Raw genomic sequence first — 229,775 nt, 5'->3', positions numbered from 1 at the left:
GGCGCCCGACATGTTTTTCTGCTGTCGCTGCTGCTGTTCAGCGCGGCGGCGCTGGGTGCCGGAATGGCGGAATCGCTGAGCACGCTGATTTTCTGGCGCGCGCTGCAGGGGATGGGCGGCGGGCTCTTAATTCCCGTCGGCCAGGCCATGACCTGGCAGTACTTTCACAGCCACGAGCGAGCAAAGCTCTCGGCCGCGGTGATGCTGGTCGGGCTGCTGGCTCCCGCCTGCTCTCCGGCGCTTGGCGGGCTGCTGGTGCAGACGTTCAGCTGGCGCTGGGTCTTCTTTGCCAGCCTGCCTGTGGCTTTTCTGACGCTTACCTTAGCCGCCTTCTGGCTTAAAGAAGAGGCAAAAACGACGCGTCCGGGACGCTTTTTACACCTGCCGCTGCTGGCCGACCCGCTGCTGCGCTTCGCGATGCTGATTTACCTCTGCGTCCCCGGCATCTTCATTGGCATCAACGTGGTCGGCCTGTTTTACCTGCAAACCCTCACCGGCATGTCGCCTTCCGCCGTCGGCTCGCTGATGCTGCCGTGGTCGCTGGCATCGTTTGTGGCGATTACGCTGACCGGCAGATACTACAATCGATTCGGCCCCCGACCGTTTATTATCAGCGGATGTCTGCTCCAGGCGGCGGGGATCCTGCTGCTGATTGGCGTCGGCCGGCAGACTTCGGCGAGCACGCTGATAAGCGCCTTCACGCTGATGGGCGCAGGCGGTAGCCTGTGCAGCAGCACGGCGCAAAGCAGCGCCTTTTTGAATATCGCCAATCACCACCTGCCGGACGCCAGCGCGCTGTGGAATATCAACCGCCAGCTCAGCTTTTTAGCCGGCGCGGCGCTGCTGGCAACGCTGCTCAGCGTCCTGCTCCACCATTATCCCACCGCGCAGGCATGGCGCGGGGTGTTTATGACCGCAGCCGGGATCACCCTCATCCCCCTGCTGAGCTGCCTGCGATTCGACAACCGGGCGCTGATCCTGCGCCTGCATAGCAAAATGGAGAACAAATGAGCGCATATTTTGACGAAGTTATTGATGCCCACGTCGTGATTGAAAACTGGTTAGGCCGCAAGGAAGGGAGCGCGGCGGCGTTAATGGCGCGCTTTACCCACGATTTTACGCTGCTGACCACCGGCGGCATTTGTCTGGACCAGCCAAAGGTCAGCGACTTTTTCCAGCAGGCCGGCGGCAGCCGCGCGGGCCTGAAGATCGCTATTGATAGCCTCACGGAGCTTGCCCGCTGGCACGACGGTGCGGCGGTTCTTTATCGGGAAACGCAGACCCTTCCCGGGCAGGCGCCAACGGTGCGCTGGTCAACGGTCGTGTTCAGGCTGGAGGGTGAGCGGATTTTGTGGCGCCACCTGCAGGAGACCTGGCAGGGGTAAAGTCAGGCTGACTACAAAAGGAAAAGGCCCAATCTTTCGAGCGGGCCTTTTTGAGAGAAAATGTCTTATTCGCGGAATAGCGCTTCGATGTTCAGCCCCTGGCCTTGCAGGATCTCCCGCAGGCGGCGCAGACCTTCAACCTGAATCTGACGAACGCGTTCGCGGGTCAGACCGATTTCACGGCCAACATCTTCAAGCGTAGCGGCTTCATAACCCAGCAAACCGAAACGACGGGCCAGCACTTCACGCTGCTTGGCGTTCAGTTCGAACAGCCATTTAACGATGCTTTGTTTCATATCATCGTCTTGCGTGGTGTCTTCCGGACCGTTGTCTTTCTCATCGGCCAGAATATCCAGCAGCGCTTTTTCCGAGTCACCACCCAGCGGAGTATCCACCGAGGTAATGCGCTCGTTCAGACGCAGCATACGGCTCACGTCATCAACCGGCTTATCCAGCTGTTCGGCAATCTCTTCCGCACTCGGCTCGTGGTCCAGTTTATGGGACAACTCACGGGCGGTACGCAGATAGACGTTCAGCTCTTTAACGATATGGATAGGCAAACGGATGGTACGGGTTTGGTTCATGATCGCCCGTTCAATCGTTTGACGGATCCACCAGGTTGCGTAAGTTGAGAAACGGAAACCACGTTCCGGGTCAAACTTCTCAACCGCACGGATCAGCCCCAGGTTGCCCTCTTCAATCAGATCCAGCAGCGCCAGACCACGATTGCTGTAACGACGAGCAATCTTCACCACCAACCGCAGGTTACTTTCGATCATCCTGCGGCGTGATGCGACATCACCACGCAACGCGCGACGAGCGAAATAAACTTCTTCTTCCGCCGTCAGCAGTGGGGAATAACCAATCTCACCAAGATAGAGCTGTGTCGCATCAAGCACGCGTTGTGTTGCGCCTTGCGACAGGAGATCTTCCTCAGCCAGATCGCTATCACTGGGTTCCTCTTCTACTAAGGCTTTCTCATCGAAGGCCTCGACTCCGTTCTCATCAAATTCCGCGTCTTCATTTAAATCATGAACTTTCAGCGTATTCTGACTCATAAAGATGGCTCCTACCCGTGATCCCTGAGCAAAGCACCTTCGCGATTACCCGTCATACTTCAAGCTGCATGAGCGTTAGCTTTCCTGCAACTCGAATTATTTAGGGTATATATCAATCAAACAACGCCAGGACGGAAACTTTTGCCCCACTGAAGGGGCGATGACAACCGGCCTGACGCCAGTAAACTGATATGACGCTTATCCGTACTCTGCCAAATTATCGCTGCGGTAAATATTGCAGCGGGTTGACGGATTTCCCCTTGTAACGAATTTCAAAGTGTAATCTTGTAGAGCTGGTGCCGGTGCTACCCATGGTAGCGATTTTCTGCCCCGCTTTAACTTCCTGTTGCTCCCGGACCAGCATTGTATCGTTATGAGCGTAGGCACTCAGGTAATCATCGTTGTGTTTGATGATAATAAGATTACCGTAACCGCGCAGCGCATTACCGGCATAGACGACGCGACCATCAGCTGTCGCGACAATAGCCTGTCCCTTACTGCCTGCAATATCAATCCCTTTATTGCCGCCTTCGGCACCACTAAAGTTTTCGATAACTTTGCCGTCAGTCGGCCAGCGCCATGCGGAGATCGGCGAACTGGTTGACGTACTGCTTGCAGTCGGTTGGGTAGTGCTGACAGCTGGAGCCGTAACCGGCGCAACGGTGGTCGTCGCAGGTTTATTGTTCGGCAACATCTTATTAGCATTCTGTTCACCTGAAGATTCAGAATACGTAATAGTTGGTTGCGACGCAACCACTGCGGTGGATTTTTGTGCAGAAGTTGCGGCCGCCGTCATACCGCCGCTGGACTGTGCGCTGGCCTGAGCAACCGCGTTATCGCCGGTAATCGGCTGGCCGGCAGAGTTGCCAACCTGCAGCGTCTGACCGACGTTCAGGCCATACGGTGCGGGGATATTATTACGCTGGGCAAGGTCACGGAAATCGTTGCCGGTAACCCATGCAATATAGAACAGCGTGTCGCCGCGTTTCACGGTGTAAGTGCTGCCACCGGTGTAGCTACCTTTCGGAATATCGCCATATTTACGGTTATAGACGATCTTACCATCGACGGTCTGCACCGGCTGTTGCGCGACAGGCTGAACCTGCGTTGTCGGCGTCTGAACCGGCTGAATCTGCGGTGCGGTCTGTACCGCTGTGGAGGATCCTGTTGGCGACGGCGGGGTAATCAGCATCCCGGAATTGGTTCCGGAAGAAGAGGCTCCACCCGCAGAACTAACCGGTGCAGGCGGGTTATTGTTATTTGAACAACCTGCCAGCCAGAGTGAAACCAGTGATAATGCCGCAATGCGACTTAAGGTAAATTTTGGGCTTCCCGCGCTCATTTATCCCCCAGGAATATGTTAACTGCCAATATCTTGCTTACCGGGCAACACCCGGCCAGGACACTGAAAATGTGTCCACCCTACGCCTAAAGTCAGGCAAAAAAAACATGGATTAATCCGGGTCTCACGCCAGCTCACCCTGAACCAGGGGAACAAAGCGTACGGCTTCGACGGTATCAATCACAAACTCATCACCGCGACGGCGGATCCGCTTCAGATACTGATGCTCCTCGCCGACCGGTAAAACCAGCACGCCACCTTCATCCAGCTGCGCCAGCAGCGCAGGCGGAATTTCCGGCGGCGCTGCAGTAACGATTATCGCATCAAAAGGCGCGCGTGCGGTCCAACCCTGCCATCCATCACCGTGGCGGGTTGAAACATTATGTAAATCAAGTTGCTTCAGGCGACGGCGCGCCTGCCACTGCAAACTCTTAATACGTTCGACCGAACAGACGTGATGCACCAGGTGCGCCAGGATTGCCGTTTGGTAGCCGGAACCGGTGCCGATTTCCAGCACCCGCGACTCCGGTGCTAAGGTCAGAAGCTCCGTCATCCGCGCCACCATGTAGGGTTGCGAGATGGTTTGCCCCTGGCCGATAGGCAATGCCGTGTTTTCCCACGCCTTATGCTCGAAGGCTTCATCAACGAATTTTTCACGGGGTACCAGGGCTATCGCCTCCAGCACCCGCTCGTCGACAATGCCCTGCGTGCGCAGTTGATTCAGCAGACTTTCAACACGTTTGCTTACCATTGTGTATCCACCCCAACGCGATCCAGCCAGTCACTCACCACGCTGTGAGCCTGATGGGCGGTTAAATCAACGTGCAGCGGAGTCACTGAGACATAGCCTTCATCTATTGCGGCAAAATCGGTATCCGGCCCGGCATCGTGTTTTTCCCCCGGCGGGCCAATCCAGTACAGCGTATTGCCGCGCGGATCTTTTTGCGGGATCACCTGATCGGCGGGATGACGACTGCCACAGCGGGTGACCCGAATGCCTTTAATCTGCTCCAGCGGCAGATCCGGGACGTTGATATTGAGGATTCGACCGGTGCGCAGCGGTTCGCGGTTTAAGGCGCGCAGAATGGAACAGGTGATGGCCGCCGCGGTATCGTAGTGTTTGTGGCCGTTCAGAGAGACGGCCAGTGCCGGGAAACCAAGGTGGCGGCCCTCCATCGCGGCTGCGACGGTGCCGGAGTAGATGACGTCATCACCGAGATTTGGCCCGGCGTTGATCCCAGAGACCACAATATCCGGGCGAGGACGCATCAGGGCGTTAACGCCGAGATAGACACAGTCCGTTGGCGTGCCCATCTGGACGGCGATATCGCCGTTATCGAAGGTGAAAGTACGAAGCGAAGACTCCAGGGTCAGGGAATTCGATGCGCCACTGCGGTTACGATCGGGTGCAACTACCTGGACCTCAGCAAACTCGCGCAAGGCCTTCGCCAGGGTCTGAATGCCCGGCGCATGAATCCCGTCATCGTTACTCAGCAATATTCGCATAGTCACCCGTTGTATTGATAAGTTCCCTTACCACGCTGGTGGCGAAGCTGCCCGCTGGCAGCCAGAAACGCAGTTCAACGGTTACGTCATCCCACCAGTTCCAGCTCATCTGCTGCGGATAGAGCAGCATCGCCCGGCGTGCCGCTTCCACTTTTTCACGCACCAGCAGAGCCTGAAGCTGCGTCTCTTCAGCAATGGCCGCCTGTTCGGCGACCAGCGCATCGCGTTGGCTGCCCCAGTCACCGCTCCCCGGTAAGGCAGCAGTAATCATCAGTTCACGGCTATCAACCCGTGCCTGCAGCAGCTCGCGTTCTTCAGAGGTGGCGACAAACCAGCTCCCGCGCCCCGCTAATTGTAGCGCATCGCCATCAACAACCTGATTAAATTCCGGTTTTTTTAATCTAATACTGACTTGTTGATTAAACAAGCTGCTACGTGCCGCCGACAGCCAAAAACTGCGTTTATTGCGATCGCGAACCGGTGCGCCGCTCTCTGCCCAACGCAGTGCGCCCTGCAGGTTGCTGCCGCCGATGCCAAAACGCTGAGCGCCGAAATAGTTCGGCACGCCCTGCGCGGCGATGGCCTGCAGACGCTGTTCAACATCGTCACGGTCACTGATTTCCCGCAGAATCAGGGTAAACTGGTTGCCCTTCAGGGCGCCTAGACGCAGCTTGCGTTTATGCCGCGCGTATTCCAGTACCTGGCAGCCTTCCAGCTGAAACTTGCTCAGGTCGGGCATCTCTTTACCCGGCAGCCGGGCGCACAGCCACTGTTCGGCGACGGCGTGCTTGTCTTTCTGCCCGGCAAAGCTCACTTCACGGGCATGGATTTTAAGGAATTTCGCCAGCGCATCGGCGACAAACCGCGTATTGCAGTCTTTCTTGAGGATCCGCACCAGCAGATGCTCGCCTTCGCCGTCCGGCCCAAAGCCCAGATCCTCGACCACCACGAAATCTTCCGGATTGGCTTTCAGAAGCCCCTGCCCCTGTGGTTGGCCGTGCAGCCAGGTGAGGTCGTTGAACGCAATCATTGCGCAGCCTTATGCAGCAGCGCCACCGCTTCGCAGGCGATGCCTTCGCCGCGGCCGGTGAACCCCAGCTTTTCGGTGGTGGTGGCTTTTACGTTAACGTCATCCATGTGGCACCCGAGATCTTCGGCAATAAAGACGCGCATTTGAGGAATATGCGGCAGCATTTTCGGCGCCTGGGCAATAATGGTGACATCGACGTTGCCAAGGGTATAGCCTTTGGCCTGAATCCGCCGCCAGGCTTCACGCAGCAGTTCTCGGCTGTCGGCGCCTTTGAAAGCCGGGTCGGTATCCGGGAACAGCTTGCCGATATCCCCGAGCGCCGCGGCCCCCAGCAGCGCATCGGTCAATGCGTGCAGCGCCACGTCACCATCAGAGTGGGCCAGCAGCCCTTTCTCATAAGGCACTCGCACCCCACCAATAATGATTGGGCCTTCACCGCCAAAAGCGTGTACGTCAAAACCGTGTCCAATTCGCATTATGCTTTCTCCTGGTGTGGGGAACGGGTAAGGTAAAATTCTGCCAGCGCCAGGTCTTCCGGGCGCGTCACTTTAATATTATCAGCTCGTCCGGCCACCAGTTCGGGATGGAAGCCACAGTACTCCAGCGCCGACGCTTCATCGGTGATGGTCGCCCGTTCATTGAGCGCACGCGTCAGGCATTCGAGGAGTAGTTCACGAGGGAAAAATTGCGGTGTTAAGGCGTGCCATAAGTCATTGCGATCGACGGTATGGGCAATGGCGGTCTTGCCGGGTTCAGCGCGCTTCATGGTGTCGCGCACCGGCGCGGCGAGAATACCGCCCACGCGGCTGGTTTCACGCAGCGCCAGCAGACGGTTGAGATCGTCCTGATGCAGGCACGGACGCGCCGCATCATGCACCAGCACCCACTCGGCGTCGGGCAGAGCCTGCAGGCCAGCCAGTACAGAGTCAGCGCGTTCTGCGCCGCCGTCGACGACGGTAATTTGTGGGTGGCTGGCTAACGGCAACTGGCTGAAGCGAACATCGCCAGGGCTGACGGCAATCACCACGCGCTGAACACAGGCATTGGCCAGCAGCGCGGCAACCGTATGTTCGAGAATCGTTTTGTTACCGATTAAGAGATATTGTTTCGGGCATTCCGTTTGCATCCGGCGGCCAAAGCCGGCGGCCGGCACCACGGCGCAAACACCCGGAAAAGTGGCTGCCATGTCTTAATCCTGGGCTGGTTTATCGAGAGTTCTGCGCCGACCCCTGGTTGCGTTTAGACGCATCCGGGACCAGACGATAAAAGGTTTCGCCCGGGCGGGTCATGCTTAATTCATTGCGTGCGCGTTCTTCGATCGCTTCCTGACCACCGTTGAGGTCGTCGATTTCTGCGAAGAGCTGATCGTTGCGCGCTTTTAATTTGCTGTTAGTGGTTTGCTGCGCGGTGACGTCGTCGTTCACCCGGCTATAGTCATGCAGACCATTTTTACCGAACCACAGTGAGTACTGCAGCCAGACCAGCAACGCCAATAGCAGCAGCGTTAATTTACCCATTCTGCCCCCTGAAAAACGGCATCATCATCCCAAAACTCGTCTGAGTTTGTTACTCCGACGCGCGGACGATGCCGCGTAACGCGGGGACTGTAACACATTTCTGTCGCCGATACCCAGGCTAGATTCTCGCACAAAAAGAACTATCCCAGTAACCAGAGGAACAGCAGGCCAAACATCAGTCCTACCGTCAAAATCGTCGCGCAGACGCTGTAGAGGAGTTTACCGTTCAACAAAGAGTGCAGCGCAATACCGACCACCACGGCGACCGGCATCAGTGCAAGGAAAAACGGCCAGGTGTAGAGCAGGAAAAACAGCGTGTTGCTGCCATACATAAGGAAGGGAATACCCAGCGCCAGCAGCCATGAGATAAAGCCCACGGCCGCCCCTGACAGAGACCAGGTGGTCTCGTCATTGGCCACCGCGGGTGGTTCTGAACGAATAAGACTGAGGTTCTGGGTGTTACGCATATCGAATCCTGTTGACCGGGCGACCGGCATCTCAGTGCCGTCGCCGTTTCAGGATCTGATAATATCGCTCTGTCTGAGGAGGTCTAATAGTTGGTGCACCAAATTTGTTACCAATTGTTCTCCATCCAGATGAATTTCCGCCTGTTCCGGTGATTCATACACTGAATCAATCCCGGTAAAGTTACGCAACTCACCCGCACGCGCCTTTTTGTATAACCCTTTCGGGTCCCGCGCTTCACAGATAGCCAGCGGGGTGTCGACGAACACTTCGATAAAGCGCCCTTCCCCCAGCCGTTCACGCACCATCTGTCGCTCAGCACGATGCGGAGAGATAAATGCGGTCAACACAACCAGCCCCGCATCGACCATCAGTCGGGCGACTTCACCAACGCGGCGAATGTTCTCTTTGCGATCGTCATCACTGAATCCCAGGTCACTGCACAGGCCATGACGCACATTATCGCCATCCAGCAGATAGGTGCTGACGCCGGCCTGATGCAGCGCCTCTTCCAGCGCCCCGGCAACGGTGGATTTACCGGAGCCGGACAGCCCGGTAAACCACAGCACCACGCCGCGATGGCCGTGGTGTTGTTCACGCTGCTGCTGAGTAACAGGATGAGCGTGCCAGACGACATTTTCGTCATGCTGGGCCATTACTTGCCTCCCAGCAGATCGCGGGCGTCCCAGTGTGGGAAATGTTTGCGAATCAGCTGATTCAGCTCCAGTTCAAACGCGCTGAAGGACGATGCCGATGCCTGAGATTGCTCCTGCGGCTCACGCACCATGCCAGCCCCGACCGTGACGTTGCTCAGACGGTCGATAAAGATCAGTCCCCCGGTCACCGGGTTATGCTGGTATTTATCCAGCACCAGCGGTTCGTCAAAGGTCAGATCCACCAGCCCAATGCCGTTCAGCGGCAGAGCGTCGACTTCACGCTGGGTCAGGTTATTGATGTCCACCTGATAGCGAATGCCGTCGACCCGCGCGCGGGTTTTCTTGCCGGCAATTTTGATGTCGTAGCTCTGGCCCGGCGCTAGCGCCTGCTCCGCCATCCACACTACATCCACGCTGGCGCTCTGTACCGCCGGCAGGGAAACCTGCGCATCCACCAGCAAATCGCCACGGCTGATATCAATTTCATCTTTCAGCACGATGGTGATGGCTTCACCGGCGCCGGCTTCCTGCAGATCGCCGTCAAAGGTCACGATGCGGGCAACGCTGGATTCTACGCCAGATGGCAGCACCTTCAGACGCTGTCCGACCGTCACGTTGCCTGAGGCCACCGTGCCGGAAAAACCACGGAAGTCGAGGTTCGGGCGGTTGACGAGCTGTACCGGGAAACGCAGCGGCTGGTTTTCTACCGCCCGGCGAATTTCAACGGTTTCCAGAACTTCCAGCAGCGTCGGGCCGCTGTACCACGGCATGCTGGCGCTCTGGGAAGCGACGTTGTCCCCTTCCAGGGCCGACAACGGCACAAAGCGGATATCGATATCGCCCGGCAGTTGCCCGGCAAAGGTCAGATACTCTTCACGAATACGGTTGAACGTCTCTTCGCTGAAGTCCACCAGGTCCATTTTATTCACCGCTACCACCAGGTTTTTAATCCCCAGCAGGGTAGAAATGAAGCTGTGACGACGGGTCTGATCGAGGACGCCTTTACGTGCGTCCATCAGCAGAATCGCCAGGTCGCAGGTGGAGGCGCCGGTCGCCATATTACGGGTGTACTGCTCATGCCCCGGGGTATCGGCGATGATAAATTTGCGCTTCTCGGTGGAGAAATAGCGATAGGCCACGTCAATGGTGATGCCCTGCTCGCGTTCGGCCTGCAGGCCATCCACCAGCAGCGCCAGATCCAGTTTCTCGCCCTGGGTACCGTGACGTTTACTGTCATTATGCAGCGATGAGAGCTGATCTTCGTAAATCTGACGGGTATCGTGCAGCAGACGGCCAATCAGGGTACTTTTGCCGTCATCGACGCTACCGCAGGTCAGGAAACGCAGCAGGCTTTTGTGCTGTTGCGCGTGCAGGTACGCTTCTACGCCGCCTTCATTAGCAATTTGTTGTGCAATTGTCGTGTTCATGGCGGCTCCTTAGAAATACCCCTGACGTTTCTTCAGCTCCATGGAGCCGGCCTGGTCGCGGTCTATCATGCGACCCTGACGTTCGCTGGTTGTCGACACCAGCATCTCTTCAATGATTTCCGGCAGCGTTTGCGCATTGGATTCTACCGCGCCGGTCAGCGGCCAGCAGCCCAGAGTACGGAAGCGCACCATCTGTTTTTTGATCATCTCACCCGGTTGTAAATCGATGCGATCGTCATCGATCATCATCAGCATCCCGTCACGTTCCAGCACCGGGCGCTCGGCCGCCAGATACAGCGGAACGATTTCGATATTTTCCAGGTAGATGTACTGCCAGATATCCAGCTCGGTCCAGTTGGAGAGCGGGAAGACGCGGATGCTTTCGCCTTTGTTAATCTGGCCGTTGTAGTTGTGCCACAGCTCCGGGCGCTGGTTTTTCGGATCCCAACGGTGGAAGCGATCGCGGAACGAGTAGATACGCTCTTTGGCGCGCGACTTCTCTTCATCACGACGGGCTCCGCCAAACGCGGCGTCAAAGCCGTATTTGTCCAGCGCCTGCTTCAGGCCTTCGGTCTTCATGATATCGGTGTGCTTGGCGCTGCCGTGAACGAACGGGTTAATGCCCATCGCCACCCCTTCCGGGTTTTTATGCACCAGCAGCTCGCAGCCGTAGGCTTTCGCGGTACGGTCACGGAACTCGTACATCTCACGGAATTTCCAGCCGGTATCCACGTGCAGCAGCGGAAAAGGCAAGGTTCCCGGATAAAACGCTTTACGCGCCAGATGCAGCATCACGCTGGAATCTTTACCGATGGAGTACATCATCACCGGGTTAGAGAATTCGGCGGCCACCTCACGAATAATATGGATGCTTTCTGCTTCCAGTTGCCGCAGGTGAGTGAGTCGTTTTTGGTCCATAACCGTTCCTTATAAGGCCTGTCGCGCCGGGACTAAGCCAGATTTACCACAGACGCATTAAATGCCTCTGCTTGAGTTGAGTGTTGAAACCAGGCGAGCTGTTGATGCAGTTGCACCACTTCGCCCACGACCAGCAGAGCTGGCATCGGAGCCTCTTTCGCCAGCTGTTCCAGCTGTTGTAATGTGCCCGTCGTCGTTTGCTGATCGGCACGGGTACCACGAGAAATCACCGCCACTGGCGTGTTAGCATCCCGGCCATGGGCGATCAGCTGCGCGCTGATCTCCGCCGCTTTCAGGGTGCCCATGTAGATAGCCAGGGTTTGTCGGCTTTGTGCCAGCTGCGTCCAGTCGAGCGACGCGCTGTCCGCCTTGAAATGGCCGGTCACAAAGGTCACGCTCTGGGCGTAATCGCGATGGGTGAGCGGAATGCCGGCGTAGGCTGTCGCCCCTGCCGCTGCCGTAACGCCCGGGACCACCTGAAACGGGATCCCCGCCGCCGCTGCCGCCTGCAGCTCTTCGCCACCGCGACCGAAAATAAACGGATCGCCGCCTTTCAGACGCACCACCGTTTTGCCCTCTCGCGCCGCATCCACCAGCATCTGGTTGGTTTCATGCTGCGGCACGGAGTGTTCGCCAGCCCGTTTGCCGACGCAGATCATGTCGGCATCACGACGAACCAGCTCGCGGATTTCCGGCGTCACCAGAGAGTCATAAAACACCACGTCGGCTTGCTGGACCGCCTGCAGGCCTCGCAGCGTCAGCAGCCCGGCATCTCCCGGCCCTGCTCCGACGAGAATAATTTCGCCCAGCCGTTTTTCCGGCTGATGCAGTTCATCTTCCAGCGCCTTATCGGCGGCGGCTTTGTTGCCGGCGATCATCAGGCTGGCAAAGCGGCCATTGAACACCCGCTCCCAGAAGCGACGCCGCGCTGCCGTGGTGGTCAGATGGGTTTTAATATGATGCCGCCAGTAGCTTGCCGCTTCGGCAACGCGTCCGAGATTGGTCGGCAGTAAGGCTTCAATTTTTTCGCGAATCAGCCGGGACAGTACCGGCGCCGAACCGCCAGAGAAAATGGCAATCAGCAGCGGGGAGCGGTCCACAATGGAGGGAAACACCGCCGAGCACAGCGGCTGATTGTCGACAACGTTAACCAGGCGGTAACGGGCGTTTGCCGCCGTCGAGACCCGCTGATTAAGCGCATCATCGTCAGTGGCGGCAATCACCAGAAAAACATCGTCAAGTTGTTGCTCTTCAAACGCCTTAGCGCGCCAGCTGATTTCCTGGCGTTCAACCTGCCCGGCGATGGCTTCGGATAACTCCGCCGCCACCACCTGAACCCTGGCACCGGCTCTGCGCAGAAACAGAATTTTGCGCGCAGCAATCTCCCCACCGCCAACTACCAGCACAGGTCTTTCTTTCACTTCGGCAAATAAGGGCAAATAGTCCACGGTGCAACAACTCGCTTACATTCAGTCATAGAGCGACTATAGGGTGCTGCTTAGAGCAAATGAAATTACTAAATGGAATGAGTTGTTACCCAAAAGAATAACGAGCTGGAAATACAAATATCAAAAAGTGCTTAACACGCGATTTTTCCGCCATTTAAGAGGAAATGAAATTGTTTAACCCCGGTCACAGTTTCATACTACATGGGTTAAAATATTCCCGCCGAGAAAGGACCTTTCTATGTATTCCGCGTTGTGCCGCCGCCTGCTTCCCCTGGCGCTTGGCGCAGGTTTTGTCTTCTCTGCCCCGGCGTTCAGCGCCATGGGTGATACCGCAAATACCCAGGCTCGTCATATCGCGACAGTTTTCCCCGGCAGAATGACCGGAACGCCCGCAGAGATGCTGTCGGCGGATTACGTTCGCCAGCAGTTTGCCCAGATGGGCTACCAGAGCGATATTCGCAGCTTCCACGCGCGCTATATCTACAGTAATAAAGATGCGCGCAAAAACTGGCAAAACGTCACCGGTAGCACCGTCATCGCGGCACATGAGGGCTCAGATCGCCAGCAAATCATCGTGATGGCACACCTCGATACCTATGCGCCAAGAAGCGATACCGATGTCGAGAACAACCTCGGTGGCTTAACCCTGCAGGGTATTGACGATAACGCCGTCGGGGTAGGCGTATTACTGGAGCTGGCGGAACACCTGAAGAATGTCCCGACTCGATACGGCATTCGCTTTATCGCCTCCAGCGGCGAAGAAGAAGGCAGCCTCGGCGCGCAAAATGTCCTCAAACGGATGAGCGATGCGGAGAAGAAAAATACGCTGCTGGTGATTAATCTCGACAATCTGGTGGTCGGCGATAAGCTCTATTTTAACAGCGGCCGCAGCACCCCCGCCGCGATCCGCAAACTTACCCGTGACCGCGCCCTGACCATTGCGCGCAGCAAAGGCATCGCCGCCTACACCAACCCTGGGCTCAATCCGGATTATCCCAAAGGTACCGGGTGCTGTAATGACGCCAGCGTTTTTGATAGCGCCGGGATCCCGGTGCTATCGGTAGAGGCCACCAACTGGGCGCTGGGTAAGAAAGATGGCTATCAGCAGCGCAACAAATCGGCCTCTTTCCCGCAGGGCACCAGCTGGCATGACGTACAGCTGGATAACCAGCAGCATATCGATAAAGCCCTGCCGGGCCGCATCGAGCACCGCAGCCGCGATGTCGTCAAAGTGATGCTGCCGCTGATCAAAGAGCTGGCGAAGACCGAAAAGCAGCGCTGATCGGGCTGGTCTTCACGCCAATATCGGCACAATCCCCGCTGAGGCGGGGAATCCTGATCTTCTTCACATATCACTGTTTTTGTCATTCAATGATGAAAATCCGCAGTAATCACCATCGTGAATACCCACAATACAAATCTATCTCACCAACGGAAAGTACCCACGACGACAACGCTGAAAAAGGCGTTGTCACCATAGCTTATAGGCTATAATCCACCCATAGCTTATTGGCTATGAGGGATCGTCGATGTGGGATATTGAAACAACGGACGTGTTCGATAAGTGGTTTGAGGCACAAACGGGTGCACTTCAGGAAGACATGCTCGCCGCGATGGTGATTTTATCTGAGTATGGCCCCCAGTTAGGCAGGCCGTTCGTCGATACCGTGAATAGTTCTGATTTTCCGAACATGAAAGAATTACGCGTACAGCATCAAGGTAATCCAGTCCGAGCTTTCTTTGCGTTTGACCCTTCGCGCCGCGGTATCGTGCTCTGCGCCGGAGACAAAACGGGGTTAAACGAAAAGAAATTTTATAGTGATATGCTTAAGCTTGCCGATGCTGAATACCGTAAGCACCTGAACAAATGAGGAATGACTATGGCAACCCTTAAAGAACTAATGGCGAAGCAAAGTCCGGAAAGCCAGGAGCGTATTGCCGCAAAAGTGGAAGAACTCCGCCAGACAATTGCTTTAAATATGCTGAGGGAAGAGCTGAACATTTCTCAATCGGAACTGGCGGCCGCCATGGGCGTGAAACAACCAACGGTAGCAAAAATGGAGCAAGCGGATAACGACCCCCGCCTGTCGACTCTGAAACGTTATGTCACGGCACTGGGGGGCGAGCTCAGTATCGACGTAAAGCTGCCGACAGGTAAGAGAATCGCATTTCATCTCTAAAAACGAGATTGAAAGATAGTGAGATTTCGCCTCGCCTGACCGACGTTCATGCCGGCCAGGCGAGACAGAGCAACGAACCTTACCCTTCGTGCAGTCCGCACTCGCGCTTCAGGCCAAAGAAGCGCGTCTCTTCTTCCGCCATGCCCGGTTCCCATTTACGGGTCGTATGGGTATCGCCCACCGACAAATAGCCCTGGTCCCACAGCGGGTGGTACTTCAGGCCGTGTTTTTGCAGATACTGGTAGACGGTACGGTTATCCCAGTCGATGATCGGCAGCACCTTAAAGACGCCGCGCTGGATAGCCAGCACCGGTAACGTGGCGCGGCTGCCGGACTGCTCCCGACGCAGGCCCGCAAACCAGGTCTGGGTGTTCAGCGATTTCAACGCCCGGTTCATCGGCTCGACTTTGTTGATCTCATTGTATTTCTCAATGCCTTCAACACCCTGCTCCCACAGCTTGCCGTAGCGCGCTTCCTGCCAGGCAGGGCTGGTTTCTGCACGATACACTTTCAGATTGAGCTGCAGCTTGTCGGTAAGCTCGTCGATAAACTGATAGGTTTCCGGGAACAGGTAGCCGGTATCGGTGAGGATCACCGGGATATCCGGGCGGATCTGATTCACCAGATGCAAACTGACCGCCGCCTGAATACCGAAACTGGAAGAGAGCGCATAGTCGCCCGGCAGGTTTTCCAGCGCCCACGCGACGCGCTCCTCGGCGCTGAGCTTCTCCAGCTGCGCGTTGGTTTCCGCCAGTTGCAAAACACGATCGACCTTCGGTAATTCGTTAAGCACGTTTAGATCGAGTACGGACATAAGGACCTCATTTACCTGTTTCGTCGGGCGGTACTGCTTGTGCCCGGCCTGCAAAACCAGTACGCCCGATAAGCATAACCTTAGCGGGCGATGCTGAGTTATTCCCAGAAATCACGGGCTGGGTCGAGCACCGGGCGAACGATGCCCGCACGCACCGTAAAGTCGCCGAAGCCTTCACCCGCTTCACGCTCCTTCGCCCAGCGCCCTACCAGCTGGTCAATCGAGTCGAGGATCTCCGACTCGGTAATGTTCTCGCGATACATGCGTGGAATACGCGTTCCGCTGCGGTTCCCCCCCAGGTGCAGGTTGTAACGACCCGGCGCTTTACCCACCAGCCCGACTTCCGCCAGCAGCGCACGGCCACAGCCGTTAGGGCAACCGGTCACACGCGTTACGATATGCTCATCGCTCACGCCGTGTTTGCTCATCACCCCATCCACCTTATCGATAAACGACGGTAAGAAGCGCTCAGCTTCGGCCATCGCCAGCGGACAGGTCGGGAAGGAGACGCAGGCCATCGAGTTTTCACGCTGCGGAGTAACGGCATTCATCAACCCGTGATCGCGCGCCAGCTTTTCAATCCGCGCTTTTTCCGCTTCCGGTACGCTGGCGATAATCAGGTTCTGGTTCGCCGTAATACGGAATTCACCCTGGTGGATCTTCGAGATCTCCAGCAGGCCGGTTTTCAGCGGACGGCCCGGATAATCAAGGATACGACCGTTTTCAATAAACAGCGTCAGATACCATTTATCATCGATCCCTTTGACCCAGCCAATGCGATCGCCGCGACCGGTGAACTCATACGCCCGGATCGGCTCGAACTTGATGCCTGCCCGGCGCTCAACTTCAGCCTTGAAGGTCTCAACGCCAACGCGTTCAAGGGTATATTTCGTCTTCGCATTTTTACGGTCGGTGCGGTTACCCCAGTCGCGCTGAGTCGTCACCACCGCTTCCGCCACCGCTAACGTATGTTCGAGCGGCAGATAGCCGAACTCGCTCGCCGTGCGGGCATAGGTTTTTTTGTTGCCGTGATCGATAGACAGACCGCCGCCCACCAGCAGGTTAAAGCCAACCAGCTTGCCGTTTTCAGCAATCGCCACGAAGTTCATGTCGTTGGCGTGCAGATCGATATCGTTCTGCGGCGGGATCACCACCGTGGTTTTGAACTTACGCGGCAGATAGGTGGAGCCGAGGATCGGTTCTTCGTCGGTGGTGGCGACCTTTTTCTGATCGAGCCAGATCTCAGCATAGGCGCGGGTACGCGGCAGCAGATGCTCAGAGATCTTTTTCGCCCACTCGTAGGCTTCAGCATGCAGCTGAGACTCGTTGGGGTTCGAGGTGCACAGGACGTTACGGTTCACGTCGTTGGCGGTCGCCAGCGCATCCAGGCCCACCGAGTGCAGCATCTGGTGCACCGGCTTCACATGCTTCTTCAGAATGCCGTGAAACTGAAAGGTCTGGCGGTTGGTCAGACGAATACTGCCGTAAATGGTGTTATCGGCGGCGAATTTATCAATCGCCTGCCACTGCGTAGTGGTGATCACGCCACCCGGCAGGCGGCAGCGCAGCAGCATCGCATGGCGCGGCTCCAGCTTCTGAGCCGCACGCTCGGCGCGAATGTCGCGGTCATCTTGCTGATACATGCCGTGAAAGCGAATCAGCAGGAAGTTGTCGCCATTAAAGCCACCGGTAAGGGAGTCATTTAAGTCTTCTGCAATCGTGCCGCGCAGATAGTTGCTCTCTACCTTCAGACGCTCGGCGTCGGCCAGTTTACCTTCAACCACCAGGGGTCCAGGATGTTTTTCGCTCATTAGTAGACATCTCGCTGATAACGGCGCTCAACGCGCAGCTCACTTAAAAATTCGTCCGCCGCTTCGGCGTCCATCGCGCCGAATTCGGCAATCACTTCCAGCAACGTCTGCTCAACGTCTTTTGCCATACGATTGGCATCGCCGCAGACATAAATATGGGCACCGTCATTAATCCAGCGCCACAGTTCGGCCCCCTGCTCGCGCAGCTTGTCCTGAACATAGACTTTTTGTTGTTGATCGCGGGACCAGGCCAGATCGATACGGCTCAGTACGCCCTCTTTGACGTAGCTTTGCCACTCGACCTGATACAGGAAATCTTCCGTAAAGTGCGGGTTGCCGAAGAACAGCCAATTCTTCCCGTCAGCCCCTTCCGCCGCACGCTGCTGCATGAAGGCACGGAACGGCGCAATGCCGGTACCCGGACCAATCATGATGACCGGCGTTTGCGGGTTAGCCGGCAGACGGAAGTTATCATTGTGTTCAATAAAGACGCGAACTTCACCATCTTCTTCCAGACGGTCGGCGAGGAAGCTGGAGGCGCCCCCTGCGCGAGCGCGGCCTTCGATATCAAAGCGCACGACGCCCACGGTCACGTGGACTTCCGTTTCTACTTCCGCCTGCGACGAGGCGATAGAATACAGACGCGGCGTTAACGGACGCAGCAGCGCAATCAGCGCCTCAGCATCAAGCTGCGCCGGGGAGAAGCGCACCATATCGACGATCGGTGTGGTCGCCGCATAATGCTGCAGCTGCGCCTTATCGCCCACCAGCGGCAGCAGCGATTCGCTGCGGGTCAGGGTGGCATAGTTCTCGACGATATTGCCGGTATTCACCGTCAGTTCAAAGTGCCATTCCAGCGCTTCGGCCAGCGGCAGAGTTTTGCCGTCAACGCTAACAGGCTCATCGCCCTTCAGCCACAGCAGCTCGACCAGCTCTTTCACCAGCGCCGGGTCATTCTGATACCACACGCCCAGCGCATCGCCCGGCTGGTAGCGCAGGCCGGAATCCGCAAGGTCAATTTCAATGTGGCGCACGTCTTTTTCGGAATCACGGCCGGTGATTTTCTGGTTCACCGCCAGCGTCGCCGTCAGCGGCGCTTCTTTGGTATACGGGCTGGAGTGAATGTCGTTGACCGCGCCGGACGCAACAGCCTGAACCGGTGCCGCGACAGGTGCCCGTGCTTTCAGCACCTCGACCACCCGCGCACGCCATTCTGCCGCCGCCGGTTGATATTCGACATCGGCATCCACACGATCCAGCAGGCGTTCACCGCCCAGCTCCGCCAGGCGGCTATCGAAGTCTTTCCCGGACTGGCAGAAGAATTCATAAGAGGTATCGCCCAGGCCGAAGACCGCAAAAGCCGTCCCGGTCAGCGCTGGCGCTTTTTTCGAGAACAGGAACTTATGCAGCGCGACGGCTTCTTCCGGCGACTCGCCTTCACCCTGAGTAGAGGTCACGATCACCAGCAGTTTTTCGGAGGCAATTTGTTTGAATTTATAGTCGCCTGCGTTAACCAGCTTCACGTTCAGCTGCGCTGCCTGGAGATCGTCCCGCAGCGCTTCCGCCACCCGACGGGCGTTGCCGGTTTGCGATGCGGAGATAAGGGTAATGCTCGGGGCTTCCGCCGCCTGGGCAGGTACCGCAACCGCGGCACCGGACTGCTGATTCAGCACGCCCCAAAAATAGCCAGAAACCCAGGCAAGCTGAGTTGGGGTGAAATCTGTCGTGGCCGCCTGAAGGCGCGCCATTTGCTCCGGGTTAAGCGGCAGCAAATTGGAAGATGGGGCCTGTGTCGTCATGCGTCGTTATGTTCCAGTAAGCTAAGCTGTTCATCGCACCCTGTCAGCGCGCCAAAAACAGAAATAATAAATAGTTCGAGTGGCAGGAGGACGGTTGCGTAGCAAATCCCCGGGAGCTTACATCAGTAAGTGACTGGAGTGAGCGAGCAAAACCGACGCACATGCGGCTCGAAGTATGACGAGTTATAAGGTTAACGGCGCAGATAATAACAATTAAAGAAGGGATGGAAATAACAAATAACCAAATGGACTAACCTGTTTTAGTTATAGTTATTAACAACAAAAGCGATTAGCTAACTACATAAAATATAAAGATATCTTTCCTGACAACATAGTCAATGATGCTGTTTTCCCTCAGGAACGGTTTTAGTTAATGATAAAAAATAGACTTTCCGGTACCCTACGGCGGTTTTTTTGTCTTATGAGAATGAAAGATGTCCACCACCCTGTTTAAAGATTTCACCTTCGAAGCCGCCCATCACCTGCCTCACGTACCGGAAGGTCATAAGTGCGGTCGCCTGCACGGTCACTCTTTTATGGTGCGTCTGGAGATTACCGGTGAAGTCGATCCCCACACGGGCTGGATCATGGATTTTGCCGAGCTCAAGGCCGCCTTTAAGCCGATCTACGATCGTCTGGATCACTACTATCTGAACGATATTCCTGGCCTGGAAAACCCGACCAGCGAAGTGCTGGCCCGTTGGGTCTGGGAACAGATGAAACCTGTCGTGCCGTTGCTGAGCGCAGTGATGATTAAAGAGACCTGTACCGCAGGATGCATCTATCGCGGCGGGTGATTTCCCGGTCGGGCGGCGTGTCGTCCGCCTGGTCTGTCGATCAAAAAGGCCCGGTTCACAGTGTGTGACCGGGCCTTTTTATCAGGCGATATTCAGATATTTATGCGTTTGCATGGAGAGGCGCCAGTTCCGCGCAATGCAGGTCTCGATGCACAGGCGCGTCGCGTCTTCTTTTTGGCTGATCGGTTGCAGGGCAATAATCCGCGGCTTGTCATCCGTCAGCGTTTCCAGCAGTTCGTCGAGGGCTTCAATATCGCGCACGCGTCCTACTGGATGTTTAATTTCATCGGCCCGCTGCAATGCCTGGGACAGCACATCATAGCCGCCGCGCATATTCACCTTCGGCGATACCGTCACCCAGGTATGAGGGCTACAGCGCACTTCATGGGTGCCGCTGGTTTCTATCTGGCAGCTAAAACCGTTTTGCTCCAGCAACACGGTCAGCGGTGTTAAATCATGAATACAGGGTTCTCCGCCGGTGATCACCACATGGCGGGCCGTCCAGCCCTGGCGGCCAATAATAGCCAGCAGATCTTCGCCGCTAGCCGGACCCCATTTATCGCTCTCTTTGGTTTTCGCCAGAATGCTGAACAGCGACACTTCCCGATCGGCAAGCTTATCCCAGGTATGTTTGGTGTCGCACCAGGCGCAACCGACCGGGCATCCCTGCAGACGAATAAAAATGGCGGGTACGCCGGTGAAGTAACCCTCGCCTTGCAAGGTCTGGAACATCTCGTTAATCGGGTACTGCATAATCATCTCGGTGTGGGGTTATGAGCGCACATTATCGCAGATTTGTCGGCTCAGGTCTTGTCCGCAGCTGCGGGGTCATTTTGATGTAACAGGATATGTTTAATATCCGTCATATAAAAATCAAACAAAAAGAATAAAAAAGCTAAATTTCAAAGATGTACAAACAGATACATATTATTGTGAATCTATTATCGGCAGCCATAGTCCAACCTAATTCGCCACGTTTCATTGGCTTAAAATAGTCTTAAGACAGCGCACAAATAGCCCTTTTTTTATTTACCCACCGTTTAATTTCCCGCGCCTAAAATCCGCAAATCAACCATGATGAGACGGTATTCATGAACACATTATTAATTACAGGCGTGACCGGATTTCTGGGCGGAGCGGTTTTAGAAAACATTCTTAATCAGAGGAATGAGGTGAACCTGCTGCTGTTAGTCCGTGCCGATTCGGGCACTGCCGCCGTGGAACGGGTCAAAGAAAACCTGCGTAAATTCAACATCGCCGAAGAGAATCTGGCGGCGCTGACCCCGCGCAATATGCTGTTGGGAGATTTGGCCAATCCCGACGCCTTTCTCAGCGACCCGCGACTGCAGCAGGTAACCCACGTGATTAACTGTGCCGCCGTCGCCTCCTTTGGCAACAATCCACTGATCTGGAAAGTGAATGTCGAAGGCACGTTGAAGTTTGCCCAGACCATGGCGCAGGTGGGCACGCTGCAACGCTTCCTGCATGTGGGCACCGCGATGTCCTGCTCGCCAGAACCCGATTCACTGGTGGCGGAAAGCGCGGTATTCCGCGAGCGCGCAGAGCATCTGGTTGAGTACACCCATTCAAAATCAACCATCGAACGCCTGATGCAGCAGGACTGCCCGACGCTGCCGCTGGCCATCGCCCGCCCCTCGATTGTGGTGGGCCACACTCACCACGGCTGCCAGCCTTCCAGCAGCATCTTCTGGGTGTTCAGCATGGGGCTGATGCTGCAAAAATTCATGTGTTCGATGGAAGACCGTATCGATGTGATCCCCGTCGATTACTGTGCCGATGCATTGCTGATGCTGCTCAGCAGTCCGCTGGCCCGTGGCGAGGTAGTTCATATTTCTGCCGGGGAGGAGAATAGCGTGAAATTTGCCGAGATTGATAACGCCATGGCTTGCGCGCTGGAGAAGGTTCCCGTCGGCGATAAGTATGCCCAGGTGAGCTATGAAACGCTGGTGAAGATGCGCCGTGAGCTGAAGGATATCTTTGGGCCCTGCAATGAACGCCTGATGCTCAAAGCGATGCGCCTGTATGGGGCTTTCGCCACGCTTAACGTGCGGTTCAGCAACGATAAGCTTCTCAGTATGGGAATGCCGAAGCCGCCGCGCTTTACCGATTATATCGACCGTTGCGTGCAAACCACCCGCGGGCTGACCATTCCCCAGCAGATGGCCGTTGATTTTAAATAGCCGGATTGCAGACATAAAAAAACCCGCCGAAGCGGGTTTTTTCTTAAGAGCGAAAGTCAGACTTACTGACCTTTGATCTCTTTACGACCGTTGTACGGTGCTTTTTCACCCAGCGCTTCTTCGATACGAATCAGCTGGTTGTATTTAGCAACGCGGTCAGAACGGCTCATAGAACCAGTTTTGATCTGGCCTGCAGCGGTACCAACAGCCAGGTCAGCGATGGTAGCGTCTTCAGTTTCGCCTGAACGGTGAGAGATGACAGCAGTGTAGCCAGCGTCTTTCGCCATTTTGATCGCAGCCAGAGTTTCGGTCAGAGAACCGATCTGGTTGAATTTGATCAGGATGGAGTTAACGATGCCTTTTTCGATACCTTCTTTCAGGATCTTGGTGTTGGTTACGAACAGATCGTCACCAACCAGCTGGATTTTGTCGCCCAGAACTTTAGTCTGGTATGCGAAACCATCCCAGTCAGACTCGTCCAGACCGTCTTCGATAGAAACGATCGGATACTGTTTGGTCAGGTCTTCCAGGAAGTGAGTGAACTCTTCAGAGGTGAACGCTTTGTTGCCTTCGCCGGCCAGAACGTATTTACCGTCTTTGTAGAATTCAGAAGCTGCACAGTCCATCGCCAGAGTGATGTCGGTGCCCAGCTCGTAGCCAGCAGCTTTAACTGCTTCTGCGATAACTGCCAGAGCTTCAGCGTTGGAACCCAGGTTCGGCGCGTAGCCACCTTCGTCACCAACTGCAGTGTTCATACCTTTAGCTTTCAGAACTTTAGCCAGGTTGTGGAACACTTCAGAACCCATACGTACGGCTTCTTTCAGGGATTTAGCGCCAACCGGCTGAATCATAAATTCCTGGATGTCGACGTTGTTGTCAGCATGCTCACCACCGTTGATGATGTTCATCATCGGAACCGGCATGGAGTATTTGCCCGGAGTACCGTTCAGCTCAGCGATGTGCTCGAACAGCGGCTGGCCTTTAGAGGCAGCAGCTGCTTTGGCGTTAGCCAGAGACACAGCCAGGATGGCGTTTGCACCGAAGTTAGATTTGTTTTCAGTACCGTCCAGGTCGATCATGATTTTATCGATGCCAGCCTGATCTTTGGCGTCTTTGCCAAGGATTGCCTGAGCGATCGGGCCGTTGACAGCGCCAACAGCTTTCAGTACGCCTTTACCCATGAAACGGGATTTGTCGCCATCGCGCAGTTCCAGCGCTTCGCGGGAACCAGTAGAAGCACCTGACGGAGCTGCTGCCATACCAACGAAACCACCTTCCAGGTGTACTTCGGCTTCAACAGTCGGGTTACCACGGGAGTCGATGATTTCACGACCGATGACTTTAACGATTTTGGACATTAGGTTTTCCTCAGTACAAGTTAAACTAAAACTCCAGACAAACAATGCACCCAAATGGGTGCATTGCCGTTCTAACTCATTTTACTTCGCCTGACGCTTTTGATACTCGCCTGCCGCTTTCACAAAACCTGCAAACAGCGGGTGGCCATCACGTGGCGTTGAAGTAAACTCCGGATGGAACTGACAAGCGACAAACCACGGGTGATTCGGCACTTCGATGATCTCGACCAACTGATCATCCCCGGAACGGCCCGCAACACGCAGGCCCGCATTTTCAATCTGTTTCAACAACATGTTGTTGACTTCGTAGCGGTGACGATGACGCTCAGTAATGGTTGATTCGCCGTACAGCTGGCGAACCAGGCTTTCGTCTTCCAGCTGGCACTGCTGCGCGCCAAGGCGCATGGTGCCGCCGAGATCGCTCTTCTCAGAACGAACTTCAACGTTGCCTTCTTCATCACGCCATTCGGTAATCAGGGCCACAACCGGGTACTTACAGTCTGGCACAAATTCCGTCGAGTTGGCGTTCTCCATTCCCGCGACGTTACGCGCAAACTCAATCAGCGCAACCTGCATACCCAGGCAAATGCCCAGATATGGAATTTTGTTTTCACGCGCATAGCGTGCAGTGGCGATTTTACCTTCAACACCGCGGTAGCCGAAGCCACCCGGGATCAGGATAGCGTCCAAATCTTTCAGAATTTCGACGCCGCGCGTTTCCACATCCTGCGAATCAATCAGCTTGATGTTGACGGTAACGCGGTTCTTCAGTCCACCGTGTTTCAGCGCTTCAATCACCGATTTATAGGCGTCCGGCAGTTCAATGTACTTACCGACCATACCAATGGTGACTTCGCCAGCCGGATTGGCTTCTTCGTAAATAACCTGTTCCCATTCGGCCAGGTTCGCTTCCGGACAGCTTAAGCTGAATCGTTTACAAATATAATCGTCCAGCCCCTGAGATTTCAACAGGCCCGGAATTTTATAAATGGAATCGACGTCTTTCAGAGAAATAACAGCCTTTTCCGGAACGTTACAGAACAATGCAATTTTAGCACGTTCGTTGGCCGGTACCGCCCGATCGGAGCGGCAGATCAGAATATCTGGCTGAATACCGATAGAAAGCAGCTCTTTCACGGAGTGCTGAGTCGGTTTGGTTTTGACTTCGCCGGCGGCTGCCATATACGGCACCAGGGTCAAATGCATAAACAGAGTATGCTCACGACCAATCTCTACGGCCATCTGACGGATAGCTTCGAGGAACGGCAGGGATTCGATATCACCGACGGTACCGCCGATTTCCACCAGCACCACGTCGTGACCTTCACCACCGGCAAGCACGCGCTCTTTGATCGCGTTGGTGATGTGTGGGATGACCTGTACGGTCGCGCCCAGATAATCACCGCGGCGTTCTTTACGCAGAACGTCGGAGTAGATACGGCCCGTAGTGAAGTTGTTGCGGCGGCTCATTTTGGTGCGGATGAAGCGCTCGTAGTGACCCAGGTCCAGGTCGGTTTCAGCGCCGTCTTCAGTAACGAACACTTCCCCGTGTTGGATTGGACTCATGGTACCCGGATCGACGTTGATGTACGGATCCAGTTTCATCATGGTCACGTTAAGCCCACGGGCTTCAAGAATAGCGGCGAGGGAAGCTGCGGCAATGCCTTTACCCAGAGAGGATACGACCCCGCCGGTCACAAAAATATAGTTCGTTGTCATGCTGAACCTGAGAAGTTAGGTTTAAAAGACGATGGAATAACCAAGACGGGAAAGCAGTATACCCGATCATGACTGACGCCACAAACTTTCATTCTCCCTCCTTTTCAGCAGGCTCACACAAACACAGGGAGTGAGAAAATAGCCGCTTTTGGCGAAATGTTTTTGACGCAAATCAAGCGCTTGTTATTTAAAAAATCACACAAATGGCGCTTGATCACGAAAACTCGTTAGAGATCAGTTTCCTGCCGTTTTACCTCTTGCCACACGGCTTCCATGGTTTCGAGGTCAACGCCGGTCATTTCCAGCCCACGGGCGGCCACAATTCGTTCAACTTCGCGGAAACGGCGTTCAAATTTAAGGTTCGCTTTTTGCAGCGCCACTTCGGCTTTTACCCCTAAATGGCGGGATAAATTGACGGTCGCGAACAGCAGATCGCCCATTTCCTCCTCCAGTTTAGCTTCATCTACGACGGCCTGCTGCGCTTCATGCATGACCTCGTCGATCTCTTCATGCACTTTGTCCAGCACCGGACCCAGCGAGGTCCAGTCAAACCCCACCGCCGAACAACGACGCTGAATTTTATGCGCGCGCATCAACGCCGGCAGGCTGTGCGGAATATCATCCAGCGCGGAATGTTGGGATTTTTCGGCCCGCTCAGCGCTTTTTATCTGCTCCCAGCGCGCCAGCACTTCGGCGCTATCGCCGGCGGTCGCTTCTCCGAAGATATGCGGGTGGCGGCGCTCAAGCTTGTCGCTGATAGCCGCGCAGATATCGTCGAAGTTAAAGCGCCCTTCCTCCTGCGCCATCTGCGCGTAGAACACCACCTGGAACAGCAGATCGCCCAGCTCACCGCGCAGATCGTCGAAATCTTCGCGACTGATGGCATCCAGCACTTCGTAAGTTTCTTCGAGGGTATAGGGGGCGATGGTGGCGAAGGTCTGCTCTTTATCCCATGGACAGCCGTTTTCCGGGTCGCGCAGGCGCTGCATAATGCCGAGCAGCCGGTCGATTTGGTTCATCTTTTTTCCTGTTGAAAACGATAATGCCGGGTACGGATGTCGCCTTACCCGGCTAACGTGAAAGCGTATCCCCGGCGCCGCCGGGGAAAGCAAAATACGATCAATTAGCCCCCGTGCAGACGGCGGGCATCAATCACATCCGGTACCTGGTTCAGTTTCCCGAGCACGCGGCCCAGCACCTGCAGGTTGTAGATTTCAATGTTCATGTCGATCGTCGCCAACTGCTGTTTGGTGTCGCTGCGGCTGGCAACGCCGAGCACGTTCACTTTTTCATTGGCGAGGATCGTGGTGATATCCCGCAGCAGGCCGCTGCGATCGTTGGCGACAACGCGAACCACCAGCGAATAACCGGCGGAGTAGCTTTCTCCCCACACCGCGTCAACGATACGCTCCGGCGCATGCGACTGCAGTTCCGTCAGTTGATCGCAGTCTGCCCGGTGTACCGAAATCCCACGCCCCTGGGTGATAAAGCCGACAATCTCATCGCCCGGGATGGGCTGGCAGCAGCGCGCAATGTGGTGCATCAGGTTACCGACGCCTTCCACCACCACCCGACCATTGTCTTTGCTGCGGCTCTGCGGCGCCCAGCTTTTCTGCTGCAGCTGTTTCAACGCTGCCGCATCCTGCTCTTCGGCGCTCGGCTTATTGAACTGCGCCTGCAGGAAGTTGACCATCTGGTTAAGGCGAATATCGCCGCCGCCGATGGCCGCCAGCAGTTCGTCCAGCTCGTTGAAGTTGTAGCGCGGCAGCAGGTGTTTCTCTGCCTCCTTGAGGCTGATCCCCAGGTGCTCAAGCTCATCGTCCAGGATCTGCCGCCCGGCAAGAATGTTTTTGTCGCGATCCTGTTTACGGAACCAGGCGTGAATTTTGGAACGCCCGCGGCTGGTGGTCACATAACCGAGGTTCGGGTTCAGCCAGTCGCGGCTGGGGTTCGGCTGCTTCTGGGTGATGATTTCAATCTGATCGCCCATCTGCAGCTGGTAGGTAAACGGCACGATGCGCCCGCTGATTTTGGCGCCAATGCAGCGGTGACCGACGTCACTGTGAATGTGGTAGGCAAAGTCGAGCGGCGTGGAACCGGCGGGTAAATCCACCACATCGCCTTTCGGCGTAAAGACATACACCCGGTCGTCGAAGACCTGGCTACGGACTTCATCCAGCATTTCACCCGAATCGGCCATCTCTTCCTGCCAGGCGATCAACTTACGCAGCCAGGCGATACGGTCTTCATAGCCGCGCCCGCCGCTCACGCCCGCGCTGGCGCCCTCTTTGTACTTCCAGTGCGCCGCGACGCCCAGCTCGGCATCTTCATGCATCTGCCGGGTACGGATCTGGATCTCGACCGTTTTTCCCCCAGGCCCGAGCACCACGGTATGAATCGACTGGTAGCCGTTCGGTTTGGGGTTGGCAACGTAATCATCGAACTCATCCGGCAGGTGGCGATAGTGGGTATGGACGATCCCCAGTGCGGCATAGCAGTCCTGCAGGCGTTCGGCGACGATACGCACGGCCCGCACGTCAAACAGCTCATCAAAGGTGAGGTGTTTTTTCTGCATTTTCCGCCAGATGCTGTAGATATGCTTCGGCCGCCCGTAGACCTCGGCCTTGACGCCTTCGGTTTTCATTTCGGAGCGTAAATGCCCCACGAACTCATCGATGTAGTGTTCACGATCGATGCGCCGTTCGTGCAGCAGTTTGGCAATGCGTTTGTATTCATCCGGGTGCAGATAGCGGAAGCAGTAGTCCTCCAGCTCCCATTTCAGCTGGCCGATCCCTAAGCGGTTGGCCAGCGGCGCATAGATGTTAGTGCACTCTTTTGCCGCCAGCACGCGTTCGTCTTCGGGCTCATCTTTGACTTCCCGCAGGTGGGCGATACGCTCGGCAAGCTTGATGACCACGCAGCGGAAATCGTCGACCATCGCCAGTAGCATGCGGCGGATGTTATCGACCTGTTCCGAGGAGACGGAATCGGTGTGGGTGGCTTTAAGCTGGCGAATAGCCGCCATATCGCGCACGCCGTGAATCAACGTGACGACGGATTTGCCGACGCTCTCTTGCATCACCTCTTCGCTAACGACGTTGCCGTCCGCCAGCGGGAACAGCATGGCGGCCCGTAGCGTGTCGATATCCATACTCAACGTGCAGAGTATTTCCACCATCTCCACGCCGCGCCATAACAGAAGGTCCGCTCGAGGATGTCCCTGCGTTTTCTCGCGACAGTAGTCCCAGGTTTCGGCTAAGCGTTCACACGACTGCTGGCTGGAAATTCCCAGACTCGCGATCCATTTCTTCGGGTCAAATTCACCAGCTTTATTAAGATGTGCACTTCTTACCGCAACCATTGTCCTCTCCTTAAGGGACCTGGCCTGCCGAAGTCGGCAAGCCTCAACTTTTACACCTCATCCTTCAAACCGCATCAGCGCTGGCTTTTTCGTTCACCTCAATCACCGACCTGGGCCTGCGCTTGGGAACTGACTCTGTTGCCACCTCGATACGATTGGAATGATGTTATGTATACCCTTCATCCTTCAAGTTGCTTGGGTGTTGGCTGCACCCGTTCACCCCAGTCACTTACTTCTGTAAGCTCCTGGGGATTTACGGCCTTGCTGCCTACAAGCAACTCTAATTATTTAGGGTATAGGCTTTTGCTCGAACAACACCATCGATTCCAGATGCCCGGTATGCGGGAACATGTCCAGCATCGCCAGGCGTTGGATCGTATAGCCTGCCTGTAGCAGGTGTTCGCTATCACGTGCCAGCGTCGCCGGGTTACAGGAGACATAAACCACGCGACGCGGCGCGAGTTTTATAATCTGCGGTATCACCGCTGGCGCCCCGGCTCGCGCCGGATCGATCAATATTTTATCAAAACCACGCTTCGCCCACGCCTGACGGGTAACATCTTCTTCCAGATTTTCATGAAAGAATGTCACGTTGTGCAACTGGTTGAGTTCGGCATTTTCCCGCCCTTTTTCCACCAGCGCCGGAACGCCTTCAACCCCGACGACCTCAGCAGCGCGCGTCGCCAGCGGCAGCGTGAAATTACCCATGCCGCAGAACAGATCGAGCACCCGGTCCTGCGGCTGAACGTCCAGCCACTCCAGCGCGGTCTGCACCATCTGTTGATTGACGCCGTCATTCACCTGAATAAAGTCGCGCGGACTGAACATTAAGCGTAGCCCGTCTGACGTATACCATGGCGCTTCGCCACGAATATGCTCCAGTATCTCGCTTTGTGGGGCCAGATACAGGGCAAGATCATGAGTTTGCGAAAATCGTTCCAGTTTTTCTCTGTCGCCTGCCGGCAGCGCCGCCGTGTGGCGCAGGATCATCACCGGGCCATTATCCGCCAGCACCAGTTCGACATGCCCCAACTGACGCTGGGATTTCAGCCCCGTCAGGCAGGCCCGCACCGCCGGCAGCAATGCCTCAAGATCGGGCACCAAAACAGGGCATTGCACCACATCGACAATATCGTTGGTGTTGGCCTTGCGAAAACCCATCTGTAATTGTTGGGACTTCGGCTGGTAATTCAAGCTCAGACGCGCACGCCGGCGATATCCCCACGGCGAAGCGGCTATAATATCGTCAACATCGTGTTTCATGAGTCGCGCAAGCGCGGCACGCTTACTGTGCTGCTGGAGCTCAATGCTGGCATGCTGTTGCTGGCAGCCGCCGCAAACGCCAAAATGCGGGCAGTGCGGTGCCTGACGCTGCGGGCTATCACTCAGACGGCGTTTGACCTGGGCCCGGGAGTACTGTTTTTTGTCTTCCACCAGCACAACTTCGGCCTGTTCCTGCGGCAGTAAGCCACTAACAAATAGCGCTTTACCATGGTGACGCGCAACGCCCTGGCCAAAGGGATCGAGGTCGTTTACTGTCACGGTTATGATCTGGCGCGTCGTCACACGCCGTTTTGCAGAGTAGAATTGCGCCATCGTAGAGATTTGTCTCAATCAAAATAAACCGACTCTATACACGAGTCCTTTCAAGATACGTCAGCGCGGCGGGCAGGAGTCCACGACAGCGTGTGTAAGCCCGGCACGGAGGCCAGCAACGCAGAGGCACTTGAAGGATGAAGCGTATATTCTCCCATAACGGAACCGCATGACCAACTACAGCCTACGTGCTCGCATGATGATTCTTATTCTGGCACCTACCGTACTCATTGGTTTGCTGCTCAGTATTTTCTTCGTCGCCCATCGCTATCACGACCTGCAGCGTCAGCTGGAAGACGCCGGAGCCAGCATTATTGAACCACTGGCGGTCTCCAGTGAATATGGCATGAATCTGCAAAACCGCGAGTCAATCGGCCAGCTCATTAGCGTATTGCATCGCCGCCACTCCGATATTGTGCGGGCCATTTCCATCTACGATTCGCAGAACCGCCTGTTTGTCACCTCTAACTTTCAGCTGAACCCCAGCGAACTGCGTCTGCCGAAAGGGGCGAAATTTCCCACTCAGCTCACCGCGATACGCGAGGGCGACGTGATGATTTTGCGTACCCCGATCGTCTCCGAAAGCTATTCGCCAGATGAATCACCGGGGACCGACGCCAAGATGCCCGGCAATATGCTGGGCTATGTGGCCCTCGAGCTCGATCTGAAATCGGTGCGTTTGCAGCAGTACAAAGAGATTTTTATCTCCAGCGTCATGATGCTGTTCTGCATTGGCATTGCGCTTATTTTCGGCTGGCGCCTGATGCGCGATGTCACCGGCCCGATCCGCAATATGGTGAATACCGTTGACCGAATTCGCCGTGGGCAACTGGATAGCCGCGTCGAGGGCTTTATGCTCGGCGAGCTGGATATGCTGAAAAACGGCATTAACTCGATGGCGATGTCGCTGGCTGCTTACCACGAAGAGATGCAGCACAATATCGATCAGGCGACGTCCGATCTTCGCGAAACCCTCGAACAGATGGAGATTCAGAACGTTGAGCTGGATCTGGCGAAGAAGCGCGCCCAGGAAGCCGCGCGTATCAAGTCGGAGTTCCTTGCTAATATGTCCCACGAGCTGCGAACTCCGCTCAATGGGGTGATTGGCTTCACCCGCCTGACGCTGAAAACTGACCTGAACACCACCCAGCGTGACCATCTCACCACGATTGAACGCTCGGCAAATAACCTGCTGGCGATCATCAATGACGTGCTGGACTTCTCCAAGCTGGAAGCCGGTAAGCTGATTCTGGAAAGCATTCCGTTCCTGCTGCGCAATACCTTGGATGAAGTCGTCACCCTGCTGGCGCATTCGGCCCATGATAAGGGGCTGGAGCTGACGTTAAACATCAAAAACGATGTGCCGGATAATATTATCGGTGACCCGCTGCGCCTGCAGCAAATCATCACCAATCTGGTCGGGAATGCCATCAAGTTTACCGAACATGGCAATATCGACGTGCTGGTCGAACAACGGGCGCTCAGCAACACCAGCGTGCAGATCGAGATCCAAATCCACGATACCGGCATTGGTATTCCCGAGCGTGACCAGTCCCGGCTGTTCCAGGCCTTCCGCCAGGCCGATGCCAGTATTTCCCGCCGTCACGGCGGCACCGGGCTTGGGCTGGTGATTACCCAACGGCTGGTCAAAGAGATGGGCGGCGATATCTCCTTCCACAGCCAGCCCAATCGCGGCTCCACCTTCTGGTTCCATATCAGTCTCGACCTCAACCCGAACGCCGTTCAGGAGAGTCCGCTGACGCCGCTTCTGGCGGGCAAAACGCTGGCCTATATCGAGGCCAACGCGACGGCGGCGCAGTGTACTCTGGAACTGCTGGCCACCACGCCGCTGGAGGTGGTCTACAGCCCGACCTTCTCCGCGTTGCCGAAAGCGCACTACGATATTCTGCTGGCCGGACTCCCGGTGTCGATGCGCGATATTAGCCAACAGAAAGACAACCTGGCGAAAGCCTGCGCCATCGCCGATCATTTGCTGCTGGCGCTCCCCTGCCACGCGCAGATAAATGCCGAATCCCTGAAGCAGGATGGCGTTGCCGCCTGCCTGCTCAAACCACTGACCGCCACGCGTTTAGTGCCGGCGCTTATCGCCTCCAGCCGCACCAGAACCCCCGCCGCCCTTCCCCACACCGACAGTAATAAGCTGCCGATGACGGTCATGGCGGTGGATGATAATCCGGCAAACCTCAAGCTTATCGGCGTGCTGCTGGAGGATCTGGTGCAGCACGTGACGCTATGTGAAAGCGGCCAGCGCGCGGTGGAGCAGGCCAAAGAGATGCAGCTGGATCTGATTCTGATGGATATCCAGATGCCGGAGATGGACGGCATTCGTGCCTGCGAGCTGATTCGTCATCTTCCCCATCAGCAGCAGACGCCGGTAATCGCCGTGACCGCCCACGCCTTTGACGGGCAGAAAGAAAAGCTGATGAACGCCGGCATGAATGACTATCTGGCGAAGCCCATCGAGGAAGAGAAGTTACACAACCTGCTGCTGCGCTATCAGCCAGGAGGCCATGTCGCGCCGCCGTTAACGGCAGAGACCATCGAGCCGCCCATTGACCATAACGTGACGCTCAACTGGCAGCTGTCGCTACGCCAGGCCGCCATGAAGCCCGATCTGGCGCGAGAAATGCTGCAAATGCTGATCGCCTTTATGCCGGAGGTGCGCAATAAAGTGGAGGAGCAACTGGTGGGTGAAGAACCGGAGGGGCTGTTGGATCTGATTCATAAACTCCACGGCAGCTGTAGCTACAGCGGTGTGCCGCGGCTGAAAAAGTTGTGTCAGACCCTTGAAAGCCAGCTGCGGGCCGGAACCGCGGCAGAAGATCTGGAGCCGGAGCTGCTTGAACTGCTGGATGAGATGGATAACGTCACGCGGGAAGCCTGCAAAATGCCGGGGATCAAAACGCCGTATAACGGATAACGCGCTGCCTGTCCGGGCTACCGTCAGCCCGTGTCCCGGATAGCACGACGCTTATCCGGGTTACGGCTAAGGGTTAACGTTGCTGGCCGAGTTTCAGCACCGCGGCGACGTTTCGCGCCGTCATGCGCACATTGTCTGCCGCATTGGCCAGCGCCTCCTCGAGGGTGCACACCGAATAGATCACGCTGAATACCGCATCCAGGCCGTGCTGATGCACAACACCGACATCGGCGGTCAGGCTGCCGGCGATGGCAATCACCGGCACGTTGTAGCGCTGGGCGACCTTCGCGACCCCGACCGGCACCTTGCCGTGAATGGTCTGGCTGTCAATGCGCCCTTCACCGGTGATCACCAGGTCGGCATCGGCGACCAGCTCGGCGAGATGCAGGGCATCAGTCACGATCTCAATCCCTGGGCGTAATCGGGCACCACAGAACGCATACAACGCCGCGCCCATACCGCCGGCGGCACCGCCGCCTTCCAGCTGCAGGACATCGACGGCTAAATCGCGGTGGATAATCTGCGCGAAATGCGCCAGCGCCCGATCCAGGCGGACGATCATCTCCGCCGTCGCCCCTTTTTGCGGGCCAAATACCGCCGTCGCCCCCTCCGGGCCGGTCAGCGGGTTCGTCACATCGCAGGCAACATCAATGCGGCAATCGGCGAGACGGCTGTCCAGCCCGCTGAGGTCAATGCGCGCCAGCTGCTCCAGGGCGCCGCCCCCGGCGGCAATCTGCTGGTTATCTTGCGTCAGCAATTTGGCCCCCAGCGCCTGCACCATCCCGGCGCCGCCATCGTTGGTTGCACTGCCGCCAATGCCGATAATAATCTGCTGGACGCCCGCATCCAGCGCGTGACGGATCAGCTCCCCGGTTCCCCAGGTGGTGGTGATTAAGGGATTGCGGCTGGCCACCGGGACACTTTCCAGGCCGCTGGCCGCCGCCATTTCGATAAAGGCGCAGCGTTCATCCCCGGACAGGCCGTAAAATGCCTGCACCGGTTCCCCCAGCGGGCCGGTCACGGTCACCTGTACCAGATGCCCCTGAGTGGCGGCGACCATCGCTTCGACGGTCCCTTCGCCGCCGTCGGCAACGGGCAGTTTGACATACTCCGCGTCGGGGAAAATCTCCTGAAACCCCGCCTCTATCGCGGTCGCAACCTCCAGGGCGCTCAGACTCTCCTTGTATGAATCCGGCGCAATCACAATTTTCATACGCTGTCCTTAAATGACCAAACACCCGGTATCAATAGGTCTCCGGTTCCCGCAGGAACCGGATTTTCCTTAGCGCACCATGCACGGGCGCTTGTTATCAAACGTCCAGTTCGGGATCAGATACTGCATCGCCATGGCGTCATCGCGCGCCCCCAGCCCATGCTTTTTATACAGCTCGTTCGCCTGCATCACGCGATCCATATCCAGTTCGACGCCGAGGCCCGGCGTTGACGGCACCTGCACCATGCCCCCTTTAATTTCAAAAGGTTGCTTGGTTAAGCGCTGATTACCTTCCTGCCAGATCCAGTGGGTATCGATCGCCGTAATATTGCCTGGTGCCGCCGCGGCTACGTGGGTGAACATCGCCAGCGAAATATCGAAATGGTTGTTGGAGTGTGAGCCCCAGGTCAAACCAAATTCATGGCACATCTGCGCCACACGTACCGATCCCTGCATGGTCCAGAAATGCGGATCCGCCAGCGGAATATCCACCGATTGCAATGACAGAGTATGCCCCATCTGACGCCAGTCGGTGGCAATCATATTGGTGGCCGTCGGCAAACCGGTGGCACGACGGAACTCCGCCATCACTTCGCGACCGGAGAACCCTTGCTCTGCGCCACAAGGATCTTCAGCATACGCCAGCACGCCCTTCAGGTGTTTGCCAATCTGGATGGCTTCATCCAGCAGCCAGGCGCCGTTAGGATCCAGAGTCACCCGCGCCTGCGGGAATCGCTTCGCCAGCGCAACGATCGATTCGGCTTCTTCCTCACCCGCCAGCACGCCGCCTTTAAGTTTGAAATCGTTGAAGCCATATTTTTCGTAAGCGGCTTCCGCCAGTCGGACAACAGCATCCGGCGTCATCGCCTCTTCATGGCGCATCCGGTACCAGTCGCAACGCTCGTCGGTCTGGCTTTGATAGTCCAGCGGCGTGGCATGACGATTGCCGACAAAGAACAGGTAGCCGAGCATTTCAACTTCACTACGCTGCTGACCGTCGCCCAGCAGAGAGGCCACGTTAACGCCAAGATGCTGTCCCAGCAGATCCAGCAACGCGGCTTCAATTCCGGTCACGACGTGAATGGTGGTACGTAAATCAAATGTTTGCAAACCGCGACCGCCGGCATCCCGGTCGGCGAAGCGCTGACGCACGGCGCCCAGCACGTTTTTATATTCGCCCAGCGTCTTACCGACCACCAGTTCAGCCGCCTCTTCCAGCGTCTGGCGGATTTTCTCGCCGCCGGGGATTTCGCCGACGCCGGTATGGCCCGAGTTGTCTTTAATAATCACAATATTACGGGTGAAATAGGGGGCGTGCGCCCCGCTAAGATTCATCAGCATGCTGTCGTGACCGGCAACCGGAATAACCTGCATGGTGGTAACGACGGGAGTAGAAAATAATGTACTCATCTTGAATCCTTTTCTTATTACGTGGCGACTTAACGGCGACCAAATACGGGACGTTTGCGATCGAATTTCCAGCCGGGGATCAGATACTGCATCGGACCCGCATCATTACGCGCGCCTCCAGGCAGCGTCTTATAGGCTTCATGGGCTTTTTGCAGCTGGTCCCAATCCAGTTCAATACCCAGTCCTGGCGCCTGCGGTACGGCAATTTTTCCGTCAGCGATCTGCAGCGGATTCTTCGTCAGGCGGCAATCGCCTTCCTGCCAGATCCAGTGGGTATCGATGGCGGTCGGGTTACCCGGCGCGGCGGCGCCCACATGGGTAAACATCGCCAGCGAAATATCAAAGTGGTTGTTCGAGTGACAACCCCACGTCAACCCCCAGTCATCGCAGAGCTGCGCGACGCGGACCGCCCCGGAGAGGGTCCAGAAGTGCGGGTCGGCCAGTGGAATATCCACCGCGTTAAGCATCACCGCGTGACCCATTTCACGCCAGTTAGTGGCGATCATATTGGTGGCAACCGGCAGCCCGGTTGCACGACGAAACTCGGCCATTACCTCACGGCCCGAGAAGCCCTGTTCGGCGCCGCACGGGTCTTCGGCATAGGTCAGCACATCCTGCAGCCCCTTGCACAGCGCAATCGCCTCATCAAGCAGCCACGCGCCATTAGGGTCGACGGTGATACGCGCATCCGGGAAGCGCTTCTTCAGTGCACGGGCGGTGTCAATTTCCTGCTCGCCGGGCAACACGCCGCCCTTGAGCTTGAAATCCTTAAAGCCATAGCGGTCCTGCGCGGCTTCGGCAAGACGCACCACCGCGTCGCTGTTCAACGCCTCCTGATGGCGCAGGTGATACCAGTCGTGATCGCCAGGGGTATTCTCCAGATACGGCAGGTCGGTTTTGTTACGATCGCCAATGTAGAAGAGATAGCCCAGCACGGTGACCGCATCGCGCTGTTTGCCCGGCCCCAGCAGTTCGCAGACCGGAACCTGCAGCGCTTTACCGAGCAGATCCAGCAGCGCCGATTCCAGCGCGGCCACCGCGTTCACCCGTAGCTCAAAGGTCCAGGCGCCGTTGCCAAAGCTATCGAAGTCTGAAGCCTGGTTACCTTTGTGTACCTGCTGAACCACTTTGTTCAGGCGAGCGATCTCCTGCCCGACCACCAGCGGAACGCTATCGAGCAGCGTCTGATAAATCACTTCGCCGCCCGGCGCCTCACCGATGCCGGTATTGCCGGCGCTGTCGGTCAGGACCACGATATTGCGGGTAAACCAGGCATTGTGCGCGCCGCCGATGTTCAGCAGCATGCTGTCATGGCCGGCCACCGGAATCACTTTCATGTCGGTGACGACGGGACTTGATTGTGTATTCATCATCAGCGCTCCGTAACCGGTTTGAGTTCAATACGTTTGATATCGCCTACCAGCACCAGATAGCTCAGTACGGCCACCAGCGCATGCACCCCGACGTAAATCAGCGCGCCGTTAAATGAGCCCGTTGTCCCGACGATGTAGCCAATCGCAATCGGCGTCACGATGCCGGAGATATTGCCGAACATGTTGAACAGACCGCCAGACAGGCCGCTGATCTCTTTCGGCGCGGTGTCCGCCATCACGGCCCAACCCAATGCGCCAATCCCTTTGCCGAAGAAGGCCATCGCCATGAAGCCGATAATCATCCATTCTGCGCTCACGTAGTTACAGAACACCATGACCATCGACAACAGCATGCCTAAGACAATCGGCGTTTTACGGGCAATATTGAGTGAACCGGTGCGCCGCATTAACCAGTCGGAGATGATCCCGCCCAGCACGCCCCCGGCAAAGCCGCAGATCGCCGGGATCGAGGCGACAAACCCGGCCTTCAGGATCGACATGCCGCGAGCCTGAACCAGATACACCGGGAACCAGGTGATAAAGAAGTAGGTCAACGCGTTGATGCAGTACTGGCCGATGTAGATACCAACCATCATGCGGGAACCGATCAGCTGTTTGATTTGCCCCCATTTTTCGCTCATCGGGACTTTATGGGTGCCTTTCTTCTGATCCATGTTGATCAGCGCGCCGCCTTCAGCAATATATTCCAGCTCTTTCTTGTTCACGCCGGGGTGCTGATTCGGCTCATGGATGACTTTCAGCCACACAAAGCTGATAACAATCCCCAGTCCGCCCATAAAGAAGAACACATGTGACCAGCCCACTTCATGGGTTAACCAGCCCATGATTGGCGCGAAGATCACGGTGGCGAAGTATTGTGCCGAGTTGAAAATCGCTACCGCCGTGCCCCTTTCCTGTGCAGGGAACCAGGCCGCGACGATTCGACTGTTGCCGGGGAATGACGGGGCTTCCGCCAGGCCGACCAGAAAACGTAGGGTAAACAGCGCGATAATTATGCCGAAGCCGCTGAAGATATCGACGAAACCCTGCAGCAGGGTAAACATCGACCAGATGAAAATGGACCAAAAGTAGACGCGTTTGGAGCCGAAGCGGTCGAGCAACCAGCCGCCGGGGATCTGACCAATAACGTAAGCCCATGAGAAGGCGGAAAAAACGTATCCCATGCCGACGGCATCGAGGCCAATATCTTTGGCCATTTCTGAACCGGCGATCGACAGCGTAGCGCGATCGCCATAGTTAAAGGACGTGACGATAAACAGCATCACCACTATCCAGTAGCGAGCATTGGTGCGTTTTTCCGCGCCGCTCGCAGCCTGACTTAATGTACTCATTGTTGCACTCCTGAATCATAGCCGATAGCTACGTTCATTCTGAACGGCACAACCTGTAGGGTAATCAGAATGACGTGTTCGTGTTTCTGTTCATTTTTGTTATGTCTGACGTACTGTTTTTTTAACTGGCTCGGAGAGTATAGAAAGAGGCCCTGGCTGGCTCACCGTGCATATACACAGCTTTCGCGGGCATTTAGAAATAGATTTGTGGCTTTTGTCTGAGAAGATGGGGGGTAGTTCACGGAAATGAAAAGCAACGGCCGCCAGCCACGCTAACGGTGAAACAATCGGCAGGAGTGTGAATTGTCTCTCTTGACCCGGTGGAAATGTCGGGGAAAAAACCAGATAAACCGCAAGGCTATCGTGCAAATGCCAGAACCACGGGCCAAACGGTGTGAACCAGCGCCGGCCGCGGCGAAAAAGCCCTCTGCGACGCAGAGGGCGCAATCTGTTATTGCGTTACTCCAGCAGGCTCGCCCACTGTTGCACCCACGGGTTGGAGACACCCTCGGGTTCCGGATCTTCGCTGGCATCGATCATCAGCATATCGCCGATCCGTTTTGCGCCCTGCTCCTGCAGCAGCGCGTCAAAGGTCTTGCCGCCGCCGCAAAAGTTGGCGTAGGTGCTATCGCCCAGCGCGATGATCCCGTAGCGCAGATGCGGCTGGTACATGTCTTTCATCCCTTCGTACAGCGGGACGATGCTGTCCGGCAGATCGCCCTGCCCGGTGGTGGATGTCACTACCAGCACATATTTGCCGCTGTAGGGTTCCCAGTCCTGGATCTCAGGATCTTCGAACACCTTCGCTTTGTGGCCCAGTCCGCTCAGAATGGCTTCTGCCTCTTCGGCGACCAGCAGCGCGTTGCCATACATCGTGCCTACAAAAATCCCGACTTCTGCCATGATTATCTCCCTGGATTGACCTCAATCTCTTCATCCTGACCGCTGTCGTCAGCAAACTCAACCCTTTCATTTAACGGCAGAAGGCCGCGCCAGCCAAACTGCGACAGCGCACGCATCCAGACCTCATCCAGGCCCGCGCGGATCACCAACGGTTCGCCGGTAAAGGGGTGGGTTAGTGATAGCTGGCTGGCGTGAAGCATCAGGCGGTCTACGGCAAAATGTTCGGCGGCGCTACGATTCTGCCGGAGGTCACCATGTTTGCTGTCGCCAATAATCGGATGGCGCAAATGGGAGAGATGGCGGCGCAGCTGATGTTTTCGCCCGGTTTTTGGTTCCAGCTCCACCAGGCTATAGCGCGTCGTCGGATAACGCCCGGTCGCAACCGGCATTTCGACCGTCGCCATCCCGCGATAATGGGTGACGGCCGGCTGGGGCTCTTTGTCATCGCGGGCGAATTTATCGGCGATTTTATCCAGCTCTTCCACCAGCGGGTAATCCAGGACCGCATCGTCGGTCAGCCAGCCGCGAACTACCGCGTGGTAGCGCTTTTGCATCTGGTGCAGTTCAAACTGTTGCGACAGCCGCCGTCCCGCTTCGCTGGACAGCCCCATCAGCAGGACCCCGGAGGTCGGGCGGTCGAGACGATGAGCGGTAAACACGTGCTGACCAATCTGGTCGCGGACGGTCTGCATCACCACCACTTTTTCATCGCGATCCAGCCAGCTGCGATGGACCAGCCAGCCGGAAGGTTTATTCACCGCCACCAGCCATTCGTCCTGATAGATAATTTCCAGCATCAGGCGTCGTCGCTCGTAAACAGCGTATCGAGCAGCAGCAGTTCCGCCAGGACGCGTTCACGCAGCGGATGAGTGGCATCGAGGGCCATCTCATAATAAGGGGCCACGGCGAAATTCTGCGGCAGCGGCTGTTCGCTATCGAGTAAGTTGTGCATCCGCGGGATCAGAACCCACTGAAGCCACTCCAGCGGTTCCAGGGTGTCCATACAGAACGGCTGATCGCTGGCAAAAGCCCGGCTTTCCGGCGCATTTTCTTGCCAGTGTTCTGTTTCGCGCAGCAGCGCTTCAAGGGCGTGCAAACGCTCGCGCACGCTAAGGTGAAGAATCATGGAAAACCTCGATGAGTTGTAAACCGGACGCAGGATAGCAAATACCGCAGCGAAAACGACTGCATTATACCCAAAATAATTCGAGTTGCTCGTAGGCGGCAAGGCCGTAAATCCCCAGGAGCTTACTCAGGTAAGTGACTGGGGTGACAAATCTGTCTGGAACAGATTTAAACGCTGCGAGCAGCGGCCCTGATAAGGGTGAGGCTCATGGATGAGCCGAATAACGGGAGCAGCCAACACCCAGGCAACGTGAAGGATGAAGGGTATAGAGGCATAAAAAAAGGGAGCACTGTGTTAACAGTGCTCCCGGTTCGTTTCGCAGCAATCCAGCTACATTGGTGCTCCCTGCTCGTCCATGAAAACTTTTCCTGTGGTCTCCTGACCATGTTCATCCATAAACTAGCGCATCCTGCTCTCACACCACCCCGATGTGAAATCACTTATCCCTAAGTTTGTCCCGATCTTCCTGATCCACCGTTCATCATGAGCGGCTCACGTTCTCCATCCTGGAGGTGTCCTTTACGCGTTCCTGCGTGATCCTGTGCTTCATCCTGAAGCCTGTCCTTGCAACGCCTTCCCGGCGGGTCCTGCAAGAAGTGTCATCATCCTGATGTTCACTTCTTCTCGCGACTTCCTGTCGACGTACATAGGATCACTGATTCCGCTTCGTCTTACAAGCCTTCTTGAGAGAATCTCTTAAGATTAACCCCACCCTGCGGAGCAACAAAAAAGAACAACGATTTGAATTTTATGAATTTATTACAAATCAATTGATTAAAAAATTGCGTAAATGATGACGATCTCTTACAGGTCTTGTAAGAGATCTCTCACAAACGGGTTGGTAAAATGGATTACAGAACTGGCTCAAGCTGATTAAGGAAACTCGCAAGAGAAGGAGAAAGGGTTGTCCGTTTGCGGGTGCCGAGCGTCTCTTTAAGCACTTCGCCGCTCACGTTACAGACCGAAATGACATCCAGCTCGCTGTCCAGCGTCGCAATAAACAGCGTCGGCGACAGCTTAAGCCGTTTTTGCACCAGCAGATGACCGATTAAATTCTCCTGCACGCGCTGGAAGTCATCCGGACTCCAGGTTTGCAACAGCGTCATCGTCTCGCCCGCCAGACGGGCCGTCATATCACCGGCAAACTGGGTGGTATAATAACGATGAATCGGCTGTTGTATCACAATATCAAGCGCCCGTTCAACTGCGCTGATATCGGGCTCTAAGGAAAAGCGCTGCGGCTGCCAGAACACCGCATCATCGTCCGTCGCGCTGATACAGGGAGACGGGACACCATAAAGCTCTTCGCTTCGCGGCAGGCTGGCGTACTGCTGCTGCCAGGCAGCGCAATAGCGTTGAGTAAAGGCTTGCAGCGCTTCTGCAGTTTGATGGTCCACCGGTTTCTCTCTTCACGTTAGCCAGGATACACTTGGTTGCTAGTGTACCCGCTTTCCTATGGTGAAACATGTCTTCTTACGATAATCATCAGGCGCTGGCCGGCCTGACGCTCGGTAAATCAACGGATTACCGCGATACTTATGATGCCTCCCTGCTTCAGGGCGTGCCGCGCAGCCTGAACCGCGACCCGCTGGGGCTGCATGCGGATAATCTGCCGTTTCACGGCGGTGATATCTGGACCCTGTACGAGCTCTCCTGGCTGAACGCCAAAGGGCTGCCGCAGGTCGCCGTCGGTCACGTTGAGCTGAATGACACAACCGTTAACCTGGTGGAATCGAAGAGCTTTAAGCTCTATCTCAACAGCTTTAACCAGACCCGTTTTGCCAGCTGGCAGGATGTTCAGGCAACGCTGACGCGCGATCTCAGCGCCTGCGCCCAGGGCGAGGTCACGGTGTCGCTGTATCGCCTCGACGAACTCGAAGGCCAGCCGGTGGCGCATCTGCACGGTACCTGCATCGATGAGCAGGATATCGAGATTGATAACTATGAGTTCAGCACCGACTATCTGCAGGATGCTGCGGGCGGCAAGGTCGTCGAGGAGACGCTGGTCAGCCATCTGCTCAAATCCAACTGTCTGATCACCCACCAGCCAGACTGGGGGTCGGTACAGATTCAGTATCGTGGGCCTAAAATCGACCGCGAAAAGCTGCTGCGCTATCTGGTGTCGTTCCGCCACCACAATGAATTCCACGAGCAGTGCGTCGAGCGAATTTTTAACGACCTCCTGCGTTTCTGCCAGCCGGAATCCCTTTCCGTCTATGCCCGCTATACCCGCCGCGGGGGGCTGGATATTAACCCGTGGCGCAGCAACGGCGAATTTGTGCCGGCCATCGGCCGCCTCGCCCGTCAGTAGTAAACATTTTCACAATTTGCGTGCGTTAACGCGTGCGCAAGGTTGTGGAAACGTCACCGGCAAGGCTATTGTAATCTCAGGAAGACGATAATCGTCCTGTAAGGAGTTCACTTGATTACACATGTTAGCCCGCTTGGTTCAATGGATATGCTGTCACAGCTGGAAGTGGATATGCTTAAACGCACCGCCAGCAGTGACCTCTATCAACTCTTTCGTAACTGCTCGCTTGCTGTACTCAATTCGGGGAGCCTGACCGATAACAGCAAGGAGCTACTGTCTCGTTTTGAAAACTTCGATATTAACGTCCTGCGCCGCGAACGCGGTGTGAAGCTGGAATTGATCAACCCGCCGGAAGAGGCCTTCGTTGACGGGCGGATTATTCGCTCCCTGCAGGCCAACCTGTTTGCCGTGCTGCGCGATATCCTGTTCGTCTACGGACAAATCCACAACACCGTGCGCTTCCCGAATCTCGATCTCGAAAGCTCGGTACATATCACCAACCTGGTGTTTTCGATTCTACGTAACGCCCGCGCCCTGCACGTCGGCGAAGCGCCGAACATGATTGTCTGCTGGGGCGGCCACTCTATTAACGAAAACGAATATCTGTACGCCCGTCGCGTCGGCACCCAGCTTGGTCTGCGTGAGCTGAACATCTGCACCGGTTGTGGCCCGGGCGCCATGGAAGCACCGATGAAAGGCGCCGCGGTCGGCCATGCTCAGCAGCGTTATAAAGACAGCCGCTTTATCGGGATGACCGAGCCGTCAATTATTGCCGCCGAGCCGCCAAACCCGCTGGTGAACGAGCTGATCATCATGCCGGATATCGAAAAGCGTCTGGAAGCGTTCGTGCGCATCGCCCACGGCATTATCATCTTCCCGGGCGGCGTGGGGACGGCAGAAGAGCTGCTCTATCTGCTGGGTATTTTAATGCACCCGGCGAACCAGTCGCAGGTGCTGCCGCTGATCCTGACCGGACCAAAAGAGAGCGCTGACTATTTCCGCGTGCTGGATGAATTCATCGTGCACACGTTGGGTGAATCGGCCCGTCGCCACTACCGCATTATCGTTGACGATGCCGCAGAGGTGGCACGGCAGATGAAGAAAGCGATGCCGCTGGTGAAAGAGAACCGCCGCGAGACCGGGGATGCCTACAGCTTCAACTGGTCGATCCGTATTACTCCTGACCTGCAAATGCCGTTCGATCCAACGCATGAAAACATGGCCAACCTCAAGCTCTACCCGGACCAACCGGTAGAAGTGCTGGCGGCGGACCTCCGTCGTGCGTTTTCCGGCATCGTGGCCGGCAACGTCAAAGAGGTGGGTATTCAGGCGATTGAGAAGTTCGGTCCTTACAAGCTGCACGGCGATCCGGAGATCATGCGTCGGATGGACGAACTGCTGCAGGGCTTCGTCGCCCAGCATCGTATGAAGCTGCCAGGCGGCAGTGCCTATATTCCTTGCTATGAAATCGGCTCCTGACAGATAAGCTGTCACTCTGCCATACCGGGTTACGACGCGCGATGCCGTAACCCGCTTTTCCTGCCCTGGTTCTCCCCTTGTTCTCCCCTGTGCTCTCTTTTGCACTCCTTCACTTTCCCTTGCGTGTTCCCTTACCTTTCCTCGGCGCAACTTTCCGAATGATTCAATTATTTTAAGAATCGTTTGTTCTGTTTTTACAAAGCCAATCGTTTGCGTTTCCATAAACAGCGATAAATATCACTAATAAAAATGCATTTAAGCGTGAAAACATCGTCTGCATCTCATTTTTACAGCAAAAACCTCGTTATTACGCCCCACTCCTTTTATCTCATATCCTGTAAATGATAGCCTTCGCGCCACAAATATCTGGCTGATCACCAGAAACAGACTGTTGAACTAAAAACACCCATATAGAAAGTGGATTATTGCAATTGGGATCGCGATCACTGATGCATTTACCAGATAAATGTATCTTCCCGCCCCACTTGTTACGGAGAAAATCATTAAAAAACCGTAAACAAACGAATTTAGTATTACTTAATTGATTTTAATCATTATATTTGGTCGCTTCCTCCAGGAGAAACAGATGGAAACCACTCAAACCAGCACTATCGTTACGGGTGAAACCCGCAGCGGATGGCGCAAAACAGACACCATGTGGATGCTGGGCCTGTACGGCACGGCAATCGGAGCGGGCGTGTTGTTCCTGCCGATTAATGCCGGTGTCGGCGGTATGATCCCCCTGATTATCATGGCAATCCTTGCCTTCCCGATGACCTATTTCGCTCACCGCGGAATGACCCGTTTTGTGCTTTCCGGTAAAAATCCGGGCGAAGACATCACTGAAGTGGTTGAAGAGCACTTTGGCGTTGGCGCAGGTAAGCTGATTACGCTGCTCTATTTCTTCGCCATCTACCCGATTCTGTTGGTGTATAGCGTGGCGATCACCAATACCGTCGAGAGCTTTATGACGCACCAGCTGCAGATGACGGCACCGCCGCGTGCGATCCTCTCGCTGATTCTGATCGTGGGTATGATGACCATCGTGCGTTTCGGCGAGCAGATGATTGTTAAAGCGATGAGTATTCTGGTCTTCCCGTTTGTTGTCGCCCTGATGATTCTGGCACTGTACCTGATCCCGCAGTGGAACGGCGCAGCACTGGAAACCCTCTCCCTGAGCAGCGCCTCCGCCACCGGTAACGGCCTGTGGATGACGTTGTGGCTGGCTATTCCGGTGATGGTGTTCTCCTTTAACCACTCACCGATCATCTCCTCCTTCGCCGTGGCGAAGCGTGAAGAGTACGGCGACGGCGCAGAGAAGAAATGCTCCAGCATCCTGGCTCGCGCCCACGTCATGATGGTGATCACCGTGATGTTCTTCGTCTTCAGCTGCGTACTGAGCCTGTCTCCGGCAGACCTGGCGGCGGCCAAAGATCAGAACATCTCGATTCTCTCATACCTGGCGAACCACTTTAACGCACCGCTGATTGCCTGGATGGCGCCGATCATTGCGATGATTGCCATCACCAAATCCTTCCTCGGCCACTATCTGGGTGCACGCGAAGGCTTTAACGGCATGGTGATTAAGTCCCTGCGCGGTAAAGGCAAAAGCATCGAAATCAACAAACTGAACAAAATCACAGCGCTGTTCATGCTGGTTACCACCTGGATTGTGGCGACCCTGAACCCAAGCATTCTCGGCATGATCGAAACCCTCGGCGGCCCGATTATCGCGATGATTCTGTTCCTGATGCCGATGTACGCCATTCAGAAAGTCCCGGCCATGCGCAAATACAGCGGCCACATCAGCAACGTCTTCGTTGTGATTATGGGTCTGATTGCCATCTCCGCTATTTTCTACTCTCTGTTCAGCTAATCCCCCTTCGCGCCGCCAGCTGGCGCGCCCAGTACTGGATGCATCATGATCAGCGTATTCGATATTTTTAAAATCGGCATTGGCCCGTCCAGCTCCCATACCGTTGGACCGATGAAAGCGGGCAAACAATTCACCGACGACCTCATCGCACGTGGGCTGCTTGCCGACGTCAGCAAAGTTGTTGTCGACGTTTACGGCTCGCTTTCCCTGACCGGTAAAGGCCACCACACCGACATCGCCATTATTATGGGCCTTGCGGGCAACCTGCCAGACAGCGTCGATATCGACGCCATCCCGGCGTTTATTCAGGACGTCAACACCCACGGGCGTCTGATGCTGGCAAACGGCCAGCATGAAGTCGACTTCCCGGTTGACCAGTGCATGAATTTCCATGCCGACAACCTGTCGCTGCACGAAAACGGTATGCGCATCACCGCCCTGAACGGCGACAAGGTGCTCTACACGCAAACCTACTACTCCATTGGCGGCGGTTTTATCGTCGATGAGCAACACTTCGGCCAGACCAATGAAGCCCCGGCCGTGGTGCCTTACCCATACAAAAATGCCGCAGACCTGCAACGACACTGCCGTGAAAGTGGGCTTTCGCTATCCGGCCTGATGATGCAAAACGAACTGGCATTGCACAGCAAAGCCCAACTGGAACAGCACTTCGAAGCGGTGTGGGAAGTGATGAGCGGCGGTATTGAACGCGGCATTACCACCGAAGGCGTTCTGCCAGGCAGATTGCGGGTACCGCGCCGCGCCGCCGCCCTGCGCCGGATGCTGGTCAGCCAGGACAATACCAACAGCGACCCGATGGCGGTTGTTGACTGGATTAATATGTTTGCTCTGGCGGTTAACGAAGAAAATGCGGCCGGTGGTCGCGTGGTCACGGCACCGACCAACGGCGCCTGTGGGATCGTCCCGGCGGTACTCGCCTATTACGACAAGTTTATCCGTAAGGTGAACGCCAACTCGCTGGCCCGCTACCTGCTGGTCACCAGCGCTATCGGCTCACTGTATAAGATGAACGCCTCTATTTCCGGCGCCGAAGTAGGCTGCCAGGGCGAAGTCGGCGTGGCTTGTTCAATGGCCGCCGCCGGTCTGGCGGAGCTGTTGGGCGGAAGTCCGGGCCAGGTGTGTATCGCCGCTGAAATCGGCATGGAACACAATCTGGGTCTGACCTGCGATCCGGTAGCCGGCCAGGTGCAGGTTCCCTGCATCGAGCGTAATGCTATCGCCGCCGTTAAAGCGGTAAACGCCGCGCGGATGGCGCTTCGCCGCACCAGCGAGCCGCGCGTCTGCCTCGATAAAGTGATCGAAACCATGTACGAAACGGGCAAAGATATGAACGCCAAATACCGCGAAACCTCGCGCGGTGGTCTGGCAATGAAAATCGTCGCCTGCGATTAATCAGCACAAAAAAACGCCCTGAGCAGCAATGCCCAGGGCGATATTATCTTGTCTCAGACAGCCTCATTCAGACGTTAGCGCAGGTCGCCCACTTTGACGTGGTCCATATCGTCAAACACCTGGTTCTCCCCTACCATCCCCCAGATAAAAGTATACGCACGCGTACCGACACCCGAGTGAATCGACCAGCTAGGTGAAATCACCGCTTGTTCGTTTTGCACCACAATATGCCGCGTTTCCTGCGGTTGCCCCATCATATGGAACACGCAGCTGTTCTCTTCCAGACCGAAGTAGAAATAGACCTCCATCCGGCGCTCATGCGTATGGCACGGCATCGTATTCCACAAGTTGCCCGGCGCAAGCTCGGTCAGCCCCATACTCAGCTGGCAGGTTTCCAGCACATCCGGCACAAAATACTTGTTAATCGTGCGACGGTTGCTGGTCACATCCTCACCCAGCACAACCGGCGCGACATCCGCAGGGGTCACGCGTTTTGTCGGATAGGTGGTATGGGCTGGCGCGCAGTTATAGTAGAAACGGGCAGGCTTCGCCGCATCGACGCTGGCAAAGATCACCTCTTTCGCCCCTTTCCCGACATACAGCGCATCGCGATGGCCGATTTCATAACAGGTGCCGTCGACGGTAATGGTGCCCGCTCCCCCGATATTGATAACCCCCAGCTCACGGCGTTCAAGGAAGTAGCTGACGCCGAGCTGCTTGCCCACTTCGCCGCCCACGCTCACGGTTTGCGTCACCGGCATTACCCCGCCGATGATGATGCGGTCGATGTGGCTGTAGGTCATGGTATAGCGATCGGCGGCAAAGATGGTCTCCACCAGAAACTCTTTGCGTAAACCTGCGGTATCAAGCGTTTTGGCGTGATCGCTGTGAATGCTTTGACGAATATCCATTTATAACTCCTCACTGGCAAATCAATACAGGCGCGGTAACCGCCTCCATCTCATTAATAAAAAAAACGACATTTAATTAAATTAATCACACATTTTTCACATTTAACCCTGTTAGAAAATATCTTATCAGCGTGGTGAGAAAAATAATGTGATCTAAACTGAAATATTGTTTCAATTTGATTGAATCAAGGTTTCTTCAAAAGGATAGTATACCCCGACAGGTCATTTTCGGAGCATAACATTTAAGGCTAAAGCCTTTACAACACCGCCCAGAGCCAGAAGAAAGAGTCAACACCATGACTCCTAAAAGAAGATTTTTAATTCAATTATAAAATGAAATTTATTGCCTCAGCAGAGGGACTGTCACCAGTAAGTCGCTGTAGACAATAAAAAAATAAAGGGAATGATGATGAAAATTAAAGCAACTATTGAACGTATCCCAGGTGGGATGATGCTGATTCCGCTGCTGCTTGGCGCGATGCTGAATACCTTCGCTCCAGATACCGGTGCCTATTTTGGCTCCTTTACCAAAGGGATGATCAGCGGCACGGTACCCATTCTTGCGGTGTGGTTCTTCTGCATCGGCGCCTCAATTGACCTTCGTGCCACCGGCACGGTACTGCGAAAATCCGGCACCCTGGTGATCACCAAAATTGCGGTGGCCTGGGTTGTGGCGATGATTGCCGCCTCCTTTATTCCTGATGGTGGTATTCAGACCGGCATGTTCGCCGGCCTGTCGGTGCTGGCGATCGTTTCCGCCATGGATATGACCAACGGCGGCCTGTACGCCAGCCTGATGAATCAGTACGGTACCAAAGAAGAGTCCGGCGCGTTCGTCTTAATGTCTCTGGAGTCCGGCCCGCTGATGACGATGGTGATTCTGGGTTCCGCCGGCCTCGCCACCTTTGAACCACACCACTTTATTGGCGCAGTGCTGCCGTTCCTGATTGGCTTTACCCTTGGCAACCTTGACCACGACTTCCGCGCGTTCTTCAGTAAAGCAACGCCGACGCTGATTCCTTTCTTCGGCTTCGCGCTGGGGAATACGATTAATCTCAACGTGATTATGGAAACCGGCCTGCTGGGTATTATTCTGGGCGTCGCGGTCATTGTCATCACCGGTATTCCACTGATTTTCGCTGATAAATTTATTGGCGGCGGTAACGGTACTGCCGGTATTGCAGCCTCTTCCGCCGCCGGTGCTGCAGTGGCTAACCCGGTAATTATTGCCCAAATTAATCCGGCCTTTGAACCGGTGGCCGCATCAGCAACCGCGCTGGTTGCCGCCAGCGTTATTGTCACCGCAATTCTGGTGCCCATTATTACCGCAATTTATTCACGAAAAGTCAGTGGTAAGGTCAAAGAAAAAGATCTGGCCCAGGTAGTACAACATCATTAACGGGTGATCGTTTATTCAAAGGAGCCGCAAGGCTCCTTTTATATTCAGCTATTCCACTATTCCCCATATTTCTATTCTACTATTCCACCGTTCTGTTATTTAACACCGCAGATATCGCCGACGCGAATATGACGTCTTTGCGTGACGCATTCCTGAATATCCGCATGCCGATAGCCACCCTCGCACGGCTTTGATACCCTTAGGATTTAGAGAACACCGGGCGCTAAGGGGGCATCTGTGGCCGTTCATCTGTTAATTGTCGACGCACTCAATCTGATCCGTCGCATCCATGCCGTTCAGGGCTCTCCCTGCGTGGATACCTGCCTGCATGCGCTGGAACAGCTCATCGTTCATAGCCAGCCCACGCATGCCGTGGCGGTGTTTGATGATGAAGACCGCGCTCACGGCTGGCGCCACCAGCGTTTGCCGGAATACAAAGCCGGGCGTTCCCCGATGCCAGAAACCCTGGAGGCTGAAATGCCCGCGCTGCGGGCGGCCTTTGAGCAACGCGGGATCCGCTGCTGGACCTTAGCAGGCAATGAAGCAGACGACCTCGCCGCCACCCTGGCGATCAAAGTCGCGCACGCCGGGCATCAGGCGACCATCGTCTCCACCGATAAAGGCTATTGCCAGCTGCTGTCGCCCCCAATCCGTATTCGCGACTACTTTCAAAAGCGCTGGCTGGATGCCCCTTTCATCGCTAATGAGTTTGGCGTCACGCCCGAGCAGCTGCCCGATTACTGGGGACTTGCCGGGATCAGCAGTTCAAAAGTGCCGGGTGTGGCGGGGATCGGCCCTAAAAGCGCGGCACAGCTGTTGACGGATTTTCAGGACCTCGAGGGGATCTACGCCCGTCTGGCCGACGTACCTGAGAAGTGGCGCAAGAAGCTGGAAATGCATAAAGAGATGGCGTTTACCTGCCGTGAGATCGCCCGTCTGCAGACCGACCTGCAGCTCGACGGCAATTTACAGCAGCTACGACTGACGCCGTAAATTTGCCTGCGGCGACAGGGCGATAGCAGTATCGCCCTGTGTACTGCCCGACAACATTATCTACCAGGCCGTATGATACAGCGCCACAATGTCTGCCAGGCTGGCTTCCCGCGGATTGCCGCCGGTGCAGACATCGTCAAAAGCCGCCTGCGCCAGCGCCGGAATATCCTCTTTGCGAACCCCGACATCGCGTAAATGCAGCGGGATCCCGACATCGCGGTTGAGGCGCAAGACCGCGTCAACCGCCGACTGCCGGGCCTGTTCCAGACTCAGCTCTTCGACTTTCTCCCCCATGGCCCGGGCGATATCGCGAAACTTCTCGCCGCTGAAGTCGGCGTTATAGCGCATCACGTGAGGCAATAAAATGGCATTTGCCACCCCATGCGGAGTGTTATAAAACGCCCCTAAAGGGTGCGCCATGCCGTGCACCAACCCCAGCCCCACGTTGGAAAAGCCCATGCCGGCGATATACTGCCCCAGCGCCATCGCCTCTCCCGCCTGGCGATCGCCGGCAACCGAGTCTCGTAGCGCCCCGGCAATCACCTCGATGGCTTTAATGTGCAGCGCATCGGTCAGCGCCCACGCCGCCCGCGTGATGTAGCCTTCAATGGCATGGGTCAGCGCATCTACCCCGGTCGCCGCTTTTAATGCCGGCGGCATGCCGTCCATCATATCGGCATCGATAAACGCCACCTGCGGAATATCATGCGGGTCGACACAGACAAATTTGCGCCGCTGGTCTTCATCGGTGATCACGTAGTTTATGGTCACCTCAGCCGCCGTCCCGGCGGTGGTCGGGATGGCCATGATCGGCACGCTCGGCTGGCGGGTCGGCGAGAGACCTTCCAGACTGCGCACGTCGGCAAATTCCGGGTTATTGCTAATAATGCCGATCGCCTTCGCGGTATCCTGCGGAGAGCCGCCGCCTATCGCGATCAGATAATCCGCGCCGCTGCGTTGGAATACCCGCAGCCCTTCCTGCACCACGGCAATCGTTGGATTAGGTATCGCCCCGGCAAAGAGATCCCACGTCAGCCCCGCGGCATCCATCTTGCGGGTCACCTGCTCAACCGTACCGCATTGCGCCAGATTTTTATCAGTCACAATCAGCGCCTTACGATATCCCCGACGGGCCACTTCATCGGTTAACGCGGCGATCGCTCCCCGCCCAAACCATGCCGTCTCATTTAAAATCATTCTGTTCGCCATCGCTGCCTCCCGCTCGCTTTGCGAATTACTCTTCAATCCGTAACCCGTAGGTTTTGAATTTTTCCAGCACGATGGCAATCGACTCATCGTCCAGCACCGGAACCGGGTCGACAATCGCCAGAGTACTGAGATACAGCTGGGCCAGGACTTCCACTTCGTGGGCCAGCCACAGCGCCTTTTCCAGATTCTCTTCGCAGGCAATCAGGCCATGGTGTTGCAGCAAGGTCGCTTTGCGATTTTTTAACGCCACGGCGACAAACTCAGACAGCTCGCGGGTGCCAAACGTGGCATACGGCGCGCAGGGGATCGAGTTTCCCCCGGCGGCGGCAATCATGTAGTGGATCGCCGGGATCGGACGATTAAGGATCGACACCGCCGTGCAGTGCACCGCGTGGTTATGAACAACCGCATGAGCATCGGGCCGGGTCTGGTAGGCCGCCATATGGAAACGCCACTCGCTCGACGGCAGTTTCCCCTGCTCGTGCTGGCCGTTTGCATCGATCCACACAATGTGCGACTCGGTCAGCTTTTCATAAGGAATGCCCGTCGGGGTAATCAACATTCCGCCCTGATAGCGCACGCTGACATTCCCTGCGGTGCCCTGGTTCAGCCCCAGTCGGGTCATCTCCAGGCAGGTATCAATAATCTGTCGCGCCAGTCTGTTCCGTTCCATTCTTAACCTCTCTCAGTGATTCATAACCCGACCAACAGAACCGTTTTCACGCGGCTCTGGTTCTGTTGAATAAGCTTTATAGTTACTCGCTATGATCATATTGAATAATCAGAATGGAATTTACATCAGCGTATTCTGTGACCCCCATCAACTAATTCCAGCGGTTTAATTCCGACGCCATCTCTTTCAGCAGAAAAAAATGCCCGTTATTATTTTTCCGTTTCTAAACGGTCATTTATCAATGGCATTTAACATCTGACCGTTTTCACCACAATAAATTAAATCGGTCACTCCGACTGTGGCTTTTAAATTAAATCGTCGCAAACGGTCATTCTTTTATGAAAATTAAAGTGATAGCTATCACATAAAATCACCGTTACCTGGGGAAATGTGACCGCTATCATATTAAAAGCCCTTTTTTATTTGAAAATGACCTCCACGAATTCATTTACTCCGCGATTTATTCAAAATGCAGTGTCGTGGCAAACGGTGAATAGCGAATCTGTACGCACAGGCACTCACTCTGCTGATGGTCTGGTGAACAATATCAACCGCACTCTTAAGATGCTGATAATGCTTCTGAACTAATGAGGATGCTATGGGAAATACAACAATACAAACGCAGAGCTTTCGCGCGGTCGATGTCGGCCAACGCCAGCGCTACATCATTCCATTTGCCTTACTGTGTTCATTATTTTTTCTGTGGGCTGTCGCCAATAACCTTAATGACATTTTGCTGCCGCAATTCCAGCAGGCCTTTACCTTAAGTAATTTCCAGGCTGGGTTGATTCAGTCGGCATTTTATTTTGGCTACTTTGTCATTCCTATCCCTGCCGGGATACTGATGAAAAAGCTTAGTTATAAAGCGGGTATTATTACCGGATTGTTCTTATATGCTTTCGGTGCAGCGCTATTCTGGCCTGCTGCTGAAATAATGAATTACACTTTATTTCTGATCGGCCTTTTTATTATCGCAGCCGGACTCGGATGCCTTGAAACCGCAGCCAACCCTTTCGTCACGGTATTAGGGCCAGAAAGCGGCGGTCACTTCCGTCTCAATCTGGCACAAACGTTTAACTCCTTTGGCGCCATTATTGCGGTGGTATTTGGGCAAAGTCTTATTTTGTCACGCGTGCCGCATCAATCTCAGGAGGTGCTCGATAAAATGGCCCCTGAGCAACTCAGCGCCTACAAACACAGCCTGGTCCTGTCGGTTCAGACCCCGTACATGATTATCGTCGCTATCGTACTGCTGGTTGCCCTGCTGATCATGCTGGCGAAATTCCCGGCGCTACAGAGTGACGACCACAGTGAAACCGAACAGAGTTCCTTCATGGCCTCGTTTGCCAGACTTGCCCGCATTCGCCACTGGCGCTGGGCGGTGCTGGCACAATTCTGCTACGTCGGTGCGCAAACCGCCTGCTGGAGCTATCTGATCCGCTACGCCATTGAAGAGATCCCCGGCATGACCCCTGGGTTCGCCGCCAACTACCTGACAGGCACCATGATGTGCTTCTTTATCGGCCGTTTTAGCGGAACCTGGCTTATCAGCCGCTTTGCCCCGCATAAAGTGCTCGCGGCCTATGCCCTGCTGGCCATGGTGCTGTGCCTGATCTCTGCCATCAGCGGCGGGCATATCGGCCTGCTGGCCCTGACCTTGTGCAGCGCATTTATGTCCATTCAGTACCCGACCATCTTCTCGCTGGGGATCAAAAACCTCGGACAGGACACCAAATACGGGTCGTCGTTTATCGTCATGACGATTATCGGCGGCGGGATCGTCACGCCGGTGATGGGCTTTGTCAGCGATGCCGCCGGCAATATCCCTACCGCAGAACTGGTCCCGGCGCTGTGCTTTGCCGTCATCTTTATTTTTGCCCGCTTCCGTTCACAAGCGGCAACACACTGAACATTTTCCGAATAACGTGAGGAGTCTGAAATGAAAAGTATCAGCTTACCGAAAATTGGTATTCGCCCGGTGATTGACGGACGTCGTATGGGTGTCCGCGAATCGCTGGAAGAACAAACCATGAACATGGCGAAAGCCACCGCCGCGCTGATCGGCGAGAAGCTCCGTCATGCCTGCGGCGCGCAGATTGAGTGCGTGATTGCCGACACCTGTATCGCAGGCATGGCGGAATCCGCCGCCTGTGAAGAGAAGTTCAGCCGTCAGAACGTCGGCCTGACCATTACCGTCACCCCTTGCTGGTGCTACGGCAGCGAAACCATCGATATGGACCCGATGCGCCCGAAGGCCATCTGGGGCTTCAACGGCACCGAGCGCCCCGGCGCCGTGTATCTCGCCGCCGCGCTGGCCGCCCACACTCAGAAAGGCATTCCGGCCTTTTCTATCTACGGCCATGACGTTCAGGATGCTGACGACAACACCATCCCGGCCGACGTCGAAGAAAAGCTGCTGCGTTTTGCCCGCGCCGGGCTGGCCGTTGCCAGCATGAAAGGCAAAAGCTACCTCTCCGTTGGCGGCGTATCGATGGGCATCGCCGGCTCCATCGTCGACCATAACTTCTTTGAATCCTGGCTGGGGATGAAGGTTCAGGCGGTGGATATGACCGAGCTGCGCCGCCGCATCGACCAGAAGATCTATGATGAAGTCGAACTGGAAATGGCGCTGGCCTGGGCGGATAAAAACTTCCGCTATGGCGAGGACCAGAACGCCCAGCAGTATAAGCGCAATGAAGAACAGAGCCGCGCAGTGCTGAAAGAGAGCCTGCTGATGGCGATGTGCATTCGCGACATGATGCAGGGCAACAGCAAGCTGGCGGAAAAAGGGCTGGTTGAAGAGTCGCTGGGCTTTAACGCCATTGCCGCCGGCTTCCAGGGCCAGCGTCACTGGACCGATCAATACCCCAACGGCGACACCGCCGAGGCGCTGCTCAACAGTTCCTTCGACTGGAACGGCGTGCGTGAACCGTTCGTTGTCGCCACCGAGAACGACAGCCTTAACGGGGTGGCGATGCTGATGGGCCACCAGCTGACCGGTACCGCGCAGGTCTTTGCCGACGTGCGTACCTACTGGTCGCCAGATGCCGTCGAACGCGTCACCGGCCAGCCGCTTACTGGCCTGGCGCAGCACGGTATTATTCACCTGATTAACTCCGGTTCAGCGGCGCTCGACGGCTCCTGCAAACAGCGCGACAGCGCCGGTAACCCGACGATCAAACCGCACTGGGACATTACGCAACAGGAGGCCGATGCCTGCCTGGCGGCCACCGAGTGGTGCCCGGCGATCCACGAATATTTCCGTGGCGGCGGCTTCTCCTCCCGCTTCCTGACCGAAGGCGGCGTGCCGTTTACCATGACCCGTGTGAACATCATCAAAGGGCTGGGGCCGGTACTGCAAATTGCGGAAGGCTGGAGCGTCGACTTACCTGAAGAAGTACATGCCCAGCTCGATGCGCGAACCAACTCCACCTGGCCTACCACCTGGTTTGCGCCGCGCCTGACCGGCAAAGGCCCGTTCGCCGATGTCTACTCGGTGATGGCTAACTGGGGCGCCAACCACGGGGTGCTGACCATTGGTCACGTCGGGGCTGACTTTATTACCCTGGCGTCGATGCTGCGTATTCCGGTGTGCATGCACAACGTGGAAGAGGGCAAAATCTACCGGCCTTCCAGTTGGTCAGCCCACGGCATGGACAGCGAAGGTCAGGATTATCGCGCCTGTCAGAATTACGGACCGCTGTACAAACGTTAATGCGCTGCGCCCTCCCCAATGCGGGAGGGCGTAATTGTTTGCTGGGAGAGATTATGAAAAATGAAGTCATCCTGGTCCTCGATTGCGGCGCCACCAACGTGCGGGCCATCGCCGTCGACCGCCAGGGGAAGATTGTCGCCCGGGCATCGACTGCCAACGCCAGCGAGAGCGCCTGCGAGAACGCGGCCTGGCACCAGTGGTCGCTGGACGCCATTCTGCAACGCTTCGCCGAGTGCTGCCGGCGCCTGAGCGCGGAGCTGGCTCACTGCCGGATCCGCGGCATCACCGTGACCACCTTTGGCGTGGACGGTGCGCTGGTCGATGAACAGGGCGAGCTGCTCTACCCGATCATCAGCTGGAAATGCCCGCGCACGCTCGCGGTGATGGAAAACATCGGCCGCATCATGGCTCCGCAACGGCTGCAGGAAATTTCCGGCGTCGGCGCATTCAGCTTCAATACGCTATATAAGCTGGTGTGGCTCAAAGAGAACCACCCGCAGCTGCTGGAAAAAGCCCACGCCTGGTTGTTTATCTCCTCGTTAATCAACCAGCGCTTAACCGGGGCGTTCACCACCGATATCACCATGGCCGGCACCAGCCAGATGCTCGATCTTCATCAGCGCGATTTTAGCCCGGCGATCCTCGGTGCCGCCGGGATACCACGTCGTCTGTTTCCTGTGCTGGTTGAAGCCGGTGAACGCATTGGCGTCCTGCAAAATACCGCCGCCACGCTGCTGGGGCTGCCTGCCGGGATCCCGGTGTTCTCTGCCGGTCACGACACGCAATTTGCCCTGTTCGGCGCCGGTGCGCAGCAGGATGAACCGGTACTCTCCTCCGGGACCTGGGAAATCCTGATGGTGCGTAGCGCCAGGGTCAACACGTCCCTGCTCAGCCAGTATCCCGGTTCCACCTGCGAGCTGGACAGCCATGCCGGACTGGCTAATCCCGGCATGCAGTGGCTGGCATCCGGCGTGCTGGAGTGGGTACGCCAGCTGCTCTGGACCGCGGAAACACCGTGGAAAACTCTGATTGACGAGGCCCGCCAAATCCCCGACGGCGCCGGGGGCGTAACCATGCAGTGCGATCTGCTCGCCTGCCACAATGCCGGCTGGCAAGGCGTCACGCTCAATACCACCCGTGGCCATTTTTATCGCGCCGCGCTGGAAGGCTTAGCCGCTCAGCTGCGCAATAACCTGCGCACCCTGGAAACCATCGGCCACTTTAACGCCAGCGAACTGCTGCTGGTTGGCGGCGGTAGTCGCAACCTGCTGTGGAATCAAATCAAAGCCAACATGTTGAATATCCCGATCAAAGTCCTGGATGATGCCGAAACCACCGTTGCCGGCGCGGCGATGTACGCCTGGTCTGGCGCAGGGGAATTTGCTACCCCCGAGGAGGCCAGAGCCCAGGTGGACTATCATTACCGTTACTTTTATCCGCAAACCGAACCTGAACTGACAGAGGGAGCCTGAAATGTTAAAAACGATCTCGCCGCTTATCTCGCCGGAACTGCTTAAGGTGCTGGCGGAGATGGGACATGGGGATGAAATTATTTTCTCCGACGCCCACTTCCCGGCCCACAGCGTCGGGCCACAGGTGCTGCGCGCCGACGGCCTGTTGGTCAGCGATCTGCTGCGGGCGATTATTCCGCTGTTTGAGCTGGACAGCTACGCGCCGCCGCTGGTGATGATGGCGGTGGTAGAGGGCGATACGCTCGACCCGCAGGTGGAAACACGCTACCGCGACGCGCTTTCGTACCAGGGCCCCTGCCCGGAGATCACGCGTATCGACCGCTTTGCCTTCTATGAACGGGCGCAAAAAGCCTTTGCGATCGTTATCACAGGCGAGCGTGCTAAGTACGGGAATATTCTTTTAAAAAAAGGAGTAACGCCGTAATCTCATGCCGGAGCGTCCGCCTGATGCGGGCGCTCATCGAATGACAGGATGAGACAATGAAAGCGGCACGCCAGCAAGCGATAATAGACCTGCTAATCAGCCACAGTAGCCTGACGACCGAAGCCTTATCGCTCCAGCTTAACGTCAGCAAAGAGACGATTCGCCGCGATCTCAGTGACCTGCAGTCCCGGGGAAAAGTGTTGCGTAACCACGGGCGGGTCAAAATCATTCATCGGGAGAGCCAGGACAGCGGCGATCCGTTTCACATCCGCCTCAAAAGCCATTATGCCCATAAAGCGGACATCGCCCGCGGCGCGCTGGCGTGGATCGACGAAGGGATGGTGATCGCCCTGGATGCCAGCTCCACCTGCTGGTATCTGGCCCGTCAGCTGCCGGATATCAACCTGCACGTGTTTACCAACAGCCAGCCTATTTGCCAGGAGCTGAGCAAGCGCGAAAATATTCAGCTCACCTGCTCCGGCGGCACTCTGCAACGCAAATATGGCTGCTACGTCAGTCCGTCGCTGGTCTCGCAGCTTAAATCGCTGGAGATCGACCTGTTTATTTTTTCCTGCGAAGGCATCGATAGCAACGGTGCGCTGTGGGATTCGAATACCGTGAATGCCGAGTTTAAATCGCTGCTGCTCAAACGCGCGGCGCAGTCGTTACTGCTGATCGACAAAAGTAAGTTTAATCGTTCGGGAGAGGCCAGCATTGGCCATCTTGATGATGTGACACATATTATTTCTGATGAACAGCTGGCGGCAAAGTAGCGCCATCGGCACAGCGGGTACGGCGCCGACAGGCGGCGCCGCGATACCCTCTTCATGCGGTGACTGAAGACGGGTATCTCCGGACGTTCACAGGCGCTTAGCGCTCGTCACGACGCCCGCCAACTGCCGCCCACAGGCGACGAATGTGCACCGTCACTTCTTCACGATCGTGATACAGCTGACGCGCCTGGATCTGCGCATTAATGCCGTGTTCATCCAACTGTTCCTGGATATAGGCCAGGTTACGCGACAGCTCTTCGTAACGCTTTTTCATCGGCAGTTTGAGGTTGAAGATGGTTTCACGACACCAGCCATTCACCAGCCACTGGGCCATCAGCGCCGCCACTTTAGCCGGTTTTTCCACCATATCGCAGACCATCCACGAGATGTTGTTGCGGGTTGGACGGTAGCGGAATCCATCTTCACGCAGCCAGGTCACCTGCCCGGTATCCATCAGGCTCTGCGCCATCGGGCCGTTATCCACTGACGACACCCACATATTGCGTTTGACCAGCTGATAGGTCCAGCCGCCAGGGCAGGCCCCGAGGTCTACCGCATACATGCCGTTGCCCAGGCGCTCGTCCCACTCATCGGCAGGAATAAAGACGTGGAACGCCTCTTCCAGCTTCAGCGTTGAACGGCTCGGCGCATCGGACGGGAACTTGAGACGCGGGATCCCCATATAGAATGGCGAATTGTTGGTGGTGTAGGAATAACCGGTGTAGCAGCAGCCAGGGGCAATAAAGAACACGTGCACTACCGGACGTTTTGGCGTTTCATAGTTGGTCAGCACGCCAGCTTCGCGCAGCGCGGCGCGCAGCGGAACCGTCAGTTTACGGCAGAACTTCATCAGCTCTTTGCTTTCGTTGGTGTCGGCCACTTCAACCCGCAGATCGCCACCCTTCTCCACCACGCCCTGCAGCATGCCGACAATCGGCGTGATGCGGTCTTCTGGCGGCAGGTCGCGCAACAGCTCGCCAACCACAAACATCTGACGGGCAAACACCAGCGAGCTGAACGGCAGGTCGCGTACCAGCTTGTCGCCATCTTCCATCTGATAGCATTCAAAAATGACATAGCCAGAGTCTTCTTTAACCCGGGCAAAGCCAAAGATATCAAGGCGGGAAGCCTTGTCCGTAATTTCTGCTGCGCACTCCTTCTCAAACCCGGGGCGACAATAGAGGACAACCTTATTCATGAACAACGCCCTTACGTTTCAGACGAATTGCACCAATTAACATTAATACCCAACCAGCGAGGAAGCTCACGCCTCCCACCGGCGTAACAAACGCCCACAGGCGCAAATGCGACAGCGCCAGGCAATAGAGGCTGCCGCTGAATAATACGGTACCGAGCGCCATAAACACGCTGCTCCAGTAGAACCAGATGCTGATGCGACGCTGCATCGCCACCGCCAGGCCGAAAATCGCCAGCGTATGGAACGCCTGGTACTCAAGCCCGGTATGGATCCAGGCCATTTCTGTCGCCCCAATGGTGCGACTCAGCACGTGTGCGCCGAAGGCGCCCAGAGCCACAAAAATAAAACCGCTGATCGCGGAGAATATCAGCATAAAACGGCTGGTCATGTTTTTACCCTACAATCATCTATTGTTCGTAACGAAAACGAAATTTTTCTTGTTCGCTCGCCGCTTTCGCCAGTATCCACTGCCGGAAGGCGGCTATTTTACCCAGTTCAGCCTGACTGTCATGACAAACCAGATAAAACGCATTCTTACTGACCAGGACATCATTAAACGGGCAGACCAGTCTCCCGGCCTCAATTTCGGACTGGGACATCACGTTATTCGCGAGCGCCACCCCTTGCCCGTGAATCGCCGCCTGCAGCACCATCGCGCTGTGGCTGAAGATAGGCCCCTGTTGCACATTAATATGGCTTAGACCTAGCTGGCGGGTATAAGTTTGCCAGTCGCGACGGGAAGCATCGTGCAACAGCGTATGTTGCGCCAGATCGGCAGGCGTTTTCAATGCCCTGTCGCCGGTCAACAACGCCGGTGAGCACACCGGCAGCAGATATTCGGCGTACAGTTTTTCGACACGCAGCCCTGGCCAGTTGCCCCGACCATAGAAAATCGCCACGTCGACGTCATCCGCCAGCTTATCTTCCTGACGGTCCACCGCCTGGATCCTGACGTCGATCCCCGGATAAGCTGAGTTAAAGCTTGAAAGTCGCGGCACCAGCCACTGAATCGCAAAACTGGGCAGCAAACTGACCGTTAAGGCCCCTTTTGCACTGCGGGCCTGCAGTTTACGCGTCGCTTCGGTCAGTTGCGAAAAAATCTCTTTAATATCCTGAAAATAGCTCTGTCCTTCTTCCGTCAGCAGCAGCGAACGGTTGCGGCGTCGAAACAGCTTCAGCCCTAGAAAATCCTCTAGTGACTTGATTTGATGACTTACTGCGGCCTGGGTCACAAAAAGCTCATCGGCGGCGCGAGTGAAGCTTAAATGACGTGCGGCTGCATCAAAAACACGTAATGCATTCAGGGGGGGTAATCGCTTTGACATAGTTATTCTGGCTTAGATGTTAAGGCAATTTAACAAACAGGAAACAACAGTTAACCTATTAGTTTTTTTTATCTGAGCCATTATAATTTGTCCGTTGAGGTTCTACCAGCAAATACCTATAGTGGCGGCACTTCCTGAGCCGGAACGAAGAGCTTTTTTTGGAATGCGTGTTCCAACAAGCTTTTGGCTTACGGTTGTGATGTTGTGTTGTTGTGTTTGCAATTGGTCTGTCTTTGCGGACCATGGTAGCTAAGCTACCCCTTTTCACTTCCTGTACATTTACCCTGTCTGTCCATAGTGATTTAATGTAGCACCGCAACAAGCGGTGCTTTTTTTTGCCTGTCCGTCACCGCACGCTCACGATTCCCCACACTCTTGCTCTCTCCAGCCTTGCCCTGATGGATAATTTGCGCGACGATCGTCGGATAGCAAAGAGGAGCTCCATGAACGCATTCAACCCTGCGCAATTTCGCGCCCAGTTTCCTGCGCTGGCCGATGCTGGCGTTTATCTTGATAGCGCCGCGACGGCACTGAAGCCGCTTGCGGTGATCGACGCCAGCGATCAGTTTTATCGCCTCAGCGCAGGTAACGTGCATCGTAGCCAGTTCGCTGCCGCCCAGCGGCTGACCGAGCGCTATGAAGATGCCCGCGAACGCGTGGCGACGCTGCTCAATGCGCCATCCGCCAAAGATATCGTCTGGACCCGCGGCACCACGGAAGCCATTAATATGGTGGCGCAGAGCTATCTTCGCCCGCGTCTGCAGCCCGGCGATGAGATCATCGTCAGCGAGGCAGAACATCATGCCAACCTGGTGCCCTGGCTGATGGTGGCGGAGCAGACCGGTGCGCGGGTCGTTAAACTACCGATCGGCGCCGATCGTCTGCCGGACGTCACTCTGCTGCCTGCATTGATCACCCCACGCAGCCGGCTGCTGGCAATCGGCCAGATGTCCAACGTCACCGGCGGCTGCCCGGACCTGGCGACGGCGATCCGTCACGCCCATGATGCCGGGATGGTGGTAATGGTAGACGGAGCGCAGGGCGCGGTCCATTTCCCCGCCGACGTACAAGCGCTGGATATCGATTTTTATGCTTTCTCTGGTCATAAACTGTATGGCCCGACCGGGATTGGCGTGCTCTACGGCAAAAGCGAGCTCCTCGACGCCATGTCGCCATGGCTTGGCGGCGGCAAGATGATTTCGCAGGTAACCTTCGAGGGTTTCACCACCCAGCCGGTGCCCTATCGTCTGGAAGCCGGTACTCCCAACGTCGCCGGAGTGATTGGCCTGAGCGCGGCGCTGGAGTGGCTGGAAAATTGCGATATCGCCCAGGCTGAAAGCTGGAGCCGCAGTCTGGCGACGCTGGCCGAAGAGGCGCTGGCTAAACGACCGGGGTTCCGTTCGTTCCGCTGCCAGGATTCAAGTCTGCTGGCCTTTGATTTCGCCGGCGTACACCATAGCGATATGGTCACCCTGCTGGCAGAGTCCGGAATTGCGTTACGCGCCGGGCAGCACTGCGCCCAGCCGTTACTAGCGTCGCTGGGCGTCAGCGGCACCCTGCGCGCCTCGTTTGCCCCTTATAATACCCAGGACGATGTTTACGCGCTGGTTCACGCCGTTGACCGCGCCCTGGAAATACTGGTGGATTAATGACAGCTTCACATCCCTTTGGCACTGCCGTCACCGACACGACGTTACGGCAAACATTCCTTCCGCTGACCCAGTGGGAGGATAAATACCGGCAGCTGATTTTACTCGGCAAAAAGCTTCCCACGCTGAGCGACGAGTTAAAGGCTCAGGCCCGGGAGATCGCCGGCTGTGAGAATCGCGTCTGGCTGGGATATCAGGTGGTTGATGGCCGGCTGCATTTCTTCGGCGACAGCGAAGGACGCATCGTGCGTGGGCTGCTGGCGGTGCTGTTGACCGCCGTCGAAGGCAAAAGCGCGGCGGAGCTGCTGGCGCAGGATCCGCTGGCGTTGTTTGATGAGCTGGGACTTCGCGGTCAGCTGAGCGCGTCGCGCAGTCAGGGGCTGTCGGCCCTCAGCGAGGCGGTGCTTGCTGCCGCCCGCGAGATATAGCAGCTGATTCCCCCGGCTGGCGCTGCACCTGGCCGGGCTACAGTTAACCCCGTAGCCCGTACCAGGCGCGCCAAAACCTATCCCTGACGTTCGGCCTTCGCCAGCATTTTCTTCAATGCATGGGATACGGCAACAAAGCCAAAGGTGGCGGTCACCATCGTCGCCGCGCCAAAGCCAGAGGCGCAATCCATCCGTTTCGGACCTTCGGCGGTGCTCTTCATGGCGCATACGCTGCCGTCGGCCTGCGGATAAACCAGCGCTTCGGTTGAGAAGACGCAATCAATCCCCAGTTTGCCTTTGCTGTTTTTCACCACGCCAAACTGCCCTTTCAACCGTTCACGCAGCTTCGCCGCCAGCGGATCCTGGATGGTTTTCGCCAGGTCAGCCACCTGAATCTGCGTCGGGTCGATTTGTCCGCCCGCCCCGCCGGTGGTCACCAGCGGCACTTTATTACGGCGACACCAGGCAATCAACGCCGCCTTGGGACGCACGCTATCGATAGCATCAATCACGTAGCTATAACCGGCCCCCATATACTCGGCCACGTTTTCCGGCGTGACAAAATCGTCAATCACCGTCACCCGGCATTCCGGGTTAATCAGGCGAATACGCTCGGCCATCACCTCGGCTTTCGCCAGCCCGACGTTGCCGCCCAGGGCGTGGATCTGCCGGTTGGTGTTGGTGACGCAGACATCGTCCATGTCGATGAGGGTGATCGCGCCGATACCGGTTCGTGCCAGCGCTTCCGCCGCCCAGGAACCGACGCCGCCGATGCCAACGACGCAGACATGCGCCTGCGCAAAACACTGCAGCGCTTTTTCACCATATAAACGCGCCGTACCGCCAAAACGCTGGCGCCAGGCGTCGCTGATTACAACAGACATAAAACCTCAGAATCAGTGGAAAAACCCGGATGGCGCACAGGCGCCGTACCGGGCTACCGTCGCCCCGGAACGCACGGCGCGACCGGGGAACAAGGAGAGGGAGTGTTAACCGCTAAAGACGTTGCCGGCACCCGGCGCGTTCTTCAGCACCCAGACGCGGCCATAGTGGTTATACCAACCGGCACGATGGCCAGCGTCCGCCCCAATGCCCTGGTAAATATCGAAGTGCTGCCCTTTAATCGCCCCGCCCACATCCAGAGCCACCATCAGACGCAGTTCGTACTGACCGTTAAACTTGCCGTTGTTATCCAGCAGCGGCACTTCTGCCAGCAGGGTAGTGCCCGGCGGAATAATGCTGCGGTCAGAGGCCACCGACGCGCGGCCAATCAGCGGAACCGCGCTCGCCCCTTTCACCGGTGCGAATGACTGCGGTTTAAAGAAGACGAACGACGGGTTCTGTTCGAGCAGTTCACGTACTTCCGCTTCGCTATGGGTTTCGCCCCATTCACGAATCGCCTGCATCGACATATCTTCTTTCTTCACTTCGCCGCGGTCGATCAGCACTTTACCAATACTGCGGTAAGACCAGCCGTTTTTGCCGGCATAGCTGAAGAAGTTCAGCGGCGAGCCGTCGCCAAAATCAATATAGCCGCTGCCCTGCACGTCCATAATAAAGTTGTCCATCAGCGAATTGCTGTAGGCCAGGATATAGGCGTCACTCAGCCCACCGGCATAAATGCTGGCGCGGGACGGCAGCTTACCGCGTTTCGGCGGCATACGATAAATAGGGTACTGGAATTCACCCTGACGGGTATGGCGCGCCTGCACCACCGGGGTGTAGTAGCCGGTGAACTGCACGTTGCCGTAGCTATCAGCACCCTGCATCTGCCAGGCATCAATACCGTACTGGCTTAAGGTGCGGGTATCGCCACCGGCGCTTAACCACTGCTGCAGCGCGCTATAAACGTTGCTCTGGCTATTATAGAGGCGCGGTGAGGCACTGCGAATCTGTCTGACCTGCTCGGAGAAGTCACCGGCGTTAATGGGCGAACCCACTGCATCAGGCTGGTTAACCAGCGAAAACGGCTGGGTTAACTTCCCTTCATTATACTGCTGGCCGCGATCGGTCGGTTTTGAGGAACAAGCGGCAAGCATTGCCATCATTGCCCCGGTCACTACATACTTTGCCCAACGTCCTTTCATGGTATCTCTTCTTTACGCTGCTTAGTCGCGGTTCGTGAGGAGGGAAGATAACAAACCCCCAGGGCTATTGAAATGCGCTAAAGCATCACAAATACAAATCTGAGCAAAAAACCAGCGAAAAGCGCTCTTTTATACATCAGTTATTACAAAATTGCTGTTTTAGATGAAAAAGGGTTGCATCAGAACGTTAGCGGAGTATAGTGCGCATCCACGGACGCGGGGTGGAGCAGCCTGGTAGCTCGTCGGGCTCATAACCCGAAGGTCGTCGGTTCAAATCCGGCCCCCGCAACCAATTAAAATCAGATAAGCAGTAAGCTTTACTCGATGGAAGAGTAAAGACGGACGCGGGGTGGAGCAGCCTGGTAGCTCGTCGGGCTCATAACCCGAAGGTCGTCGGTTCAAATCCGGCCCCCGCAACCAATTTAAAATCTGATAAGCAATTTACTCGATGAAGAGTAAAGACGGACGCGGGGTGGAGCAGCCTGGTAGCTCGTCGGGCTCATAACCCGAAGGTCGTCGGTTCAAATCCGGCCCCCGCAACCAACACAATGAACACCCTGACGGGTGTTTTTTTGTTTCTGCGCCCCGCTCCCCTCACCGCCATCCAATAGCTCTGATGCCAGATACGCCATCGCCACCCCATGCGGAGCGACCATGGCGCTCGGTTACTCGTCCTGACTCACAGCAGCGCCAGCAGGAAAATCAGCTCACCCAGTTCTATCGCGGCTCCCAACGTGTCGCCGGTTTGCCCGCCCAGGGTCCGTTTCAATAATTGCCCAATGGCAAAAATCGCCACCATGGTGATCCCCAACGCCATGACGCCCTGCATGCCGGGCAGCAATATGGCCGCGAGAATGGCGGTCACGCCCAGCGTTACGCAGGTTTGTTTCCCGCTCACTTTGCCGATAAACACATTGCCCAGCCCCTCTTCACGGGCATAGCGATGGCGATACATCAGCAGCACGGCGACACCGCGCCCGGCCGCACAGGCAGCCGCCAGCGCAGCCAGAACCGGTGCCCCGCGCAGCGCCAGTTCGCTAATCACCAGCACTTTTGCCAGCAGGACAAAAATCAGCGCCAGGCCGCCGTGGGTTCCCAGCCGGCTGTCACGCATGATCTCCAGCATCCGTTCCCGGCCACGGGCGGAAAACACCCCGTCGCAGGTGTCGGCCAGGCCATCGAGATGAAAACCACCGGTCAGCAACGCCAGCGCCAGCACACAGAACAGCGCCGCCAGCGGCACGCCGCACCACGACGCCACAGCCAGAAACACCAGCCCGCTCAGCCCGCCCAGCAACACTCCGACCAGCGGGAAGGTCACAATCCCGCGCACGTAGTGATCGATCTCAAGCCCCTGTGACCAGCGGCCCGGCACCGGTAAACGGCTGATAAAAGAGAGCGTTGCCCAGAATAATTTAATCATTTAATTTTGACTCCAATACCTGATACTACCCACCAGACTTCATCCGCTGCGGACGCCAGACGCTGGTTGACCCGCCCGGCAATATCGCGGAAATGCCGCGCAAGACGATTTTCCGGGACAATCCCCATCCCCACCTCATTGGTGACCAGCACCACCGTCGCCGGACAGCGCTGGCAGGCGGCGATCAGCGTGTGGATTTCGTCGTCTATCATCCGCTCCATCGCCGCAAAATCCCAGTCATCCGGGGAACTCTCGCCGCCCTGAGCAAACAGCAGGTTAGTCACCATGGTGGTGATGCACTCCAGCAACACCGCTTCCTGCGGGTCGTTGTGCGGCGTAATCAGTTCATCGAGATGCTGCCAGCGCTCGGCGGTCCGCCAGTGCGCCGGTCGGCTATCGCGGTGATGCTGGATCCGCTCGGCCATTTCGTCATCAACAATCTGCGACGTCGCGAGGTACAAGACCTGCGGCGAATCGGCAATCAGCGCTTCGGCGTGGCGGCTCTTGCCGCTACGGGCGCCGCCGGTAACCAGAATCAGCATGATGGCTCCTGATGCTGCTGCATAATATGATAAATTTTTTCGATATCAATATGCTGGCGCATGGCGGCAGCCAGCACATCAAACTGCTGTGATTTGTATTGCGCGTAATGGACCGACAGATCCAGCGCATCCAGCCCTTTACGCCTACGCAGGCCGTTGACCAGCGCGCGGGTGAAATCATCGCTGTCGAACAGCCCGTGCAGATAGGTGCCCCATACCAGGCCGTCGGCGGTCATTGCCCCGTCCGCGACGCGCTGGACGTTTTTCTCCAGCGCCAGCACCGGCTGGCTGTCCCCGAGGAGTACCGTCTCCCCCATGTGGATTTCATAGCCGCGCACGCGCAGGCCGCCAACCCCAGCCAGCCAGCCCGGTAGCGCGGACGACATCGTCGCCTCAACCTGGGTGGTAGTTTTATGCTGGGCAAACCGGGTCACGGTGTTAAGCAGACCCAGCCCGGGTAAGGTCTCCAGACCGGACTCGACGCCATCGACGATCGTCTCGCCCAGCATCTGATATCCCCCGCAGATCCCCAGAACAGGGATCTCCTGCTGATGCGCCTGCAGCACCGCCTGCTCCATCCCGCTTTCGCGCAGCCACAGCAGATCGCCCAGCGTATTTTTGCTGCCGGGCAGGATCACCAGATCGCAGCCCGCCAGATCCTGCGGATAACGGACGTAACGGACGCGGACATCCGGCTGCGCCGCCAGCGCGTTGAAATCGGTGAAGTTCGAGGTATGGGGTAGCTGAATGACCGCGATGTCTATCTCGCGCTGCGCGGTGCTCAGGTATTTGCCTTTCTGCAACGCGACGCTGTCTTCATCCTCCAGGTCGACCTCCAGCCACGGCAGTACGCCCAGCACGGGAACGCCGGTTAATGCTTCGATCTGTTCGATCCCGGAGTAGAGCAGCGCGATATCGCCGCGGAATTTATTGATGATCACCCCTTTGACCCTGGCGCGCTCATGCTCCTGCAGCAGGGCCAGAGTGCCGTAGATGGCGGCAAACACCCCGCCGCGATCGATATCGGCAACGAGGATCACCGGGCACTGGGCCAGCTCCGCCATGCCCATGTTGACGATATCGCGGTCGCGCAGGTTGATCTCCGCCGGGCTGCCGGCCCCTTCCAGAACCATGACATCGTACTCCTGCGCCAGGCTGCGATAGACCTCAAGGATCTGCTCGCGCAGGCGCGGTTTGTACTCGTGGTAGCTCACCGCGTCCATGTTGGTGGCCACTTTCCCCATCAGCACCACCTGGGCTTTGAGATCGCTGGTCGGTTTCAGCAATACCGGGTTCATGCGCACGTCCGGCGCAATTCCGGCCGCTTCGGCCTGGAAAATCTGCGCCCGGCCCATCTCTTTACCGTCGGCGGTGATGCCGGAGTTCAGGGCCATATTCTGCGATTTAAACGGCGCCGTGCGCAGGCCATCCTGATAAAAAATTCGACATAATCCGGCCACCAGCACGCTTTTGCCGACATCGGACGCCGTCCCCTGCAACATAATTGCCTGCTTCATAAGGCTTCCTCGCTCGCGGTTTCTCGCATGTCATTGCAATCCATTTTGTTTTCTCTGCCAGCGCTCAGGCCGCACCAGCCCACAGATAGCGCAGCACCATAAACAGTACCAGGGCTAAGGTCGAGGCGACCCACATCAGGCGAATGGTCCGGGGAATATCATCGACCGCAATATCGCGCACGGCGTCGCCAATCCACGGTTTTTCCACCCGCTCGCCAAAATAGTCATTCGGGCCGCCGAGGCGAATACCTAACGCCCCCGCCACGCTGGCTTCTGACCACGCGCAATTGGGGCTGCTGTGGCAATAGCGATCGCGCCAGCCGATCCGCAGGGCACGCGCGCCATCGTTGCGGCATAAGAACGCCGCGAAGCCGATCAGCAGCCAGCTCAGGCGGGCGGGAATATAATTCGCAACGTCGTCGAGGCGGGCGCTGACCATGCCAATGGCGCGATATTTTTGATGCTTATACCCCACCATCGAGTCGAGGGTGTTTACCGCTTTGTAGGCCATCGCCAGCGGTACGCCGCCCAGCAATAAGAAGAACAGCGGCGCAATAATGCCGTCGACGGTGTTCTCGGCCACCGTTTCCACCACCGCACGGTTAATCTGTTCAGGCTGCAGTTGAGAGGTATCGCGCCCGACGATCCAGGAGAGCTTTTCGCGGCTTTGCGCCAGGTCGCCAGCCCGCAGCGGACGTTCGACCTCCCGGGCAGAGTCCGCGAGGCAACGACCGGCCAGCAGCGTAAAGATCAGCCACACTTCAATGCCCCAGCCCAGCCAGGGATGAATATGCCGGGCGATATTCAGCACCGCCCAACTCAGCCCCCACGTCATACCGACGACGGTCAGCCACAGCACGGCACCGCCGATGCGCAGCGCGCGGTCGCTGCGACAATACCGACGTACGAGAGATTGAATAAAGGTAATGAGATTGCCCATCCAGCGCACCGGATGCGGCCACCGCGGGGGATCGCCGATCAAAACATCGAGAACCCAGGCGACACACCAGGCCAGCAGCGTCATGGCTTACGCCTCGCGGCCACCGGCCGGTGGATGAAAATGTATGGATGGAGTGTTACCGCCATACCCTGTTCCTGTTCAGAGTGGTCGCTGCGGGGAAGTGTTACCCCCTTCCCTGGCACCTGTTGGTGATAGTCAGCCCCGATGATAGAGGCATCAGGGGGCGCTATTATGCCATGATAGTGCGGAGCGCCGTAAGCAGGCGCTGATTCTCTTCCAGGCTGCGAATCGCCACACGATAATACCCCTCACCCAGGCCCGAATAGTTCGCGCAGCTGCGGATCAAAATATGCTGCTGCAACAACGCCTGTTGCAGGTCGAGCCCCTCGCGATTGCAGCGCAAAAACAGATAGTTGGCCCGCCCCGGATAGACGGTCAGACCATCAAGCTGGTTCAACGCCTCGTAAAAGCGTGCCCCCTCCTGCGCCAGCCATTGCCAGGTCGCCTGTTGATAAACGCGATCCTTGAGGACTACCTCGCCGGCCAGCGCGGCAAAGGCATTGATCGACCATGGCATCTGCTTCTCGCGCAGCCGGGCCACGGCTTGTTCATCGCTGTTCACCAGATAGCCCAGACGCAGGCCGGGAATGGCGTAAAACTTGGTGAGCGACCGCAGCACCCAGATATGCGGGTTATGCTGCAGGAAAGGGATAAACCCCGGTTGGTCGGGGATAAAATCAAGAAACGCTTCGTCCAGAATCAGCGCAATACCGGCGGCCTGGCAGCGGGCGGCAATCGCCTCCAGCAACGGGCGCTCCGGCAGCAGGCCGGTGGGATTATTGGGGGTACAGAGAAACAGACAGTCCAGATCCGGCGTCAGCACGTCAAGAATGGCCTCGGTCAGCTGCCAGCCATCTTCTTCGCGCAGCGCATAGCTCCGGGGAACGCAATCAATCGCCTGCAGCGCGCGGCGATACTCCGCAAAACCCGGCGTTACCACCATCGCCGAACGCGGTTTCAGGCCGTTGACCAGCGTAAAAATGGATTCGGTTTCGCCATTGCCCGCGAGGATCCACGCGGCGGGGATCTGGTGATGTTCGGCCAGCGCACGATGCAGCTGCTGATAATCAAGGTCGGGGTAATGCTGGGCGCAGGCGAGGTTATCAATCAGCGCGCGCCTGAGGCTTTCCGGCATGCCGGCCGGGTTAATATTAGCGCTAAAATCCAGCAGCTGTTCCGCGGTGATGCCCAGCAGCGCTGCGGCTTCCCGGGTATTACCGCCATGCGCGCTCTTCAGTAGCGCCATTTCCTGCTCCCGTATTGATTAACCGCGTCTTGCCAGCGTTGCGCCATCGGCAAAGTAGGCTTTGATCCCGGCAAGGATGGACTCGGCCACCTGCTGCTGGAAGGTGGCGGTTTTCAGCTTACGCTCTTCTTCAACGTTACTGATAAACGCCGTTTCCACGAGGATCGACGGAATATCCGGCGCTTTCAGCACCGCAAAGCCCGCCTGCTCGACCTGGTTTTTATGCAGGCTATTCACCTTACCCATTTTTTGCAGCACCGCTTTCCCGAATTTCAGGCTATCGGCGATGGTCAGCGACTGCACCATATCGAACATCGTATGGTCGACGTAGCGATCGCCGCTCTTACTGACGCCCCCCACGAGGTCAGAGGCGTTCTGGGTTTGCGCAAGATACTTCGCGGCGGTACTGGTTGCCCCTTTGGTCGACAGGGCAAAGACCGAAGAACCCCGCGGCTGCCGGCTGGTAAAGGCATCGGCGTGAATGGAGACGAACAAATCGGCACGCTGTTTTTGCGCCTTGGCAACGCGCACCTTTAACGGAATGAAGACATCTTCATTGCGGGTCATGTAAGCCCGCATATTGCCCTCTTTTTCGATTAACGCCCGTAGCCGGCGGGCAATCTGCAGCACCACGTCTTTCTCGCGGGTATGGTATTTGCCTACCGCACCGGAATCTTCGCCGCCGTGGCCCGGATCGAGCATGATCACAATCGGCCGATCGCGCCCGGCTTTCCCCGGCTTGGGGCCGCTCTCCGCAGGCGGCACCTGCCGTTCGAGGTCGCCTTTGTTGTAATCTTCCAGCAGGGCCAGCAGAGGATCCTGCACATCGGTGGCGTTGGAGGGATAGAGATCCATCACCAGACGTTCTTTAAAGCCGGCCACTGGCGCCAGGGCAAACAGCTGCGGTTTGACGTTCTGCTTCAGTTCAAACACCATCCGCACGGTCTGGGGATCAAATTGCCCGACGCGCGCGGATTTAATGTAGGGATCGTCATCGCGGATGCTCCCCCCCATGCCTTTGAGCACGGAGTTCAGGTTCACCCCTTCCAGATCCACCACCAGCCGTTCCGGATTGCTCAAAGCAAACTGCCGGTATTTCAGCACATGATTAGATTCTACCGTCACGCGGGTATAGGTTGACGACGGCCAGACGCGGACGGCGACGACCTGCGCCGCCGCAGCGAAACCTATCGGGCTGACGCTCATTAACCACATCGCACCCGCCCCTTTTAACAGGCGACGGCGGCTTAATCCTGACTTGTATCCCGGCATGCCACTCCCAAGCAATAAAACGTACTGGTATTCAAAACAAACAGATTGACCAGAAACTTTAACCAAAGCGGCATAACCTGTCATCAATAAAAGGGTAAACAAACTTAGAGAACGCGGATTTGGCCACAGATTTTTATCAATTTAGCCATAAATTTAGGCTTGCGTTTAACGGCAAAACAGAATAAAAATACACTTATTACGAATAATCATGCATTGAGGGTTTGTCATGGTGAAGGAACGTCGCACCGAACTGGTAGAAGGATTCCGCCATTCAGTCCCCTATATTAACGCCCATCGGGGAAAAACGTTTGTCATCATGCTTGGCGGTGAAGCGATTGAGCATGAAAATTTCTCCAGCATAGTCAATGACATCGGTCTGTTACACAGCCTGGGCATCCGCCTGGTGGTGGTCTATGGCGCCCGTCCGCAGATTGATGCCAATCTGTCGGAGCACCGTCACGAGCCGGTCTACCATAAACAGACCCGCGTAACCGACGCCAAAACCCTCGAACTGGTGAAGCAGGCTGCCGGTATGCTGCAGCTGGAAATTACCGCGCGCCTGTCGATGAGCCTGAACAATACCCCGCTGCAGGGCGCCCATATTAACGTGGTGAGCGGCAACTTTATTATCGCCCAGCCGCTGGGCGTCGATGACGGCGTTGATTATTGCCATAGCGGACGCATCCGCCGCATCGATGAAGAAGCTATCCATCGCCAGCTGGATAACGGCGCCATCGTCCTGATGGGACCGGTTGCCGTTTCGGTGACTGGCGAAAGCTTCAATCTGACCTCGGAAGAGATCGCGACTCAGCTGGCGATTAAGCTGAAGGCCGAGAAAATGATCGGCTTCTGCTCCTCGCAAGGCGTTTACAACCAGGATGGCGAGATAGTTCCGGAGCTGTTCCCGAACGAAGCCCAGGTACGGGTGGAAGAGCTGGAAGCGGAAGAAGATTACAACTCCGGCACGGTGCGTTTTCTGCGTGGTGCGGTGAAAGCCTGTCGTAGCGGCGTCCGTCGCTGCCACCTGATCAGCTATCAGGAAGATGGCGCCTTGCTGCAGGAGTTGTTCTCACGCGACGGCATCGGGACCCAGATCGTGATGGAGAGTGCGGAGCAGATTCGCCGCGCCACCATTAACGATATCGGCGGGATCCTCGAACTGATTAGCCCGCTGGAGCAACAGGGGATTCTGGTGCGCCGCTCCCGTGAGCAGCTGGAAATGGAGATCGATAAGTTCACCATTATTCAGCGCGATAACACCACCATTGCCTGCGCCGCGCTTTATCCGTTCCCGGAAGAGAAAATCGGTGAAATGGCCTGCGTGGCGGTGCATCCGGATTACCGCAGTTCATCCCGCGGCGAAGTGCTGCTGAACCGGATTGCCACCCAGGCGAAGCAGATGGGGCTGAGCAAACTGTTTGTTCTCACCACCCGTAGCATTCACTGGTTCCAGGAGCGCGGCTTCACGCCAGTGGATATCGACCTGCTGCCGGAAAGTAAGAAAGAGATGTACAACTATCAGCGCCGCTCAAAAGTGATGATGGCCGACCTCGGCTAAAGCGGCCCTCCCGGATAGTGGCGTAAATAGCTTATCCGGGCGACTCTCGTCCGCCGCCCGCCGGGGTTCCTGCGTCTATTGATGACGGGCGAAAATATCCGCCAGTCCGCTGCGCCGCTCGGTGCGGGCAACGATGGCCTGGAGCAGCACCTGCTCGTCGGCATACATCGATAAACGCTGTTTTGCGCGGGTGATCGCGGTGTAGACCAGCTCGCGGGTCACCAGCGGAACGCTCTTCGCTGGCAGAATCAAGGCCGCATGATCAAACTCCGACCCCTGTGATTTATGCACCGTCATCGCCCACGCGGTATCATGCTCTGGCAAACGGCTCGGCTGTACCGACTTAATACTGCCATCCGGCATCGGGAACCAGACCCGCAGCCCTTCTCCTCGTTCCAGCGCAATCCCGATATCGCCATTAAACAGCCCTAACGCACTATCGTTGCGCGAAATCATCACCGGACGCCCTTCATACCAGCGCGAGTGGCGCGGCAGCGAAATCGCCCGGTTGCGGTTTAGCCGTTGTTCCAGCTGTTCATTTACGCCGCTGACGCCATATGGGCCATCACGCAGGGCGCACAGCAGCTGGAATTCCGCGAAAGCGGCGAGCAGCACTTCAGGCTCAGCCCGTTCACGCAGCAGCTGTAGATAGCGGCCATAGCCATCCTGCGACTGGGCGAGCATCGCGGCGTATTCCTCGGTGGTGCTCAGCGGATGCAACACGATATCGTCAAACGGCTGGCGTAACGTCGCCCTGACGCCCTGGCGATCGCCGTTATTCACCGCCCGTGCCAGGTGGCCGATCCCGGAATGGCTGCCAAAACGGTAGCTTTTTTGCAGCAGGCACAGGCTGTCGCGCAGCGCACCGGCAATTTCACCTTCGCCGGCCGGCAGCGCATAGCCGGTCAGTTTCGTCAGTTGCGCCGCACGCCCGGCGGTATAGCCGGCATTCACCCAGGCACAGATATCCCCGAGCACCGCCCCGGCCTCCACCGACGCCAGCTGATCGCGGTCGCCGAGGAAAATAACCCGCCCGTGTTCCGGCAGCGCGTCAATCAGCCGCGCCATCATCGGCAGGTCAATCATCGAGGCCTCATCCACGACCAGCACGTCCAGATGTAACGGGTTACCGGCGTGATAGCGCAGACGTTGGCTGCCAGGCTGGGCGCCCAGCAGACGGTGCAGCGTGCTGGCCTCGCTGGGCAGCAGCGCTTTTTGCTCATCGCTCAGCGGGAGGCGACGCAGCGCTTCCCCCAGCGACTCGGTCAATCTGGCGGCGGCTTTCCCGGTCGGGGCCGCCAGACGGATACGACAGTGCGGCTGGTGAGTGGTCTGAATCAACGCCGCCAGCAGCCTGGCGACGGTGGTAGTTTTCCCGGTGCCGGGGCCGCCGGAGATCACCGAAATACGACGGGTCAGGGCAACCGCGGCGGCGACTTTTTGCCAGTCGGTTTCATCGCTTGCCGGGAACAAGGCATCCAGCGTGGCGGCCAGCCGGGCATCGTCCACCTCGAGAACCTGGTTCGCCTCGTTAAAGAAATGGGCCACGGTTAGCTCATTTCGCCACATGCGGTTGAGATAGAGCCGTTCGCCGCAGAGGATCATCGGCGTCGGACGATCGCCCACGCTAACCGCAGATGACGCCAGCAGCAGCGCCGGCCAGTCATCCGGCGATCCCGCCAGTGCCAGCAGTTGCTCACGCATCTCGCTGGCTTTGCCACTCAGAAACTCCGCGGAGCGCAGGCGCGACACCGGCAGACAAACGTGGCCTTCCCCGGCATCGCGGCTCAGCACCGCGGCCGCCAGTTTCACCGCCGGATGCGCATCGTGCGCCACCATCAGCGCAAACTGTACGTCTAGCGGGCGTAACACCCGCTGATTTGCTGCTTCCAGCAACAGTTCATCCATTGTCATGGCATGCTCTCCTGAACGTCTCCGGCAAACAGCGCATCCAGGCCATCAATCAGCGGCTGAACGGGACGGGTGGTAAAAATCCCCTGCTCGCCGCCCTCGCCATCCATGCCGCGCAAAAAGAGATAAATCACGCCGCCGAAATGGTGTTCATATTGGTAGTCAGCGATGCGGTGGCGCAAATAGCGGTGCAGCGCCAGGCTATAGAGCTGGTACTGCAAATCGTAGCGATGCCCGCGCATGGCCTGTTCCATCGCCTGTCGGGTGTAGGCCTCGCGGTCTGGTCCCAGCCAGTTCGATTTGTAATCCAGCAGGTAGTAGCGGCCGTTATGGCGGAACACGAGGTCAATAAAGCCTTTTAACATGCCGCGAACCTGGCGGAAATCCAGCGGCGGGCAATCGACTGAGAGAGGATCGTAGCGGCGAATCAGAGCATCCAGCCGCTGCGGATCCAGCGGCTGTTCAATGGGTAAATAGAAGGCCATCTCCACCTGTTTATCGCCCGCGCTAAGCTGATTTAGCGCGATCCCGGCGCCCGGCAACGGCGTACGCAGTACGTCATCCAGCCACTGGGTCAGGACCGGCGTCCACTGCTCGCCGAAGCCGCCGGACTGCAGCTGTGTCGCCATCCACTCGGCAGGCACCGGTTGGGTGAAATCGAGATCTTCAAACAGGCTGTGCAGGAAGGTCCCCGGCGATGCGCCGCGCGGGAACTGATGCGGAGTGAGCTGTGGATCGTCGGCCACCTCGCCGACGCCAGCGGCATCAACGTCAAGGCGGGGCAGCAGATCCTGAGCCTGGCTATGACCATGCTGCTGTAGCCCGGAATAGCTGGTGACGCGCCAGTCGTCCGTCACGTGGCGCGTCAGGAACCGTGCTGACAGCGGCGGCAACGACTCCTGAGGCGCCTGCCAGGGCGTCGGGTCTAGCGCCGCTGGGGTTTGCAGCGCAATATCATCGCTGCATAAGGCCTGCAGACGCGCCGTCAGCCCGGCGGCATCCATCGCTTCGCCGCCCTGCAGCAGGCGCCCCAGGGCGCTTTGATGAAAATCACTGGCCCCGGGTTTGTCACTGCGGCGGGTACTGAGCGGCGCGACGCCGAGACTGCAGTGCCAGACCGCACGAGTCAGTGCGACGTACAGCAGACGTAAGTCTTCCGCCAGGCGCTCCGCTTCCGCCAGCTCCAGGCTGCCCTCGTTTTCGTCGAGATCAAGTACCGCAGCGAAGGAGTCACGGTCGTGATAAAACGCCTGATCCTGCTTACGGAAACGCGCGATAAACGGCAGCCAGACCAGCGGGTATTCCAGACCTTTCGATTTATGCACGGTGACGATTTGCACCAGGTGCTTGTCGCTCTCCAGGCGCATCTGCTGGCTTGAGGCATTGCTGTCCGGCTCGGCGATATGCTGCGTCAACCAACGGACCAGCGCATGTTCGCTCTCCAGCTGGTTGGCCGCCTCCTGGAGCAGTTCGCTGATGTGCAGAATATCCGTTAACCGGCGCTCGCCGCCGACCGTCACCAGCAGGTTTTCCGCAATTTTCCGCGCGCTCATCAGCGCCCGCAGCATCGGCATCACGCCACGCTGGCGCCAGATTTGCCGATAGTCGCTGAACTCCTCAACCAGCGCATCCCACGCACGTTCGTCCTGATTAAGGCTGTCGATATCCAGCGCGTTCAGGCCAAAGACCGAGGTCGCCAGCGCGCTGCGCAGCGTATTTTCGCGCTCCGGGGACAGCACCGCCTGCAGGATCCACAATATCTCCTGCGCTTCCGGGGTTTCAAATACGCTGTCGCGGTTTGAAAGGTATACCGACGGGATCGCCAGCGCCCGCAAGGCGTCCCGGATCAACGAGGCTTCCTGGCGGTTACGCACCAGTACCGTCATATCCGAGGCCTGCACCGGCCGGGCAGCTTCGCCGCGCCAGAGCAGCGCGCTGCCCTGCTGACCGGCGCTTAACCAGTCGCGAATTTGCGCCGCGCACAGCTGCGCCATATACGCCTGATACTCGCCCGCCCCGACGGCCTCACCCGGCATCAGCCAGATGTTCATCGCCGGCACCGCGGCGTTATCTACGGTAAACCGCAGCCCGTGGTTCTTCCCGGCCGCTTTGACCGGCAAAAAGGGGATTTCCCGGAACATAAAGGGGTTATCGCTGAGGCCAAACAGGCGGTTAACGCTTTCTACCATCCCGGGGGCAGAGCGCCAGTTGGTGTCCAGCGTATAGTGAGCCGCAACGTCGCCACGGGCTTTCATATAGGTGAAAATATCCGCGCCGCGGAAGGCATAGATGGCCTGTTTGGGATCGCCGATCAGCAGCAGCGCCGTCTCCGGCTGGTGCCGCCAGATACGGCGGAAAATACGATACTGCTGCGGATCGGTATCCTGGAATTCATCGATCATCGCCACCGGGAAACGCTGGCGGATAGCGCTGGCCAGCGCGTCTGCGCTTTCGCCATGCAGCGCATCATCCAGCCGACTGAGCATGTCGTCAAAACCCAGCTCGCCGCGGCGACGTTTCTCCCGTGCCACCGCGTCGCGGATCTCCACCATCGCCCTGGCCATCACCAGATCCGTCAGCGTCAGCGAAGAGGCCAGCAGCTGTTCCACCGCGCTGAACAGCGGATGCACCGGCGGCTCGCCGCCGGCCTTGGTGCGTTCATACAGGAAGGGCTGAGAGAATTTCTCCAGCGCGTCGGGCAGCAGGTAGCTTAGCGTCTCTTCCTGAGCCCAGGCGTTGATCTTGTCGATCCACTTACCCTGATTGCCACGATTGAACTTGCGCCGGTCAATGCCGGAGCTCTCCAGCACGCCGTCAATCTCACCAACCTGCTCGCGCCACTGCGCTTTCAGCGCATTGATACGGGTAATGATTTGCTGATGACGTTCAGCCAGCGTCTCTTCCGGCGCGGGCGGGGATTTGAGCTGCGGGGCTTCGCCCTGTAACCAACGGTCGAGAGATTTCAACAGATCGCGCGGGCCTTTCCATGCCTCGTGGATCACCGCGGCAATGTCGCGCGGCAGCGGGTAACAGTGGCGGCGCCAGAAGTCGGCGCAGGCCTGGTAGCGCAGCCGGGACTCATCTTCGATCAGCTGCTGTTCAAACAGCATGCCTGACTCAAAGGCGTTCAGGCTCAGCATCCGTTGGCAGAAGCCGTGAATGGTGAACACCGCCGCTTCGTCCATCTGCCGTTCTGCCAGCAGCAGCGTGTTCGCCGCCTGAGTTTTATCCGGGATTTCGGCCAGCAGTGCGGCATAGAGGGGATCGGTCGTGCTTTCACGCAGGCAGGCAATGCGCAGGTCATGAATATTGCTGCGGATACGGCCACGCAGTTCTTCGGTGGCAGCCTCGGTGAAGGTCACCACCAGCAGTTCTTCCACGCTGACCGCCCGGGGAAAGGCGGATTCACCGCCGAGTCCCAGCAACAGCCGCAGGTAGAGTGCGGCGATGGTAAAGGTTTTTCCGGTGCCCGCAGAGGCTTCTATCAGGCGCTCGCCCGTTAAGGGCAAGCGCAGAGGATTCAGAGGCTCGGCGGTTTCGGTCATTCGTTCTCTCGCATCAGGGGTAAGGATTTCTGCAATGCGCTGACGTTTTCCCAGACTTTGCCCCCCTCAGGGTGGACGTAATCGGTCTTGCCATTCTGGCTGCCGGAGACCTGGGACAATATCGCCATGCCTTGCGGATCCACCACCGTCTGATGGAAGAAGTCGGCAAGTTTTTGCGGCGTCAGCAGTTTTATCTGAGCCACTACTTTATCACGTGAATCGAAACGCATATTACCGCGATCGAAATCTTTGCTCAGCTGCGAGGCTTCCCCGCCGAGGGTTTGCGGCGCCTGAGTCATCTGGCCAATCACCGCCTGCTGGATTTGCGCAAACTCTGCCGGGTTCATGGCCCGCAGTTTAGCTTCAGCCGTGGGGAAAAAGGCCTTAAAGCGCTGCCAGAGGAACGCCGGCTGTTTATCGCTGCTTTGCAGCAGGAAGCCCATCCCCCACTGGCGGCCGATGTTCATCGGGAAGGCAAAGACCGCGTAGCCAAGCTGCTCTTCGGTACGCAGTTGGGTATAGAACCACGGCTGGATAATCTGCCCGAGCAGGGAGCTGGCGGCAGAACTGCTGTACTCATCGGCGTCAGGCGGCGCAAAGACCGCGGCCAGCGCCGAGTCGGTGCTGTTACCGGCTTTTTCAAAAATCGCCAGCTGCTGGCTGTTAATCAGCACATCTTTGTTCCGGCACCACTCGTTGCCATCGGCCCCCAGCTGTTGCTGGATCTGTCGCGCCATCGCGGTGGACTGCTCGGCGCTGAGATTACCGATGACCATCAGCTCCGGTCGCCCTTTGGCTTTCAGGTTGTCCCGGTAGGCCAGGACCTCTTTCAGGGTGATCGACGGCAGCAGCCCACGGCGTTCTTCCCGCTGGAAATAAGGCACCTGAGACAGCATCTGCACCGGCATAATCGCCAGGTCGTACGCTTTCCCTTTCTCTGCCGAGTCCATCATCTGTGCGTACCAGGACTTCGCCTGCGCCAGCTGTTCTTCGGTCGGCGTGTAGCTGAAATAGCCATCCAGCAGCGCGGTAAACAGCTGCGGCAGGCGCTGGGTGTAGCCATTGGCATTGACCATTAACCCGTTATTGGCGCCGGTAGAGAAGCTGATTCCCCCGACCGCCGCCTGATTACTGAGCTGGTCGAGTGCGATACCCGCCAGATAATCATTCAGGGCAAACATCACCTGGCTGCGGGCGCTATCCATGGCCTGCGGGTTGCGCAGCACCAACGAGACATCGGCCTTCGGCTCACTGGCGAAGTACTGGCTCGGCGCGTAGACCACGCGCAGCGTCGGCTCATCGACGATCAGCTGCGGATGCGGGTAGGCTTTGTCGCTTTTAATCAGCGTAAAATCATCAGGAATATAGGGGTTCAGGACCGGCAGCTTGAGGTCGATAGCGCTCGCCTTCTGCTGCCAGTCGCTAAAGGTCTGGGGGCTAATCTTGTCGACCTGATAGGGCGCATTCACAAAGTAGGCGGTTTTGTTATGCGGTTCCTGCGGGCTGATATACCAGACGCGGGCGTTTTGCGGCGTCATCATCGCCAGCCGGTCTTTAATCGCCTGCGGGTCGTACCGGTCGGCAATATTCACCACGTCCAGCGTATGCTCTACCGGCACGCGGATCATGGTATCCGCCAGCCATTCAACGTAGTCCATATCGCGGTTGATCGAGGGATAGCGGAAATCGAGCGCCAGAACGTGAGACAGCTCATCGAAATAGCGTTTGTCGATGCCCTGACTACGCAGCAGGTTAAGGTAACTGAAGATCGCCGCGGCGACTTCATCGCGGTTCGCCAGGCCTTTATCCGTCAGGGTCGCGGAAATCGCCAGCACGCCGCTGTTGCCATTCACCGCCGGATCGGAGTCCGCGCGAATGCCTTCTACCAGGCCTTGCTGCTGCAGCCAGTCGGATAAGGTCCCCGGGCTACGGTTCCCTATCATATAGGTCACCAGCTCGTCGGTTTTACTGCGGAACTGGTCGCTATTGTTATCAATGCGGAATTCAATGCGCAGCACTTTACGCGGCATCGCCGGAACGTAGTGGATGATGATGCCCTTTTGCGCATCGGTCACTACCGGAACGGTGATCTCCGGTTTACTGATATTGTGGTTGGGTACCCGGCCATAGGTCGCGGCCGCGATACTTGCCAGCTCCGGCAGCGGTTTATTGCTGTAAATCACCGCTTTCATCAGGTTCGCGGAGTACCAGTTATCACGGAAAGCATGCAGGGCGTCGAGCACCGGTTTACCGGGCTTGTCGCTGAGCGTTTCGAGGTTACCACCGGAAAAATGTGATGCCGGGTGAGCCGGGTTAATGGTTTCGGCACTGACCTGCGCCATACGCATCCCGTCCCGGGTCCGCGCCATGGTCAGCTCGGCATTGACGGCGTTGCGCTCGCGGTCGGCATATTTTTTATCGAGCAACGGGGCCGCGATGGCATCAGCCAGGCGATCGACCGCACCGTCCAGCGCATCGTTCTCGACTTCAAGATAGAACGCCGTGCGATAAGGCGCGGTACTGGCGTTATGACTGCCGCCGTGCATTTTGAGGAATTCGGCGAGGCTGTCGGGCTGCGGGTATTTTTGCGAGCCCATCAGCGTCATGTGCTCGAGGAAATGCGCCAGCCCCTGGTGTTCGACGGGATCCTGCAACGATCCCACGGGCACCACCAGCGCAGACAGCGATTTCACCGCCTGCGGATCGGAAACCAGCAGAACCACCATGCCATTATCCAGACGAATTGCCTGATATTGCCGGGGATCTTTTTCACTTTTGCGGATAGTGTCCTGAATCGGTTGCCATCCGGTATCTGCCTGACTTAACGGCGCCCAAAGGGCCGCCAGCACTAAAATAACCTTGAACCATACACTGCGGGGCATTCACGAACCTCATCATTAACAAATTTGCGCCGGTTGCATCGGCGCGGTGCACATCAGTCCGTGATTGGTTGCGCATGATAATTGAACACCCTAATCTGCGCAATTTTTATACTATTACAATTTATTCGGACTGATGGAAACGAAATATCGGCAACAGGTAACGCTGTGTTTGGATAATAATCTCGTCATAGTATTCCGGTTCAAGAGTGCGCCACAGGCGTTGATACCAGACATCGGTACCTTCACCGCTGACCACCATATTGCCTTCATAGGCCTGAAGAAATTTACTCCGCGCTTTTTGTTGTGTCTCTTCGTCCGTTAACATGACATCCTTTTCAGCGTCATAACAGACTTTTAGCCATGCGCCGCCGCTTTCAGGCAGCAGCAGTAGCGGTCTGGACATGCCTTGCAGGTAACCCGCTACCAGTTCATCAAGATATGCCTTTGCCTGTTCTTGCGCCAGCGGTGGGAAACGCCACTCGCCTTCTTTTCGCACCAGCAGCCGACTTTCGCCGGTTCCGCCACCAGCACAGTAGACAAGGTGTTCCAGCCAAAGTTGCATCCCCTGCGCCACGCTCAGCAGCGAAGGCCGCCAGCGTAACAGGCCGTCCGATTGTACCTGCTGCAGCCAGCCCGTAATGTTAACGCCGTGACATTGCAGATCGATTTCCACGCTCTGCCCTGGCTGGCGGCTGGCAATAACCCGCTCCGCAAGGTTCTGCATCTCCTGACGTTGCGTCTCCCAGGCCAGCTCGCCAAAAGCACCGAAAGGTAGCTCGCCCGCAGCCCGGAAACGACGATACATCGCTGCGGCATCCTGTTGCTCAATCAAGGTATTCAGCAGCTGTTGATTCAGCTGATAACGGCTAAGCCCTTCCAGGGTAAAAGGTTCGTCATCGGGAATATCGCTCTCTTCAGAGCGGAAGTTAACCCGCAGGCGCTGCTGGAAAAAGGCCCGGACCGGGTGCTGCCAGAAGCGCAACAGCTGTTCAAACGGCAGAGTGTCAATGGGCGGCACCGGCAGCGGCTGGATAAAGTCACTGTGCGCCTCCCCTTGCTGGCTGGCGGCCGCCAGCCATTCCCGGGCGTAGCTTCGATGTTCATCGTTGAGGAAATTGGCCGCATCGAAGGGCATCCGGGTATGCAGATGGGTGATGTGCGCTTTGACCCGCCGCTCGCTGGCGTCGCAATCCAGCTCTTCATCACCTTCCAGACAGTGGCTCTGGCCAATATAGTCCGCCAGCTCTTGTACCAGTACCGACGGGTAACGTTCGCTATTGTCCTGAATCGAGCGGCCGATATAGCTGATATATAAGGTCTGTTCGGTAGACATCAGCGCCTCGAGGAACAGATAGCGGTCGTCATCGCGGCGGCTGCGATCGCCCCTCTGCGGCCTCTGGCTCATTAAATCGAAGCCCAGCGGTGCCAGCGTACGCGGGTAAATGCCGTCGTTCATCCCCAGCAGGCACACCACTTTGAACGGGATCGAACGCATCGGCATCAGGGTACAGATGTTGACCGGCCCGGCGAGGAAACGCTGGCTGATACGCTGCTGATCCAGGCGCTGGGCCAGATCATCACGAAGTAGCGACAGGGGAACGCTCTGCGCATATTGCGCCTGAGCGCCTTCGCCAATGACCGCCTGCCACTGCTGCTCGATCAACGCCAGAGCGGCTTCCGTGTCGCCATCAGGCAGGAAAAAGTCGTCCAGCAGTTCGCGACACAGCGGTAACCATTCCGCCAGCGGGCGCTCCTGCGCCAGCGTGTGACGCCACTGGTTGAGCTTCATCAGCAGTGACGCCAGGTTGCCCACCAGCTCGGCGATCAGCCCGCTGGACTCGTCGTACGGCAATACCGATTGCCACTCGCCCTGGCTGCTGTCCATCGCATAGCCCAGCAGCATACGCGTCAAACCAAAACGCCAGGTGTGCTGCCCGGTGGCGGGTAGATCCAGCTCACGTACGTTATCGTCGTCCATCCCCCAGCGCACGCCGGACTCGTTAACCCACTGACGCAGGTAGCGCAGCCCCGCTTCATCAATGCTAAAGCGGGCAGCCAGAACCGGCACATCCAGCAGAGCCAGAACATCTTCACTGGCAAAGCGGCTGTCGGGCAGCGACAGCAGCGTAATAAACGCCTGTAGCACCGGATGCGATTCACGGGCGCGTCGGTCGGAGATAGCCCACGGCAGCCAGCGTTCGCCGCTGGCGCTGCCGAATACTGCCTGAATGTAGGGGCTGTAGCTGTCGATATCCGCCACCATCACGATAATATCGCGCGGTGTCAGGGTCGGGTCCTCTTCGAGCATCGCCAGCAGCCGGTCGTGCAGGACTTCTACTTCGCGCTGCGGGCTATGGCACACCTGAATAGTCAAACTACGGTCGTCCAGAGCCAGCCTGCGCTTGCTGTCACTGCGGGCAAACTCTTCGGCGTTACGCCCGGCCACCGCCGCATTGCGCAGATCGAGAATATCGGCCTGTACATTGTGCAGCAGATTATCAGGCGTGATATCGACGAAGGCATCCAGCTCTTCATAGCGTTCCAGCCCGGCCAACAGATAGATATAGTCCCGGCCCAGCTTGCCCCAGGAGGCCAACAGCGGGTTGCCGACATCCTGTTCCCCGGCGTCGTTAAACAACCCCGGCGCCTGTTCGGCATCGCGGAACAGCGGCAGCTCCCGTGATTCGCGGTGATGACGGCGCTGGCGCGACATCAGTTTCGCCAGAAAAGCCGGGTCTTTAATATCGCCCCAGTAGTAGCGGCAAGGGTTGGTGAACAGCACGTAGACATCCACGTGCTTGCCCAGCGCCTGTAGCGCCTGCAGATAGACCGGCGGCAGCGCCGAAATACCACAGATAAACACCCGTGAAGGCAGCCCGGCCGGCGGTTCATCTGCCGCTTCCAGGGCGCTGATAAAACGCTGGTACAAATTCGCTCGGTGCCAGGACTCTTGTCCCAGTTCGGCGGTGTGTTCGACCAGCGCTTTCCACAGCGGCGCCTGCCACTGCTGCGCGTCGCCAAGGCCATCAACCCGTTCGTCAGCCTCCCAGCGCATCAGCCATTCCGGGCGATAGACCAGATACTGGTCATAGAGGTCTGCCACCCTGGAGGCAAGCTGGAACAGCTTGCGCTTATCGCTGTCGTCGCTCAGATAGTGGCGCAGCAACGTAAAGGAGTCATCGTCGAGGCGCTGCGGCAGCAAGGTCATGAGTTTCCAGCTCATGCTCTGTTTATTAAAGGCGCTTTCACCGGGGATATCCGCCAGTACGCGAACAAACATGTCCCAGATAAAGCTGGCTGGCAGTGGAAATTCGATATTGGCCGCAATGCCAAATCGCTTTGCCAGGGTCATCTGGAGCCACTGCGCCATACCGGTACTTTGCACCAGTACCATCTCCGGTTTGAAAGGGTCGTCCAGCCGCTGGCGCTCGACGATAAACTCCATCAACGCTTCAAGAACATCCAGACGGTTTGAGTGGTACACCCTTAACATATTCGCTCCTGACTACTGATTTACCGGGCAATGCAGCCGGGTCATCTGCACCCGTTTTTCAACGGGCATGGTGATCGTTACCGTGATGCTGACACATCTTGCCGCCGATGTCTGCAAACGGCTGACCGCCCTGCCGCCCGAGATGACGGGAGGGTTCAGTTGACCGTAGCGCCACGCATCACGCCACAGCTGGCGATACTGATTTAATTGAATAAAACCGCTGGCTAACCCTCGCTGATAGCCGCCAAGTGCGGTCACTACCATCATCAGCAGCACCATCGCCAGCAGCGTTTCCGGCAGGCTAAAACCGTGCTCCCGGCTCAGGGCATGTGGCATAAGCCCTCCTCCGTCAGCGGGCAGAAGTCGCTCCAGCCGTGGGGTGAAAACTGAACCACGCCCTTTTCAACCCGCCCGGATTGCCATAATAAGATGCTGCCGCCGCTGGCTATCAGCAGCACCGAGGCATCGTTAAAAATACGCAGACAAGCGCGCCAGTTATCGCTGCCTGTGTGCCGACAGGCTGCGGGGTCATCTATCGACCACGGCTGCTCTTTTCCCCACTCCAGGGCGGAGTGCGCCCCGGCGGTTTCCTGGATGGCCCGGGTTTCTCCGGCGGTTTGCGCCAGCAACGCGCGCTGGCGCTGATTCAGCCCTTGTAGCAGGGTACTACCAAGCACCAGTAGCAGCAGCACCATCAACAGTGACGAGAACCCCTGCTGGCGGCTCATAGGTTATATCCCGTCACGCGGTATTCCGCATGGGCAGTCATTCGTGGATCCGCGGTCGAGTGTGCGGCCAGGGTCACGATAAGCTCTGGCGCAAAGCCGGTAGTCGCCTGGCGGGTCACCTCAAAATGGGTCACGTTGATCGCCGCGGGATTGGTCATTTTCTCCCATCCGCCGCCATAACAGCTGGTCACCCCGCGCCGGGTTTCTAACGCGCCGTTGCTCAGGCGAAAGCCCGTGGCATCGGAGGTTGCCTCCGGCGAGATATCCCATACGCCGTTGCTGTTACTGTCCCAGCGGACGATGATGCAGTGGCCGTTGCTGGCGATCAGCAGCGGCTCCCCCACGCACTTCCCACGGCAATACCCTGCCCGTTGCAGATGTTTGGCTACCGTATAAAGGCGCTGCCACAGTTCGTCATCCAGCGACTGCTGCTGCGTCTGGCGCAGTACCTGCCGTTGCAGCGCAGGTAAGAAACGCGAGGCGCCGGTCAGCAAAATGGCGCTGATAGCCATCGCGATAAGCGTCTCAGCCAGAGAAAACCCACGGGAGATCACAGGCATGATGCGCTCTCCTCATTGCGGCACAGACGAATGCGCCCCCAGTTAGAGACAATTATGTTCCAGCTGTCACCCGCGCTGTGCAGCCGGATATGTCCGGCCCAGGCGCTATTGCGCAGCCCGTAAAAGCCCAGGCCCGGCGTGATATGGCTGAGCGATACCTCAGGCCAGCGCGGCAGGAATGTAAACGGCGTTGCGGGCGCACAATTCACGGGCGCCTCCAGGGCGCTCAGGCACCAGCCATCGGCGTGCTGGCCCACGCTCAGCAGGCGGGTGCGGTTATGCCAGTTGGCATCATCGCGCAGCAGCACGAGGTATTCGCGCACCTGGCTGGCGGTTTGCCATAATCGCTGTTGCTGCTGCCAGCGCTGCCAGCCGTACAGCGCCCCGGCGCTGAGGATTAGCATCAGAGCCAGCGTTATCAGCGTTTCAATGAGGGTATAGCCGCGTTGTCTGTTCATGGCGCAAGTATGGGGAAGTTGCAGCATCGGAACGACAGGAAAAAGAGCGATTCGCGTGGCGCGCCGAAGCAAGAATCAACATTTGCAGCGCGTTGCGGGAAATCTGGAAGGGTTATTCATGGCACAAAAAAAACCGGCGCCACTGGCACCGGTTGTTGTTTTCTGTCACGTCCTGATCTGGTTAAATTAAATCGCCACCGGCGCTTTAATTCCCGGATGCGGGTCGTAGCCTTCGATCTCAAAGTCTTCAAAGCGGTAGTCGAAAATCGACGCCGGTTTGCGCTTGATAACCAGCTTCGGCAGTGAACGAGGCTCGCGGCTCAGCTGCAGATCCGTCTGCTCAAGGTGGTTGCTGTACAGGTGGGTATCCCCGCCGGTCCAGACAAAATCACCCACTTCCAGATCGCACTGCTGGGCCACCATATGAACCAGCAACGCATAGCTGGCGATGTTAAACGGCAGGCCGAGGAACACGTCGCAGGAGCGCTGATAGAGCTGACAGGAGAGTTTTCCGTCCGCAACATAGAACTGGAAGAACGCATGGCACGGCGCCAGCGCCATCTTGTCCAGTTCGCCAACGTTCCAGGCGGAAACGATGATACGACGCGAATCCGGGTCGTTTTTCAGCTGCTCCATTACGGTGCTGATCTGGTCAATATGGCGGCCGTCTGGCGCCGGCCAGGAGCGCCACTGTTTGCCGTAAACCGGCCCCAGATCGCCATTTTCATCTGCCCATTCGTCCCAGATGCTGACGTTGTTCTCATGCAGATACGCGACGTTGGTGTCACCCTGGAGGAACCACAGCAGTTCATGGATGATGGAGCGTAAATGACAGCGTTTGGTCGTCACCAGCGGGAAACCTTCCTGCAGGTTAAAACGCATCTGATGGCCGAAAATAGAGATCGTGCCGGTACCGGTGCGGTCATTTTTTGGCGTGCCTTCTGTAAGCACTTTCTGCATCAAATCAAGATACTGTTTCATGGTTCCTCAAGAAGTTTGTTGCTGCGGACGGCGGCGGTAAGCCCAGACCATCATAATGATGCCCGCAAGCACCATTGGAATGGAAAGAATCTGGCCCATGCTGATGTACTGCACCCACTCACCGGTGAACTGCTGATCCGGCTGACGGAAGAATTCCACGATAATGCGGAACAGGCCGTAGCCAATCAGGAACAGACCCGAGACCGAGCCGATTGGGCGCGGTTTGCGGATAAACAGGTTCAGGATCAGGAACAGCACAATCCCTTCCAGCGCCAGTTCGTACAGCTGTGAAGCGTGACGCGGCAGTGCGCCATAGGTATCAAACAGCGATTGCCATTCCGGATGTGACGGCAGCAGCGCCAGATCTTCCGCCCGTGAGCCGGGGAAAATCATCGTGTAGTGGAAGCTCGGGTCAACGCGGCCCCACAGTTCACCGTTGATAAAGTTGCCCAGTCGTCCAGCACCGAGGCCAAACGGGATCAGCGGCGCGATAAAATCGGATACCTGGAAGAAGGTGCGTTTGGTGCGTTTGGCAAAGATAATCATCACCAGGATAACGCCAATCAGGCCACCGTGGAACGACATCCCGCCGTCCCAGACGCGGAACAGATACAGCGGATCCTGCAGGAAGACCGGCAGGTTATAGAACAGAACGTAACCAATACGACCACCGAGGAAGACGCCAAGGAAGCCGGCATACAGCAGGTTTTCGACTTCGTTTTTGGTCCAGCCGCTGCCCGGACGATTGGCCCGACGGGTGGCCAGCCACATCGCAAAAACAAACCCGACCAGATACATCATGCCGTACCAATGGAGGGCAACCGGCCCAACGGAAAATATTACCGGATCAAACTCCGGAAAATGCAGGTAGCCACTATTCATCTGTCACCATAAAGACTTGTTATTCCGCCGAAAGTGGACAGCGGTCATCATACACGCCCGAGCTATGCGGGTGCTCCAAGGGGGCGAATAATAACATAAGGTTAATTCACTGGCCGTGCCGTTGTTGTAAAAGATATGTATACGGATGCTAACGGCCATCGTGCTGCCGGTGATCCACTCGGTGAAGTTCTCCCGGGCTGCGGCATCAATGCCTTACCCGGAAGAGAGGCTACCGGCCGCCGCGGATCAGACCGCCCAGGCCACGACGCTCCATAAAGGCCGCTACCTGATGACGCACTTCCGTTGTCATCTGCGCTTCAAGGCTACGACGCGACAACTCTTGCGCCTCCTCGAGATCAATGCGGCGCAGCAGATATTTTACCCTTGCCACCGAACGGCCGTTCATCGAGAGATGGCGATAGCCGAGGCCAATCAGAATCGTCACGCACATCGGGTCACCGGCCATTTCGCCGCACAACCGCAGGTCGATACCGAAACGTTCGGCATCATGTGCAATCATCGACAGTGCCCGCAATACCGCCGGATGCAGGCTGTCGTACAGACTGGCCACCCGGGTATTGTTGCGATCGACTGCGAGAATATACTGGGTCAGGTCATTCGTTCCGACAGAGATAAAATCGACGCGGCTGGCCAGGTGCGGCAGCATAAAGACCATCGACGGCACCTCCAGCATCACCCCAAGACGCGGACGCGGAATGGCGTAGCCAATCATCTCTTCCACTTCGCGGCTGGCGCGATCGATCAGGCGTCGTGCCTCATCGACCTCATCCAGACTGGTCACCATCGGCAGCAAAATACTGAGGTTGCCGGTGGCGGCGTTGGCACGCAGCATGGCGCGCACCTGAATCAGAAAAATCTCCGGCTGATCGAGGGTGATGCGGATCCCACGCCAGCCAAGGCACGGGTTCTCTTCACTGATCGGCATATACGGCAGCTGTTTATCGGCACCGATATCCAGCGTACGCAGGGTTACCGGTTTTTCATTAAACATCTGCAGCATGCCCTGATACTGAGCAACCTGCTCCTCTTCCGACGGGAAGCCGCTTTGCAGCATAAACGGTATTTCAGTGCGATACAGACCAATGCCGTCGATAAAGTTACCGAGCTTCTCTTCATGCTCGAGGCTCAGGCCGGCATTCAGCATGACCTTGACCCGCTCGCCGCTTTTTAGCTCGGAGATCCGTTCAAGATCGTCTTCCGCCAGGCGGCTGAGTTCGTTCTCTTCGCTGACCAGCCGCTGATACTCTTGCAATAGCGCCGGTTCAGGATCCACCAGCAGCTCGCCACGGTAGCCATCCACCACCAGCATGCGTCCGTGAAGCAACGAGGGCTGAATGTCGGCGCCCATCACCGTCGGGATCCCTAAGGCACGAACCATGATCGCCGCATGGGAGTTCGCCGCCCCGTCGCGTACGACGACACCCGCCAGCCGGTCCTGAGGAACCTCTGCCAGCGTTGTCGCGGAGAGTTCGTCCGCCACCAGAACGATGCGAGCCGGCCAGGTATTGGGCCCCTGAATGGTGTCATCGAGGTGGAACAGCAGGCGCTGTCCGAGGGTACGCAGGTCGCCAGCACGTTCTTTCAGATAGCCATCGCTCAGCGCGGCAAACTGCTCGGCGAACTTCTCGATGATCTTTTTCACCGCCCATTCGGCCACCGCGCCCTGATCGACTTCGGCAAAAAGCTCGCGGCGCAGTCGGGCATCAGACAGCAGGTGTGAATAGAGGTCAAAGATTGCCGAGGTCTCTTTTTGCGCCCCGGCGGCATAGCGCTTGCTGTAGCGGCGGAATTCGTTAGCCGCCTCTTCCAACGCGCCGGTCAGACGTTCGCGTTCGGAAGCGGTATCCAGCGTCGAGGCTTCATAGACCTGCTCCATCAGCGGCAGGCTAATGTCCATCCAGCCTTCGGCAATCGCCACCCCGGAAGATGCCGGCAGTGCGCGAATGCGGGTTTGGCGATACTGGCCAAACAGCGCCGTCAGCTGTGACTGGGAGAGAATGGCGGCCATCTGCGTCGCCAGCGTAACAAGGAACGACTCTTCGCTTTCGTCAAACTGACGCAGCTCACGCTGCTGCACCACCAGCACGCCCAGCAGCTGGCGCCGCTGGATAATCGGTACGCCAAGAAACGCGCGGAAGCGATCCTCTTTAACGGCCGGAATATATTTAAAGCTGGGGTGCTTCTGCGCATCGGCAAGGTTGATAGGTTCAGCCAGGCGGCCGACCAGGCCAACCAGGCCTTCATCAAAGGCGAGCGCAACGGTACGCCCGCGAGGTTTTTTCAGCCCGCGAGTGGCCATAAGGTAGTAGCATCGCCGATCGTTATCGGCCAGGTAGACCGAACAGACTTCCGTTTCCATCGCCTGGCAGATATCTGTGACCAGAATATCCAGCGCCTCGTTTAAACGTGGCGCACTCGCGACTTTCTCGACGATTTCTCGTAACCGAGTGAGCATAATGTGCGTGGCTTAACCTCTTTTACGTCGATAAGCAGGCGCGCTTTGCGGTTTAGGTGCCGTTTCTGCCAGCGACATGGTGACGCTGGCAAACTCTTTCATCACCCGGCGGTACACGTCGCGCTTAAACGACACCACCTGACGAACCGGGTACCAGTAACTTACCCATCGCCAACCATCAAACTCAGGTGTACTACTGGTTTGCATATTGATTTCTGCATCACTGCCTATCAACTGCAGAAGAAACCACTTCTGTTTCTGGCCGATACAAACCGGCTTTGTGTCCCAACGCACCAAACGTTTAGGCAATTTGTAACGCAACCAGTTCCGGGTAGAAGCCAGGATTCGTACATCTTTACGACTTAACCCAACCTCTTCAAACAACTCCCGGTACATCGCCTGCTCGGCTGATTCCCCTGGATTAATGCCCCCTTGCGGGAACTGCCACGAGTGCTGACCATAGCGTCTGGCCCACATGACCTGGCCCTGACGATTACAGATTACAATACCGACATTTGGGCGGTAGCCATCGTCATCAATCACCGGACTACCTCAAAATAATCTTCAATGTGAATGATTGTTTCACACTCGCTGTAAACGGTAAACCACTCTGTTGCCACTGTGCGATCGAATAACATTTGAATAACTCACAGTAATCAGCAGAGTTATAAACAGTGAAAGCGATCGCAGCCCCATTTTATTCACTTTTTCTGTGGATAGAGTTGTGAAGAAGTATGGAATTACCCAGGGAAAACCCGGAGTAGTCTGAATCGCTTACGGATAACATCATTTAATAATGGCATTGTATTCATTATGTTAGCACATATATCTTTCAATAATTGCAGCATAACGTGATGATCATCACACATGCGATCCTGGAACTGATGAAAGATCGAACAATGTCGATTTTATCCACAGATTATGCCTGCCCACTGGGCACATTTTGTCTAAAAATTCGATTTTCGTCGCACGTCAAGGCTGTAAATGGAAACAGTAGTGGGGCTTTTCCCCAGTTATCCCATTTTTCTGTGGATAACATGGTGTAAGATCCTGTTCATTGCCAGTGACCAGTTCTGGAAAACCTGTTTTCATCATTTTCACAACAACAAAAATATCAAAAAAAAGCCATATGAATCATCACATTGTCATAGTTACCCAAGAAAAGGTAAACTCTGTCCACAACGCGCTATTTTAGCGTTCGTTTTTTAACCAGGATAATCACCGTATGACCGCCATCGCGCCGTTAACGTCACCACCGCAATCCCGGCAGCAACTTCTGGCCCAGGCCCAGCAGCTGGCAGGCTACTCGCTGGGTGAACTGGCGGCACTGGCAGGCATTCCCATTCCACGAGATTTAAAACGCGATAAGGGGTGGATCGGCATTCTGCTGGAGATGTGGCTTGGCGCCAGCGCCGGCAGCAAGCCCGAGCAGGATTTCGCCGCGCTGGGCATCGAGCTCAAAACCATTCCTGTCGATAGCCAGGGGCGCCCGCTGGAAACCACCTTTGTCTGTGTCGCTCCCTTGACCGGCAACAGCGGCGTGACCTGGGAAAGCAGCCACGTGCGTCATAAGCTCCAACAGGTATTGTGGGTGCCGGTGGAGGGCGATCGGGCGATCCCCCTGGCACAACGCCGTGTCGGCGCGCCGCTGCTGTGGACCCCGAATGAGGAAGAGGATCGCCAGTTGCGCATGGACTGGGAGGAGCTGATGGATCTGATCGTCCTCGGCCAGGTTGAACGTATCACCGCCCGCCACGGCGAAGTGCTGCAGCTGCGCCCAAAAGCCGCCAACAGCAAAGCACTAACCGAGGCGATTGGCGCACATGGCGAACCCATTCTCACGCTGCCTCGGGGCTTTTATCTGAAGAAGAATTTTACCGCCGCCCTGCTGGCCCGACATTTTCTTCTGCGGCACGATTAAATTTTTGTTCTGCCAGCCGGGTTGCATATAATTACGACTTTCTTTTTTGCTGGACTTTGAACAATGTTATTTGCATGGATAACCGACCCTAACGCCTGGCTGGCGCTCGGTACACTGACGCTGCTGGAAATCGTGCTCGGGATTGATAATATTATTTTCCTCTCTCTGGTTGTCGCCAAACTTCCGACCGCTCAGCGCGCTCACGCGCGACGAATCGGCCTGATGGGCGCGATGATAATGCGCCTGGCGCTGCTGGCCTCTATTGCCTGGGTTATTAAGCTCACCAACCCGCTGTTTAGCGTGCTCGGTCATGAAGTCTCGTTTCGCGATTTGATTTTACTGCTCGGCGGACTGTTCCTTATCTGGAAAGCCAGTAAGGAGATCCATGAATCAATAGAAGGCGAGGAAGAAGGGCTCAAAACCAACGTCCACTCCTTTATGGGGGCGATCGTGCAGATCATGTTGCTGGATATTATTTTCAGCCTTGATTCGGTCATTACCGCCGTGGGCCTGTCGGATCACCTGTTTATCATGATGGCTGCGGTGGTGATTGCCGTCGGCGTTATGATGTTCGCCGCGCGTCCAATCGGCGATTTCGTCGACCGACACCCGTCGGTAAAAATGCTGGCCCTGTCATTTTTGATTCTGGTCGGCTTTACCCTGATGCTGGAAAGCTTCGAGATCCATATCCCGAAAGGCTACATCTACTTCGCGATGTTCTTCTCGATTGCCGTCGAAAGTCTCAACCTGCTGCGTAACAAAAAAAATCCGCTGTAACCCACAAAATTACAGCCCAAACCTGGGCTGTAATCTTTTTTAAGACTTAACTGCTTTTTATGTCTCACAAATCAGGCTATTAATACACTGGTGTGAGGTGCGACCATATAAAGAGGTAATAACGATGAAAAAATGGGCAGTCTTGATTTCCGCCGTAGGACTGGCGTTCTCGGTTTCCGGTTGCAGCAGCGATTACGTGATGGCAACGAAAGATGGACGCATGATTCTGACCGATGGCAAGCCGGCCGTCGATGATGACACCGGTCTTATCAGTTACGAAGATCAGCAAGGCAACAAAATGCAGATCAATCGCGATGACGTTTCACAGATTATTAAACGTTAATACACGTCAGCGGCCAGCACTGAACCGAAGCAGATTGCTGACGTCGCTTGTAACATCGCCATATCGTCTTAATAAAAGAGTCGGGACGTTCTGATACATCCGCCGCATCACGCCTGTGGATTCTGAAAGCCCGGCTTTTTTGATCTTTTTACTTCCTCTTTTTCTCCCCCTCTGCCATGTTGATACTCCTTTGTCGGGGAACTCCTGACCTTGTTAATAAAAAAGGAAGCCGGCTATGCAGTATCACCGTATCCCACACAGTTCTCTTGAAATCAGTACGCTTGGACTGGGCACCATGACGTTTGGTGAGCAAAATAGCGAGGCCGACGCGCACGAACAGCTCGACTACGCGGTCAGTCAGGGCATTAACCTGATTGATGTTGCTGAGATGTACCCTGTCCCGCCGCGCCCGGAAACCCAGGGGCTGACGGAAACCTACGTCGGTAACTGGCTGGCGAAGCGCGGAAATCGCGAAAAGTTAGTCCTCGCCTCCAAAGTCAGCGGCCCGGCGCGCAACAGCGACAGCAGCATTCGCCCCAACCATGTGCTCGACCGTAAAAATATCCGCGATGCCCTGCACGACAGCCTGAAGCGTCTGCAAACCGATTATCTCGATCTCTATCAGGTTCACTGGCCGCAGCGCCCGACCAACTGTTTCGGCAAGCTGGGCTACAGCTGGAGCGACTCCGCGCCGGTGGTGACGCTGCTCGATACCCTCGAAGCACTCACCGAATTCCAGCGGGCCGGTAAAATCCGCTATATCGGCGTCTCCAACGAAACGGCCTTTGGCGTCATGCGCTATCTGCACCTGGCGGACAAACACGACCTGCCGCGCATCGTGACCATTCAAAACCCCTACAGCCTGCTCAACCGTAGCTATGAAGTGGGTCTGGCGGAAGTCAGTCAGTATGAAGGCGTGGAGCTGCTGGCATACTCATGCCTCGGCTTCGGTACGCTGACCGGGAAATACCTGAATGGTGCGAAACCGGCCGGGGCGCGCAATACGCTGTTCAGCCGTTTCACGCGCTACAGCGGCGAGCAAACGCAGAAAGCGGTCGCGGCCTATGTCGATATCGCCAAACGTCATCACCTCGACCCGGCTCAGATGGCGCTGGCTTTCGTACGCCGTCAGCCGTTTGTCGCCAGCACCCTGCTGGGCGCAACCACCATGGATCAGCTTAAGACCAACGTCGAGAGCCTGCATCTTGAGTTAAGCGCTGAGGTCCTGGCAGAGATTGAAGCGGTGCATCAGGTTTATACCTACCCGGCACCGTAAGAAGGGAAATCCCGGGTCGCGACGTAAACGCCCTACCCGGGCTACAAACCGCATGAACTTGTAGCCCGGACAGGCGCAATGCGCCGACTCCGGGAAAATACCAGTTCAGCGCCACCGAGAGATTATTTACGCCGTCCCCAAATCCATAGGGCAGCGATCGCCAGCGCAAACACCGCGCCAAAGCCAATCCCGACGCCAACCACCGGAATACCGATGCTGACCGCCAGCGAATAGAGCCCCAGCATCAGCAACATCGCCACGTTTTCACCGAGGTTCTGCACCGCAATGGCATTGCCGGCGCCAACCGTATGCTTACCGCGCTCCTGCAGCAGCGCGTTGAGCGGCACGATAAAGAAACCACCGAAGATACCCAGCAGCAGCAGCAGGCCAAACGCCGGCAGCAGCGCGTGCTGCACGGCGAAAAAGATCACCGCCACACCAATCAGAATCCCGGCAGGCATGCAGCGAGAGACCGTTTGCAGCGTAACCAGCTTCGCCGCCGCCCCGGCCCCCAGCACAATCCCGACCGCCACCATCGCGTTAAGGTAGGTCGGCATGGCGTTGCTGGTGATGCCCAGCGCCGCCGGGACCCACAGCACCAGCAGGAAACGCAAGGTCACGCCAGCGCCCCAGAACAGGCTGGTCCCCATCAGGGAAAACCGCGTCTCGCCATTGCGCCACAGCGTGCGGCAGGCGCTGAAGAAGTTGTGGGTCATCGGCGTGAAACGCCATGACTGGCCCGGTCGCGCCGCCGGCAGTTTCGGGATCCACAGGTTGGCGATCACCGCCGCACCGTACACCAGCGCACAGATAGCCAGGGCCGCCAGCACGTGCCAGTCGGCAAGGATCCCGCCGGCCATAGATCCCAGCAAAATCGCCGCAATCGTGGAAGATTCCATCAGGCCGTTGGCTTTGACCAGCTTATCGCCGGTGGTCAGTTCGCCGAGGATGCCGTATTTAGCCGGCGAGTAGGCGGCAGCGCCAATCCCCACCAGGGTATAGCCGATAAACGGGTTGAGACCGAAGCAGATACAGCCGGCACCAATCAGCTTCATGCCGTTGGCGACCATCATCACCCGTCCCTTTGCAAAGCTGTCGGCGAACTGTCCGACGAACGGCGCAAAGAGTATGTAAGCACCTACAAACAACATCTGCATCACCGGCTGGCTCCAGTCCGGATAGAACTGTTGCTTCATCAGCGCCAGGGTGGCGAACAGCAGAGCGTTGTCGCCAAAGGCTGAGAAAAACTGGGCGCAGATGACCGCCATCATGCCTTTCGAGTACAGCGAAGTGTTAGTGTGTACTGACTCACTCATGCGAATGTTCCGTCTGATCAACCATGCCTTTCAGAGTGACAAAGTCCGGCTTACCGCTGCCGAGAACCGGAAGCTGCTTCAGCCAGCGAATGTCGCGCGGTACAGCCAGCTCCGGTACGCCATGTTCGCGGGCGTAGCGCAGCAGTTTTTCACGGTTCAGTTCATCGTCGGTGGTAAAGAGCACCAGCGCCTCGCCCTTGCTGGCATCCTGTTTAATCGCCGTGGCATGCATCTTGTCCGGAGAGAGCGCCAACGCCAGCTGCTCGACCATCTCCAGCGACACCATTTCGCCGGCGATTTTCGCAAAGCGTTTGGCACGCCCCTGAATCCGGACATAGCCCTGCTCGTCAAAGGTGACGATATCCCCGGTGTCGTACCAGCCGCTTTCCATTTCACCGTGCTGATTCTCGGCGGTTGGCGCTTCCAGCACGCCTGGCTGCTCGACACGCAGATAGCCGTTCATGATGTTCGGCCCTTTTAACTGCAGGCGGCCGCCCTCTTCAATCCCCGGCATTGCCAGCAGGCGGGCATCCATCCCCGGCAGAATGCGCCCGACGGTTCCGACCTTCGCGGCCATCGGCACGTTAATGGACACTACCGGCGCACACTCGGTGACGCCGTAGCCTTCGAGGATGCGCAGACCAAATTTGTCCTGCCACAGCTGCTTAGTACTTTCCTGAAGCTTTTCCGCTCCTGCTACCACGTAGCGTAGACGATAAAAATCATACGGGTTGGCAAAGCGCGCGTAGTTCCCAAGGAAGGTTGAGGTGCCGAACAGTACCGTACAGTTGCGATCGTAAACCAGCTCCGGCACCACGCGGTAATGCAGCGGGCTGGGATAGAGGAACACTTCGGCGCCGGTAAACAGCGGGGTCAACAGGCCAACGGTCAGACCGAAGGAGTGAAACAGCGGCAGCGCCGACATAAAGCGGTCGTTGGCGGTGAAGTCGGCGATGGTTTTAATCTGCTCAACGTTGGCAAGAATGCTCTTGTGGCTGTGCACCACCCCTTTCGGGTGGCCTTCCGAGCCGGAGGTAAAGAGGATGATCGCCGCATCTTCCGGCTGCTGTTTCACCTGCGCCAGCTTTGGCGCCAGCAAATGGCCGAAGATCCACAGCTTATCGCCGGTCGTGACGTCGCCTTTCAGGTCTTCCAGAAAGACCCAGCGTACCTGGGTCAATTGCTCTGGCAGATGCCAGAGTTTGCCTTTATCGAGGAAGGTACGGGAGGTGAAAATGGTGTTGATCCCGGCGGCGGTAATGGCGCTGCTCAGACCTTTTACGCCCGAGGTATAGTTCATCATCGCCGGGATACGCCCGCGGGCAATGGCGCCGAAGATCACCGCCGCGCTGATGCCGGCGTTGGGCAACATCAGGCCAATTTTCTCACCCTGAGCGCTGTACTTTTCCAGAATACGCGCCACAAACAGGGTTTTGGTCAGCAGTTTGCGGTAGGTATCCGGCGTGAAGTTAATGTCTTCCACGCAGTTTTTACGGGCGCCGAACCGGTCCTGCGCCGCCAGCAGCGATTCATACAGGGTTTCCCGCGGGCGAACCGCCATGCGCGCTTCCATCATGATCTGATGCAGCATTTCACCGGCAATTTTACGGCGGTCGCGGGCGCGAGGCGCCTGCGGCATCTCAATGCGGGTTGGCGGCAGCAGATGGAGCTGAATGCGTGGAAACAGGCGGCGCTTCACCAGCCCTTTCAGGCGGCTGAACGGGGTCAGCTCTGCGCCTTCGATACGCAGCGGAACGATCGTCGCCTGTGACTTCGCCGCCACGAAAGCCGCGCCGTCATAGATTTTCATCAGCGAGCCGCTGACTGAAATACGGCCTTCCGGGAAAATCACCACCGGACGCCCCTGCTCAATCAGGCGCACCAGATGCTTAATCGACATCGGCTTGGTCGGATCCAGCGGGACAAAATCAATAATTGGCTTTAGCGCCCGCATAAACCAGCGTTCGCTGATAGAGCTGTATACGGCAAAAACCGGTTTGACGGGCAGGAATAAGGCTAACAAGATCCCATCGATAAAAGAGACGTGATTCGGGGTGATCAAGACCTTTTGTTGTTGCAAGGACTGCGTGTCACCGGTCAATCTGACCCGATACAACCCTTTGAACAGCAACCTGAAAAATGCCAACAGCATAACAACTCCATTTGACCGGTGAGTAAGTCAAAGCAGGTTACACGAGAAGAGGCGGGAATGCAGTGTAGGGTGCGGAATTCAGAATAAAAAAAACCTGCGCATCTGCGCAGGCTGGTGTAATTAGAGTGGCCAACGTAACCGTTGACTCCACCTATCAATACCTCTGGGATAGCCAGAATATCAATGCATTGAATGGATAAACCAGCGAACATTCGCAACAGCTAATCGCAAAGTGTAACCAAAGGTGTGAATCTTCCCTTCCCGGTTTCATTCGCTGTTCCCGCGCGCAATCGCTGTGTAACTTTGTCACCGTTAAGGCAAATCTGTATCACATTTGCGTGATAGCAGATGCCGCCAGCCTTGAATCTGCCGCGCTTTCCCGTAACATAACCTTTATGTAAACGCTTACCCTATAAAAGGTCAGGTATGGCGACAATAAAGGATGTAGCCCGACTCGCTGGAGTGTCCGTCGCTACCGTATCCCGCGTGATCAATAACTCCCCCAAAGCCAGTGAAACCTCGCGCCAGTCTGTCACCGCGGCGATGGAAACGCTGAATTATCATCCCAACGCCAATGCCCGCGCGCTGGCCCAGCAGTCGACAGAAACCGTCGGTCTGGTGGTGGGCGATGTGTCCGACCCCTTTTTTGGCGCGATGGTCAAAGCCGTCGAACAGGTGGCCTACCACACCGGTAACTTTTTGCTGATCGGTAACGGCTACCACAGCGTGAAGAAAGAGCGCCAGGCCATTGAACAGCTCATCCGCCATCGCTGTGCCGCGCTGGTGGTACACGCCAAAATGATCCCTGATGACGAGCTCGCCGGGTTGATGAAACAGATCCCCGGCATGGTGCTTATCAACCGTATTCTGACGGGCTTTGAACAACGTTGCGTGGCGCTGGATGACCGCTACGGCGCCTGGCTGGCGACCCGTCACCTGATCCAACAGGGACACACCCGTATCGGCTATCTGTGCTCCAACCACGCGATTTCCGATGCCGAAGACCGCCTGCAGGGCTATTACGACGCCTTAAAAGAGAGCGGTTTACCCTGCCACGATCGGCTGGTGACCTTTGCGGAACCTGACGAAAGCGGGGGTGAACTGGCGATGACGGAACTGCTGGGACGCGGGCGCAATTTTACCGCCGTGGCCTGCTATAACGACTCGATGGCGGCGGGCGCCATGGGCGTGCTTAATGACAATGGTATTGATGTACCGCGGGAAATTTCACTGATTGGCTTCGATGATGTGCTGATCTCGCGCTACGTTCGCCCACGGCTGACCACCGTGCGTTACCCTATCGTAACCATGGCAACTCAGGCCGCAGAACTGGCGCTGGCGCTGGCAGATCAACGTGCAGCACCGGAAATCACCCATCTGTTCAGCCCGACGCTGGTTCGCCGTCACTCGGTCAGCGCACCGTCGGAAAGCGATAAATCGTAGCGGTAGAGGCTCACGGCGGTGGCCGGGTAATCCAGGCCTTCGCCGATATAGTGCCAGCCAAAGCGCTCATAAAAATCGCGGCAACCGGAGTAAAGATAAAGCTGCGGATACCCGCGCTGGCGGGCATAGGCGATCGCCTGCTGCTGCAGTGCTCCGGCGAGCCCCTGGCCTCGCGCGTCCTCGGCAACGTACAGCGCCGCCATCCACGGAAACAGATCCTGGCGGCTGATTAAATCACAGCGCCATAGCCCCACCGTTCCCAACAGCCGGTCGCCCTCGACGGCGATAAAGGTGATCGGCAGCGCCTCCGGTTCCTGACTGTGCGCGATGATGCTGGCAAAAAAGGGCCGCGGCAGCGTCTCCCCACCGAAGGCCTGCCACAACCATTCCGTCACCTGCTCCGCGTGCTGCGGTGCGGCATACAGCGGCAGGATTGTCATACCAGCTTTCCCTGAAAAATAGGTACGGACTCAAACAGATAGCCGTCAAAATCCGGCGCGTCTTCATCAGACAGCTCCAGCAGACTGTTTTTGACGTTTTCGAGGTGCTGCCACATCGCCTGCCAGGCCCCCATCACATCGCGCCGACGTAGCGCGGCGAGGATCGTTTGCCGGTCCCCCAGCCACTTCAGGCGGTAGGCGCGGCTGGCGATATGCGCATTAAACTGTTGCCACAGCGGGCTGCTGTCCATCTGCAGCCAGATCCGCTCCACGGTGGCCAGCAGCATCTGGTTTTGCGTCGCCCCGGCCAGCACCAGGTGAAACAGCCGGGCGTTATCCTGGGCCGTGTCATTGGTCGCAATCGCCCGCTGCTCCTGTTCGATAATACGTTTGAGATTATCGATATCGGCGCGGGTGGCCATTTTAGCGGCGAAGGCGGCGATGTTGCTCTCCAGCAGCTGGCGCGCCTGGAGAATTTCAAACGGTCCGACGTCGCTGCTCAGCATCTGCTCTTCCTCGCTGTCGTCCTCGTGCGGAATGCGCATGACATAGACCCCGGAGCCCTGGCGAATATCGACGGTTCCCTGAAGCTCCAGCATCAGCAGCGCTTCCCGGACGATAGTCCGGCTGACGCCATAGGTTTCGGCGATATTGCGTTCCGGCGGCAGGCGCGAGCCAACGGGATAGCGCCCCTGCGCAATCTGTGCGCGTAAATCATCACCAATTTCCTGGTAGGGTTTCTTTTCCGGCGGAATGATAGCCTTCTCCACAATATCACCTGTGCGTTGTCTGCGAGGGAATCCATATCGGCGCTATCTTAGCAAAGTTTACGCCGGGCTAGCGCCACTCATCGTCGATATCCAGCGTCAGTTCGCGTCTTTCTCCTAACGTACGGAACCAGCTGGCGGAGGCCTTAGGCCGCCGTGCACGCTGGTTTTGCAGATCGATTTCAATCAGCCCGTAGCGGTTTTTAAAGGCGTTCATCGGCGACACATTGTCAGTAAAGGCCCACAGCATATAGCCGTGGCAGTTGGCGCCCTCTTCCCGCGCGCGCAGCGCTTGCCAGAGATGTTCGCCGATAAAACGGATCCGGTAGTCGTCCGCGATGGTGCCTTCGCGGTTACGAAACTGCCCTTCGTTTTCCACGCCCATACCGCTTTCCGCCACAAACCACGGGATGTTGCGATAGTCGTCTTTGATGCGCATCGCCATATCGAAAACAATGCGCGGGTAAATTTCCCAGCCGCGGGAGTTGTTCATCCGCCGCCCCGGCAGCTCGAAGGGTTCATAATAGTAGGCCGGATGAAATGGCGTCTGCGGATGCCAGGCCCGCGATGGCGCCTTCACCCGATGCGGGTAATAGAGGTTAATCCCCAGCTCATCGACGGTGTTGTCGCGAATAATTGCCAGCTCGCGATCGTTGTAGTCCCAGCGCACATGGTGCTGTTCGAGCAGCGCGAACAACGCCGGCGGATAGGCGCCGTGCACCAGCGGATCGAGGAAGACACGGTTATAGAACAGATCGTACATCTCGGCGGCATGAAGATCGTGCGGCACCTGCGAGCGCGGATAGGTCACTTCCGGGTTCAGGATACAGCCCACCGTGCCGCGATAGCCCTTCTCGCGGAACAACGCCACCACCTTCGCCGTCGCCAGCACCTTATGGTGATTCCACTGCATCCATTTTGCGGTGTTCTGCTCGTAGGGCCAGCGCAGCGCATCAAGGTAAACCCGGGTCTGCACCACAATCGGTTCATTGAAGGTAAACCAGCGCGTCACTTTATGGTGGTAGCGGGCAAACACCTTCTCCGCGTAACGCACGAACAGCTCCACCACCTTTTTCGAGCCCCAGCCGCCGTAGTGCTCCAGCAGATACCCTGGCAGCTCATAGTGCTCAAGGCAGATCATCGGCTCGATACCGTTGGCCAGCAGTTCATCGAACAGCTGGTCGTAGTAGGCAGCGTAGCTTTCGTCGACGATGACGTTTTCATAGTCGGTCAGAAAGCGCGACCAGTTAATCGAGGTCCGGTAGTGGGTCAGCCCCGCCAGCTTCATCAGCTGAACATCTTCGCGAAAGCGGTTGATAAAGTCGGTCGCCACCGCCGGGCCATAGCCGTTATGCCAGACATGGCGGTCGTTCTTGTACCACAGATCGGGCCAGGAATCCTGGCCCTCTTTCTTGCCGCTCCACCCTTCGGTCTGCCAGGCGGAAGCGGCCGCTCCCAGGATAAAATCGTGGGGAATCGCAATCCTTTTCGTGCTCATGACATCCTCATGCGTTGTTGGCGATCTGTGCATTTTCTGCTTCACGCTGGGCAATTTCCGCCCGGCGCGAGGCGATCTTCACAAAGGGCAGATAGATAATCACCGCGGTGACGATGCAGATAAGCTGGGTCACGACTGCCCCCATCGAACCGGCGGTGGAGAGCCAGGCGTTAATCAATGGCGGCGTGGTCCACGGCACCATCACCACGGCTTTACCGGCAAATCCGGTCACCGTCGCAAAGTAGCCGATGCTGCCGGTCACCAGCGGCGTGATGATAAACGGGATGGCGAGGATCGGATTGAGCATAATCGGCATGCCGAAAATCACCGGCTCGTTGATATTGAACAGCCCAGGCCCTATCGACAGCTTGGCGATCTCTTTCATCTCTTTGCGTTTAGTGGCGATCATCACCGCAATCAGCAGCCCGATGGTCAGCCCCGAGCCGCCGATGCTCATATACACATCCCAGAACGGCATAGTGATGATGTTAGGCACCTCTTTGCCCTGCTCAAAGGCGCTCATGTTGACGGTAATGGCCCCCAGCAGCAGCGGTTCGCGGATCGGTTTAATCATCTGATTGCCATGAATGCCGATAACCCAGAACAGCTGAGCGACAAACATCAGCAGCAGGATCCCCGGCAGGCTTTGCATCACGCGTTCCAGCGGTTGCTGCACCACCTGGTAGATGGCGTCATACAGATACATGCCGGTGACCTGATGGAAAATAAAGCCAAAGGTGGCGATCGCCGTGGTGGTAATGATCGCCGGGATCAGCGCCGAAAATGAGGCCGAGACGTTTGGCGGCACGGTATCCGGCATCTTGATCTTCAGCCCCTTGCGCCCCTCCAGCCAGCAGTAAATCTCCACCGACAGAATGGCGATAAACATGCCGAGGAACAGGCTGCGGGTATCGGAGAACTGACGCATCAGGACATCTTTCACTTCACGCATCTGCCCGTCGACCATCATTTCGACGGTGGTCGGCGTCACGCAGATAAAGCAGATAACCGCCAGCAGGCCGGGAAACAGGCTTTTAATACCGTTGATGCGCCCCAGCTCGATCCCGATCAGGAACACCGCACCGATATTCAGGAAGTTCAGGGTGGCGTAGTTAATCGCCCCGGTAATGGGCTTCAGGGCGGCGAGGAATGACAGCGACTGAAAGCTGGCGAGCCCGTTCTTCGGATCCAGCACCATGTTTGAAATCAGCACCGAGAAGGCGCCAACGATGATCACCGGCATCAGGGTAATAAAAGCGGATTTTATCGCCATGATGTAGCGGTAGCTGTTGAATGTCGTGGCGAAACTCCCCAGCGAGTCGATCAGTTTTTCCTGCAATGCCATAAAGGATACCTCTGGTTTAAGGGCTTTTTAGCACACAAGGTGTACTGCTAAACACCTTTTGGCATACCAAAAAATAGTCACTGGTGGTAAAAAGTTCTGTGACTCAACTCTCAACGCGCGATGTGGTATTCCAAATTATTAGAATATTTAATATTGGTATACCGCATGTGTGGGTTCACTTTTCGCGACGCGCAGTTCCTGTAAAAAGCGTGATCGCGATGGTTGTTTGCTCTCCGTTGAGCGCATATCCCTCTGAATGTCTGTGATAAACTGCGGCCTATCACGTGATATCAGGAAACGATCAATGGCAACAATGCTGGATGTCTCAATTCGCGCAGGCGTCTCTAAAGCGACGGTATCCCGCGTGTTGAACGGCACAGGTCAGGTAAAAGAGAGCACCCGCCAACAGGTTTTCAAGGCGATGGAAGAGCTGGGATATCGGCCAAACTTTCTCGCGCGTTCACTGGCGAACCGCACAAGCAACAGCATCGGTCTGGTGGTCTCCACCTTCGATGGCTTCTACTTTGGTCGCCTGTTACAGCAGGCCTCACGGCAGACGGAAGCCTGGGGAAAACAGCTGATCGTCACCGACGGCCACGATGCGCCGGAGCGTGAAGAAGAGGCGGTGCAGATGCTCGCCGACCGCCAGTGCGATGCCATCATTCTCTATACCCGCCACATGAGCGAAAAAAAGATCATGTCGCTGATCGAATCCATCGATATGCCGCTGGTGGTGATTAACCGTGACGTCAGCCTGGCGCGGGAGCGCTGCGTCTTCTTCGAGCAGGAAGATGCGGCTTTCCAGGCGGTGGATTATCTGATTCACCAGGGCCACCGCGACATCGCCTGTATCACCGTACCGATGCACACGCCGACCGGTAAAGCCCGCCTGCAGGGTTATCGCAAGGCGCTGAAAAAGAACGGGATTGCGTGGGACCCGGAAAAAGTGAAATACGGCGATTCGACGATGACCCGCGGCTACGAGCTGTGCTGCGAGCTGCTGGCAGAGAAAACCACGTTCAGCGCGCTGTTTTCCTGTAACGATGATATGGCGTTAGGGGCTTCAAAGGCGCTGCACCAGGCAGGGCTGCGGATCCCGCAGGATATTTCGTTGTTCGGTTTTGATGATGCCCCTAGCGCAAAATGGCTGGAGCCGGGCCTGTCGACGGTCTATCTGCCGATCGATAACATGATCACCACCGCCATCGATCAGGCCATTAAGCTCGCCAATGACCAGCCGATCGAAACGATCCCGCCGTTTACCGGCACGCTGGTGTTGCGCGACTCGGTATCGACGGGACCTTTTTTTAGCACTGCTCTAAGACAAGCAGCTCCTGAATAGTCTGCCGACGACGGATCAGCCGCGCGTGTCCGTTGTCGAACAGCACTTCCGGCAGCAGCGGACGGCTGTTGTAGTTTGAGGACATTGACGCCCCGTACGCGCCGGTATCATGCAGAACCAGATAGTCGCCCGGCGCCACGTCCGGCAGCAGACGCGTTTCCACTTTGCCCCCTTCCTGCTGGGTAAAGACGTCGCCGGATTCGCACAGCGGCCCGGCCACCACGGTCTCGACCAGCGGCGCATCGCGCAGGTCGCGGCCATCTGCCGCCAGCGCTGAAATATGGTGATAGCTGCCGTACATCGACGGACGCATCAGATCGTTAAACCCGGCGTCAATCAGCACAAAGTGGCGGCTGCCCATCTCTTTAACGCTGCGTACCTGGGAGACCAGCACCCCGGATTCCGCCACCAGGAAACGGCCAGGCTCGATTTCGAGCTTCACCGGATGACCCAGGTGTTTTGCGATCTGTTCCCGCGCGGCGTTCCACAGACCGTAGTAGTGATCGGTATCGATCGTCTCTTCGCCTTCACGATAGGGGATCGACAGGCCGCCGCCGGCGGAGATCGCCTGCAGATCCTGACCAAATTCAATCACCTGGCGCACCATCGCGCCGCACACCTGTTCGAGGTGGCCATAATCGACCCCGGAACCAATGTGCATGTGGATCCCCACCAGCTGCAGCTGATAGCGGCGGATCACTTCCAGCGCCGCCGGCAGATGGCTGTACCAGATCCCGTGTTTGCTGTTTTCGCCGCCGGTATTGGTTTTTTGGCTGTGGCCGTGGCCGAAGCCCGGGTTAACGCGCAGCCACACGCGATGGCCCGGCGAGACCTCCCCTAGCTGGCTCAGCATATCGACCGAACCGGCGTTGACCGGGATCTGTAACGCTTTGACGCGTTCCAGCGTCGCGTCGTCGATCAGGTCGGCGGTAAACACGATGTCTTCCGGATGCTGCTGCGGATCGTACCCTGCCGCCAGCGCGCGCTCGATTTCCCCCAGCGAGACCGAATCCACCTTCACTCCCTGCTCGCGCATCAGGCGCAGAATATGGATGTTGGAGCAGGCTTTCTGGGCGAAGCGCACCACATCGAATTGGCTGAGCTGGGCAATCTGGCGGCGGATAATCTGCGCGTCATAGACCCACACCGGGCAGCCAAATTCGGCAGGCAGGCGGAGCAGATGCTCGGCGGTCAGGTCGGTATCGGTGGCATAAAGCGAGCGTGGCATGGTGAACTCCGGTGTTGTCTGTGCTGTGCGTGTTTTTTTATGATTACGCCATAGGGTGAAGAGAATAAAAAATATCGTTTTATCGTGACTCTATGCAAAAATGATATGGATACCGGACACTTTCTGCGAGTCGCTATGCCAGCCGTCAATTTGCGTCATATTGAAATCTTCCACGCGGTGATGACCACCGGCAACCTGACCGAAGCGGCGCAGCTGTTGCACACTTCCCAGCCGACCGTCAGCCGGGAGCTGGCGCGTTTTGAGAAGGTGATCGGGCTGACGCTGTTTACCCGCGCCCGTGGGCGTTTGCAGCCGACGGTACAGGGGCTACGGCTGTTCGAAGAGGTGCAGCGCTCGTGGTACGGGCTGGACCGTATCGTCAGCGCCGCGGAAAGCCTGCGCGAGTTCCGCCAGGGGGAACTGTCGGTGGTCTGTCTGCCGGTGTTTTCCCAGTCGTTTCTACCGCTGCTGCTGCAGCCGTTTCTGGCGCGCTATCCGGAAGTCAGCCTGCACATCGTCCCCCAGGAGTCACCGCTGCTGGAGGAGTGGCTCTCCGCCCAGCGCCACGATCTCGGCCTGACGGAAACCCTGCACACCCCCGCCGGCACCGAGCGTACGCCGCTGCTGACCCTCAACGAAGTCTGCGTGCTGCCGCAGGACCATCCGCTTGCCAGCAAACCGGTGCTGACGCCGGCGGATTTCCACGGTGAAAACTATATCAGCCTGTCGCGTACCGACAGCTATCGCCAACTGCTTGACGCCCTGTTCCAGGAGCATCAGATCAAACGCCGGATGGTGGTGGAGACCCACAGCGCGGCCTCCATTTGTGCGATGGTGCGGGCAGGCGTCGGCATCTCCGTCGTCAACCCGCTGACCGCCCTCGACTATGCCGAGAGCGGCGTGGTGGTGCGCCGCTTTAGCGTCGATGTCCCGTTTACCGTCAGCCTGATCCGCCCGCTGCATCGCCCCGGTTCGGCGCTGGTCGAGGCGTTTATTCAGCATCTGCAAAGCAGCCTGACGCGCATTCAGGCACCGCTCGAAGCGGTACTTAAGAGAGCATGAAATTCACCGCATCGCTGGCGTGAATCGCCGTGGTATCAAACACCGGCAGCGGGCTGAGCGCCGGGGGAACCAGCAGGCCAATCTCGGTGCAGCCAAAGATCACCGCTTCAGCCCCCTGATCCGCCAGCTCCGCGATGATCTGCAGGTAGATATCGCGTGACGCCTCGCTAAATGTCCCGAGGCACAGCTCGTCAAAAATGATCTCGTTAATGCGCTGGCGATCGTCGGCGGAGGGGATCAGGGTCTCGATGGCGAACTGCTGCTGCAGGCGGCCACGATAAAAATCCTGTTCCATGGTATAGCGGGTGCCGAGCAGCGCCACGCGACGTTGCCCCTGGGCGCTAATCGCCCGCCCGGTGCCATCGGCAATATGCAGGAACGGCACCTCACAGCGGTTTTCGATAGCCTCCGCCACCTTGTGCATCGTATTGGTACACAGCACGATCCCTTCCGCGCCGGCCTGTTGCAGGCCATACGCCGCCTGCGCCAGGATCTCCCCGGCACGATCCCATTGCCCTGAAGACTGGCAGGCTTCGATTTCATGGAAATCAACGCTATGCAGCAGCAGGCTGGCCGAGTGCAGCCCGCCCAGGCGCGCCTTGACGCCTTCATTAATCAGGCGGTAATAGGGGATGGTGGATTCCCAGCTCATGCCGCCCAACAGGCCAATCGTTTTCATCATTTGCTCCTTAACAGGGTTTGTTCCAGTGAAACAAACTTGTGATCAACTTTCCACTTCTCTTGTCGATCGTTTCTTTTCAAGGCAATCTGATATAAATTAAATGAAACATTGTTTCACTTAACAACAGGACTGCCGGATGTTTATTTTTCACAAAGAGACCACCCTTGAAGATCTGGGCAATGGCGTCACCCGTCGTATCCTGGCGCACGACGGTCACATGATGGCCGTCGAGGTCAATTTCGACGTCGGCGCCATCGGGCCGATGCACAACCACCCGCATGAGCAGCTGACCTATGTGCTTTCCGGTGAATTTGAGTTCACCATCGGCGAAGAGAAGCACGTGGTCCGCGCCGGCGATACCCTCTATAAGAAACCGCATATCATGCACGGCTGCATCTGCCTGAAGCCGGGCACCTTGCTGGACACCTTCACCCCAATCCGTGAAGATTTCTTGTAAAACTAGTCCCATCAGGGGGCATTCCTGACATGCCCCCTTCGCGCAACGGCGCCCTTGCTCTCATCAGCTCCGTTAACCAAAAAAATCCTCTACGAACAAATCATTAGCTCACTATTTATTATCACTCCATATAGTTCAAATCCCCGCCTCGCCCTTTTTCCCCGCCCCGCGCCCTACAGAAATCGTTCACTACTCGCATTTTTTGAAACATCGTTTCGACTTCGATCACATTTCCGTTATGAATCGAATGACTCTGTAATAAATAGCAATAAAATAAAAATAAAACGGCGTTTTATAAAACTAAGACGTCGGGTAGGTAAAAAACGAAACGAACAGGTTCAGCAGGGAAGCTGCGAGCAACCCTCAATAATAAACACAAGGTTAAAAAGGAAGCTAACGCCAGCGAAGACACCAGCACCAGATTAACTTTCCTGCCGAACGTCGGCACGGAAAAAGCCATTACACCGAATCCGTTTTACAAACTCGTAAGCCAGGTAGGTATGTATGAATGAAAACAAGATGCTGGGATTGGCATGGATATCGCCCTATATCATCGGGCTGATACTCTTTACCGCTTTTCCCTTTGTTTCATCTTTCTTCCTCAGTTTCACTGAGTACGATTTGATGAGTCCGCCGGTCTTTAACGGCATTGAAAACTATCGCTACATGTTGACCGAAGATTCGCTCTTCTGGAAATCCATGGGCGTGACCTTTGCTTACGTCTTTTTAACGATCCCGTTAAAACTGGCTTTTGCGTTAGGCATTGCCTTTGTTCTCAACTTTAAACTGCGCGGCATCGGCTTTTTCCGTACCGCTTACTACATCCCTTCGATTCTCGGCAGCTCGGTGGCCATTGCCGTCCTGTGGCGTGCCCTGTTTGCGATCGATGGCCTGCTGAACAGCTTTATCGGCGTGCTGGGCTTTGACCCGGTGAACTGGCTCGGCGAACCGTCTCTGGCGCTGATGTCCGTGACGCTGCTGCGCGTCTGGCAGTTCGGTTCTGCGATGGTTATCTTCCTCGCAGCGCTGCAGAACGTCCCGCAGTCACAGTATGAAGCGGCGATGATCGACGGTGCTTCGAAGTGGCAGATGTTTATGAAAGTGACCGTGCCGCTGATTACGCCGGTTATCTTCTTCAACTTCATCATGCAGACAACTCAGGCATTCCAGGAGTTTACCGGACCGTACGTTATCACCGGCGGCGGCCCAACCTACTCCACCTATCTGTTCTCGCTCTACATCTACGATACGGCCTTTAAGTACTTTGATATGGGCTATGGTGCCGCGCTCGCGTGGGTGCTGTTCCTCGTCGTCGCGGTCTTTGCCGCCATCGCGTTCAAGTCATCGAAATACTGGGTGTTCTACTCCGCCGATAAGGGAGGCAAAAATGGCTGATATCCAACAAATGACCCCGGCGATGGAAATTGCGGAACGTGAGGTTGCCCGTACTCTGCGTCGCGAAAAAATCAGCCGGATGATCCGCTACGTAATCCTGCTGTTCGTTGGCCTGCTGATGCTCTATCCGCTGGTGTGGATGTTCTCTGCGTCGTTCAAACCGAACCATGAGATCTTCACCACCCTGAGCCTGTGGCCGGCTCATGCCACCTGGGATGGCTTTATTAACGGCTGGAAAACCGGCACCGAGTACAACTTCGGTCACTACATGCTGAACACCTTCAAGTATGTGATCCCGAAAGTGCTGCTGACCATTATCTCCTCCACCATCGTGGCGTACGGCTTTGCCCGCTTCGAGATCCCGTGGAAGAAATTCTGGTTCGCGACCCTGATCACCACCATGCTGCTGCCAAGCACCGTCCTGCTGATCCCGCAGTACCTGATGTTCCGTGAAATGGGCATGCTGAACAGCTATCTGCCGCTGTATCTGCCGCTGGCATTCGCGACCCAAGGGTTCTTCGTCTTCATGCTGATTCAGTTCCTGCGCGGTGTACCGCGTGATATGGAAGAAGCGGCGCAGATTGATGGCTGTAACTCTATCCAGGTGCTGTGGTATGTGGTGGTACCGATTCTGAAACCAGCGATCATCTCCGTGGCGTTGTTCCAGTTCATGTGGTCAATGAACGACTTTATCGGCCCACTGATCTATGTCTACAGCGTTGATAAATACCCAATCGCGCTGGCACTGAAAATGTCCATCGACGTCACGGAAGGCGCTCCGTGGAACGAAATTCTGGCAATGGCGAGTATCTCCATTCTGCCGTCCATCATCGTGTTCTTCCTGGCACAACGCTACTTCGTACAGGGCGTTACCAGCAGCGGAATTAAAGGTTAAGAGGGAAATATCATGGCTGAAGTTATTTTCAAAAAACTGGAAAAAGTTTACTCCAACGGCTTCAAAGCGGTACATGCTATCGACCTGAAAATTGCGGATGGCGAATTTATGGTTATCGTCGGGCCATCCGGCTGTGCCAAATCCACCACCCTGCGCATGCTGGCAGGACTGGAAACCATCAGCGGTGGCGAAGTGCGCATCGGTGAGAAAATCGTCAACAACCTTGCGCCAAAATCGCGCGGTATCGCGATGGTGTTCCAGAACTATGCTCTCTACCCGCACATGACCGTGCGTGAGAACCTGGCCTTTGGCCTCAAGCTCAGCAAGCTGCCTAAAGAGCAGATTGAAAGCCAGGTGAATGAAGCGGCCAAAATTCTGGAGCTGGAAGAGCTGCTTGACCGTCTGCCGCGCCAGCTTTCCGGCGGCCAGGCACAGCGTGTCGCGGTCGGTCGCGCCATCGTCAAAAAACCGGACGTGTTCCTGTTCGATGAACCGCTGTCTAACCTCGATGCGAAACTGCGTGCCTCGATGCGTATCCGTATTTCCGACCTGCACAAGCAGCTGAAGAAATCCGGCAAGCCAGCCACCACCGTCTACGTAACCCACGATCAGACCGAAGCGATGACCATGGGTGACCGTATCTGCGTGATGAAGCTGGGTCATATCATGCAGGTCGATACGCCGGACAACCTGTACCATAAACCGAAAAACATGTTCGTGGCCGGCTTTATCGGCGCACCAGAGATGAACATCCGCCAGAGTAAACTGGTGGATCGCGCCGGTCGTCTGCACCTGACCATTGGTGATGAACTGCTGCCGTTAAGCGCGGCGCTGCAGGAGAAAGCCAGCAGCCACACCGATCAGTCGCTGTTCTACGGCGTACGTCCGGAGTTCGTCTCCATTGCCGATGAACCTTTTGCCGAAGGCGGTTGCTCCGGCGAAATGGTCCGCGTCGAGAATATGGGTCACGAGTTCTTCGTCTACCTGAAGGTCGCCGACTATGAACTGACCGCCCGCGTTCCTTCCGATGAAGCAAAACCGATGATTGAAAAAGGGCTTCACCGTAAGGTTTGGTTCAAATTCGATATGAACAAGTGCCATCTCTTTGATGCCACTACAGAACAGAATATCTCTCTGTAACTACTGGAGTATTAAAATGAAAAAAGTGCTTTTAAGCGCCGCAATCTCCGCAACTCTGGGCCTGACCGCATTGCCTTCTATGGCGAAGGATGTTGATTTACGTATGTCCTGGTGGGGCGGCAACGGCCGTCACCAGGTCACTCTGAAGGCGCTGGAAGAGTTTCATAAACAAAATCCGGATATTAACGTTAAAGCCGAATACACCGGTTGGGATGGCCACCTGTCGCGCCTGACCACCCAGATCGCCGGGGGAACCGAGCCGGATGTGATGCAGACCAACTGGAACTGGCTGCCGATCTTCTCGAAAAACGGTGAGGGCTTCTACGACCTGAACAAGATGAAGGACGTGATCGACCTGAGCCAGTTCGATCCGAAAGAACTGCAATCCACCACCGTGAACGGCAAGCTCAACGGGATCCCGATCTCCGTCACCGCTCGCGTGTTCTACTTCAACGATGAAACCTGGAAGAAAGCCGGCGTCGAATACCCAAAAACCTGGGACGAGCTGATGGCAGCCGGGAAAACCTTTGAGAGCAAACTGGGTAAACAGTACTACCCGGTAGTGCTGGAGCACCAGGATACGCTGGCTCTGCTGAATTCCTATATGATTCAGAAATATAACCAGCCGGCTATCGATGAAAAAACGAAGAAATTCTCCTACAGCAAAGAGCAGTGGGTGGAATTCTTCCAGATGTACAAAAAGCTGGTCGACAGCCACGTGATGCCGGACACCAAGTACTATGCCTCTTTCGGTAAGAGCAACATGTACGAAATGAAGCCGTGGATCCAGGGCGAATGGGGAGGAACCTATATGTGGAACTCCACCATCAACAAATACTCCGATAACCTGAAGCCACCAGCAAAACTGGATCTGGGCGCCTACCCGATGCTGCCGGGCGCTACCGATGCCGGTCTGTTCTTTAAACCAGCACAGATGCTGTCGATCGGTAAATCGACGAAAAATCCGGAAGCGGCAGCAAAAGTGATTAACTTCCTGCTGAACAGCAAAGAAGGGGTCGATACCCTCGGCCTGGAGCGCGGCGTGCCGCTGAGCAAAGTGGCGGTGCAATTCCTGACCGAAGACGGCACCATTAAAGCCGATGACCCGGCGGTTGCTGGTCTGAAGCTGGCGCAATCGCTGCCAACCAAGCTGCCGGTTTCGCCATACTTTGATGACCCGCAGATCGTGGCTCAGTTTGGTACTTCGCTGCAGTACATCGACTACGGCAAAAAAACCGTTGAAGAGACAGCGGAAGACTTCCAGCGTCAGTCTGACCGTATTCTGCGCCGCGCGATGCGTTAATCCGATATCACTGTCCCTACCCCGCCGCGCCAGCTGCGGGGTATTTTTTTATCAGGAGTGAGTCATGAAAGGCAAAATCATCCCGCTGAATTTTCGCACCACGGAAGACAGCGAAACCGGTCATCGGGTGATCCGGATGACGCCCCCACACGTCATCTGCCACCGCAACTACTTCTATCAAAAATGCTTCACCCGCGACGGAGGTAAACTGCTGTTTGGTGGCGGATTTGAAGGCCACTGGAACTACTATCTGTTAGACATCGCCGCGCAGCAGGCGATGCAGCTAACCGACGGTCCCGGCGACAACACCTTTGGCGGCTTCTTATCCGCCGATGACCGCTCGCTGTGGTACGTCAAAAATAACCATCAGTTGCGCCGGGTGGATCTGGCCTCGCTGGAAGAACAGGTTGTCTACGAAGTGGATGATGAGTGGGTGGCGTACGGCACCTGGGTAGCGAACAGCGATGGCAGCAAACTGGTGGGAATTGAGATCAAAAAAAGCGACTGGCAGCCGCTGACCGACTGGGGCAAATTCCGCGCCTTTTACTTTACCGAACCCGAGTGTCGGCTGATCGACATCGATCTGCATAGCGGCGAACAGCGCGTGGTGTTGCAGGAAAAACGCTGGCTGGGCCATCCGATCTACCGGCCGTTTGATGACCGCACGGTTGCCTTCTGCCATGAAGGTCCGCGCGATGCGATCGACGCCAGAATGTGGCTTATCGACGCCGATGGCAGCAATATGCGTAAAGTCCGTCAGCACCAGCCCGGGGAAAGTTTCACCCATGAGTTCTGGGTTCCCGACGGTTCGGCGCTGTACTACGTCGCCCATCAGGAGAACGATCCGCACCGCTATCTCTGGCGCGCCGATCCGGCGACCCTGGAGAACCACCAGCTAATGACGATCCCGCCCTGCTCTCACCTGATGAGCAACCATGATGGCTCGCTGGTGGTCGGCGACGGTTCGCCTCATCATACCGGCGATATTCAGCTTAACGATCCCTACATCTGGCTGTTCGATCTGCGCTCTGGCGAGCAGAAAGCGCTGTGCCGCCATGACTCCACCTGGACGGTGATCAACGGCGAACGTCAGGTCAGCCACCCCCACCCTTCGTTTTCACCGGATAACCGCTGGGTGCTGTTTACCTCTGACAAAGAAGGCATGCCGGCGCTGTATCTGGCCGAAGTCTGAACCTTGTGACTCCCCGTCCGGCATCACGGACGGGGCTTCCACAATCTGGCCGATTACTCTAGCTGCCAGGCGCCGGCTTCCGAGAGCAGCGCGCTACCGTTGCAGGCGAATAACGACAGCGACCGGCGCTCAGCCTCCGGGTAAATACGGCTGCTCAGGCAGGCCTCACCGTCATTGACAAACACTTCCACCGAAGACCGATCGAAAAACAGGCGCAGCGTGAGCGGCGACGTCAGGGAGATCGCGGCGCTGCGAACCCCGCACAGCCCGTGCTGCGGATAGTGGCGTTCCACGACCAGCCGCTGCATCTGGGCATCAACGTAAATGCGCAGGCCGTCGCCATAGCTCAGCCCATACTGTTCCGCAGTGCTGCCGGCGCAATCCCAGTGCAGAATCACCTCCATCGCTTCAGCGTTTTCCACCATCAGCGACTGCTGGTTGTTCAGGGCGCTCACCGGCCAGGGGAACCAGGCGCCGCGCAGGCACTCCACCTCTTGTGCCGGGCGCATCAGCAGACGATTGTCCGCTCCCAGCGTCAGCTCCCGCGGCAGCGAGAGCATCCCTGACCAGCCATCCTCCTGTTCCGGGAGCGGCGATTCCCACATATCCAGCCAGCCGATAATCAGGCGACGGCCGTCGGGCGTCAGGAAACTTTGCGGCGCATAAAAATCATGGCCGAGATCCAGCTCGACAAACTCGCCGTCGCGGACAAACGGCTGCCCGGGCTGCCAATCGCCGGTCAGGTAGCCGCTCTGGAACAGATTCCGGTTGCGATAGCCCTCCGCCGCGATGCCCTGGGGCGAGAACATCAGCACCCGCTTCTCGCCAAGGGTAAAGAAGTCGGGACACTCCCACATATAGCCCATCCCGGCTTCGGCTTCATCAAGGATCCCTTCATCGTGCCACTGGCGCAGGTCGGCCGAGCGGTACAGCCGCACCTGCCCGGTATCGCCGACGCGGGCGCCGACCACCATGTACCAGTTTTCCCCTTCACGCCACACCTTCGGATCGCGAAAATGATGCAGCCCCGGCGGCGTATCCAGCACCGTTCCCTGACGCTCGAAGTGCACGCCATCGCGGCTGGTGGCCAGGCACTGAACCTGATAAAGATGTTCTTCGTTGCCGGCCTCACCGTGGAATTTATGCCCGGTATAAATCAGCGCCAGGGTATCGCCATCCACCACGGCGGAACCGGAGAAGCAGCCGTCTTTATCCTCCGGCCCTTCCGGCGCCAGCGCTACCGGCAGATGCTCCCAGTGAACCAAATCCTTGCTACGGGCGTGGCCCCAGTGCATCGGTCCCCACTGCGTGGAGTACGGATGATGCTGATAAAAAGCGTGATACCAGCCGTCAAACCAGACCAGGCCATTCGGGTCATTGATCCAGTCCGCCCGTGCGGCGAGGTGATAGCGGGGATACCAGCGCGGATTCAACGCGTCGCTTTTCTGCTGCAGTTCCTGTTCGGCGTTAGCAATGGTGTAAGTCATATTCGTCACTCTTTTCATTCAGATAGCGGAGGGTTGCGACATCAGCGGATCCGAAGATGACCGGCTGGAGCGCAACAAGAAAATGGAGATAAAGGTGGTGCAGAACACCAGCAGGCCCATGATCAGATAGGACCGGGCGAAGCCATAAATCTCGTAGCTGTAGCCCGCCAGCGGCGACAGCACCGTGGCAATCACCGAGCTGGTGCAGGCGAAGCCGACCAGATACAGCGTCGAAGAGAGGCGTTTATCGAAGTTGATGCTGTTGTATTTAAAAATCGCCACCAGCAACACCGGCAGCTCCACCGCGTGCAGCAGCTTGGTGATGGAAATCAGCAGCGGCCCTTCCACCAGGCCAGAAGCGATCATCCGCAACGCCATGACCATCCCGGCAAAAATCAGCCCGTTTTTCGCCCCGATGCGGTTAACCAGCCACGGCGCGCAGAACATGCCGGCGGCTTCCAGGAACACCTGGAATGAGTTGAGATAGCCGTACATCGCGTTCCCTTCCTGCAGGGTCGCGAACTGCGAGGAGAAATAGACCGGGAACTGCTGGTCGTAGACGCCGTAAATGCAGGTGCCGACGACGAAAAACACCAGCGCCCAAAAGCGCGGCAGCGTCAGCAAGCGCAACGCATCTTCCAGCGTCACTTTGCCGCCCGCGATCGCTTCCTGCATGGCCTGCGGCGCGGAAGAGACCCGCAGCCGCGCCAGCAGAATAAAGAACACCAGGCCGGAGCAGCTGGCGACCGCAAAATTGAGTTTCGGGTTGATGTTAAACAGCAGTCCGGCAAAAAAGGTCGCCACCGCCCAGCCCAGCGATCCCCACATCCGCGCCCGGCCAAACTCAAACTGGCTCTGGCGCGCCACGCGCTCGGTGTAGGACTCAAGCACGCCAATACCGCCGTTAAAAGTTAAGCCGATATAGATCCCGCCGAAGATGCTGCCAAGCAGCACGTTCATTTTCAGCAGATAGCCAAACAGTAAAAAGGCCGGCCCCGAGAGGATCAGCAGCACGGTGAGATACCAGAGCAGGTTTTTACGCAGCCCGAGCTTGTCCTGAATAAAGCCGTAGCAGACCTGCGCAAACAGCGCCGACACGGACAGCACGGCATAGATAATTCCGGTATCGCCCGCCTTCAGCCCCACTTCCTGGTGCAGCCAGATAGAGAGCAAAGAGCCGGAGGAAGACCAGGTCACAAAAAAGAAAAACAGTAAGGCACTGAGTAACGGATAGCTGTGAGAGTGATGTGCTTTCATCATGACATGCTCGTGTAGGGGTGACGAATGCAATGGTAACGTTAACAAAAAACATAAATCATGCCGTTTTGCTGCGATACATGATGTTAATCACAAAAGTTAACGTTAACATAATGGAGATGCGATCGCGATCAAAGATTCGTCAGCCCAGCATCCACACCGCGTGCGATAGAATATCGCATGATCCTTTTACATCAGTGAGTTAGTTGTATAGCCTGTGGCAGGGCAGCAACGGTGGAGTATGAAAGATGGCATCCTTGAAAGATGTGGCAAAACTGGCAAACGTATCTCTGATGACCGTTTCGCGGGCGCTGAATAACCCGGAGCGTCTCAAGCCTGAGACCCTGGCCCGCGTGCAGTCCGCCATCGAGCAGACCAACTACGTCCCTGACCTTTCCGCCAAGAAAATCCGCGGCGCCCACGCCACGCCGAATACCATCGGCGTGCTGGCGCTGGATACCGTCACCACCCCGTTTTCGGTCGATATCACGCTGTCTATCGAAGAGACCGCCCGAGCGCACGGCTGGAACAGCTTCGTGGTGAATATGTTCTCCGACGACAGCCCGGACACCATCGTCGACCTGCTGCTCTCCCACCGTCCTGACGGCATCATCTACACCACCATGGGGCTGCGCCAGGTGCCGGTACCGGCCAAACTGCTGACGCTGCCCTGCGTCCTCGCCAACTGCGAAAGCCTGAACGATCCGGTCGCCAGCTATATTCCGGATGATGAGCAGGGTCAGTACGCCGCGGTGCAGGCGCTGCTGGCCGCCGGCTATCGCAACCCGCTGTGCCTGCATCTTCCGCAAAACCATCTGGCAACCGTGCGCCGCCGTCGGGGGCTGGAACGCGCCTGCCGGGAGGCCGGTATCGCGCCGGAAACGCTCACCCATCACTATATGACCCTGGGCGATCGCCACTATCATGATATTCCCGCCATGGTGCTGGCCGGCATCCACAAAGGGAAAGCGCAGTTCGACGCGGTGATCTGCGGTAACGACCGAATCGCCTTTATGGTCTATCAAACGTTGCTGGGGCTGGGGTTGCGGATCCCGCAGGACGTGGCGGTGGTGGGCTATGACAATATGGTGGGGATTGGCGATCTGTTTTTACCGCCGCTATCGACGGTGCAGCTACCGCATTACGATATCGGGCGCCTGAGCGCCCTGCATATCATTAACGGGGAAAGCCATCGGGAGACGGTACGCGTCGCCAGCCCGTGGCAACCCCGCTCATCACTGTAATTAAATCCCGATATCGCGCAGCTTTTCGCCCGCCATCAGCTTGCGTTCGATGTGCTCGAGAGTGACGTTTTTAGTTTCCGGGATCAGCCAGAAGGTCACGCCGATGAACGCGACGTTCAGAACGGTGTACAGCCAGAAGGTGCCGGCGGCGCCAATCGAATCAAGCAGCGTCAGGAACGTCGCGCCGATAATCATGTTCGACACCCAGTTGGTGGTGGTGGAACAGGTGATCCCGAAGTCGCGGCATTTCAGCGGCTGAATCTCGGAGCACAGGATCCACACTACCGGCGCGGCGCTCATCGCATAGCCAGCAATACACATCATGGTCATGCCGACCGACAGCCAGGAAAGGCCGCTGGAGGCGGTGCCATTATCGAACTGCATCAGGCAGTAGCCCAGCACCAGGGTTCCCAGCGCCATCACGCTAAAGCCGATTTTCAGCGCCGGTTTGCGCCCGGCCTTGTCGACGGTAAAGACGGCGATAAAGGTGGCGAACATAAAGGTCAGGCCAACCACCAGGGTCGCAATCATCTGCTGTTCGGTGGTAGTGAAACCGGCCATTTTAAAAATACGCGGCGCGTAGTACATGATGATGTTCATCCCGGTAAATTGCTGCATCGCCTGCAACAACATGCCGAGGAACACCGCACGACGGACGTTACGGTTGATTTTAAACAGCGCCCAACCGCCCTGCTTCAGCTTCAGGCTTTCGCGGATTTCATTGAGCTCGTCGCGGGCCTTTTCTGAGGTATCACGCAGCATGCGCAGGACCTCTTCCGCTTCAACATGGCGCCCTTTTTCCGCCAGCCAGCGCGGGCTGTTCGGCAGGAAAATCACCAGGATAATCAGCAGCACCGCCGGCAGAGCCAGCACCCCCAGCATCGCCCGCCAGTTGCCGCTGTAGCTGAAGGCGGTATCGGACAGGAACGCCATCACGATGCCCAGCGTGACCATCAGCTGATACATGCTGATCATCTTGCCGCGGACGTTTTCACTCGCCATTTCAGAAAGATACAGCGGCGCGGTATAGGAGGCGATCCCGACGGCAACGCCAAGCACGATCCTCGCTGCCAGCAGCATTTCCACGCTGGTCGCAAATGCCGAACCGAGAGAACCGGCAACAAACAGGACCGCTCCGACCATCAGGCTGTATTTGCGGCCAAGGCGAAAAGAGAGCCAGCCGTTGAACAAGGCGCCAATCGCCGCTCCCAGCATCATGCTGCTCACCACCCACTCCTGAAGCCGGCTGGATAAGACAAAATGGTCGGTAATGAAGGGCAACGCCCCGGCAATGACCCCAATATCGAGGCCAAAAAGTAAACCTGCCACCGCGGCGGCAATCGAAACGAACTGGTTCATGCGTCGGGTATCGCGCTGATTACGCGGTATTGCCGTCACGCCATCACTGATTGAAGTCATTTTTTCCTGCCTGAGCAAAGTAAGACGTGCACTGAAAGTACGTGATTGACGCGACAATGTGTCAGGGAGGACAGGTCAAAGATATGGATTAATTGGCTGGCAAAGTCTGTTTTGTGATGGACATTCAACTTTCAATACAACAATGAATAATATATGACCACCTATAAAGCCGCTTAAATAAAGGGATTCATGAAATTCATAACAAATGAATATGGATTATTCCTGCTTTTGAGTATGGACAATTATTGTTGCGATATAAAAAAACCTGCCGCAGCAGGTTTTTTTATCGGACGCTAAGAGGCAATGAATTAGCGCGCCAGCCAGCCGCCATCGACCGCAACGGTATAGCCGTTGATGTAATCCGATGCGCCGGATGCCAGGAACACCACCGGACCCATCAGGTCAGACGGCAGACCCCAACGACCCGCCGGGATACGGTCAAGGATCTCGGTGCTACGCTGTTCGTCAGCGCGCAGCTGCTGGGTATTGTTGGTGGCCATATAGCCCGGCGCGATAGCGTTCACGTTGATGCCATGCTTGGCCCACTCGTTCGCCAGCAGACGGGTTACGCCCATCACGGCGCTTTTCGATGCGGTGTAAGACGGAACGCGGATGCCACCCTGGAAGGAGAGCATCGAGGCGATGTTAATGATCTTGCCGCCGTTGCCCTGGGCGATAAAGTGCTTCGCCGCCGCCTGAGACATAAAGAACACGCTCTTAATGTTCAGGTTCATGACGTCATCCCAGTTCTTCTCGCTGAACTCAATGGCATCTTCACGACGAATCAGACCGGCGTTGTTCACCAGAATGTCGATATGACCGAATTCAGCTACCGCACGCTCCAGCAGCTGCGGAATGCCATCAATCTGGCGCAGATCGGCGGTCAGGCTCAGAAAACGACGGCCCAGCGCGGTGACGCGCTCGATGGTTTCTGTCGGTTCAACAATGTTGATGCCCACAATATCGCAGCCCGCTTCCGCCAGACCTACCGCCATACCCTGGCCCAGTCCGGTGTCGCAGCCAGTCACTACTGCCACTTTACCCTGTAGAGAGAATGCATCGAGAATCATAATTTATTCCTTAATCTTTCAGAGCCCGTACAACACAGGCAAGGTTCTATTCGTAGTCCGGCCCGCAACCCGCACGGCTCCTGACGCCTGGGGAAACGCCCGGAGCGTTATCCGCAATAGAAAAATAAAACACAGTTTTGCTTTGCTATTGAGGTCATCTTACCCCTTGAGAAAATTGTTTTCAATTTTTATTAAAACGATGTTTCATATTTTCACGGTATAATTATCAAAAATGCAAAACGGATCACGAAGCGCATCCCTGACCGTGAAGCAAAATCATTAAAAAAACATTAAAATACAGTAAATTAAACAAACTTTAAAAAAAGACAAAACAAGACAATAAGTGGGTATGAAATCAAAGTTAGCCGTCGTCGTGCGGCCAGCGGCGGGAAGAAACTGCGATCCAGTGCAAGATTTTATGGTGATTTGCGTTAGCCATCACAAATAATGAAACAATGTTTTGATAAATTAACACCCATCTTTTAAATCAACTTCACCTGGCGACGCGCCCCTTCGCGGCTGGCGATACTGCAGGAAAGAAAAGGAGTACATCATGGCTAAAGGCATGCGGGTAAAACTAAACTACGAAGTCAGTCACGATCCGGATACCGGCGCGGAAATTACCCGTTTAACCCCACCGGAAGTGACCTGTCATCGTAACTATTTCTATCAGAAGTGTTTTTTCAATGATGGCAGCCATCTGCTGTTTGCCGGCGAGTTCGACGGTAACTGGAACTACTATCTGTTAGATATCGCGAAAGCCGAAGCCATCCAGTTAACTGAAGGGGCTGGCGATAACACCTTCGGCGGCTTCCTCTCTCCGGATGACGCCTCACTGTATTACGTGAAGAACGACCGCACGCTGTTAGAAGTGAACCTCACCACCCTTAAAGAGCGCGAAGTGTATCGCGTTTCCGACGAGTGGGTCGGCTACGGCACCTGGGTTGCCAACAGCGACTGCACCAAACTGGTCGGCATCGAGATTGCCAAAAGCGACTGGACGCCGCTCAACGACTGGCAGATTTTCCACGATTTCTTCCATAAAGGTCCGCACTGCCGCCTGCTGCGCGTCGATTTAAAAACCGGGGCCAGCAGCGTGATTCATGAAGAGAAAAACTGGCTGGGCCACCCGATCTATCGCCCATTCGACGACAACACCGTCGCCTTCTGCCACGAAGGTCCGCACGATCTGGTGGATGCGCGCATGTGGATGGTCAATGAAGACGGTAGCAATGTTCGCAAGGTCAAAGAGCATGCGGAAGGCGAGAGCTGCACCCATGAGTTCTGGGTACCGAACGGTTCAGCGCTGGTGTACGTCTCTTATCTGAAAGGTCAGCAGGGGCGCACCATTTACAGCTTTAACCCGGATACCGGCGTCAACACGGCGCTGATGCAGATGCCGGCCTGTTCCCATCTGATGAGTAATTTCGACGGCACATTGCTGGTTGGCGACGGTTCCGGTACGCCGGTGGATGTGAAAGATACCAGCGGCTACACCATCGATAACGATCCGTATCTGTATGTTTTCGATGTCGCGAAGCAGGCTTACTATCGCGTCGCGCGTCACGATACCTCCTGGGCGACGGTGGCGAACAGCCGCCAGGTTACCCACCCGCATCCGTCGTTCACGCCGGACGACAGTGCCATTCTGTACAGCTCTGATAAAGACGGTAAGCCGGCGCTTTATATCGCCAAATTGCCTGAAAACCCAGAGATGTTAAAAGCATAAAGTAGACTATTTGATTGAGTGTTTCTGTAACTGGCCTTGCCCTCCCCCGCGGAGGGCTTTTTTTTGGCTGCTGATGTAGGGGAATGGGGTGGGAGATAAGTTGATTAAACCAGGTGGCATGTTTCCCTGTCTCAATAACGATTCCCTCCGTCTTTCCGCCTCGCCAAAAACAGAAAACCCCGGCCAACTACGCCAGGGTTATCATCGAAATCGGTTTTCTTAGAACGTGTAAGCCACGCCGACACGGAAACGCGTCTGGCGATCGCTGCGGTCATTCACCCCAACGTTACCCAGTTCACCATACGGCGCCCAGTTTTTATCCAGCTTATACGCCACTTTCAGGTTGTATTCCTGCGAGTACGGTTTGTTGTCGTTACGATTCACGCCTTCAGAACTACGCGCGTACACATAGTTCAGCTCAGCACGCCAGTCGCCGAGAACATAACCAGCCCACGCATCGCCACGGTTCACTTTGTCATCTTCTTTACCCGCGCTGGCCGGATAACGGGTGTAGTCATAACGGTAACGGGCGGCGACATAGAAGCCATTATCGAAGCTGTACTGCACGCGCAGGTTTGGTTTGTAGATTGAGCGGCTATCGTTGCTCTCAATATTAAATCCTGGGGTAACGGAGAAATTCTTATTGGCCTTCCACTGCCAGCTAATGCTCTCTTCGTGGCCGTTACCAACGAAGTCTGAATATGGCTGGTCGGTATTATCGCCACCTGATTTCCACTTCGCCTCGACGGAGAAGCCGAAGCCATTAGCAAAACGATGTGAGACCGCAACACGGTCGGCGTTAGTTTTATCGGTTTTACCACCATCAATAAATTCATGACGCAGATCGACGGTTACAGCAGATGCAGAGAAAGTTGCAGCACAGAGCGCAGCCAGAGCCAGAGTTCTTGCAAACATGGGGTACCCCTCAAAATTAAAATTATGTTTCTATTTTATGAAACTGGATTTTATTTTTTATACACTCATGTTTTAGTGATCGAGATCGTAATTATTTGTTTCAAAAAACATGGCACAAGAAGACGTGACAAAGCTCACCAAAAAACGCCCCGGCGGGACGTTTTCACGGTGGTAATTTGCAAAAAACAGGAATAAAAAAAGCCTCCGACCGGAGGCTTGATAAATAATCGTTAAAGAAAGAACTTATTCGCGTTCTACCGCCAGCGCCACGCCCTGCCCGCCGCCGATACACAGCGTCGCCAGACCTTTGCGGGCATCGCGCTTAATCATCTCGTGCACCAGCGACACCAGGATACGACAGCCAGAAGCGCCAATCGGATGGCCCAGCGCAATTGCGCCGCCGTTGACATTGACCCGACGCTCATCCCACTCCAGTACCCTTCCCACCGAAATCGCCTGCGCCGCAAAGGCTTCGTTCGCTTCGATGAGATCGACCTCATCCAGGCGCCATCCGGCTCTTTCCAGACAGCGGCGCGTCGCATGCACCGGCGCAATGCCCATCAGCGCCGGATCGACCCCAACGCTGGCAAATGCGCGGATCCGCGCGAGGATCGGCAGGCCAAGCTCCTGCGCTTTGCTCTCGCTCATCATCATCACCGCCGCCGCCCCATCATTGATGCTCGAGGCGTTACCGGCGGTCACCGATCCCAGACGGTCGAAGGTCGGCAACAAGCTCGCCAGCCCCTCTGCGCTGGCATCCACCCGCGGTTGCTCGTCGGTATCGACCATCCGCGGGGCGCCATTCAGTTCGGTGCTCACCGGCACGATCTCATCGCGAAAACGCCCCGAATCAATCGCCCGCCGGGCTTTATGCTGGGAACTGAGGGCCCAGGCATCCTGAAGCTCGCGGCTGATGCCATATTCCCGCGCCAGGTTTTCCGCGGTCACGCCCATATGGTAATCGTTGAAGGCATCCCACAGGCCGTCATGCACCAGGCTGTCAATCAGCTGACTGTTACCCAGTTGCGCACCGGTACGGCTATCGGTGAGGACATGCGGCGCCCGGCTCATATTTTCCTGGCCACCGGCAATCACCACATCGGCTTCGCCGCACTGGATCGCCTGGGTCGCCAGATGCAGCGCCTTCAGCCCGGATCCGCAGACATCGTTAATCGTGATGGCGGAAACGGTATTCGGAAGCCCGCCGCGAATGGCCGACTGCCGCGCCGGGTTTTGCCCGGTGCCAGCCGTTAATACTTGTCCGAGGATCACCTCATCCACGCTGTGGGGGTCGATACCGGCCCGCTCCACCAGCGCCTTCACCACCAGACTCCCCAGCTCCACCGCCGAGTGACGTGCTAAGGTCCCCTGAAAACAACCGATGGGGGTCCGCAACGCACCGACGATAACGACATCTTTCATCCTCTACCTCTGCCCTGCCTCTGCGCAAAGAAACAGCAACATAGTAGAGAATTGTTATCAAAAAATTTCGCAATTGTTTAAAAAAAGTGAGGTAAATCACAAAGAATTGCGACTGTCTTAGCGCTCCTGGTGCTGTAAATGCTGGCGCAGCCAGCTCCCGGCTTTTCCCGGCGGTGCCCGCTTATTCCATAATAAATCCACGGAGATAGCCCGCGGCCAGCCAGGAATGTTCAGCGCCACCAGCCCGCCAGAACCGGCAAACTCCTCCACCAGCGCGCAGGGTAAAATGCACCACCCCAGCCCCTGCACCGTCATACTGAGCAGCAATAGATAGTTGGGGGCGGACCACACCTGGCCCTTTGCCGGTTCCGCCGGGTTACCGAGGAAAGTACTGAGACGGAGCTCGCGCCAGCTGTGTAGCTCATCCCAAATCACCCGTTCCTGGCGGGCCAGCGGATGCGTCGGCGCAACGTAGATAGCCATCGCGGTTTGCAACGGCAGGCGGGTGCTGCCGATCTCCGTCGGATAGCGTTCTCTGGCCTCGATTAACCCGACCTGCGCGCGCTCCTTTTGCAGCAGGTCAATCACATCCTCATCTTCCCCAATCAGGCACTCAAACTCGGTATGGGGGAAACGCCGGTCGAACTGCTGCAGCAGGTCTTCCAGCACGTCCGGGTGCAGGGTGTCGGAAAGCACGAAGGTGAGGCGCGCCTCGGTCTCATCCGAGAGCGAAACAGCCAGCTCATCCAGGCGTTCGCTGGCCGCCAGAATCGCTTTGACGTAGCTCAGCACCTGCTCGCCCTGCGGAGTAAGCGTGGGCTGCCGGGTGGAACGGTCAAACAGCTCCACCCCGAGGTCGGTTTCGAGATTCGCAATCGCGGTGCTGATGGTGGACTGGCTTTTCCGCAAGCGGCGGGCGGCGGCAGAAAACGAACCGCAGGCGACCGCTTCCACAAAGGCGGTCAGAGCTTCAGGTGAGTAGCGCATGAACTATCTACTTTATCGATGGAACCTATCTTTTGTTTATCACAATTATCCATAAAATGCGGCATAAATTCTGACAACAGATTTCTCCTCCCTGAGGAGAACGATCGGAATAACGGTTTTATCGGAGGCCATACACCATGCAACAGAATACGTTTCAGCGTAAAACGCTGACAGAACGCGTTATCCATGCGGTCAGCTTTGAAGGGCTCGCCACGCTGATCCTCGCGCCAACCGCCGCCTGGCTAATGCAGCGCTCGGTCGTCGAGATGGGCGGGCTGAGCATTCTGCTCGCCACCCTGGCGATGATCTGGAACCTGATTTATAACGCCGTGTTCGATCGCCTGTGGCCCGTTTCCCGGGTGGTGCGCACCCTGAGAGTTCGCGCGCTGCACGCCATCGGCTTTGAGAGCGGTTTCATTATTATTGGGGTCACCGCCGTGGCATTGGTCCTCGGCGTGTCGTTGATCCAGGCATTTATGCTGGAAATTGGCTTTATGTTGTTCTTCCTGCCCTACACCATGCTGTTTAACTGGCTGTGGGATACCTTGCGCGAGCGGGTCCTGAAATATCGCCAGCAGCGAATGCTGGCCCGCAGCTAATCGATGCGCGACGCCGGGAGGCCACCCGGCGATCGCCGCGCTTATTTGTCATCCTAAACTATCGCCACGGCTCATCCATTGTTGTGGTAAATTACACTCCTTTTTTTTGGTTTTACGGTTGATAAATTCACACGATGTCTAAAATTTGGTCAAAAGAAGAAACTCTTTGGAGTTTTGCCTTATATGGCACTGCCGTAGGCGCTGGTACCCTGTTTTTGCCGATCCAGCTAGGATCCGCGGGCGCCATTGTCCTGTTCATTACTGCCCTCGTCGCCTGGCCGTTAACCTACTGGCCGCATAAAGCCCTGAGTCAGTTCATCCTCTCCGCGAAAGCCGCCCCCGGCCTCGGGATCACCGGTGCGGTCAATCACTACTACGGCAAGAAAGTGGGGAACCTGATCACCGCGCTCTATTTTCTTGCCTTCTTTGTGGTGGTATTGATTTACGCGGTCGCCATTACCAACTCGCTGGCGGAGCAGCTGGGCCGGCATACGCCGATCACCCCAGGCGTTCGCGCGCTGTTGAGTCTCGGCGTGGTGATGGTGCTGAATCTGATCTTTTTGATGGGTCGCCACATCACCATTAAAGTGATGGGTTTTCTGGTGTTCCCGTTGATTGCCTGCTTCCTGTTCCTGTCCGTCTATCTGATCCGCGACTGGCAGCCAGACCATCTCACCAGCCAGATGCAGCTGACCTCGCACACGTTCCACCAGATCTGGATCTCGATTCCCGTGATGGTTTTCGCTTTTAGCCATACGCCTATCATTTCGACTTTTGCTATCGATCAGCAGGAGAAATACGGCGAGCAGGCCATGGGTAAATGCAAAAAAATCATGAAGGTGGCCTACACGATCATCTGCGCCAGCGTACTGTTTTTTGTCTTTAGCTGCCTGCTGGCCATTCCGGCCTCCTATATTGAAAATGCGCGAAATGAAGGGGTGACGATCCTCTCGGCCCTCTCAATGATGCCTGGTTCTCCGGCATGGCTGGCGGTGACCGGAATTGTGGTCGCCGTGGTCGCCATGTCCAAATCGTTCCTGGGCACCTACTTTGGGGTGATTGAAGGCGCCAGCGAAATCGTGAAAACGACGCTGGGTCAGGTAGGCGTGCGCAAAAGCCGTGCATTTAACCGTGCGATCTCGATTCTGCTGGTCTCGGCGCTGACCTTCGTGGTCTGCTTTATCAACCCGAATGCCATCTCGATGATCTACGCCATCAGCGGTCCGTTGATCGCCATGATTCTGTTCATCATGCCAACGCTGTCGACCTACATTATTCCGGCCCTGAAGCCGTACCGCTCTGTGGGTAACTTCATTACCCTGGTGGTCGGACTGATGTGCGTTTCCGTGATGTTCTTCAGCTAAGCTCCCCTCTGCGGCGGCGGTTCCCACCGCCACCGCACGTTCTGTCAACATTCCTGTCGCAACAAGTTTCCCCTCTGACTTACACTTAGAGCCTATGCCAAATAGCCTAATGGGACAGCCTCTTAGGCTTTGCTCATCATCGGGGAAAATCCATGTCCAGCGTAAAACAATCCGGAAGCGGCACATTAGGTCATCGTCAGGTTTATCGTCTGGGGTATGGCGCCATGCAACTGGCGGGCCCTGGCGTCTTTGGCCCGCCGGCCGACCCGGAAGGCGCCATCCGGGTGCTGCAGGCGGCGGTGGAGGCCGGAGTCAACCATATTGACACCTCCGATTTCTACGGCCCGCACGTGACCAACCAGCTGATTCGACAGGCCCTGCACCCTTACACCGACGATCTCTGCATCGTGACCAAAGTCAGCGCCCGTCGCGATGAACAAGGGAACTGGCTCCCGGCAACATCCCCGGAAGAGCTGACGCAAGCGGTGGAAGATAACCTGCGTAACCTGGGTCTCGAGGTGCTGGAGGTCGTGAACCTGCGCAGCATGCTCAGCGCCCACGGACCGGTTGAAGGGTCGCTCGAAGGACCGCTGACCACCCTGCTCGAGCTTAAAGAACGCGGGCTTATCCGCCACATTGGCCTCAGCAACGTTACCGCACAGCAGGTGGCCGACGCGCAAAAGCTGACGCCCATCGTCTGCGTGCAGAACCAGTACAACGTCGCCAACCGCGGTGATGATGCGTTGATCGACCTGCTTGCCGCACAGAATATTGCCTACGTCCCCTTCTTCCCGCTGGGCGGATTTAGCCCCCTGCAGGCGCAGGAGCTGAACGATGTGGCCGCCGCGCTGGAGGCAACGCCGATGCAGGTAGCGCTCGCCTGGCTGCTGCAACGCTCGCCCAATATTCTGCTGATCCCAGGCACCTCCTCGCTTCAGCATTTGCAGGAAAACCTCGCCGCTGGCGCACTGACCCTTCCGCCCGAGGCCATCGCAACGTTAGATCACTTGCAGGCCTGACGGTCGTTGGCAACCGGCGCGAAGGCTTTTCGCACCGGTTGCCGCGCCCTGCCATTATTTGCCTGGAATAAGCCCAACAGTGCTGGCACTATATATACCCTTCATACTTCAAGTTACATGTACGTTGGCTTTTCTCGCTCACCCCAGTCACTTACTTCAGTAAGCTCCCGGGGATTTCCTGCGTCGTCGCCTTGCTGTAACTCGAATTATTTAGGGTATAGAATAAGCAGGTAGTTGTTTGCACTATTCCGTAACCAATAACCTCATACATAGCAGTGAAATATACTTTTTAGACGAGTCTCCTTTATGGGGACTTCTGTCGTTTTTGCCTTCCAGATTTTTTTGAACTCTTGATTACAGGAAAAACAATATCTGATTCGACGTTTATACAAATCAATCCAGCTACAAAGATAGCTAATAACATCAAATGCTCAGAAAAACATCTGGTTAATACAATCAGAATGTTGGCATTGCCATACAAAAAATTAACTACACACAATAAAAATCAACAAGGAATCTAAATGACTGAGGGAACAATAAAAACCAGCAGGTATGAGATCATTGCTATTTTCAGGGAAGAACTCAGGAAACAGTCCGAGATAGAAATCTTCCTCAATAACAAAAGCATCATGACTCAACTCACGCGGGTTGATTTTGCCGAGTTCCATATCGTCACGCATAGCAAAATCCCTCCGGGGAACAGATATAAATTCATTCTGCATAGCGATTCAGGCAAGATTGAATTCAACTCAACGCTGCTGGAAAATTATGGCAGCGAGCACCAACAGGGTAATAAGTTCTCATTTAGCCTCCCTGACTGTCTTCAGGTGATTCAACGCCGACGCGACCCGCGCTTTCGCCTGCATCACCACTATGATTTCTTTTGTCGTGGCCGACATAAAAATGGTGAGAACTATACTTTCGAAATTAAAGACATATCAGATGGCGGCTGCGCGTTGATGGCGAAAAACCCCAACTTAAAATTTCTGGGCCATCAGTCGGTGTTGAAAAATTCAATTCTGTCATTAGCAGAATACGGCGAAATCACTATCGATTTAGTCATCAAAAATGTCATTGAGGTCACCCTCGACGATGGCTGCGTAGACCAGGAGAGCTACCATCAGGTTTCCTGCCAGTTTAAATTCCGCCATCATGATGACAAAACCAGAATAGAGAAAATGCTGCTGGATTTGATTCTGGAAGCCAAGCGTAAAAAGAGAGTCTGAGCTTTTGGACAGGATATCGCTGTACACTGATGATAATCTCATCGGACAATCGATACATCGCTATATGATTGATAACAATAAAAATATATCAGTATTTCGTTATCAGGATATTGCGCAAAAGGCAGGGATGCCTTTCGCCGGCATCGTCATCATTAATGTCATCCATCAGGACATATCGGCTGGCGAAACGATGTCGCGACTGAATATGCTGCGCGGGTATCTCCTGAACTGCTCCCGGCTGATTTTAGTGGTGAAAAGTGACATTGCCAACCTGTGTCTGGAGCTGATCGGTATAGATAATGTATTGATACTCACCGAAAAATCATCGCTGGGTGATTTTTACCTTGCCACCAGCACGCCGCGCAACGGGCGCCAAGCCCCGGCGCAGAAGAAACTCTCCGCCAGAGAGCTACAGGTTCTTGAGCTGACGATGAGCTGTCATAACAACAAACGCATCGCCACCCTGCTGGACATCGACCATAAAACGGTACACAGCCATAAAATGCATATCATGAAAAAGCTGGGTATGGATAATTCGCGGATGATGAACCAAAAAATAGTCAACCTGTATCAATGCTAAAAAAGGTATTCTCCTCCTTCAGCATAAAAACAAGTAGATACCAATCAAAACCAAATAATTAATTGAGAAGTTACATTTAATAATTATTCCCAACTACAACAAGGTCACCTATAATCATTACACCCTGCAACAACCATGTGTAACTTCCTGGCGCGAAAAAATGACAGCCACCCTATTTTCAGATAACAATTTGTCTCGTAGTGATATCGCCGTACGTTATGTCTTTCAAAAAATGTTCTCGCCACAAGATACCCTGGTTGCCGTAGAGTGCTTAAGTCGTTTCGATACCATGCCGGTCGCGCCGGAATTTTTCTTTCGCCATGCCAATGCCGCGCTGCGCGAAAGTATTTTTATGGAGCAATTAGCATTAATTGAAAAGCACAAAGGATGGTTTATTGATAATGGCATTTCGGCGACAATCAATGTCGACGACCACATCCTCAGCATTCTCCATCATCCTGAAATAGACGCCTATATAAAACGCCTGGGCTGTGTGCATTTTGAGGTGACTGAAAACGCCAACAGCTTGCTTAACGATGCACTTGCCAACTGGCAATCCTCCCCCGCATCCACCTTATGGCTCGATGATTTTGGCTCTGGCTATGCCGGTATTAATGCTATTCGAGGATATCATTTTGATTATGTCAAAATTGATAAAGACTTCTTCTGGCATTTAATGAAAAAAGAGTCCGGTCGCCCGCTAATGGATGCGTTGGTAACCTTCCTTTCACGTAATAACCATAACGTCATTATTGAAGGCGTGGAAAGTGAAGCGCATAAAAACTGGCTGCAGGGAATGGAATGGTTTGCCGTTCAAGGGCATTACTGGAAAGAAGTCAGTATTGAACAACTGGTTCAGGAAAATATTACTCAGTAAAAATACCGGAACCCTCCGGTATTTTTACTGGCGAAAAGCGCACACCCTCAGTTATACACTAATTCCCAGGTGGCCCAGCTGGTAATCGGGCCGCTGGTTGCCTGCAACGGCGTCGGCGACACATAGCCAATATAATAAGTAAATACCCCACCATTGACCGATTTTTCTACCATCGATACCCGGTTTTGCTGCGGGTCGGCGGGCACAATTTTATTGCTCTTATCGAGGGTATTATTGTCATTGGTCGACAGCGCCAGATAGATATTTCGCGCCCCGTCCGGCAAGGTATTCGCCAGATAGCCGGCGTTTTCGTTCGCCACCGCCGTCAGCATAAATCCATCGACCCAGCGCACATTCACCGAGCGGATCTCATGGCTGTCCGCCGCGCCACCGTCATGACGCAGCTGACAGTTCGATAGCTCAAGCGTGAAAGGCTGCGGTTTCATCAATGCTCCGGCACCACGCGCGTGGACTTCCGCCAGACTCACCGGCGCCAGCCAGACGTTGCCGCTGCCGGCATTATGGCCGCCGTTGAGCGCCACGCTGCAGGAGATATCCGTCACCTTCCCGGCAAAATCGACTCGCCCGTTATCGTATTCCGGCATAAAACCGTAGACCGACGAGGTGACAATCATGCTGCCTGCCACCGCCAGTCTCAGACGTCGTTTGCTACGGGTACCCCATCCATAATCCTTCATGCCGGCCTCCCGAATTAATCGTATGTCAGGTTAAAGATCATATGCGACTCCACCTCGCCGGTACTGGTTGTCGGCAGATACTGGTAAAAGCGCGCATGATAGGCTTGCGTAAAGTAACGCGTCTCCTGATTACGTAGAGAGCCGATGCTGTACTTTTTGTTAAATTCCAGCGGAATCCCGTCCCGCAGCACCTGAATGCCGACCCCTTTCGCGGCTGAGCTACCGCTTTTTTCATTGAGCAATGCCCCTTGTTTGAGGGTGGTGCTGGTCGCCAGCGTGCCGGAGAACGACGTCTGAATATTGGCAAATCCCGTGTCGCTTAACCCGCCGCTGCACTGCAGTTCAATATTGAAATCCCGCCCACCGGCGGTGGTGCCGACCCCTTTGAGGTCGCTACGTTTAATGGTGCCTACCGGAACGTTCATATTCTTACCGCCCACCACCGTACAGGAGGGAGAGACGATGGTGATCGCGTTGGCGCTCAGGTAGGTTTCCAGGATCGGATTGTTGCCTCTTTCCCAGTCATACGAGGTGTATTTCCCCGCGGCCAGGGTTCCGCTGCCGGTGACGGCGGCGGTCTTGATAAGTTCGAGGGTGAAACGCGAGCCTTCCAGCGTATAGTTCGTCCCCCGCCCCCCGTTGGACGTGTAGCTGCCGGGATAAATAATATTCACCGTCGAGCCGCCACGGCTAAAGCGCATGCCGATCCCCGGCACGTTGGTGGAGTAGACCTTGTTTCCCAGATCGTGCACGCCAGCAGCCACAATGTCGGCCCGGAAGGTGTTGTTATTGGTGCAGTAGTAGCTGACGCCATTGCCGCCCGGCATGGTCCAGTCCTGTTTAACGATAACCGCCCCGACCGGCAGGTCCGGCGACACCACCACCCGCCCCAGGGTCATATCAAACTTTACCGTGCTGGCCGAACGGCGCGAGCAGTCCGCCCACACCGTGGATGTCCCCAGGGCCAGCAGGCCAGCCGCCATGATCAGTCGTTTACTCAGCGACATACCGTTTCCTTTGTTTTTGCCTGACCCAGATCGACCGAACATTGCCCGTCGTTCCACTTCACCGTGACGCGCTGCACGCTGGCATCGTTGATAAACATCATGCTGCCCTGACCTACCACGCCAATGTCCTTCCCTGACGGGTCAAGAATAGTGGCGGCAAACGGCAGCGGTTGATGATTCGCCTGTCGTGCCTGAAGGGTGATGCTGTTCTGCACCGAGGTCGCGAATGACACCTTCACCACGCTGCCTTCCCACGGAACAACCTGCGCCACGGTACGCTCAAAGGCGATATCATCCTGGCTACCTTTCGGATCGATCTCGACCGAGTTAATCCGGTACGGACGCAGATACGGCAAAATGGCGTAACCATTGCTATCGACGCGGGTACCTGGCGATCCCGGCAGCATGGCGCCGGCGGCATCTTTCGCTTCAATCAACGCCATGGTGTTGCCACTTTCCGGCGAGAACACCACGCCATGACGATGGGCTATCAATGTCCCGCTAGCCCCAAGCCCACTCTGGCGGTAGCCTTCGCCCTGGCTGTAGCTGCCGTTGAGGGTGGTCCACGGCGTGCGGTAGCTGCCGTTCAGGGCCACATCATGCTGCCCCCCGGTCGCGGTGGTGGTGGAGATGCCGTAGTTGAGGTTATTTTCGCGATCCAGCGCGCCGTTAATGCCAATCTGCGAGCTGCCAAAGCGCGAATTGTTGAACGAGGTATTCGAGGTCAGGTTGGCGGTACGGTTCTCGCCGAACCATAACGGGTAGCTGAAGTTCAGCGAGACGCGGTCGTCGCGACGATGCCCGCTGTTATCCGGCGTATAGACGCGCTGCGCCCCGACGGACCACGAAAGACGCCCGTACGTATTGTTGTAGTTGAGCTGATACTGCTTCTCGGTTCCCGAGCGGTTCCAGTAATCAGAGACGCTGCCGCTAAGATAAAAACCGCCCCAGCCGTCCGGCAGGTTCTGGTTCACGGTAAAGGTCATGCCGTTCTTCTGCCGCCACAGGGTGTAGTTGCGGTTACGGTTCTTCTCTTGATCGATGGTGTACAGCGCGTCGCTGAGGTTGTAATAGCCTTTGGTGGAGTAGCGATAGGCCGCCAGCACGATACTGGTCTGGGTTTCGGTGAACATCCGGTTGAAGGTGGCGCGATAGCTCTGCCCTTTCTCATCCAGAGTGTCGCTCTTCAACCGCGACTGGGTGACATCCAGCGACAATGCACCGATACCGGTATTCATCCCGGTCCCCAGCAGAAACGCCTGATAATCATCAAAGCCGGTCACGCCGGTATAGCCGGTAAACAGGTTGCTCAGACCATGCTGCCAGGTGGCCTGATACAGCATCGGTTTGTTTCGCAGCGAATTATCATCGACCTTACCGGCCGACAGCGCATAGCGGGTCATGCCCGGGCGCAGCAGCTGCGCGACCGAGGCGTAAGGGACGCTGAAGACCTGCACCGAGCCATCGGCCTCTTTGACAGTGACGTCAAGATCGCTGCCGTAGCCGGAAGGGTAGACATCCTGCAACGTAAACGGCCCCGGCGGTACCGAGGTCTGATAAATAATATTGTTGCCCTGGCGCACCGTCACCAGCGCGTTGCTTTGCGCCACGCCGCGGATTTCCGGGGCGTAGGAGCGCATGCCGTCCGGGAACATATTGTCATCGGTCGCCAGATTTACCCCACGCAGGCCAATGGTGTCGAAGAATTCCCCGTTCGTGAAAATCTGCCCGCCGCTGACGATTGAATTAATCTGCGGGATCGGCCGTTGGAGGTAGGTCTGGTTACTGTTCCAGTGCGCTTTCCCCTGCTGCTGCTGCCAGTTGAGGTTGCCGATATGCTTGAACAGCCAGCCGTCCCAGGACAGACCGGCATTGATGCCAAGATAGGCGCTGCTGTTATCCGAGCCGTTAGCCGCCGAGGTGTGGCTGGTCCAGGTATTCGCCATCCAGCCAAGATTCAGCGCGGCAATGCCCTTGTCCCAGAATTCCGGGCTGACAAAGTTTTTCAGACGCTGATCCTGGAAGATCTGCGGAATGGTAATCTCCAGCCGCAGAGCGGACTGAATCAGATTGTCTTTAACGGAAGCGTCGTCATACCACGCCTGCAGACGGCCACAGAAGCCTGCCTGCTTGCTCAGTTGCGGGTTGAGTTTTTCTGCCGAAATGCCGTAACGCTCGAGCATCTCGCGGGTGTAGCAGATCCCGAGGTTACCCTCTTTGTCACGGGTGACGTTGAGATCGTAGCGCCCCTTCCACTCGTTATTGGTGTAAACATCGAGCGAATAGGTCCCTTCCGTGATGGCACTGGCGGAGAAGCGAGACAGATCGACCTTTTCCCGGCTGCCAACGATAAAACCATCATTAAACTGGTATACCGTTCCCGGGTTTTCCTGTCCGCTGGAAAATGGCGGGAAGCAGAACAGCGCCATCGCGATCGCCGTGCTTAATCTTCCCGGGCAGATAGACCTCTGCGTCATGATCGAATCCCTTATTTAACCGCGACTTTCACCGCCACATCTGCGCCATAGTCATTGATATTGTTGAGCGTCAGGGTCTCGCCGCGGTTCACGGCGCCAGAGAGTGCTACGGTCTGGCTTGACTGCGGCGCCAGCATCACCGTTTTGCTGTTCAGGGCTTTGCCGCCCTCACGGGAAATACGGCTGATGGTGAGATAAAACGGCGTCGGGTTGTTAACTGCCAGGCTGCTGCCATTGGCGGTCAGCGTCAGCTGCTCCGGCGCGGCGTCGCGGTTGCCCAGTCCGACAGGACGATAGATAAACTTAAAGCGCGAACGGATCGCCAGCTGGAGGATGTTCTCGCCTTCATTTTTCTGATTGGCGACCACCGGCGGTATCTCGAGCAGATTCAGCCACCACAGCGTCTCTTTATTCTGTGCCAGCCCGGCAGCGCTACCCAGCTTAATGCGTAAGGTCTGGCCGCTTTTCGCGTCAACGCGAGAAATCGGCGGGGTAATAATAAATGGCGTGGTAATGGTATCCGGCGTCGCGTCGGCATTACCGTTATCCAGCCAGGCTTGCGCCAGGGCCGGACGGTCGGCGGTATTAGAAAGCTGCACCGTTATTTCTTTTTCATTTCCTGGATAAATAAAGCGGGTGCCGTTGACGATAATATTGTTGGCATGAGCCGCGAAACTAAAAATGAAACAGAAAAAAAGGACAATATGCTTCATGCTGACCTCAGAAGAAAAAAATAAGCGGCAGCAATGGCCGCTTTATTATTGTTTTAAACCGCCGGAGCAACCGACGGTTTTATTTTCTGGCGAAAATTACTGGTAAGTAATTTCGTAGGTCGCGTAGCTGTTAACCACACCGGTAGTTACGCTATCCGGGGTATTGGTCGCGTAACCGACGAAGTAAGTGAAGCGCGCACCGTCCTGGACTGCGGAATCATCAGCGGTAGCTTTCGGCTGAGTCGCATCACCCGGGATGATTTTTTTAGCCAGGGTGCTGCTGTCATCGGTGGACAGAACCAGCTGGATGTTTTTCGCACCTGCAGCTTCGGTATTCGCCAGGTAGCCGACTTGTTTGCCTGCCGCGCCAGCCAGCAGGTTACCGCCGGTCCAGTTCACGCCCAGTTTGCTGACATCATCCTGCTTCTCGCCGCTTGCAGACTGGCAGTTGCTGACGTCGATGGTGAAAGATTTTGGTTTCAGGTAGGTATCTGCAGCAGCCGCTTTGACTTCAGTCAGGGTAACCGGAGACAGATAAACGTTAGCATCGCTGCCCTGGCCGTTAACGGAAACGGTGCAGGATACATCGGTCACTTTACCGAAGAAATTAACCTGGCCACCACCAACATTGGTATCAGCCGCATTTGCCGCAGTCATACCAAAAAAAGCAGTCGCCATTGCTGCAGAGAGAAGAACCTTTTTCATTGCCATTTCCTTGTCAGAGTGAGTTTTATATCAATAAAACCAGCAGTAAATCTGCACAAAAGTCAGAAGCGTTATGCGATGCTCACTTGTGCAACTGTGAATAGAAACTTCGACTGACCGGAAGCCGCAATATTTAAGGCGTCAGGACACGAACGCGATTGATGGCGTTCGGTAATGCTATCGGCGTCAAAGAATGCTATTTATCGGCAACAAATATACATTTGCTTATAACTTGTTACATCCCACAGGCGATAAGTTTTGACTATTGATAAAAACTTAACAATAGCTAAAAACAAACAACAAGTTATTTACATTGAAAAGGAAAAGGCGCAATAGATATATATCGAGGAGGGAATATCATGACAAATAACGCTATTTGCTGGCTATCGCGAATATTCTGAATAATAAACTGAGGGAGCCATCAATATCGCCAAATAACGCCCTACAGCTGCAACTGAAAGTGCTGGCGTAGCGCCTGCTTGCCTTTCGGGGCGATCGTCACCTGGCGAAATCCCGGGGTGACAACAAACCAGCCGTTGAGCTGACCATGGCGCAATAATGCGGCCCCCACGGCGCCTCCGGGGTGAAAACGCCGCTCGCTCCAGTCCAGACAGGCGCAGCACACCCGGCGCCGCCCGGTTGGCAGGATCACCCCTAAACGAGCAAACTGTGCCTCTCCGGTCGCCGTCAGCGCCTCGCCATCCGGCGTGATCCACGCTTCGCGCAATAGGAAATCATAGAGCCCGACCGCGACTTCGCCTGCCAGGTGATCGTAGCAGGTGCGCGCCGTGCGCAAATTCACCGGGGTGCGGGTGGTGAGCTGCGTTGCGTGTTTGCCGGCCATGACCATCATGTTTTCCAGCAGCCCGGCCACATCACTGCTCGCCAGTCGATAATAGCGGTGGCGCCCCTGTGCCAGGCACACCAGCAGCTGGCTGGTGACCAGTCGGTTAAGGTGGGCGCTGGCGGTTGAGGCGGAAACCTCAGCTACCGTCGACAGCTCCGTGGCGGTCCACGCCCGGCCATCCATTAAGGCACAGAGCATTTTCATCCGCGAGGCGTCGGCCATGGCGGCAGCCAGCGCGGTGATGGATTCTGCCAGTGACTCATCATCAGCAATAATGTTGGCCGGTTTTAACATAGCGCCTCGTCAGGTGGTGGCCCAGGCACGCGTCACGTCCTGCGCCAGTGAAAAGTTATCGGTGACCAGAATCAGGCGATTGGCGTGATCGCTGTACTGGGTCAGGATATTGATTCCCTGCTCAGCCAGCGCCTGCGCTATCGCGCCCAGTTCACCGGGTTGTTCCTGTTTTAACCTGCGGATGAGCGGCTGGCAAACGCCCGCGACCGGGATCCCCGCCTGCTCCAGCACCGTTCTGGCCCGTTCGCCTTCAACCACCAGAAAATGGGCATGGCATTGATTGCCGCAGGTGAACACGCCGCCCCCTTCCAGCCCCACGCCCTGTTCCCCCAGCGTTTGCCCAAGTTTCGCCAGCTGGCCGGGAGTATTGGGCAGGATCACATGAATATCATACATCACCGTGCTCCTCCCGGCTGGCCGAGCCGTAGGCGCGGATAACCTGCGCAATTCGAATCTGCCAGGCGGCGAAGATTTCTGCCTTGCCCTCCTGCTGGGCCGCCTGGTGGCAGAGGTTCTGTTTCCAGGCCAGCACCGCCTGTTCATCACGCCACCACGAGAGGGAGAGAATTTTCCCCTCCGTCGTCAGGCTTTGAAAGCGCTCGATGCTGATAAAACCATCGATGGTGCTGAGCAACGGTTTCAGCTCCGCCGCCAGGGCCAGGTAACGCGCCTGTTTTGCCGGTGTGACATCGGCTTCAAAGAGTACCGCGATCATCGTGTCGTCCTTCTGCTGTCAGTGATAACGCCACTGTAATACTCCGGTTCAGCCGATGCTTCGTCGGCCAGCGAAGTATCATTTGCCCTCTTTTAACCCGGCTGGCAGGCATGTCTTCTCCGTACTCTTCAAAAAATCATGGTATCAGCAATACTTTTTTTTAATTTTCCGGGCTCACAAACAGGCAACTAAGCCATTGTTTTCGATAGAGACAAGATCCCAAACGTCATCTGACCGTCATCCTTCCGGCACAAAAGTGTGATCTAAATCGCACTTTTTGCCACGCTGGTTATAGTTAGCAGGCTTATTATAAACCCATCGAAAGCACAACGCTTTCCACCTAAAAAGTTAAAAGGATACACACCATGAAAAACGTAAAATTACTTGCCGCTGCCGGTATGCTCTCCCTGGTTTCTTTCGCTAGCTTTGCTCAGCACCCGGTCAGCGTCACTGCAGATACCCTCGACAGCGCAGAAGCAAAAATTGCCACTATCGCTAAAGATCAGGGCGCGTCTTACCACATTACCGAAGCGTATACCGGTAATCAGGTTCATATGACCGCCGAGCTGTCTAAATAACAGAATGGTTGCAGAGGGAACTGCCAGACTGGCCGCTGAAAGGCGGCCCGTTTGGTTCCCGCCGCACAAGCACCATGCAGCAATGTCGAGCCCCTTTATGGGGCTTTTTTTGTTAGCGCGCGCTGGATAGTCAGCACGCTCACCAGCACCACGATCAGCCCCACCAGCGCCAGCCCCTCAATTTTCTGTCCAAGAAAAATCCAGCCTAACAAGACCGCCGTCACCGGGCTCAGCAAACTTAATGCCGATACCGCAACCGAAGGCAGACGGCTAATCCCCCGGAACCATAGCCCGTAAGCCAGCATTGCCCCGGCCACGCACAGCCACAGATAGCCTGCGACCTGGGTCATTGTCACCTGCTGCAAAGGCGGATCCACCCACCATGCCACCGGCGCCAGCACCACACCGCCAATCAGCAGTTGCCAGCCCGTCAACGCCACCACCGGCAGCGATATCGCCCAACGCCGCGACAGCCAGGTGCCCAGCGCCATACTCACCGCCCCGGCGAACGCCGCCAGGATCCCCAGCGGATCCAGCACAACGTCCGGCGACAGCAGCAACAGCGCCATGCCGATAATGCCGCTGCACGCCGCGATTACCGCCAGCCACGGCGAACGCTGTCGGTCGACACACCAGGCCAGCAGCATCACCAGCAGCGGCTGTATCGCGCCAATCACCGCGGCCAGTCCGCCGGGCAGACGGTAGGCGGCAATAAACAGCAGCGCCTGAAACGCGCCAATATTGAGGATCCCGGTGACGATCAGCTTCCACCACTCCCCGCGCCGCGGAAAACGCCGACACCAGATCAGCAGCGCCACGCCTGCCGGCAGCACCCGCAGCAGCGCCGCGATAAAGGGCCGGTCCGGCGGCAAAAACTGCGAGGTCACAATATAGGTCGTTCCCCAGATAGCCGGAGCCAGGGCGGTTAACAGTAAATCTACAACGGGCGATCGCGAGAGAAAGCGCATGATTTTATCTTCACTTCAAGGTAAATTGATGGCTTAAGTATGTATCGATAAATGTCTTGATATCAAGATAAGTGAGCACAATTGGACAAGTCCCGCCCGGCTGACGCCGTAGATCGCATTCTTGAACAGTGGAAACGGGAGCGCCCGGATCTCGATTGCAGCCCGATGGGGCCGATCGGGCGCCTGAAGCGCTGCGCCATGTTGCTGGAACCGCAAATAGAAGTCGCGTTTATTCGCCACGATCTGGTGCGCTGGGAGTTTGACATGCTGGCAACGCTGCGCCGGGCCGGCGCGCCGTTTATCCTCTCTCCCACCCAGCTTTTTTCGACGCTGATGATCACCTCCGGCACCATGACCCATCGTCTGAAAGCGCTGGAGAAAAGAGGCTTTGTCAGCCGGTTAGCTGACCCGAACGATGCGCGAAGCATGCTGGTCGCCCTGACGCCTGAAGGGCGCGAGCGGATCGATGAGGCGGTAGAAACCCATGTGGAAAACGAACGCCAGCTGCTGGCCGGGCTGACCACCGCCCAGCGCCAGCAGCTGGATCAGTCGCTGGCGCTGTTGATGCGTTTGCTGGAAGAGCGCTAGCAACCGGCGGCGATATAGTCGCCGTTCGCGCTCATCGGGATCACCGTTAAAAACAGCACGCAGGCGAATAACATCAGGATCACCCCGCCGATAATTTTTACCGTCGGGACCAGCCACGTCAGGCGGCGCTCATCGTCTCCGGCAAACAGGCTGACCGCCCGTTCACGCGCGTAGCGGACCGCCAGCGACAGGCCGAGGATCGATAACGCGGTCCCCAGCGACATGGTCATCACTGCGGCAATACCCCAGCTGACGATCCCCAGAGCGTTGGAAAACAGCAGGATCATGATCGCCCCGCTGCAGGGCCTGGCGCCAATCGCCAGCACCACCCCAAGCCGGGTTTTCCAGTCAACCTGAGTCAGGTCATGCCCGACGCCATGATGGCCGCAGCCGCAATGGTCGTCGTGCTGGTGCAACGGGGTCGCCGCGCGGATGGTCATCTTCCGCGGCCGCAGGCCCCTGAGGGTTTGATAAATCACAAAAGCGCCGAACGCCCCGATCATCAGGGCGCTGATTTTCTCCACATACCAGCGGCTGGTACTGAGATCGCCGGAAGCCAGATTCAGCCCCACCGCCAGAATAAAGACAAACAGAATAGCGCTGACGCCCTGCATCAGGCTGCCGAGAAACGGCACCACCCGCGCCGCCAGCAGGCTCTCCTGGTTGGTGCTGAGATAGGTGGTGACGATAAATTTACCGTGCCCGGGGCCTACCGCGTGGAGCGCGCCATACAGAAACGCCCCGCCCAGCAGCCACAGCCCGCCGCTGTACTCATGGTTGTTGAGCTGCAAAAGATACATCACCAGATAGCGGTGCAGCGTGATTTGGGTGGCCAGGCACCATTGCAGGAAAGCGCCCCAGTGCGCATGGAGCGCCACCCCGGCCCACAGCAGCGCCAGCACCGGCAGCCCCAGTGAGAGAAGACGCCAGTCACGCGTCAGAATGCGAGTTGTCATCATTTTTAGCCATTAAGAGCCTACCTCAGCAGGCGTAGATTGCATTTTACAATACCCGTCAATTACGCATACCATCAGCCATTCTACCGTCGTCAGGCAAGGAGATGCTTGTGGATCAAAATAACACCTCTGAACACCCCGACAGCCACGAGAGCCGCTTCCATAAAGAGGAGTTTCCCTTCTTCTGGGTGGTCAACGTGTATGCAAAGTATACGCAGTTGATGGAAATAGAATTAAAAAAAATCGATATCGATCTTTCCCGTTTCCGGGTGCTGATGCTGGTTCATCAATATCACCGGGCCAGTATTTCCCGTATTACGGAGTATGCCGTCAGTAAAATGCCCACCGTCACCAAAATCGTGGGGCGCCTGCGCGATGACGGGCTGCTGACCACCCATATCAGCGCCAGCGATGGCCGCGTCACGGAAGCCGAGCTGACGCCCGCCGGTCAGGCAAAGGTCGCCGAGGCCCAGGTGCTGAGCAAAAAAGTGTTCGCCAGGGCATTTAAAGGCATTACCCCTGCCCAGGAAAAGAAAATGAATCATGTGTTATCCCTGCTGCTCCACAACCTCAACGATTAGTTCCCCCTTCTGACGACGCGACAATAACCTTGATAGTAAAAAGGGTATTGTCGTTCTTCCCATTCTCCCTACGTTTTTCGCACGGTTTTTATCATTTTATTAACTTATATTTTTGCGCTGTTTTTTGTGACCACCCTCAAGAGATTAAAATATAACCACTCAATAATAACCATAAAAAACAATAAATTAAAAATTATTTTTTATTTATAAAAAATTCATATCACCAAAATCGATGTGAAAAATACGTTACAAATTACTTGAACTTTCAAGTTTTAATGACAAGATTATCTCAAGTTCGACGCTGTACGTTTTATGCCCATATCACTTCGCTCAGTATCGTTAAACGGATAAATAAACCATGGCTAATGAACATTGCTCAGACATGACATCCGCGCCTTCAGGATTTATCTCGCGCTTTACGCTGGGCGCCGGAGAAGTGACGTTTGCGGTCAAAGACACCATTGATATCGCCGACCACGCCACCCAGGCCGGAAGCCCGGTGCGGCAGAATGTACCGGCGGCTGAAGCCCACGCCCGGGTGGTTCAGCAACTGCTGGATAACGGCTATCAGCTGCGCGGGAAAACGACCCTGCATGAGCTGGCCTTTGGCGTTACCGGCATCAATAGCTGGAGCGGAACCCCGGTCAACCCGCACTATCCGGCGCTGATCCCCGGCGGATCGTCGAGCGGTTCCGCCACCGTGGTCGCCGCGGGCGAGGTCGATTTTGCGATTGGCACCGACACCGGCGGTTCGGTGCGTATGCCGGCGGCCTGTTGCGGCGTGGTGGGTCTGAAACCGACCTGGGGCCGCGTGAGTCGCCAGGGAGTGATGCCCACCGACAGTTCGCTGGACTGCGTTGGTTTCTTCAGTCGCGACGTGGCAACCCTGCGACCGGTGCTGGAAACCGTACTGGGCGAGCGCGCCCCGGCCGCCCCGGCTCAGCCGGCTACGGCCTTTCTCTGCGGGTTGGCGACGGCCGACATTGAACAGTTGATCCTTGCCCGCCTGACACAGGCGGGGATCCAGGCGGCGCAGACTTCGCTGCCAGGTTTTGCCGACGCCCATCAGGCCGGCCTGACGATAATCAGCCAGGAAAACTGGCTGGCGTTTCACACCATCGTCGACTCCCCGCTGCTGGCCCAGGATGTGGCCGTGCGCATCCGCGCGGGGGCGGACATTAGCCCGGCCCAGCGCCGGGCCGCCGAAGATATACGCCAGACCTTCAGCCAGGCCGTTGATGCCCAACTGGCCCGCACGCCAGTGATTTTACTGCCGACCCTGCCGGCCTTCCCGCCGACGCTGGCCGAAGCCGCCGACCCGCTAAACGTGGTGAACCTGACCCGGCTGGTGCGGCCGTTTAATCTCAGCGGCCATCCGGCGCTGACGCTCCCCATCGGGGAAATAAATCAACGCCCGGTGGCCTTACAAATCGTCGGGCGGAAAAATAAAGAATTCGATTTACTCTATTTTGCCGAAGCATTAATGGCAAAGTTAAAATAATCAGACTCGCAAACTAATAATAATAACAACAAAAACAATTCACTCTCTTTAACTGGAAGAGGCTATGTCACATGTTAAACCCATCGGCATCACTGCGTGCGGAAAAGACCCTGCACGCAACAAATAGTGAATTAAACGAATTACTCGGCGAATTAAAATCGCGCAGTGAGGAATTTGAACAGCAGCGATATATCTCTGGCGATATTATTGCGCGCTTTAAAAAAATTGGCGTTTATCGTGCATTAGTCCCGGCGCAATATGGCGGGGATGAAATTTCACCCGCCGAATTTTGCCAGCTGATTGAAACCATCGCCAGCGCCGACGGCTCCGCCGGATGGGTCGCCAGCTTTGGCATGAACCCTTTCTATCTCGGCGGCCTGCCCTTAAGCACGCTGGATGAAATTTATCGTCATGGCCCGGATGTGGTCTTTGCCGGCGGGATTTTCCCTCCGCAAAAAGCCACCGCCCAGGACGGCGGATTCCAGGTCAGCGGGCGCTGGAGCTTCGCCAGCGGCTGCACCGGCGCAGAGCTTATCGGCGTGGGCATTCTGCCGGATGACGGCTCTGCCCGCCCGCTGCCGCGTATCGCGGTGCTTCCCGCCGATCGCTTCACCATCGACCCGGTATGGAATACCGTCGGTCTGGCCGGCACCGGCAGCCATGACGTAGTGCTCAAAGAGGCGTTTGTCCCCGAAGAGTGGACCTTTATTCGCGGCGGCGAACTCAATCTGGACGGCGCGCTTTACCGCTACCCGGTGCTGTCGCTGGCAACCCAGGTACTCTCGGTGGTAGCGCTGGGTATCGCCCGCGCCGCGCTCAGCGAGATCTACGCCATCGCCGAGCGCCAGAGTTCGGTCACCGGCGCTCCGTGTCTCGCCGACCGCCAGTTCGCACAGATGGAAATCGCCCACTGCGAAGCGGAGCTGCGCTCGGCCCGCTGCTGGTTCTACGACGCCATCGACGACGTCTGGCAGACCATTTTACGCGGTGATACCCCAGGCGAAGAGATGATCAACGCCCTGCGGCTGTCCTCGACGCATATCACCCGCGTCTCTTCCTCCGTGACCACCCGCGCGCTGAAGCTGGCCGGTATGCCCGGCGTCGCCATGCGTAGCCCGCTGCAGCGCTATGCCCGCGATTCGATGGTGATCACTCAGCATGCCTTTATGGGCGAACTGACTTACATCAATGCCGGGAACATGTTCTTCGGCCACTCGCCGCTGCCCGGCTATTTATAACCTTTTAAGGAGTATGACGATGATCCGTGTTCTATTTTGTATCGGCGTAAATCAGAACTTTTTCGATGCCACCCCGGAGGTCGGCAAGCAGGTCTGGGCCGCGTTTGGCGAAATGATGATAGGGATTGAAAACACCGACGGTATTCAGGTGATCGGCAATATGGATGACGACCGGGTAATGGTCGGGCCCTCTACCGGCTGGCCGTGGACCACCTACGTCCTCGCCGACGCCCGCGATTTTGACGCCGTGACCGCCGCCTGCAATTTGTTCCGCAGCGTGCAGGTTGGCGGCGGTCCGGACCGCCTGTGGAAATATTGTAAAGTCGTAGCCCGTACCGGGCGTGAATTAATTATTCAGGCCTGATAAATGAATAACGATAAACTGCTGCAGCGCCTGGATAAACTCGAAGCCGCCAACCAGATCCGTAATCTGATGAGCCAGTATATGCATTTATGCGACGATTTATCCCATCCGGATATCGCCAATAAAATTGCTGACTTATTTAGCGAAGCGGCTATCTGGGAAGGTATCGGCAGTTTATATCAAATGAAATTAGGGCGTTATTGCGGACGCGAAAACATTGCCAGCATGATGGCCAACTATATTAGCGAGCCCTCTCACTTTGCTATTAACGTTCATTATTTAACGTCAGAATATATTGATATTTGTGCGGAGAAAGAGGCCATCGGACGCTGGAAAATGTTGCAGGTTTCCACCTTCCGCGCCGGCGGGTCGCATCTCAACAGCGCTGAACTGGTCATCCGCTTTAAAAAAGCCGACGACCGCTGGCTGATCGATCATTTCACCACCCGAAATTTATTGAGTCGCCCGGTGGATTACTGGCACTCGCAGGCGGATTTACCCGTACCTAATGCAACGCAGTCTCCGGAATGATTCCGCGGGCAGTCCGCCCGCAGAACCATCACGGGGCCTCAGGAGATTGAGCAATGTCTGAATGTATTCCGGTTAAAAATTTAGAGAGCGGCTACTGCGCCGCCACGTTAGCCGCCCTGGTGCAGTCAGACCGGGTGCATACCTCGCTGTACACCTCCGGCGATATCTTCGCCCTCGAGATTGAGAAGATTTTTAACCACACCTGGGTGTGGGTGGCGCACGAAAGCGAAGTCCCGGACACCGGCAGCTTTAAGTCGTCGATGGTCGGCACCCAGCCGGTCATCGTGGTGCGTGACCGCAAGGGCAATATCAACGTCCTGCTGAACCGCTGCCGTCACCGCGCCGCCACCGTCTGCGAACACCGCAGCGGAAAAACCAACAGCTTCGTCTGCCCGTATCACGGCTGGGGCTACGGCCTCGATGGCGCCCTGCGCGGCGTGCCGCATCCGGAAAGCTACGGCGATACCCTGGAAAAAGACCAGCTCGGGATGGTGCGTCTGCGAACCGAAAGCTACGCCGGGATGATCTTCGCCACCTTCGACCATGAGATCGAACCGCTGACGGATTTCCTCGGCCCGGCCATGAAGTGGATGGATCTGTTTATGAAACAGGGGGCGGGCTATGCGCTGCAGGCCACCACCGCCCACCGCTTCCGCTTCCCTGGCAACTGGAAGATCCAGCTGGAAAATACCACCGACGGCTACCACTTCCCCATCGTGCATAAATCATTCCTCAGCTCGGTCGATAAGCAGACGGAAGAGATGCTCAACTTCGTCGACGGCAAAGGTTTTGTCGAAGACCTCGGCAACGGGCACAGCGTGATGGTGATGATCCCGGAGTTGATTGATCTCGAAAAGAACCTCGATGCGCCGGTGCCGGACCGTTTCCTCGAACTGGCCCAGGCGCTACGCGAGGAAGGTCATGAAGAGCTGCAGGTGCGTCGCATCGTCCGCGCGGTGGGCGGCAGCGGCTTTAACCTGAACCTGTTCCCCAACGTGGCCTGCTCGATGGCGTTCTTCCGCGTACTGCAGCCCGTGTCGGTACAGGAAACCGAAATCCACCACGTGGTGCTGACCATGAAAGATGGCCCGGCGATCGCCAACCAGGCGCGCCTGCGGATGCACGAACACTTCCAGGGGCCGATGGGCTTTGGCACGCCGGATGATTCAGAAGCATGGGAGCGCGTCCAGCGCGGCGGCGGCGCGGGTAACGATCTGTGGATCATGCTCAACCGCGGCCTGCCGGGAGAGACCCGCACCGCCGACGGTTTGCGCAGCGACGTCAGCGCCGAAACCGGCATGCGTGCCGCCTATCAGCAATGGAAAAAGTACATGACTGCCGAAAGCCGGGGGCAAAAATGAGCGCACAGTCCACCTTAACCGCCGCCATCCACTTTATTAACCTCGAAGCTGACCTGCTCGACCAGGGTGAGTTTCGCGAATGGCTGACATTGTGGCAGCCGCAGGGGATGTACATCATCCCCGTCGACCAGCAGACCACCGATTTCGCCAATGCGCTGAATTACGCCTATGACAACCACGCGATGCGCGAAAAGCGTGTCCATCGTCTGTACAGCGGCGAGTCGATCTCCACGACACCACGGGCGCGCACCATTCGCATGACCGGCCGCCATCGTCTGGTGGCGCAGGACAGCGAGCAGGTCGAGATCCGCTGCGCCCAGTTTCTCTATGAATACCGTAAAGGTAACGAGCAGCACTACGTTGCTGACCTGAGCTACACCCTGGTGCCGCAGGGAGAGAGCTTCCTTATTGCGCAGAAGGTCGTCCGGTTGATTAACGGCGATGACTATCTGCATAGCATTGGCTACATCCTGTGAGGCCGCAATGAACAGAACCGTATTAGTAACCGGCGCGGCCAACGGCCTTGGGCTGGTCATCAGCCGCCATCTCTGGGAGCAGGGCTATCAGGTTGCGATGGCCGATATCTCTCTCGACGCCGCGCGCCAGAGCGCCCGACAGATTGACGCCGACCAGCAGCGGCTGCTGCCGCTGGCGCTGGATATCCGTGAAGCCAAGCAGTTCCAGGCCGCGCTGGATCAGGTGTGCCGCCACTTTGGTGCGCTGGATGTGCTGGTGAATAACGCCGCGCTCACCCTGACCACGCCGATCATGGAGATCGGCGTCGAAGAATTCGATAGCGTCACCAGCACCAACCTGCGGGGCACGTTTCTCGGCTGCCAGACCGTCGGCCGCTATTTTAGCGAGCGTCAGCAGGGCAGCATTATCAACCTCGCCTCGCTGGCGGGGCAAAACGGCGGCACCGCTTCCGGCGCCCACTACGCGGCGTCGAAAGGCGGCATTCTGACCCTGACCAAAGTGTTCGCCCGCGCGCTAAGCGCCGCCGGCGTCAGCGTCAACGCCATCGCACCTGGCCCACTGGATCTCCCGTCGGTGCGGGCGGCGGTACCGCAAGAAAAAATGCCGGCGCTGCTGGAGATGATCCCGATGAAACGCCTGGGGGATCCGCTGCTGGTCGCCCGCGCGGTAGAGCTGCTGGCCGCCCCTTCCGCCACCTTTATCACCGGGGCGACCTGGGATATCAACGGCGGCATCTATATGCGTTAAGCCCTTGCAGGGTGGAGAAGAAAGATGGTTGAAACGCTGACCGTACGCGTCGTAGAACGCGAAATTCAGGGAACCGAGGTCGTCGTCCTGACGCTGGCCTCGCTGGACGGAACCGCCCTGCCCGCCTTTAGCGCCGGGGCGCATATCGATCTCCACCTCGGCGAGGAGATCGTCCGCCAGTATTCGCTGTGTAGCAGCCCGCATCACCCGGAGCAGTATCGTCTGGGCATCCTGAAGGATCGGGCTTCGCGCGGCGGATCGCTGGCGGCGCATCGGCTGCAGGTCGGCGCCACAGTGGCGATTAGCCCACCGCGCAATCTGTTCCCGCTGGCGATGGACGCCAGCCGCAGCCTGCTGGTAGGCGGCGGGATCGGCATTACGCCGATGCTGGCCATGGCGGATGCCTTGTTCCGCGCCGGCAAGCCCTTCGAGATGCATTATTGCGGGCACAGCCGCGAGGGAATGGCCTTTTTGCACGAGCTGGCGGACTGCCACTTCAGCCAACATGTCCATCTGCATATCAGTGACGAAGGGCACAAGATCCGCCCCGAAGACGTGCTGGCGCCGCACCATGCTGATGCGCATGTTTATGTCTGTGGTCCGGAAGGGTTTATGGCCTGGCTATCCGATGCCGCGCGCGGCTACGGCTATTCCCCGGAACGCCTGCATCAGGAGTACTTCAATCGTGAAGTCGAAACCGGCGGCGACCGCTTTGACGTCGATGTCCCGGAGCTGGGCTTAACCGTCACCGTCGAGGAGAACGAGACTATCGTCGCCGCGCTGCAGAAGGCGGGGATCAAGGTCAAAGTCTCCTGCGAACAGGGGGTGTGCGGAACCTGCCTTGCCAACGTGTGTAGCGGTGTTCCGGACCACCGCGACGAATACTTAACCGATGAAGAACGTGAAGATAACGATCAGATCCTGCTGTGCTGTTCACGTGCCAGAACTCCCCGGCTGGTTATCGAAAGCTTCGAATACGTCAAACTGAAATAACGGATACCGCTATGAACCTGACATCAGATTTCCGTAATGCCATGGCGCAGTTGGGCAGCGCCATCACCATCATCACTACCGATGGTCCGGCGGGCCGCTTTGGTTTTACCGCCTCGGCCGTGTGCAGCGTCACCGATTCGCCGCCCACGCTGCTGGTCTGTATGAATCGCTCCTCGTTCGCTCATAGCAAGTTTAAAGAGAACGGCGTGCTGTGCGTGAACGTACTCTCCGCTCAGCATCAGGATCTTTCCGGCATCTTCGCCAATAGCCAGCTGCGATCGGAGGAGCGTTTTTTGCATGACCAGTGGCTGGCACTGGAAACCGGTTCACCGGTGCTGGCGTCTGCCGTCGCCAACGTCGACTGCACGATCGCCACCAGCCATGAAGTGGGCAGCCACAGCGTGTTTTATTGTGAGGTTCGACAGATCCGTCACAACCAGGCCGGCGACGGACTGGTGTGGTTCAACCGTCAGTTCCATACCCTCAGCGCGCAACCGTACCGCTAAGTGTTTGCATAACAACCCATAAGAGCCTGTCCATCAGGCTCAAAAAAATACCCTATCGCATTACGCCTCCCCATCGCCTTTGGGTGGCGTCAAGGTGCTGACTCGTCGGCGCCCTCTTTTCACCTGCACTGGAGTACATGTGATGTCTGGAACTGCGAGCGATACGCCGGTAAGCAAACCCCAATCAATGCGCAAATTGATTATCGGTTCTTTTCTGGGTAACTCTCTTGAGTGGTACGACTTTTTTCTCTACGGCACGGCGGCAGCGCTGGTGTTCGGGCCGCTGTTCTTCCCGGCCACCGATGACCCGCTGCTCGGCGCCTTCCTGGCCTTTTCGGGGTTTGCCATTGGCTTTATCGCCAGGCCGCTGGGCGGTATCGCCTTCGGCCATCTCGGAGATAAATACAGTCGCAAAATGACCCTGATCATCACCCTGACGCTGATGGGGGCCAGCACCTTTTTGATAGGTCTGTTGCCAACCTACGAGCACATCGGTGTGCTGGCGCCCATCGCCCTGATTACCCTGCGTTTCGTGCAGGGCGTGGCCTCCGGCGGCGAATGGGGCGGCGGCGTACTGATGCTGAGCGAGAATGCCCCGGAACATCAAAAGGGCTACTACACCGCCTGGAGTCAGGTGGGCGTTTCCGGCGGCTTTGTCCTTTCGTCGCTGGCGTTCTATCTGGTTCAGTTGCTGCCCCAGGAAGATATACTGGCCTGGGCGTGGCGCATCCCGTTCCTGCTGAGCCTGTTTATCTTTCTGGTGGGGGTCTATATCCGGCGCAATATCGAGGAGAATGCCGAGTTCGTCGCCCGCAAAGAGCAGTCCGAGGACGCGCAGCTACCGGTACGTAGCGCCTTCAAACATCACCCGAAAGCCATTTTGCAGGCCATCGGTTTGCGGCTGGCGGAAAACGGCGCGGTGTATATCTTTTTCACCTTCTCAGTGGTCTATTGCAAACATATCGGCATTGAAACCCGGCTGGTGATTGCCGCGGTGACCATCGCTATGGCGGTGGAGATTGTCACCATTCTCGCCTGGGGCTGGTTGTCAGATCGCATCGGCCGGAAAGCGCTCTATTACATCGGCGTGATTGGCATGGCCCTGGTGGCGTTTCCGTTCTTCTGGCTCCTGCAAATGCACAGCTTCCCGGCGATTCTGCTGGCGATGCTGCTGGCCCTGCCGGTGTGCCACGGGGCGATGATTGCCGCCCAGCCGTGCATGATGGTGGAGCTGTTCCCGGTGGAAGTGCGCTATACCGGTCTGGCGCTCGGCCATGAAATTGGCGCCGTGATCTCCGGCGGGATTAGCCCGATGCTGGCGGTGGCGTTTTTAATCAAGTGGGACAGCTACGTCCCGGTCGCCTTGATGCTGCTGGCCTTTGCATTACTGGCGCTGGTCGCGCTGTTCAGTATTCGCCAGCCCACCACCGCACGCCCGCAGCGGCAACCGGCCCTGTAATACCCATCGGCATGATGGTCTGTGCAACAAGGATGTTGCCCGTTCTGAACCCCCAGCCTTCAAATTTAAATTTAAACAAAACAATGATTAAGCCGGCACTTTTTGCTGAACCTGATAAATAGTTCCACGCCACAATGGCACCGTCTTCTATTTTATATATTGGAATGTTGGATTTATCAGAAAGGCAATTTATATGAAAAAGTTTATTATTCCTCTGATCACCGCAGCCCTGTTGCTGCCAGCGCTGTCAGCCCATGCAACTTACCGCAGCGATAACCGCCAGGACGCACGAAATATCCGCCAGGACTCTCGCGAGGAAGGACGTGATACCAAGCAGCAATGCGTCCGGGACAACAACAAGAGCAATGCCGGTTGCCGTCAGGACAAACGCGAGAATCGCCGCGACGGTCGTCAGGATGCCCGCGACGAGAAGTGGTGATCCACTGACAAAAACAGCAGGTGTGTGGTAAACACGCCTGCTATTACGCAGGTCAAGATTTACATTCTTCAAACAGAATCTCCACGGAGCAGGCGATATCCGCCAACAAATACGTTACTATAGGTTACGTTCAGTGACTTTTTATTTCCGCGCGATGGCTGGCCGGGATAATTTCGTGGGCAACTATTCGCGCCATAAGTATGCTATTTGACGCAGTCCGACGAAAGCCGGGAGATATTTAACCCATCTCTTACCGCCCCCTGTTTCGCCCCTCAATTCCGCATACCAAAAATACAATAAAAACACGTTTGAAAATTCCTGAAATCATTTACAACAAATCAGCAACAATTTGATATTAAACAACATTATATTGTCACCGCCACCAGAACCCATCATTCTAAACACTCCAGTAAAACGAGATAAGCCAGCAATCCTGATTCGCAAAAGTACCGGATTCCGGCGTGATACACCTCAACAATTAAGTCATATATCACCCGGGAATACATACCTCAGGTTTATTATTGCTATTCTCCGGCATAATTTTGCAGTATGGTTTAATCACGGTTATCGTCATGCAGTGAATGCTATCCGGTCTGGCATATCGTTTTTGCCATACTGCGACGCACTTTATGCAATATTCAGTGGGCCGCCCGCCCCCTGCGCCTCCGTATTCCAGGAGTGCATAACCAGAAGGAATGTAGGATGAGCAGAATATGGAACCCTCCCCGAATATTAATATTTATTAACAAAAAACGTTATATCACAATATTACATGAGGTTATTCCCCCGCGACGAAGGGAGAGGCTTCATGTTTAAAACCAGCCCGCATTCGGAGTCCCCGGTTCAGCATGATATATGCTGAGGAACTTTTATCCGTTATAAAAGCATACCGCGCTATGACGAAAAATAAATGTTCAACAACACCTACTGATCAACGCTCTGGCCTGGCAACGAAGACCACACGGAATGAATGCCTTCAATTAAAAGGGAATAACATGAAGAGTACTGCTGAAATCAAGAAGAGGAACTTCCTGACTCAAAACGAGATTGAGTCGCTCCTCAAAGCAGCAAATAGCGGAGTCCACGCTGCACGTAACTATTGCCTGACCTTACTCTGCTTTATTCATGGTTTTCGCGCCAGTGAAATTTGCCGTCTGCAAATCTCGGATATTGATTTACGCTCTAAATGTATTTACATCCGCCGACTTAAAAAAGGGTTTTCAACGACCCATCCGTTATTAAATAAAGAAATTCAGGCGTTAAAAGTCTGGCTGGATATTCGCAGGTCATATCCGGATGCTGACAGCGAATGGCTGTTTTTATCCCGCAAAGGCAATCCACTCTCCCGCCAGCAGTTTTACCAGATTATTTCGACTGCCGGAGATAACGCCGGATTGACCATTGAAATACATCCCCACATGCTCCGCCATTCATGTGGATTTGCGCTGGCGAATATGGGTATCGATACCCGCCTTATTCAGGATTATCTCGGCCATCGCAATATCCGTCATACCGTCTGGTATACCGCCAGCAACGCCGGGCGTTTTTACGGCATCTGGGACAATAAGAAAGAGAAGCAGCGCAACAACCTCTTGCGTTGATACCCGTCTCAGCAACGGGGTTCAGAGTCTGATGCCATGGATGGCGTTAAAATGAGCAACTGTTACTAAAAACATTAGCAAATATTAACCATGCGTTAATTAAGATTATTGTTCCCGCAAGTTCTGGTTTCATTCATAATAGCCCGACAAGTGATATCCTTGTAAATAACCAGGATTTCAATTCGTTATTTATTGTCGGATTAAACCATTCAGCATTATATTTTCCGTTTAAATCCTCGCCGCCCATAACTTTTTCTCCTGTAATTTTATGAACCTGGCATTCGCTGCGCTTAACGCTATTGTGATATGACCTAAAATCCATAAAAATAAGATTTATCGCCTGGCGATATTTTAACTATGTGTAAATGTAATGTGAGCATTTGTTTTTTTGAATACACCTTTAACATTGCGGATTATTTTTTAGCCGCCCTGATTTCTTTCAGGGCGGCGCCTTCGTTCATCAATTTCAGGAGCAATGTATTGTGAATCGACGTCGTTTTCTTACCGCCAAAGAAGTTCAGGCGATGATGCTGGCTGCCCAGCAGGGTCCCACCGGAGAGCGGGACTATTGTCTGATACTGCTGGCGTTCCGCCATGGTATGCGTATCAGTGAGCTTCTCGACCTGCACTATCGGGATCTGGATCTTACTGAGGGACGGATCAATGTCCGCCGGCTGAAAAATGGATTTTCGACCATTCACCCCCTGCGATTTGACGAACTGGAAGCGATTGAACGCTGGAGTCAGGTACGTGCCGGCTGGAAAGCCGCGCAGAAAACCAGTGCGATCTTTATTTCACGCCGAGGAACCCAGCTCTCCCGCCAGCAGGCCTATCGGATTATTCGCAGCGCCGGCGAGCACGCGGGCACCGCGACCCAAACCCATCCGCATATGTTGCGCCACGCCTGTGGCTATGAACTTGCGGAAAGAGGCACCGATACGCGTTTGATTCAGGATTATCTGGGTCATCGCAATATTCGACACACGGTGCGCTACACCGCCAGTAATGCGGCGAGATTTGCCGGATTATGGGAAAGAAATAACCTGCTGGAAGAAAAATCTTATGATCAAAAGAAGTAGTTTATACAACTGATAAATAAGGATATTTTTAGAAATGAACAAGTCAATTGGGGCCAAACTGTTTATATCATAAAAATGTTTTGCAAACTTTTGCAACTAACAAGTACGTTAATTCTAAGAAATTAATATTATCTAACTGATTATCATCATATTTTACCTCTGATAGATTTTACTTATTCACTCATCCATTCCGCCGTTCTGCCATATCATCCTTTCTGACCCCGCCGATTATCTTGCTCTCCCCCACGCAAAAATTCAGCCGATAACACCACAAAAACACAAAAACCAACATGAATAACTAATCACACAGTAATCAAAGACCTCAATAAGAATTTTATTTCAATGAGTCAAAATGGCCCCAATTGACTCATCAGTTGGGGAAAAACTGTGCAGAGCCGGCAGTCGAACCATTCGGCTGATATATGGAATGCCTGGAAGGCACTACGACTGCCAATTTCGGTTCGTAATATCGACTTTGTTTAAAGGAAAACACCATGAAAATCAAAACACTGGCAATCGTTGTTCTGTCAGCCCTGTCCCTGAGCTCTGCAGCGGCTCTGGCTGATACCACTACGGTTAACGGCGGTACAGTGCATTTCAAAGGGGAAGTGGTTAACGCTGCCTGTGCCGTAGATGCCGGCTCTATCGATCAGACCGTTCAACTGGGCCAGGTCCGTTCAGCCAGACTCGCTACAGCAGGGAGCACCAGCTCAGCGGTAGGTTTCAACATCCAGCTGGATGATTGCGACACCACCGTAGCAACCAAAGCTTCCGTTGCCTTCTCCGGGACGGCTGTAGACAGCACCAACACCACCGTACTGGCACTGCAGAACTCCGCAGCTGGCGGCGCTACTAACGTAGGTGTACAGATCCTCGACAGCACTGGTACTCCGCTGGCTCTGGATGGCGCTACCTTCGGTGCAGCGACCACCCTGAACGACGGTACCAACATCATTCCTTTCCAGGCACGCTACTACGCAACCGGTGCAGCAACTGCCGGTACTGCTAACGCAGACGCCACCTTCAAAGTGCAATACGAGTAATTCACTCATCAGGCAAGGATGCGGTTCGGGCCAGGATGGCCCGTTATCTACGACAGGACTGGAGTGATAGCGATGCCAGGAATGAAATCAGCACTGTTGCTACTGCTGCTGCCGCCACTCGCCGTGGCAGGAAACCACTGGAACGTCACGCTCCCTGGCGGAAACATGCGTTTTCAGGGAGTCATTATTGCGGAATCCTGCCGGGTTGAAGCAGGAGACCAGCAGTTGACGGTCAATATGGGGCAGATCAGCAGCAATCGCCTTCATTCTGCCGGGGAAGATACCGACCCCGTGCCTTTCGATATCCATCTTCAGGACTGCAGCACCGCCGTCAGCCAACGCGTCGGCGTCGCTTTTCACGGCGTGGCGGACGGTAAAAATCCAGACGTGCTTTCGGTGGGTGAAGGCCCCGGCATCGCCACCGGAATCGGTATTGCGCTGTTTGATAGAGAAGATCGCCTGATTCCGCTTAACGCACCGGCCAGCGCCTGGTCACGACTGTATGTCGGGCCAACAACGCTGCATTTTGTCGCGAAATATCGTGCGACCGGCCATCAGGTGACCGGCGGAGCCGCCAATGCTCAGGCCTGGTTCTCTCTGACCTATCAGTAAATAACGGCGGGCATACCGGATGCAGGACACAACGGTGAGTATAAAAGGGGAAAACGTGAGAAAAACACTGGGGATGACGCGCTATCTGCTGGCGAGCTTATTGATGGTCGCCACGGCAGGTTTCACTGCACAAGCCGAAGCTGGCGTAGCGCTGGGGGCAACCCGGGTGATCTATCCGGCCGGACAGAAACAGGTCCAGCTGGCGGTGACGAATAATGATGACAGCAGCACCTATCTGATTCAGTCATGGGTCGAAAATGCCGAGGGGCAAAAAGACGGGCAGTTTGTAATAACCCCGCCGCTGTTCGCCATGCAGGGTAAAAAAGAGAACACCTTACGCATTATTGATGCCACCAACGACAAGCTGCCGAAAGATCGGGAAAGCCTGTTCTGGATGAACGTCAAAGCCATCCCTTCGATGGATAAATCAAAGCTCAGCGATAACACGCTGCAGCTGGCGATTATTAGCCGCATCAAGCTCTACTATCGCCCGGCAAAACTGACGCTGTCGCCGGATCAGGCCCCGGAGAAACTGACGTTTCGCCGCAGCGCCACGGCCCTCACGCTAATTAACCCGACGCCTTACTACCTGACGGTCACCGAACTCAATGCCGGTACGCGGGTGCTGGAAAACGCGCTGGTCCCGCCGATGGGTGAAACCTCGGTAAAAATCCCGGCCGATGCGGGTCGCGATATCACCTACCGGACCATCAACGACTATGGCGCACTGACCCCACGGATGAAGGGCGCACTGCAATAACTCCGGGGAAACCAGCGTTCTCCCCTGAATGATAATAAGAACTGACAGCCGGGCGACTACGGACCGGAGGGACTATGTCACATCTGAAATATGGACTGGACCGTTTGGGCATCCAGCGTACGCGGCAGGGTGCCCCAGGGTCGGTTCGCCTATTTGCCCGGTTCCCTATTGCCCTTTTGCTGGCCCTGCCAGCTTTTTCCGCGCAGGCGGAACTCTACTTTAACCCGCGTTTTCTCGCCGACGATCCTGCCGCCGTGGCGGACCTGTCGGGATTCGAACAGGGACAGGAGGTGCCGCCGGGCACCTATCGCGTCGATATCTATCTGAATAATGGGTTTATGACCACCCGCGATGTCACCTTTAATCGTGCGGAGAACCAGCACGGCCTCGCCCCCTGCCTGACCCGCGGACAGCTTGCCAGCATGGGGGTCAACACCGCCGCCGTTACCGGGATGAACACCCTGGCCGCCGATGCCTGCGTGCCGATGGCGGAGTTAATCAAGGATGCCACCAGCCGTTTTGACGTCGGCTCCCAGCGCCTGTACCTGACCGTTCCGCAGGCGTTTATGGGCAACCGCGCGCGCGGCTATATCCCACCGGAACTGTGGGATGACGGGATCAATGCCGGGCTGCTGAATTACAACTTCACCGGTAACAACGTGCGCAACTCCATCGGCGGCAGCAGCCAGTACGCCTATCTGAACCTGCAAAGCGGCCTCAACCTCGGAGCCTGGCGTCTGCGGGACAACACCACCTGGAGCTACAGCACCGGCGGCAGCTCCGCGAGCAATGAGAATAAATGGCAGCACGTCAACAGCTGGCTGGAGCGGGACATTGTGCCTCTGCGCTCGCGCCTGACGATGGGCGACAGCTACACCAATGGCGACGTTTTTGACGGGATTAACTTTCGCGGGGCGCAGCTGGCCTCGGACGACAATATGCTGCCGGACAGCCAAAAGGGCTTTGCCCCGGTGATCCACGGTATTGCCCGCGGCACCGCCCAGGTCTCCATTCGCCAGAACGGCTATGAGATTTACCAGAGCACCGTGCCGCCTGGGCCATTCACCATTAACGATCTCTATGCCGCCGGCAACGGGGGCGATCTGCAGGTCACGGTGAAAGAGGCCGACGGCAGCCTTCAGGTGTTCTCCGTTCCCTGGTCAACGGTGCCGGTGCTGCAACGTGAGGGCCATACGCGCTTCGCCCTGACCGCCGGGGAGTACCGTAGCGGCAACGACCAGCAGGATAAACCGAAATTCTTCCAGGGCACGCTGCTCCACGGCTTGCCGGCAGGATGGACGCTGTACGGCGGGACCCAGCTGGCGGACCGCTACCGGGCGTTTAACCTTGGGGTGGGGAAAAATATGGGTGAACTCGGCGCCGTGTCGCTGGACGTCACCCAGGCCAATGCCAAACTGCCCGACGACAGCGAACACCAGGGACAATCGCTGCGCTTCCTCTATAACAAATCGCTCACCGAGGTGGGCACCAACATTCAGCTGGTCGGCTACCGCTACTCCACGCGCGGCTATTTTAGCTTTGCCGATACCACCTATAACCGGATGAGCGGCTATGACGTGGAGACGCAGGATGGCGTTATCCAGGTGAAGCCTAAGTACACCGATTACTACAACCTTGCCTACAGCAAGCGCGGCAAAGTGCAGGTCAGCCTGACGCAGCAGCTCGGACGCACCGCCACGCTTTATCTGAGCGGCAGCCACCAGAGCTACTGGGGCACCGGTAAAGCCGACGAGCAGCTGCAGGCCGGGCTTAATGCGGCGGTCAACGATATCAACTGGACCCTGAGCTACAGCGTCACCAAAAACGCCTGGCAGGATGGCCGCGATCAGATGCTGGCGGTCAACGTCAACATTCCGTTCAGCCACTGGATGCGCTCCGACAGCACCTCCGTGTGGCGCCATGCCAGCGCCAGCTACAGCATGTCGCACGACCTCGATGGCCGGATGACCAACCTGGCCGGCCTGTACGGCACGCTGCTGGAGGACAACAACCTCAGCTACAGCATGCAGACCGGGTATGCCGGCGGCGGCAACGGCGACAGCGGCGCCACCGGTTATGCCGCGCTGAACTACCGCGGCGGCTACGGCAACGCCAACGTCGGGTACAGCCACAGCGATGGCCTGAAGCAACTGTATTACGGCCTGAGCGGCGGCGTGCTTGCCCATCGCAACGGCGTCACCTTAAGCCAGCCGCTGAACGACACGGTGGTGCTGATTAAGGCGCCGGGAGCGGACAACGTGAAAGTCGAAAACCAGACCGGGGTGCGCACCGACTGGCGCGGCTATGCGGTGCTGCCTTACGCCACCGAATACCGTGAGAACCGGGTGGCGCTGGACACCAACACCCTGGCCGACAACGTCGACCTCGATGACGCGGTGGTCAGCGTGGTGCCGACCCATGGCGCCATCGTGCGTGCCGAATTTAAAGCCCACGTCGGGATGAAGCTGCTGATGACCCTGACCCGCAACGGCAAGCCGGTACCTTTCGGCGCCATGGTGACCTCGGTGGATAACCAGAGCGGCAGCATCGTCGCCGATAACGGTCAGGTCTATATGAGCGGTATGCCGCTGGCCGGAAAAGTACAGGTGAAATGGGGTGAAGGCGCCGACGCCAGCTGCGTGGCCGAGTACCGCCTGCCGCCAGAGAGCCAGCTGCAGGCGCTGAGCCAGCTCTCCGCGGTCTGCCGCTAAGGAAGAATGATGATGACTAAATCACTGTATCTGCTGGGGGCGATGCTGTCGTTTACCCTCCCCCACGCGTTCGCCGCCGACAGCACCATTACCATCAACGGCTACGTCCGGGATAACGCCTGCGCGGTGGCGGGAGAATCGAAAGATTTTACCGTCGACCTGATGGATAACGCCGCGAAGCAGTTCAACGCCATCGGCGCGACCACGCCGGTGGTGCCGTTTCGCATCGTGCTGTCGCCGTGCGGCAGCTCGGTGACCGCCGTCAAGGTGGGGTTCACCGGCGTGGCGGATACCAGCAACACCAGTTTGTTAAAGCTGGACAGCGGCGCGTCCGCGGCGGCGGGAATGGGGATCCAGATCCTCGACACCAACCAGACGATGCTGCCGCTCAACGCCGCCTCGACGGCGATCGCCTGGACCACCCTGACGCCAGGGCAGACCAATACCCTGAACTTTTACGCGCGTCTGATGGCCACCCAGGTCCCGGTCACCGCCGGGCACGTCAACGCCACAGCGACATTTACGCTGGAATTTCAGTAACCGGAGGTTGAGATGAACGGGACTCCCCGAGGATGGCTGCTGGCCTGCGTGCTGGCACTGGCCGTCTCCCCATTGCAGGCGGCCGACATCACGATCACCGTGAACGGCAAAGTGGTCGCCAGGCCCTGTACGGTATCGACGACCCAGGCCACCGTGGAGCTTGGCGATCTGTATACCTTCAGCCTGGTGTCTGCCGGTGCCGCTTCGGCCTGGCACAGCGTGGCGCTCGACCTGAGCAACTGCCCGGTGGGCACTTCCAGAGTCACCGCCAGCTTTAGCGGCACCGCGGACGCCACCGGGTATTACAAGAACCAGGGGACCGCGGGCAATATCCAGCTGGAATTGCAGGATGACGGCGGCACTACCCTCAACAACGGCGCCACCAAATCGGTGCAGGTTGATGACACCACCCAGTCCGCCCGTTTCCCGCTGCAGGTCAGAGCCTTGACGGTCAACGGCGGCGCCACCCAGGGAACCATTCAGGCGGTGATCAGTGTCACCTACACCTACGCCTGAGTCAGGAGAGTAAGTTGATGAAAAAAGTCTTAACCCTGTTCACCACGCTGCTGCTGTTGGGCTGGTCAGTCAATGCCTGGTCCTTCGCCTGCAAAACCGCGGCCGGGGCGACGATCCCCATCGGCGGCGGTAGCGCCAACGTCTACGTCAACCTGACGCCGGCGGTCGACGTCGGGCAAAACCTGGTGGTTGATCTGTCATCACAAATTTTCTGCCACAACGACTATCCGCAGACCATTACCGACTACGTGACCCTGCAGCGCGGCTCCGCTTACGGCGGCGTACTGTCGAGCTTTACCGGTACGGTAAGATATAACGGCACCACCTATTCGTTCCCGACCACCACGGAAACCGCCCGGGTTATCTATGATTCCACCACCGATAAACCGTGGCCAACCGTGCTCTATCTGACGCCAATCAGCACCGCCGGCGGCGTGGCGATCACCTCCGGTTCGCTGATTGCGGTGTTGATTCTGCACCAGACCAACAACTACAACGGCGACTCATATCAGTTCGTGTGGAATATCTACGCCAACAACGATGTGGTGGTCCCCACCGGCGGCTGCGATGTCTCCGCCCGCGACGTGACGGTGACGCTCCCGGAATACCCCGGCTCGATGGCGGTGCCGGTCACGGTGTACTGCGCGCAGAACCAGAATCTCGGCTATTACCTCTCCGGCACCACCGCCGATGCGGCGAACTCCATCTTCAGCAATACCGCGTCAGCCTCGCCCGCCCAGGGCATTGGCGTGCAGATGACCCGTAACGGCAGCGTTGTTCCGGCCAACAGCACGGTGTCTCTGGGAACCGTCGGGACGTCAGCGGTCAATCTGGGGTTAACCGCGACCTACGCGCGCACCACCGGCCAGGTCACGGCAGGCAACGTGCAGTCCATTATTGGGGTGACATTTGTCTATCAATAGCGGCAGCGTGGCACAGGTTTCCCCGCCGGTGGACTATATTCTCTCGCCTTGCACGATCGCCGCCGAGGGGCTGTCCGCGTTGATGGACGACGGCAGCCTGCGCCAGCCCCGTCGGCTGTTTCCCCAGCGCCATGAGGCGCGGCTCATTCCCGAGCGGGTCAGCGTCCGGCGCGTGGTGGTATTTTTGCCCGACGATCCGTTCTGGTTGCTGCTTACTCTGCGCCAGGCGGCGCAGCTCCTGAAACATCGCGCCGTGGCGCTACCGATGCTGATCCTCAGCCGCAGTCCGGCAAACTGGCTGTGGCACACGCTATTGCATCAGGTCGGCAAGGCGCGTTACCTGGCCGCGGTACAGGCCGCCGCCGCCGATTTACCCTGCCAGCAACTGGCGGAGCTCCTCAACCATTCCCCATCTGCGGGCTACCCTCTGCTGGAACAGCTGGCGGCGCGGGAGATGGCGACCGGCGGCGCGCCGACCTGCGGCATCAGTAAGCCAGAGCTGACTACCGCGCTGGACTGGCTGCAGGGAGATAGCATCAATAGTCAGGCGCAACGGCGGGGGCTCAGCCATAAAACCCTCTATACCCAGCGAAGTTCAGGACTGAAGAAGATGGTGGAACATCATCCACATCTGGCGAGCCGCTTTCCCGGCAGCCAGACCAAAGGACAAAAGGCCGGCAGTGTCGCCGCGCTTTCTGCGTTCGAGCGTGAGTTTGTTCATGCGATTCACTGCCGGCACATTTTTCCGGTATTCCAGCCCATCACCGACGAGCGTTTAATGCTGCAGGGCATCGAGGTTCTGTCACGCTGGCGGCGCCACGGTGAAGTGCTGCTGCCGGGCAAGTTTCTGCCGCAGATCCGCTCAGAATATGCCTGGCTGTTGCTCACCGCTTTTGTCTTGCAGGAGGCAGTGCAGAACATCAATCAGCACTCAGGGGAGTTTTACTTTGCGGTAAACGTCCCGCCGGTCATCGCCAACAATAGCAATATTGTCCGCATGATGGAGGCGGCGCGTCAGCAGTTACATGAACCGCAGTGGGGCAAACGGCTGGTACTGGAATTTGCCGAAACCATCGATCTCAGCCGCCACGGCAAAACCGGTGAGAATATTAGCCGCTTACAGCAGCTGGGCTTTTGTATCATGCTCGACGACTGCTTTTCACAAAGCAGCGTAATGTTTCCGGTTCGAACCGTGCGCTTTGATGAGTACAAACTGGATATCAGCATTATCAACGATCTGGCGCGTGACCCGCACGCCCTGGCGTTGATCAAAAGCCTGATCTATTACTGCCAGCTCTCCGGTAGCCGCTGCATTGCCGAAGGAGTCGATAGCCTGGAGAAATTCAATATCCTGAAGGCCCAGGGCATCGATCGTTTTCAGGGCTACCTGCTCTCGCCGCCGGTAACGGGTGATAATCTGACCGATCTTATCCAGCGTTTTTCTACAGGACGGTTTCCCACCAGCATTGCCGGATAGTTCGCCATAGAGGCCGAATGCCTTAATGGTGAGACGGCTACGTGGCGTGAATACGCTACGTAGTAATGGGTGCCATTAATTCTGGAGTACAGGTCAACGTGACTCCGGATCCCCTAGCCTGTTTTCCTGGAGCCAAAGGAGGAAGCGTAAAGTCACATATTAGTGGATAGAACCGTAGTCAAATGATGTGCCTTTATAGCCGTATCTGTTCATCTTTGAACTAATACAGTAAAAACTATATAACCACCGTTTCAGTCACGCCTTCTATGAAGCAGGCCGGCTACTGAAGAAAGTAACCCGATAACTTCCTCATCAGAGGGAAGATCGCCATCGTAAACCAGTTCAGAGAATACACCGTAAAAAACACCCCTGATACTGTCCCATGTTTCACTGGGGCGGGCGAAAAGCACACTTTCATGCAGGGGTTGGTCAAGCCAGTTTCCTGCATTGCTGAACTGCTCTCTGTCGGCCTGAATAACAATATCAATCATATCCTGAAGGTCATCAGAAGAAAAAAACTGACTGTATCTTGCATCACGTTTAATCAGGCACAGATCATAGATATGACGAATTTTATTAGTTAGTGCCTGTTCTGGCTCTTCAACACTCGAGGCTCTGACCAGCCCTACTATTTTTTCCACGACCGTTCGTTTGATATCGAGAACGTTGACCTCAAATTTTTCCAGACCGTAGCGGATGATAATCTCATCACCGTCGGCAAGCTGTCCTTGCATGACGAATTCAGCAATCAGCGATTCAGCAGGCATAAGTGAAAAAGGTTCCGGTGAGGTAAAACTGTTTGTTTCCAGTAGAATAACATCGGAGGCGTGACCAAACTCACCATCAACAATTCGTGGAAACTCATAATAGACTTTCCGAAACTGACTTCCTTTGGATTCATCAGGTCTTTCAACATAGGTCAACCCGGCAGAGATCGTCCGCTCAGCAGCTTTCATGCGTTTTTTTACCTGGTGACCACTCAGCCCCCGAGGGTTAAACATAGCCAGATCAACATCTTCTGAAAACCTTTGAATCAGACCAAAGACCTTCGACAGTGCCGTTCCACCTTTAAAAATAAAATCATCCCTGAACTCCGATTGGCTTAGCTGGAGAAGGATCCGCGTAACCCAGTAATCTTTCTCGACATAAACCTCTGGTATCTCAAAATACTCTGCTGTCCGGTTAATCAACTCGAGGAATGCTTCCCGGTCGTGATGAAGATTCATTCAATATTCCATTCATCTGCCTTATCCCAGTAACTGTCCAACCCAACCCGATAGCGGGTAGTCGGATTAAGCTGAACTTTGAGATTCTCGGCCAAAATTTTATTAGTCTCCGCTATCAATAGTCCCAACAAAGCCCGTGTTACCGGCGAATAAAAACCTGCCAAATTAACAATTTTATAAAGGCCATTTTTTTCGATATTATTTAGCTTATTCGCTATCACTTTCAAGACTTCTGACGGGGTGCTGTCCGGTATTTTCTTAATATTGGAAAGTACATCGAGAATCTCAAGGTATTCCCTGTTGGATTCTGAAACAGGCGCTTTCGCTTTCACTAGTTTTACTTCAACGGTGCCCAGATTCTTGCGCTGTGGAGATTTGTCACTGGCGATAGTGATTGTTTTGGGGACCTGAGTAGTCAGCCCTAGTCGGTTATAGAGACCCGTTCCCGTGACATACCCTCTTCGCTCTCCGTTTTGAAACATGAAGGTTTTCAGCTTTTCAGTATCACTTAGCTGCATTTCGCCAAACATCCCTTTCCTCGGCCGGTAAAACTGACCTTTAGCGAATCGCTTAATGTCGCCATTCTTCACCAGCCGACTGACCGCTTTCACTGTCGTTTCAGGATTTGAAAGATATGGAGTTAAATCTCTATACGTAAAAACTTTACCTGGTTCAAATCTAGTTATTTCTTTCTCAACCAATGGTTTAATCTTCATATCATTTACCTCCTGTTAATCATTCTACATCTATCAAATTAATGGTAAAGTTTTTACGAAGAAAAACATGACATTTAATGAATAAAAAAAACCAAACACTTGCAATTACAGTGATGTTGGATTGCCTCTACTCGGCAGACAAACTTGCGTTAAGTTTTACCATCTCCGCCCTGACGCCCCCACTGACTCAGCTGTCCAACGACATCGGCTTACTTCCTCCTGGAGGTAAGCCGAACAACTTGCGAACCCAGTTAAGAAATGCGCCATAAGGGCGCCCCAGCAAAAGCATCATCAAGGCGGCGCCGAGCGTGCCTCGAAGCAATCCGCTTCCCGAGGCTCCGCTGAAAGCAATGATCAATGCATAGATGGGAACCTGAAAACTGACAAGCGCCACGCTATCCCAAAACAGCGTAGACATTCGACTCTCACCGGCACGCCTCATTACCCAGTCACGCCATACGCCGTAAGGTCTGGCCACCGGAACCATCAGCGCCGCCCCCAGCAGGCGGGCATGGAAGACCTGCTCCCACGTCATGCCGGCGATCAGGCGTTCATTAATGATGCCGGTTGTCGTGAAAAAGAGGATCAGCGCAACGGTATCTGCCAAAAATGCAGTCCGACGCATCTTCTGTTGCTGGCGTTGAAGCAAATGGTTTTCCTGTCGTGGCGTGGTGGCAAAACACCAACGCATCCGCAGATAAGCCTAAAACTATAGCACACGGGTATTCCTCAACTGCGTGGCTGCGACCGGTGAGGCGGCGATTTATTAATGCGAAACGCACACCTTGCCATTGCCCGAATGAACAAGATATCGCACCTTGTCAGACGATAAAAAAAGAAAGTTCCTGACGGACTTTTTACCAGACCGGTACCACGATGCCGGCCGGAATATGGGCTTTTAATGGGATAAGACTATGGGTTCACAGGTATCCGCGGCAGAAGATTCACTGCTGCGGCACAGGCCGTTCGTCACCTTTTGGCTGGCGCGCACCTGTTCATCGTTTGGTTTTCAGATGTTTTCGGTTGCCGTTAGCTGGCAAATTTATGCCATCACCCATAGCGCGCTGGCGCTCGGGATGATCGGTCTGATGCAATTCTTACCTTCCGTCCTGCTGGCACTCCCTGCCGGGCACCTTGCGGATCAGTTCGATCGTCGGCGGATTGTGCTACTTGGTCAATTCATTGAGTGGGTTGCATTACTCGGGCTGGTTGCGCTGACGCTGCTGCATTGGGCGGACAAGATTGAAATTTGGGGGCTGGTCTTTTTAATCTCGGTGGCAAAAGCGCTGGAGTGGCCGGCCATCACCTCAATGCTACCGGCGCTGGTGCCGCCGCCGATCCTTGCGCGGGCGATGGCGGCCAGTTCCGTCGGCGGACAGGCGGCGGTGATTATCGGCCCAACGCTTGGCGGCCTGCTGTACGTGGCGGGCCCGGAGGTGGTGTATGGCGTATCGGCGCTGTTCTATTTGTTCTCGATTGTGCTGGTTAGCCGACTGCGCTACGAGCGACCGCCGCAAACCCGCCTGCCCATGAACCTCACCAACCTGTTTGCCGGCGTGCATTTTATCCGCGAACGAAAAGATGTCCTGGGCGTGATCTCGCTCGATCTGTTTGCCGTCCTCCTCGGCGGGGCAACCGCGCTGTTACCGATCTTCGCGCAGGATATTTTGCATACTGGCCCCTGGGGCCTGGGGATGCTGCGCGGAGCCCCATCGGTTGGTGCGTTGTTGGTAGGCATCTGGCTCAGCCGCCACAAGCTGGAGAAAAACGTTGGCCTGATCATGTTCGCCTCGGTGGCCGGCTTTGGCCTGGCAACGCTGGTATTTGCGCTTTCTGAGCGGCTGTGGCTTTCCCTGCTGGCGCTGGCCGCGCTCGGCGGGTTCGATATGGTGAGCATGGTCATTCGCGGTGCGCTGGTGCAGTTGGATACGCCGGATGATATGCGCGGTCGCGTGAATGCGGTGAACGCAATCTTCATCAATACCTCAAACCAGCTTGGCGAGTTTGAATCTGGCCTGTTAGCTGCATGGATGGGCGCCGTACCGGCAGCAGCACTTGGCGGAATTGGAACCCTGGTGGTAGTGGCCATCTGGATGACGATTTTCCCGCATCTGCGTAAAAGGCAGAAGCTGGAAAATGAGGGTTCCACCTGATTTGCGGTAGATACGATTTACATCAGACAAAATAGAGCACCGGTTTAAGCCGGTGCTTTTATTTCAGGCGCGGATATCGTCATACTCGCGGGTGTTATCAAACTCATGTTTGGCAAACGGGCACAGCGGGATAATTTTTCGCTGCTCGCCGCGCATTTTTTCCACCACCTTCGCCACCAGCTGTTTGCCTACCCCCTGACCTTTCAGGCTCTCGTCAACGTCGGTATGTTCAATAATGCTGAGATGCTCGCCGGTGGGGACAAAAACAATTTCGGCAACCTGATTCCCCGCCGCATCATTGACGTAAAACTTGTTATGACCTTCCAGTATCTCCACTATTTCCTCACTTATTTTTGGCAATATTTCAGGGCGCCGCTCGGGCAGGTATCGATCACCCGTACGACGGTGGCGACATCCACTTCGTCCGGGATGATCCACGGCTTACGCTTGAGGTTAAAGAGCTTTGCACTACCGCGCACGCAGTTTCCCGAGTGCTGACAGATGTCCGTGTTGAAGTAGACATCTATCTTCTCTCCGGTATAGGCCCGATAGCCAGCTTCCAGTAGTTCCTTATCCATGACATTGCCTCATTATTTTTTTATTGTTCAGGTGCTAAGCATAGCCCTGCCAAACCGCCGCCGCTATGGGGAAATGGCGAATCCCTAATGTATATATCGTTAAGACTTAGCGTATTGATGCAAAATAAATGATTTAATTATCATCTTATCCTGGTCGCTCTATTTCATGCATCGCCCCGACATTCCCCCTCAATAAGCAGAGGGAAGTACTGAGGCACTATTATTTCCGCAAAAGGGCGATTAAACTCATTTCACTATGGCGTGAGTATTCGGGACTTCTCCTTTGAATCATCAAGTAAAACCGGTGCGTCTGGCACTATTATTCCAGCCTGTTTTTCTCTCTGGTTGTTCATTATCACCAGCGATTCCGGTATTCGGTGCGGCCTTCCCCGGCTGGTTTTTCTGTTTATTAGGCGGCCTGTTTTTACTCATTCCCTGCCATATCCTGATCGTTCGTCAAGGCTGGCAGGCGAGGTTCTCGCCGCTGATATTCAGCTACCTGGCCCTGATGTTCCTGTTCGCCACGATCCTGTGGTTCCTGTTCTTTGTGTACTAAGTTGTGTACTAAGCCCCTATGACAAACTCCAGCCCCAGCGTATTACGCAAAAAATGGCCGTTGCTGACCCTCGTTCTCGCGGCGATCGTCGCGCTCATGGTGGTTATCTGGCAGCTCCAGACCTCGCCGGCGACCAACGATGCCTATGTCTATACCGACACCATCGATGTGGTACCGGAGGTCAGCGGGCGCATTGTCGAGATGCCAATTCGCGACAACCAGCGGGTGAAGAAAGGCGATCTGCTGTTTCGCCTCGATCCGCGCCCGTATCAGGCCATGCTGGAAGATGCCCGGGCCCGCCTGACGACGCTGGACGCGCAAATCATGCTCACCCGACGCACGATTAAGGCTCAGGAATACAACGCCCAGTCGGTGGCCGCCGCCGTCGAGCGCGCGAAAGCGCTGGTGAAGCAGACCACCTCGTCGCGCACCCGGCTTGAACCACTGGTGCCTCAGGGCTTTGCCTCACAGGAAGATCTCGACCAGGCGCGAACCGCTGAAAAAGCCGCCCGCGCAGAACTGGAAGCCACGCTGTTGCAGGCGAAACAGGCCGCCGCCGCGGTGACCGGCGTTGATGCGATGGTCGCCCAGCGGGCGGGGATCCTGGCGCAGATCGCGCTGGCGGAACTGCATCTTGAATTTACCGAAGTCCGCGCCCCCTTCAACGGCGTGGTGGTGGCGCTGAAAACCACCGTGGGTCAGTACGCCTCGGCGTTAAAACCGGTGTTTACCCTGATGGATGACGATCGCTGGTATGTCATCGCCAACTTCCGCGAAACCGACCTTAAAAACGTCCGCCCAGGCGTACCGGCCAGGGTCACCATCATGACCAATCATGATAAATCGTTCGCCGGCGTGGTCGATTCCGTCGGCTCCGGCGTGCTGCCGGAAGGCGGCAGCGTCATTGAAGGGCTGCCGATTATTCAGAAGAGCATCAACTGGGTCCACGTCTCACAGCGTTTCCCGGTCAAAATCGCCGTTAAGGATCCGGACCCTGAACTCTTCCGCATGGGCGCTTCCGCCAGCGCCGTGCTTCAGCCGCGATAGGGACGCAAGATGCAGCCTGTCTGGACATTTCTGAAACGGGAACTGAGCGATCAACCCGGGCGGGCGAACTACACCCTGCGCCTGACGCTCAGTTGCGCGGTACTGATTGCCCTGTTTATGACCCTGCAGATTCCCTTTTTAGCCGTAGCGCTGATCGTGGTGTTTTACGTCAGTCAGCCCAACGTGCTGATGATCAAACTGGTGAGCGTGGTCTTTTTCCTGACCGTCAGCATCGCTCTGGGCTGCGTGCTGCTGATCATCAAATGGACCTACGATTACCCGCTGATCCGCCTCGTTATCTCGGTGGGCCTGTTTTTCTGCGCGATCTACCTGATGCGGGTGCTGGGCAAACTGGGGCTGGCCTTCTTCGTGGTGGCGCTGGTGGTGATCTACGCCCAGACCTTCCCGTCGATGACCAGCCAGAGCGAGATTCTGGTGCGGCTGCTGCTGTGGCTGTGGGTGGTCATTAACCTCGCCATCGTGGTCACCTTGCTGGTTAATGCCTGTTTCCAGCAGGCTTTGCCCGGCTATCAGTTCAAAGCGCAGATCGTGGTTCTGCTGCGCCAGGTAGCCGCGCAGGTGGTACAAAACGGCGGCCCCCAGGACGCGCCGACCTTTACCGCCATCGCCGAACAGTTCGCCCGGCTGCAATCGCTGTATCACCAGGCGAGCCGCTCCAGCCCCGAGATTGCCGCCGACCCGCAGGCCTGGCAATCCCTGATGGCCGCCACCATTCACTGCTATCACCTGACCGCATTGCTGCAACCGGGAGAGGACCATGCCGCCGCCCGCCAGCAGCTTTCCGCTCAGTTGCTGACGCTGGCACAGCACCTGGACGTCAGCACCCTGCCCGACGCCCCGCCGGAGCTCGCGGCGCCGGAGACGGCAAACCGTGTGATTTTGCAGGAAATGGCCGCCACGCTAACCAGGCTGGCGCGCGGAGAGACGATCCCGCTGCCGGCCGGGGAAACCGAAAAAGCCCCCCTGCTGCTGCCCGATGCCTGGTCGAACCCGGCCTATCTGCACTTCGCGCTCAAAACGCTGCTGGCCACGCTGCTGTGCTACGTTTTTTATACCGCCGCCGACTGGCAGGGCATCCACACCATTATGCTCAGCTGCGTGATTGTCGCCCAGCCGGGACTAGGTGCCACCCTGCAGAAAACGTGGCTGCGGATCGTCGGTGCCCTGCTGGCAACCCTGCTGGCGCTGCTGATGATTGTCTTCGTTCAGCCGCATACCGAATCCCTTGTTGGCCTGCTGGCGATGACCCTGCCGGTGATGGCGCTGTCGGCGTGGATCGCTGCGGGTTCGGAGCGCATCGCCTACGCCGGGATCCAGATAGGCTTTACGTTTTCGCTGGCGTTTCTCAGCTGGTTTGGACCATTGACCAATTTGACCGAACTGCGCGACCGCGTCATTGGCATCGTGCTCGGGGTGCTGGTCTCATCGATTGTTCATCTCTATCTGTGGCCGGATAGCGAAGCCCTGCTGCTAAAATCCCGGCTGGCCCGGCTCTACCGGCAGATGGCGGAGTACCTGCGCGCTCGTGATGACGAAGTCAAACTGGTGCCGCTGTTTCACTCCCTGAGCGCGGTAGAGACCCTGACCCATCGGGTGGCGACGGAGCCGCTCAATGCCTGGGCCCATCCGTATCCACAGGCGAAGATGTGGCCGGTCAAGGCGGCTTATCTTCAGGCTCAGGAGATCGTACGGCTCAGTGAAGGTTACCGGCTGTACGCGGCGCCTGGGGATGATTTCCTGCGCCGCTGCGCCAGCCAGCTCGACGCCTATGCCGGCGATATCGAACAGCAAGGCCCCGCGCCGAGGTTCCCCGCGCAGTGCCGGCCGGATAGCCGCAATCCCTTTGGCCTGCCGCTGGTCACCTTGCTGACGACCTTACCGGACTGGTCGTCCCCTCCTTTAGCGCTTGCACGACAGGCAGACAAGTCATGAGAAAAATGGACCCCGTAGCCCGCGTGCTGCGTTATTGCCCCCTCGCCCTGGCCCTGGCGCAGCTCCCCGGCTGCGCGTTAATCCAGGACGATCCCGGCGAGATGAAAATCATCAACCCGCAGCAGGTGGAGCTCGCCCAGGTGATTCATCTGGCCAACAGCGGCTGGCCCGCCGCCAGATGGTGGGAGGGCTATCACGATGCCCAGCTCAACATGCTGGTCAACCGCGCGCTGCAAAACTCCCCGACGATGCAGGCCGCACGCTTGCGCATCGCCCAGTCGCAATCCACCGTGGAACTGGCGCAGTCGGCGATGGGCCTGCAGGCCACCGCCGTCGCGGCGCAGAACCGGTTACGGGTGACCGATAAACAGTTTACCTGGCCCTACTCTTACTCGCTGCCGGTCGATAAAAACGGCCCGTGGTACACCCTGAATACCGTCGGCGTCGGCGCGACGCTGAATATCGATTTATGGGGTGCTGACCGCGCCCACGTTGCCGCCGCCATCGGCGAGAAAAATGCCCGTCAGGCCGAAACCGCCGGAATCGAGCTGGATCTCGCCAGCAGCGTGGCGCAACTGTACTTTGCGATGCAGGCGACCTTCCAGAAAATAGCGCTGCTTAACCAACTGGAGGAGATTGCCCGCCTTTCGGTGCAGGCCCATGAACACCGCACCCAGCGCGGCGTTGAGGATAGCGTGGACATCGCCAATGCCCAGGCCGAACTGCTGGCGGCGCAGCAGCAGGTGGTGAGCGCCAAGGGGATGCTGACCCGTTACCGGGAAACCCTGCGGGCGCTGATCGGCGCCGATGCCCATTCCATGCCGGAGATCCATCCGGTGGCGCTGCCGCCGCTCCAGGAGACGCTCCCGGATTCGCTCTCCTTTGAATTGCTGGCCCGCCGTCCGGATTTGCAGGCGCTGCGCGGCTACGTCACCGCATCGTTAAGCCAGGTCGACGCGGCGAAGGCAGCATTTTACCCACACTTTGATATCAAGGCCTTCTGGGGATATAACGCCCTGAGCGTGGGCGATCTGTTTAAATCCTCATTCCAGCAGATCAACCTGCTGCCGGGACTGTATCTACCGGTCTTCGACGGCGGTCGCCTGAATGCCAATCTGCAATCGGTACGTACCGCCAGTAACATCCTGATTAAGCAGTACAACCAGGCGGTACTGGATGCCGTGCGCGATGTGGCGATCGGCTCCAGCGAGCTGAACGACCTCAATCAACAGGTGGCGCTGCAGAAGCTGAAGGTCACCGCCAGCCTGGCGACGGCGCAGAGCGCCAGTGCGCACTATCAGCGAGGGCTGGTCAGCCGCTATGCGGCCCAGGAGGCGCGTCGTCCCGTCATCGCCGAGCAATTGTTATTGCTGGATTTCCAGGCGCAGCAGTTGAGCAGCGACATTACGCTGATCAAGGCGCTGGGTGGGGATTATCGCGGACCGGCGTTAGACCCACAGGCGTCAGGCAAATAGCTGCCATTCTCGCGCCTGATTGACCGCCTGAATCCGGCCATTCACCTGCAGCTTGTCGTACAGCTGCTTGAGATGCCATTTCACGGTTTCCGCCGTAATCCCTAAGGCCCGGGCGATCTCTTTATTGGAGTAGCCCTCGGCGATCAGCCCCAGCGTTTGCAATTCCCGTTCGGTCAGACGAAGGTTCGCCGGCGCCTGACGGGCTACAGCCGTCAGGATCCCAGCCTCGCTAAATTTGGCAAGGCGCTGCGCCAGCTCACCGCTGAAAGCCTCGCCCTGGCCTCCGCGTTGCTGGATAGCCATCAGCATTGCGGCCATATCCTCCCCGCCGTCCAGCAGGCTGCGCCACAGTTTCTGCTGAAACGCCCGGCGCAACGCGGGGATCCCGACGGCGATCGCCCGCTCCTGTTCCCCGGTACGCCACAGCGCGACGGCCTGAATCAGCCGCAGACGTACGGCAAACAGCCACTCGCCGACACGCTCCTGCTCATCGGCGAGCGTCTCGAGCTGCCGGGCTGCCGCCAGGGGGTTTCCATCGGCCATCAGCACCCGGCTCTGACTGAGGGTCAAACAGGCGATGACAAAATCAGCGTTCCCCGCGGCAGCCCCGTGGGCCAGTTGCTGCAGACGCAGCAGCAGGCTGCCGGCCGCCGCGCGATCGCCCGCCTGAAGCGCATTGCAAATACGCTCGGCCAGCAGCGGCGCCTGCGCCCGCAGCCATCCGCGCTGCACCGCCAGGCCTTCGGCATGCAAAAGCAGCGAGGTCATCTCGTCCGTCTGGCCGTTTATTCGCGCCAGCCTCGCCAACACGATGTAGCAGCGGCTAAAGCCATCTGGTGGGCAAAAGTCATCGATCATCTCCAGGCGGAGCATCAGCAGCGTCGCGATGGACTGCACTTCCCCCTGTTCCCAGGCAATTTCGGCGAGAATTGGCGCCAGGGTTGCGCCGCTGCTGGAGTGGGGACCGGTCTGCTGTTCAGCATAGTGCAGCGCCCGCGCCGCCTGGCGCTGAGCTTCCGCCAGGTTGCCCTGACGCAGGTATCCCTGGGCCATAACAAACGCCCGGTACACCTCGACGAACAGGTTGCGGTTCGCCACCCGCACTCCCGCTACCCGTTGCTGCACATCCAGCGCCTGCTGCGGCCGGGCATTCGCCAGGTGGCAGTAGCTGAGAATATTGCACACCAGGCCATCCACCCAGATATCACCGCAGGGTACGTCATGCAGCAGCGGTTCGACGATCGCAATGCTCTGCGCAATATTGTCGGCAAACGCTTCGCAGATAGCCCGCACGACGCGGATTTTGATCCATGAACTGTGGGCTATCTCGCGGCGGTTGGCGGCGGCCAGTGACTCAATGGCGTCCAGCAGCTGGCGGGCATCGTGAAAGCGAAAGCGGTGCGCTAACGCCCACGCTAAGTTCGTTTGCAGTTCAATGCGCGAAGGATCCAGATTGGCCGGCAGATAGCGGATCCAGCGCACCATGGTCTCGATATCGCCCTCTTCCGCCAGCGACTGCGCGCCCGCTTCCGCATGCCCGGCCCCCGCCTTTCCGGCGGCCAGCGCGTGGCGAATCGCCTCCGCCCACAACTGCTGGCCGGCAAACCAGTTACTGGCATGTTCATGCAGCGCGCGGATATCCACCTCCGCGCTATGGCGCAGGCGGTACAGCAACGCTTCGCGCATCAGCGGGTGATAACGGAACCAGAAGCCGTCCGCATCCAGGGCAGAGAGAAACAGATTGTGCTGCGCTATCCACGTCAGCATCGCTTCACCGTTGCGTTTTCCGGTCACGGCATCGCACAGCGACGGGTGCAGACGGTTGAGCATGGAGGTTCGCAGAAGAAAGGCCAACACCTCCGTGGGCAGTGGCGCAAAAATAACTTCGTCCAGATAGCGAGAGAGCGCGCGGGAGGCGCTGTTCAGTTTACCGTCGGTGAGGCAGGAATGGGCGCTGCCGTTCGCTAAGGCGGCCATTTTCATTCCGGCAACCCAGCCCTCGGTGCGGGCAATCAGCCGCGGAATATCCTGCCGCTCGGGGGCCGGCGAGATCGACGTTGAAAAATAGATCCTGGCCTCGGCGGCGTTAAACCGCAGCGCATGATCGTCAATCTCCACCAGCCGATCTTCCATCTGCAGGCGGCTCAACGCCAGCGGGGGTTGGCTGCGGCTGGCAATAATCAGATGCAGTGACGGCGGCGCATGGTTCAGCAGCCAGTTCAACCCCTCATGAATGTCCGGGTCGCTAATATTCTGGTAGTCATCAAGAATCAGAAACAGCGGTGCCTGACGGCGGTGGAGCTGGTTGACGAGCCCGGCGAGAAACAGGTGGAAATCGTCAGCTGGGACATTCTCCGCCATGACATTCTCTGTCTGCCGCAGCGGCCGCAGCGCCTCTTGCAGGTAACGCATCAATAGCAAAGGCGTGCTGTCATCGTCGTCGATGCTCAGCCAGGCGAGCGCATCGCCCTGCAGCTGCCGATGCTGGTACCACTGGGCCAGCAGCGTGGTTTTACCGAACCCGGCGGGAGCGCATACCAGCGTGAGGGTACTGGTGAGGGCGGCATCGAGACGCTGGAGCAGACGCTCGCGTGGCTGCAGCGTCCCCGGCGATCGCGGCGGCGTAAAGCGCGTCGCAATCAGCGGTAAGGTGCGCGCAAGGCGGAACGGTTCCTGATGAACAAACCCGCTCAATGCGTCTTCCGTCGAGGGTAACAATTCCATAGCGCCATGACCTCTTCATCCCGTACGCCGGCCATTATCCCCCCCAACCGGGGGGTAGGCCATGTTTATCCATACCTATAAAGTAGTTTTATCTTCTGCCACCGATGGGCGGTACGTCAGGCCAGCTTGTTCGTGCGGCCAGCCTTTCCCATCCGGCATCCATCATCTCTTAATCAGTACAAGGTGAGTACAGAAATGGCTATCGAAAATAAAGTTGCTTTAGTGACCGGCGCAGGTCAGGGCATTGGCCGCGGTATTGCTTTACGTCTGGCCAAAGAAGGTGCGTCGTTGATGCTTGTCGACGTGAAGCCGGAAGGGATTGCGGCAGTAGCCGCAGAGATTGAGGCCCTGGGTCGTAAGGCCGCGACGTTCGTCGCCAATATTGCCGATCGCGACCAGGTATATGCCGCCGTTGACCAGGCGGAAAAGGAGCTGGGCGGCTTTGATATTATCGTCAACAACGCGGGCATTGCACAGGTGCAGGCGATCGCCGACGTGATACCTGACGAGGTCGATCAGATCATGCGCATCAACGTTCAGGGAACCTTATGGGGCATCCAGGCCGCGGCGAAAAAATTTATCGACCGCAAGCAGAACGGCAAAATTATCAATGCCTGCTCGATTGCCGGACATGACGGTTTCGCTATGCTGGGGATCTATTCCGCCACCAAATTTGCTGTTCGCGCCCTGACTCAGGCGGCGGCGAAAGAGTACGCCAGCCGTGGGATCACCGTAAACGCCTACTGCCCGGGGATTGTCGGTACCGGCATGTGGACCGAAATCGATAAACGTTTCTCCGACATTACCGGTGCGCCGGTCGGTGAGACCTATAAAAAATATGTTGAAGGTATCGCACTCGGTCGCGCAGAAACGCCGGACGATGTGGCAAGCCTGGTCTCGTACCTGGCTGGCCCGGATTCCGATTATATTACCGGTCAGTCGATCCTGATCGATGGCGGGATTGTTTACCGTTAATGTCCGAAGCGGGCCGTCTTAATCAGGCGGCCCGCTGTACCTCGTTTCTCCGCTGCCGTCAGGCGTTAGAGACTGACTTCTGAGCGCTGTCGTTGCGGGTGTTTTCCAGCATACGACGCACCGGGACGATCAGCACGCAGAGCACGGCGGCGCAGATAAGCAGCGCAATCGAGCAGCGGGCGAAGAGATCCGGCAGCATATCCAACTGGTCCGCTTTAACGTGACCGCCAATCAGGCCTGCCGCAAGGTTACCCAGCGCGCTGGCGCAGAACCACAGACCCATCATCTGGCCGCGCATTCTTTCCGGCGCCAGCAGCGTCATGGTCGCCAGACCAATCGGGCTCAGGCACAGTTCGCCGAGGGTCAGCATCAGAATACTGCCCACCAGCCAGAACGGTGATACGCCAGCCCCGTCATTGCTCAGCACATGCTGGGCCGCCAGCATCATCAGGCCAAAGCCCGCAGCCGCACAGAGAATACCGATAACGAACTTGGTGATGCTGCTCGGGCGGACGCCTTTACGCGCCATAGCCGGCCACGCCCAGCTGAAGACCGGCGCCAGCAGAATGATAAACAGCGCATTGACCGACTGGAACCAGACCGCCGGGATCTCAAAGTCGCCGATCATGCGGTTGGTGTAGTCATTGGCAAACAGGTTAAATGAAGTTGGCTTCTGTTCAAATGCCGACCAGAAGAAGGCGGCAGAGACCAGCAGAATAAAGCACACCAGCAAGCGCGCGCGCTCTTTACGGCTCAGTCCGGCAAACATGAAAAGGTAGATAAAGTACAGCACCACCGAAGCGGCAATCACGTACACCAGCATGCTGGCGACCGCGACAGGGTTTACCACAATCACGCCCTGAGCAATCAGCGTGATGATCACCGCCGCGCCAACCGCCAGCGCCAGCAGCCATGCGCCGACGCCGTTTTTCTTCGCCACCGGGCTGTTCCAGGTCGAATCGAGACCCACTTCGCTGTCATAACGCTTCATCGCCGGTACCGCGAAGACGCGGAAGATAACCAACGCGACCAGCATCCCGAGACCACCGATGCCAAAGCCCCAGTGCCAGCCGTGCGATTTGATCAGCCAGCCGGAGATCAACGGAGCGATAAACGACCCCATGTTGATGCCCATATAGAACAGCGAAAACCCACCGTCACGACGGGCGTCACCTTTCTTGTACAGCGTGCCCACCATCACCGAGATACAGGTCTTAAACAGGCCCGACCCCAGCACGATGAACATCAACCCGATGAAAAACAGATTGTCGCCCATAAAGGCAGACAGGGCGATCGACAGGTGACCCAGCGCGATCAGAATCGATCCATACCAGACTGCCTTCTGCTGGCCCAGCCAGTTATCCGCCAGCCAGCCGCCCGGCAACGCCGCCAGGTACATACTGCCGGCAAAGATACCGACGATCGCCGAGGCGTTCTCACGCGCCAGCCCCATTCCGCCGTCATACACGGTGGCGGCCATAAACAGGATTAATAATGGGCGAATCCCGTAAAACGAGAAACGCTCCCACATTTCAGTAAAAAATAACGAACCCAGAGGATAAGGATGACCAAAGAAGGTCCGGCTTTCATTTTTATTCACAGAGGAATGCATAACTTCTCCAGATAAGGTGCGCCGCAGAAAACATATTGACTATGTATACATCCGGCCAGTAATTAACATGAGGTATAATATTTTTTAACTATTTGATAACCAGATTCTGGTTTTGTCTAGCCCCTCACCCCAATCTTTTAGATGAAAACTCGACAAACGTCTACTTTTATAGATTTTAAGTTGGCCAAAGTCAAAATGTGATTGACTTCTCAAATGAAAATAAATGAAAGGATTATTCGATTATAAACAATGAGTTAAATGATTAGATTATCGTATTGATGTCACGTGCAGAAAGGCAGGATAACGCGATAAAAAGTAGGGGAAATACCAGGTTGGTCGCCGCGATGTTAGGAAGTATCGATAAGTTGTGATCTTAGCTGGCCGGTAGGATGACGGCACTGAGGGAGGCGGGTCGAAGCCGGACCAACAGCACCGAATTTTTGCAATGCCTGAGAGGGAGTGTGTAAATTTTCGCGCGTGAACGCTATGCCCAGCGCCGGTTCTGCAGCACCACCCGGTAACCGTCGGCATCGACGAATGTTTGCCCGTTCACGTCCCAGTACGGGTTAAACGCTGATACCACGCGAAAGCCAGCCGTCACCATTCGGGCGCAAGCGTGCTCCCAGTCGGGCTTGTCGGGGTAATAGAGAACCAGTAAATCCTCATTCGTCGGGCCAGGCTGCACCGGGTGCCGGTGACAGATGGTGAATTCAAGGTGCCAGGGCAGCGTCGAATGGCCCAGCATAATTCCACTGAAGCCGTCATGATCGGCGAAATCGGCAATGCGCTCCAGTCCCAGTCCCTGGCTGTACATCGCACAGGCGTGCTCAAGGTCGCTGACCGGTCGGGCAATACGCATGTGGCTGAAGATCATAGAAGCTCCCGTGGGTTAACAAGTGCTGCCCACCATGGGCAGCGGCATGGTTACTGTACCCGCGATTCCGGGCGGCATTTGTCCGTCAGAGCCTTATCGTATTTATGATGTGTCCGCATCATCCTTTGAATAAACGCGATTTTATTTCCATCGTTTAAAAATATTCACACTGAATATACTACCAAATAACATTGAAGACAGATCGCGGACATAATAAAGCAACACAGTTGATCACCTGTGTTTAAATATCGCGTCAGAAAAATCTCATTTGTCAGTGGCTGAATTTTTCTCTACACTAGTATGGCAATTTGTATCACTATATGTAATTAGACTCACTAATAACATGTTTGCCGCAACCACTCTACCTGTGACTATTTTCCTAAGATGAACAATATCGATAAAAACAAAAGATTTATCATCGGTACTCAAGTCGAGTTCATCCCTTCACAAAGGGAACTGGTCGATATTCATAGTGGCAAAAAAATCAGATTACAGGTACCGGCAAGTCTCTGTTTTAAAAAATTATTAGATGCTAATGGCCGGATTGTCTCCCAGCAAGAACTGATCCTTTGTGGCTGGGGACCAAAACGTCACGCGAGTATTAATGCTAATACTTACTACCAGAGCATTTTGCACCTCCGAAGAAGCCTGGCCAAATTGGGCTTAGAGGATATTATTGATACCGTTCCACGGTATGGTCTCAAACTTAATGGTAGTATTCACATTGAGGTAACATACAGCAATGATGAATCGTCGCAGAGCGGCCTGCAACTGGTAACAACAGACGCTGAAAATAGCCAGACAACGGCCAACGTTAGTGCCCAACCTGCTGATGGATCCGGGGTCGATAATGTAGAAAGCCCAGGCACCAGGGCGCAGCTTGAAAATAAAATCCCCCCAGCCAAAATCACGCCCTCTTACATCCTCGACGCTCCCAACCAGGCTCAGGGAAAACGACCTAAACTGCCGCTGAAATATATCGCATTGGTTCTTATTCCTGTCATTGCCATTGCCTTGTTTTATCACATCACGCATAAACCAGCGCTGGCCTTTGCAAACTATATCAGCCTGGATACCACTCCGTGTCATATTTACAGCAAGAAGGTAAAATACACCGACGCTGAGGCTCAAGAGTTACTGCAAGAAGCTGGCCTGTCATGTCAGAGTGATTCAACTCTTTTTCTTGCCACTTCGCCGATGAACTCGCAGCTAAACATCATTTACTGCTCCCGTTATACCAGCAAAGAGCAGGACTGCCGTTCTGTTAGCATCATGAAAAAGATGAAGGAGCCCCAATGAAAAATAAAATCATCTACCTTGTCTGTTTCATTGCGATACTGGCTGGCGGCGTTTATTTACTCTTACAGTACAATACTGGTATTTCTGGTGATGAAACGATCTCATGTCAAAGTCAAAACACCGTGATCCATGACGATTTCCGACTGAATGCCAACTATGTTTTCACGTTAAGTAAAAACAAAGGCGAGATAAGCATCAGTGGCCTGGCGACGGAAGGTGAAAAGCAGTACCAGATCAGCCGGGCGATTTATTTTTCATACAACAAATCAGATAGTATTTACGTCCTTCAAAGCCATAACATCGAAAATTTCAGTCCCGATGAAAGCCAGGGCAGCAACGTTAACCATCATCTCCCGGCTTTTTTCTATGAGCCAGAGAAAAACCTGACCATTAAAATTCAGGAAGACAGGTATCATAATAAAATAATATCTTTATATAATATACCAATATTCTATTGCCGCGACAAATAACACAACAACCGGTAATACGACAAAAAAACCACGAAAAAAAGGCCGTAAATTACGGCCTGAAGATACCTGGGGTGGATTTTATTATTGATTTTAAAGTGGTATACACTTTATCCCTGAAGAAAAAGACACATCGTATAAAATCATATCAAGATTTCTGTAAGATGAAAACGTTTAATTTATTGCGCAGACAATATCTTCAGGTTAAATATAAATACCGCAATACCTTAACGACCTATTGATAATTCATGGTTATAACAGTGCTCCCCTGCAGGCTTTGAGGCACCATCGTCCCGGACGTTTCCAGCGTCGAAGAAAGATAGATCATCTGCGTACCCCGGCTACCCAGCGTCGTATTTGAGGTTTCAGCCCAGTTGATGTTATCAGCGGACATCCGGATATGGCTGTTGACTCCGTTACCGACCCGCGGCCGGGGGGTACTCATCGACAGCTTGATCGTCGCCTTCCCGGTGCAGGCAATTGACAGCGTTTGCGTCTTCACACTTCCCGCAACCTGGTCTGGCGTCAACGGACCGTGGTTAATCGTCAGCGGGCTGTTGGTGGTGCAGATGGTATATTCGGGAATAACAATATCAAACTTCATTGCCACCACCGTGGCGATCCCGGTTCTTACACCAACACTTATTATTGATGACGCATAGTTAAGATATTCGCCGGAATAGGACTCCGCCAGCTGCCCCACGCTCCCCATAATGGTTCCTTCATAGCTTCCGGCCGGGATGCGGCTATCAAGTAGTGACACCAGTATCCGGGAGGTGACTGAGGCAGAAGCCGCGAAAATATGAGTCTGCCCCAGATATGAACCGTGGGTCATAGGAAAGCTAACGAGACCGCCCGCAGACAAAAATCCCGCAGAGGATGCTGCATGGCAGGCCGGGCAGGTTACCGGGACGCTAAAGCTCTGCCCGGTTGACTTGTTTTTCATCACGACCTTGCTTTCAAATACCGAAAACGCACGAATATATTTATAGGTTTGAACACCTGAGGTACTCACCCAGGGAACATAGCCTCGCGAGCCGGCCGGGCTGCGAAAATCCAGCGTCGTTTGCCCGATACCATTGCTGACATTAGTTGAGGTGATGCCGATATTTGGAGATAACGTGGCCTGAATATAAACGGCACCATGCCCACTGGCAGCCGTAAAAAAAAGACAACACGCCCCAGCGAAGCTCAGCGCTTTTTTGTTTATCAAGCCCTTCATATAAACTCCTGTAGTCCGTCGCGGCTCCCGCACACCGGAACCGTCATCGATATAAGCTAACCGCGGCCTTATTGCCGCAGGCACCATTACTGATAAGTAATGCTCATGTTTGCCGTCGCTGAAAATGCGCCCGATGCGGGAAACTGGCTTCCGAGCTGATAGGGCAACGCGCTAAAGGTAAATTGTCCGCTGGCCTGATTAACCGCTGACAGCCCCGCCAGGAGCGGAAAGCCGGGATAAAGTCCATTATCATTCAGTTTCATTGGCACTCCGGTGCCATTGCCCTGATACAACGCGATACCAAAATTAGTGATATTGGTTCGCAGCACATGACTCCCCGCCCCGCTTAACTGCGTGCCCGTCACTTTCACGTAAGGCGTCGCCTTATAATAAATACAGGTTACCGGCACGGTTAACGTTCGGAGATTACGTGCGTTCGCCACATCCGTTACCGATACATTGTCGAAATTGACTTCAATCGCGGCACCATTATTAATAACGCACGGCGGGGTTATTATTTCCCCGGTAATATTCACCACGATATCCTCAGCCGCAGCGCTACGCGTTGCCAGCGCACACACCACCGCCATGATTAACCCCAGTCCCCTGCTCATTGCTGTGTTACTCCTTTCGGGTTTCTGGCTAACTGTCTGTCCATCAGGTCGCACCGCCTTTGGCGCCCGCGTTACGTCATCGACGCGAAGCGTAGGTTCCTGGCCCGCGCTACTCATAACGAACCTGCAGACTGGCGGTCGCCGCAAAGGCGCCGGCCGTTAATTTATCCACCCCTTTCAACTGCCCGACACCGGCATTCAGCCGCAGAGTGCGGGTCGTGCCGCTACTGCCGACTACCGAATGGGAGATATCCATCCCAGTGGCGGCGTTAAGCACCACGGGCGTAATACCATCCTGAGCACGCAGATAGACCACCAGACCCTCACCGTCGCGCGATGTTTTAATGGCGCCATCCCGGGCCATTCCCCCGGACGCCACCGGAGCCTCGACGGTTAACTTTGGTACGCCCAGGGTATAAGGGCAGTCCATGGGGACCGAGAACGGCGTCAGCGCATAGAGCGTGTGGGAGACCGGCAAAGACTGAATATCCACATCACCAAACTTCACCTCTACTGAATTATTCCCGTTGATGACGCACTCCGGAATAACCAGGTTGCCATGCAAATACACCGAGGTTTCCGCTAGCGCCGTGACGGTAAACACGTGGCTGAGTAGCAATAGCCCGGCGGGTCGCAGGAATGATAAACAAGACGTTGCAAACACCATGGACGGTTCCTTGTTCCTTACTGATAATTCAGTTCAAAAGTGACCATTGCGCTGTAATCTCCCGGAACGACGCTCTTCTGCGCTATCGCCGCCGGCGTCGCCTGTGTAAAGACCCTGAAATTCAGCATCAGCGTTTTACCGGTCACGACATCACCCGCGCCCTGATGATGGGCATCGCCCAATTTCAGCAGCGAACGCCCATCGGTATCGAGAATACCGATGCCGAGGCGCCCCGCGTTCACACCGCTGACCGCCAGATACCCGGGTAAATCCGTCTCTCCCGGCCCACGAAATGTCAGGCGAACAACCTTGCCAAGCGAGGAGGCGTAGCAGTTAACCAGGCCAATTCGCAGCGGTTCTTCGTAACCCTTCGCGGGCCAGATCCAGAATAATGGCGCCGCCGCTTCCCGAAACGTCACATCCTGAGTTAGCGAGGCCGTGTCGACATGGCAGGGACGATCCAGAAGATTGCCGTTGAAGACCACATCAGCACGCCCGTCTCCAACCACCAACAACATGCCCATGACCTGAAGTACCAGGGAGAAAAATAATCGCCGCATATTCCGTTCCTCTTACTCGTAATTCAGTTGCAGGCGTAACGCCGATTTTGCTGCAGGCGTCAGCATCTGCCGCTGAGCATCATTGAGAGACCAGGTTAAACGGGTTGAACCGCCATGAAGAACGAGCCGGGAGAGGGCCGATGTCTTTTGCCCCGGAGGTAAAAAGCCACCGGACTGCCCGGTCAACAACGTGCTGTGAACCATCATCACCGATGACTGTTCCGCCGGCGTTGCCACTGAAATAAGCGGATCGCCATAGCCGCAGCCTGTCAGCTCCAGATTGAGCAAGGTCCGACGCTCACCTCGCAGAGTCACTACCGGTAGCGGCAGATGGATTTCATTGGTCTTCAACTGACATGGGGAGGAAAGCAGTTCACCATGTATATCCAGCCGTCCTTCATGACGCGCCCATTCTTGTTCCCCGCGCGAAGGCTCCAGGTCCGGAATAAATACCTGTTGCCAGGTCGAAAGCGCATCAGCGTGAAGCGTCAGGCTATTCATCGCAGCACTGGACAGTAAGGCTGTCAGCATCAGGGTTGTCGTCGTTATTTTCATCGGCCTTCCCTCGGCATTTCGCGTATTCCGGATGATTAATTTACGACCGTGCAACGCTGAGCAGCACACTGAAACTGCCGTACCGGACGCCCGCCGTAGTCATCAATCCAGCTCAGCCATGGGCTGGCGTAATTGTCCGATTTCACAACCTGCTGCGATTTTGGCGCCAGCATCACGGCATCAAACTTCCCTTCTTTTGCCGATTTTTCGCTGCCGCCAAGCCCGATAAGGGTGACGTAATACGGGGTCGGGTTTTCTATCCGATAGCCTCCGGCAACTTTGTTCAACACGACCTGATCCTGCCAGATAGCATTGGGAGCGGCTTTAATGGCGGCAGGCCGGTAGAACACTTTGATTTTGGTCTGCAGGGCAATCTGCAACACGTTCGACTTTTCGCTACGCGGTGGGATCTCGCGTAAATTGAAATAAAAAACGGACTCCCGATCCTGGGGTAACGTAGTGATATCTGGGGTTGATGACACGCGGACCATACTCCTGGTCCCGGCTTCCAGGCGCTGAACCGGAGGGGTTGCCACCAGAGGACCGGTCGTCAACTTCTCTTCACGTTCATTCTCAATCCAGGCCTGGGCAAGATATGGCAACTGATTATTATCATTGGCAATATTCAGCGATATCGACTTAAGGTTGCCATCAAAAATAGCCCGGGTACGATCCAGCGATATTGCCGCCCCTCCTTCAGGTACAAAGCCTGAGCATGCTCCTATGAGCAACATGAGTACGGCTTGTTTCGTTAACATTTCCCTTTTCTCCTCTCCCGGTCAGCGTTAATGCTTTGTGCAATTGCTCAGTTCGCCCCATGGCCCTGAGCCATGGCGATCCCTCAAATAAAACCTGCGTGTGTTTTCAGCCCCACGTCACTGATCTCCCTTTTGGCATGGCAGCAGCAGCTGACTTTGCGGCAACAGCTGTGGCGGAATAGTCACGACACACTGGGATTGCGCGTCCCACTTCACCGCCAAAGATTCACCGGGGTTAACGCCGGTCAGCCAGGCTAAGCCGGCGTCTCCTACCATCCCCAGCTCGCGCCCTTTTGCGTTACTGACGCTGGCACCAAATGGCGGATGGCTCCCGTCACTCATGCTCAGTACGGCGAACAAGCGCTGGCCTTTTAATACTTCAAACTGGCGATAACCAATGGCACCTTCCGTTAATGCCGACTCGACAACGGAACGGGTGGCTTCCATATCATCCGGCAGTCGATTCAGGTCGACAGAGGTCGTATTGCGGTAATAACTGTTCACATCGGTCAACACGCCAATGCCCCAGCGGTTCGTCAACACTCTCCCGCCATTAACCGGTACACCGGCAATTCCGTCGGTATCCACCAGTAACCGCGTTCCGCCATTCAATCCGCCGGCGTGCAGGGCCGCACCTTTAGTGGTGACGGTCGCGCCTCCCGATAAACTCATGCCGAATGAGGTATAGCTGTCCTGCACCGCAGCGGCATTCATTGACACATTTGCCAGAGGGCTACTGTGGCTGTACCAGGCGCTCGCCTGACCACTATCGCGTTGTCCCTTCCCGCCGCTACTTACCCCGGTGTTCAGGCTGTAGCTATCAAGGCCGTTATTAACGACATCGCTGTAGCCAACGGTTTGGGTAAGACGCTTGTTATTCAGGCTACCGCTATAACTCATCGACCCCGTTCCCCACGGAACGGATAAACGTAAAAATACAATGTCGTTATCGTGTCCGTTATATTGCGAGCGTGATGCTGTAATCCCGGCAGCAATATTCCTGAAACCAAATGCATCAAAATAACGGTTTAACGAAAACGTATAATAGTTTTCGTTTATTTTGTCCCAGTAAGTCTGGTAGCTGTATTGCAAACTGACAGAGGTCTGCGCATCATCAAAATTCTTATTAAGGGTTACGGTATAAAGTTCTTTTTCTCGCCCGGTGAAATCATGTCGATAGCGTGCGTCCAGATATTGTTGCATGGTCATATAGTTGCGCTCCGAAAAGCGATAACCCGCAAAGGTAATATCCGCATTGATATCATCAAAACGCTTGGAATAACTGATACGCCACGATTTACCTTGCAGGGTTCCGGGGCCATTATTAAACTTCGCAACAGACTGGGTCACGTCTGCGGAAAGAGTGCCGAGCCGGTTCATATCATGACCAAGCCCCACTGCCGCCGTATTGTAGTCACCCGCCAGGGTTCCTCCGCCGTACAGCGACCAGCGGTTGTTTATCCCCCATGAAGCTTCGCCACCGGCAAAAAAAGGGCCTTCGGTATCATGGCCTTGCAGGTTACGCGAGCGCCCACTAACTAGCTTGTATCGAATCTGGCCCGGTCGGGTAAGATAAGGGACATAAGCGGTGGTCACCTGGAAGGTGTTCGTCTGCCCATTTTGCTCAACTACCTTTACATCAAGGGTACCCCGCACCGAACTATCCAGATCCTGGATCGTAAACAGTCCCGCCGGTACCGTTGAGTCATATAAAATTCTCCCCTGTTGGGAAATGACGACCCTGGCATTTGTATTTGCTACTCCAGAGACCTGAGGCGCATAACCTCGCAGTCTGGGAGGAAGCATCCGATTGTCACTCTCCAGGCTCACGCCGGTATAACGCCAGGTGCTGAAAATATCGGAATTAATATAGCTCTCACCGACGGTCAGCATGGCCTGCCAGTTTGGTATCGCGCGGTATAAATAATAGCGGGTCCAGTCAGACTGAGAATGCGTTCCCTGCCCGGATCCCGAGGTATGATCCAGATAGCCCTGATAATCAGCACGCATCCGCCAGGCATCAACATTGAGCCCGACGGTGCCATTATAATTTACGGACTGAGATTGCTGACCCTGATAGGGTTTATTGACATTGGCGTTGAGGTTGTAATCGAGTAATAAACCCGGAATGCCCTTATCCCAACGCGATGGCGGTAACCATGTCGCATCCGAATACTCCAGCCAGGCCTGCGGCATATTAATTTTCAACACGCCGGCGGCAGGGTCCGGGTGGAGTACGACGCCCGGTAGCTGGCTTAAATCAGCACATTGATCATCATGCCACCACGTCACCTTAAGCTTAGCTGACGGCAGCAATCCCATGCGTTCAACCATTTCTGGTATCAGGCAAGGCTGAGGTAACGGTTTGGCCGGCGTCGCAACCTGGTCCGGTTTATGTAAATCAGAAGATAAAGTATGCTCCATGAAATCAATCGCATAGGGGGATGGAGAGATCGATTGATTATTAACCAGAACCAGCATTTGATATTGACCGGGCATAATATATCCCGCCTGTGAAAAGCGGGAAAAATCGATATTCTCCCGGTCAATAGAATCCAATACATCAGTATTAAAATCTAATGCAAAGCTTTTCCCAATGGATAATACCAGAGACACCACAACAGCAACCTTGCACACTGTAAAAGGATATGTATTCATTATTTTCATTAACTATCATCCATAACAGGGCCATGTCTGTCATACCACCGGGGACAACAACCGGTAGCTCAGCACGGAGCCTCATGATCCAAAAAATCAATATTCAATTGTGATAAAAAAACCGATATATATTGAGTGCATTTATCTATAAGACTTTCCAGCCGCACCGTTATTCATAATCCACACGAAAACGTAGTGCCGCATAATAATTTCCGGCGCTTAATGGCTTGCCATTGCGAATGATTCGCAGGGTGTAATCCAGTTCATTGCTCTTGCCATATAGCTGCTGCAACGGTAACGCTTCCCCTACTCTGGCAATATCTCCCGCGCTATCAAAAATCTGCAGATCGACACCGGTTGCCTGACCAGAAACCATAAAATGCTCCGCGGTCTCTCCACGATTTCCTTCAAAAATAACTCTGGCACCGCTGCCGATAGCGCTCTGAGCATCAGTGCTCACCAGCTCACAGTTGCGGAGTCGTAATTTGAAATGTTTACGTGGCCCTACGGATGCCATTTGTAAATCCCGGACCGGGGTCCCCCCCATTTCAACCGACTGCCAGGCATCTTCCATCATTAACGTGCAAGCAGGGGTAATGACCTGACCAGAAAAAGTAGCTCGTCCATGCCAGTATCTTGCGTCCTGTTCATTTTGCGCAGTTGCCGGGGTCGTTAAAGACGACGAGGCTAACGAAATATTGAAATGCAGAGCCAGCATCACAAGCACGCAGCAAGCCACCTGATTCAGATGAAAATAATCCTTGTGCACAAGCTGACTCCTTTTTTAATGTTGATAACAACCTGGCGGCCACAAGCTGGAGCCGCCAGGCCTGTTAGCTTGTTATATCGGTAATAATTGGTGATTACTCGTAGGCAAGGCTAAAGTTTGCCACTGCGGTAAATTCGCCTTCGGCTACGGTTTTACCGGTAGCCTGCTTAGCCCAGGTAGTGAAATGCAGAGTATTGCCGCCAGTAATCAGTTGGATGTCGCCAGTTGGAGTTCCGTAAACGATATTGCTGCCATAACCGTTAATCACAACGGCAGTATTGGTGGAACCGGCAGTTGCCAGTTCACCCGCCGTGCCACCGGCCACGCCACCACTAAAGGTCACCTGCACACCTTTTTTAACCGAGCTGATATCACAGTTAACTAATTTGATATCCAGATCTTTTATGTCAGAAGTACCGCCTGCAGCGAGGTGGCTTTTGGAAATCTGACCAAAATCGATAGATTGATCGGCTGCATGGGAGTCAATACCACAAGGAGCATCAATAACGGTCCCTTTAAAATTAACTACACCGGCTCCCTGAGCGGCCAGAGCACCAAAAGACGCAAAAAGAACGGCAACAGATGCAGCCAGAACGGTAGTTTTCATCCTGTAATCCTTATATCTATAATGGAAAGTTATCAACCAGCCTAAATTGACTGGTGTGACCCACCGGAAGCATCGGAAGGTCACATCAGTGAATTACGTCTTATAGTCATTTCAGCAATATCACCGTACTGAATACCCTGACGCCAAATGTGATAAAATAACGCCCAAAACTTTCACCTCATTCATACATTCATCATTCATCATTCATCATTCATCATTCATCATTCACCATGGTATAAACCCAACACACTCAATAACTGGATATTATATTCTTTAACTCTTTAGACGATTTATTCCACCATGAACTATGGCTGTTCCCCACTCAACCTGCTCTGCGAAACAAGCGCTGCGATATTTTAACCCTCAAAAAATGCAAACTAGCGGAATAGTGAAACCCCTAAAACATATTGTTTCCTGAAAAAATCAGGGGTTACATTAGAGAAAATTTCCATTAGAATGTAGTGAGTTTTTATTTGTTATTCTTTCATAAATGACAGACCGACCCGATAAAAGCAGTTTCAACGGCGTCACACCTCCTTTGTTAAGCTACAACATGCTGTTTTAAATGGATAATTACATGGACGACATTGATTACTTTGTTATTGGTGAAAACATCATATTCATCCCCACCAAAAGGTTAATTATTGACGGTGTGAATAGAAAGGAAATAAAACTTCAGGTCCCGGCGAGCATGTGTTTTGAAAAATTATTAAAAAAACAGGGGGAAGTTATCTCTCAGAACGAGTTGATAGATTTTGGCTGGGGAGAAAAACGGAAATCTGGCGTCAGCACTAATGCCTATTACCAGTCTATTTTGCATCTCAGAAAGAACCTGGAAAACGTTGGCTTGTTTGACATTATTGATACCATTCCACGTAACGGCCTTAGGATAAATAAAAAAATAAAGGTGTCCTGTGTTTATTTAAGTGAGAGCGCTAGCGCAGAGGGAAGCGATGATTTATATCATCGACCAGCCAGCGCCGTGATAGCAGACCTGAGAGTAAAATCGCAGCCAGAACCAGAGCAGAACACCGCCGCCGTTGACGTTACTGTTGCGACGACCGTAGCAACCCGCCGTGAAAGCCCACTCCCCTTTGTACGCGATATCCATCAGAGCAAGGGGGTCACTCGCACTGAGTTCATCAACACAGCCAGTAAGAAATGGCGCAAACAGGCTCCGTTCATGGCCCTGGCCGTTACTCTTTTACCCATCTTTGTGTACTTTTGGCCAGCGCAAAATGATGGGGTTTTTTCAGATTATATAAAGTTAAACTCAAAAAAATGCGCCATTTATGCCGCAGACAACAAACATTCACTAAGTGAAATACAGGGCCTGATGGATAAATCAGGACTCCCCTGTACCAGCCAGTCAAAGACTTTTTTTACCGCATCCCCGATGGGTACCAGAATCAATTTCATCAGCTGTACCACTTATGATGAGCATACTCAGAACTGCCGTTCGTTGACAATAATGAAAGACATTAAGGTTAAGCCATGAAGCCTATACTGACTTATAAAAATGTTGCCATTGCAGGGGCACTGTGCCTTTTGATAGCCCTTTCGTTAAAGCTACAAACATCATCACGAAACACCAGGACAATACAGTGTCAGAGTAGACAAATATTAATCCACGATGATTTCAAAGCAGACGCAAACTACGGCTTCACATTCAGTGAAAACAAAGGTGAAGTGACAATACACGGACTTGCAATGGAAAAAAATGAACAAATTACCATAAGCAGAGCAATTAAATTCACATTCATTAATAATGATGACGTTTACATATTAAAGAATACTAACATTGAATATCTCAGCAGTGCAGACAGCCAAAAATCTAGCCAAACCAATGTTCATTACCCTGCCTTCTATTATGAATCAGGAAAGGAATTAATTCTCAAAATTGTACCGGACAAGTATGACAACTCGGTCATTTACCTGCACAACATGCCATTATTTTACTGTAAAAAAATGTAGAACCCGAGAATATTGCTCCGTTTCCTGATGCCCGGTCAGATGCAACATTCTTCATTCTGCCGGGAAAGCATCAATGAGTGCTGCCCGTCACTAGCGGAGTACAGTGGTAATGCTCACCGGAGGCAACCGGGCCGTCTTGTCTCCTGAGCCTTTCCCCAGTTATTTTTGTGGTAAATGTTAATATCCGTAGTCATCGATATCACGCCGACTGTATATGATATAAATAGTAGCTACTTAACACATTCCTTGGCGTATGTTTTTCAAAACCACATTTATCAAGAATTCTTTTTCTTCGTTGATACAGGCTTTTTTGATCCAAACCTCTGACACTGGAAAAAAACCCAGGTTTCTTACCTTTAGCCAGAGCATTCAATAAAATAACTTCCTGCGGAGTTAAATCCACTTTCTTTGATTGGGCTTTATTTTGCAGTACCAGTTCAAAATAGTTATCATCAAACTTTTTTGATATATAACGACCCGCAGACTGTTTTACCCAGTCATTTAACCCACCAAGGCGATCGAAGGCTATGTATTTACACTCAAAGAGTTTACTAATTTTAATAAGGTAGTCAAACAGCTTGAGTGATATACCCTCAGCATCTATAAATAAAATATTGTTATCGCGGTCATTAATTACTAATTTTGCGTCAACGCTATCATCATTCAAAGAATAAAAAAACACCCCTTGCTCTTCGCATAACGTCCGTATGCCGAGTGAAAAATAGTAATCATCACTATATAGATACAGAGATTTTTTCAAAATGCACTCCAGCCAAAGCGTTAAAATCACAATAATTAATAATTTGCATGAGTAAAGTACTGGCTCGAACATTATATTATTTCAGGCGTTAGCGTTACTCGGTGACCAAAGTAATTCAAAAATAAAAACACTTCAAATGAGTAAAACTTAAATAATATCAAATCATATTAACTAACAATAAAATGATGCAAATCAACAAGTTATAACAAAAGTATTAGCAGTTCTTAGTTTTTATTAGTTCTATAATCAGTCAGCCCCTCATTTTTATAAGCGTCTCATTTACATTAAATCAACAACTTACAAACACAGCCTGGGGGTTTATATAACTTTCTGGATGGGATTTTTTAAAGCATGACATTGCATCTACAGGCCAACTCGATCATGAGATATTTTCCATTGTCTTTATATGAGACAGTTCTCCGGTTGCGGCATGGAGTGTTCCCAGCTATTCCCAAATATGTAGAACATAAAGACAGCGGCAGAACCGTCCAAATACCGGCTATGACAGGAAGCCAGTTACATCTGTTGGTGATGTGGCTACGGGCCTGGAGAGGATAATAGTTAAGACTCCAGGGCGTACAACGCCCCTTTTTAATTACGCGGAGACCTACGGTCAGGTATATAATGCACATCTATTTGGTGCTGACAGAAGCGTTACACCACACTTATTTGATTTAACATGCTGGGAAGATGCAAAGTGGAAGGTTTAGTCGTACTGGTAGTTATAGTATGGATACTGTTCAAACTGTTTAAGAAACTGGCCGCCAGGTTATACCCAGATAACATGATACCGGTAATGAAGCGTTGCGACAGTAGTCAAATGAAGGATGTCTGGGGGCATTCCCTTGAGGAAGAAGAAGAATATGTAGGATTATATGAACAAATACAGCGTGAACAGCAGCAAAGACAGCAAGCAGAAAATAATGCAGGAACGTTCTACAACTCAAAGGAATGGCGGCGTTTACGTTATCAGGCGTTCAGAAAGTACGGAAACAAATGCTGCGTGTGTGGCCGTGGTGCAAGTGATGGGATGGTGATGCATGTTGACCATATTAAACCTCGTTCCCTTTACCCGCATTTAGCCCTGGAGCTCTCCAATCTGCAAATCATGTGTAATGAATGCAACCTGAGTAAGAGTAACAAAGATGAGGTTAAATGGAGATAGGCCCCCGCTAGTACAGGAAACTTCCGGCTGCTTCATACGTTAGCTGCCGCGTAAAGCACAGCAACAAGTTTTGTAAGTCTCCCGGCAAAACGAACCATTCACTTTTGGAGATCTTCCGACATACTGATTATGTCCTCTGAGGAGATCGCCATGCGTAAAGCCCGATTCACCGAATACATACGCGCCTACCTGGGGCTCACACAAGCTAAGGTGGACGCATTGAGAACGAAGTACTCAACGGGGATCAAGAAAGGGACACGCGCATGAAACGCTTGCTTGCGCTGACGCTGGCACTACTACCAACCCTGGCGACTGCCGGACAGATAACTCTGATTCTTAGTGACAAAATCGAGACATCTGATGGTAAGATTTGCCTATATGAGAATGCAGTTAAAAGCGAGCAAGTAAAAGTAACTGCCAGCGCTCAATGCCGTCACACAATGACATTTGAGGATTAGTGATGAGTAACAAAAACTACGAAAGCCATCGTAAAGCGATTGTTAGCAAGGGTATCCCGCCAGAACTCTTAAAGCGGATCACTGACTCTGACATACAGGTTATCAATACGTTTTTAACCCGCATCAACAAACTTGATTTGTCAGAACAAGAAAAGTCTTGGCTTACCACACTAATCAAGACAGCGTGATTATAAAAACGCCTTTTTTTATTCAGTACAAAGTTCAGGAAATATCTTGCGAAACAATGGCCCCGAAAACATATCTATAAACGCTGCTTCTCCGGGACTTAAGGAAATTTCCTCAACCCTCTTCATAAATTTTAACGTGATTATTTTCAGCATACCTAAACAATCCTCGCCATTGATGATAATCAGCCCTTCACGATTATAAGAATTGATAAAGTTCAAAACGGATTGGAAAGCCGCTAGGTATGGATTAAACCGCTGCCCGTTATGCTCCTCAAAAGGAAATGCGCTTGTCCTGTACTGATGTATAACCATGGCATGAGCCAGCCCTTCTGTGTGAACTTTGAGCAATAACGGAAGATTGTTAATCTCAACCTGAATGAGTGTTTCAACTTTGCTAACAAACCAACTTTCTCTTAGATTATCGAACATAAGCCACCTTTTATTTGAGAACTACTTGCCCCGAAGAAAGGATAGTCATGGTTATTTATCGTTCAATAAGATAGAAGTCATAAAGCCCTGTTAGTGGTAAGAAGACAAGCGGAACGCTGGCAGAGCCGGATCTGTAGCTACCCGGGCATGACCACTATTCACCTGTTTACGCAGCCACAAGGCCGCACATCGGGCTTAAATGCGTGTGATCAGTCTGTCGATGACATAACGATGCCAGGGTGGGCTTTTTCTTCACGTTTTACTGTCGCGGTGTGAGGATGCAACTGCCGCCAACGCTGACTTATACTGTCATCTCACCATGTAACTTAGCGTGACAGTTACCAGGGGCGGATCACAACGGTAGAACCCATAGGCAGCTAAAACAGGTAACTATTTAATTTACTGATAGAGAAGGTTTTTAAGGTTTCGACATGAGAAGAGAAATCTGGAGCGGGCGAAGGGATTAGAACAAGATAACCAATAACTTGAAAAATATAGAATTTTCAAGTTATATCTTAACTTATACCCCCAAAGATACCCCCAAAGCACAGAGGCTTTGAATTCAAGTAATTACCTTTGTCGATAAATCAGCAGGAAGCGAGATGATAGCAAATGGCAGGCATACTCGAAAGCAGCGATACCGTTAGCATCAGACTAATTACGATTCATTAAACCCAGATCGCGACGGGCCCTCATGATATCAATAATCGTGAGATATGGCGTTTGTTCTTGCCAGCTAAACCCTCTGCGATCGATACGAACCAGTTCGTACTTTTCCACTAGAAAGTTAATGGCATTAGCGAGAGTGATACCGGCATCGATATGTTCCTGTATGACGGTTTCATCACAGAAAGGTGTATCGTTTAGTGTCAGGCCATAATGCTGTTCCAGCAGACGACTAAGTAGCATTTTCCAGATAGTCACGGGCGACAGGCATGGCTTCGCCGCCCGCATATTTGTTGTAGGTAGAAATTTCATTTTTTCTCTCGTGAAAGTAATTAACGTTGGGTGGGATAAATGGCGATGTATACGTAGCCACAACTACCAAGCGTATCGGCTTCGCAGGTGAGTCCGTTGTGATAGAGGGTGACACAGTGCTGATGGCGGGGGGAGAGTTCTCCGCTGGTGAGTATCAGCTCCAGTTGTTTGAGAATCAACGGAAAGGCCTGATCCAGGTATAGCGCGTCATCGTCGCAGAAAACACCGTTAAATCCGGCCCGATCAGCAAGAAAATGCAGGCGGTCGCCTTCTTGCACCAGCCGAGCTCCAAAACAGGGTGTGATCGTACTCTTTAGCCCCCAATGCTGGCAGGGGGGATTCTCCGGTATGGCACCAGATTCTGAGTGATAGTTCATTATTGTTCCTGATTAAAGTGAAGGATTAATTGAGAGTGACGCTTCGAAGAATGACATAGGGACCATTGCGGTCCTGACGACGTTCAGCAAACACGGCCAGAACGCCGCGTATGTCCTCCACCTCGCGGCCAGCATAATGGCAGATACTGCCTGACCATTTATATTTGCCCGTACTGAAGCGAAACAGTCGGGAGCCAGGATGCTGCCGGTACAGGGTCATTGCCTGGCGTTTGCTGATGATTTTCATATCCAGCCTCGCTCTGCAAACGACACAATTCCATCTGAACCGATAACCAGATGATCGAGAGTGTTCACATCAACCAGTGCCAGCGCTTCTTTAAGCCTGCCCGTAATGTTGCGGTCACATTGGCTGGGCTCCGGATCACCGGATGGATGGTTATGTGCCAGCACAACAGCAGCAGCATTGAAGCGAAGCGCTGACTTCACCACCTCACGGGGATGGACCTGGACATGGTTAATCGAACCGGCAAACAGCGTTTCACTCTCCAGTAAACGGTGCTGGTTATCGAGATAGAGCACCATAAACACTTCCCGTTCTTGTCCTGCCAGCTGTAACCGAAGCCAGTCACGGGCAGCAGTACTAGAGGTAAAGGATATACCGGGCTGGCGCAGATATTTATCCAGCAGGTTGATGGCACGACGAATGGTGCGTTGGGCATAGGGGGTTAATCCGGAGGTCGCGGGGAGCAAACAACCATGCTGGGCCATAATCGCCAGTGGAAAGAGTTCAGGCTGAGATGACAGCGGGGATAATGCGGTATTCATGTTCGGTATCCCTCAGTCGATGAGATGCATAATGGCGCTGCACTCTGGATGGTTCAGCGCGTAGTCGCGTAAGCGATAATAATGCTCAGTCATCGCGTCACACTCGGTGCGACAGGCGTGGTGGTTGTAAGCCATCAGACAGGCGACCATCCCTGCAGCTTCACTGGTAAGCTCTGCGCCATTGCCATTCATGCTGTTGAACAATGTCCACTTCTCATCGTGATCTGACTCGGGAGCCATAAAAGCGCCGCCGTTGCTGAGTGTCGAAAAGCGCCAGATACCACCTTGGTAATCGGCACACAGCCGCTCCATCCAGGCGAAAATACGAGGTTCAAGGGTTATCCATTGTGGGATGGAGCCAAAGTGCTGCGGCCAGAAGCCGATGCGTAACTCGTCCGGGACCACTGAGGCAGTAATTGCGGTATGCTCCGCAACCTGATGATTTTGTGTATTCATTAAACTATCTCCTTATGCCGGAACCGTTGTTTAACGCCCGAAAAAATCGAGCATGTTTTCTGCCATCACCCAAAGAGCACGATTGAGCTTCACATCGCCATCAATACCGGTAACAGCACGGGTGCGGCTGCTTTTCCCCTGAGCGGTTCGCCCTGACAATCCACCTTTCATCAGGTTCTCCTGCACGCGCTGGTATACGGTCCACAGGTCATCGCTGTAGTCCTCCCGGCGACGTGGGGTCAGCAACTGCGATACCGTGACCGGCTGGTGGTCTTCACCAAAGCGATACTTCAGCGCGGCATTCGCCAGGGCGTTACGGGCTGGTTCTGGCAGTGCCAGTGACTGCATTGCATCGCGCTTCTCCTCCACCCGGTCAAACACACCGAGCACTTCGTAAGCCCCTTCAATCACCTTCTCAACAACATTCCCTTTATGCGGTACCCGCACTTCTCCGAATGACTGACCGCAGACCAGGCCATTGGTACAGACGCCGCGAAATAACCCCGGCAGCATCTGGTAGCTTGATGAGCCGTCATGGCTGTTAAGTAGAATGATTTCCGGCACCTGATGGCCGGTCAGTTGACCGGCACGACGCAGGCGAAGCATGTGTTTGGTGTGTTCCCGCTTGCTCTGGTCGCGAACCTTTGTCTGGCAGGCAAAGAACGGCTCAAAGCCTTCACGCTGCAGGCTTTCGAGGATGGTGATGGTCGGTATGTAGGTGTACCTGTCTGAACGAGATTCATGCTTGTCACTCCCGAACACGCTGGGTACATGACTCATCAGCTCTTCGTGGGTCAGAGGCCGGTCACGGCGTATCTGGTTTATACGGCCAAAGCGGCTGGCTAATCGCATAGCTAACTCCTTATCTGATAATGAAATGAAAACAAAAAGGCCATGTCCCCGAAGGAACATGGCCTGTTGGTATCTGGTGTTGGTGTGTTGCGGGGTGGAGAGGTCTGAAATGTAAGTAACTAATCGCTGTAGTGTGTGGTCCGGCACTCACTGAGGTCAGACAGCTCTTTTTGCGTATTCTTCAGACCCGGACTGAAAGTGCCTACTTTTTTATCGCTGACATAAACATCGAAATTAGACGACTGACCCAGTGCGTCAATAAATGACACCCAGGCATTATCGCCATTCCTCCAGCCGAGGGATGAAGGTAATGAGAACTGACTGTTATCCATGACGACCGTTATTTCCGTCCCGTCGTCATGAGAACTTACTGATGTTCCATCAGGCAGGGTGAGATCAACACCGTGTTGCAGAATATTATGCGCATCCGGATTGCCAGTACAGTTCAGATTAAACACCACCTTCTCCGGGCTGGTAATGATATATTCGGTCACGCCCATCCCAAAACCACTCGTCCACATATTGGGAATAGCCTGTGCTGTTGATACAGAAGCCAGCATAGCTAATGTAACTATTACGTAAGGCAGTCGCATAATGTTGTCCTCAAATAATGTAATAAAGCTTTTGTTGTTTAAAACAATAAAGTAATGAAAAAACAGTTGGATTATTTTATTTGTTTGTAGCGAAACGCTTCTTTTCCGGCATAAATCCCGACAAGATCGTCATAACGAGGGTCCTTTTTATTCGGGCGGAACGTTACTTTCATATCGGGACTGCACATATCCTTCATGGTGAGATTGAATTCTTTACCTGGTGTAATGGTATACCCTGTTGCCACATCGTCTTTACTGGGAGTAATCCATCCCCAAATGCCACCCGGACAATCTCTGGAAGGTTTCGAGCGAACAACAATAAACCATCCCATTGAATCCACTTCCGTCGCTGTACACAGTTTTCTGACCTGTCGATGGGCATCACACCAGAATATATTCCCACTTTTATTATTCACTGCCGCAGGCAGGAACCCGCTATAAGGACGTGCTGCGTAAGCATTACCTGCGATAAGTAAGGGGAAAAACATGACTGGCAATAAAGACAATAATTTCAATTTTTTCATTAGATTAACCTTACATTCAATTATGGAGACCATCTCTAATCAGTTTGTCCGGATTGCCCCCGACTTTCTGATGGAGAAAATGAATTCAGCGACTGCTGAATAAAACGGAAATGAGGTAAGGCAGAGATAAAATGCTTATCCTCCGACAGCTGATAGAGAAGCTCACTGCGAATAAATGTTTCCCGCGATGGCCTTACCAGATGAATCTCATCCAGCCGGAAGACACGTAATTGCCTGTTATGTTCAGCGACCAGATACCAGTAACCGTCAAGAGCGATTAGCCGGTAAGGTGCGATGGCCTCATGACGCTCCCCTTCAGTCAGAACGGTGATGCGCTGACATCCCGAAATAGCTCTGACCAGCCTGTAGAAGCAAAGCTTTCCTGCCGGGGGATGAGGTCTGTCCTGATGCCATACCAGACAGGGTCGATCATCACAGTCCAGCAGGCTGCTGACCAGTCGCCGGTCAAAGCCCGGGAAAATCCCGGCCAGCCCCGTGCGGTGAGCAAAGGTCAGAATATCTATTTCCTGCCGTGTACTGTGAATATCCGAGCGCAGACTGCACTGCCCCTGGTAATAATCCAGGTCGAGATACATCAGACGTTCCCGAAAGTCACGACGTAACGTGCGCTCTGACACCCCGAATTCAGTTGCCAGTTTGCGAATAAACAGAGTTTCACCGGACACCAGGCGGCTGATAATCAACGACAACCTGACGGCAAGCCGGTCATGTCGCCGCTCCTGAAGCGTCATGAAAGATTTCTCCTCAGAAGTTAACTCTCTGAATTAATAATGATTACTTTAAAGGAAGGGGTGGACAGGGTATGGACAACATCGGAACTATTTTTTATGAGCAGCCCGGCCTTGTGAGCGCTCGTCTGACAGATAATGATGCTTCTCCTGATTTAGTTGACGATAAAACGCAATGGAAAGGACGTGTCCACAATCAACACATCATTAACAACAAGTTCATCATTCGCAGAGAAAATTGCGATATCAGAAGAATATCCAGTCCCAGACGGCCCGAGCGACCGACACCACCGCATCACGCACGCTACGAATCACCGTTTTCAGCGATGCAGACAGGAATGAAGATGATTCTGCGGTATCGAAAACCCGGCCCACAGCTTCACCGAAACTGTTACGGGCATGCGACTTTACCGGCTCTGTGCAGAGTCTCCCTTGCAGTTGTGTCACCACCGGGCTGGTGGCGCGGTCAGGCAGACAGCGCATCATGGCTGCCACCATCTCCTCAATGCCCCATCCAGTGCTGGCGGACACCACACAGACCGGATGATGCGGTTTAAACATCGCCATAATCGCAGCCTGCTTCGCTTTAAGATTTCCCTGTTGGTGCGGTGAAGGTTTGTTGGTGAGGGTATCCCATTCATGACAGGGTTCGATTTTGTCGGCCTGGTTAATCACAAACAGTACCTTTTGCCTGTAAGGTTGCATCACGCCGTGCCAGAACTGCTCGTCCACGGTCAGTGCCCGATCATCGGCCTTAATGACCCACAGCACCAGGTCCAGCTCCGGCAGCATACGATGGTAAAGGGCCCGGTACTCATGATCCCGCCGCCCGTTTTCACCTACACCCGGTAAATCGACAATCACCAGACTGTGACGACCGCTGCGCAACCGGAAGCGCAGTACATCGCGAGTACAGGCATTCACGTCACTCACCGGGGACACTTCCCCCCGGAAAAGTTCGTTGCAAAGTGAGGATTTGCCTGCACCACTTTTGCCCATGATGCCAATCACCGGCTCGTAGTGGGTCAGGTTCTGGATACGTTCAAGAATAAGCTGGCGAAGCGTGTGCGGAAGCGATGCGAGCGGTTGTTCAAGGGCCTGAAGGCCATCAGGTTTATTCATACAGAAGTCTCAGCGTGAAAAATAAAGAACCCCGATTTCCAGTCAGGAAGGCGGGGATTCACAGAGATGATATCTATCTGAAATTATTTGGAATTTTAGATTAACACGTAAAGGAAATTGTGTAGTCCAGAACTGAACGATGTCCGCTTAGTGCTGTGAGTTCAATGGGACGTTGCTAACATCTATCTGCATCAATTTGTGGGGAGCAGGTCAGAGTTATTATTGCACTTTAAAATTTTTCCTATGCTTCAAACAAATTTTTAGCTTGACAAGCTTTTTATACCACGCTATGAAAATAGATATTTTACAGGTCTGGAGGTAATTTATATGAAGCCAAAAGAAATACTTTGCCAATGGGTTGACGCATTTAATAATGCAGATGTAGAAACTATTTCACAATTATATGATGATAATGCAATAAACCATCAGGTAGCCAATGACCCAGTTATTGGAAAAGAGGCTATAAAGAAAATGTTTGAACAAGATTTTTCTATTCCAGAAATGGTTTGTATCGTTGAAAACATTTTCGAAGATGGACAATGGGCAATTTTAGAGTGGCGTGCCCCATTAGGTTTGAGAGGTTGCGGTTTTTTTTCAAATAGTAAATAATAAAATTATATTTCAAAGAGGCTATTGGGATAAGCTATCTTTCTTAAAACAGCACAATTTTCCTATTGAATAAAATACATATATACCTTGCATGAATAGTTTACAAAATTCTTAAAGCGTGCATTAAGGGAAGCAAAATAACTTCCCTTAAAGATAGTTACAATATCGATGCTGTATTAAACCATTATTCCGAATGCTTTTTATATAAATTAAGCACTGAGTTAGCATTCGCACCATTTTTATTATTTCTAATGTTAAGGTAATTAGTACGGATATCTTTAACGATGATAACCTAATGGCTTTGTAGTGTATTGTCGCGAGGAGCAAGATCCATGGTACCGAAACCAATCTGTAGAATCTTTACACCATCGTTTAATGTGATTTCTGGAATATCTGATAACGGTGCAAAGCAAATGGGAGGCGTCACCGGACAAGGTGTGCCAAAGACAGTGATATTGTTTATGACGCCGTCGGTGGTTCGCTGGCAGAGCTTTTGCTGAACAGTATGAAGGGAGATGGAAGGTTTGTTTCTTACGGTTTACTTTCGGGTCAACCTTATAAAATCCAGCCAGCCTCGCCTGCGACAAACTGGTTTCATATCCGTAATTATCTTGCTGATTTCACTAATGGCGACTGGCAGCATGAGTTCAGCGATATCTGGCAACTACTCCGCAAAAGTGAATTGAACGAGTATCAGCTTTTTACGTCGAGTCAATGGCTGGAGGCAATTGACAGTTACTATAAGTGCGGGCGATTACCTAAACCCATATTGATGTTGAATAAATAGTCTGAAGGTCAGTATTTCGCTCACAGCGTACCTACAGCTAAGTTAGTCTGTCCGCTTCGTGCCAGAAACGGAAGTTCCTGATTACTCTAAGTGTTAAGTTATGGAAATACGCCAATAGTTCTGCCTATCTATATGACATCAAAGCTGTAAACATTCATACTTTTTTGGGGTTTCAAGATTAAGGGCTTCTTACCTTAACCGGAGCCTGGTCATCTCAATATTGGCGTTAATATGCCAACTAATCTCTGGATATAGCGACTGTCTGGCGTTTCAAAGGCTTCAGCTGCTCAACCCAAATCAAAATATGACCAAAATCACAAACTTATCATTTGGTTCCAATTTTCAAGATAAGGTCATTTTTTTACTATATCAGCCATTAGATTTTCGAGAAAAAATAGCAGAAAGCAATCCTGTCCGCTCAATACCTTAAGGAGCAAACATGGCAAAGGAAATCACCTATCATTGCACATTGAGTGATGGGATCCATGCAAGGCCCGCCGGACATATCGCACGGATTTGTAATACCTACAAGGCCAATATCGCCTGGCAAAATATGCGCACTGGGATTAAAGGCAACGCCAAAAATGCGCTTTCCTTGGTTGCCACCGACACGTTATGCGGCGATAACAGTCGTATAACCATAGACGGGCCAGATAGCTCTAGCGCGGCGGCGGCGCTAACGGAGTTGTTGCCAAGGCTCCCAGATTTAAGTGTCCTCCCATCTTCTATTCCCGGTCATCTTCCACGCAGCCTTGAAGAGCTACACCCTCATTACCTGACCGGAGTCAGCCTCAATGCAGGGATTGCCATAGCCCCGCCAATATTTATTCCTGGCATCAGCTTCGAAAAGCTGCTGGCACAAGCTCCTTCTGAGAAAAATCCTCCGGAACAAGAGCTACAACGCCTGCTTGGCGCGCTGAAAACGCTGTGGGAACAGAAAAAATCCTCATTACAACAGTTCCAGGGCATTGAGCACGACCTTCTGGAAGCTCATATGGAATTGATTAATGACGATGAGTTTCAGACAAGCATTAGCAACTATCTCTATCAGGGCATCAATGCCTGGTCTGCCATAGTGCGTGCGTCGATGGACTTCAGCGCCGTACTGGCTCGTTCCTCCAGTCGTTATATCCAGCAGCGTACACTGGATATTCTCGATATAGCTACACAGATCCTGAGCACTCTCTATACTGAACACCCGCTGCTACTGCCAATGCCCTCGCTCACACACCCAAGCCTGGTATTGGCCCATGCGCTTACGCCAAGTCAGTTGATGACACTGGATAAACATAATTTGTCTGGTCTGGTGCTCTCGGCGTCTGGTCAAAATTCGCATACAGCCATCCTCGCTCAGGCGCGAAATATTCCAACCCTGGTGGATATCGATTTCAATCCTGACACCTTTGCCCATCAATGCACCTTAGTGCTAGATGCCGATCACGGTATGCTTATTACCGAGGTTGATGAAAAGATCCTGCGCTACTACCACCATGAGATGGCTGTACAGCAACAAAAGCGCGAACAACCCGCCGTCGCTCCGAACAGCTGGCCACTATTAATACCTGAGCTGGTTCAGTGGGATCTGGACGTGGAAGATAAAAACGAAGCGATCAAAAAAATGGTCGACAATTTCTGGCTACTCCAGCGCACAGACTCTCGCGACAAACTTTGTCAGGACATCTGGGCACGAGAAAGCCCGTTCCCGACAGTGGTGGGAGCAGGCTTTGCCATTCCGCACGCGCGCACCGCGGCAGTAGAACATTCCACCATTGGCATCGCACGATTACGCCAGCCAGTTGCCTGGGGTGGTGTGCAGGTGGATACCGTTTTTATGCTGACCATTAGCGCGATTGCTGTAGAAAATGAACATATGCGCTATTTCTCCAGCCTTGCCCGGCTGCTGATGAACGACGAGTTCGTCAACAAAGCTAAAGCGACTACTACCCCTATTGAGCTCTATAACCTTATTTTTAGCGCATTAGTGCGCTAATTCGCCCAACCTAGCAACGAGGCGGTATGTTAAAACTCTTAAAAAATACCAAGCGACATTTTATGACCGGCGTGTCCTATATGGTTCCTTTTGTCGTCGCGGGAGGCGTACTGCTGGCGCTGTCGGTCATGCTCAACGGCCATGCGGCGATACCGGAGAGCGGTTTTCTTAAGGCGATGTCGCAAATTGGCATGGCGGGATTAACGCTGTTTATTCCGATTCTGGCCGGATTTATCGCCTGGTCAATGGTCGATAAACCGGGTATTGCCCCTGGCGCCATTGGTGGCCTTATGGCCTATCAGATGGGAGCAGGATTTCTCGGCGGCATGCTGGCGGGCATTATTGCCGGACTCGTGGTACGGGTGCTGCTGACGGCGATTGCGCGCCTGAACATTCCTTGTTTTCTGCGCATGGTGCTGCCGATTTTTATCATCCCACTGCTGGGTACCTTCATCACCGGGATGGCAGTGTACTACATCATCGGCGACCCGATTGCCGGGTTGATGAAGTGGCTGAGTGAATGGCTCGCCAATATGCAGGGGGGATCATTTATCATCCTCGGCGGCATTCTGGGGGGCATGATTGCCATCGACATGGGCGGACCAATGAACAAAACCGCCTTTTTTTTCGCCGTGGCGCTGATCTCAACCAACCCGCAGTTGATGGCCGCCGTGGCTGCGGCTGTCTGCACGCCGCCACTCGGACTAGCCCTGGCCACCTTTATGTTTAAAGACATTTTCAACGATGTGGAGCACGAAGCCGGCAAGCCGGCGATCATCATGGGTTGTATGGGGATCACTGAAGGCGCTATTCCCTTTGCTGCCGCCGACCCGATCCGCGTAATTCCCGCCATCATGCTGGGTAGCGCCGTGGCGGCGATTTCGTCACTGTGGTTTGGTGCAACCAACGCCGCCCCCTGGGGCGGACTTATCGTGCTGCCGGTCGTTGGCAATCACTTCGGTTATATCGTTTCGGTCATCGCTGGCACGCTCACCACCGCGATTACAGTAAAGGTGCTGAAAACCGTGGTTAAATCCCAGGATGAGCAATAAGGACGCAGACAATGCCCGCGTTTATCCAGTCAATTTTGAGCGAGTTCAGCGCACAAAGCTCTACCAGCGAAAGCGTGCTGGTCGCCAACGGCAACGCACAGCCTCCAGCAATGGCTTACTATCTGCACGTTCCGCGCATTGAGGTCACGGTAAAAGGGGGGCTGAGCATGCTGCTGCCTAAAGGCAGTGACCGAGTAATCAAGTGCGAGCGCTCGGTCGGCACTATCACTTACATACCTGCTAATAGCTGGAATTCACCGCAATGGGAAAGCCCGGTTATCTGCATGTCAATTGTGTTCTGGAAGCAGGATGTTGGCTTTAGCATCAGCAACTGGGATGGTACACAGTTTAAAGAGGTGGAGAAATTCAACCTGCAACACTCCAGCAGTACGGTACGAGACCGGTTGCTCGAGCTGGCAGAATCGATGGCATGGGCGCAAGATAAAACCAGCGAGACCTTCGCGCACATCGTCTACGCCCTGCTTAACGATCTGCTTTACCAGGTGGCCGAAGGGATGAATAACCCGAGGGGGCCCTTCTCGCTACTGGACGGCATAAAAAGCCATATTGATAGCCACTACCATATGGAGATCAGTCGAGAAAGTGTTGCAGAGGCCTTTAATATTTCCCCCGGTTACCTTTCGCGCCTGTTTTCCCGCGAATCAGACGTGAAGTTTAATGAGTACCTGAAGCTTGCCCGGATCTCGCGGTCAAAAACGCTGCTAACCAACACCACCATGAAGATTAATGAGGTCGCAGAGAAGTGCGGTTTCACCGATACAAACTATTTTTGCAAAGTGTTCCGGGACATCAACGATTGTACGCCACTTGAGTACCGGCGTAAGAACAAGGGAGCAAGCTTATCATGACCCGTACCGCGAAAGATGACGTGCAGCCCTTTTCCAGTGATCGCCATCTGCATATCGTGGCGGTAACTGCCTGCGCAACCGGCGTGGCGCATACCTACATGGCCGCCGAGCAGTTGGAAAAACTGGCAAAAACCTATCACTTCTCGATCAAAATCGAGACCCAGGGCGTGCTGGGACTTAAAAACGAGATAACCGAAAAGGACTTACTTGAAGCTGAACTCGCCATCATTGCCTCCGATATCACCATCGATAACCCGACGCGCTTCGATGGCTGCCGCATTCTCAACGTCTGCATAAACTCACTGCTGCTCAAACCCACTGAAGTGATTTCTGCCATTCGCAAGTCGCTGAACTTGCCACGAGGCAACATTATCGAGCTGTAGCGTACAGCGTATTGAGCTCTACAATAGGTTCACCGCCGCGCCGTTCAAGAAATTCCAGGACCCGCTGCGGCGAGCCGTTTAATATCCGCTCCTCAGGAAACTCAATCTCCGCCAACAGATGCTGACAGGCGCTGAAGTCACCCAATGTAAAGGCGCTGTGCGAATCCGTTCCCAGCGACAGCAAGCCGCCTCCTTCGTGCACCGCCGCCACAATTTTGCGGCAGTTACTCTCACTACCCCGTCGAGCATGCAGAAACGATGCGTTGTTCACCTCCAGCGCCACATCGTATTCACGAGCGGCAGCAACGACAGCAGGAATATCAATCGGGTATTCCGGGTTGCCCGGATGGCTAATGATATGCACCTTACCGCTGGCGATAGCCGCAATCATCGCTTCGGTGTTGGCCACCACGTCTGCGGGGGCAAAAACCTGCTTATGGAAACCGGCGATAATAAGATCCAGCGTGCTACGCATTTTATCGCTACAGTCGGTTTCGCCGTTGACTTTAATATTGGCTTCAATACCGCGCAGCAGGCCCACGCCCTCAACCACTCTTGGCAGAATACGCATATTGTTAAAGTGAAATGCATGAGGCGCATCAACCATTTCCGGGCCATGGTCGGTAATGGCAATCAACCGTATACCTTTACGCACGGCGGCGGCGAGATAATCGTGAACGGTGCTGTAGGCATGGGTGCTCGCCACGGTATGCAGATGCAAATCGACGTTGAACATTACTCCTCCTCGGTGAAAAGCGGCCCCCACACGCGAGGGCCTGAGTGATTACGCCAGCAACGCTTTGGCCTGACGTACCACGGCCTCAGTGGTGATACCAAAGGCTTCATACAGCTGTTCTGCGGGCGCCGATTCACCAAAGCCGTGCATGCCGATAATCGCCCCACCCAACCCGGTATATTTAAACCAGTAGTCGGTGATACCGGCTTCGACCGCGACACGCGCTGCCACCGTGGCTGGCAGCACCGATTCGCGATAGGCGGCATCCTGTTTATCAAAGCGGTCGGTACAGGGCATCGATACCACACGAGCACGGACGCCCTCGGCGGTCAACTGCTTCCAGGCAGTTACGGTCAACTCCACCTCCGATCCGGTAGCAATCAGAATCACCTGCGGCTCACCCTCACAACTCTTCAGCACGTAACCACCCCGCGCAATATCCTGAATTTGCTGCCAGGTACGCTCCGGTTGGGTCAAGTTCTGCCGTGAGAGGATCAGCGCCGTCGGCCCGTCAGTGCATTCCACACCCTGTTTCCACGCCACGGCGGTTTCGACCTGGCAGCATGGCCGCCACACGCTGAGGTTCGGCGTCAGGCGCAGTAAGGCAATCTGTTCAACAGGCTGATGCGTTGGGCCATCCTCCCCCAGACCAATCGAATCGTGGGTATAAACCATCACGTGGCGCTGCTTCATCAGCGCCGCCATACGCACTGCATTACGGGCATACTCGACGAACATCAGGAACGTGGAGGTATAGGGTAGAAAACCACCGTGCAGCGCAATGCCGTTAGCAATAGCCGTCATGCCAAACTCACGAACGCCATAGTGAATATAGTTACCGTCGCTATCTTCATTGATGGCTTTCGAGCCGGACCATTGCGTCAGATTGCTGGGGGCTAAATCTGCCGAACCGCCAAGAAATTCCGGCAGCAGCGGGCCGAAGGCCTCAATCGCATTTTGCGACGCTTTACGGCTGGCAATCTTCGCCGGTTTGAACTGCAGGCGCTCAATAAAGGCCTGCGATTTTGCATGGAACTCTGCGGGAAGGTCGCCGTTCAGACGCCGAGTCAGTTCGGCTGCCGACTCTGGGAAAGCCTGCGCATAGGCGGCAAATTTTTGCTGCCACTGGGACTCTTTAGCTTCACCTGCTTCTTTAGCATTCCAGTGCGCATAAATTTCAGAGGGAATTTCAAACGGTGCATAGGGCCAGTTCAGCGCTTCGCGGGTGGCGGCAATTTCTGCCTCGCCAAGCGGCGCTCCGTGGACATCATGGGTGCCCGCTTTGTTCGGTGAGCCAAAGCCAATCACCGTTTTACACATCAGCAAAGAGGGTTTATCGGCCACCGTGCGGGCGGCCTCTACGGCGCGATGTATCGCCTCGGCATCGTGTCCATCGATATCACGCACAACATGCCAGCCGTAGGCTTCAAAACGCCGAGCGGTGTCATCGGTGAACCAGCCTTCTACATGACCGTCAATCGAGATCCCGTTATCGTCATAGAACGCCACCAGTTTACCCAATTTAAGCGTCCCAGCGAGCGAACAGGCTTCGTGTGAAATACCTTCCATCATGCAGCCATCACCCATAAAGACGTAGGTGAAGTGGTCAATCACCTCATGGCCGGGACGATTAAACTGCGCCGCCAGGGTTTTCTCGGCGACGGCCATCCCCACGGCGTTGGCAATGCCTTGCCCCAGCGGGCCAGTGGTGGTTTCAACACCTGCGGTGTAGCCGACTTCCGGGTGCCCCGGTGTTTTCGAGTGCAGCTGACGGAATTTTTTTAGCTCGCTTAACGGTAGATCGTAACCCGTCAGATGCAGCAAGCTGTAGATAAGCATCGATCCATGACCATTCGATAATATAAAGCGGTCGCGGTTAGCCCAACCGGGGTTGACTGGGTTGTGGTTGAGGAAGTCCCGCCACAACACTTCCGCAATATCGGCCATCCCCATCGGCGCCCCAGGGTGACCCGATTTCGCCTGCTGCACCGCATCAATGCTAAGAAAGCGAATTGCATTCGCCAGCGTTTTTTTAGCGATCATTACCTGCTCCATTTTCAATTCTAAGGAAAAATTCGGCCCCGCCTTTATGACTGACGGATAGATTCTGGTAGTGCGGAATGGCGGCGAAAGTATCGATATCGTGGGTAACTGACTGCGGCGTAAGCACCTCTACCACCACGCTTTGTGCCGCCTGTGCCGACAGTAGCCCAGCGTAAGAATCCTCAAACGCCACACAGTGGGTCGCGGGAATGTTCAGGCGCTGTGCCCCCAACAAAAATGGCTCCGGTTCAGGCTTGCCCCGCGTAATATCTTCGCTGGTGACCAGCACGTTGGGGAAAGGCAGCCCCGCGTGGTGAATACGCGCCGAGGCGACTTTTAGTGACCCCGAAGTCACAATTGCCCAGGGTACGTTCAGCATATTGAGTGACTGGAGAAACGACGCGGCGCCGGACACCGGCGTTATGCCTTCCGCATGGCTAGCTTCATACGCTTCAAGCGCCAGGAACTCCTGCTCAATAACCACATCACTTGCATCCGGCATAAAATGGCGCAGCGTGCTAACCGCCGGTTTGCCGTGCAGATAATGGCGTACCGCCTGTACACTGAATCCCTTACGCACCGCCCAGGCGCTCCAGGAGGCCTCAACAAAATCCAGTGAATTCACCAGCGTACCGTCTAAATCAAAAAGCAGTCCACGAAAATGCATATTTACCGCCACCTTTAACCTGCAACATTATTTATTTTTATCGCAAACAACAGTGCATAATAAATATAAATAAAGTGGTTTCTATAGTAATTTTGTTATCACCATTTTATTTTCTTTTATTCGAGATGATTTTTATGATCAGGGTCACAAAATAAATACCAGGCTATTTTTTTCAAGAAAACGTCACTTTTTTTCTATTCAAAATGCACCCCAAACGGTCAACGATATACTCATGAAATGCAGGCAAGGTTCTGCAAAACAAAATTAACCCGCATTAGCGAAAAGTTTTGGGAGTGGTTATGTCGGAATTGATTACCTATCAGTGTGAGCTCAAGGAAGGTATCCATGCCAGACCGGCAGGACATATTGAGCGCCTTTGTAACGCATTCCAGTCTGAGGTGTGCTGGAAGAATATCCGTACCGGATTACAGGGCAGCGCCAAAAGTGCACTCTCTCTCGTCGCCACCGATACGTTGCTGAACGACGATTGCGAAATCACCCTTAGCGGCAAAGACGCCCACACCGCAGCGGCTGAGCTCTCCGCGTTGCTGAAAAAACTCCCGCAGTTTGAGATTACTTCAGAAGAAGAAACGCTGGATCAGGCTGGCTATTTTCCCCGTTCCCTGCGCGAAACTCAGTTGAGTTTTATTCAGGGATCGCGTATCAGCGGCGGCGTGGCGATTGCCCGACCAGTGGTTGTGAAGAGCCTGAACTTTGACGACATCATGGCACTCGCCCCCATGAAAACCCAAGCAACCGCTGAGGAAAAGCAGACGCTGAAGGCCGGTATTGAAACATTAAAACAGGCCAAACTGGATGTCCTGGAAAGAAAAGTCGGCGTCGAGCACGATATTATCCAGGCGCATCTATCGATTATTACAGACAGCGCCTTCCAGGAAGCGATAGTTCACTTTATTGATAACGGTGAAAATAGCTGGCGGGCCATCGTATTAGCGGCAATGGATTTCTGTGAGATACTTAGCCGCTCTTCCAGCAAATATATAAAGGAAAGAGTTCTGGACGTTCTGGATATTACCAGTCAACTTCTGACTACCGTCTATGGTGAGCATGCTCTCCCGCAAAATGGCCTCGAACTTAATGCACCATCTATTATTTTTGCTGATAGCCTAACGCCGAGTAAGTTCCTCAGCATTAATAAACAGATGCTCGCAGGCATGGTTCTTACCGCCACCGGAAAAACATCACATACCGCGATCCTTGCCCGCTCGCTGGGCATCCCAACGCTGACCGATATCGATTTTTCCACGCTCAATCTACAACTACAGCAGAACATTATTATCGACGGCGACCCAGCTATCTTAGTCACGGCACCTGATGAGCAGGTCCTGCGTTATTACCGTAACGAAATGGCAGTACAGCACACGATGCAACAGCAGATGCTGAGTAACGTCCACCAGTCAGCGGTAACTGCCGACGGCCATCGTCTGGAGATTGCTGCCAATATCGCCAGTTTCGAGGAAGCCGAGGCCGCGTTTAATAACGGCGCCGAGGGGATTGGGCTGTTCCGTACCGAAATGTCATTTATGGACCGCGAAACGCCGCCTGACTACGCCGAGTTGGCCGACCTTTATACTCGCGTAATGGCCTGCGCCGACGGTAAGCCGGTCATTTTCCGCACCTTTGATATCGGCGGCGATAAACCCGTCGATTACCTGAATCTCGGTGACGAAGAGAACCCGTTCCTTGGCTATCGCGCGGTACGTACCTATCCGCGCTATCGCGAGCTGTTTGCTATGCAGCTCAAGGCCATTCTCACCGCCTCTGCAATTGGCGACGCGAAGGTCATGATCCCAATGATTGCCAGCGTGGAAGAGATTATCTGGTGTCGTGAGGTGCTGGAATCAGTTAAGCAGACAATGCGCGAGGAGGGATTGCCGTTCAACGACGCCATCTCGCTCGGCGTCATGTTGGAGGTGCCGTCCGTTATCTTTGCGATTCCTGAAATGGCCGAATACGCCGATTTCTTTAGCGTCGGCAGCAATGACCTGACGCAGTACTTTTTTGCCGCCGACCGTGGAAATTCGCAGGTGGCGAACGTCTATGACAACTACGCCTCGTCCTTCCTGCGCGCGCTGCAATTCGCCATCAATGAAGTGCACCGAGTCGGGAAATGGATTGGCCTGTGCGGTGAATTGGGGGCCAGCAAAGATTTCCTGCCACTACTCACCGGCATGGGGTTCGACGAACTCAGCATGAGCGGAACCGCCATTCCAGGTGTGAAGCACACTTTGCGTGAGCTAAACTTTACTCAATGTCAGCAGTTGGCACTGGATGCTCTCGCGCTGACTCACTCCGCCGCGGTGAAAGCCGCACTTCAGGCCCCATCGGTGAAGGCAAAAAGCCAGAAACCGATTCTCGCGCCGGAATTTATTATTTTCAATCTTGATGCCCGGGACAAAAACGAAGCCATCAAGAAAATGACCGACAACCTGTGGCTGCACCATCGCACCGACAGCAGGGAGCGCCTGTGTGACGATATCTGGACACGCGAAGACTCCTTCTCTACCGCCGTCGGCTACGGTTTTGCCATTCCGCATACCAAATCTGACCACATTACCGATTCGACCATCAGTATGGCGACACTGGAAACGCCAATAACCTGGGGCGACCAACTGGTTGAAACCGTCTTTATGCTTACGGTCAGCAAGTCTGCCGATCCTGGTGCGCATATGAAATATTTCTCCACCCTCGCCCGTAAATTAATGAAAGAGGAATTCCGCAATGAAATAAAAAATGCCGATAGCGTCGATGTACTCTACAACCTGATGACCAGAACCTTAGATGTATAACTTCATGGTCATGAATTAAAAATTTTAATAGATAGATAAAATAAAAAATCAGGAGTCACTAATGAAAATTGTCGGAGTTGCAGCATGTATTACCGGTGTTGCCCATACCTATATGGCTCAGGAAGCCATTGAGCAAGAGTGTAAAAAACGCGGTTACGATGTGAAGGTCGAAACCCAGGGCGGCATGGGTATTGAGAACGAATTAAGCGAAGACGAGATTGCCGAGGCCGATGTGGTTATTCTGGCCATTGCTATCGGCATCGAAGGCGTTGAGCGCTTTGAAGAAAAAGAAGATGCCGGGCTGGTGATATCACTCAACCCTGCCGAGGTCGTGCGCAACCCTGCGGCGATTATTGATAAAGCAGAAAAGCTGGCGAGTTAATTTAAGCGACCTTTCCTGGAGTTATTTCGGCATCCGGGAAGGGAAACAAAACGTAATTTAATTTCTGCGAGCCCGTTATTTTTCTTACCAGACATTAACATCTGGGGGATTGCGACACCCTGAATCTGGCACGCACCTAATAAAAAATAGCGGGAACCAGGAGGATTGAAAATGTCGGAAAATATGAAAGCCGTAAAGGATGAGCTGGTTAAAGCGTTCAGCACCGGTGTGTCATACATGATGCCGGTTGTGGTAGTTGGCGGGATCTGCCTGGCGCTGTCGCTGGTCGGCGGTGAGCCGGTCGCGGGCAAAGGGATGGTGGTCACTAACCCATTCTTACTGAATCTGGGCGCTATCGGGAGCGCGGGTCTCGCAATGATGATCCCGGTATTGGCCGCCTATATCGCCTACTCCATCGCCGGTAAACCGGGGCTAACGCCGGGGGTGATTACTGGCTTTATGGCCAGCACACAGCTGGGTGCCGATCATGTGGTAACAGGATTCCTCGGGGCAATGCTGCTCGGTATCCTCAGCGGCTATGTCGCGAAATGGGTTAAAACCTGGAAGGTTGGTAAGGCGCTGATGCCGGTCATGCCAATCATGATAATTCCTATCGTCTCAACCTGCATCGTCGGCATGCTCTACTTGTACGTTCTAATTGGGCCAATTGGCGCTGCCATGAAATGGCTGGTCTCCATGCTCTCCAATATGCAGGGCAGCAGCGGCATTGTTCTGGGGCTGATCCTCGGCGCCATGGCGGCCTTCGATATGGGCGGCCCGGTCAACAAAACCGCGACCGCCTTCACCCTGGCATTGATGGCCGAAGGGATTTATGGCCCGAACGGTGCCTACCGTATTGCCTGCGCGATTCCACCGCTGGGCATCGCCCTCTCTACCTTCATTTCTCAGCGTAAATGGGCCGAGGATGAACGACGCATGGGCACCTCCGCCGCCTTTATGGGCCTCATCGGGATCACCGAAGGCGCAATTCCTTTCGCTGTGAAAAATCTTAAGACCGTTTTGCCTTCGATCATTATCGGCAGCGCTGTCGGTGCTGGCCTGGCGATGGTTCACGGCGTGGAGTCAATGGTGCCGCACGGCGGGTTAATCGCCATCGCGGGCGTCAATAAAGCCCCGCTGTGGTACGTCCTGGATATGGCTATCGGCGTCATTGTTACCGCCATCTGCCTGCATGTTCTACGTCCAAATATTAGCGAGCCGGTAAAGAAAGCCGACGCTAAAAAAAGTGTCACTTCAGATATGAATAAAGTCTAAGGAGTTGTCATGAAAAACACCATGAAGCAGTACGTTGATTATATCGTTAAAGGTGGTAAGTCCACGATGCTGGGTATTGGCCCAATGTCTCCGGCGCTTATTCAGGCATGTTTTGAGTTAGGTAAAGAAAAAGATCTGCCGCTGATGTTTATTGCCAGCCGCAATCAAGTTGATGCCGATGAATTTGGTGCAGGCTACGTCAATAACTGGGATCAGTTCCGCTTCGCCGCCGACCTGAAAGCAATGGCCGATAAAGTCGGCTTCGACGGTGATTACTTCCTCTGCCGTGACCACGGTGGCCCGTGGCAGCGTGATAAAGAACGTAAAGACCACATTCCGGAAGCACAGGCGATGGAACTGGCGCGCCGCTCCTACCAGATTGATATGGATGCCGGATTCGATCTGTTGCATATCGACCCAACCAAAGACCCGTACGTCATGGGGAAAGTGATTGATATTGAACTGGTATTAAGCCGTACTGTTGAGCTTATTCGCTTCTGCGAAGAGTACCGTAAGCAGAACAACCTGAAAGAATTCTTCTACGAAGTTGGTACCGAAGAAACAAATGGCGGCCTGACCGATATCAGCGCCTACGAAGGCTTTATCATTGAACTGAACAAGCGTCTGAACGACGAAGGATTGCCGCAGCCGCTGTTTATCGTCGGCCAGACCGGTACCCTGACCCGCCTGACCAAAAACGTTGGCCACTTCAACGACACGCAGTCGGCGGAGCTGTCAGCTATCAGTACTCGCTACGGTGTGGGTCTGAAAGAACACAACGGCGACTACCTGCCAGATGAAATCCTGCTTAAGCATCCGGGCCTGGGGATCACTGCCATGAACGTCGCCCCAGCGTACGGCACCATTGAAACCCGCGCCTATCTGAAGCTCGCGGAAGTGGAAAAAGATCTGTCGGCAAAAGGCTTTATTAAATCGGCATCAGATTTAAAAACCGTGCTGACCCGCGAGTGCGTGCTGAGCCACAAGTGGGAAAAATGGATGACCGACGAGCATAAAAATAAATCTGAAGAGCAGATCTTCAGCGAGCCCGCGCTGCTGAAGGAAATTCTTGAGCTTAGCGGTCACTATAACTACGAAAAACCGGCGGTGGTTAAAGAGATGCAGAGGATGTTCGCCAACCTGAAATCGTTCGGCGTTGAGCCAGAACGTTACGTAGTGAACAAAATTAAAGACATGATTCAGAACGAAGCAGAGTGCTTTAATATGCCGGGTCTGACAACCCGTGTAGCACAAGCAAAATAATAGACAATAAATAATAGGGAGAGGGCCCCTCCTTATTATTTCCCGCACTGAATAAAGACAGGTACAGGTTATGAATCAGCTTGAACAATTAAAGCAGCGCACCATTATTGTCGCTGACAGCGGGGATATTGATAGCATCATTGTCTATCAGCCCGAAGATGCCACGACGAACCCTTCTCTTATGTATAAAGCGGCACAACTAGCGCAGTATCAGAATCTGATTAAAGAGACCGTCGCAGCGCTAAAATCGCGCTATGCCGGAAAGGAACTACTTCCCTCCACCATTGCCGATCATCTGGCTGTGGGGATCGGGGCGTTGATTCTGAAAAGTGTACCAGGACGTATTTCCACCGAGGTTGATGCTCGCCTGTCGTTTGATACCGATGCCAGCATTCGCAAAGCGCGCGAGCTGATTGCGCTGTACGCCGAACAAGGTGTAGGCAAAGAACGCGTATTGATTAAGCTTGCCGCCACCTGGCAGGGTATTCGCGCTGCTGAAGTACTGGAAAAAGAAGGGATTCGCTGCAACCTGACTCTGCTTTTCTCCTTCGCGCAGGCTCGCGCCTGCGCCGATGCAGGCGTATTTTTAATCTCCCCATTCGTTGGACGCATTTACGATTGGTACAAGAAAAATAACCCCGATACTGTCTATACCGTAGATAACGACCCGGGTGTGGAATCGGTACGCAACATCTACCGTTTCTACAAGATGTATGGCTACCAGACGGTGGTGATGGGAGCAAGTTTCCGCACACCGGAACAGGTCTTGGCTTTGAACGGCTGTGACCGCCTGACTGTTTCACCATCACTTCTTGCACAACTTCAACAGAGTGATGCTGTCGTACCGACTCCATTGGACTACTCCGGAGAGATTCAGTCTAAGCCAGAAACCATCAGCGAAGTGGAGTTCTACTGGTCACACAATCAGGACGCAATGGCTGTGGAGAAGTTGGCCGAAGGCATCCGCCTTTTCGCCATTGATCAGAATAAACTGGAAACATTGCTGGCACAGTACCTTTAGCTTTCTTGAGGGTTGATAGCCTACTGTGGTCAGGTAGCATAATCAGGCGACCCCAGTATAATTACTGGGGTTTTCTTCGTAAGCATGCCCGTATTAGTTTCATACACTTTTTTATCACCCGCCAGATAATGTTGATATCGTGATCGACCTTTAGGTTGTCAATCAAACTTCTGCTCTTCGCTCACAGCGCCACCTTCAGTTCAGTTGGCTTGTATGCTCCGAGCCAGAGATTGGCGCTCCAATAGACTAGCAACCTCCATACCTCGCCACGGTAATTTTTCACGAGTATGCGCTCTGTATGTAACGGGCTAAGAGGGAAATTATAAGAGGACTCTGAGTCGACTCTGATTCATAACTACACTGAGCAATCAGACGAAGAAACTACTGGGGTCACAAAGCTATTTAGCAGATCGCCGATAAGATTTTGATGACTGCCAGGCATGTTTCATCTTCTCAATAAACTCCAGCTTCTCTTCAGGTTGGACGTTCCACACATCTATAGCCGCAATAATCATGTCATAACGCATAGACGTATTATAAGGGCGAAGATAGCCCGCTATTCGTCCTTTTCCTTTGAGATAGTCCCAGAGATATACTAACTGAGTTTCATCATCACGTGACATCCAGTCAAAATCTGTCAGAAAAAAATCATATTGCTCAAGCCAGCGTTCATGCAGCTTTTTAAAATAAGAGATCTTTTTCCCAAGGGTACAGGGAGCGTCATCAATGTACCTCATCACACCATTGATGAGTTCACGCTCAGTTACCGGAGTGGGGTTGTAAAGATCGGTACTTGCTCCCGCGTTCAGATAAAATCGGGAGAAAACGCGTTTCGGTTTTTTCGAAGCTGTGGCCTGTGGATCTGTTATCAGGTCCCAATCTATATCGCCCAGGTCGATATTCAAATTAGAGGGATCAAAATTTGTGAAGATATTATCGTCCAGTAAAAGAGAATTAAAACCACCTAAACAACCGACGTCATTCCCCAACCCACCAAGTGTCAGCCCTGCAGGTAATACTGGGTATTCAAAAATATAATGGTGAGCAAACCACGATGCTCTTGGTGTACCTTTGAAACAATCAAAATAATCTTTATCAATCAGTTGTAGGTCAGCCCATTCTTTAAGTGTTTTCCGCGCAACTTTGATTCTGTCCTGATCGCCAAGAAAACGCCGTTCAAGTATTTGAGTGATCAAACTTCGATACTGAGCCGGCGCATCGTAAATACTACACAACAGTGAGTGATCTTTATTGAAAAGCCTATCCAGTGTTTTTAGGTACATTATCTCGTAACGGATCATATCGTAATGCAACATCGTCTCTTCCCTCTGCTTCTGGCTCCCGAACACAGGTTAGCATGAGCACCTTTTAGGTAGAGGGAGGCGGGTCACAGACTGAGTGATCACTGATTTTTTACTGATATCCTCCTGATTTTATTGTGATAACACCCTGACATTTTACTGCATTATTCCTGTGGTTTTCACTCAACGATCCTCATCTGTTCATCTCATTAGAATCATTCAAAACCACTACAAACAGAATGATATGAACATTTGGGTTTTTAGTATAATTAAGGGGTACTCCCTGTTTCAATACCACTATGTTCACAGCTCCTTCCCCCAATCATTAACCCTGCCTGTATTCCCCTGAATACACTGTTCCCTGTATCTGCCATATCCCCACTTCTCTTAAAAATTACATCTCATCCCAATCCTTTGCACTCCACCTGACAAAGGATAAATCAATGCACACACCTTACCCTTTCAATTCCAGATACACGATGAACTGGTTTCTACTGTCTCTACTCAATGACCACCTGAATCAGCTACTGAACCGGTACTCCCGAATACAGGCACTCAGACTCGACCTGTTCTATCAGAAAGGTACAGAGCGCTATAAACGTCATTCCTGGAATGAAACCGAGCGAGAGGTGCGCATGCTGGTTGAACGCACCCTGCAGCACACAAATCTGGCAGGGTATTTCTGGGTGCTGGAGAGTTCTGCAGACCACGGATGCCATGCCCATATCGTGTTCTATCTCGACAGGCACCTTAACCAGGCTACCTACCCAATAGCAGAGCGAGCAGGAACAATATGGCGTGAAATAACGCAAGGAGAAGGCTATTACAACCGCTGCGAATACAAACCCTCTTATGAAGTCAGTATTGATAGACCGGTGAACTACGATGATACCGAAGCCATTGATAACCTGCGCTACATCATCAGCTACCTTGCCAAAGAAGAGCAAAAGCACGGTCACTATTACTACGGAGCCAGTGAGGTACCGCCGCCCAGCGGACTGGGGCGTCCTCGCACGCTGTAACTCACGTTCTGCACTTTTTTACGTATCAATCCATTGATGTGGAAGGGCTGGTGGTAACGAGCAATCAACCACCAGCTCAGAATTATCCCACAATGGAAGACAGCATCATGACAGAACAAATTTCTTTGCTTGATGACCAACTGGTGGATATGCGGTTCATCACGAAGCTAACGGGGCTGACAGATAAGTGGTTCTACAAGCTGATTAAAGATGGCCTATTCCCGAAGCCAATTAAGCTGGGTCGCAGCTCCCGCTGGCGACAGAGTGAAGTCGAAGACTGGCTATTAGAACGCATCCGTTGTTCGCGCGAGTAGCAAGAGCACGCTATCGGTCTGGACATCAACAGGGGAATAACCGAAATATGTCAGTAGCCGCAATAAGTCTTTTTTAGAAATACAAACCGAAGCGGTGTTGATCAGAGGATGAAAGCCCAGTGAACGACTCGCTGATACAGAAGAATCGATAACAATTCGGATATCCCTCTCCTTGTTATGTGCAATAGCGAAAGGCGTAACCCCGCCAGGTTCCACACCGAGTATTTCTATTAACTCGTCTGGTTTAGCGAAAGACAGACGCGATTCATTAAGCTGGAGCGCTAGCTCGCGAAGATCTGCCTTTTTATTGCCATCAAGAATATACAGGTAGAAATGCTTACCAGAACTATTTTTCAGCAACAGGTTCTTCAGCAACTGTGCCGGAAAACCCGCAGCAAAACTCGCATGGTCAGCGGCCGTCTTCACTTCCGGATGTGATATGTACTGAAAAGATATATCCAGCTCATTAAGCAATTTCAGAACCGCATGCTCATTCATATTTCCCCCTAAGTTTCATCACTGCCTTTAGCTTATATCACAGGCAATGTAATTCACCTGAAGCTCATCTTGAATCTGTCCTTCTGTTAAGCCATTACCCTACTGGCACAACCGACCTCAGGATGAGCTTCTTACTTTTAACGATGTGTCAGAACTATCTTGCGCCGGGCGAACAGCGTTTCCGCAGACAGCTGGAATTCATATTCCGCAGCCTTCAGCTTTCGCGATTTAAGCATTTTCATCGTGATACCCCTTATTTTCCCTGACTCAACGTGTCTCTTGATTTCGCCGGTGCTCAGCATGAGCTGCTTGTGCAAAATCGACAGCAAGCTGACCTGAAAAGAACGGGAAATCCTGACGCTAACCTTGACCCGTTTGCCGGGAGAAAAACTGGCCAACCACTGCTCCTGAATGCGAAAGTCAGGCCGACCCGAGATCTCGGCATTATTTCGCTTCAGCGTAGTTGTGTCATAGGCAAAATGTAGAACCGTGGCTGCATCGTTCATCATCAATCGGTGATGCAGTTCGCGGTCAATTTTGCTGACGTGCAAACGCGTAAACAGGGAGATATTCCAGGTGTAATCGCAGTGTGTGCATTTATAGATACTCCACACGTCCAGCACCTTCTTTTGCGAATTAACCCGAAATGCACCTGACGGCGTGAAGTCCCGTTTAATCTTGCAAGAAGGGCATCGTTTCGCGATGCGCTGATACTCCACAGGCGTGACGGTCCATGTAACTTTCATAACGTACCTTTTTTAACCCATACAAAACCGGATCCGTACTGAACGGACCATGAATGTTTATGTATGAAAAATATTTAAGAGATATTTTTCAGTGGGTTAAAAAAAGATTTCCAACGCAAAAATCCTATAGATAGTCAACGAGATAAGTCGAGACTATCAAAATGGCGCTAATCGGGTAAATGAGTTCAATCAATATTTATGGTGGTTAATCACGCTACTTAAACCCGGGAATCCCCTGACCGGGATGTAATTGCATTGATGGCTCATCAGAAGCAATTATCTCTCCAGTTCACATGAGCGCCTGTCAATTAGCAGTACTGGATAGTCCCACATTGTTTATTATTTGAGTGCGTATTATTCGAATGGCATTATTTAAATAAACGCTAAACAACCATTTATTTAGTATGGATATAATGATTTTATTCGTTAACCTGTTCTGGCTAACAAACGAACAGCTCTCAAGCAGGAAACTGTCAACCCGGAAGGAAAACGTTTAGCCGCTAGTGGCTTGTTCTTACCGCCTTAACCGTTACGTTAGCACCAGGGCAACTAACCTTGCTCGTAAGTGCCTTGCTTGTGGAATGATTCTTTTTTCATTGTTTAGCAGCCTGAGCAGGCGGCTCTTTTTCAGGAGGCAGCATGCCACTAAATAAAATGAAGCGTCATGCCATACTCCACACGCTCTCTATACCTGAACGTAAACTACGCCCCGTAAAATGGCTTGCTCTTATCTCATCCCTGCTATTTATCTTTCAACTGGCAATTGAGAGCCTGGTCATAAGCGAATAGCAATTCCTGTACAAGACCAAATCTGGAATGATTTTCTGATACCTGTCGGGTGCAGCGCACAAAACTTAACGTACTTTTTTTCAACAACACAAGCATTACGTAGAGTTGTGCATCTGTTGAGTTTCACAGGCATAGACCTGACTGACGGAGTCTGAAAAAGGAAATGAATCATGGATAACTATACGCTACATCGTGGCAGACTTATCGACCATATCCAGCTCGTGGTAAACAACTTTGACGCAAGCAAAGCGTTTTACACTGCTGTTCTGGCGGAACTTAAGATCCCCGTGGTTATCACCGATGACGATTATATCTGGGCTGACGAACTGGTCATTTCGTCCGTAAAAAGTTCGGAGTCTGGCGGGGTGCCTACAGGACGGCACCATCTGGCCTTTCAGGCCACAGACCGTGAATCGGTGAACGCGTTTTACCATGCAGCACTAAATCATGGCGGACGTGATAACGGCGCACCTGCCGAACGAACCTATCATCCCGGATACTATGCCGCTTTTGTTCTGGATCCGGACGGTAACAACATCGAAGCTGTTTACCATGGTGAGGGTGATCGCAGTGCCCGCTCTGTAGAAATCAGCTTCACTGTCTGAGAAAACAGGGAGCATATTTTCCCCCTGTAGCTCCCGGTAACCGCAATGGAGAGCTTTATCTATGACCGTTATTCCGGTATCAGCCCTTGAATGCAGCATTACGGAGTTGAGCCGTATTCTTGCAGACAGCTTTAGTGAATCATTGACACCGTTTGCGTTGCCACCAGAAATATTTGCCTTACGTTTCATTTCCGAAGGACTCAGTCTTGAAGACTCGTTTGTCTGGCTGGTCAATGATAACCCGGCGGCAATAGCCATCGTAACCCGCAGAATGGACAAAGCGCGTCTGGCCGCATTTGGTGTGTTACCCGAGTACCGGAGCCAGGGACTGGCAAAACAGATGCTTACTCCTCTGTTTACCTCCTTAAAAGAGAAAAAGTTTTCCAGCGTGAGGCTGGAAGTGATGCGCGAAAATACCCGGGCCATCGCTCTCTATCACGCGCTCGGTTTTCAGGTTCGCCGACATCTGTGCAAATACCGGGGAGATCCACAGTCTCATCTGGAAATATCTTCAGGGGCTATGGAATCCAAGTCTGTTGATGACTTCCTGCGTACCGTCTGGTCTGCACCAGATGATGATCTTCCCTGGCTGGCCAGTCCCCTGCAGCTCTTGTCTATTCCCTGCGACATCCTCAGGGATAACGAACATGCATGGTGTGCTGTCGCGGAGTTCATGGGACAACCTCAGCTCCGCTGTTTGTTTGTGGAACCGGTGTATCGTTACCAGGGACGGGCTAAAACAATGCTTAAGAAAATCAATGCCAGATGGCCTGGCATAGGTACATCAGCCGCGATCCCAGAAACGCTGGCACCATTATTTACTGCGGCGGGTTATCAGGCTGAACCGTTATGCCAGTTTGAAATGGAACTGACATTTTAAACTATCGTTATGCTGCGTTCCGCATGACAGGAGAACAATGATGAGTTGCAGGTTTGAATGGATCAATGAGCCCGCCGTATGGTGCTACGAAAATAACGCCCTGTCGGTAATCACAGATGAGTATACTGATTTCTGGTGCCGTACCTGGTACGGGTTTGAGCGTTTTACCGGCCACATCTACGCTACTGATGTAACAGGTGATTTTACTTTTCAGGTCAGGATCCGCGCAGACTTCACCACACTCTATGACCAGGCCGGAATTATGATGCTCTCTGACGAACAGCACTGGCTCAAAGCTGGCATCGAATTTAACGATGGAGCACCTGCAATCGGGAGTGTACTCACGCGGGGAAATTCGGACTGGGCCACAGGACTCTTTCCTGGGGATCCGAAGGAATTCTGGCTGCGTCTGACCCGTAAGAAAGATGCGTTACGATTGCAGTATTCCTCAGATGGACAGCACTGGCCATTACTTCGCTTATGTCATTTTCCCACGGGCCCAGTAAAAACGGGCGTCATGTGTTGTACACCTCAACGCCAGGGGTTGGAGGTAGAATTTCTTGATCTCAGACTGACTCCTGCGATGGATAAAGAACTGCACGATCTGAGTTGATTAAAATCAAAGGATTACAGAAAACGGAGAACCCGTTTATGAAGCCATTTTCAGGACGTCTTAGCAGATATGGCAGCTTTCTATTATTTCCACTGGCGATGATCATCTACGATTTTTCAGCCTACCTGACAACGGACCTTATTCAGCCGGGCGTCATTAACATTATAAATGAGCTACAGGCGGATGTGACGCTGGCTCCAGCATCAGTCAGTTTGTATATGGCAGGCGGACTGGCGCTACAGTGGCTCCTGGGGCCACTTTCCGATCGGATTGGCCGCCGCCCTGTCCTGCTCACTGGCGCAATGATCTTTTCCCTTGCCAGCCTGAGCATGCTGTTTGTCACCTCGATCGAACAATACTTCGTCGCCCGCTTTATTCAGGGCACCAGCATCTGTTTTATCTCAACCGTGGGTTACGTCTCAATTCAGGAGGCGTTTGGTGAAATGGATTCCATCAGGATCATGGCTGCGCTGACATCTATTGTTCTGCTCGCCCCAGTTATCGGGCCTGTGGCCGGCGCTGCGCTGATGGCGTTCATTCACTGGAAACTGCTCTTTGCCATCATCGGTGTGTTTGGTCTGGTAGCATGGTTCTTACTACTGTACAAAATGCCGGAAACAGTTATATCTCAGGGAAGAGAATTCAAACCGGGTGAAGTACTGTCAGATTTCATTGCGGCATTTCGCCATCCCTTGGTGCTGACCGGCTCACTGGCAGTTGCTTTTGGCAACCTGCCCATCATCACCTGGGTGGCGCTCTCACCCGTGATCCTGATTGAGCACGGGGGTATGTCTCCCGGAACCTATGCCTGGACACAGGTGCCCGTGTTTAGTGGGATCATTATCGCCAGTGCGATCGTAGCGAATTTTATCAAAGACCCGACTTCACCGCGTTTTATCTGGGGGACTGTCCCGATACAGCTTGCTGGCTTGCTGACTTTACTGGTCGGCAATCTGCTATGGCCACACGTCTGGCTATGGTCAGTACTGGGAACGAGCTTTTATGCCCTGGGTATTGGACTGCTCTATCCGGTGCTGTTTCGCTTCACGCTCTTTTCTCATAACCTGCCAAAGGGCACCGTTTCTGCCACGCTAAATATTCTGGCGCTCGGCATAATTGCCCTTAGCATTGAAATAACCCGCTGGGTTTACTTCCATGCCGGCGGCAGGATTGCTATCCACGGCGCGGCGCTGCTGGCCGGTATAGCCGTCATCATATCAGTTGCCCGCCTGCTTAAACTACGTGGGCAGCATCAGAGCCAGTCAGTATCACCGGCAGGCTGTCAGGAACAATAATACAAATGTAAGTAAGGAGGGGTTATGTTTTCTTACGTGATGCTGGGTACTAGCGATCTGCCACGCGCCATCCAATTCTACGATCCGTTGATGGAATTGCTTGGGTATCCAAAGGCAGGCCGGAATGAAGAAGGCGCGTCCTGGGGCACATTTAGTGCGAATACCACGACTGGCCTTTGCGTGGGCCGACCATTTGATAAACAACCGGCGTCCGTGGGTAATGGGACCATGGTGGCATTGAATGCTGTGTCCGTAGAACAGGTACAGCAGGCGCACACTCTCGCTCTGTCGCTTGGCGGTACGAATGAAGGGGGGCCGGGATATCGCCCCCAGTACGGTGACGGGTTCTATAGTGCCTATGTACGCGATCCGGATGGTAATAAACTGGCGTTTGTGTTCTACGATTTGGTGGAGTAACGGATGTGATATCGAAGACCTGCAGGGCTAAAATGTCTCAACCACTAGCGATCTTTCGAAAGAATCATTAATTGTTCGATTTCAACTGGTTGTTTAAAATCGTTGCCCCGTTGATTTTTACAAAAATAAAAAATTGACGTGATCAGCTTCTCAATTTTGGCACTCAAACTAGACAAGCTAATCCTGAGCATGTTAGTTATTTAAGCACGCAAGAGAACGGATTTAAATATAAACAAAGTTTAAACCCCTCTCAAATTGCAAAACAAATTAACTGATAATGATTTAGATTTCTGAACCATTATCGCAAGGGTATGTGAATAGAAAGCCCTCAGAGACGTGAGTCTCTGAGGGCTTTTTTTGTTTTTTTATCTTGTTAAGGAGTAAATAAATGTCTAAAGAACGCCGTCTCTCAAAGATTTTTGCAAAAGATGGTAAATCAGTGACATTAGCGCTGGATGGTTACTATTTTTCCACGAAAACAAATGGTATTGATAATACGATAAACCAACTGCCGGCATTGGTTGAGCAAGGGCTGGATTGTGCGTTGGTCACGTACGGCATGCTGAAAAATTTTCGTGAGCCATTAAATTCGGTTCCTGTTGTATTACGCGTCGATAGTACAGTCAGTATTTTTGATAATACCGTTCCCGATACTACCCCGATGTTTACCGTTGAAGATGCATTAAAAGTCGGCGCTGAAGGTGTCGTCTGCATGACCTTCCCGGGTGCCTTCAACGAAGAAAAAACGCACATCATGGCAATGCAACTGGCACAGGCCGCAGACCGCTGGAACGTGCCGCTAATTGTCGAATCACTTCCCTATGGCTACCCCGTGACCAGCGACGACTCGAACAACCCGGCAATTATCGCCGCCTCGGCTCGCGCCGCAGTGGAACTGGGGGCCGATGTCATCAAAACACGTTTTACAGGTACAGCGGAAGACCGCTTGATCGTCGAAGCGGCAGGCGTTCCCGTCCTTGCACTTGGGGGCCCAAAAACCGGCATTGATGGTTACTTCAAGTTTGTTCTGCACTGTATGCAGGTTGGGGCTAAAGGGGTGGCAGTGGGTCGAAATATCACTCAGGACCCGCGACCAGACAGAGTGGTCGCAGGCCTGAATGCTATCGTCCACGAAAATGCCTCTGCGGAAGAAGCATACAGCCTCTATATGGCTAAATAACATCGGATACTAATATGTTTTTAAATAACACCATCATTCCTTCAGTTAGAAAGTATAAGCATTTTGACAAGGCATTATCCTGTGCATCGGAATATGTTCTGTTGTCAGAGGCCAATATCGGCAATCTGCAATCACTGATAGGCAAATGTCATCAAAGTGGTAAGAAGGTTCTGGTCCATCTGGAGTTACTCGGCGGGTTTAAACCCGATCAGGCTGGGATCAATTTACTGAAAAGTTATTATAAAGTTGATGGTGTTATTTCTTCCAATCTCTCCGCCCTGCGCTATGCAAAAAAAGAGGGGTTATTGACTATTTTTCGGGTGTTACTTATCGATTCTCGATCGCTGGATCAGTCTATCGACATCGTTAAACATAACCCGCCGGATGCAATAGAAATCTTACCTGCTGAATATGCCTGCCAGTGCCTGGAATTGATTAGCCGAAACTTAAATGGCTTTGACGTGATATTCATCGCCGGAGGCTTTGTAAAGCGGAAATACCTTGTAGATAAAATATTCCATGCCGGGTTTAAAGGAATAACCACCAGCGAGCCGGGTTTATGGTAACCAATAAGGAGTCCACGGTAATGAAAGATGAATATGTAATGGGTATCGATAATGGCGGGACAGTCACTAAGGCGGCTATCTACGATCGCAACGGCAGCGTGGTTTCTATCGCGTCAAAATCCACCCAGATGCTGACACCCAGGGAATTTCATACCGAACGCGATATTACCGAGCTGTGGGCGGCTAACATCGAGGTCATCAAAAAAGCGATTGAGCAATCAGGGATCGACGCCAGTAAAATCAAAGGAATCGCCGTCACCGGACATGGGAACGGTTTGTATCTGGTAGATGAAGCTGGCAACCCGGTCCGCAACGGCATTATCTCAACCGACAGTCGGGCAAAAGAGTACGTAGAAAAGTGGCAAAACTCACCCGAGTTTTTGACCGACATCCTGCCTAAAACCATGCAGTCAATCTGGGCCGGACAACCCATTGCTCTGCTGGCTTGGCTGAAGGATAACGAGCCGGAGGTGCTG

General features: G+C 54.8%; 215 protein-coding genes, 3 tRNA genes and 4 pseudogenes (2 of these 222 running past the window's edge). 104 read left to right on the top strand and 118 right to left on the bottom strand.

Annotated features, from left to right (window positions below; translation table 11 throughout):
• Window positions 1–1,011, top strand: the 3' portion of a protein-coding gene (locus HF679_RS23765; protein ID WP_123756742.1) for an MFS transporter. 204 nt of this gene lie to the left of the window's left edge; only the last 1,011 of its 1,215 coding nucleotides appear in the window; the start codon falls outside the window, past its left edge; it ends in the stop codon at window positions 1,009–1,011.
• Window positions 1,008–1,385 (top strand): DUF4440 domain-containing protein, encoded by a 378-nt coding sequence (locus HF679_RS23760; protein ID WP_123756741.1) that lies wholly within the window; start codon window positions 1,008–1,010, stop codon window positions 1,383–1,385. Before HF679_RS23765 ends, HF679_RS23760 begins: the two co-directional genes overlap by 4 nt.
• A gap of 65 nt (window positions 1,386–1,450) precedes the next feature.
• Here the strand turns inward: HF679_RS23760 and rpoS are convergent, their stop codons facing one another.
• The 13 genes from rpoS to cysG all read right to left on the bottom strand — a co-directional run bounded on the left by rpoS (window position 1,451) and on the right by cysG (window position 12,743).
• Window positions 1,451–2,443, bottom strand: coding sequence for an RNA polymerase sigma factor RpoS (gene rpoS / locus HF679_RS23755; protein WP_123756740.1), 993 nt, complete (start codon window positions 2,441–2,443; stop codon window positions 1,451–1,453).
• A gap of 217 nt (window positions 2,444–2,660) precedes the next feature.
• Window positions 2,661–3,785: a murein hydrolase activator NlpD gene (gene nlpD / locus HF679_RS23750; protein ID WP_123756739.1), complete on the bottom strand. Its 1,125-nt coding sequence runs from the start codon at window positions 3,783–3,785 to the stop codon at window positions 2,661–2,663.
• 124 nt (window positions 3,786–3,909) lie between these two features.
• Window positions 3,910–4,536: a protein-L-isoaspartate(D-aspartate) O-methyltransferase gene (locus tag HF679_RS23745; protein WP_123756738.1), complete on the bottom strand. Its 627-nt coding sequence runs from the start codon at window positions 4,534–4,536 to the stop codon at window positions 3,910–3,912.
• Window positions 4,530–5,291 (bottom strand): 5'/3'-nucleotidase SurE, encoded by a 762-nt coding sequence (gene surE / locus HF679_RS23740; RefSeq protein ID WP_123756737.1) that lies wholly within the window; start codon window positions 5,289–5,291, stop codon window positions 4,530–4,532. The genes HF679_RS23745 and surE overlap by 7 nt, the downstream gene beginning before the upstream one ends.
• The gene (truD, locus tag HF679_RS23735; protein WP_123756736.1) at window positions 5,272–6,321 is read right to left on the bottom strand and encodes a tRNA pseudouridine(13) synthase TruD; all 1,050 of its coding nucleotides are present in this window, start codon (window positions 6,319–6,321) and stop codon (window positions 5,272–5,274) included. Before truD ends, surE begins: the two co-directional genes overlap by 20 nt.
• Window positions 6,318–6,797, bottom strand: coding sequence for a 2-C-methyl-D-erythritol 2,4-cyclodiphosphate synthase (ispF, locus tag HF679_RS23730; protein ID WP_123756735.1), 480 nt, complete (start codon window positions 6,795–6,797; stop codon window positions 6,318–6,320). The genes truD and ispF overlap by 4 nt, the downstream gene beginning before the upstream one ends.
• Window positions 6,797–7,507 (bottom strand): 2-C-methyl-D-erythritol 4-phosphate cytidylyltransferase, encoded by a 711-nt coding sequence (gene ispD / locus HF679_RS23725; RefSeq protein ID WP_123756734.1) that lies wholly within the window; start codon window positions 7,505–7,507, stop codon window positions 6,797–6,799. Before ispD ends, ispF begins: the two co-directional genes overlap by 1 nt.
• A 19-nt stretch (window positions 7,508–7,526) precedes the next feature.
• Complete coding sequence (ftsB, locus tag HF679_RS23720; protein WP_123756733.1) at window positions 7,527–7,838, bottom strand: cell division protein FtsB; 312 nt, start codon at window positions 7,836–7,838, stop codon at window positions 7,527–7,529.
• A gap of 140 nt (window positions 7,839–7,978) precedes the next feature.
• Window positions 7,979–8,305 carry a DUF3561 family protein gene (locus HF679_RS23715; protein ID WP_123756732.1) on the bottom strand — a complete coding sequence of 109 codons (327 nt, stop codon included), beginning with the start codon at window positions 8,303–8,305 and terminating at the stop codon, window positions 7,979–7,981.
• Between the two features lie 48 nt (window positions 8,306–8,353).
• A complete protein-coding gene (cysC, locus tag HF679_RS23710; RefSeq protein ID WP_123756731.1) occupies window positions 8,354–8,959 on the bottom strand; it encodes an adenylyl-sulfate kinase in 606 nt (201 codons plus the stop codon).
• Window positions 8,959–10,386: a sulfate adenylyltransferase subunit CysN gene (cysN, locus tag HF679_RS23705; protein WP_187042432.1), complete on the bottom strand. Its 1,428-nt coding sequence runs from the start codon at window positions 10,384–10,386 to the stop codon at window positions 8,959–8,961. The genes cysC and cysN overlap by 1 nt, the downstream gene beginning before the upstream one ends.
• A 9-nt stretch (window positions 10,387–10,395) precedes the next feature.
• Window positions 10,396–11,304 carry a sulfate adenylyltransferase subunit CysD gene (cysD, locus tag HF679_RS23700; RefSeq protein WP_004866959.1) on the bottom strand — a complete coding sequence of 303 codons (909 nt, stop codon included), beginning with the start codon at window positions 11,302–11,304 and terminating at the stop codon, window positions 10,396–10,398.
• Between the two features lie 32 nt (window positions 11,305–11,336).
• Complete coding sequence (gene cysG / locus HF679_RS23695) at window positions 11,337–12,743, bottom strand: siroheme synthase CysG (RefSeq protein WP_154144129.1); 1,407 nt, start codon at window positions 12,741–12,743, stop codon at window positions 11,337–11,339.
• A 247-nt stretch (window positions 12,744–12,990) separates the two neighbouring features.
• Here cysG and HF679_RS23690 point away from each other — a divergent pair, with 247 nt between their 5' ends.
• From HF679_RS23690 to HF679_RS23680, 3 genes are all read left to right on the top strand, one after another.
• On the top strand, window positions 12,991–14,034 hold the full coding sequence (locus tag HF679_RS23690) for an aminopeptidase (protein WP_123756728.1): 1,044 nt from the start codon (window positions 12,991–12,993) through the stop codon (window positions 14,032–14,034).
• Window positions 14,035–14,281: 247 nt separating this feature from the next.
• Complete coding sequence (locus HF679_RS23685) at window positions 14,282–14,623, top strand: type II toxin-antitoxin system RelE/ParE family toxin (RefSeq protein WP_123756727.1); 342 nt, start codon at window positions 14,282–14,284, stop codon at window positions 14,621–14,623.
• Between the two features lie 9 nt (window positions 14,624–14,632).
• A complete protein-coding gene (locus HF679_RS23680) occupies window positions 14,633–14,932 on the top strand; it encodes a helix-turn-helix domain-containing protein (RefSeq protein ID WP_123756726.1) in 300 nt (99 codons plus the stop codon).
• A gap of 79 nt (window positions 14,933–15,011) precedes the next feature.
• Here HF679_RS23680 and cysH read toward each other — a convergent pair whose 3' ends face one another.
• The 3 genes from cysH to cysJ form a co-directional block, all read right to left on the bottom strand.
• On the bottom strand, window positions 15,012–15,746 hold the full coding sequence (gene cysH / locus HF679_RS23675; RefSeq protein WP_123756725.1) for a phosphoadenosine phosphosulfate reductase: 735 nt from the start codon (window positions 15,744–15,746) through the stop codon (window positions 15,012–15,014).
• Between the two features lie 98 nt (window positions 15,747–15,844).
• Complete coding sequence (gene cysI, locus HF679_RS23670) at window positions 15,845–17,557, bottom strand: assimilatory sulfite reductase (NADPH) hemoprotein subunit (protein ID WP_187042431.1); 1,713 nt, start codon at window positions 17,555–17,557, stop codon at window positions 15,845–15,847.
• Entirely contained in the window at window positions 17,557–19,356 is a 1,800-nt protein-coding gene (gene cysJ / locus HF679_RS23665; RefSeq protein ID WP_187042430.1) for an NADPH-dependent assimilatory sulfite reductase flavoprotein subunit, read from the bottom strand. The genes cysI and cysJ overlap by 1 nt, the downstream gene beginning before the upstream one ends.
• Before the next feature lie 434 nt (window positions 19,357–19,790).
• On the opposite strand from cysJ, the gene queD reads away from it, so the two are divergent.
• The gene (gene queD / locus HF679_RS23660) at window positions 19,791–20,153 is read left to right on the top strand and encodes a 6-carboxytetrahydropterin synthase QueD (RefSeq protein ID WP_123756722.1); all 363 of its coding nucleotides are present in this window, start codon (window positions 19,791–19,793) and stop codon (window positions 20,151–20,153) included.
• An 81-nt stretch (window positions 20,154–20,234) separates the two neighbouring features.
• On the opposite strand, the gene queE is transcribed toward queD, so the two are convergent.
• Complete coding sequence (queE, locus tag HF679_RS23655; protein ID WP_123756943.1) at window positions 20,235–20,906, bottom strand: 7-carboxy-7-deazaguanine synthase QueE; 672 nt, start codon at window positions 20,904–20,906, stop codon at window positions 20,235–20,237.
• A gap of 338 nt (window positions 20,907–21,244) precedes the next feature.
• Between queE and HF679_RS23650 the strand changes: the two genes are divergently transcribed.
• A complete protein-coding gene (locus HF679_RS23650; RefSeq protein ID WP_123756721.1) occupies window positions 21,245–22,354 on the top strand; it encodes an SDR family oxidoreductase in 1,110 nt (369 codons plus the stop codon).
• A 62-nt stretch (window positions 22,355–22,416) separates the two neighbouring features.
• On the opposite strand, the gene eno is transcribed toward HF679_RS23650, so the two are convergent.
• From eno to rlmD, 5 genes are all read right to left on the bottom strand, one after another.
• Window positions 22,417–23,712, bottom strand: coding sequence for a phosphopyruvate hydratase (eno, locus tag HF679_RS23645; RefSeq protein ID WP_123756720.1), 1,296 nt, complete (start codon window positions 23,710–23,712; stop codon window positions 22,417–22,419).
• Between the two features lie 81 nt (window positions 23,713–23,793).
• Window positions 23,794–25,431, bottom strand: a complete 1,638-nt coding sequence (pyrG, locus tag HF679_RS23640) for a glutamine hydrolyzing CTP synthase (RefSeq protein WP_123756719.1) — start codon at window positions 25,429–25,431, stop codon at window positions 23,794–23,796.
• A 227-nt stretch (window positions 25,432–25,658) separates the two neighbouring features.
• Window positions 25,659–26,450 carry a nucleoside triphosphate pyrophosphohydrolase gene (mazG, locus tag HF679_RS23635; RefSeq protein ID WP_123756718.1) on the bottom strand — a complete coding sequence of 264 codons (792 nt, stop codon included), beginning with the start codon at window positions 26,448–26,450 and terminating at the stop codon, window positions 25,659–25,661.
• A 104-nt stretch (window positions 26,451–26,554) separates the two neighbouring features.
• Window positions 26,555–28,792, bottom strand: coding sequence for a GTP diphosphokinase (relA, locus tag HF679_RS23630; protein WP_123756717.1), 2,238 nt, complete (start codon window positions 28,790–28,792; stop codon window positions 26,555–26,557).
• A gap of 288 nt (window positions 28,793–29,080) precedes the next feature.
• Window positions 29,081–30,388, bottom strand: coding sequence for a 23S rRNA (uracil(1939)-C(5))-methyltransferase RlmD (rlmD, locus tag HF679_RS23625; protein WP_187042429.1), 1,308 nt, complete (start codon window positions 30,386–30,388; stop codon window positions 29,081–29,083).
• Between the two features lie 169 nt (window positions 30,389–30,557).
• Here rlmD and barA point away from each other — a divergent pair, with 169 nt between their 5' ends.
• Window positions 30,558–33,329, top strand: coding sequence for a two-component sensor histidine kinase BarA (barA, locus tag HF679_RS23620; RefSeq protein WP_154143980.1), 2,772 nt, complete (start codon window positions 30,558–30,560; stop codon window positions 33,327–33,329).
• 73 nt (window positions 33,330–33,402) lie between these two features.
• Here barA and HF679_RS23615 read toward each other — a convergent pair whose 3' ends face one another.
• From HF679_RS23615 to syd, 8 genes are all read right to left on the bottom strand, one after another.
• Window positions 33,403–34,542, bottom strand: a complete 1,140-nt coding sequence (locus tag HF679_RS23615) for a glycerate kinase (protein ID WP_123756713.1) — start codon at window positions 34,540–34,542, stop codon at window positions 33,403–33,405.
• A gap of 69 nt (window positions 34,543–34,611) precedes the next feature.
• Entirely contained in the window at window positions 34,612–35,952 is a 1,341-nt protein-coding gene (gene gudD, locus HF679_RS23610) for a glucarate dehydratase (RefSeq protein ID WP_154143981.1), read from the bottom strand.
• A gap of 29 nt (window positions 35,953–35,981) precedes the next feature.
• The gene (locus HF679_RS23605) at window positions 35,982–37,322 is read right to left on the bottom strand and encodes an enolase C-terminal domain-like protein (RefSeq protein WP_154144130.1); all 1,341 of its coding nucleotides are present in this window, start codon (window positions 37,320–37,322) and stop codon (window positions 35,982–35,984) included.
• Window positions 37,323–37,324: 2 nt separating this feature from the next.
• Window positions 37,325–38,677 carry a galactarate/glucarate/glycerate transporter GudP gene (gene gudP / locus HF679_RS23600; protein WP_123756711.1) on the bottom strand — a complete coding sequence of 451 codons (1,353 nt, stop codon included), beginning with the start codon at window positions 38,675–38,677 and terminating at the stop codon, window positions 37,325–37,327.
• Window positions 38,678–39,136: 459 nt separating this feature from the next.
• Window positions 39,137–39,580 carry a flavodoxin gene (locus tag HF679_RS23595; protein WP_123756710.1) on the bottom strand — a complete coding sequence of 148 codons (444 nt, stop codon included), beginning with the start codon at window positions 39,578–39,580 and terminating at the stop codon, window positions 39,137–39,139.
• Between the two features lie 2 nt (window positions 39,581–39,582).
• Window positions 39,583–40,377 carry a tRNA pseudouridine(65) synthase TruC gene (gene truC / locus HF679_RS23590; protein ID WP_123756709.1) on the bottom strand — a complete coding sequence of 265 codons (795 nt, stop codon included), beginning with the start codon at window positions 40,375–40,377 and terminating at the stop codon, window positions 39,583–39,585.
• Window positions 40,377–40,706: a YqcC family protein gene (locus HF679_RS23585; protein ID WP_187042428.1), complete on the bottom strand. Its 330-nt coding sequence runs from the start codon at window positions 40,704–40,706 to the stop codon at window positions 40,377–40,379. Before HF679_RS23585 ends, truC begins: the two co-directional genes overlap by 1 nt.
• An 851-nt stretch (window positions 40,707–41,557) precedes the next feature.
• Window positions 41,558–42,103 carry a SecY-interacting protein gene (gene syd, locus HF679_RS23580; RefSeq protein WP_123756707.1) on the bottom strand — a complete coding sequence of 182 codons (546 nt, stop codon included), beginning with the start codon at window positions 42,101–42,103 and terminating at the stop codon, window positions 41,558–41,560.
• Between the two features lie 68 nt (window positions 42,104–42,171).
• On the opposite strand from syd, the gene queF reads away from it, so the two are divergent.
• From queF to HF679_RS23560, 4 genes are all read left to right on the top strand, one after another.
• Entirely contained in the window at window positions 42,172–43,017 is an 846-nt protein-coding gene (queF, locus tag HF679_RS23575; RefSeq protein WP_123756706.1) for an NADPH-dependent 7-cyano-7-deazaguanine reductase QueF, read from the top strand.
• 111 nt (window positions 43,018–43,128) lie between these two features.
• On the top strand, window positions 43,129–44,496 hold the full coding sequence (gene ppnN, locus HF679_RS23570; RefSeq protein ID WP_123756705.1) for a nucleotide 5'-monophosphate nucleosidase PpnN: 1,368 nt from the start codon (window positions 43,129–43,131) through the stop codon (window positions 44,494–44,496).
• A gap of 586 nt (window positions 44,497–45,082) precedes the next feature.
• Complete coding sequence (locus HF679_RS23565) at window positions 45,083–46,372, top strand: HAAAP family serine/threonine permease (RefSeq protein WP_123756704.1); 1,290 nt, start codon at window positions 45,083–45,085, stop codon at window positions 46,370–46,372.
• Window positions 46,373–46,417: 45 nt separating this feature from the next.
• Window positions 46,418–47,785, top strand: a complete 1,368-nt coding sequence (locus tag HF679_RS23560) for an L-serine ammonia-lyase (protein WP_154143984.1) — start codon at window positions 46,418–46,420, stop codon at window positions 47,783–47,785.
• 74 nt (window positions 47,786–47,859) lie between these two features.
• On the opposite strand, the gene kduI is transcribed toward HF679_RS23560, so the two are convergent.
• Complete coding sequence (gene kduI / locus HF679_RS23555) at window positions 47,860–48,696, bottom strand: 5-dehydro-4-deoxy-D-glucuronate isomerase (protein WP_123756702.1); 837 nt, start codon at window positions 48,694–48,696, stop codon at window positions 47,860–47,862.
• A gap of 409 nt (window positions 48,697–49,105) precedes the next feature.
• Here kduI and kdgT point away from each other — a divergent pair, with 409 nt between their 5' ends.
• The gene (gene kdgT, locus HF679_RS23550; protein WP_123756701.1) at window positions 49,106–50,095 is read left to right on the top strand and encodes a 2-keto-3-deoxygluconate transporter; all 990 of its coding nucleotides are present in this window, start codon (window positions 49,106–49,108) and stop codon (window positions 50,093–50,095) included.
• Window positions 50,096–50,332: 237 nt separating this feature from the next.
• Window positions 50,333–51,088: a flap endonuclease Xni gene (gene xni, locus HF679_RS23545; protein WP_123756700.1), complete on the top strand. Its 756-nt coding sequence runs from the start codon at window positions 50,333–50,335 to the stop codon at window positions 51,086–51,088.
• A gap of 60 nt (window positions 51,089–51,148) precedes the next feature.
• Here xni and fucO read toward each other — a convergent pair whose 3' ends face one another.
• Window positions 51,149–52,297: a lactaldehyde reductase gene (gene fucO / locus HF679_RS23540; RefSeq protein ID WP_123756699.1), complete on the bottom strand. Its 1,149-nt coding sequence runs from the start codon at window positions 52,295–52,297 to the stop codon at window positions 51,149–51,151.
• Between the two features lie 25 nt (window positions 52,298–52,322).
• Entirely contained in the window at window positions 52,323–52,970 is a 648-nt protein-coding gene (gene fucA / locus HF679_RS23535) for an L-fuculose-phosphate aldolase (RefSeq protein ID WP_123756698.1), read from the bottom strand.
• A gap of 598 nt (window positions 52,971–53,568) precedes the next feature.
• Between fucA and fucP the strand changes: the two genes are divergently transcribed.
• The 5 genes from fucP to fucR are packed head-to-tail and all read left to right on the top strand — an operon-like array spanning window position 53,569 to window position 59,354.
• Window positions 53,569–54,879, top strand: coding sequence for an L-fucose:H+ symporter permease (gene fucP / locus HF679_RS23530; RefSeq protein WP_123756697.1), 1,311 nt, complete (start codon window positions 53,569–53,571; stop codon window positions 54,877–54,879).
• Between the two features lie 30 nt (window positions 54,880–54,909).
• On the top strand, window positions 54,910–56,685 hold the full coding sequence (fucI, locus tag HF679_RS23525) for an L-fucose isomerase (RefSeq protein ID WP_154143985.1): 1,776 nt from the start codon (window positions 54,910–54,912) through the stop codon (window positions 56,683–56,685).
• 53 nt (window positions 56,686–56,738) lie between these two features.
• Complete coding sequence (fucK, locus tag HF679_RS23520; protein WP_187042427.1) at window positions 56,739–58,157, top strand: L-fuculokinase; 1,419 nt, start codon at window positions 56,739–56,741, stop codon at window positions 58,155–58,157.
• Window position 58,158: 1 nt separating this feature from the next.
• Window positions 58,159–58,581 (top strand): L-fucose mutarotase, encoded by a 423-nt coding sequence (fucU, locus tag HF679_RS23515; protein ID WP_123756694.1) that lies wholly within the window; start codon window positions 58,159–58,161, stop codon window positions 58,579–58,581.
• A gap of 56 nt (window positions 58,582–58,637) precedes the next feature.
• Complete coding sequence (gene fucR, locus HF679_RS23510) at window positions 58,638–59,354, top strand: L-fucose operon activator (RefSeq protein ID WP_123756693.1); 717 nt, start codon at window positions 58,638–58,640, stop codon at window positions 59,352–59,354.
• Window positions 59,355–59,451: 97 nt separating this feature from the next.
• On the opposite strand, the gene rlmM is transcribed toward fucR, so the two are convergent.
• The 3 genes from rlmM to gcvA are packed head-to-tail and all read right to left on the bottom strand — an operon-like array spanning window position 59,452 to window position 61,877.
• Entirely contained in the window at window positions 59,452–60,552 is a 1,101-nt protein-coding gene (gene rlmM, locus HF679_RS23505) for a 23S rRNA (cytidine(2498)-2'-O)-methyltransferase RlmM (RefSeq protein ID WP_123756692.1), read from the bottom strand.
• Window positions 60,545–60,940: a DUF423 domain-containing protein gene (locus tag HF679_RS23500; protein WP_123756691.1), complete on the bottom strand. Its 396-nt coding sequence runs from the start codon at window positions 60,938–60,940 to the stop codon at window positions 60,545–60,547. The genes rlmM and HF679_RS23500 overlap by 8 nt, the downstream gene beginning before the upstream one ends.
• Window positions 60,941–60,959: 19 nt before the next feature.
• Window positions 60,960–61,877 carry a glycine cleavage system transcriptional regulator GcvA gene (gene gcvA, locus HF679_RS23495; protein WP_123756690.1) on the bottom strand — a complete coding sequence of 306 codons (918 nt, stop codon included), beginning with the start codon at window positions 61,875–61,877 and terminating at the stop codon, window positions 60,960–60,962.
• Between the two features lie 443 nt (window positions 61,878–62,320).
• Here gcvA and csdA point away from each other — a divergent pair, with 443 nt between their 5' ends.
• Complete coding sequence (gene csdA, locus HF679_RS23490) at window positions 62,321–63,526, top strand: cysteine desulfurase CsdA (protein WP_123756689.1); 1,206 nt, start codon at window positions 62,321–62,323, stop codon at window positions 63,524–63,526.
• Window positions 63,526–63,954 carry a cysteine desulfurase sulfur acceptor subunit CsdE gene (gene csdE / locus HF679_RS23485; RefSeq protein WP_123756688.1) on the top strand — a complete coding sequence of 143 codons (429 nt, stop codon included), beginning with the start codon at window positions 63,526–63,528 and terminating at the stop codon, window positions 63,952–63,954. Before csdA ends, csdE begins: the two co-directional genes overlap by 1 nt.
• Before the next feature lie 77 nt (window positions 63,955–64,031).
• Here csdE and tcdA read toward each other — a convergent pair whose 3' ends face one another.
• Together tcdA and mltA are read right to left on the bottom strand one after the other, a co-directional pair.
• The gene (gene tcdA / locus HF679_RS23480; protein ID WP_154143988.1) at window positions 64,032–64,838 is read right to left on the bottom strand and encodes a tRNA cyclic N6-threonylcarbamoyladenosine(37) synthase TcdA; all 807 of its coding nucleotides are present in this window, start codon (window positions 64,836–64,838) and stop codon (window positions 64,032–64,034) included.
• Between the two features lie 105 nt (window positions 64,839–64,943).
• A complete protein-coding gene (gene mltA / locus HF679_RS23475; protein ID WP_123756686.1) occupies window positions 64,944–66,041 on the bottom strand; it encodes a murein transglycosylase A in 1,098 nt (365 codons plus the stop codon).
• A gap of 215 nt (window positions 66,042–66,256) precedes the next feature.
• Here mltA and HF679_RS23470 point away from each other — a divergent pair.
• From HF679_RS23470 to HF679_RS23460, 3 genes are all read left to right on the top strand, one after another.
• Window positions 66,257–66,333 (top strand) — tRNA-Met (locus tag HF679_RS23470).
• Between the two features lie 51 nt (window positions 66,334–66,384).
• Window positions 66,385–66,461 (top strand) — tRNA-Met (locus tag HF679_RS23465).
• A 46-nt stretch (window positions 66,462–66,507) separates the two neighbouring features.
• Window positions 66,508–66,584: transfer RNA gene (locus tag HF679_RS23460), tRNA-Met, on the top strand.
• A 136-nt stretch (window positions 66,585–66,720) separates the two neighbouring features.
• Here HF679_RS23460 and cobS read toward each other — a convergent pair.
• The 6 genes from cobS to amiC all read right to left on the bottom strand — a co-directional run bounded on the left by cobS (window position 66,721) and on the right by amiC (window position 73,062).
• Complete coding sequence (gene cobS / locus HF679_RS23455) at window positions 66,721–67,464, bottom strand: adenosylcobinamide-GDP ribazoletransferase (protein ID WP_123756685.1); 744 nt, start codon at window positions 67,462–67,464, stop codon at window positions 66,721–66,723.
• A complete protein-coding gene (cobU, locus tag HF679_RS23450; protein WP_123756684.1) occupies window positions 67,461–68,006 on the bottom strand; it encodes a bifunctional adenosylcobinamide kinase/adenosylcobinamide-phosphate guanylyltransferase in 546 nt (181 codons plus the stop codon). Before cobU ends, cobS begins: the two co-directional genes overlap by 4 nt.
• Window positions 68,000–69,523: a cobyric acid synthase gene (locus HF679_RS23445; RefSeq protein WP_123756683.1), complete on the bottom strand. Its 1,524-nt coding sequence runs from the start codon at window positions 69,521–69,523 to the stop codon at window positions 68,000–68,002. The genes cobU and HF679_RS23445 overlap by 7 nt, the downstream gene beginning before the upstream one ends.
• 64 nt (window positions 69,524–69,587) lie before the next feature.
• Window positions 69,588–70,547 carry an adenosylcobinamide-phosphate synthase CbiB gene (gene cbiB / locus HF679_RS23440; RefSeq protein WP_154143989.1) on the bottom strand — a complete coding sequence of 320 codons (960 nt, stop codon included), beginning with the start codon at window positions 70,545–70,547 and terminating at the stop codon, window positions 69,588–69,590.
• Window positions 70,548–70,713: 166 nt separating this feature from the next.
• Complete coding sequence (cobD, locus tag HF679_RS23435; protein WP_154143990.1) at window positions 70,714–71,790, bottom strand: threonine-phosphate decarboxylase CobD; 1,077 nt, start codon at window positions 71,788–71,790, stop codon at window positions 70,714–70,716.
• An 18-nt stretch (window positions 71,791–71,808) separates the two neighbouring features.
• Window positions 71,809–73,062 carry an N-acetylmuramoyl-L-alanine amidase AmiC gene (gene amiC, locus HF679_RS23430; protein ID WP_123756680.1) on the bottom strand — a complete coding sequence of 418 codons (1,254 nt, stop codon included), beginning with the start codon at window positions 73,060–73,062 and terminating at the stop codon, window positions 71,809–71,811.
• Window positions 73,063–73,288: 226 nt separating this feature from the next.
• Between amiC and argA the strand changes: the two genes are divergently transcribed.
• On the top strand, window positions 73,289–74,620 hold the full coding sequence (gene argA, locus HF679_RS23425; protein ID WP_123756679.1) for an amino-acid N-acetyltransferase: 1,332 nt from the start codon (window positions 73,289–73,291) through the stop codon (window positions 74,618–74,620).
• 75 nt (window positions 74,621–74,695) lie between these two features.
• Here argA and recD read toward each other — a convergent pair whose 3' ends face one another.
• The 12 genes from recD to rppH form a co-directional block, all read right to left on the bottom strand.
• The gene (gene recD, locus HF679_RS23420; protein WP_154143991.1) at window positions 74,696–76,534 is read right to left on the bottom strand and encodes an exodeoxyribonuclease V subunit alpha; all 1,839 of its coding nucleotides are present in this window, start codon (window positions 76,532–76,534) and stop codon (window positions 74,696–74,698) included.
• Window positions 76,531–80,076: an exodeoxyribonuclease V subunit beta gene (gene recB / locus HF679_RS23415; protein WP_187042426.1), complete on the bottom strand. Its 3,546-nt coding sequence runs from the start codon at window positions 80,074–80,076 to the stop codon at window positions 76,531–76,533. Before recB ends, recD begins: the two co-directional genes overlap by 4 nt.
• Window positions 80,073–82,958, bottom strand: a complete 2,886-nt coding sequence (gene ptrA / locus HF679_RS23410) for a pitrilysin (protein WP_187042425.1) — start codon at window positions 82,956–82,958, stop codon at window positions 80,073–80,075. The genes recB and ptrA overlap by 4 nt, the downstream gene beginning before the upstream one ends.
• A gap of 121 nt (window positions 82,959–83,079) precedes the next feature.
• Window positions 83,080–86,451, bottom strand: coding sequence for an exodeoxyribonuclease V subunit gamma (recC, locus tag HF679_RS23405; RefSeq protein WP_187042424.1), 3,372 nt, complete (start codon window positions 86,449–86,451; stop codon window positions 83,080–83,082).
• 12 nt (window positions 86,452–86,463) lie between these two features.
• Window positions 86,464–86,787 (bottom strand): prepilin-type N-terminal cleavage/methylation domain-containing protein, encoded by a 324-nt coding sequence (locus tag HF679_RS23400; RefSeq protein ID WP_187042423.1) that lies wholly within the window; start codon window positions 86,785–86,787, stop codon window positions 86,464–86,466.
• A complete protein-coding gene (locus HF679_RS23395) occupies window positions 86,772–87,179 on the bottom strand; it encodes a DUF2509 family protein (protein ID WP_154143996.1) in 408 nt (135 codons plus the stop codon). The genes HF679_RS23400 and HF679_RS23395 overlap by 16 nt, the downstream gene beginning before the upstream one ends.
• Entirely contained in the window at window positions 87,176–87,739 is a 564-nt protein-coding gene (locus tag HF679_RS23390; protein ID WP_187042422.1) for a prepilin peptidase-dependent protein, read from the bottom strand. Before HF679_RS23390 ends, HF679_RS23395 begins: the two co-directional genes overlap by 4 nt.
• Window positions 87,730–88,224: a prepilin peptidase-dependent protein gene (locus tag HF679_RS23385; protein WP_227540137.1), complete on the bottom strand. Its 495-nt coding sequence runs from the start codon at window positions 88,222–88,224 to the stop codon at window positions 87,730–87,732. The genes HF679_RS23390 and HF679_RS23385 overlap by 10 nt, the downstream gene beginning before the upstream one ends.
• A 159-nt stretch (window positions 88,225–88,383) precedes the next feature.
• Window positions 88,384–89,178, bottom strand: coding sequence for a thymidylate synthase (gene thyA / locus HF679_RS23380; RefSeq protein WP_123756670.1), 795 nt, complete (start codon window positions 89,176–89,178; stop codon window positions 88,384–88,386).
• Window positions 89,179–89,184: 6 nt separating this feature from the next.
• Complete coding sequence (lgt, locus tag HF679_RS23375) at window positions 89,185–90,060, bottom strand: prolipoprotein diacylglyceryl transferase (RefSeq protein WP_123756669.1); 876 nt, start codon at window positions 90,058–90,060, stop codon at window positions 89,185–89,187.
• Window positions 90,061–90,289: 229 nt separating this feature from the next.
• Window positions 90,290–92,536, bottom strand: a complete 2,247-nt coding sequence (gene ptsP, locus HF679_RS23370) for a phosphoenolpyruvate--protein phosphotransferase (protein ID WP_123756668.1) — start codon at window positions 92,534–92,536, stop codon at window positions 90,290–90,292.
• Between the two features lie 12 nt (window positions 92,537–92,548).
• Window positions 92,549–93,079 carry an RNA pyrophosphohydrolase gene (gene rppH, locus HF679_RS23365; protein ID WP_123756667.1) on the bottom strand — a complete coding sequence of 177 codons (531 nt, stop codon included), beginning with the start codon at window positions 93,077–93,079 and terminating at the stop codon, window positions 92,549–92,551.
• A 453-nt stretch (window positions 93,080–93,532) separates the two neighbouring features.
• Here rppH and HF679_RS25050 point away from each other — a divergent pair.
• From HF679_RS25050 to HF679_RS23345, 5 genes and pseudogenes are all read left to right on the top strand, one after another.
• Window positions 93,533–93,673 (top strand): annotated as a pseudogene (locus HF679_RS25050) (hypothetical protein); the annotation flags it as partial.
• Window positions 93,674–93,761: 88 nt separating this feature from the next.
• Entirely contained in the window at window positions 93,762–94,457 is a 696-nt protein-coding gene (gene mutH / locus HF679_RS23360; protein WP_123756664.1) for a DNA mismatch repair endonuclease MutH, read from the top strand.
• A gap of 63 nt (window positions 94,458–94,520) precedes the next feature.
• Window positions 94,521–95,234, top strand: coding sequence for a TerC family protein (locus HF679_RS23355; protein WP_123756663.1), 714 nt, complete (start codon window positions 94,521–94,523; stop codon window positions 95,232–95,234).
• Between the two features lie 124 nt (window positions 95,235–95,358).
• A complete protein-coding gene (locus HF679_RS23350; protein ID WP_004867116.1) occupies window positions 95,359–95,577 on the top strand; it encodes a YgdI/YgdR family lipoprotein in 219 nt (72 codons plus the stop codon).
• Between the two features lie 235 nt (window positions 95,578–95,812).
• Window positions 95,813–96,853 carry an NADP(H)-dependent aldo-keto reductase gene (locus HF679_RS23345; RefSeq protein ID WP_123756662.1) on the top strand — a complete coding sequence of 347 codons (1,041 nt, stop codon included), beginning with the start codon at window positions 95,813–95,815 and terminating at the stop codon, window positions 96,851–96,853.
• Between the two features lie 122 nt (window positions 96,854–96,975).
• Here HF679_RS23345 and lplT read toward each other — a convergent pair whose 3' ends face one another.
• The 3 genes and pseudogenes from lplT to HF679_RS23330 all read right to left on the bottom strand — a co-directional run bounded on the left by lplT (window position 96,976) and on the right by HF679_RS23330 (window position 100,644).
• Window positions 96,976–98,169: a lysophospholipid transporter LplT gene (gene lplT / locus HF679_RS23340; RefSeq protein ID WP_123756661.1), complete on the bottom strand. Its 1,194-nt coding sequence runs from the start codon at window positions 98,167–98,169 to the stop codon at window positions 96,976–96,978.
• Window positions 98,162–100,321 carry a bifunctional acyl-ACP--phospholipid O-acyltransferase/long-chain-fatty-acid--ACP ligase gene (aas, locus tag HF679_RS23335; RefSeq protein ID WP_123756660.1) on the bottom strand — a complete coding sequence of 720 codons (2,160 nt, stop codon included), beginning with the start codon at window positions 100,319–100,321 and terminating at the stop codon, window positions 98,162–98,164. The genes lplT and aas overlap by 8 nt, the downstream gene beginning before the upstream one ends.
• A 37-nt stretch (window positions 100,322–100,358) precedes the next feature.
• Window positions 100,359–100,644 (bottom strand): annotated as a pseudogene (locus HF679_RS23330) (hypothetical protein).
• A gap of 103 nt (window positions 100,645–100,747) precedes the next feature.
• Here HF679_RS23330 and galR point away from each other — a divergent pair.
• A complete protein-coding gene (gene galR / locus HF679_RS23325; protein ID WP_187042421.1) occupies window positions 100,748–101,764 on the top strand; it encodes an HTH-type transcriptional regulator GalR in 1,017 nt (338 codons plus the stop codon).
• Here the strand turns inward: galR and HF679_RS23320 are convergent.
• From HF679_RS23320 to HF679_RS23305, 4 genes are all read right to left on the bottom strand, one after another.
• On the bottom strand, window positions 101,725–102,204 hold the full coding sequence (locus HF679_RS23320; RefSeq protein WP_123756658.1) for a GNAT family N-acetyltransferase: 480 nt from the start codon (window positions 102,202–102,204) through the stop codon (window positions 101,725–101,727). The genes galR and HF679_RS23320 overlap by 40 nt on opposite strands.
• Window positions 102,201–102,974 (bottom strand): GntR family transcriptional regulator, encoded by a 774-nt coding sequence (locus HF679_RS23315; RefSeq protein WP_123756657.1) that lies wholly within the window; start codon window positions 102,972–102,974, stop codon window positions 102,201–102,203. Before HF679_RS23315 ends, HF679_RS23320 begins: the two co-directional genes overlap by 4 nt.
• A gap of 67 nt (window positions 102,975–103,041) precedes the next feature.
• Window positions 103,042–104,469 carry a glycoside hydrolase family 1 protein gene (locus tag HF679_RS23310; RefSeq protein WP_123756656.1) on the bottom strand — a complete coding sequence of 476 codons (1,428 nt, stop codon included), beginning with the start codon at window positions 104,467–104,469 and terminating at the stop codon, window positions 103,042–103,044.
• 7 nt (window positions 104,470–104,476) lie between these two features.
• Window positions 104,477–105,814, bottom strand: coding sequence for a PTS sugar transporter subunit IIC (locus tag HF679_RS23305; RefSeq protein ID WP_154144000.1), 1,338 nt, complete (start codon window positions 105,812–105,814; stop codon window positions 104,477–104,479).
• A 313-nt stretch (window positions 105,815–106,127) separates the two neighbouring features.
• Between HF679_RS23305 and HF679_RS23300 the strand changes: the two genes are divergently transcribed.
• On the top strand, window positions 106,128–107,156 hold the full coding sequence (locus HF679_RS23300; RefSeq protein ID WP_187043083.1) for a LacI family DNA-binding transcriptional regulator: 1,029 nt from the start codon (window positions 106,128–106,130) through the stop codon (window positions 107,154–107,156).
• On the opposite strand, the gene lysA is transcribed toward HF679_RS23300, so the two are convergent.
• Window positions 107,122–108,384, bottom strand: a complete 1,263-nt coding sequence (gene lysA, locus HF679_RS23295; protein WP_123756653.1) for a diaminopimelate decarboxylase — start codon at window positions 108,382–108,384, stop codon at window positions 107,122–107,124. The two genes, HF679_RS23300 and lysA, sit on opposite strands and share 35 nt — an antisense overlap.
• A 135-nt stretch (window positions 108,385–108,519) precedes the next feature.
• On the opposite strand from lysA, the gene HF679_RS23290 reads away from it, so the two are divergent.
• Entirely contained in the window at window positions 108,520–109,446 is a 927-nt protein-coding gene (locus HF679_RS23290) for a LysR family transcriptional regulator (RefSeq protein WP_123756652.1), read from the top strand.
• Here HF679_RS23290 and HF679_RS23285 read toward each other — a convergent pair.
• Window positions 109,433–110,125, bottom strand: a complete 693-nt coding sequence (locus tag HF679_RS23285; protein ID WP_123756651.1) for an aspartate/glutamate racemase — start codon at window positions 110,123–110,125, stop codon at window positions 109,433–109,435. The genes HF679_RS23290 and HF679_RS23285 overlap by 14 nt on opposite strands.
• A gap of 139 nt (window positions 110,126–110,264) precedes the next feature.
• On the opposite strand from HF679_RS23285, the gene HF679_RS23280 reads away from it, so the two are divergent.
• The 6 genes from HF679_RS23280 to HF679_RS23255 all read left to right on the top strand — a co-directional run bounded on the left by HF679_RS23280 (window position 110,265) and on the right by HF679_RS23255 (window position 116,510).
• On the top strand, window positions 110,265–110,585 hold the full coding sequence (locus HF679_RS23280) for a cupin domain-containing protein (protein WP_123756650.1): 321 nt from the start codon (window positions 110,265–110,267) through the stop codon (window positions 110,583–110,585).
• Window positions 110,586–111,089: 504 nt separating this feature from the next.
• Window positions 111,090–111,980, top strand: a complete 891-nt coding sequence (locus HF679_RS23275; RefSeq protein WP_123756649.1) for a carbohydrate ABC transporter permease — start codon at window positions 111,090–111,092, stop codon at window positions 111,978–111,980.
• The gene (locus HF679_RS23270; RefSeq protein WP_123756648.1) at window positions 111,973–112,875 is read left to right on the top strand and encodes a carbohydrate ABC transporter permease; all 903 of its coding nucleotides are present in this window, start codon (window positions 111,973–111,975) and stop codon (window positions 112,873–112,875) included. Before HF679_RS23275 ends, HF679_RS23270 begins: the two co-directional genes overlap by 8 nt.
• 12 nt (window positions 112,876–112,887) lie before the next feature.
• Complete coding sequence (locus HF679_RS23265) at window positions 112,888–114,015, top strand: ABC transporter ATP-binding protein (RefSeq protein ID WP_123756647.1); 1,128 nt, start codon at window positions 112,888–112,890, stop codon at window positions 114,013–114,015.
• 16 nt (window positions 114,016–114,031) lie between these two features.
• Window positions 114,032–115,318, top strand: coding sequence for an ABC transporter substrate-binding protein (locus tag HF679_RS23260; RefSeq protein ID WP_123756646.1), 1,287 nt, complete (start codon window positions 114,032–114,034; stop codon window positions 115,316–115,318).
• Window positions 115,319–115,382: 64 nt separating this feature from the next.
• Entirely contained in the window at window positions 115,383–116,510 is a 1,128-nt protein-coding gene (locus tag HF679_RS23255; protein ID WP_123756645.1) for an oligogalacturonate lyase family protein, read from the top strand.
• Between the two features lie 53 nt (window positions 116,511–116,563).
• On the opposite strand, the gene HF679_RS23250 is transcribed toward HF679_RS23255, so the two are convergent.
• The 3 genes and pseudogenes from HF679_RS23250 to HF679_RS23240 form a co-directional block, all read right to left on the bottom strand.
• A complete protein-coding gene (locus HF679_RS23250; protein ID WP_187042420.1) occupies window positions 116,564–117,997 on the bottom strand; it encodes a glycoside hydrolase family 32 protein in 1,434 nt (477 codons plus the stop codon).
• 18 nt (window positions 117,998–118,015) lie between these two features.
• The gene (locus HF679_RS23245; RefSeq protein ID WP_123756643.1) at window positions 118,016–119,257 is read right to left on the bottom strand and encodes an MFS transporter; all 1,242 of its coding nucleotides are present in this window, start codon (window positions 119,255–119,257) and stop codon (window positions 118,016–118,018) included.
• A gap of 58 nt (window positions 119,258–119,315) precedes the next feature.
• Window positions 119,316–119,393, bottom strand: a pseudogene (locus tag HF679_RS23240) (hypothetical protein); the annotation flags it as partial.
• Window positions 119,394–119,502: 109 nt separating this feature from the next.
• Between HF679_RS23240 and HF679_RS23235 the strand changes: the two are divergent.
• Window positions 119,503–120,498: a LacI family DNA-binding transcriptional regulator gene (locus tag HF679_RS23235; RefSeq protein WP_187042419.1), complete on the top strand. Its 996-nt coding sequence runs from the start codon at window positions 119,503–119,505 to the stop codon at window positions 120,496–120,498.
• On the opposite strand, the gene HF679_RS23230 is transcribed toward HF679_RS23235, so the two are convergent.
• Together HF679_RS23230 and kduD are read right to left on the bottom strand one after the other, a co-directional pair.
• Window positions 120,499–121,917 (bottom strand): sugar porter family MFS transporter, encoded by a 1,419-nt coding sequence (locus tag HF679_RS23230; RefSeq protein WP_123756641.1) that lies wholly within the window; start codon window positions 121,915–121,917, stop codon window positions 120,499–120,501.
• A 308-nt stretch (window positions 121,918–122,225) separates the two neighbouring features.
• Window positions 122,226–122,987 (bottom strand): 2-dehydro-3-deoxy-D-gluconate 5-dehydrogenase KduD, encoded by a 762-nt coding sequence (kduD, locus tag HF679_RS23225; protein ID WP_123756640.1) that lies wholly within the window; start codon window positions 122,985–122,987, stop codon window positions 122,226–122,228.
• Between the two features lie 553 nt (window positions 122,988–123,540).
• Here kduD and HF679_RS23220 point away from each other — a divergent pair.
• The gene (locus tag HF679_RS23220; RefSeq protein ID WP_154144004.1) at window positions 123,541–124,716 is read left to right on the top strand and encodes an oligogalacturonate lyase family protein; all 1,176 of its coding nucleotides are present in this window, start codon (window positions 123,541–123,543) and stop codon (window positions 124,714–124,716) included.
• Between the two features lie 219 nt (window positions 124,717–124,935).
• Here HF679_RS23220 and HF679_RS23215 read toward each other — a convergent pair whose 3' ends face one another.
• The 3 genes from HF679_RS23215 to HF679_RS23205 form a co-directional block, all read right to left on the bottom strand.
• Complete coding sequence (locus HF679_RS23215) at window positions 124,936–125,631, bottom strand: oligogalacturonate-specific porin KdgM family protein (protein ID WP_123756638.1); 696 nt, start codon at window positions 125,629–125,631, stop codon at window positions 124,936–124,938.
• A gap of 243 nt (window positions 125,632–125,874) precedes the next feature.
• A complete protein-coding gene (locus HF679_RS23210) occupies window positions 125,875–127,053 on the bottom strand; it encodes an acetyl-CoA C-acetyltransferase (RefSeq protein ID WP_123756636.1) in 1,179 nt (392 codons plus the stop codon).
• Window positions 127,054–127,170: 117 nt separating this feature from the next.
• The gene (locus tag HF679_RS23205) at window positions 127,171–128,040 is read right to left on the bottom strand and encodes a LysR family transcriptional regulator (protein ID WP_123756635.1); all 870 of its coding nucleotides are present in this window, start codon (window positions 128,038–128,040) and stop codon (window positions 127,171–127,173) included.
• Between the two features lie 137 nt (window positions 128,041–128,177).
• On the opposite strand from HF679_RS23205, the gene HF679_RS23200 reads away from it, so the two are divergent.
• The 6 genes from HF679_RS23200 (at window position 128,178) to HF679_RS23175 (ending at window position 133,705) form a co-directional block, all read left to right on the top strand.
• Window positions 128,178–128,639: a multidrug/biocide efflux PACE transporter gene (locus HF679_RS23200; protein WP_123756634.1), complete on the top strand. Its 462-nt coding sequence runs from the start codon at window positions 128,178–128,180 to the stop codon at window positions 128,637–128,639.
• A 134-nt stretch (window positions 128,640–128,773) separates the two neighbouring features.
• A complete protein-coding gene (locus HF679_RS23195) occupies window positions 128,774–130,003 on the top strand; it encodes an amino acid permease (RefSeq protein WP_174509711.1) in 1,230 nt (409 codons plus the stop codon).
• Between the two features lie 152 nt (window positions 130,004–130,155).
• Window positions 130,156–131,022, top strand: coding sequence for an aldo/keto reductase family oxidoreductase (locus HF679_RS23190; RefSeq protein ID WP_154144005.1), 867 nt, complete (start codon window positions 130,156–130,158; stop codon window positions 131,020–131,022).
• 521 nt (window positions 131,023–131,543) lie between these two features.
• Window positions 131,544–132,248 carry a flagellar brake protein gene (locus tag HF679_RS23185; protein WP_123756631.1) on the top strand — a complete coding sequence of 235 codons (705 nt, stop codon included), beginning with the start codon at window positions 131,544–131,546 and terminating at the stop codon, window positions 132,246–132,248.
• A 4-nt stretch (window positions 132,249–132,252) separates the two neighbouring features.
• Window positions 132,253–132,828, top strand: coding sequence for a helix-turn-helix domain-containing protein (locus HF679_RS23180; protein ID WP_154144006.1), 576 nt, complete (start codon window positions 132,253–132,255; stop codon window positions 132,826–132,828).
• A 160-nt stretch (window positions 132,829–132,988) separates the two neighbouring features.
• The gene (locus HF679_RS23175; protein WP_154144007.1) at window positions 132,989–133,705 is read left to right on the top strand and encodes an EAL domain-containing protein; all 717 of its coding nucleotides are present in this window, start codon (window positions 132,989–132,991) and stop codon (window positions 133,703–133,705) included.
• 47 nt (window positions 133,706–133,752) lie between these two features.
• Here the strand turns inward: HF679_RS23175 and HF679_RS23170 are convergent, their stop codons facing one another.
• From HF679_RS23170 to HF679_RS23135, 8 genes are all read right to left on the bottom strand, one after another.
• Window positions 133,753–134,340: a fimbrial protein gene (locus HF679_RS23170; protein WP_227540144.1), complete on the bottom strand. Its 588-nt coding sequence runs from the start codon at window positions 134,338–134,340 to the stop codon at window positions 133,753–133,755.
• Between the two features lie 77 nt (window positions 134,341–134,417).
• Window positions 134,418–135,410: a fimbrial protein gene (locus HF679_RS23165; protein ID WP_187042417.1), complete on the bottom strand. Its 993-nt coding sequence runs from the start codon at window positions 135,408–135,410 to the stop codon at window positions 134,418–134,420.
• On the bottom strand, window positions 135,401–137,887 hold the full coding sequence (locus HF679_RS23160) for a fimbria/pilus outer membrane usher protein (protein WP_123756626.1): 2,487 nt from the start codon (window positions 137,885–137,887) through the stop codon (window positions 135,401–135,403). The genes HF679_RS23165 and HF679_RS23160 overlap by 10 nt, the downstream gene beginning before the upstream one ends.
• Before the next feature lie 11 nt (window positions 137,888–137,898).
• Window positions 137,899–138,600, bottom strand: coding sequence for a molecular chaperone (locus HF679_RS23155; RefSeq protein ID WP_123756625.1), 702 nt, complete (start codon window positions 138,598–138,600; stop codon window positions 137,899–137,901).
• Between the two features lie 96 nt (window positions 138,601–138,696).
• Window positions 138,697–139,305, bottom strand: coding sequence for a fimbrial protein (locus tag HF679_RS23150; RefSeq protein WP_123756624.1), 609 nt, complete (start codon window positions 139,303–139,305; stop codon window positions 138,697–138,699).
• Window positions 139,306–139,747: 442 nt separating this feature from the next.
• Entirely contained in the window at window positions 139,748–140,446 is a 699-nt protein-coding gene (locus tag HF679_RS23145) for an ArsR/SmtB family transcription factor (protein ID WP_123756623.1), read from the bottom strand.
• Window positions 140,447–140,455: 9 nt separating this feature from the next.
• On the bottom strand, window positions 140,456–140,842 hold the full coding sequence (locus HF679_RS23140) for an amino acid-binding protein (protein WP_123756622.1): 387 nt from the start codon (window positions 140,840–140,842) through the stop codon (window positions 140,456–140,458).
• On the bottom strand, window positions 140,835–141,161 hold the full coding sequence (locus tag HF679_RS23135; protein WP_123756621.1) for an antibiotic biosynthesis monooxygenase family protein: 327 nt from the start codon (window positions 141,159–141,161) through the stop codon (window positions 140,835–140,837). The genes HF679_RS23140 and HF679_RS23135 overlap by 8 nt, the downstream gene beginning before the upstream one ends.
• A gap of 365 nt (window positions 141,162–141,526) precedes the next feature.
• Between HF679_RS23135 and HF679_RS23130 the strand changes: the two genes are divergently transcribed.
• Window positions 141,527–141,739: a YdgH/BhsA/McbA-like domain containing protein gene (locus HF679_RS23130; protein WP_015585822.1), complete on the top strand. Its 213-nt coding sequence runs from the start codon at window positions 141,527–141,529 to the stop codon at window positions 141,737–141,739.
• A 95-nt stretch (window positions 141,740–141,834) separates the two neighbouring features.
• Here HF679_RS23130 and HF679_RS23125 read toward each other — a convergent pair whose 3' ends face one another.
• The gene (locus HF679_RS23125; protein ID WP_123756620.1) at window positions 141,835–142,707 is read right to left on the bottom strand and encodes an EamA family transporter; all 873 of its coding nucleotides are present in this window, start codon (window positions 142,705–142,707) and stop codon (window positions 141,835–141,837) included.
• 81 nt (window positions 142,708–142,788) lie between these two features.
• On the opposite strand from HF679_RS23125, the gene HF679_RS23120 reads away from it, so the two are divergent.
• Window positions 142,789–143,295: a MarR family winged helix-turn-helix transcriptional regulator gene (locus HF679_RS23120; protein ID WP_123756619.1), complete on the top strand. Its 507-nt coding sequence runs from the start codon at window positions 142,789–142,791 to the stop codon at window positions 143,293–143,295.
• Here the strand turns inward: HF679_RS23120 and HF679_RS23115 are convergent.
• A complete protein-coding gene (locus HF679_RS23115; RefSeq protein WP_123756618.1) occupies window positions 143,292–144,251 on the bottom strand; it encodes a nickel/cobalt transporter in 960 nt (319 codons plus the stop codon). The genes HF679_RS23120 and HF679_RS23115 overlap by 4 nt on opposite strands.
• Window positions 144,252–144,361: 110 nt before the next feature.
• On the opposite strand from HF679_RS23115, the gene HF679_RS23110 reads away from it, so the two are divergent.
• The 22 genes from HF679_RS23110 to HF679_RS23005 all read left to right on the top strand — a co-directional run bounded on the left by HF679_RS23110 (window position 144,362) and on the right by HF679_RS23005 (window position 165,710).
• Window positions 144,362–144,832, top strand: coding sequence for a MarR family winged helix-turn-helix transcriptional regulator (locus tag HF679_RS23110; RefSeq protein ID WP_123756941.1), 471 nt, complete (start codon window positions 144,362–144,364; stop codon window positions 144,830–144,832).
• A gap of 358 nt (window positions 144,833–145,190) precedes the next feature.
• Window positions 145,191–146,333 carry an amidase gene (locus HF679_RS23105; RefSeq protein ID WP_187042416.1) on the top strand — a complete coding sequence of 381 codons (1,143 nt, stop codon included), beginning with the start codon at window positions 145,191–145,193 and terminating at the stop codon, window positions 146,331–146,333.
• 71 nt (window positions 146,334–146,404) lie between these two features.
• On the top strand, window positions 146,405–147,571 hold the full coding sequence (locus tag HF679_RS23100) for an acyl-CoA dehydrogenase family protein (protein ID WP_154144011.1): 1,167 nt from the start codon (window positions 146,405–146,407) through the stop codon (window positions 147,569–147,571).
• A 19-nt stretch (window positions 147,572–147,590) separates the two neighbouring features.
• On the top strand, window positions 147,591–147,935 hold the full coding sequence (locus HF679_RS23095; RefSeq protein ID WP_187042415.1) for an IacB protein: 345 nt from the start codon (window positions 147,591–147,593) through the stop codon (window positions 147,933–147,935).
• Window positions 147,936–147,938: 3 nt separating this feature from the next.
• Window positions 147,939–148,466: a nuclear transport factor 2 family protein gene (locus tag HF679_RS23090; protein WP_154144012.1), complete on the top strand. Its 528-nt coding sequence runs from the start codon at window positions 147,939–147,941 to the stop codon at window positions 148,464–148,466.
• A gap of 53 nt (window positions 148,467–148,519) precedes the next feature.
• On the top strand, window positions 148,520–149,827 hold the full coding sequence (locus tag HF679_RS23085) for an aromatic ring-hydroxylating oxygenase subunit alpha (protein WP_154144013.1): 1,308 nt from the start codon (window positions 148,520–148,522) through the stop codon (window positions 149,825–149,827).
• Window positions 149,824–150,303, top strand: a complete 480-nt coding sequence (locus HF679_RS23080; RefSeq protein WP_123756612.1) for an aromatic-ring-hydroxylating dioxygenase subunit beta — start codon at window positions 149,824–149,826, stop codon at window positions 150,301–150,303. The genes HF679_RS23085 and HF679_RS23080 overlap by 4 nt, the downstream gene beginning before the upstream one ends.
• 7 nt (window positions 150,304–150,310) lie before the next feature.
• Complete coding sequence (locus HF679_RS23075; protein ID WP_123756611.1) at window positions 150,311–151,051, top strand: SDR family NAD(P)-dependent oxidoreductase; 741 nt, start codon at window positions 150,311–150,313, stop codon at window positions 151,049–151,051.
• 24 nt (window positions 151,052–151,075) lie between these two features.
• Window positions 151,076–152,044: a PDR/VanB family oxidoreductase gene (locus tag HF679_RS23070; protein ID WP_123756610.1), complete on the top strand. Its 969-nt coding sequence runs from the start codon at window positions 151,076–151,078 to the stop codon at window positions 152,042–152,044.
• An 11-nt stretch (window positions 152,045–152,055) separates the two neighbouring features.
• Entirely contained in the window at window positions 152,056–152,550 is a 495-nt protein-coding gene (locus HF679_RS23065) for a flavin reductase (RefSeq protein ID WP_123756609.1), read from the top strand.
• 187 nt (window positions 152,551–152,737) lie between these two features.
• On the top strand, window positions 152,738–154,009 hold the full coding sequence (locus tag HF679_RS23060; protein WP_123756608.1) for an MFS transporter: 1,272 nt from the start codon (window positions 152,738–152,740) through the stop codon (window positions 154,007–154,009).
• 193 nt (window positions 154,010–154,202) lie between these two features.
• The gene (locus HF679_RS23055; RefSeq protein ID WP_123756607.1) at window positions 154,203–154,448 is read left to right on the top strand and encodes a hypothetical protein; all 246 of its coding nucleotides are present in this window, start codon (window positions 154,203–154,205) and stop codon (window positions 154,446–154,448) included.
• Window positions 154,449–155,443: 995 nt separating this feature from the next.
• Window positions 155,444–156,049 (top strand): tyrosine-type DNA invertase, encoded by a 606-nt coding sequence (locus HF679_RS23050; RefSeq protein ID WP_123756606.1) that lies wholly within the window; start codon window positions 155,444–155,446, stop codon window positions 156,047–156,049.
• A 482-nt stretch (window positions 156,050–156,531) separates the two neighbouring features.
• Entirely contained in the window at window positions 156,532–157,128 is a 597-nt protein-coding gene (gene fimE / locus HF679_RS23045) for a type 1 fimbria switch DNA invertase FimE (protein WP_123756605.1), read from the top strand.
• Window positions 157,129–157,622: 494 nt separating this feature from the next.
• The gene (fimA, locus tag HF679_RS23040; protein WP_123756604.1) at window positions 157,623–158,171 is read left to right on the top strand and encodes a type 1 fimbrial major subunit FimA; all 549 of its coding nucleotides are present in this window, start codon (window positions 157,623–157,625) and stop codon (window positions 158,169–158,171) included.
• 72 nt (window positions 158,172–158,243) lie between these two features.
• Window positions 158,244–158,783 (top strand): fimbrial protein, encoded by a 540-nt coding sequence (locus tag HF679_RS23035; RefSeq protein WP_123756603.1) that lies wholly within the window; start codon window positions 158,244–158,246, stop codon window positions 158,781–158,783.
• Window positions 158,784–158,817: 34 nt separating this feature from the next.
• Complete coding sequence (locus HF679_RS23030; protein WP_123756602.1) at window positions 158,818–159,543, top strand: fimbria/pilus periplasmic chaperone; 726 nt, start codon at window positions 158,818–158,820, stop codon at window positions 159,541–159,543.
• A 74-nt stretch (window positions 159,544–159,617) separates the two neighbouring features.
• On the top strand, window positions 159,618–162,254 hold the full coding sequence (locus tag HF679_RS23025) for a fimbrial biogenesis usher protein (RefSeq protein ID WP_123756601.1): 2,637 nt from the start codon (window positions 159,618–159,620) through the stop codon (window positions 162,252–162,254).
• Between the two features lie 9 nt (window positions 162,255–162,263).
• Window positions 162,264–162,794, top strand: a complete 531-nt coding sequence (locus HF679_RS23020) for a fimbrial protein (protein ID WP_187043082.1) — start codon at window positions 162,264–162,266, stop codon at window positions 162,792–162,794.
• Between the two features lie 12 nt (window positions 162,795–162,806).
• A complete protein-coding gene (locus HF679_RS23015) occupies window positions 162,807–163,310 on the top strand; it encodes a fimbrial protein (RefSeq protein WP_123756599.1) in 504 nt (167 codons plus the stop codon).
• A 17-nt stretch (window positions 163,311–163,327) separates the two neighbouring features.
• Entirely contained in the window at window positions 163,328–164,233 is a 906-nt protein-coding gene (locus tag HF679_RS23010; RefSeq protein WP_187042414.1) for a fimbrial protein, read from the top strand.
• 28 nt (window positions 164,234–164,261) lie between these two features.
• A complete protein-coding gene (locus tag HF679_RS23005) occupies window positions 164,262–165,710 on the top strand; it encodes an EAL domain-containing protein (RefSeq protein ID WP_370453890.1) in 1,449 nt (482 codons plus the stop codon).
• Between the two features lie 251 nt (window positions 165,711–165,961).
• On the opposite strand, the gene HF679_RS23000 is transcribed toward HF679_RS23005, so the two are convergent.
• The 3 genes from HF679_RS23000 to alaE all read right to left on the bottom strand — a co-directional run bounded on the left by HF679_RS23000 (window position 165,962) and on the right by alaE (window position 168,301).
• Window positions 165,962–166,936 carry a nucleotidyl transferase AbiEii/AbiGii toxin family protein gene (locus HF679_RS23000; RefSeq protein ID WP_187042413.1) on the bottom strand — a complete coding sequence of 325 codons (975 nt, stop codon included), beginning with the start codon at window positions 166,934–166,936 and terminating at the stop codon, window positions 165,962–165,964.
• A complete protein-coding gene (locus HF679_RS22995; protein WP_187042412.1) occupies window positions 166,933–167,652 on the bottom strand; it encodes a DUF6088 family protein in 720 nt (239 codons plus the stop codon). Before HF679_RS22995 ends, HF679_RS23000 begins: the two co-directional genes overlap by 4 nt.
• A gap of 187 nt (window positions 167,653–167,839) precedes the next feature.
• On the bottom strand, window positions 167,840–168,301 hold the full coding sequence (alaE, locus tag HF679_RS22990; protein WP_123756595.1) for an L-alanine exporter AlaE: 462 nt from the start codon (window positions 168,299–168,301) through the stop codon (window positions 167,840–167,842).
• A gap of 265 nt (window positions 168,302–168,566) precedes the next feature.
• Between alaE and HF679_RS22985 the strand changes: the two genes are divergently transcribed.
• Window positions 168,567–169,805 (top strand): MFS transporter, encoded by a 1,239-nt coding sequence (locus HF679_RS22985; protein WP_154144019.1) that lies wholly within the window; start codon window positions 168,567–168,569, stop codon window positions 169,803–169,805.
• A 63-nt stretch (window positions 169,806–169,868) separates the two neighbouring features.
• Here HF679_RS22985 and HF679_RS22980 read toward each other — a convergent pair whose 3' ends face one another.
• On the bottom strand, window positions 169,869–170,141 hold the full coding sequence (locus tag HF679_RS22980; protein WP_004867312.1) for a GNAT family N-acetyltransferase: 273 nt from the start codon (window positions 170,139–170,141) through the stop codon (window positions 169,869–169,871).
• Window positions 170,142–170,152: 11 nt separating this feature from the next.
• The gene (yjdI, locus tag HF679_RS22975; RefSeq protein ID WP_123756593.1) at window positions 170,153–170,383 is read right to left on the bottom strand and encodes a 4Fe-4S mono-cluster protein YjdI; all 231 of its coding nucleotides are present in this window, start codon (window positions 170,381–170,383) and stop codon (window positions 170,153–170,155) included.
• A 283-nt stretch (window positions 170,384–170,666) separates the two neighbouring features.
• Between yjdI and HF679_RS22970 the strand changes: the two genes are divergently transcribed.
• From HF679_RS22970 to HF679_RS22955, 4 genes are read left to right on the top strand one after another with little or no spacing between them, the layout of a single operon-like run.
• Window positions 170,667–170,939, top strand: a complete 273-nt coding sequence (locus HF679_RS22970; protein WP_123756592.1) for a YtcA family lipoprotein — start codon at window positions 170,667–170,669, stop codon at window positions 170,937–170,939.
• A gap of 18 nt (window positions 170,940–170,957) precedes the next feature.
• On the top strand, window positions 170,958–171,986 hold the full coding sequence (mdtN, locus tag HF679_RS22965; protein ID WP_123756591.1) for a multidrug transporter subunit MdtN: 1,029 nt from the start codon (window positions 170,958–170,960) through the stop codon (window positions 171,984–171,986).
• Window positions 171,987–171,995: 9 nt separating this feature from the next.
• The gene (locus tag HF679_RS22960) at window positions 171,996–173,939 is read left to right on the top strand and encodes an FUSC family protein (protein ID WP_187042411.1); all 1,944 of its coding nucleotides are present in this window, start codon (window positions 171,996–171,998) and stop codon (window positions 173,937–173,939) included.
• A gap of 5 nt (window positions 173,940–173,944) precedes the next feature.
• Window positions 173,945–175,414, top strand: coding sequence for an MdtP family multidrug efflux transporter outer membrane subunit (locus tag HF679_RS22955; RefSeq protein ID WP_261803017.1), 1,470 nt, complete (start codon window positions 173,945–173,947; stop codon window positions 175,412–175,414).
• On the opposite strand, the gene HF679_RS22950 is transcribed toward HF679_RS22955, so the two are convergent.
• Window positions 175,403–178,138 (bottom strand): LuxR C-terminal-related transcriptional regulator, encoded by a 2,736-nt coding sequence (locus HF679_RS22950; RefSeq protein ID WP_187042409.1) that lies wholly within the window; start codon window positions 178,136–178,138, stop codon window positions 175,403–175,405. The two genes, HF679_RS22955 and HF679_RS22950, sit on opposite strands and share 12 nt — an antisense overlap.
• 195 nt (window positions 178,139–178,333) lie before the next feature.
• On the opposite strand from HF679_RS22950, the gene HF679_RS22945 reads away from it, so the two are divergent.
• Window positions 178,334–179,113 (top strand): acetoin reductase, encoded by a 780-nt coding sequence (locus tag HF679_RS22945; RefSeq protein ID WP_123756587.1) that lies wholly within the window; start codon window positions 178,334–178,336, stop codon window positions 179,111–179,113.
• A 58-nt stretch (window positions 179,114–179,171) separates the two neighbouring features.
• Here HF679_RS22945 and HF679_RS22940 read toward each other — a convergent pair whose 3' ends face one another.
• Window positions 179,172–180,725: a peptide MFS transporter gene (locus HF679_RS22940; protein ID WP_123756586.1), complete on the bottom strand. Its 1,554-nt coding sequence runs from the start codon at window positions 180,723–180,725 to the stop codon at window positions 179,172–179,174.
• A gap of 484 nt (window positions 180,726–181,209) precedes the next feature.
• Complete coding sequence (locus tag HF679_RS22935; RefSeq protein WP_123756585.1) at window positions 181,210–181,599, bottom strand: VOC family protein; 390 nt, start codon at window positions 181,597–181,599, stop codon at window positions 181,210–181,212.
• Window positions 181,600–181,983: 384 nt separating this feature from the next.
• Here HF679_RS22935 and HF679_RS22930 point away from each other — a divergent pair, with 384 nt between their 5' ends.
• Window positions 181,984–182,898: a transcriptional regulator gene (locus tag HF679_RS22930; RefSeq protein ID WP_187042408.1), complete on the top strand. Its 915-nt coding sequence runs from the start codon at window positions 181,984–181,986 to the stop codon at window positions 182,896–182,898.
• Window positions 182,895–183,368, top strand: a complete 474-nt coding sequence (locus tag HF679_RS22925) for a hypothetical protein (RefSeq protein WP_187042407.1) — start codon at window positions 182,895–182,897, stop codon at window positions 183,366–183,368. The genes HF679_RS22930 and HF679_RS22925 overlap by 4 nt, the downstream gene beginning before the upstream one ends.
• 232 nt (window positions 183,369–183,600) lie before the next feature.
• Here HF679_RS22925 and HF679_RS22920 read toward each other — a convergent pair whose 3' ends face one another.
• From HF679_RS22920 to HF679_RS22880, 9 genes are all read right to left on the bottom strand, one after another.
• Window positions 183,601–184,587 carry a hypothetical protein gene (locus HF679_RS22920; RefSeq protein ID WP_123756582.1) on the bottom strand — a complete coding sequence of 329 codons (987 nt, stop codon included), beginning with the start codon at window positions 184,585–184,587 and terminating at the stop codon, window positions 183,601–183,603.
• Window positions 184,588–184,673: 86 nt separating this feature from the next.
• Window positions 184,674–185,177 carry a fimbrial protein gene (locus HF679_RS22915; RefSeq protein ID WP_158613272.1) on the bottom strand — a complete coding sequence of 168 codons (504 nt, stop codon included), beginning with the start codon at window positions 185,175–185,177 and terminating at the stop codon, window positions 184,674–184,676.
• 133 nt (window positions 185,178–185,310) lie between these two features.
• Window positions 185,311–185,868, bottom strand: a complete 558-nt coding sequence (locus tag HF679_RS22910; RefSeq protein WP_187042406.1) for a fimbrial protein — start codon at window positions 185,866–185,868, stop codon at window positions 185,311–185,313.
• A gap of 17 nt (window positions 185,869–185,885) precedes the next feature.
• On the bottom strand, window positions 185,886–186,428 hold the full coding sequence (locus HF679_RS22905; protein ID WP_123756579.1) for a fimbrial protein: 543 nt from the start codon (window positions 186,426–186,428) through the stop codon (window positions 185,886–185,888).
• Window positions 186,429–186,440: 12 nt separating this feature from the next.
• Window positions 186,441–186,983, bottom strand: coding sequence for a pilus-assembly fibrillin subunit (locus HF679_RS22900; RefSeq protein ID WP_123756578.1), 543 nt, complete (start codon window positions 186,981–186,983; stop codon window positions 186,441–186,443).
• 35 nt (window positions 186,984–187,018) lie between these two features.
• On the bottom strand, window positions 187,019–187,741 hold the full coding sequence (locus HF679_RS22895; RefSeq protein ID WP_123756577.1) for a molecular chaperone: 723 nt from the start codon (window positions 187,739–187,741) through the stop codon (window positions 187,019–187,021).
• A gap of 117 nt (window positions 187,742–187,858) precedes the next feature.
• The gene (locus HF679_RS22890; RefSeq protein WP_227540136.1) at window positions 187,859–190,408 is read right to left on the bottom strand and encodes a fimbria/pilus outer membrane usher protein; all 2,550 of its coding nucleotides are present in this window, start codon (window positions 190,406–190,408) and stop codon (window positions 187,859–187,861) included.
• A gap of 160 nt (window positions 190,409–190,568) precedes the next feature.
• On the bottom strand, window positions 190,569–191,168 hold the full coding sequence (locus HF679_RS22885; protein ID WP_227540135.1) for a fimbrial protein: 600 nt from the start codon (window positions 191,166–191,168) through the stop codon (window positions 190,569–190,571).
• A 94-nt stretch (window positions 191,169–191,262) separates the two neighbouring features.
• Complete coding sequence (locus HF679_RS22880) at window positions 191,263–191,775, bottom strand: fimbrial protein (RefSeq protein WP_123756576.1); 513 nt, start codon at window positions 191,773–191,775, stop codon at window positions 191,263–191,265.
• Between the two features lie 577 nt (window positions 191,776–192,352).
• On the opposite strand from HF679_RS22880, the gene HF679_RS22875 reads away from it, so the two are divergent.
• Both HF679_RS22875 and HF679_RS22870 read left to right on the top strand, forming a co-directional pair.
• Window positions 192,353–193,273 carry a transcriptional regulator gene (locus HF679_RS22875; protein ID WP_187042405.1) on the top strand — a complete coding sequence of 307 codons (921 nt, stop codon included), beginning with the start codon at window positions 192,353–192,355 and terminating at the stop codon, window positions 193,271–193,273.
• Window positions 193,270–193,749 carry a hypothetical protein gene (locus tag HF679_RS22870; RefSeq protein ID WP_123756574.1) on the top strand — a complete coding sequence of 160 codons (480 nt, stop codon included), beginning with the start codon at window positions 193,270–193,272 and terminating at the stop codon, window positions 193,747–193,749. The genes HF679_RS22875 and HF679_RS22870 overlap by 4 nt, the downstream gene beginning before the upstream one ends.
• 199 nt (window positions 193,750–193,948) lie before the next feature.
• Here the strand turns inward: HF679_RS22870 and HF679_RS22865 are convergent, their stop codons facing one another.
• Window positions 193,949–194,509, bottom strand: coding sequence for a hypothetical protein (locus HF679_RS22865; protein WP_187042404.1), 561 nt, complete (start codon window positions 194,507–194,509; stop codon window positions 193,949–193,951).
• 697 nt (window positions 194,510–195,206) lie between these two features.
• On the opposite strand from HF679_RS22865, the gene HF679_RS22860 reads away from it, so the two are divergent.
• From HF679_RS22860 to HF679_RS22850, 3 genes are all read left to right on the top strand, one after another.
• A complete protein-coding gene (locus tag HF679_RS22860) occupies window positions 195,207–195,674 on the top strand; it encodes an HNH endonuclease (protein ID WP_123756937.1) in 468 nt (155 codons plus the stop codon).
• Between the two features lie 263 nt (window positions 195,675–195,937).
• The gene (locus tag HF679_RS22855; RefSeq protein ID WP_123756572.1) at window positions 195,938–196,132 is read left to right on the top strand and encodes a hypothetical protein; all 195 of its coding nucleotides are present in this window, start codon (window positions 195,938–195,940) and stop codon (window positions 196,130–196,132) included.
• A gap of 2 nt (window positions 196,133–196,134) precedes the next feature.
• Entirely contained in the window at window positions 196,135–196,320 is a 186-nt protein-coding gene (locus tag HF679_RS22850; protein WP_123756571.1) for a hypothetical protein, read from the top strand.
• A gap of 18 nt (window positions 196,321–196,338) precedes the next feature.
• On the opposite strand, the gene HF679_RS22845 is transcribed toward HF679_RS22850, so the two are convergent.
• The 11 genes from HF679_RS22845 to HF679_RS22795 all read right to left on the bottom strand — a co-directional run bounded on the left by HF679_RS22845 (window position 196,339) and on the right by HF679_RS22795 (window position 203,186).
• On the bottom strand, window positions 196,339–196,749 hold the full coding sequence (locus HF679_RS22845) for a hypothetical protein (protein WP_123756570.1): 411 nt from the start codon (window positions 196,747–196,749) through the stop codon (window positions 196,339–196,341).
• 654 nt (window positions 196,750–197,403) lie between these two features.
• Window positions 197,404–197,727: a TA system toxin CbtA family protein gene (locus HF679_RS22840; protein WP_166465534.1), complete on the bottom strand. Its 324-nt coding sequence runs from the start codon at window positions 197,725–197,727 to the stop codon at window positions 197,404–197,406.
• Window positions 197,728–197,747: 20 nt separating this feature from the next.
• Window positions 197,748–198,104 carry a type IV toxin-antitoxin system YeeU family antitoxin gene (locus tag HF679_RS22835; protein WP_166465533.1) on the bottom strand — a complete coding sequence of 119 codons (357 nt, stop codon included), beginning with the start codon at window positions 198,102–198,104 and terminating at the stop codon, window positions 197,748–197,750.
• A 25-nt stretch (window positions 198,105–198,129) separates the two neighbouring features.
• Window positions 198,130–198,351, bottom strand: a complete 222-nt coding sequence (locus tag HF679_RS22830; RefSeq protein WP_012543032.1) for a DUF987 domain-containing protein — start codon at window positions 198,349–198,351, stop codon at window positions 198,130–198,132.
• Window positions 198,348–198,890, bottom strand: coding sequence for a RadC family protein (gene radC, locus HF679_RS22825; protein WP_137379967.1), 543 nt, complete (start codon window positions 198,888–198,890; stop codon window positions 198,348–198,350). Before radC ends, HF679_RS22830 begins: the two co-directional genes overlap by 4 nt.
• A 12-nt stretch (window positions 198,891–198,902) precedes the next feature.
• Window positions 198,903–199,346 (bottom strand): antirestriction protein, encoded by a 444-nt coding sequence (locus tag HF679_RS22820; protein WP_063444302.1) that lies wholly within the window; start codon window positions 199,344–199,346, stop codon window positions 198,903–198,905.
• A 30-nt stretch (window positions 199,347–199,376) separates the two neighbouring features.
• Entirely contained in the window at window positions 199,377–200,198 is an 822-nt protein-coding gene (locus tag HF679_RS22815; RefSeq protein ID WP_021571974.1) for a DUF932 domain-containing protein, read from the bottom strand.
• A gap of 119 nt (window positions 200,199–200,317) precedes the next feature.
• Window positions 200,318–200,791 (bottom strand): hypothetical protein, encoded by a 474-nt coding sequence (locus HF679_RS22810; protein WP_187042403.1) that lies wholly within the window; start codon window positions 200,789–200,791, stop codon window positions 200,318–200,320.
• Window positions 200,792–200,862: 71 nt separating this feature from the next.
• Window positions 200,863–201,315, bottom strand: coding sequence for a hypothetical protein (locus HF679_RS22805; RefSeq protein WP_187042402.1), 453 nt, complete (start codon window positions 201,313–201,315; stop codon window positions 200,863–200,865).
• A 35-nt stretch (window positions 201,316–201,350) separates the two neighbouring features.
• Window positions 201,351–202,067 carry a helix-turn-helix transcriptional regulator gene (locus HF679_RS22800; protein ID WP_103847991.1) on the bottom strand — a complete coding sequence of 239 codons (717 nt, stop codon included), beginning with the start codon at window positions 202,065–202,067 and terminating at the stop codon, window positions 201,351–201,353.
• Between the two features lie 243 nt (window positions 202,068–202,310).
• Complete coding sequence (locus HF679_RS22795) at window positions 202,311–203,186, bottom strand: GTPase family protein (RefSeq protein ID WP_187042401.1); 876 nt, start codon at window positions 203,184–203,186, stop codon at window positions 202,311–202,313.
• Between the two features lie 327 nt (window positions 203,187–203,513).
• Between HF679_RS22795 and HF679_RS22790 the strand changes: the two are divergent.
• From HF679_RS22790 to HF679_RS22770, 5 genes and pseudogenes are all read left to right on the top strand, one after another.
• Window positions 203,514–203,868, top strand: a pseudogene (locus HF679_RS22790) (nuclear transport factor 2 family protein).
• A 1,153-nt stretch (window positions 203,869–205,021) separates the two neighbouring features.
• Entirely contained in the window at window positions 205,022–206,572 is a 1,551-nt protein-coding gene (locus tag HF679_RS22785) for a PTS sugar transporter subunit IIA (protein ID WP_187042400.1), read from the top strand.
• A gap of 26 nt (window positions 206,573–206,598) precedes the next feature.
• Window positions 206,599–207,624, top strand: coding sequence for a PTS fructose transporter subunit IIC (locus HF679_RS22780; protein ID WP_187042399.1), 1,026 nt, complete (start codon window positions 206,599–206,601; stop codon window positions 207,622–207,624).
• A gap of 11 nt (window positions 207,625–207,635) precedes the next feature.
• On the top strand, window positions 207,636–208,493 hold the full coding sequence (locus HF679_RS22775; protein ID WP_187042398.1) for a helix-turn-helix domain-containing protein: 858 nt from the start codon (window positions 207,636–207,638) through the stop codon (window positions 208,491–208,493).
• Window positions 208,490–208,876, top strand: a complete 387-nt coding sequence (locus HF679_RS22770) for a PTS fructose transporter subunit IIB (RefSeq protein ID WP_261802971.1) — start codon at window positions 208,490–208,492, stop codon at window positions 208,874–208,876. The genes HF679_RS22775 and HF679_RS22770 overlap by 4 nt, the downstream gene beginning before the upstream one ends.
• Here the strand turns inward: HF679_RS22770 and HF679_RS22765 are convergent.
• Genes HF679_RS22765 through HF679_RS22755 form a run of 3 tightly spaced genes read right to left on the bottom strand, consistent with a single transcriptional unit; the run spans window position 208,863 to window position 212,322 of the window.
• Window positions 208,863–209,612 carry a phosphatase gene (locus HF679_RS22765; RefSeq protein WP_187042397.1) on the bottom strand — a complete coding sequence of 250 codons (750 nt, stop codon included), beginning with the start codon at window positions 209,610–209,612 and terminating at the stop codon, window positions 208,863–208,865. The genes HF679_RS22770 and HF679_RS22765 overlap by 14 nt on opposite strands.
• A gap of 48 nt (window positions 209,613–209,660) precedes the next feature.
• Window positions 209,661–211,655: a transketolase gene (gene tkt, locus HF679_RS22760; RefSeq protein ID WP_187042396.1), complete on the bottom strand. Its 1,995-nt coding sequence runs from the start codon at window positions 211,653–211,655 to the stop codon at window positions 209,661–209,663.
• Entirely contained in the window at window positions 211,645–212,322 is a 678-nt protein-coding gene (locus HF679_RS22755) for an HAD-IA family hydrolase (RefSeq protein WP_187042395.1), read from the bottom strand. Before HF679_RS22755 ends, tkt begins: the two co-directional genes overlap by 11 nt.
• A gap of 299 nt (window positions 212,323–212,621) precedes the next feature.
• On the opposite strand from HF679_RS22755, the gene ptsP (HF679_RS22750) reads away from it, so the two are divergent.
• From ptsP (HF679_RS22750) to tal, 5 genes are all read left to right on the top strand, one after another.
• Window positions 212,622–215,132 carry a phosphoenolpyruvate--protein phosphotransferase gene (gene ptsP, locus HF679_RS22750; protein ID WP_187042394.1) on the top strand — a complete coding sequence of 837 codons (2,511 nt, stop codon included), beginning with the start codon at window positions 212,622–212,624 and terminating at the stop codon, window positions 215,130–215,132.
• Between the two features lie 61 nt (window positions 215,133–215,193).
• A complete protein-coding gene (locus tag HF679_RS22745; RefSeq protein ID WP_187042393.1) occupies window positions 215,194–215,514 on the top strand; it encodes a PTS fructose transporter subunit IIB in 321 nt (106 codons plus the stop codon).
• A 171-nt stretch (window positions 215,515–215,685) separates the two neighbouring features.
• Window positions 215,686–216,789, top strand: coding sequence for a PTS fructose transporter subunit IIC (locus HF679_RS22740; protein WP_187042392.1), 1,104 nt, complete (start codon window positions 215,686–215,688; stop codon window positions 216,787–216,789).
• Window positions 216,790–216,798: 9 nt separating this feature from the next.
• The gene (locus HF679_RS22735; RefSeq protein WP_187042391.1) at window positions 216,799–218,052 is read left to right on the top strand and encodes a class II D-tagatose-bisphosphate aldolase non-catalytic subunit; all 1,254 of its coding nucleotides are present in this window, start codon (window positions 216,799–216,801) and stop codon (window positions 218,050–218,052) included.
• A 70-nt stretch (window positions 218,053–218,122) separates the two neighbouring features.
• On the top strand, window positions 218,123–219,073 hold the full coding sequence (tal, locus tag HF679_RS22730; RefSeq protein ID WP_187042390.1) for a transaldolase: 951 nt from the start codon (window positions 218,123–218,125) through the stop codon (window positions 219,071–219,073).
• 398 nt (window positions 219,074–219,471) lie between these two features.
• On the opposite strand, the gene HF679_RS22725 is transcribed toward tal, so the two are convergent.
• The gene (locus tag HF679_RS22725) at window positions 219,472–220,389 is read right to left on the bottom strand and encodes a hypothetical protein (protein ID WP_187042389.1); all 918 of its coding nucleotides are present in this window, start codon (window positions 220,387–220,389) and stop codon (window positions 219,472–219,474) included.
• Window positions 220,390–220,817: 428 nt separating this feature from the next.
• Between HF679_RS22725 and HF679_RS22720 the strand changes: the two genes are divergently transcribed.
• Window positions 220,818–221,396, top strand: coding sequence for an inovirus-type Gp2 protein (locus tag HF679_RS22720; protein ID WP_187042388.1), 579 nt, complete (start codon window positions 220,818–220,820; stop codon window positions 221,394–221,396).
• 107 nt (window positions 221,397–221,503) lie between these two features.
• Entirely contained in the window at window positions 221,504–221,710 is a 207-nt protein-coding gene (locus HF679_RS22715; protein ID WP_023227810.1) for a helix-turn-helix transcriptional regulator, read from the top strand.
• Here HF679_RS22715 and HF679_RS22710 read toward each other — a convergent pair.
• Together HF679_RS22710 and HF679_RS22705 are read right to left on the bottom strand one after the other, a co-directional pair.
• Entirely contained in the window at window positions 221,681–222,208 is a 528-nt protein-coding gene (locus tag HF679_RS22710; protein ID WP_180236874.1) for a YbaK/EbsC family protein, read from the bottom strand. The genes HF679_RS22715 and HF679_RS22710 overlap by 30 nt on opposite strands.
• Window positions 222,209–222,345: 137 nt before the next feature.
• Window positions 222,346–222,954, bottom strand: a complete 609-nt coding sequence (locus HF679_RS22705; RefSeq protein WP_187042387.1) for a DUF1062 domain-containing protein — start codon at window positions 222,952–222,954, stop codon at window positions 222,346–222,348.
• Between the two features lie 959 nt (window positions 222,955–223,913).
• On the opposite strand from HF679_RS22705, the gene HF679_RS22700 reads away from it, so the two are divergent.
• The 8 genes from HF679_RS22700 to HF679_RS22665 all read left to right on the top strand — a co-directional run.
• On the top strand, window positions 223,914–224,348 hold the full coding sequence (locus tag HF679_RS22700; protein ID WP_059356762.1) for a VOC family protein: 435 nt from the start codon (window positions 223,914–223,916) through the stop codon (window positions 224,346–224,348).
• Between the two features lie 61 nt (window positions 224,349–224,409).
• Window positions 224,410–225,228: a GNAT family N-acetyltransferase gene (locus HF679_RS22695; protein ID WP_155553964.1), complete on the top strand. Its 819-nt coding sequence runs from the start codon at window positions 224,410–224,412 to the stop codon at window positions 225,226–225,228.
• Between the two features lie 40 nt (window positions 225,229–225,268).
• The gene (locus tag HF679_RS22690) at window positions 225,269–225,841 is read left to right on the top strand and encodes a DUF1349 domain-containing protein (RefSeq protein ID WP_187043080.1); all 573 of its coding nucleotides are present in this window, start codon (window positions 225,269–225,271) and stop codon (window positions 225,839–225,841) included.
• Window positions 225,842–225,879: 38 nt separating this feature from the next.
• Window positions 225,880–227,136 carry an MFS transporter gene (locus HF679_RS22685; RefSeq protein ID WP_187043079.1) on the top strand — a complete coding sequence of 419 codons (1,257 nt, stop codon included), beginning with the start codon at window positions 225,880–225,882 and terminating at the stop codon, window positions 227,134–227,136.
• 24 nt (window positions 227,137–227,160) lie between these two features.
• Window positions 227,161–227,553, top strand: a complete 393-nt coding sequence (locus HF679_RS22680; RefSeq protein WP_032681803.1) for a VOC family protein — start codon at window positions 227,161–227,163, stop codon at window positions 227,551–227,553.
• A gap of 388 nt (window positions 227,554–227,941) precedes the next feature.
• On the top strand, window positions 227,942–228,733 hold the full coding sequence (locus HF679_RS22675) for a class I fructose-bisphosphate aldolase (RefSeq protein ID WP_032681805.1): 792 nt from the start codon (window positions 227,942–227,944) through the stop codon (window positions 228,731–228,733).
• Window positions 228,734–228,747: 14 nt separating this feature from the next.
• Entirely contained in the window at window positions 228,748–229,299 is a 552-nt protein-coding gene (locus tag HF679_RS22670) for a glycerol-3-phosphate responsive antiterminator (protein ID WP_000479583.1), read from the top strand.
• 20 nt (window positions 229,300–229,319) lie between these two features.
• Window positions 229,320–229,775, top strand: the beginning of a protein-coding gene (locus HF679_RS22665) for an FGGY-family carbohydrate kinase (RefSeq protein WP_032681807.1). The gene runs 1,083 nt beyond the window's last position; 456 of the gene's 1,539 nt are visible here — the first part of the coding sequence; the start codon lies at window positions 229,320–229,322; its stop codon lies beyond the right edge, outside the window.

The sequence above is a fragment of the Enterobacter sp. JUb54 genome, assembly GCF_014298075.1.
GTDB lineage: Bacteria > Pseudomonadota > Gammaproteobacteria > Enterobacterales > Enterobacteriaceae > Klebsiella > Klebsiella lignicola.
This window is presented reverse-complemented; position numbering and strand designations above follow the sequence as displayed.

What these genes read in the sequence shown, in the direction of transcription:
- HF679_RS23760 (WP_123756741.1), top strand. Translation starts at nt 1,008, where the DNA reads ATGAGCGCATATTTTGACGAAGTTATTGATGCCCACGTCGTGATTGAA.
- rpoS (WP_123756740.1), bottom strand. Translation starts at nt 2,443, where the DNA reads ATGAGTCAGAATACGCTGAAAGTTCATGATTTAAATGAAGACGCGGAA.
- nlpD (WP_123756739.1), bottom strand. Translation starts at nt 3,785, where the DNA reads ATGAGCGCGGGAAGCCCAAAATTTACCTTAAGTCGCATTGCGGCATTA.
- HF679_RS23745 (WP_123756738.1), bottom strand. Translation starts at nt 4,536, where the DNA reads ATGGTAAGCAAACGTGTTGAAAGTCTGCTGAATCAACTGCGCACGCAG.
- surE (WP_123756737.1), bottom strand. Translation starts at nt 5,291, where the DNA reads ATGCGAATATTGCTGAGTAACGATGACGGGATTCATGCGCCGGGCATT.
- truD (WP_123756736.1), bottom strand. Translation starts at nt 6,321, where the DNA reads ATGATTGCGTTCAACGACCTCACCTGGCTGCACGGCCAACCACAGGGG.
- ispF (WP_123756735.1), bottom strand. Translation starts at nt 6,797, where the DNA reads ATGCGAATTGGACACGGTTTTGACGTACACGCTTTTGGCGGTGAAGGC.
- ispD (WP_123756734.1), bottom strand. Translation starts at nt 7,507, where the DNA reads ATGGCAGCCACTTTTCCGGGTGTTTGCGCCGTGGTGCCGGCCGCCGGC.
- ftsB (WP_123756733.1), bottom strand. Translation starts at nt 7,838, where the DNA reads ATGGGTAAATTAACGCTGCTGCTATTGGCGTTGCTGGTCTGGCTGCAG.
- HF679_RS23715 (WP_123756732.1), bottom strand. Translation starts at nt 8,305, where the DNA reads ATGCGTAACACCCAGAACCTCAGTCTTATTCGTTCAGAACCACCCGCG.
- cysC (WP_123756731.1), bottom strand. Translation starts at nt 8,959, where the DNA reads ATGGCCCAGCATGACGAAAATGTCGTCTGGCACGCTCATCCTGTTACT.
- cysN (WP_187042432.1), bottom strand. Translation starts at nt 10,386, where the DNA reads ATGAACACGACAATTGCACAACAAATTGCTAATGAAGGCGGCGTAGAA.
- cysD (WP_004866959.1), bottom strand. Translation starts at nt 11,304, where the DNA reads ATGGACCAAAAACGACTCACTCACCTGCGGCAACTGGAAGCAGAAAGC.
- HF679_RS23690 (WP_123756728.1), top strand. Translation starts at nt 12,991, where the DNA reads ATGTATTCCGCGTTGTGCCGCCGCCTGCTTCCCCTGGCGCTTGGCGCA.
- HF679_RS23685 (WP_123756727.1), top strand. Translation starts at nt 14,282, where the DNA reads ATGTGGGATATTGAAACAACGGACGTGTTCGATAAGTGGTTTGAGGCA.
- HF679_RS23680 (WP_123756726.1), top strand. Translation starts at nt 14,633, where the DNA reads ATGGCAACCCTTAAAGAACTAATGGCGAAGCAAAGTCCGGAAAGCCAG.
- cysH (WP_123756725.1), bottom strand. Translation starts at nt 15,746, where the DNA reads ATGTCCGTACTCGATCTAAACGTGCTTAACGAATTACCGAAGGTCGAT.
- cysI (WP_187042431.1), bottom strand. Translation starts at nt 17,557, where the DNA reads ATGAGCGAAAAACATCCTGGACCCCTGGTGGTTGAAGGTAAACTGGCC.
- cysJ (WP_187042430.1), bottom strand. Translation starts at nt 19,356, where the DNA reads ATGACGACACAGGCCCCATCTTCCAATTTGCTGCCGCTTAACCCGGAG.
- queD (WP_123756722.1), top strand. Translation starts at nt 19,791, where the DNA reads ATGTCCACCACCCTGTTTAAAGATTTCACCTTCGAAGCCGCCCATCAC.
- queE (WP_123756943.1), bottom strand. Translation starts at nt 20,906, where the DNA reads ATGCAGTACCCGATTAACGAGATGTTCCAGACCTTGCAAGGCGAGGGT.
- HF679_RS23650 (WP_123756721.1), top strand. Translation starts at nt 21,245, where the DNA reads ATGAACACATTATTAATTACAGGCGTGACCGGATTTCTGGGCGGAGCG.
- eno (WP_123756720.1), bottom strand. Translation starts at nt 23,712, where the DNA reads ATGTCCAAAATCGTTAAAGTCATCGGTCGTGAAATCATCGACTCCCGT.
- pyrG (WP_123756719.1), bottom strand. Translation starts at nt 25,431, where the DNA reads ATGACAACGAACTATATTTTTGTGACCGGCGGGGTCGTATCCTCTCTG.
- mazG (WP_123756718.1), bottom strand. Translation starts at nt 26,450, where the DNA reads ATGAACCAAATCGACCGGCTGCTCGGCATTATGCAGCGCCTGCGCGAC.
- relA (WP_123756717.1), bottom strand. Translation starts at nt 28,792, where the DNA reads ATGGTTGCGGTAAGAAGTGCACATCTTAATAAAGCTGGTGAATTTGAC.
- rlmD (WP_187042429.1), bottom strand. Translation starts at nt 30,388, where the DNA reads ATGGCGCAATTCTACTCTGCAAAACGGCGTGTGACGACGCGCCAGATC.
- barA (WP_154143980.1), top strand. Translation starts at nt 30,558, where the DNA reads ATGACCAACTACAGCCTACGTGCTCGCATGATGATTCTTATTCTGGCA.
- HF679_RS23615 (WP_123756713.1), bottom strand. Translation starts at nt 34,542, where the DNA reads ATGAAAATTGTGATTGCGCCGGATTCATACAAGGAGAGTCTGAGCGCC.
- gudD (WP_154143981.1), bottom strand. Translation starts at nt 35,952, where the DNA reads ATGAGTACATTATTTTCTACTCCCGTCGTTACCACCATGCAGGTTATT.
- HF679_RS23605 (WP_154144130.1), bottom strand. Translation starts at nt 37,322, where the DNA reads ATGAATACACAATCAAGTCCCGTCGTCACCGACATGAAAGTGATTCCG.
- gudP (WP_123756711.1), bottom strand. Translation starts at nt 38,677, where the DNA reads ATGAGTACATTAAGTCAGGCTGCGAGCGGCGCGGAAAAACGCACCAAT.
- HF679_RS23595 (WP_123756710.1), bottom strand. Translation starts at nt 39,580, where the DNA reads ATGGCAGAAGTCGGGATTTTTGTAGGCACGATGTATGGCAACGCGCTG.
- truC (WP_123756709.1), bottom strand. Translation starts at nt 40,377, where the DNA reads ATGCTGGAAATTATCTATCAGGACGAATGGCTGGTGGCGGTGAATAAA.
- HF679_RS23585 (WP_187042428.1), bottom strand. Translation starts at nt 40,706, where the DNA reads ATGATTCTTCACCTTAGCGTGCGCGAGCGTTTGCACGCCCTTGAAGCG.
- queF (WP_123756706.1), top strand. Translation starts at nt 42,172, where the DNA reads ATGTCTTCTTACGATAATCATCAGGCGCTGGCCGGCCTGACGCTCGGT.
- HF679_RS23565 (WP_123756704.1), top strand. Translation starts at nt 45,083, where the DNA reads ATGGAAACCACTCAAACCAGCACTATCGTTACGGGTGAAACCCGCAGC.
- HF679_RS23560 (WP_154143984.1), top strand. Translation starts at nt 46,418, where the DNA reads ATGATCAGCGTATTCGATATTTTTAAAATCGGCATTGGCCCGTCCAGC.
- kduI (WP_123756702.1), bottom strand. Translation starts at nt 48,696, where the DNA reads ATGGATATTCGTCAAAGCATTCACAGCGATCACGCCAAAACGCTTGAT.
- kdgT (WP_123756701.1), top strand. Translation starts at nt 49,106, where the DNA reads ATGAAAATTAAAGCAACTATTGAACGTATCCCAGGTGGGATGATGCTG.
- fucO (WP_123756699.1), bottom strand. Translation starts at nt 52,297, where the DNA reads ATGGCGAACAGAATGATTTTAAATGAGACGGCATGGTTTGGGCGGGGA.
- fucA (WP_123756698.1), bottom strand. Translation starts at nt 52,970, where the DNA reads ATGGAACGGAACAGACTGGCGCGACAGATTATTGATACCTGCCTGGAG.
- fucP (WP_123756697.1), top strand. Translation starts at nt 53,569, where the DNA reads ATGGGAAATACAACAATACAAACGCAGAGCTTTCGCGCGGTCGATGTC.
- fucI (WP_154143985.1), top strand. Translation starts at nt 54,910, where the DNA reads ATGAAAAGTATCAGCTTACCGAAAATTGGTATTCGCCCGGTGATTGAC.
- fucK (WP_187042427.1), top strand. Translation starts at nt 56,739, where the DNA reads ATGAAAAATGAAGTCATCCTGGTCCTCGATTGCGGCGCCACCAACGTG.
- fucU (WP_123756694.1), top strand. Translation starts at nt 58,159, where the DNA reads ATGTTAAAAACGATCTCGCCGCTTATCTCGCCGGAACTGCTTAAGGTG.
- fucR (WP_123756693.1), top strand. Translation starts at nt 58,638, where the DNA reads ATGAAAGCGGCACGCCAGCAAGCGATAATAGACCTGCTAATCAGCCAC.
- rlmM (WP_123756692.1), bottom strand. Translation starts at nt 60,552, where the DNA reads ATGAATAAGGTTGTCCTCTATTGTCGCCCCGGGTTTGAGAAGGAGTGC.
- HF679_RS23500 (WP_123756691.1), bottom strand. Translation starts at nt 60,940, where the DNA reads ATGACCAGCCGTTTTATGCTGATATTCTCCGCGATCAGCGGTTTTATT.
- gcvA (WP_123756690.1), bottom strand. Translation starts at nt 61,877, where the DNA reads ATGTCAAAGCGATTACCCCCCCTGAATGCATTACGTGTTTTTGATGCA.
- csdA (WP_123756689.1), top strand. Translation starts at nt 62,321, where the DNA reads ATGAACGCATTCAACCCTGCGCAATTTCGCGCCCAGTTTCCTGCGCTG.
- csdE (WP_123756688.1), top strand. Translation starts at nt 63,526, where the DNA reads ATGACAGCTTCACATCCCTTTGGCACTGCCGTCACCGACACGACGTTA.
- tcdA (WP_154143988.1), bottom strand. Translation starts at nt 64,838, where the DNA reads ATGTCTGTTGTAATCAGCGACGCCTGGCGCCAGCGTTTTGGCGGTACG.
- mltA (WP_123756686.1), bottom strand. Translation starts at nt 66,041, where the DNA reads ATGAAAGGACGTTGGGCAAAGTATGTAGTGACCGGGGCAATGATGGCA.
- cobS (WP_123756685.1), bottom strand. Translation starts at nt 67,464, where the DNA reads ATGATTAAATTATTCTGGGCAACGCTCTCTTTTATCAGCCGTTTACCG.
- cobU (WP_123756684.1), bottom strand. Translation starts at nt 68,006, where the DNA reads ATGCTGATTCTGGTTACCGGCGGCGCCCGTAGCGGCAAGAGCCGCCAC.
- HF679_RS23445 (WP_123756683.1), bottom strand. Translation starts at nt 69,523, where the DNA reads ATGAAGCAGGCAATTATGTTGCAGGGGACGGCGTCCGATGTCGGCAAA.
- cbiB (WP_154143989.1), bottom strand. Translation starts at nt 70,547, where the DNA reads ATGACGCTGCTGGCCTGGTGTGTCGCCTGGGTTCTCGATGTTTTGATC.
- cobD (WP_154143990.1), bottom strand. Translation starts at nt 71,790, where the DNA reads ATGGCGCTACTGAAGAGCGCGCATGGCGGTAATACCCGGGAAGCCGCA.
- amiC (WP_123756680.1), bottom strand. Translation starts at nt 73,062, where the DNA reads ATGCCGGGATACAAGTCAGGATTAAGCCGCCGTCGCCTGTTAAAAGGG.
- argA (WP_123756679.1), top strand. Translation starts at nt 73,289, where the DNA reads ATGGTGAAGGAACGTCGCACCGAACTGGTAGAAGGATTCCGCCATTCA.
- recD (WP_154143991.1), bottom strand. Translation starts at nt 76,534, where the DNA reads ATGACAATGGATGAACTGTTGCTGGAAGCAGCAAATCAGCGGGTGTTA.
- recB (WP_187042426.1), bottom strand. Translation starts at nt 80,076, where the DNA reads ATGACCGAAACCGCCGAGCCTCTGAATCCTCTGCGCTTGCCCTTAACG.
- ptrA (WP_187042425.1), bottom strand. Translation starts at nt 82,958, where the DNA reads ATGCCCCGCAGTGTATGGTTCAAGGTTATTTTAGTGCTGGCGGCCCTT.
- recC (WP_187042424.1), bottom strand. Translation starts at nt 86,451, where the DNA reads ATGTTAAGGGTGTACCACTCAAACCGTCTGGATGTTCTTGAAGCGTTG.
- HF679_RS23400 (WP_187042423.1), bottom strand. Translation starts at nt 86,787, where the DNA reads ATGCCACATGCCCTGAGCCGGGAGCACGGTTTTAGCCTGCCGGAAACG.
- HF679_RS23395 (WP_154143996.1), bottom strand. Translation starts at nt 87,179, where the DNA reads ATGAGCCGCCAGCAGGGGTTCTCGTCACTGTTGATGGTGCTGCTGCTA.
- HF679_RS23390 (WP_187042422.1), bottom strand. Translation starts at nt 87,739, where the DNA reads ATGCCTGTGATCTCCCGTGGGTTTTCTCTGGCTGAGACGCTTATCGCG.
- HF679_RS23385 (WP_227540137.1), bottom strand. Translation starts at nt 88,224, where the DNA reads ATGCTGCAACTTCCCCATACTTGCGCCATGAACAGACAACGCGGCTAT.
- thyA (WP_123756670.1), bottom strand. Translation starts at nt 89,178, where the DNA reads ATGAAACAGTATCTTGATTTGATGCAGAAAGTGCTTACAGAAGGCACG.
- lgt (WP_123756669.1), bottom strand. Translation starts at nt 90,060, where the DNA reads ATGAATAGTGGCTACCTGCATTTTCCGGAGTTTGATCCGGTAATATTT.
- ptsP (WP_123756668.1), bottom strand. Translation starts at nt 92,536, where the DNA reads ATGCTCACTCGGTTACGAGAAATCGTCGAGAAAGTCGCGAGTGCGCCA.
- mutH (WP_123756664.1), top strand. Translation starts at nt 93,762, where the DNA reads ATGACCGCCATCGCGCCGTTAACGTCACCACCGCAATCCCGGCAGCAA.
- HF679_RS23355 (WP_123756663.1), top strand. Translation starts at nt 94,521, where the DNA reads ATGTTATTTGCATGGATAACCGACCCTAACGCCTGGCTGGCGCTCGGT.
- HF679_RS23350 (WP_004867116.1), top strand. Translation starts at nt 95,359, where the DNA reads ATGAAAAAATGGGCAGTCTTGATTTCCGCCGTAGGACTGGCGTTCTCG.
- HF679_RS23345 (WP_123756662.1), top strand. Translation starts at nt 95,813, where the DNA reads ATGCAGTATCACCGTATCCCACACAGTTCTCTTGAAATCAGTACGCTT.
- lplT (WP_123756661.1), bottom strand. Translation starts at nt 98,169, where the DNA reads ATGAGTGAGTCAGTACACACTAACACTTCGCTGTACTCGAAAGGCATG.
- aas (WP_123756660.1), bottom strand. Translation starts at nt 100,321, where the DNA reads ATGCTGTTGGCATTTTTCAGGTTGCTGTTCAAAGGGTTGTATCGGGTC.
- galR (WP_187042421.1), top strand. Translation starts at nt 100,748, where the DNA reads ATGGCGACAATAAAGGATGTAGCCCGACTCGCTGGAGTGTCCGTCGCT.
- HF679_RS23320 (WP_123756658.1), bottom strand. Translation starts at nt 102,204, where the DNA reads ATGACAATCCTGCCGCTGTATGCCGCACCGCAGCACGCGGAGCAGGTG.
- HF679_RS23310 (WP_123756656.1), bottom strand. Translation starts at nt 104,469, where the DNA reads ATGAGCACGAAAAGGATTGCGATTCCCCACGATTTTATCCTGGGAGCG.
- HF679_RS23305 (WP_154144000.1), bottom strand. Translation starts at nt 105,814, where the DNA reads ATGGCATTGCAGGAAAAACTGATCGACTCGCTGGGGAGTTTCGCCACG.
- HF679_RS23300 (WP_187043083.1), top strand. Translation starts at nt 106,128, where the DNA reads ATGCTGGATGTCTCAATTCGCGCAGGCGTCTCTAAAGCGACGGTATCC.
- lysA (WP_123756653.1), bottom strand. Translation starts at nt 108,384, where the DNA reads ATGCCACGCTCGCTTTATGCCACCGATACCGACCTGACCGCCGAGCAT.
- HF679_RS23290 (WP_123756652.1), top strand. Translation starts at nt 108,520, where the DNA reads ATGCCAGCCGTCAATTTGCGTCATATTGAAATCTTCCACGCGGTGATG.
- HF679_RS23285 (WP_123756651.1), bottom strand. Translation starts at nt 110,125, where the DNA reads ATGAAAACGATTGGCCTGTTGGGCGGCATGAGCTGGGAATCCACCATC.
- HF679_RS23280 (WP_123756650.1), top strand. Translation starts at nt 110,265, where the DNA reads ATGTTTATTTTTCACAAAGAGACCACCCTTGAAGATCTGGGCAATGGC.
- HF679_RS23275 (WP_123756649.1), top strand. Translation starts at nt 111,090, where the DNA reads ATGAATGAAAACAAGATGCTGGGATTGGCATGGATATCGCCCTATATC.
- HF679_RS23270 (WP_123756648.1), top strand. Translation starts at nt 111,973, where the DNA reads ATGGCTGATATCCAACAAATGACCCCGGCGATGGAAATTGCGGAACGT.
- HF679_RS23265 (WP_123756647.1), top strand. Translation starts at nt 112,888, where the DNA reads ATGGCTGAAGTTATTTTCAAAAAACTGGAAAAAGTTTACTCCAACGGC.
- HF679_RS23260 (WP_123756646.1), top strand. Translation starts at nt 114,032, where the DNA reads ATGAAAAAAGTGCTTTTAAGCGCCGCAATCTCCGCAACTCTGGGCCTG.
- HF679_RS23255 (WP_123756645.1), top strand. Translation starts at nt 115,383, where the DNA reads ATGAAAGGCAAAATCATCCCGCTGAATTTTCGCACCACGGAAGACAGC.
- HF679_RS23250 (WP_187042420.1), bottom strand. Translation starts at nt 117,997, where the DNA reads ATGACTTACACCATTGCTAACGCCGAACAGGAACTGCAGCAGAAAAGC.
- HF679_RS23245 (WP_123756643.1), bottom strand. Translation starts at nt 119,257, where the DNA reads ATGATGAAAGCACATCACTCTCACAGCTATCCGTTACTCAGTGCCTTA.
- HF679_RS23235 (WP_187042419.1), top strand. Translation starts at nt 119,503, where the DNA reads ATGGCATCCTTGAAAGATGTGGCAAAACTGGCAAACGTATCTCTGATG.
- HF679_RS23230 (WP_123756641.1), bottom strand. Translation starts at nt 121,917, where the DNA reads ATGACTTCAATCAGTGATGGCGTGACGGCAATACCGCGTAATCAGCGC.
- kduD (WP_123756640.1), bottom strand. Translation starts at nt 122,987, where the DNA reads ATGATTCTCGATGCATTCTCTCTACAGGGTAAAGTGGCAGTAGTGACT.
- HF679_RS23220 (WP_154144004.1), top strand. Translation starts at nt 123,541, where the DNA reads ATGGCTAAAGGCATGCGGGTAAAACTAAACTACGAAGTCAGTCACGAT.
- HF679_RS23215 (WP_123756638.1), bottom strand. Translation starts at nt 125,631, where the DNA reads ATGTTTGCAAGAACTCTGGCTCTGGCTGCGCTCTGTGCTGCAACTTTC.
- HF679_RS23210 (WP_123756636.1), bottom strand. Translation starts at nt 127,053, where the DNA reads ATGAAAGATGTCGTTATCGTCGGTGCGTTGCGGACCCCCATCGGTTGT.
- HF679_RS23205 (WP_123756635.1), bottom strand. Translation starts at nt 128,040, where the DNA reads ATGCGCTACTCACCTGAAGCTCTGACCGCCTTTGTGGAAGCGGTCGCC.
- HF679_RS23200 (WP_123756634.1), top strand. Translation starts at nt 128,178, where the DNA reads ATGCAACAGAATACGTTTCAGCGTAAAACGCTGACAGAACGCGTTATC.
- HF679_RS23195 (WP_174509711.1), top strand. Translation starts at nt 128,774, where the DNA reads ATGTCTAAAATTTGGTCAAAAGAAGAAACTCTTTGGAGTTTTGCCTTA.
- HF679_RS23190 (WP_154144005.1), top strand. Translation starts at nt 130,156, where the DNA reads ATGTCCAGCGTAAAACAATCCGGAAGCGGCACATTAGGTCATCGTCAG.
- HF679_RS23185 (WP_123756631.1), top strand. Translation starts at nt 131,544, where the DNA reads ATGACTGAGGGAACAATAAAAACCAGCAGGTATGAGATCATTGCTATT.
- HF679_RS23175 (WP_154144007.1), top strand. Translation starts at nt 132,989, where the DNA reads ATGACAGCCACCCTATTTTCAGATAACAATTTGTCTCGTAGTGATATC.
- HF679_RS23170 (WP_227540144.1), bottom strand. Translation starts at nt 134,340, where the DNA reads ATGATTGTCACCTCGTCGGTCTACGGTTTTATGCCGGAATACGATAAC.
- HF679_RS23165 (WP_187042417.1), bottom strand. Translation starts at nt 135,410, where the DNA reads ATGTCGCTGAGTAAACGACTGATCATGGCGGCTGGCCTGCTGGCCCTG.
- HF679_RS23160 (WP_123756626.1), bottom strand. Translation starts at nt 137,887, where the DNA reads ATGACGCAGAGGTCTATCTGCCCGGGAAGATTAAGCACGGCGATCGCG.
- HF679_RS23155 (WP_123756625.1), bottom strand. Translation starts at nt 138,600, where the DNA reads ATGAAGCATATTGTCCTTTTTTTCTGTTTCATTTTTAGTTTCGCGGCT.
- HF679_RS23150 (WP_123756624.1), bottom strand. Translation starts at nt 139,305, where the DNA reads ATGAAAAAGGTTCTTCTCTCTGCAGCAATGGCGACTGCTTTTTTTGGT.
- HF679_RS23145 (WP_123756623.1), bottom strand. Translation starts at nt 140,446, where the DNA reads ATGTTAAAACCGGCCAACATTATTGCTGATGATGAGTCACTGGCAGAA.
- HF679_RS23140 (WP_123756622.1), bottom strand. Translation starts at nt 140,842, where the DNA reads ATGTATGATATTCATGTGATCCTGCCCAATACTCCCGGCCAGCTGGCG.
- HF679_RS23135 (WP_123756621.1), bottom strand. Translation starts at nt 141,161, where the DNA reads ATGATCGCGGTACTCTTTGAAGCCGATGTCACACCGGCAAAACAGGCG.
- HF679_RS23130 (WP_015585822.1), top strand. Translation starts at nt 141,527, where the DNA reads ATGAAAAACGTAAAATTACTTGCCGCTGCCGGTATGCTCTCCCTGGTT.
- HF679_RS23125 (WP_123756620.1), bottom strand. Translation starts at nt 142,707, where the DNA reads ATGCGCTTTCTCTCGCGATCGCCCGTTGTAGATTTACTGTTAACCGCC.
- HF679_RS23115 (WP_123756618.1), bottom strand. Translation starts at nt 144,251, where the DNA reads ATGACAACTCGCATTCTGACGCGTGACTGGCGTCTTCTCTCACTGGGG.
- HF679_RS23105 (WP_187042416.1), top strand. Translation starts at nt 145,191, where the DNA reads ATGGCTAATGAACATTGCTCAGACATGACATCCGCGCCTTCAGGATTT.
- HF679_RS23100 (WP_154144011.1), top strand. Translation starts at nt 146,405, where the DNA reads ATGTTAAACCCATCGGCATCACTGCGTGCGGAAAAGACCCTGCACGCA.
- HF679_RS23095 (WP_187042415.1), top strand. Translation starts at nt 147,591, where the DNA reads ATGATCCGTGTTCTATTTTGTATCGGCGTAAATCAGAACTTTTTCGAT.
- HF679_RS23090 (WP_154144012.1), top strand. Translation starts at nt 147,939, where the DNA reads ATGAATAACGATAAACTGCTGCAGCGCCTGGATAAACTCGAAGCCGCC.
- HF679_RS23085 (WP_154144013.1), top strand. Translation starts at nt 148,520, where the DNA reads ATGTCTGAATGTATTCCGGTTAAAAATTTAGAGAGCGGCTACTGCGCC.
- HF679_RS23080 (WP_123756612.1), top strand. Translation starts at nt 149,824, where the DNA reads ATGAGCGCACAGTCCACCTTAACCGCCGCCATCCACTTTATTAACCTC.
- HF679_RS23075 (WP_123756611.1), top strand. Translation starts at nt 150,311, where the DNA reads ATGAACAGAACCGTATTAGTAACCGGCGCGGCCAACGGCCTTGGGCTG.
- HF679_RS23070 (WP_123756610.1), top strand. Translation starts at nt 151,076, where the DNA reads ATGGTTGAAACGCTGACCGTACGCGTCGTAGAACGCGAAATTCAGGGA.
- HF679_RS23065 (WP_123756609.1), top strand. Translation starts at nt 152,056, where the DNA reads ATGAACCTGACATCAGATTTCCGTAATGCCATGGCGCAGTTGGGCAGC.
- HF679_RS23060 (WP_123756608.1), top strand. Translation starts at nt 152,738, where the DNA reads ATGCGCAAATTGATTATCGGTTCTTTTCTGGGTAACTCTCTTGAGTGG.
- HF679_RS23055 (WP_123756607.1), top strand. Translation starts at nt 154,203, where the DNA reads ATGAAAAAGTTTATTATTCCTCTGATCACCGCAGCCCTGTTGCTGCCA.
- HF679_RS23050 (WP_123756606.1), top strand. Translation starts at nt 155,444, where the DNA reads ATGAAGAGTACTGCTGAAATCAAGAAGAGGAACTTCCTGACTCAAAAC.
- fimA (WP_123756604.1), top strand. Translation starts at nt 157,623, where the DNA reads ATGAAAATCAAAACACTGGCAATCGTTGTTCTGTCAGCCCTGTCCCTG.
- HF679_RS23035 (WP_123756603.1), top strand. Translation starts at nt 158,244, where the DNA reads ATGCCAGGAATGAAATCAGCACTGTTGCTACTGCTGCTGCCGCCACTC.
- HF679_RS23025 (WP_123756601.1), top strand. Translation starts at nt 159,618, where the DNA reads ATGTCACATCTGAAATATGGACTGGACCGTTTGGGCATCCAGCGTACG.
- HF679_RS23020 (WP_187043082.1), top strand. Translation starts at nt 162,264, where the DNA reads ATGATGACTAAATCACTGTATCTGCTGGGGGCGATGCTGTCGTTTACC.
- HF679_RS23015 (WP_123756599.1), top strand. Translation starts at nt 162,807, where the DNA reads ATGAACGGGACTCCCCGAGGATGGCTGCTGGCCTGCGTGCTGGCACTG.
- HF679_RS23010 (WP_187042414.1), top strand. Translation starts at nt 163,328, where the DNA reads ATGAAAAAAGTCTTAACCCTGTTCACCACGCTGCTGCTGTTGGGCTGG.
- HF679_RS23000 (WP_187042413.1), bottom strand. Translation starts at nt 166,936, where the DNA reads ATGAATCTTCATCACGACCGGGAAGCATTCCTCGAGTTGATTAACCGG.
- HF679_RS22995 (WP_187042412.1), bottom strand. Translation starts at nt 167,652, where the DNA reads ATGAAGATTAAACCATTGGTTGAGAAAGAAATAACTAGATTTGAACCA.
- HF679_RS22985 (WP_154144019.1), top strand. Translation starts at nt 168,567, where the DNA reads ATGGGTTCACAGGTATCCGCGGCAGAAGATTCACTGCTGCGGCACAGG.
- yjdI (WP_123756593.1), bottom strand. Translation starts at nt 170,383, where the DNA reads ATGGATAAGGAACTACTGGAAGCTGGCTATCGGGCCTATACCGGAGAG.
- mdtN (WP_123756591.1), top strand. Translation starts at nt 170,958, where the DNA reads ATGACAAACTCCAGCCCCAGCGTATTACGCAAAAAATGGCCGTTGCTG.
- HF679_RS22960 (WP_187042411.1), top strand. Translation starts at nt 171,996, where the DNA reads ATGCAGCCTGTCTGGACATTTCTGAAACGGGAACTGAGCGATCAACCC.
- HF679_RS22955 (WP_261803017.1), top strand. Translation starts at nt 173,945, where the DNA reads ATGGACCCCGTAGCCCGCGTGCTGCGTTATTGCCCCCTCGCCCTGGCC.
- HF679_RS22950 (WP_187042409.1), bottom strand. Translation starts at nt 178,138, where the DNA reads ATGGAATTGTTACCCTCGACGGAAGACGCATTGAGCGGGTTTGTTCAT.
- HF679_RS22945 (WP_123756587.1), top strand. Translation starts at nt 178,334, where the DNA reads ATGGCTATCGAAAATAAAGTTGCTTTAGTGACCGGCGCAGGTCAGGGC.
- HF679_RS22940 (WP_123756586.1), bottom strand. Translation starts at nt 180,725, where the DNA reads ATGCATTCCTCTGTGAATAAAAATGAAAGCCGGACCTTCTTTGGTCAT.
- HF679_RS22935 (WP_123756585.1), bottom strand. Translation starts at nt 181,599, where the DNA reads ATGATCTTCAGCCACATGCGTATTGCCCGACCGGTCAGCGACCTTGAG.
- HF679_RS22930 (WP_187042408.1), top strand. Translation starts at nt 181,984, where the DNA reads ATGAACAATATCGATAAAAACAAAAGATTTATCATCGGTACTCAAGTC.
- HF679_RS22925 (WP_187042407.1), top strand. Translation starts at nt 182,895, where the DNA reads ATGAAAAATAAAATCATCTACCTTGTCTGTTTCATTGCGATACTGGCT.
- HF679_RS22920 (WP_123756582.1), bottom strand. Translation starts at nt 184,587, where the DNA reads ATGAAGGGCTTGATAAACAAAAAAGCGCTGAGCTTCGCTGGGGCGTGT.
- HF679_RS22915 (WP_158613272.1), bottom strand. Translation starts at nt 185,177, where the DNA reads ATGGCGGTGGTGTGTGCGCTGGCAACGCGTAGCGCTGCGGCTGAGGAT.
- HF679_RS22910 (WP_187042406.1), bottom strand. Translation starts at nt 185,868, where the DNA reads ATGGTGTTTGCAACGTCTTGTTTATCATTCCTGCGACCCGCCGGGCTA.
- HF679_RS22905 (WP_123756579.1), bottom strand. Translation starts at nt 186,428, where the DNA reads ATGCGGCGATTATTTTTCTCCCTGGTACTTCAGGTCATGGGCATGTTG.
- HF679_RS22900 (WP_123756578.1), bottom strand. Translation starts at nt 186,983, where the DNA reads ATGAAAATAACGACGACAACCCTGATGCTGACAGCCTTACTGTCCAGT.
- HF679_RS22895 (WP_123756577.1), bottom strand. Translation starts at nt 187,741, where the DNA reads ATGTTAACGAAACAAGCCGTACTCATGTTGCTCATAGGAGCATGCTCA.
- HF679_RS22890 (WP_227540136.1), bottom strand. Translation starts at nt 190,408, where the DNA reads ATGAAAATAATGAATACATATCCTTTTACAGTGTGCAAGGTTGCTGTT.
- HF679_RS22880 (WP_123756576.1), bottom strand. Translation starts at nt 191,775, where the DNA reads ATGAAAACTACCGTTCTGGCTGCATCTGTTGCCGTTCTTTTTGCGTCT.
- HF679_RS22875 (WP_187042405.1), top strand. Translation starts at nt 192,353, where the DNA reads ATGGACGACATTGATTACTTTGTTATTGGTGAAAACATCATATTCATC.
- HF679_RS22870 (WP_123756574.1), top strand. Translation starts at nt 193,270, where the DNA reads ATGAAGCCTATACTGACTTATAAAAATGTTGCCATTGCAGGGGCACTG.
- HF679_RS22855 (WP_123756572.1), top strand. Translation starts at nt 195,938, where the DNA reads ATGAAACGCTTGCTTGCGCTGACGCTGGCACTACTACCAACCCTGGCG.
- HF679_RS22850 (WP_123756571.1), top strand. Translation starts at nt 196,135, where the DNA reads ATGAGTAACAAAAACTACGAAAGCCATCGTAAAGCGATTGTTAGCAAG.
- HF679_RS22845 (WP_123756570.1), bottom strand. Translation starts at nt 196,749, where the DNA reads ATGTTCGATAATCTAAGAGAAAGTTGGTTTGTTAGCAAAGTTGAAACA.
- HF679_RS22840 (WP_166465534.1), bottom strand. Translation starts at nt 197,727, where the DNA reads ATGAAATTTCTACCTACAACAAATATGCGGGCGGCGAAGCCATGCCTG.
- HF679_RS22835 (WP_166465533.1), bottom strand. Translation starts at nt 198,104, where the DNA reads ATGAACTATCACTCAGAATCTGGTGCCATACCGGAGAATCCCCCCTGC.
- HF679_RS22830 (WP_012543032.1), bottom strand. Translation starts at nt 198,351, where the DNA reads ATGAAAATCATCAGCAAACGCCAGGCAATGACCCTGTACCGGCAGCAT.
- radC (WP_137379967.1), bottom strand. Translation starts at nt 198,890, where the DNA reads ATGAATACCGCATTATCCCCGCTGTCATCTCAGCCTGAACTCTTTCCA.
- HF679_RS22820 (WP_063444302.1), bottom strand. Translation starts at nt 199,346, where the DNA reads ATGAATACACAAAATCATCAGGTTGCGGAGCATACCGCAATTACTGCC.
- HF679_RS22815 (WP_021571974.1), bottom strand. Translation starts at nt 200,198, where the DNA reads ATGCGATTAGCCAGCCGCTTTGGCCGTATAAACCAGATACGCCGTGAC.
- HF679_RS22810 (WP_187042403.1), bottom strand. Translation starts at nt 200,791, where the DNA reads ATGCGACTGCCTTACGTAATAGTTACATTAGCTATGCTGGCTTCTGTA.
- HF679_RS22805 (WP_187042402.1), bottom strand. Translation starts at nt 201,315, where the DNA reads ATGAAAAAATTGAAATTATTGTCTTTATTGCCAGTCATGTTTTTCCCC.
- HF679_RS22800 (WP_103847991.1), bottom strand. Translation starts at nt 202,067, where the DNA reads ATGACGCTTCAGGAGCGGCGACATGACCGGCTTGCCGTCAGGTTGTCG.
- HF679_RS22795 (WP_187042401.1), bottom strand. Translation starts at nt 203,186, where the DNA reads ATGAATAAACCTGATGGCCTTCAGGCCCTTGAACAACCGCTCGCATCG.
- HF679_RS22785 (WP_187042400.1), top strand. Translation starts at nt 205,022, where the DNA reads ATGGCAAAGGAAATCACCTATCATTGCACATTGAGTGATGGGATCCAT.
- HF679_RS22780 (WP_187042399.1), top strand. Translation starts at nt 206,599, where the DNA reads ATGTTAAAACTCTTAAAAAATACCAAGCGACATTTTATGACCGGCGTG.
- HF679_RS22775 (WP_187042398.1), top strand. Translation starts at nt 207,636, where the DNA reads ATGCCCGCGTTTATCCAGTCAATTTTGAGCGAGTTCAGCGCACAAAGC.
- HF679_RS22770 (WP_261802971.1), top strand. Translation starts at nt 208,490, where the DNA reads ATGACCCGTACCGCGAAAGATGACGTGCAGCCCTTTTCCAGTGATCGC.
- HF679_RS22765 (WP_187042397.1), bottom strand. Translation starts at nt 209,612, where the DNA reads ATGTTCAACGTCGATTTGCATCTGCATACCGTGGCGAGCACCCATGCC.
- tkt (WP_187042396.1), bottom strand. Translation starts at nt 211,655, where the DNA reads ATGATCGCTAAAAAAACGCTGGCGAATGCAATTCGCTTTCTTAGCATT.
- HF679_RS22755 (WP_187042395.1), bottom strand. Translation starts at nt 212,322, where the DNA reads ATGCATTTTCGTGGACTGCTTTTTGATTTAGACGGTACGCTGGTGAAT.
- ptsP (WP_187042394.1), top strand. Translation starts at nt 212,622, where the DNA reads ATGTCGGAATTGATTACCTATCAGTGTGAGCTCAAGGAAGGTATCCAT.
- HF679_RS22745 (WP_187042393.1), top strand. Translation starts at nt 215,194, where the DNA reads ATGAAAATTGTCGGAGTTGCAGCATGTATTACCGGTGTTGCCCATACC.
- HF679_RS22740 (WP_187042392.1), top strand. Translation starts at nt 215,686, where the DNA reads ATGTCGGAAAATATGAAAGCCGTAAAGGATGAGCTGGTTAAAGCGTTC.
- HF679_RS22735 (WP_187042391.1), top strand. Translation starts at nt 216,799, where the DNA reads ATGAAAAACACCATGAAGCAGTACGTTGATTATATCGTTAAAGGTGGT.
- tal (WP_187042390.1), top strand. Translation starts at nt 218,123, where the DNA reads ATGAATCAGCTTGAACAATTAAAGCAGCGCACCATTATTGTCGCTGAC.
- HF679_RS22725 (WP_187042389.1), bottom strand. Translation starts at nt 220,389, where the DNA reads ATGTTGCATTACGATATGATCCGTTACGAGATAATGTACCTAAAAACA.
- HF679_RS22720 (WP_187042388.1), top strand. Translation starts at nt 220,818, where the DNA reads ATGCACACACCTTACCCTTTCAATTCCAGATACACGATGAACTGGTTT.
- HF679_RS22715 (WP_023227810.1), top strand. Translation starts at nt 221,504, where the DNA reads ATGACAGAACAAATTTCTTTGCTTGATGACCAACTGGTGGATATGCGG.
- HF679_RS22710 (WP_180236874.1), bottom strand. Translation starts at nt 222,208, where the DNA reads ATGAATGAGCATGCGGTTCTGAAATTGCTTAATGAGCTGGATATATCT.
- HF679_RS22705 (WP_187042387.1), bottom strand. Translation starts at nt 222,954, where the DNA reads ATGAAAGTTACATGGACCGTCACGCCTGTGGAGTATCAGCGCATCGCG.
- HF679_RS22700 (WP_059356762.1), top strand. Translation starts at nt 223,914, where the DNA reads ATGGATAACTATACGCTACATCGTGGCAGACTTATCGACCATATCCAG.
- HF679_RS22695 (WP_155553964.1), top strand. Translation starts at nt 224,410, where the DNA reads ATGACCGTTATTCCGGTATCAGCCCTTGAATGCAGCATTACGGAGTTG.
- HF679_RS22690 (WP_187043080.1), top strand. Translation starts at nt 225,269, where the DNA reads ATGAGTTGCAGGTTTGAATGGATCAATGAGCCCGCCGTATGGTGCTAC.
- HF679_RS22685 (WP_187043079.1), top strand. Translation starts at nt 225,880, where the DNA reads ATGAAGCCATTTTCAGGACGTCTTAGCAGATATGGCAGCTTTCTATTA.
- HF679_RS22680 (WP_032681803.1), top strand. Translation starts at nt 227,161, where the DNA reads ATGTTTTCTTACGTGATGCTGGGTACTAGCGATCTGCCACGCGCCATC.
- HF679_RS22675 (WP_032681805.1), top strand. Translation starts at nt 227,942, where the DNA reads ATGTCTAAAGAACGCCGTCTCTCAAAGATTTTTGCAAAAGATGGTAAA.
- HF679_RS22670 (WP_000479583.1), top strand. Translation starts at nt 228,748, where the DNA reads ATGTTTTTAAATAACACCATCATTCCTTCAGTTAGAAAGTATAAGCAT.